Raw genomic sequence first — 219,467 nt, 5'->3', positions numbered from 1 at the left:
CTTCGGAGGGTACGTAATTGGCTGTAACGATATCGTTCATTCGACTCACCCAACAACCCCAAATTTGGCGCCTATATATTCGTGCAGAGAAGGCTGCACAAGCGTAATCCGCGCGCGTTTCACGCAATTGTTAATGCCGTGCGGGCGATCCGTAGCAAAGCCTTCCACAGCAAGGGCGCGGGCGAATTCGCACATGATTCGCTGCGCTTGGGCGTCGCCGCCCATTGTGCCTCAGGCCTTTCTCGTGGCTAATCCAGTTGTGTCATTGGTGGGCAGCACACCATTGGGGGTCCGGTGAGCAGACTGTATCTGTTGAGGCATGCAAAGGCTGGCTGGGCCCTGCCCGGCGTGCGCGACTTCGATCGCCCGCTCGACGCATCCGGCATTGCCGATGCCGAAATGATGGGGACGGCGATGCGTGCCCGCAACTACATCCCCGATATCACGCTCTGCTCCAACGCCAAGCGGGCGCGCCAGACGCTGGAAGGCATCGCCGGCCACACCGATACCGGCCGGGTGCTGTTCTTCGACACGCTCTACAGCGAGGATGCCGCCGGCTACCTCGCCATCGTCCGCAGCAATGGCGGGCCGGGCTCGCTGCTCGTCATAGGCCACAATCCGATGACGGAAGACCTTGCCATGGCGGTCTCGGGCGACGGCGACGAGGCTGCTCGGGCCATCATGAACCATGGTTTCCCGACCTCCGGCCTTGCGGTCGTGCGCTTCAGCGGCAACCTTGCGGAAGCCTCGCAAGGCGCCGGCTACCTCGAAGCCTTCCTGACCCCCGTCGATCTCTGAGCCGAGCCGGCCGAGGCCGGGCGCCATTTCAAACTTGAACCGCAAAGCCTATATCGGGCGCAAGAGCACGCCTGAGAGAACAGATTTTGGCATCATCGCTGACCACTTTCACCGACGAAGCGAGAATTGCCCTGGATACGCTGTCGGGGCGTGCGAGCGGGCTTTTTTCGCCGTCGCTTCGGCTGGGCGTCACCGGCCTGTCCCGGGCCGGCAAGACGGTGTTCATCTCGGCTCTCGTCCACAATCTCATCCATGGCGGGCGCCTGCCGCTGTTCGAGGCGCAGAAGTCGGGACGGATCGCGCGCGCCTTCCTTGAGGAACAGCCGGATGATGCGGTGCCGCGTTTTCAGTACGAGGACCATATCTCGGCGCTGGTCAACGACCGCGTCTGGCCGGACTCGACGCGCGCCATTTCGGAACTCAGGCTCACCATCGAATATGAGTCTGCCTCCGGCTGGAACCGGATGTTTTCCAGCGGCCGATTGTCGGTCGACATCGTCGACTACCCCGGCGAATGGCTGCTCGACCTGCCGCTGCTCGGCAAATCCTTCGCCGATTTTTCGCGCGAGGCGTTCGAGATGGCGATGCTGCCGGTGCGGGCCGACCTGTCGCAGGACTGGCGGACGCTGTCGGCGACCATCGACCCCAATGCCGATGCCGATGAGATGACGGCGCGACGCCTCGCCGAGAGCTTTGCCGCCTACCTCAAGGCCTGCAAGCTCGACGAGCGGGCGCTTTCGACCTTGCCGCCCGGCCGTTTCCTGATGCCTGGCGACCTCGAGGGATCGCCGGCGCTGACCTTCGCGCCCTTGCTGCTCAAGGGTGAGAAACGGCCGCGCTCCGGCTCGCTGCAAGCGATGATGGAGCGCCGCTACGAAGCCTACAAGACGCATGTGGTGAAACCGTTCTTCCGCGAGCATATCACCCGCCTTGACCGCCAGATCGTGGTGATCGACGCTATGCAGGCGTTGAACGCCGGCCCCGGCGCGATGGCCGACCTGGAACGCGCGGTGACCGAAATCCTCTCCTGTTTCCGTCCTGGCCGAGGCAATTTCCTCACCGACCTGTTTTCACGCCGCATCGACCGCATCCTGGTTGCCGCGACCAAGGCCGACCATCTGCATCACGAAAGCCATGACCGGCTGCAGGCAATCGTGCGGCGGCTTGCCGACCGCGCCGTGGCGCGGGCAAATTTCACCGGCGCCGATGTCGACGTGGTCGCCATGGCGGCGGTGCGCGCGACGCGCGAAGGCACGGTCAAGCAAGGCCGCGAAACCCTGCCGGTGATCATCGGCACGCCGCTGAAGGGCGAGAAGATCAACGGCGAAACCTTTGATGGTAAAGCCGAAACCGCCATATTTCCCGGGGACTTGCCGGAGAAAATCGATGCGGTTTTCGACGTTTCCGAAGCCGACCACCGGCAGAGCAGCGACGATCCGGCGATCCGTTTCGTGCGCTTTCGCCCGCCAAAGCTCGAACGCACCGCTGAAGGCGTCACGCTGTCGCTGCCGCATATCAGGCTCGACCGCGTCTTGCAGTTCCTGATCGGAGACCATCTGGCATGACCGCGCCCCGCAGACCGGCAGCATTCCGCATCGAGCCGGAGGCCGAACCGAAGCAGGAAACGCGCCGCCCCCATGCCGAGCCGTCGGCACGCAAGCCGCGCGCCGTCGTCGTGCCGGCCGAGATCGATGTCTTCGACGAACCCGACATTGTCGCCGCCGAACCGCCGCCGGCGACCGCGCCGCGCAGGCGCTCGCTGTTTGCCAGCCTGTTTTTCGGCGCGGTCGGCGTGCTGGTTTCGCTCGCCGTCGGCCTGTGGACCGACCAGCTCATCCGCGACCTGTTCGAGCGCGCAGAGTGGCTGGGGTGGCTGGCAGCGGGAATGGCCGCAATTGCCGTGTTGGCCCTCGCAGTCGTGCTGGTGCGCGAATTCCTGGCTATCGCCCGGCTGGCCGAGGTCGAAAAACTGCAAAAGCGGGCGCTCGATGCCATGGCGCGCGACGATCCGAAGGCTGCGAGGGCCGTCGTCGAAGAGCTTTCGGCCTTTGTCGCTGCGAAACCCGAAACCGCGGCCGGCAGGCGCTCCCTGGCCGAATTGCGCGGCGAGATCATCGATGGCGGCAATCTGATGCGACTGGCCGAGACCGAGATTCTCGGGCCGCTCGATGCGAGAGCCAAGGTGATGATCCTCGAAGCAGCCAAACGCGTGTCGCTGGTCACCGCCGTCAGCCCCCGCGCACTCGTAGACGTTGCCTATGTCGTGTTCGAGGCCGGGCGCCTGATCCGCCGCTTGTCCGAACTCTACGGCGGCAGGCCGGGCACGCTGGGCTTTTTCCGGCTGGCGCGCAGCGTTCTTGCCCATCTGGCGGTGACCGGCTCGATCGCCGTCGGCGACAGCTTTGTCCAGCAGATCGTCGGCCATGGCCTTGCCGCACGGCTTTCGGCGAAACTCGGCGAAGGCGTGGTCAACGGCATGATGACGGCGCGTATCGGCATTGCTGCCATGGAGACGGCGCGGCCCCTGCCCTTCATTGCCGGCAGGCGGCCGGGTATGGGCGATTTCCTGTCGGCGCTGACCTCGTTTGCGGCCAGAAAAGAGAATGAAGCACCCGCCTCGACCAAGTGAACGCCCCCTCGCGGTCACCAAGCATTAACCAATCTTGTTCATGGTCGTCCAACAACAGCCTCCTTGTTGCCGGGTGTCGTCTATGAAAAGCGTAATCTTGTCCTGCGTCCTGCCCCTGGTCGCGCTTGCAGCACCTCTGGGCCCGACCGGGAAAGCCTTTGCAGCCGAGCCCGACAAACAGTTCTTCCGCACCGTCGAAGGCAAATGGGTCGGCCCGGGCGAAATCATCGCCGGCAAATACAAGGGCACGAAGTTCACCTGCAGCTTCGACGGCTCGACGCCGGACAACAAGACCGGCATGACGCTCGATGGCGACTGCCGCGTCGGTGTCTTCACCCAGAAAATGTCGGCGACCGTCGAGCGCAAGGGCCGCGACTACAAGGGCAATTTCATGGGCGGCGCCGCGGGGTCGGGCCTGGACATCATCGGCGGCAACGTGGTCGATGCCCGCAAAGTCGTCTTCACCATCAACCGCAACCAGCTGCGCGGCGTCATGCAGGCCCGCATTCCCGACGACAATTCGATGACGGTGACCATCGCCGTGCGCGTCGACCAGCAGCTGGTGCCGGTCATCGGCATGAGCCTCAAGCGCGTCGATGCCGTCGAAGTTGGCTCCATCGCCAAAAACTGACTCTCAAGCGGTTCCCCCAAAAAGCGCGGAACGGGGTTGCACTGCGCGATAGCTGAGCGATTCCGCTCAGCTCGATGTCGGAAAATGACAGGCCACCTTGCGGCCGGGTCGGCGCTCCTCAAGCACGGGCCGCTCGGTGCGGCACCTTTCTGCCCCGATCGGACATGTGGCGCGCAACCGACGATGTCAGCGTCTCCGACGGCCCAAGCCACAGCAAGGCCAACGTGTCAGGGTCCTGTGCGTGCCGGCCGTCCTTCGTGTCAGCGCGATGCGCTTTAAGAACACCAGCAAAAAAGGCGGCGGCTACTCGAGCCACCGCCTTTCTCAATTTCCGAACGAAGAATCAGCCCTTGATGGCGGCCGTCAGCTCGTCATAGGCCTTGCAGGCGTCGGCCGGCGTGGTGGCGCCCTGATATTTGGTCGTCACAGCCTGCACCTTGGCGGTCAGGTCGGCGGCCTTGGACGGATCCTTGGTGATCGCCTCCTGCAGCGCGGCGGTCATCTCCTGCGCCTTCTTGGCGGCAATCTCCTGCGTGCATTCAGGCGCCTTCGAACAGGCCGATGCGGCAAGCATGGCGACACCCACGCCGACGAGCAAAAACTTCTTCATGTCAGTCATTCTCCTCACGAAGGCAGAACTTGATCGTCGCTGCCTTCCAACGGCCGAAGCCTGGCGTCCCATAGCCGCCGATTGCGGCAAAACGCAACGTGTGCGGCGCATAAACTTGTGCAGCGCTGCTGCAACGGCGCGGACGGCCTGATTGAGGCCGCCCGTGTCAGACGAAGCAAGGTTTCAGCCACGAGGCTGCAGCAGCGCCAGTGCGGCCGTCGCCGCGGCAAGGACGGCGGTTAGGGTCAAAGGCCCCGTAGCGCCATAGGTGTCCACGACATAACCGCCGACAACCGCACCGACGGTGATGGCAACCTGGAAGGAAGTGACCATCAGGCTGCCTGCTGCTTCCAGCGCATCAGGCGCCGCGCGGGACATATTGGTCGGCAGCACAACCGGCGCCATGCCGAAGGCGAAGCCCCACAGCGTAACAAAGCCGAAGGCAACGCCGGTTTGCGCGCCCCAAAGCACCAAAGCGAGTGCCGCAAACGCCATCAACGCGGCGGTAACTGCGAGGGCCATGTGGATGTTGGTGTCGGCCAGGCGGCCACCGGCAATATTGCCGATCACAGCGGCGATGCCGAACCCGAGCAGCGCCAGGGCAATCGGCCCGGTTGTGAGGAGCGTCACCTGTTCGAGGAACGGGCGCACATAGACCGAGCCGGCAAAATGCCCGGTCATCAGCAGAACAATGGCAAGCATGCCGAGTTGGATGCCACGCCGCCGTGTCAGCCGAAAGACGTCTGCAAGGCTGTTGCTTGCCGCCGCAGGCAAGGTCGGCAGGCTGAGAAGCTGCAGCAGCATGGCAAGCGCGGCCAGCCCCGCCGTCATGGCCATCGCGCTGCGCCATCCCAGCCAGTCGCTGATCAACGCACCCATCGACGGCGCGGCAATGGTCGCGAGCGAGACGCCGAGGGTCACGATCGCCATGCCGCGACCTGTCGCATTGGCGCCGACCAGCCGCGCCACGACGGCAACGGAAAGTGCCCAGAAAGCGCTGAGAGCAATCCCCAGTCCGGCCCGGCCCAGCAACAACAGCCAGAAATTGGGCGCCAGCGCCGCAAGAATATTGGAACCGACCGCCAGGGCCATGAGGCCAACCAGCACCGCCTTGCGGTTCAATCGACCGATGAGAACATTGCTCAACATGGCCGTCACGGCGCCAACGGAAGCGGTGGCGGTGACGACCTGTCCGGCCGTTCCCTCGCTGATGCCGAGATCGCGCGCCATCGGCGTCAACAGACCTGCCGGCAAGAATTCGGCAGACACCAGGGCAAAGCTGGTGGCCGCCAATGAAAGGACCGCGAACCAGGTGGCCGCGCTCCACGCGGCTGGTGCATCGGCATCAAGGCCAATGGCGGCGTCTTCAAGCTGTAATGTTGTGTCAGTCACGGGAAGATCTCCACAGTTTGGAGATCTTAGATAGGCGAGTCCGCCCGGATGTTATGTACCTTAAAATCCGAAATTCATATCCATTCGTCCGGGAATTGTGCGGCGCACAACGCCTGGCGAGACATTGGTGATGCGCTTGAACGCGCGGGCGAAGGACGCCTCGGAATCATAGCCCAAACGGGTAGCGACTTCGGCAACAGACAAGCCGTTTTGGCCCAGCAATTCGCGGGCAAGCTGCATGCGCAGGCGGGCGAGATAATGTGCGGCGCCCTCCCCCAATACCGCGCTGAAGCGCTCGGCGAAAATCGAACGCGATTGGCCTGCCACGCCGGCCAGGCTTCCCAGCGTCCAGCTGTGGCCGGGGTCGCGATGCATGGCCGCCAGAGCGCGGCCTATATGGGGGTCGCGGATGGCTGCGAGCCAACCGGTGGTCGAGGCGCCGTTGCAATTGACCCAGCACCGGATGAGCCTGGCTGTCAGCAAATCCGCCATACGCGACAGGATGGTGGCGCTGCCCATCTGCGGTTGCGCGGCCTCCACCGTCATGGCCGCCAGCAAAGGGCCGACGATCGGGTCATTGCCGGCCACGTCGCAACCCTTGATGAGAGGCGGCATCAACGTGATCAACGGATTGAGCGCATAGGAGCCGAGAGACATGGAGCCGCAGAAAAGGGTGCTTGTCGCGCCCGTTCCCTGCCGTATCACTTCGCAAACGTTGCCGCCCAACTTGATCACCTGGCAGCCCTCGAGCGAATCGCCCAACACGTCCGGCGCACTCGCCAGCCGATGGGCGATGCCTTGCGGCAGCAGCACCAGATCGCCATCGCGCAACTCCTGCCAGCCTTGCGCTTCGGTGTGAATCCAGCATGGACCCTGGCCGACAAAGTGAAAACGAAGCAGTTGTTGTTGCGGAAAGTCTATGCTCCATGGGTGCCGGAGTTCGCAGCGGCCATAGTTGACGCCACTCAAGCGAAAGTCTTGCAGAACTTCGCTGAGCGCATCCATCGGGATATGTGGCAGCGGCGACGGCCGGGACGAATAATCAGGCATTTGCCAGATATAGATACCGGCCGTCCGACAGGCAAGCGCAGACTGTTGTTCCACCGGGGAATCGCTGCCGCGGCACCCTACCCATCCTGGCAGGCTTCCCGCCCTTGCCTCCCGCTCCCGGTGCATGCAAGGAGTGCTGTCGGACACAGGGACAAGAGGCATGGCAGCGGAAGCATCGGGCAGCGATCTCATTCAGGTGGTGGCGCTGCTTGCCGCAGGCGTCGTCGCCGTTCCGATCTTCAAACGCATGGGGCTGGGCTCGATCCTCGGCTATCTCGCCGCGGGCGTGGTCATCGGCCCGTTCGGTATTGGCATTTTTTCCGAATCGGAAGCCATCCTGCATGTCGCCGAACTCGGCGTGGTTATGTTCCTGTTCATCATCGGGCTGGAGATGCAGCCGTCGCGGCTATGGGGCCTGCGCCGCGAGATTTTCGGCCTCGGCGCGCTGCAGGTCGGCGTCTGCGCCTTGCTGCTCACCGGTGTTGGTCTCGCCGGCGGCTTTCCGATCGCGCAATCCTTCGTTGCCGGCGCCGGTTTCGTCCTGACCTCGACGGCTATCGTCATGCAGCTTCTGGAAGAACGCGGCGAGATGGCGAGCCCCAAGGGCCAGCGCATCGTGTCCATCCTGCTGCTCGAGGATCTGGCAATCGTGCCGCTTCTGGCGCTGGTCGCCTTCCTGGCGCCGGGCGGCGCCGAGATGACCCTGCAGCAGAGGCTGGCCGAAATCGGCATCGGTCTTGGCGCCATCGTCGGGCTGGTGGTGGCCGGCCGCTATCTGCTCAATCCGTTCTTCCGCATCCTGGCCGACGCCAAGGCGCGCGAGGTGATGACGGCGGCAGCACTTCTGGTCGTGCTGGGGTCGGCGCTGGTCATGCAGCTTTCCGGCCTGTCGATGGCGATGGGCGCGTTCCTGGCCGGCGTGCTGTTGTCGGAATCGACTTTCCGCCACCAGCTGGAGGCCGACGTCGAGCCATTCCGCGGCATCCTGCTTGGCCTGTTCTTCCTCGCCGTCGGCATGTCGCTCGACCTGCATGTGGTGGCCGACAACTGGCGGCTGATCGCCGTCTATGTCGTCGCCTACATGGCGATGAATGCGCTCGGCATCTATCTCGTCGCCCGCATGCTGAAGAGCGGTCATCGTGAAGCGCTGGAACGCGCCGTGATCATGGCGCAAGGCGGCGAATTCGCCTTCGTCCTCTATTCGGCCGCGGCGGCGGTTGGCATCATCGACAGCCGGGCCAACGCAACGCTGACCGCTATCATCATCATCTCCATGGTGCTGACGCCGCTGGCCATCATTGCGCTCAAATATTTGACGCCGCGCGACGAGCAGTCGCTTGAAGGCGTCGACATCGCCGACGGCCTTACCGGCAGCGTGCTGGTCATCGGCTTCGGCCGTTTCGGCCAGATCGCGAGCCAGCCGCTTTTGTTGCGCGGCATCGATGTGTCGATCATCGACAATGATGTCGAAATGATACAGGCGGCCGCCGATTTCGGCTTCAAGGTCTACTATGGCGACGGCACGCGGCTCGACATTCTGCGCGCCGCAGGTGCAGGCCGCGCGCGCGCCGTGCTGATCTGCGTCGACAAACCGGACGCCACGGTGCGCATGGCGGAACTGATCAAGGCGGAGTTCCCGTTGCTGACTGTCCTGGCGCGTGCCTTCGATCGCGGCACCGCCCTGTCGCTCATCCGCGCCGGGGTCGACTTCCAGCTGCGCGAGACCTTCGAATCGGCCCTCGTCTTCGGCGGTTCCGCGCTCGAGGTTTTGGGCGTCGAGCCGGAAGATGTCGCCGATGTCATCGAGGATGTGCGACGGCGCGACAATGCCCGACTGGAGACGCAGCTGGCCGAAGGCGTCCGCGCCGGGCAACGTTTCCTCAGGGGCAATACCGGCACGCCGATCCCGACGCCGCTGACGCAACCGCGCCGGCCCGGCCAGGCGCTGAACGAAGAGACGGCCGGCGTGCTGCACAAGCCCGAGCCCGCCGATCAGGGGGAAAGCTGATGACCGCATCGGATGAGCGCGCGCTCGCCGTCACCAAATTCTGGCGCGAGGCCGGCGAAGACGCGTGGTTCGAGAAGAACGACGTCTTCGACGCGGATTTCCGCAGCAGGTTTCTCGACCTGCACTTTGCCGCCGCGCGGCGCGAGTGCGACGCATGGTCGGAGCATGCCGAGGGTTCGCTGGCGCTGATGATCCTGCTCGACCAGTTTCCGCGCAACTGCTTTCGCGGCTCAGGCCATATGTACGCCACCGATCCGCTGGCACGGCACTTTGCCGCCAAGGCGATTGCGGCCGGCCATGACCTTTCGCTGGAAGAAAACCTGCGCGTCTTCCTGTACCTGCCCTACGAACATTCGGAACTGCCCGCCGACCAGGACAGATCGGTCGAGCTCACCACCGCCAGGGCGCCGGAGTATGTGAAATACGCCATCGAGCACCGCGACATCATCCAGCGCTTCGGCCGCTTTCCGCACAGGAACAAGATGCTTGGCCGCGAGACGACGGCGGACGAACAGGCATTTCTCGATGGCGGCGGCTTCTCCGGTTAACCCAGCCACCAATCGCGGCCGGAAGCCAGCCGCTCTATGCCTGACGTATCGACGGCGCTGAGCCGCTCGGTCACGCTCCTGCCGCCCACCGCCAGATCCGGCGCGATCTCTGCCAAGGGCGCCAGCACGAAGGCGCGCTCCACCATTCGGGGATGCGGCACCTCCAGCCCGGTTTCGTGGATTGTGCGGTCGCCGAACACCAATATGTCGATGTCGATCAGGCGCGGACCCCAGCGCTCCTCGCGCACCCGCTTCAGCTTGCGCTCGGCCTCGAGGCAGAGGTCGAGCAGCGCCCTTGGCGCCAGCGAGGTCGAGATTTCGGCAGCGGCGTTGAGGAAATCCGGCTGGTCGAGCTTGCCCCAGGGCGGCGTGCGGTAAAGTGAGGAGACGGCGACGACGCGCGTGCTCTCGTCGGCGTCGAGCAGGCGCAGCGCCGCCGCCATCGAGGCCGAGGGATCGCCAAGATTGCCGCCAAGGCTGAGATAGACCGTGTTATTGTTACTCTGGCCAGACAACGGTCACCTCGACATAATCGAGCACGCCGGGCACCGGTGCGTTGGGCTTGCGCACGGTGATCTCGGCCTTCCTGATCTGCGGGAACCGTGAAGTCAGCGCCTTCGCCACTTCGAGCGCCAGCGCCTCGATCAGGAAGCGGCGATGTCCAGTGACGATCTTTTCAATCACCGTGAAGGCGATGCCGTAATTGACGGTGTCCTCGATGGAATCATCCTCCAGCGGGCGGCTGGGCTCGACCGTCAACTCGGCATCGACATAAAAACGCTGGCCAAGCGCCTCTTCCTCATCCAGCACGCCGTGCCGGGCAAAGAAGGCGCAGTTCTTCATGCGGATGACGTACATTTCTTAGTGTCCTGGGCTCAGCGTCCTGGCTTTTCGCGCGCCAGCATAGCATCGGCGACCGCCAGTGCGTCCACGTTGATTGCGACATCGTGGACGCGAAACAGATCGGCGCCCTTCAGCCTCAGAATGACACTGGTGGCTACCGTCCCGGCGGCGCGCGCGCCGGCTTCGCGGCCGGTGACGGTGCCGATGAAGCGTTTTCTGGAGGTGCCGGCCATCAAGGGAAAACCGAGCTCCTTAAGCTCGGAAAACCGCGCCATCAGGTCGAGGTTTTCCTCAGCCGTCTCCTTGGCGAAGCCGAAGCCGGCATCGAGTACGATATGATCGTCCGCAACGCCGCTGCGCCTGGCGACTTCCAGCGAAGCCTTGAGGAACAAAAACTGGTCGGCGATGACGTCGGGCAGTTTTTGCCGCCCGCGCCCGGTATGCATGATGACCAGTCCGGCGCCGGTCTCGGCGGCGACGCGGGCGATGCCGGGTTCACGCTGCAAGCCCCAGACATCGTTGACGATATGCGCGCCGGCGGCGACGGCGAGGCGCGCGGTTTCCTCGCGATAGGTGTCGACCGAAATCAGGGCTTCGCCTGAACTGGCGAGCGCGGCGATGACCGGCAGGATGCGGGCCTGCTCTTCTTCAGGCGTCACGGGCGAGGCGCCGGGGCGCGTCGATTCCCCGCCGATATCGACGACGGCGGCGCCTTCTTCCACCATGCGGTGCGCCTGCGCCACCGCCTGGTCAGGCGTGATGAACAGTCCGCCATCCGAAAAACTGTCGGGCGTGACGTTGAGAATGCCGACCACAATGGCTTTCTCGCCAAGGTCGAGATGGCACTTATGCGCCAGTTGCCATCGCCTTGTCGTCATTGTCCTTCAACCATGTGTCTCATTGGCATGTGGCTCATTGGCATGTGGCTCATCGAGCGCTTGCAATCCATCAACGATGCGTGATCGGTGGAAGATCAATTCCGTTGCGCCGGCAACGGCCGTAAAGCAAGGTGAGTGAAGAGGCAACATGATGAAACGACCCCTGCTCTGCGCCCTGATGCTGGCTTTGACCGTCCTGCCGGCGAATGCTGCCAATCTGGTGAAGACCTACAGCTATTTTGCCATCGGCGGCAGCACGCTCGATGACATCGAGACGCAATTGTCGAAGCATGGACCCGAGGTGAAAAGCACCGGGATGCGGCATCCAGGCGCCACCCAGATGGCGTTCACCACCCGCATCAGCTACGCGCAAACCGCAGACACCTGCCGCATCGCCAAGGCCGCCGTTACCGTCAAGGTCAAGGTCATCCTTCCGGAGTGGCGCAGGCCGCGCAAGGCCGATCCCGATGTCAGGCTGTTCTGGGACACCCTGTCGGCCGACATCAAGCGCCATGAGGAGCGTCATGTCGAGATCGCCAAGAACCACGGCCGTCTGCTCGAAGACGCGCTGAACGCGAGCTTTGCGCAAAAGACCTGCGCCGGGGCAAAGGCGAAGGCGGCGCAGATCACCGCGGCCGAACTCGCCAGGCATGACCAGGACCAATTGCGCTTCGACCGCGTGGAAGGCGTGAATTTCGAAAGCCGCATCCTGCGGCTGCTGCGCTACCGCATGCAGCGCGTCGAGAACGGCCAGCTTCCGCCCGGCTGAAACACGGCGATACCAAGCCAATTCTGCCGAAACATGAGGCCAGCCCCAGAAAATTTTCGGGCATAGGTCGAAATCGGCCTATACGGGACGACATATGTCAGGCTCGCAAGATATGTCAGGCTGGCAAGGCGCGAGCTTCGAAACACCAGATCAAGACCAATTGAGGCGGCGCGTAGCGGAGCGGCCATTTGGCGCCGCGCAATCGCTCTCAAACTTTATGGATGAAATGATATGGACCAAGCTGTCGACAAGCCGGCTAGGCTGCCTCCCGCCGCACCGCTGACGGAAAGCGAGAAGAACGTCATCATCGCCGGCATCCTTTTGTCGATGCTGTTGGCGGCGCTCGACCAGACAATCGTCGCGCCGGCCATGCCGACCATCGGGCGTTCGCTCGGCCATGCCGACTACCTGCCGTGGATCGTGACCGGCTATCTCCTGACGGCGACGGCCATGGCGCCGCTCTACGGCAAGATTTCCGACGTCTATGGCCGCCGGCCGACCGTCTATGCGGCGATCCTGATCTTCCTTCTGGGATCGCTGGTCAGCGCCATGGCCCCCAACATGTTCGTGTTGGTTGTCGGCCGGGCGATCCAGGGTGCGGGCGGCGGCGGCCTGTTCGCCCTGGCGCAGATCGTCATCGGCGACCTCGTGCCGCCGCGTGAACGCGCGCGTTATGCCGCCTGGATTTCGGGCACCTGGGCTGTCGCCAGCATCGCCGGGCCTTTGCTCGGCGGCGGATTTGCCGAACATCTGCATTGGTCGCTGATCTTCTGGATCAATATCCCGCTCGGCATCTTGGCCATGGCCATCATCAACAAGCCGCTGCGCAAACTGCCGGTCGCCGCAAAGCGGCATCGCATCGACGCGCCGGGCGCGCTGCTTCTGGTGGTGGCGACGGCATTGCTGCTTTTGGCCCTCAACTGGGGCGGCAGCGCCTGTCCATGGGTCTCCCGCGAGATCGTCGGCCTGCTCGCCTGTTCGGCGGTCTTCTGGGGTGCGTTCGCGCTCAGGCTGATGCGTGCGGCCGAGCCGCTGATTTCGCTTGAAGTGCTGAGCAATCCGATCGTGCTTGCCGGCACGGCGTCGATGTTCCTGCTGCAGGCCGCCAATATCGGCCTGTCGGTGTACCTGCCGGTCTATCTGCAGTCGATCATCGGCCTGTCGGTCAGCCAGTCGGGCCTTGCCATGCTCGGCCTGCTGCTCGGAACGGTCGCCGGCGCGACCTTCAGCGGCCGCACGATACCGCGCTTCTTCCACTACAAGCGTATCGCCATGGTCGGCGTTCTCTTCGCCATTATCTGTCTTGGCGTGCTCAGCCTGGTCGCCGGCCGCGCCTCGCTGCTGGTGGTCGAGCTCTTGACCATCTGCATCGGCCTTGGAAGCGGCACCACCTTCCCGGTCGCCACCGTATCGGTGCAGAACGCCGTCGACCGCGCGCATCTCGGCGTTGCCACCGGCGTGCTGACCTTCCTGCGTTCGCTGGGCAGCGCGCTCGGCGTCGCCATGCTCGGCGCGGTCGCGCTCGGCTATGGCCTGCCGCTTGCCGGCGAAGGCGCGCCGGCTGCCGGACAGATCGTCTCGGCGACGCCCTTCATGATGATCTTCCTTGCCGCGGCCGTCACGCTCGTGCTGGCGCTGATGACGCTGGCGCTGATGCCGGAGAAGTCACTGCGCGGCCGCGACGACGCCGAGGCGCCAGTCGTTCTGGTGGAGTGATTCGGAAAGCCCTGTAGGACCTACTCCACGACGCCGAGCTTCTTCTGCAGGCTGGTCGACGACGTCGTGTACTGGAAGACGATGCGCTCACCGGGGCTGATGATGCGCTTGGCGGCCTGCGCCATCAGCGCCACCTCGTGAAAACCCGACAGGATCAGCTTCAGCTTGCCTGGGTACCAGTTGATGTCGCCGACGGCAAAGATGCCTGGCACCGAAGTCTGGAATTTCTCGGTATCGACCGGGATGAGGTTCTCATGAAGGTTGAGCCCCCATTCGGCGATCGGGCCGAGCTTCATGGTCAGGCCGAAGAACGGCAGCATGCGCGTGCACGGCACCTCGATGTCGCCGTCAGGCCCGCCCTTGATGGTAGCAGAGGCCAGCTCGCCGTCGGCGCCGGTCAGGCCGCTCACCTGGCCGACCCGGAACTCCAGCTGCTTCATCTCCTGCATGGCATACATCTTGTTGACGCTGTCGGGCGCCGCCCTGAATTCCGCGCGCCGGTGGACCAGTGTCACGCTTTTTGCCACCGGCTGCAGGTTCAGCGTCCAGTCGAGTGCGGAATCGCCGCCGCCGACGATGACGAGGTCGTGGCCGCGGAATTCCTCCATACGGCGCACCGAATAGAAGACGCTCCTGCCCTCATAGGCCTCGATGCCGGGAATGGGCGGCCGTTTGGGCTGGAACGAGCCGCCACCGGCGGCGATCACCACCACCTTGGCTTCGAACACCTCGTTCTCGTCGGTGGTGACCCGAAATGAGCCGTCGTCCAGCTTTTCCAGGCTGGAGACCATGCGGTTGAAGGTAAAATCCGGCTTGAACGGGTGAATCTGCTCCAGCAGTCTGTCGACCAGCCCTTGCGCCGAGATCGAGGGCCAGCCTGGAATGTCGTAGATCGGCTTTTCCGGATAGAGTTCGGCGCATTGGCCGCCGGGCCGGTCGAGGATATCGATCAGATGGCACTTCATGTCGAAGAGGCCGAGTTCGAACACGGCGAACAGGCCGACCGGCCCCGCCCCGACAATGAGTGCGTCCGTCTTGATTATATCGGTCATGCCAGGCGAGCCTCATTGTCAAACTGGGCCGAAACTGGCGCGAGACTGCATGAGCATTGGCCCGCTGCCAAGCGGCGGCGGGAAAAATCAGATGCTACGGGAGATCAACCCTGGCGAGCCGGCACGCGCACGACGAGGCCGTCAAGCGCGTCGCGCACCTTGATCTGGCAGGACAGGCGCGAGTTCGGCTGGACGTCATAGGCAAAGTCCAGCATGTCCTCTTCCATCGCCTCCGGCTCGCCGACCTCGGCCGTCCAGGCTTCGTCGACATAGACATGGCAGGTCGCGCAGGCGCAGGCGCCGCCGCATTCTGCCTCGATGCCCGGCACCGCGCTACGGATCGCATTCTCCATGACGGTCGAGCCGTTTTCGGCCTCGACATCGAAAGGAGTGCCGTCATGGGCAATGAAGGTCAGCTTGGTCATTTGTCACCTGAAGGGAGTCCCAGCCGAGATAATCACTCCGCCGGACAAGTCAACTGCCGCGCGAAAGCGCCGCTTTGTGACGTTTTTTCGGAAAGCTGGCCAAAGCACGCCCTGGCCCCGTCGATTCATCCCGGTGGCCGCTGCCGAGCGGCAGCCATTACCGGCTGATGGCGGCGATGAAATCGCGCACTTCCTCGATCAGGGTGCCGAGGCGCTTGAGGATGCGCGCATCTTCCGGCTGCTGTTCGATCGAGGTGGCGCAGTCGGCGATGGCAAAGGCGCCGACCCCGCGCGCCGAACCTTTCAGCCCATGCGCCAGAAGCAGTCGCTCCCTGATGTCGGCATCGACTATTCTGTCGCGGACGGAAAGCGCCTGCTGTACGAACAGTGCCAATACCTCCTGTTCGAGGGCGCGATCGCCCATTGTCTGACGGGCCAGATGGGCCAGATCCACTGGGCGCGAACGGGCCGGTCCCGACGCATCGCCGCCCGGCATTGAGAAGGCAATGCCGCTTTCACCGCGTACCAATTTGAAACTCCTTGTGCCGATCGCCGAAAAAACTAGGCGATTTCCGTCGCCAACGCGTTAATGAATGGGCTGGAAAATTGTTGCCGCTGAGGCGGTTAGATCACGTTGTCGTTAACCTTATATTTAAAGTTTTACGTATCTCGCGGAATGCATGTTTTCTTTACCCCTGTGTGTCATTACGATACGAAGGTCCATTTTCAGCCTCCTGCGTGGGATAAGACGAGCCAGAATCAGGCAAAAATAAGAAGTCCCTCGGCAGCTAGTACAGGGTAGCGAAGGCATGGCGAAGAAACCAACGACGACCAGAACTCTCGACAGCGACGTAGCCAGGGAACTCGAAAAGGCGCTAGACCTCGATCTCAGCGGAGACGGCAGCGGCGATCTCGATATCGCGGCGTCGATGGAAGATCTGGAAGCGCAGATATCGCAGGCCGCGGACGAACTGGCGCGCGAAGGCCGCCCCCAGAAGCCCGCTCCCGCTCAAAACGCGTCCGTCCAACAAAACCAGAGTGCGAAGCCGGCAGCCAAGCCCGCCGAGCTGCGCCCGGTCGAATCGCGCAACAGCGCCCAGCCAGCCGGCTTCAAGCCGGCAAACGATGACCGCCAAAAAGATTACAAGACGCTGCTGCACAGCCTCAACCGGCGCGCGTCGAGCACGATCTATTGGGTCGTGGCGTTCGTGTCGCTGGCCTGGATCGCCGGCGCCGGCGGCCTTGCCAATCTGCTGTTTGGCCCCAGCATCTGGAAAATTCGTACATTCGATCAAATCCTGGCCCGCCCTGAACTGATCGGCCTGGCGATCGCGGCAATCATACCGGTCGTCCTGTTTTGGGCCTTCGCGGCGATGATCCGCCGCGCGCAGGAAATGCGCATTGCCGCGCAGTCGATGACGGAGGTGGCTTTCCGCTTGGCGGAGCCGGAAAACCTCGCCCAGGATCGCGTGATGATGATCGGCCAGGCCGTTCGCCGTGAAGTGGCGGCGATGGGCGAAGGCATCGAGCGCACGCTGGCGCGCGCCGTCGAGCTCGAAACGCTGGTCCACAGCGAGGTCAACCAGATCGAACGCTCCTATTCGGAGAATGAATCGCGCATCCGGTCGCTGGTCGACGGGCTGGGCAGCGAGCGCGAAGCCGTCGTCACTCATGCCGAGCGCGTGCGCGCCTCGATCACCGGCGCGCATGAAACGCTGAAGGACGAGATCGGCGCCGCCTCCGACATTATTCGCGACTCTATCCTCAACGCGTCGACCAAGCTGTCGATGACGATCACCAATTCCGGCGACACGCTGATTGACCGCATCAATGAAAGCTCGATGTCGATCTTCGATTCCGTCGAAACCCGGCTGGATTCAATCACCGACAGGCTGTCGACATCGGGCGAAGCCTTTGCTTCGCTGCTCGACACCCGCATCGCCAAGCTGACGGACACCACAGACGGCCTGACCCGGTCGCTGACCGACCTGCTCGACGACCGCACCACCGGTATGGTGTCGCTGCTCGGCGGCGCCGCCCGCACCCTGAGCTCGGAATTCGAGTCCAGCCTGAACGGCATCGAGCGGACGCTGGCCGAGCGCGGCCAGGCGCTGATCAGCGAATTCCAGACCCGCGCCGAAGCACTCGATACCGGCACGCAGAAGCTCAACGCCGCGCTCGAGGCGCGCGCCCGCCAGATCAACGAAACGCTGGTCGAGCGCGCCCGCGAGATCGCCCACACCTTTGCCGAGAGCAAGGATCATTTGTCGGCCATGATCGATCAGGGCAAGACCCAGATCGGCGCCGACATGGCCGACATCGTCTCGTCGACCTCGTCGATGCTCGAAGCCCGCGCCAGCGATTTCGCCGGCCGGATGGAAGCCGCCCGCCATGTCGTGTCGCGCTCATTCGACACCGACATCCAGCGGCTTGCCGACGCCCGCGTCGGCATCGAGGACGCCGTCGAAAACCACAGCCGCAAGCTGTCCGAAAGCCGCGAACGCATGGCGGCTGCCATGCAGGCGGACCTGGCGAAGTTCGCCGAGGGCCGCGCCGGCATCGATGCGGCCGTAACGAACCAGGTGCAGAAGCTGGCCGAAGGCCGCAACCTGATCTCGCGCGCCCTGGAAGAGGATCTGCGCAAGGTCAACGAGTCGCGCGCCGCCATCGACGCGTCGCTGGGCAGCCATCTCGAGCGGCTTGAAGAAGGCCGCAACCGGCTCAACCAGGCTTTGCATGAAGACTCCGGAAAACTTGTGCAAGCCCGTACGATCATTGACGAAATGGTCGCCGGGCATGTCGGTAAGCTGGCCGAAGGCCGCAACATTCTGTCGCGCGCCCTGGAAGCCGATCTCGGCAAGCTCGCCGACAGCCGCGCCTCGATTGACGGGCTGGTCGCCGGCCAGGTTGAAAAGATCGCCGAAGGCCGCGCCATCCTGACCAAGGCGCTCGAAAACGACATTATCGGCATCAAGGGCGTGATCGAGAACCACTCGGCGAAACTGGCCGAGGACCGAACCGAACTCAGCAAGGCGCTGGAGAACGACCTATCCGGCATCAGAGGCCTGCTCTCCGACCATTCGAGCCGGCTTGCCGACGATCGTGGCCTGTTGTCACAGACGCTCGAGGCCGACCTCGCCAAGCTCGCCGAGAGCCGGTCGAGCATCGACGGGCTGGTCGCCGGCCAGGTCGAGAAGCTGGCCGAGGGCCGCGATATCCTCAAGCGCGCGCTCGAAGCCGACCTCAACACCATCAAGGGCGCCATCGCGGGTCATTCCGACAAGGTGGCGGAAGAGCGCGGTCAGCTTTCCAAGGCACTGGAGGCCGATCTGCAGAATGTGAACAGCCTGATCGCCGACCACTCGAACCGGCTTGTTCAGGATCGTTCGACGCTATCCCAGGCGCTTAAGGATGACCTTCAGAATGTGAACAGCCTGATCACCGACCACTCGAGCCGGCTTGTCCAGGATCGTTCGACGCTATCCCAGGCGCTTCAGGACGATTTGCACAATGTCAGCGGCATCATGGCCGATCATCAAAACAGGCTCGTCCAGGACCGTTCGGCGCTCTCAAAGGCACTGGAAGACGACATCGCCAAGCTGGCGGAGAGCCGCTCCAACATCGATGGGCTGGTCGCCGGACAGGTCGAGAAGCTCGCCGAGGGCCGAGACATCCTCACACGGGCGCTCGAAGCCGATCTCAATGCGATCAGGAGCGCCATTGCCGACCAGTCGCAGAAGCTGAGCGAAAACCGTGGCGAGTTCGCACGGGTGTTGGAAGCGGATTTGGAAAATGTCAACAGCCTGATCGAGGGTCACAGCGACAAGCTCGTCCGGGATCGCGCGACGCTGTCGAAGGCTCTCGAGGACGACCTCGCCAAGCTGGCCGAGAGCCGGTCGAGCATCGACGGACTGGTCGCAGGCCAGGTCGAGAAGCTGGCCGAGGGCCGAGACATCCTGAAACGTGCGCTGGAAGCCGACCTGCAGAAGCTGTCGGCAAGCCGCGGTGAGGTTGACGACATCATCGCCGGCCATGTCGGCAAGCTGGCCGAAGGCCGCAACATGTTGACCCAGGCGCTGGAAGACGATCTGGCAAAGCTCGCCGACATACGCAAGGACGTCGACCGCTCTCTGTCGGGCCATATCGACCAGATTGCCGGCAGAAGCACCGATATCTCGGCGGCAATCGCTGCCGATGTCGAGAAAATCGAGCAGGCCTTCAGCAAGCAGACCGGCATCATCGAAGAGCGCGCCGGAACCATGGAGCGCGCGTTGTCGGTGGGTGTCGACAATGTCCGCAGCGTGCTTGAAAAGAGCGCCGTCTTCGTTGCCGGCGCGCTCCGTGAGAAGGTGATGGAAGTCACCAGCGCGCTGCACGAACAGGCCGGTGCTGCCTTCAGTGATGCCGACCGCAAGATCGCCGAGCGTGCCGAGCAGACCTCGGCCGCCCTTTTGGCCCGGGCCGAGGACATCGCCCGGACCTTCGAGGACGCGGATCGCCGTCTGCACGCCCGTGCCGAGGACACATCGAGCGCCCTGCTTGCTCGCGCCGAGGATACGACGAATGCCTTGCTTGCTCGCGCCGAAGACACGACGAGCGTGCTGCTTGCCCGGCATGACGAGACGTCGAACTCGCTGCTCGCCCGCGCCGAAGAAACGGCCGGACGGCTGGCTGCCCGCGCCGGCGAGATCGCCGGCACGTTCGACGCCGCCGACCAGAAGCTGGTCGCCCGCGCGGTCGAGACGGCGCAGTCGCTGGCCGACCGCGCCGGCGACATCCTGCGTAACTTCGAGGGTGCCGACCAGCGGCTGAGCATGCGCATCGGCGAATCCGCCGAAGCGCTGGCCGCCCGCGCCTCGGACCTTGGCCGCATCTTCGACGCCGCCGACCAGCAGCTGATCTCGCGCATTGCCGAGGGTTCGGACGCGCTGTCGGCACGCGCCACCGAGATCAGCCGCATCTTCGACGAGGCCGATCACCGCCTGGTGTCGCGCATCGCCGACTCCACGTCGACGATCGGCGAGCATGCCGACAACATCGTCGGTGCCTTCGCCAGCACCGAGCAGCGCGTTGCCGAACGCGCACGCCAGACCGGCCAAGAACTTGCCGTCCACGCCCGCGAGATGGAGCAGGCTCTTGCCGGCGCCGACGAGCGGCTGGCCGCGAGCGTTGCGTCTGCAGCTTCGCGCGTCGAGGAACAGGTCGCCAGCGTCGAGAACCGCCTTCTTTATACGACGGAGACGATGGGCCAGAAGCTCAACGAGCAGGTTTCCAGCGCAGAAGCTCAGCTGATCTCGCGCGCCAACACGATTGCGGAGACTTTTACCGCAGTCGGCCAGCACATCGGCCAGAGCACCAACGACGCTGCCAAGACCATCGGCACCAATACCCGCGAGCTCAACACGATGCTGGCGGCGCGTTCGGCCGAGATGGCGAAGATCCTGGACGAAACCGCGCGGCCGCTGGTCGAGCGCTTCGCCCAGGGCGGCTCGGAACTGCAAAAGAGCATGGAAGAGGTCACCGAACGCGCGACCGAGAAGCTGCGCAGCGAAAATGCCGCCCTCGTCAACGCGCTCGCCAGCCGCACCGCCGAAACGCTGTCGGCCGTCGAAGGCGCGCGCTCGTCGCTCGCCGATAGCGTCGCCGACCTCATCGGCCGCATGAGCGTCTCCAGCTCGCAGCTTGGTGAGCTGATCGAACAGGCGGCGATCAACCTCGGCCAGGTTGACGAACGTCTGAGCGGCAGCACGCAAAGCTTCGCGGCAACCACCGAAAAGGCCGCGCAGACCTTCGCCAGCTCGGCACGCCTGGTCGATTCGAACACGACGCGGCTTACCGAACTGTCGTCGTCGACCCTGCGCGAAGTGGCCTCGATCGCCACCAAGTTCGACGAGCACAGCCGCTTGCTGTCCTCGGCTTCGGATCTGTTGAGCTCGGCGCAGAGCAATCTGGAGCACACGCTTGAGCGGCAATCGTCGCTCGAAGATCTCGCCGTCGGCCTGGTCAAGAAGTCGGAAGACCTCGAGAAGGTGATGCGTTCGTTCGAAAACCTTGTCGGCCAGACGATGCAGAATGCCGAAGGCAAGACGCTGGCATCAGCCGACAAGATCCGCATCGCCATAACGGAAGTGGTCGATTCGGCAACCAGCCGGTTCGCCGATGCGACCGAGGAGATGCGGCGCACCGCAAGCTCGATCAAGAGCGAGCTCGACCTCACCCGCGCCGAGCTCAAGAAGGGCGTCATCGAGATGCCGGAAGAGGCCAAGGAATCGACCTCGGCGATCCGCCGTGCCGTTGCCGAGCAGATCAACGCGCTCAAGGAACTTTCGGACATCGTTGCGAAATCGGGACGCGGCGGCGACAATGCCGAACCGCGCGCCCTGCGCCCGGCGCCGCAGGCGCCAGTGCAGCGCCCGGCCGAGCCGGTACGCCGCCCGCCGCCGGCGCCACAGCCGGAGCGCCCTGCTCCGCAGGCGCCGCTCGGCGGCCTGCGTGGCACGCTCGATATCGAACGCCCTGCCGAAGCACCGCGCCAGCGCGACGCCAACGCCCGCACGCCGCAAGGCGGGTGGGTGCGCGATCTCCTGACCGGGGCATCGCGCGAGGAGGAAGTCGCCAGGCCGGCAGCGCCCGCGGAAGCACCGCGCGCAACTCCCGCCCAGCGCTCGCCGCTGCATGTCATGGAGTCGCTCAACTCGCTCTCGGTCGATATCGCCCGGGCGATCGACCACGACGCCTCTATCGAGCTGTGGAACCGCTACCGGCGCGGCGAGCGTGACGTGTTCACGCGCCGCCTCTACACGCTCAAGGGCCAGCAAACCTTCGATGAAATCCGCCGCAAATATCAGGCAGAGGCGGAGTTCCGCGCCGCTGTCGACCGCTACTGCGACGATTTCGAGAAGCTGCTCAAGGACGTCTCGCGCAACGACCGCGACAACATCATGGCGCAGACCTACCTGACGTCGGACACCGGCAAGGTCTACACCATGCTGGCCCATGCGAGCGGCCGTTTGCACTAGCTACGATTGCTGCATCAAAATGAAAAAGGCGGGAAATTTCCCGCCTTTTTCGTTTGTCATGGATCGAACAATGACGAGCGCAAAGAACTCAGGCTGCCCTTGCTGGCGCGATGGGCTGCAAGCTATGCCTCCAGCATGAGGAAATACGGTCGCACCTTTCATCTGCCGATATCGGTCGGAGCCACCAGCGACGACAAGGTCATGGCGTCGCTTGAAGGACTAAGGGTGGCTGATCTTGTGGTCACCGAGAAGATGGATGGAGAGAACACAACCCTTCATCGCGATGGCTCTCACGCGCGCAGTCCCGATAGCCGTTATCATCCATCCCGAGACTGGCTGAAGGCATTTGCAGCAAATGTTTCACCGCAACTTGCTGACGATGAACGGATTGTCGGCGAGAACCTCTATGCCCGACATTCGGCTGCGTATGATGCGCTGCCGTCATTTTTTCTTGGCTTTGCATGGATCATCGGGACCGAGATTCAACCGTGGGATTTGACCCTGGCCCGGTTTGAGGAACTGGGCATCACTCCTGTTCCCACGCTCTATCGTGGGCCTTTCAGCCCCAACCTCTTCGATAATCTGGCTGCGTCCCTGGATAAGGCCAAGCAAGAAGGCTTTGTGGCTAGGGTTGCCGAAGCATTTGCTGAGGCAGACATGCCCATTCGCATGGGCAAATATGTACGGGCAGGACATGTCCAGAGTGAAACCCACTGGATGAAGGCAGAACTGGTCACCAACCGTCTGGCAGGCGGCTAAGGTTCCTGGGTCTCAAGCGCCTCGCCGGGTTCGCTCAGATCACCGAGTCCGTCCAGCTCACGATATCCTTCGCCGCCTCGCCGAAGGCGCTGTCGAGCGCGCTGACATAGGCCGGATTGCCGCTGCCCGAGACGGGAGCGGATGCGGTGAAGCTCTTCGAGGCGCGCACCTCGCCGTTGCGGTCGTTCAGGATGCGCACGAAGAGATTGACCTCGGCATGCTCGCCACCATTGACGCGGACTTCGAAGGAGCGGATCTCGACGATCACCTGGTAGTCGATCGCCAGCCCCTCGCCCGGCTTGCCGACGCCGGCAAAGCTTCCGGAGCGCTGGAAGGTTTCGGCGAGCCTCGCCTGCACGATCAGCGGCAGCCGGTCGGCCCATTGCGCGCCCTTAAGATACTGGATCGAGCGATCTGACGGCTTGATGACGATGTTCTGGCTGTCCAGCGCCTTGAGCGCGGATGGCTGGGCGATCAGGATCTGGCGGCGGCTGTGGCCATGCGCGTCGATCGACGGGGCGGACAGCTCGAACGTATCGAGTGGCGCCGGCTTGCCTCCCAATGCCGCGCAACCAGCCAGCGTCAGGCCAAGCAAAACGACTGCCGATCTATACCCACCCAACCCGAACGTCACGCGTGATCCCCACTGTCCCCGGATCGTATGATGAATCCGCATCCGCGGTCCATGTAATTGCTGCGGGCGGGCACGGAAGTCAACGCCGTGCCCTGCCATCGAACTGCCGGACCTCGCCGTCGCCGCCCGACAGGATGCGCTGCGGGTTGCGGCTGAGATCGGTCACCGCCTCTTCGATGCGGCTGATCGAACGCCGGCTGTCCTGGACCAGCGCCTCGACATTCGACAGGCCCTGGCCCGAGAAGCGCGCAATATTGTCGGTGATCGTGCCAAGCCGGGCGTTCAGCGTGTCGGCGACCTGCTTGAACGACTTCAGCGTGTCCCTGGCATCGGCCATGACGCCGTCGGCTTGGCCCGAACCGAGCAGCGTATCGACCCTTTTCAGGATGCCGTCGACGCGCACCGAGGCATCGTTGAGGCGCGACGCAAGCTGTTTGGCGTCCTTGATCGTCTCGTCGATGTCGTCGGCCCGGTCGGCGAACTTGTCGGTCACCTTGGCGATGTCGGCGGCGGCCTTGTTGGCATTTTCGCTGGCCTTCTGAATGTTGGCGAGCGCCACGCGCACTTGTGCCGGATCGATGCCGTCGAGCACATTGTCGACCTTGGCCAGCGTGCCTTGCGTGCGCGTGGCGAAATCGTTGACCGAGCCGACCGCGGTATCGACGTTCTTGATCACGCCGTCGAGCTGTCCGCTGGTCTCCTTCAGATTGGCGGTGACGGCGTCCACATTGGCGACGATGCTCTTGATCTTGTCCTTGTCGACGGCATTGAGCAGGCCTTCGGCAGCCTTCAGCGTGCCGTCGAGCTTGCCGGAAACACCCTTCAGCTCATCCGACAGCGCGCTGACGGCGGTCAGGAACTTGTCGATGCCGTCGGCATTCCTGGCCAGCGCATCGGAAAATGTCTGGGCGTTCTTGACGGTCTGGGTCAGCGGCCCGCGCACATCCCTGGTGAAACCTTCGAGTTCGGAAAGCACCTTGTCGGCACGGGTGAAGATATTCTGCGCAGTCTGCAGCAGGTTGGTGACCGCCGATGGATTGGCGACGATCTCGGCGGTCCTGCCTTCCTTTGCCGCCTCTTCCAGGAGATTTGGTTCCTTTGGATCGGCGCCCTTCAATTCGATGTTGACCTGGCCGGCAAGGCTGGCGATGCCGATATCGGCCTGCGTCGATTTGGTGAGCGGCGTTGTCTGGTCGATCTCGGTCGTAGCAATGGCGGCATTGGGGTCATTGCGGTCGAAATAGACGCGCTTGACCACCCCGACCTTGACGCCGTTGAACAGCACCAGACTGCCGGGGCCGAGGCCGGAGGCCGAACCCTGAATGCGCACGCGCAGCTCCGCCGTCTCGCCGCGATCACCGATCTGGGCGGTCCAATAGACGAACCCGAACGCCGCCAGGATTGCAGCCAGGGTGAAAATGCCGACAATTACGTAGTTGGCTCTGGTTTCCATTGCCCCACTTATGTCTATGCGCGCGCGGCAAGATCAAGTTGCCGAGCGCGTTTTCCGCGGAAATAGGATTTGACCCACGGTTCTTCGCTTTTCAGCATGTCGCCGATCGTGCCTTCGACCAGGATTTTCTTGTTGCCGAGCACCGCCACGCGGTCGCAAGCGGTAAACAGCGTGTCGAGATCGTGCGTCACCATATAGACCGTCAAATCCATCGTATCGCGCAGCTTGACCACTAGTTCGTCGAATTCGGACGCGCTGATCGGGTCGAGGCCGGAAGTCGGCTCGTCGAGGAAGACGATATCGGGGTCGAGCGCCAGCGCCCGCGCCAGGGCGGCGCGCTTGATCATGCCGCCCGAAAGCTCCGAGGGAAATTTTTGCGCGGCGTCCGGCGGCAGGCCGACCAGTTCGATCTTGAGCAAGGCCAGCTCGTCCATCAGTTTCTTCGGCAGATCGAGATATTCGCGCATCGGCACCTGCACGTTTTCCTGCACGGTCAACGCCGAAAACAGGGCGCCGTGCTGGAAAAGCACGCCAAGCCGCATATCGATGCGCAACCGTTCGATGTCGCTGGCCTTTTCGAGGTCGAGACCAAACAGCTTGATCGTGCCGGACTGCTTGTGCAGCAGGCCGAGAATCGTGCGCAGCAGCACCGATTTGCCGGCGCCCGAGGCGCCGACGAAACCGAGGATTTCGCCGCGCTTGATGTCGAGCGCCAGTTTGTCGAGGATCAGCTTGTCGTCCAGGGAAACGGTGATATCGCGCACCGACAGCACGATATCGTCTTCTTCCATTCCCTGCACAGCTTTGGTCGCCTTTGAGTTTCTGTGCATCATGTCAGAACTCGATCGATGCGTAGAAGATGGCAAAAAGGCCATCGAGGATGATGACGACGAAGATCGATTTCACAACCGAGGCGGTGACGTGCAGACCCAGCGATTCGGCGCTGCCGCCGACCTTCATGCCTTCTACGGAAGCAATGGTACCGATGATCATGGCCATGAACGGCGCCTTGATCAGCCCGGCGAAGATGGTGCTGATATCGATCGCGCCGCGCAGCCGGTCGATGAAGGCCGTCGGCGCAATACCGGAATAAAGCCAGGCGGCTAGGATGCCGCCGCCAAGAGCGGCAAAATTGGCGACGATGGTGAGACAGGGCAGCGCGATCACCAGCGCCACCAGGCGCGGAAACACCAGCACGCCGATCGGGTTGAGGCCGATGACCTTCAGCGCGTCGACCTCCTCGCGCATCTTCATCGAGCCGATCTCGGCGGTGATGGCGCTGCCGGAGCGGCCGGCGATCATGATGGCGGTCATCAGCACGCCGAGTTCGCGCAGGATCAGCACGCCGACCAGATCGACAACGAAAATGTTGGCGCCGAAATAATTGAGCTGGTAGGCGCCCTGCTGGGCGACGATGGCGCCGACGATCGCCGACATCAGCACCACCACGGGGATGGCGCCGACCCCCATGCGATCGATCTGGTTGAAGATCGCCGCCGGATTGATGGCATGGCCGCGCCCGAGCTTCATCTGGGCGCCGCCGATGGTGGCGCCAAGGATGTTCATCGAGGCGAGGAAATCGTCGCGCATCTCATAGATGCGGCGGCCGACCGCCTCCAGCCCGCGGAGGATGATGTTGGGGCGCCGGACGCCGCGCGATTCGGGCTCGCGCCGGACAGCTTCGCCAACGGCGCCGAGCAGGATCGAGGCGACATCGCTTTGCCCCTGCATCTTGATCTCGACACCCTTCTTTTCGAAGACACTGACCAGGCGATCGATCAGCCAGGCGCCGGCGGTGTCCATCTTCTCGATGTGGGAAAGATCCAAAGCGAGCGTCTGGAAGCCTTTGCGCTGCTCGATCTTGCGCATCTCGGCGTCGATCAGCGCCACTGTCGTCGTCGTCCAGATGCCGGAGAAAGCGCAGCCGAGGACGCCGCCCTCCTCGCCGACCGCAACGCGGGGCTGGTGGTCGGCCTCCTTGGCGGCGTTGCCGCTTGCGTCGCGTTTGCCGATGGTCAACATGGCGTCCTGTTTAGCCTGACGGGTCGTACCTGTCGATTTGCCGACGACGCGTTGTCGCATAGCCGGAGCAGAAAATTATGGCGCGTGTCATTTCGGTTGAGGCCGAGCGTTTTCCCATTGCCGGCACCTTCACCATCTCGCGCGGGTCGAAGACCGAAGCCGAAGTCATTAGCTGCACGATCAGTGATGGGGACAATCGCGGATGGGGCGAATGCGTCCCCTACAAGCGCTATGGCGAGACCATGGAGGGGGTGCGCGACGCCATCGAGGCCATGCGCCGGCAGATAGAAGGCGGCATCAGCCACAAGGACCTGCTCGATGCGATGCCGGCGGGTGCTGCCCGCAACGCCATCGATTGCGCCTTGTGGGACCTGGAGGCGAAGATCAGCGGCGTTGCGGTCGCGGACGCCATCCACGCTGTGCCCTTGTCGGCGCTGGAGACGGCCTACACGCTGTCGCTAGGCGAGCCGGAGGCAATGGCGGCGCAAGCCCGCGCCAATGCCGGGCGGCCGCTGCTCAAGGTCAAGATCGGCGGCGACAACGACATGGCCCGCATCCGCGCCGTGACCGAAGCGGCGCCCGACAGCCGCATCATCCTCGACGCCAATGAAGGCTGGACCGATGCCAACATCATCGAGAATCTCGCTTTCGCCGCCGAACATGGCATAGCCCTGATCGAACAGCCGCTTCCCGCCGGCCATGATGCCATCCTGCGCCACATCGCGCATCCGGTGCCGATCTGCGCAGACGAAAGCGTCCACGAGGCGAAGGACCTCGAAGCGCTTGTCGGCCTCTATGACGCCGTCAACATCAAGCTCGACAAATCCGGCGGCCTGACCGCCGCCCTTACCCTTCGCAACCGCGCCCGGGAGCTGGGATTCGGCGTGATGGTCGGCTGCATGGTTGGCACGTCGCTGGCGATGGCGCCGGCAGTGCTTTTGGCGCAAGGCGCCGACTTCGTCGACCTCGACGGTCCGCTGCTGCTTGCCCGCGACCGCCAGCCCGGCCTCGTGTACCAGGGGTCGCTGGTGTCACCGCCTGACAGGATGCTGTGGGGCTGAACGCGCGGCGAGCCCGATCAGCGCCAGGCCGACGATGGCGATCGGGATCATCGCCAGGAAGCCGTCGACGCCGTAGCGCTCATAAAGCGGGCCGGACGCCAGCGTCACCGCCGCCATGAAGAAGCCGTTGAAGAAATAAGCAATGCCTTGCGCGGCACCAGTGCGCTCTTCCGAAACCGTTTCGCCGATCATCTTCTGCAGGCCGATCAACACCATCGCCACCGACACCGAATGCAGGGTCTGGACGCCGAAGAAGCCGGCGACGCCAAGCCCGAGTGGCCAGATCAACGGAAAGGCGATCCAGCGCACGATGGAGCCGACGCCGGCGATCAGCATCACCTTGACGACTGAGACGGAGGCAAAAATACGGTTGAAAAACACGAACATGCAGACCTCGGCCACTACGCCCCAGGCCCACAGCAGGCCAACGACGGAATCGCTGATGCCGACCGATTTCCAGTAGATGGAGACAAAGCCGTAAAGGAAGGCATGGCTGGCGGTGATGATGCCGACGCCGAGGGTGAAATACAGGAAATACGGATTGAGAAGGCTCGGCGCCTGATGCTGGATATCGGCGGCAGATAGCGGCGAAGCGCGGCGCGGGCGGCCAAGCCGCGGCGCCAGCAATCCGGCGACGAGCGCGGCACACAATGCCGCAAAGATGATTACCGGTACGGCCTGCGGGCTCGTCCAGGCGAGGATAAAGCCGCCTGCGACATTGGCGCAGAGATAGGATATCGAGCCCCATTTGCGCATCGCGGTGTAGTTCGAGCCGAAGCGGCGCACACCCGACAGCGCGAGCGAATCGGCGATCGGCGAATGCGGCGTCCACACCACCGTCAGCGCCAGCGATACGGCAAGCACCATGGCGTAGGTCGGGTTGAGGAAATAGCCGGCGGAAAGCACCATCGTCGCGGCCACCAGCGCGATATAGACATCCGCCCTGTCCTTCGCCCGGTCGGCCAGCGCGGTCAGCAGGGGTGTTGTCACCACGCGCAGGAACATCGGCGCCGCCAGGATGATGGCGATCTGCTCGGCGTGGAAACCCTGGGCATGCAGCCACAGCGGGAAATAAGGCACATGCGTTCCCAGCGACACGAATAATGTCGCGAAGATCAGACTCATGCGCAGTTCGAAATGGCGCGGCTTGACGAGTTGTTCGGGCGAGAGCGGCGGCAGCGACATGAATCGATCCAATTACGCTGCACAAAGGGCTGCAACGCAGATCGATCCCTTAACATGCGCGAAAGCGGTCCGAAACTGCCTGGACCAGTCGATTAACAGGAGGGTTATGCCGCTTCGACGACCCTGTCTTCGATCAGCAAGGGGATGAACGGCTCGTCCGGTACTTCGGGCAGCACCAGCGCCCAGTGGATGATCTCCATCTTGCCGTCGAAATGTTCGACCACCGCCGTGCAGCTCTCTACCCAGTCGCCGGTGTTGATGTACTGCACATCCTCATAAGTCTCGATGGCGGCGTGATGGATGTGGCCGCAGATGACGCCGTCGACATGCGAGCGGCGGGCCTCCTCGGTCAGCACCGTCTGGAACGAGCCGATGAAGTTGACCGCGTTCTTGACCTTGACCTTGGCCCAGGACGAGAACGACCAGTAAGGGAGACCCAGCAAATGGCGGAGCTTCGTCACCACGCGGTTGACCATCATCGCGGCGTCATAGGCGTAGTCGCCGAGGTAGGCCAGCCAGCGTGCATTGTGGACGACGGTGTCGAACTGGTCGCCGTGGATGACCAGCAGGCGCCTGCCATCGGCGGTTTCGTGGATGGCGCGGTCGGCAACGACGATGCCGCCGAAATGCACGCCTTGGAACTGGCGCGCGAATTCGTCGTGATTACCGGCGATATAGGTGATCGAGGTGCCCTTTCGCGCCTTGCGCAGCAGTTTCTGGACGACGTCATTGTGGCTCTGCGGCCAATGCCAGCTGCGCCGCAGACGCCAGCCGTCGACGATGTCTCCGACGAGATAGATGATATCGGCGTCGTGATACCGCAGGAAATCGATCAGGAACTCGGCCTTGGCCGCCTTCGATCCGAGATGCAGGTCGGATATGAACATGCTGCGGAAAGTGCGGGTTTCTGTACCGGACATCAGATCGTCACCGTTGCTTTCGCGCAGGCTATGCCCCGATTCATGCAACAACCGTATGACGGTTGCGATTGGGCCAGCCAAAGGGCTAGCGTACCGCGCCATTCACAGGAGAAAATCGTCATGGATCTGGGCATCAAAGGCAAGAAGGCCATCGTCTGCGCATCGAGCAAAGGGCTGGGCCGCGGCTGCGCCATGGCGCTGGCCGAGGCCGGCTGCGATCTCGTCGTCAACGGCCGCAATGCCGAGCTGCTGGCAAAAACCGCGGCCGAACTGCGCGAACGCTACGGCGTGAAGGTGACCGAGATCGTCGGCGACGTCTCGAAACCCGACGTGCAGAACGCGCTCCTTGCCGCCTGCCCCGACCCGGATATCCTGGTCAACAACAATGGCGGCCCGCCCTTGCGCGATTTCCGCGAACTCGACCGCGCAAAGATCCTCGAAGGCGTGACGCAGAACATGGTGACGCCGATCGAACTGGTGCAGGCCGTCATCGACGGCATGGCCATGCGCGGCTTCGGCCGCATCGTCAACATCACCTCGCTGTCGGTCTACGTCCCGATTCCCGGCCTCGATCTGTCGTCCGGCGCGCGAGCCGGGCTGACCTCGTTCCTGGCCGGCGTGGCGCGCACGGTGATCGACCGCAACGTCACCATCAACAGCCTGCTGCCGGGCAAGCTCGACACCGACCGGCTGCGCGGCCCGCATGAGGCCGGCACGATGGAAGACCCGGCAGCGGCCGCAGCGCGCAAGACCCGCATCAGCGCCGACGTTCCGGCCAAGCGGCTCGGCACGCCGGAAGAGTTCGGCCAGATCTGCGCCTTTCTGTGCTCGGTCCATGCCGGTTATCTCACCGGCCAGAACATCCCGGTCGATGGCGGCCTCTATGTCAGCGCGTTCTGAAGGGCTCAGTGCATCCTCAGCAGGATTTCCGCGCAACCGTTTGAAATAATTCGGTCTTTTCGACCCCGGTTGTTTTAGCCGCCCTTGCGTTATTTGGCGTCGCGAAAAACCATTTTTGCGTGCTAAAAGGCTGCAAAGCAGGTTTGAGGGAGCGGCCGCATGGAAGGCGAGAACAAAAAAACGGCACGTTCGGACCTCGACGAAGCCGCCCTCTACTTCCACAAGCATCCAAGGCCGGGAAAGCTCGAGATTCAGGCAACCAAGCCGCTCGGCAACCAGCGCGATCTGGCGCTGGCCTATTCGCCGGGTGTTGCCGCGCCCTGCCTCGAAATCCGCGACAATCCGGCAACCGCGGCCGATTATACAGCGCGCGCCAATCTGGTCGGCGTCGTCTCCAACGGCTCGGCCGTGCTCGGGCTCGGCAATATCGGCCCGCTCGCCTCCAAGCCGGTGATGGAAGGCAAGGCGGTGCTGTTCAAGAAATTCGCCGGCATCGACGTCTTCGACATCGAGATCGACGCGCCGGGCATAGAGCGCATGGTCGAGACGATCTCGGCGCTGGAGCCGACATTCGGCGGCATCAATCTCGAGGACATCAAGGCGCCCGAATGCTTCGAGGTCGAGGCGCAGTTGAAGGCCCGCATGAGCATTCCCGTCTTCCATGACGACCAGCATGGCACCGCCATCATCGTCGCCGCCGCGGTGCTCAACGGGCTGGAATTCGCCGGCAAGGCCATTTCCGACATCAAGATCGTCACCTCAGGCGCCGGTGCGGCAGCGCTCGCCTGCCTCAACCTGTTGGTTTCGCTTGGCGCCAAGGTAGAGAACATCTGGGTCACCGACCGCTTCGGCGTCGCCTACATGGGCCGCACCGACGAGATGGACCGCTGGAAAGACCCCTATGTGAAGGACACCGAGGCGCGCACGCTGGCCGATGTGATCCCTGGCGCCGACGTTTTTCTCGGCCTGTCGGCCGCCGGCGTGCTGAAGCCGGAATTGCTTGATCATATGGCGCCTAAGCCGTTGATCCTGGCGCTGGCCAACCCCAATCCCGAGATCATGCCGGAGGTCGCGCGCGCCGCCCGTCCCGACGCGATGATCTGCACCGGCCGTTCCGATTTTCCCAATCAGGTCAACAACGTGCTTTGTTTTCCTTACATCTTCCGCGGTGCGCTGGACTGCGGCGCCAGCGCCATTAACGAGGAGATGAAGATGGCGGCGGTCAGGGCGATCGCCGCCCTTGCCCGCGAAGAGCCTTCGGATGTCGCCGCGCGCGCCTATTCCGGCGAGACGCCGATCTTCGGGCCCGATTTCCTGATCCCCTCGCCCTTCGATCCGCGCCTCATCCTGCGCATCGCGCCGGCGGTGGCCAAGGCCGCCTGCGACACCGGCGTCGCGACACGGCCGATCACCGACTTCGCCGCCTATATCGACCAGCTCAACCGCTTCGTCTTCCGCTCCGGCCTGGTGATGAAGCCGGTGTTTTCGTCGGCCAAGGCGTCGACCGCCAAGCGCGTCATCTATGCCGACGGCGAGGACGAGCGCGTCCTGCGCGCAGCCCAGGTGGTGCTGGAGGAAGGCATTGCCGAGCCGATCCTGATCGGCCGCCCGCATGTCATCGAGGTCAGGCTGAAGCGCTACGGCCTGCGTATCAAGCCGGGCGCCGATTTCGGCCTGATCAACCCTGAGGACGATCCGCGCTACCGCCATTATGTCGACCTGTTGATCGAGCTTGCCGGCCGGCGCGGCGTGACGACGGAAGCCGCGCGCACCATGGTGCGCACCGACAATACGGTGATTGCGGCACTGGCCCTCAAACGCGGCGATGCCGACGCCATGATCTGCGGCCTCGAGGGCCGTTTCGAGCGGCATCTGCGCAATGTGACGCTGGTCATCGGACCACGCGCAGGCGTCAAGGACCGCGACCTGTCGACGCTGTCGATGCTGATCTCGCAGCGCGGCATCATCTTCCTCACCGACACCCATGTCTCGGTCGACCCGACGGCCGAGGAGATCGCCGAAATGACCATTCTGGCGGCCGAGGAAATCCAGCGCTTCGGCATCGAGCCGAAGGCAGCGCTGCTGTCGCATTCGGATTTCGGCTCGCGCGATTCACCCAGCGCGCTGAAGATGCGGCAGGCGGCGGCGATCCTGGCGCGCGTTGCGCCCGACCTGCAATGCGACGGCGAGATGCATGCCGATTCAGCCCTGTCGGAGCATCTGCGCCAGCGCGTCTATCCGCATTCGCGGCTGAAGGGCGAAGCCAATCTCCTGGTGTTCCCCAACCTCGACTCCGCCAACATCACGCTGACCGCGCTGCGCACGATGATGGACGCGCTGCATGTCGGGCCGATCCTGCTTGGCACCGACAAGCCGGCGCATATTTTGACGCCGTCGGTGACCTCGCGCGGCGTCGTCAACATGACGGCGCTTGCGGTGGTCGAGGCGGCGCACAAGGCACAGGCGGTGGTTCATTTCAACTGACGCCGTCAGGCAGGCACGAAACGGTAATGCCCGGTCTGCTTGAAGGCGAACAGCGTGTCCTCCTCGCGGGCGCCCGACCCGATATTGTGGATGACCAGCGGCCTTCCCGGCACGTCCGCCGAGCGTTCGGATGAGACGATGACGATGTGCGGCAGGTTGCCGGGCAGCATCTGGGTGACAAGATCGCCCGGCTGAAAGTCGGCAGGATCCTCGCTTACGGCCAAGGAAGCACCCTTGCGCCCGAAAAAGGCGGCAAGGTTGCCGACCCGTCGGTGATCGATGTTGCGGTCGGTCGCTTTCAGACCCCAGGTCTTGGGATAGGCGGCGAAATTGGCGGCCATATCCTCATGCACCAGTTTCTGCAGGTCGAGATTGAAGGCGCGGCGATAGGCGCGCACAATGACATCCGTGCACACGCCCCTATCCGGCGCGACGTCGCCGCCGGGATAGCCGAGGCGGACATAGGCCGGGTCGTAGAAGGTGGTGACGCCGATCTGCTCACGCCCGGCTTCGACCAATTTGCTGCGCCAGTCCGGAGCGGCTGGATTTTCCTGCGCCCGGACGGCGGGCGCCGCCAGGCACAACAGACCGAACTGCAGCGCGGTTCGACGGGTAATCGCGATCATGCCAGCTCCCCGGGGCATTGCTGGATCGTGGGATAATTCCGGGGCGATTGCGCCTTTTTCATGCAGCGGTGAGATCGCACAGTTGCCGCCCTATCCAAACGCCTCCTGCAACGCGTCTATGGGCTAAGACCATCTTTGGTTGTAGATTGAGGGAACGGTTAACGGCGAATCCGGTAGACAGGCAGGCAAGCGGGGTTCGGGCAATGACGGGCGGACGATGGAGGCTGAAGCACCTGGCTGCGCTGCTCGGAGCGCTTGTGCTTTCGGCCGTCGCCACCACTGAACCGCAGGCCGCCTCCCGCGTTTGCCGTCAACTGGAAGCCGAGCTTGCTTCTTCATCGAATGGCGGCGGCAATTCCAGCATGGTGCGGAAGTATGACAAGGCCATCTCCCGCCAGTTCGAACAGCTATCAAAGGTGCGCGGTCGTGCGAGCGATGCGAATTGCGGGTTTTCGCTGTTTTCGCGCAATGTCAGCCAATGTGCTGCGCTGAACAGCAGCATCGATCGCATGAACGCCAATCTCGATGCGTTGCAAGCCAAGCGCGCGCAGCTTGCCGGCGGCGGCTCGCGGCGCGACCGCGGCCGCATCCTGGCCGCGCTCGACGCCAATGGCTGCCGTGACGAGCCCGCGCCGCGCCAGGAGCCGCTGCAGGAAGCCAGCCGCGAACCCGACGACGGCAATCTGTTCGACCAGCTTTTCGGCGGCAACCGGCAGATCGACACGCTCGATCAGCCCGATGATCCCGGCGAGGAGCGCAATGTGCGCCGGGTGCTCAATCAGCCCGGCGTGCCGGATTTCCCGACGGTTGGCGGCGAGTTCCATACGAGCTGCGTGCGCACCTGCGACGGCTATTTCTTCCCGATGTCGAACTCGGCTTCGCTCGGCGATTTCGAGCGCGACCAGAAGAATTGCGAATCGAGCTGCCCCGGCACCGAAATGCAGGTGTTCTATTCGCGCGGCATGGAAGACGATTCGGCCAACATGACGTCGTCGGTGACCGGCAGGCCCTACAGCGAGTTGCCGACCGCCTATCTCTACAAACAGCCCAACATGTCGCGGCCGCTGGCTTGTGGCTGCAATGCGCAGGCCGGAAATTTCGAGATCATCGGCGGCAACCCGCCACCGCCCGAGCAATCGCAGCCTGATACCGAGACAACGCCATTCATTCCGGTGCCGGCGGCCAAACCCGATCCGGGCGCGGATCCGGAGACGCTGGCGAACGTACAAGGCGGGCTCGACCGCGCCGCCATCAAGCGCCTTGCCGTCAAGCCGGTGGTGTCGCCGGCGTCGCTGATCCCGCCGGACCAGCGCAAGGTCAGGGTCGTCGGGCCAGCGTTCCTTCCCGACCCAGCAGCGGCAATAGATCTGCAAGCTCCGGCCCGGAAGCAAGTCCGGTAAGCGCCAGTCTCAGCGGCATGAACAGCGCCTTGCCCTTGCGGCCGCTGGCTTCCCTGATCCTGGCCGTCCAGTCCTTCCACACCGTTCCGGTCCACGGCTCTTCCGGCAACAGGTCGAAGGCCTGCTGCAGGAAGTCGCGATCCTCGTCGGAAAATTCCGGCGCGGGCTGCGGGCCGTCGGCAAGGATGCGCCACCAGCCGACCGCGTCGCTCAGCCGGTCGAGATTGCCGCGCACCGCCAGCCAGAACGGCTCGGCCTTGTCGCCGGAGATGCCGAGCACGATCAGCCGATCCCGCGCCTCGGAAAACGGCATGTGGTGCATGAGCGCACGATTGAGCACGAACAGCTCGTCCGGGTCGAATTTGGCCGCCGATTTCGACGTGGCGGCCGGATCGAAGCGCGCGGCCAGTGCCGGCATGTCATGCACCGCCGCGACATTTTCCGAGGTGCCGACAAGGACGGCCAGCGAAGCCACAGCCATCGGTTCGATGCCCTCCTCGCGCAGGCTTTCGATCGACAGCGCACCGCTGCGCTTCGACAGGCCCTCGCCCGAGGCCGTGGTCAAGAGATTGTGGTGGCCGAAGACAGGCGGCTCGGCGCCCAATGCCTTGAACAGCGCGATCTGCACGCCGGTGTTGGTGACGTGGTCGTCGCCGCGGATGACATGACTGACCCCCATCTCGATGTCGTCGACGACCGAAGGCAGCGTGTAGAGATAAGTGCCGTCCTCGCGCCGCAGCACCGGATCGGACAGTGAGGCCAGATCGACGGTTTCCTCGCCGCGCACCAGATCGTTCCAGTGCACTTCGGTGCGTTCGGGCTGCAGCGGATCGCTGGTGAAATTCGGCAGCAGAAAGCGCCAGTGCGGCCGGCGGCCATCGGAGCGGTATTCGGCGATCTGCTGCTGCGAAAGCGCCAGCGCCTCGCGGCCATAGACCGGCGGCAGGCCGCGCGTGCGGCGCACCTTGCGGCGCAGGTCGAGTTCTTCGGGGGTCTCGTAGCAGGGATAGACAACGCCGGCTCTCTGCAGCCGCTCCACCGCCGCGTCGTAAGTTTCGAAGCGCCGCGACTGGTATTCGGTGGCGTCGGGAAAAATCCCCAGCCAGTGCAGGTCGTAGAGGATGGCGTCGGAAAATTCCTGCCTCGAGCGGGCAATGTCTGTGTCGTCGAAGCGCTGAATGAAACGGCCCTTGTTGTTCATGGCAAACAGCCAGTTGAACAAGGCGGTGCGGGCATTGCCGATATGAATGCGGCCGGTTGGTGAGGGGGCAAAACGGACGGTAACTGTCATGGGCGGGGCGTAACGGATGCTCTTGGAATTGACAAGACGCGCCCCCGCGCGACGCCAAAGACATAATGCACGCCAGCTAAAATGAAAAGGCTGTGAGCCAGAATCCGGCCGGGCCTGTCTCGGGTGAACCGCTCACCAGCGGTCCACGCCGGCAGAATCGGGCTTTCCTCAGCCGCTTTTTGTCCCCGTTATCCACATATGTGACACACAAGATGTTGGGGTCACAAAAGCTACGCAAACGAATCCTTGACGACGCAAACCGAGTCGCCTTTTATGTGCCATGTGCTCTTGTTGAGGGCGCGACCGGAGAGTTTCGAGCCCGGTCATTTTCCCGGATTTTGTGCGTTTTGGCCATGATTTCCGCCTGTTTACGAGGCTGGCGGAAGCGTTGGATCGTGGGGGCTTCGGGAGCGAAAAGGGAGATTTGTCGGACTGGAATAAATTGTCTGTTAACACTATATTTAGTGTTTGCAGGCAGGTTCGACGCTAGATAGTGTGAATTTCCCTCGGTCGAGGGAATCGAGGAAAAATTCAGTTTTGAGGGACCCGCAGGGTTCGGCGCAGAGTTGGAACAGCGGCATCGTAAGAAGCTCGACCAGCAAGGCGACGAAGACTGCCACAAGGAGAGCCGGTGTTTTCGAACGCCGGCAGACGGCGGACATGCGCGTTTCGCATTGGGGGCAGAAATCCCCGGGGAAAAGCGCTATATATAGACAAAAGGGACCGGACCAATGCGCATCGAGCGTCGTTTCACCAAGCCAGGCCAATCAGCTTACGCGGAGATCGAATTCCGCAAGGCGCTTTCGGAGATCAAGAATCCGGACGGCTCGGTGGTGTTCCGCTTGGACAATATCGATGTGCCGGCGCAGTTCTCGCAGGTTGCCGCCGACATCCTGGCGCAGAAGTATTTCCGCAAGGCCGGCGTGCCCGCGCGCCTGAAGAAGGTCGAGGAGAACGACGTCCCCTCCTTCCTGTGGCGCTCCGTCGCCGACGAGGCCGAGCTTGCCAAGCTGCCGGAAGCCGAGCGCTACGGTTCCGAAATCGACGCCCGCCAGGTCTTCGACCGGCTGGCCGGCACCTGGACCTATTGGGGCTACAAGGGCGGCTACTTCAAGTCGGAAGAAGACGCGAGCGCCTTCCGCGACGAACTCGCCTATATGCTCGCCACCCAGCGCGTTGCGCCGAACTCGCCGCAATGGTTCAACACCGGCCTGCACTGGGCCTACGGCATCGATGGTCCGAGCCAGGGCCACTATTATGTCGACCCGTTTACCGGCAAGCTGACCAAGTCGAAGTCCTCCTACGAGCATCCGCAGCCACATGCCTGTTTCATCCAGGGCGTGCAGGACGATCTCGTCAACGAAGGCGGCATCATGGACCTGTGGGTGCGCGAAGCGCGCCTGTTCAAATACGGCTCGGGCACCGGCTCCAATTTCTCGATGCTGCGCGGCGAAGGCGAAAAGCTGTCGGGCGGCGGCCGTTCGTCCGGCCTGATGAGCTTCCTCAAGATCGGCGACCGCGCGGCGGGCGCAATCAAGTCGGGCGGCACCACGCGTCGTGCGGCCAAGATGGTCATTGTCGACGCCGACCATCCCGATATCGAGGAATTCATCGACTGGAAGGTCAATGAAGAGCAGAAGGTGGCGTCGCTGGTCACCGGCTCCAAGATCGTGAAAAAACATCTCGAAGCGATCATGAAGGCCTGCATCAATTGCGAAGGCCATGATGACGATTGCTTCGACCCGTCGATCAACACCGCGCTGAAGCGCGAGATCAAGGCGGCCAAGAAGTCGGCCGTGCCGGAGAACTACATCTACCGCGTCATCCAGTTCGCCAAGCAGGGCTACACCGCGATGTCGTTCAAGACCTACGACACCGACTGGGATTCCGACGCCTACCTCACCGTTTCCGGCCAGAACTCCAACAATTCGGTGTCGCTGAAGGACAATTTCCTGCGCGCCGTCGAGAACGATGCCGACTGGCACCTGACCGCCCGCAAGGACGGCAAGGTGCTGAAGACGCTGAAGGCACGCGACCTCTGGGAAAAGATCGGTTACGCCGCCTGGGCGTCCGCTGACCCGGGACTGCATTTCAACACGACGATGAACGACTGGCACACCTGCGCCTCGGCCGGTGCGATCCGGGCCTCGAACCCGTGCTCGGAATACATGTTCCTCGACGACACGGCCTGCAACCTCGCCTCGATCAATCTCCTGCCCTACCGCAATGCCGACGGCACGATCGACATCGCCGCTTATGAGCACACGGTGCGGCTGTGGACCGTCGTTCTGGAAATCTCGGTGATGATGGCGCAGTTCCCGTCGAAGGAGATCGCCAAGCAGTCCTATGAATACCGCACGCTCGGCCTCGGCTATGCCAACATTGGCGGCCTGCTGATGACGTCCGGCATTCCCTATGATTCCGACGAGGGCCGCGCCATCTGCGCAGCGCTCACCGCCATCATGACCGGCACTGCCTATGCCACCTCGGCCGAGATGGCCGGCGAGCTCGGCGCCTTCGCCGACTACGACCGCAATGCGCAGAACATGCTGCGCGTCATGCGCAACCATCGCCGTGCCGCCTATGGCGAAAAGCAGGGCTACGAGAAGCTCGCCGTCAATCCGGTGCCGCTGGTCGCGTCCGACCTGAAGCAGCAGGAACTGGCCGCGCACGCCAAGGCTGCCTGGGACCGCGCCATCGAACTCGGCGAGGAGCATGGCTACCGCAACGCGCAGGCGACCGTGATTGCGCCGACCGGCACGATCGGCCTGGTCATGGATTGCGATACCACCGGCATCGAGCCCGACTTCGCGCTGGTGAAGTTCAAGAAGCTTGCCGGCGGCGGCTACTTCAAGATCATCAACCGCGCCGTGCCGGAAGCGCTGCGCACGCTGGGCTATTCCGAGAGCCAGCTCGCCGAGATCGAGGCTTACGCTGTCGGCCACGGCAACATGAACCAGGCGCCGGCGGTCAACCCCGGCTCGCTCAAGGCGAAGGGCTTTACCGATGACAAGATCGCGGCGCTTAACGCAGCACTGAAGTCGGCCTTCGACATCAAGTTCGTCTTCAACCAGTGGACGCTGGGCGCCGACTGGGTGAAGGAGACGTTCGGCTTCACCGATGAGCAGCTCAACGACTTCTCGTTCGAGATGCTGCCGGCGCTGGGCTTCTCCAGGAAGGACATCGAGGCCGCCAACATCCATGTCTGCGGTGCGATGACGCTGGAAGGCGCGCCCTTCCTCAAGGCCGAGCATCTGGCGGTGTTCGACTGCGCCAGCCCGTGCGGCAAGATCGGCAAGCGCTCGCTGTCCATCAACAGCCATATCCAGATGATGGCGGCGGCACAGCCCTTCATCTCCGGCGCCATCTCCAAGACCATCAACATGCCCAACGATGCGACGGTGGAAGACGCCAAGGGCGCCTACATGCTGTCGTGGAAGCTGGCGCTGAAGGCCAACGCGCTCTACCGCGACGGCTCGAAGCTGTCGCAGCCGCTGAATTCGTCGCTGCTCGCTGACAGCGAGGATGACGAGGACGATGCGGTCGAGCAGTTGATCGCGGCGCCCGCTTCACAGCGTGCCGTGCAGGTCACCGAGAAGATCGTCGAGCGCGTCATCGAACGCCTCTACCGCGACCGCGAAAAATTGCCGAACCGCCGCAAGGGCTACACCCAGAAGGCAGTCGTCGGCGGCCATAAGGTCTACCTGCGCACGGGCGAATTCGATGACGGCCGCATCGGCGAGATCTTCATCGACATGCATAAGGAAGGCGCCGCTTTCCGGGCGATGATGAACAACTTCGCCATCGCCATCTCGCTTGGCCTGCAATATGGCGTGCCGCTCGAGGAATTTGTCGAGGCCTTCACCTTCACCAAATTCGAGCCGGCCGGCATGGTGCAGGGCAACGACGCGATCAAGAATGCGACGTCGATCCTTGACTATGTGTTCCGCGAGCTCGCCGTATCCTATCTCGGCCGTCACGACCTCGCCCATGTCGACCAGTCGGATTTCGACAAGACGGCACTCGGGCGCGGGATCAACGAAGGCAAGGCTACGCCGTTCTCGAAGGGCCTTACCCGCGGCGCGTCACCAGTGAAGTTGGTGTCGGGCTTAGGTGGCGAACCCAAGGGTTTTGCCGGATCGCCTGCCGCGGCCCCTGCCCGGGTCACTCCAACTGCGTTCTCAGGCTCCAACGTGTTGGCGCTTAAACCAGCAAGCGACGAAGCCATCGCCTACAAGCGCGACTATGAGGAGCGAGCCAAGGAACTGGTCGAAGATATTGTTTCCGAGGAGGCTGCCGACCCCACCGGGTTGTTCACCGACGAAGCAGCGAAAGAAGCGGCCGAGGCAAAGGCGCTTGCCTCCACACGGCGGCAGCAATCCTTGATGCAAGGCTACACCGGCAACGAATGCTCGGAATGCCACAACTTCACCATGGTACGGAACGGCACCTGCGAGAAGTGCGATACTTGTGGTTCGACGAGCGGGTGCAGCTGAGGCTTGATAGCTCTTGCAAATAATCATAAACGCGGTCAATAGCTTTATTGACCGCGTTTTCTTTAGAGGAAGAGGCCTGCTTCTTCGAAAGCTCTGCTCGCCAAATCCGGCAGAATATGAGGCTTTAAGCGGACCAGCTCTTTTATCTTCTCTTCCTTTGAAGAATTCGGCAAGAGCTCCGAAACGTAAATTGCAGTAGCTATCCTCTCAAGCTCAGAGACACTCTTAGGCGCCAGAATTTCGCATATTTGCAAGATAGAAACCTCATACTGAGCAAAAATATTAGATGCAGTTCGATCGAGCGCGCGCCAAAGAATTTCTTTGATATTAAATGAAGGACCATAACCTGGGTTTACTTCAGTCACAAGCAAACCCCGGCTACGCATGTGAACAATACTTTTGCTCAAATCAAATGAAAAAGGTCCGTGCTTGTAAAGCACAAATTCACTTTCGAACGGAACGTGCTTTGCGACTTTCGCGATGAAAGTCGCTTTCTGAACATGCGTTTCGCCCGTCCAGCTGCCACGATCCCTGAGAGCTTTAACGACACCACCAATAAGGACCATTTCTTTAGTAGTAGTCATGTCATAGCCCCTGTGAGCACGGCGTTCCGCTCCCGGGCAATCCAAGCGCGGACGTCCTCAGCAATAGCTGGAGAAGCGTATATTGAATCGACGGTCATAAGAGGGAAATTAGCAAGGATGGGGGACACAGACACGGATGATTCCACGCGACCGTCCGGCATAAGCACCGGAAACAATGCCGGCGACGATCCTTGGATATAAAAATCCGTTTTAATGTTAGCCTCCCCGAAATTCTTCGATAGTATCTTACCAAGCTGATACGCAGGAGAATTTAGCGGCTTGTTGATATCAGGCTCTAAACTCCCACTTTCAATAGCACCTCGAAGAACTTCCTGGTCTGTCGGATTGTAGCTGTAGACGGACCTAAAATGCCCTCGACGGAGAATCGCCTGCGCTGAGTCATGACCCGGAGCGTCCGAATTTCCAAAAGCCGCCCGAATCGATGACATCACCTCATTGTCCGTTTGAGAGAGATGGAACGCAACGTCTTTGCGATAGCCGTTCGCGCCATAGTGACTAACCATGTAGTCAATCAGATGGAGATCATATATCCTCCGAATCGGATGGAAATATACCTGCTCATACATAAAATAGCGAGCCAAAAGAAGAGCTTCGGCCGAATGCAAGCCATTGAACTCGACACCTAGTAAAGGCTCCGTACTTCCTCCATTTCCAACGGATTCGGGCAATATTCGAAGTGACGATATAAGCTTGGCGTGATCAAATTTCCCGTAATTAACACCCGCATAGTACGAATCGCGAAGAAGATAGTCCATTCTATCGACACCAAAAGAATCTCCGGTTATTATTTCTGAAAGAATAGATTCCCAAGTCGAGAAATCTTCGCTTTTCAATTTCTTTTGGCCAACAGCAAGCTTCTGAACATCTTTCACATGGACTCGATGGCCCATGTCCCAGACAGTCCCCATAAGATCACTTGAAATTAGATCTAAGGTCAAATTTTCGTGGTCCTCACCATGAGGTAAAAGCTTCTTCTCTGCCGCATGAGAGAAAGGTAGGTGACCAAGATCGTGTGCCAACGCAGCAAGCGAAACAACAGACCGCCAATATGCAAGATTTTGCCGATCAGGAATTATGTGTTCAACTGTCGGGTGTATATTTGCTGGATCGACTAATATGTCGAATACCTTTTGAGCCAGATGCATTACACCAATCGAATGGTCAAAACGTTTGTGGGTGGCCCCAGGATATACAAACGATGTAAGGGCCAATTGGTGGATGTGTCGAAGCCTCTGAAACGGGATCGAATCCACCAAGGCACGCTGCTGGCGGTCGAGTTCAATGAAGTTGTGTAGTGGGTCTCGGAACTCATGCACTCTCTTTATAGGCATTATTTCTCCCTCGCCTTTTACCTCTCTAAGATGGCGCGGTTACTTTATCAACTCTCTAAGACTAGAGACGGGTGAGACAGAATTTCACTGGAACAGCCCGTTTGGTCGGGATCGACGTTTACCGAATGCGTAAGCGATGGCATTCAGTCTGTCACTAACCACGAAAGCAGACTGGAATTTTGTCGCCCCTATTGCAACACCCGCAGCGTCTGATCGTCGAACAGCGGCTCGTCCTGCCCCGCCCGAACGAACAGCACCCTCCGCCCCTCACCCGCCGGCGCCTCGAAATACTGAATACCATCCGGCATTTCGCCCCAGTCGCCGCAGGGCGGTTCGGGGACCTCATCATTGGCGAGCGCTTTCAGTTCTTTTGCATAGTCGGCATCGGGGCCGAATGTGTAGCGTTTGACGCCGGTGGGCACGGTGCCCTCGGTGTAGGGCGTCAGCACGCAGCGGGCGCTGACTGATTTGTCGGTCTTTTCCAGCAACAGGCGCAGCACCGCGGCCTCGGCGGTTTCGCCCGATTTGATGTCGAACACCTCGACCAGCGGATCGGGCGCGCCGCCATCGCTGTATTTGATGGCGAGCGCATTGCCGGCGAACTCGAAATGGATCTGGCGGAAGCCGAAATCGCAGCGCTGCGCCCAAGCGGCCAGCCCAACCGTCTTGTCGGCCATTTTTTCCCAGACGCATTTGTCGATCGGCGGGCGCGATGGCGCCGGCTCGTCCGCCCGCGCTGCGGCTGATATCGTAGCCGAGGCAAACAGCGTGCAGATCCAGACAATCAGTCTCATGGCGTTATTCATCGCTGCATCCTGTCAAAGTGAAGGCGTCCCAGGCCGAGCCGTCCGGATTGGCATTGGAGAAATCGGCAAATTCGGTGAAGGCCGCGCCGAAATCGGGCAGCAACAGCCCTTCGGCGCCGGTGTCGCTTCGCGCGAATTCAGCTGCTCGGCGCCGCCTCCGGTCAAGGCATAGACCTGGCCCATCAATATCCGGCAGAGATCGCTGCCATCCTCCAGCCCCGCTTCGCGGTCGTCGTCAGTGCAGGCGTGGTGGATGGTGCCGAGCGGAAGCGAATTTTTGCCATTGGTCCAGGTGATGTCGGCCGGCAAGCGCGTGTCGGTGTTGGGCACGGTCACCGAAAACACTTCGGCCGTCAGTGCCGCCGGCTCATTGTTCAGCGGCCGGAATTGCATCACCGCGCCCGAACGCGGCTCGCGGTAGGTGGCATGGCTGAGCAGACATTCTTTTGCGCTCGCTGCCTGCACGGCGCCGAGCAGAGCCAGGGAAACGACAGCCAGCCTGCGGACGATCATTGGATGTCTCGTCATGAAAGTGGGCGCCTCAGATAAAACCGACCAGCCACGCCGCGCCGCCCAGAAACGCGGCCGAACAGACCCACAGCAGCCAAAGCCCGCGCACCCTGCATTCGAGCACTGCCGAGGCGGGGTTGGCTGGGTCGTAATGCACGTCGACCTTGCCGCCCTCGGCATAGCTGCGCCCTTGGCCGCTGACGAGGCCGGGCATTGAAGCGGTGACCGTGGCGCCGAAGGTGACGCGGTCTGAGGTGTAGTGCTGGCCTGCGACGCCGTAGCTGTACACGATGCGGGATTTGAAAACGGTGCTCCAGCGTCGATGGCCGCTGTAGTTTCGTAGCGCCTGCAGACCGGAGGAATCGATGCGGCCGGGCGCGACCGGCCATTTTGCCGCCCGCTCGGCAAGCGACTTCTGGACGAAGGCCATGCGCAGGATCATCAGGCCCATGAACAGCAGCAGCGCTCCGGCGCCGAGGTTCTGCGGCTTGGGCAGGTGCGGCCGGATCGCCTCCAGCACGCCACCGAGCGAAAACACCAACACCACCGTGCCGATCACCAGCCCGGCCGAGAGCTTGACCATGAACTTGAAGGCGCCGTCCGGCAGGGTGCGTTCGATCACGGCCTTGCCCGGATCGGCCGGATTGTAGAAGACGGTCACTTCAGCGCCGGGGGGAAACTGCGCCAGGGTTTCGGTGACTTCGAAATTCCCCAGATTCTCCTTCACGCTGTAGCGCGAGCTTTGATATTTCTTTTTACCGACCTTGTATTCGAAGGTGATCGCCGGAAAATTGCGCATCTCGGTGGTGTCGCTGCTGTCCGAGCCGACGCCCGACCTTCTGACTTCACGCGCCTCGACGCGCGACGAGATGATCTTGCCCGGCGCCGGCAGCCAGTGGCTCATCGCCTGCACCTCGCGCCATTTGACGAAGGTGATGAACGACAGACCACCCGCGATCGCGCAGGCAAATCCGACAATCAGAAATTTGAGCTCTACGTCCACCGCGTCCCCCAGGAGTGCAGGAAGCTGCAAATAGATAGCACGGCGAAGGCAATGTCTTGATTATTCGCAAAGGACGAACCGCCCTTCCTCGGGTATCGAAGCCCCGCCAACTTTGTTAAGAGTCGCCCAAACTGTTAGGAGCCACGAGACCAGGATGACAGCACTGCGCGTTCTCTCGGATGCCTTCATTCCGGAACTCCCGAACCACTACAAAGGCAAGGTCCGCGAGAATTACGATCTGCCGGATGGCCGCCGCATCATCATCGCCACCGACCGGCTGAGCGCCTTCGATGTGATCCTGACCGCAATACCGCTCAAGGGAGAGCTGCTGACGCAGACGGCGCGCTACTGGTTCGAGGAAACGGCGGACATCTGCCAAAACCATGTGCTCGATTATCCCGACCCCAATGTCGTTGTCGGCACCAGGCTCGACATTCTGCCGGTGGAAATCGTCGTTCGCGACTATCTCGCCGGCACCACCAGCACTTCGGTGCTGACGAAATACAAGAACGGCGAACGCGATATGTACGGCATCCGCCTGCCGGACGGATTGCGCGACAATGAGAAGCTGCCGCAGGCCATCATCACGCCGACCAGCAAGGCGCTCGATGGCGGTCACGACGAGCCATTGACGCGCGACGAGATCCTGACGCGCGGCCTGTTATCGGAAGAGCAATGGGACACAGTCTCGCGCTATGCGCTGGCGCTGTTTGCGCGCGGCAAAGCGTTGGCCGCCAAGCGCGGCCTGATCCTGGTCGACACCAAATACGAGTTCGGCACGGACAAGGATGGCGCCATCATCCTTGCCGATGAAATCCATACGCCCGACTCAAGCCGCTACTGGCTTGCGGCAAGCTATGAAGAGCGTTTCAAGGCAGGCGAGCGGCCGCAAAGTTTCGACAAGGACTTTATTCGCGCCTGGGTAACCGCGCGCTGCGATCCCTACAAGGACCGTATTCCGAAAATCCCCGCCGAACTCATCGAGCAGACGTCGCGTGTCTATACGCAGGCCTTTGAGACCATCACAGGCAAGACCTTCACCGCCGATATCTCGGGAAAGACGGTGCTGGACCGCATTCGCGAGAACCTGCGACCTTATTTCTGACGGCGGCTGGCGGCCGCCGGTCAACTTGCCGAGGTCGCGGACACGGACGGTTCTGGCGGAGCGCGCCACGTGCCGAGATATGATCCGCACAGGATGAGCGCGAAGGCCGCGACAATGCCGATATCGAGCGGCTCCGAAAGCACGAGCACGCCGGCTGCCACGGAGACGGCGGGCGCCACATAGGTTATGACGACCGCCCGTTCGGGGCCGATCTCCCGCACCAGCAAGAAGTAGGTGGCGAAGGCAATCGCCGTGCAAAACACGCCAAGACCGAGGATTGCGCCAACCACCGTTGTCGACGGCATGGCCGCCGGCCAGGCCAACGCCGCCGGCACAGCGTAGATCAGCGCGGCCCCTGCCAGACAGACTGCCGTCAGCGAGGTTGCCGGCACATCGTTCAGCCAGCGCGACGCGATGATCGAACCCGAGGCATAGCAGGCCGCGGCCATGAGAATCTCGACGACCGCGAGAAATCCGCCACCCAAGGTCGGCAGCGCCAGCACGAAAACACCGGCAAAACCGAGGAAAAGGCCGGTCCAGCGGCGTATCCCCAGCCGCTCATCCGAGCCCATCAGCTTGGAGAGCGCGACGGTTACGGCCGGCGTCATGGCAATCAGCAGTCCGGCGGTGGAACTGTCGATGCTGACTTCGCCATGGGTGATCAGCCCCCATGGCAGGATCATCTCGACCAGACAGAATGCGGCGACCGCCCGCCAATGTGTCTTCAGCCATCCGAAACTGCGCTGGACAAGGACGAAGGGCAGCAGCGCCAGGGCGCCGACGGCTGTTCGGGCAAAGACCAGGAAGGGCACCGACACCTCGGCAACCGCCAGCTTGATCAACAAATAGGGAATGCCCCACAGGAGGCTGAGCAGCACGAACAAAAACAGTCCGCGGCGCGTCATGACGGCCTCACAGCCAGAAAGGTGGTCCACTCTTCGCGATCGCGGCCGACGTTGAATTCGTCTCCGACAAGAACCAGCCCGGCGTTTTCGAGGCGGGCCGCGAAGTCGTCCCTGCGCCAGTAGACCGTATGATATTCGCCGCTCTTCTCGCCGTCGCCAATGCGCATCGAGACGAGGAAGGCGCCGCCCGGCCGCAGCGACCCGGCAATCTTGGCAAGCACCTGGTCGGCCTGCTCGCGCGGCACGTGGATCAGGACGCACAATGCGAGCACCGCGTCGTAGGGGCCGCCGAGATCGTCGGTGATGAGATCGAGAAACTCACCATGCTTGCCGCGTGCGGCCTGCAACTCGAGAAACCGCTTCGTTGCGTCTGTGCGCCGAACCTGGACACCGAGCCCTTCGACGAAGTCCGCATCGTATCCGGGTCCCGAACCGACTTCAAGAATCCGGCCACCTTTGCCGGCGATCTTCACCAGGCGCTTCAGCCATTTCTGTTCTCTTTGGTTCGGAACGTGCCGCACCAGAGCGTCGTAGCGTTCGGCATAGTCCTCATAGGCGTTGATCGTTTGTCGGCTCTTCGCCAGATCCTCGGATAACACAGTCATCTTTCCCTCCCCTGGTCAAAGAGCTTGCTTAGCCAATGGTGCCGGGAGGCACGCGTCCGTCAAGCATGCCGATATCCCTGAGGAAATGATCCGACAGCGAGCGGCGGTCGAGCAGGCCGTGCTTGCGAGGTCTGAACGGCGCGGTGAAGAGGTCGAGCATCGGCCGGCGAAGCGTGTTGTAGAGAGCGATGGTGGTGGTCATTGCCGTATCCTCCAGGGTTTGATCCGATGAATGCAGCATGCCGTTTTCCGGGCTTGGTTTCCAATCGAACGTCGCGTAGTATGCATCAGCAGGATTGATGCGTCATGAGCTGGGAACTGCCACCATTAGGAGCCATCAGGGTCTTTGAAGCCGCGGCCCGGCTGGGCAGTTTCACCAAGGCAGCCGAAGAACTCGGCATGACCCAATCAGCTGCCAGCTATCAGATAAAGGTGCTGGAAGAACGTGCCGGAACGCCGCTTTTCGTAAGAAAAACAAGGCAGATCGCGCTGACCGAGGCCGGACAGCAGCTGGCGCCGCACGCAACAGGCGCGTTCTCGACCCTGGCCGACGCATGGGTCGCCACCAAGGGTGGAGCGACCGGCGTGCTGTCGGTGACGACGATGGAAACCTTCGCATCGAACTGGCTGGCCGTATGGCTTGGAACATTCCAGCTGATGCATCCCGACCTTGCCGTGAAGGTGAATACATCGCACGGGCTGGTCGATTTCACGCGCGGCGACATGGATGTCGGCATTCGCACCGGCAGTGGAAATTGGCCGGGACTGACGGCTCACTATCTGTTCAAGGCGGACTATACGCCGATGCTCAGCCCGAGACTCGCCGAAAGCGTCGGCGGCATCCACCGCCCCGAGGATCTCTACCAACTGCCGCTATGCTGTGCCGACGATCCCTGGTGGGAAATCTGGTTCAAGGCTGCCGGCGTGCCGTTCGAGCCCGATCGCGTCATCGCTGGCCCGAAACTGGGTACGCAGGCCTATGATGCGATGGCGGCGCTAACCGACAAGGGCGCCGCGATCCTGACCAAAAACCTTTACAGCGCCCTGTTGGAAAAGGGCCAGTTGATACAGCCATTCGGCGTGCTTGGATCGGACGGCGACGGCTATTGGCTGGTGCATCTGGAGAGCCGCCGCAACGCGCCCAAAATCAAGGTGTTTCGCGACTGGGTGCTGGCGCAGACGGCAGAGATACGCGAACGCGAAAAGCGCGACAGCCCTCTAGGCCCGCGATAAAACTCGCCCGCGCCTCAACCCTCAGTCCTTGAAGGTCAACCCGTACTTTGCAACCTGCTCCTTCGGCATATCCGCAAGCGCCTGGCGCGTGGTGTAGCCGCCGTAGATCACCTTGCCGTTCTTGATCATCCAGTCCTCGACGTCGGCCTCGGTTACCGTCATCCTGTCGCCCATCTTGTACTTGTTGCCATTGACCGGCACGTCAGCAAGCAGGCCGATATAGGAGCCTTCGCTGTAGCCCACCAGCTGCAGCCAAATATGCTCGGTGGCGCCGTTCTGGGTCAGCGGGAATTTTACCGTGTAGGTGCCCGGCGTGCCGGCGTCCATCAGTTCGTGGAAGCGCTTGAGGGTCGAGCGGCCGCTGTCCTTGGCGGCCTGCATCGCCTTGTCCTCGGTGGAATAGGACACGACGTTCTGCTTCGACTCCGCCAGCGAAGCGCCACTTCCGCCCGGCATGTGGCCGAGCGAACTGAAAAACCCGTAGCCGACGGCGGCGGCAAGTGCGACAGCCACAACTGGATTGCGCATGGATCCCTCCGAAAACCCGATCACGGGCACGTTACCGGAAGGCTGTTGCGATACCGCTAAAGGACACAGTGAGCGGATCGTTAGCGAGACGCTGAAAATTCAACCCAAGGCGCAGCGGCAGGCAGCGCAGGCGCACCGGCACCGGGCCTGACGTTCAATCGGCGTCGGCGACGGTCGTCTGCCCGCCTGCCCATGCCCGCCAGGCGCGCTCGTCGCCATGGAAGACGTTGAGGTCGATGCGGCCGGTCACGCCGTGCGACAGGCCGGAGCCGGAGTACTGCCAGAATAGCCATTTGCGGCCGGGATAGACTTTTGAGGGATGCCGCGCCACGGCGCGCAGCCAGAACGGATAATCGAGAAACGCACCCTTGAGATTGTCGCGATAGAAATCCGGTGCGGTGTAGATGATGGGCCGCTGGCCGTAATGGCGCTCCAGCTTGTCCATGAACACCTTCATCTTTTCCAGCACGGTGGCCCGCGACGGCCGCCGCTTGCAGGAAGATTCGCCGTTCCACTCGACATCGATTACCGGTGGCAGCGCGCCTTCGACCCTCGGCACATTGCGGATGAACCAATCGGCCTGCTCGCCCGCAGTGCGGCACCAGTAGAAGAAATGATAGGCGCCGCGCTTCAGCCCGGCGGCGTCGGCATTGCGCCAGTTCTTCATGAACATCGGGTCGAGATGGTCGCCGCCATCGGTCGCCTTGATATAGGCGAAGTTGGCGCCCTGGGTACGCAGCTTGCCCCAGTTGACATTGCCCTGCCAGCGCGAGACGTCGACGCCGTGGACGGCAAGGTAGCGTGGCGAAGCCTTGCCGAAATTGATCGGCTTGGCGTCGCGGAAACCGTAGCGGGTGACCGGCGAGGCCAGCATGGCCGGCGCCGCGCGCGTCAACCGCTTCGGCGCAGACATCAGAGCGGCGGGCTCGAGCTGTGGTCTGGTGCTCCCCTGCGGCGTGCCCGCGACGATGGCCTCTTCTTCCTCGACCATGGAAAAGGGCGGCGCATTGTCGGCCACAGCGTTGTCGGCCACCATGTCGGACCGCATCGGCGCGAGGTCGGCGGTCTCCGCCGGAGCCGCTGCGACCGGCGCGCTCGGACGCACGACCGAACTGGTCGTCTCGTTCGACGGTTGCAAGCCATCGACGCCCGCTGTGGACGAACAGCCGGCAAGCCACAGCGATGCCAACATGAAACTGACGACGGCTGAAATCCGCATCTGGACCTGTACGCAAAACACAACAGACCGAAGGCAAACAGACGCCGCCGGACAAACCGGCCTCGATTACTAACGAGAAATTACCAACAAAGTTTGAATCAAGTTGTTAGGAATTGGCCCTCTTGTCTTCTCCCCCTGTGGGAGGAGGTGGATCGGCGCGTAGCGCCGAGACGGATGAGGGGTGTTCCAGCGGAGTGAGGCGTTGGCGTTCCCTGGAACACCCCTCATCCGACCGAGCTTCGCTCGGCCACCTTCTCCCACAAGGGGAGAAGGGGAAGCCCTTACCTTCCCAGCCATTGCTGCATGCAGCTTTTCGCCACCACATGCGCCGGTGGCACGGCGTCGGCCGCCGGGCGGCGGGCACGTTCGAGCAGCAGGCGAACCTGTTCGGGGCGCACGCGGTCACGCTCCATGACGAGGAGGACCATCGGATCGCTCAAAAGCTCGTCCAGGGTGCTGATTCTGTCGCTCATCGGTCGTCTCCTCGATACCGGCCCGCAGACGATAGATAGGCAGCCAATCATGGCCCGCCAATGACGCTTTGCCGGCTATGTCGTGGTTTCGGGATTAATTTCCGGTAAGGCCGGCGTCAGTTCGGAGGCGGCGCGCCTTCATGGTGCGGCAGGCCGTCATCGAGCTGCAGCCAGGGCTGCTTCGAGGCGGTCCACATATGCATCTCCGGCTTGAACAGCGAGGGATCGTCGAGCGAGCCGGTGGTGATGCCGACGATGCCGGCGGAGTCGCGTCGGGAAAACAGCGTGGTGCCGCAAGCGGCGCAAAAGCCGCGCTTGAGGTCCGGAGAGGTGTTGACCGTCGCCACCTCTCCCTCGACGGTGACATCGTCGATGCGAAACAAAAGGCGGGCGTTGAAGGCCGCGCCGATCACCTTCTGGCAGCGCCGGCAATGGCAGACGCGCTGATTGAGCGGCGCCGCCTCGGTGCCGTAGCGCACTGCCCCGCAATGGCATCCGCCCTGGTATTTCGTCATCATTCGAACCCATCACACTGAAGGTCTCTTGATGATATCGACAGGTACCTTTCGGTCAATTGAAAAGCCCTGATGGCGCCATCGATTGCGCCGATAGGACTAATGGCTGCGCCAGGGCTTCGTGGTTTCGCAGGCACAAAAAAGCCGGCCGCCTCTTCGAGACGGCCGGCATGTATCTCAGGCAAGCTATTTCGTTTCGCTGAGGACTTCGTCCCAGGTCTTCACCTTGGTTTCGCCATTGAGGAAGGGCAGTGCCGCGGCCGTCAGCTCCGGTGCGAAGAAGACGTCGTAGTGGGTGCGATTGGGAATGATGGCCAGCCGGTTCTGCGACAGGTTCTCACGCATCCAGCCGGCATCCTTCAGCCCGCCGCCGATCATCTGGTAGAACCTGATCTCGTGCTCGGGCTTGTACATGTCGCTGTCGCCATAGGCCAGCATAACTGGCATCTTCAGCTTCGCCACATCGGCGGAATAGTCGTAATCCTTGCGCATGAAATTGCCCAGCGCGTCGAGCAGTTTGGGGAAATCGTCGGGACGTGGGGCGACGGCGACGTAGGATTTGTACATCGGCGTGTCCTTCATGAAATCGGCGGCGGCCGCGCTCACCTGCGCCTGCTGGCCGCGCATCTCGTCATAGAAGCCATTGGCGGCGAAGCCGGTCGAGACCAGGACCAGACGTCTCACCGTCTCGGGATGCTGAACGGCCATACGGAAGGCGACGCCGCCGCCCAGCGAATAGCCAAGCACGTCGACCTTGTCATAGCCGAGCGCCTTGACGATACCAGCCATGTCGTCGCCCATCCCCTCCAGGCTGAAGGGTCGCTCGCCGAGCGCGGTGCGGCCATGGCCCTGCAGGTCGACGGCAATGATGGTGCGGTTTTCCGCCAGCTTCGGCAGCAGCGGCGCGAACATGTCCGACGTGCCAAGGCCGCCATGCAGCAGAAGCAGCGGTTCTCCCTTGCCATAGACGGCATAGTAGTAATTCAGGCCGTCGATCGGCAGCAAGCCGGACTTTTCCGGCTTCGGCATGGCTGTTGCTTCGGTGGTCATGGCGGGCTTGGTCTCCTCTGCATTGGCTGGGCCGGGCGCTGCAAACAAGGCAGCGACCGAGGCAAGAATGGCGAAATAGATTCGTCTGGACATGTCGGTCTCCTCAGGTTCCCCCCAAGGACGAGCGAGCACGCCGCGTGCCGACATGCCCTGCGAAAAAATCCGCGGAAGAATGATCGGTTTGGCTGTTGTCGATCGGTCGCGCGCCTCAGTGGCGCTTGGCTTGCACCAGATAGACGTCGATCTCGGTCTCGCCGAGCCATTTGGCGGCTTCCAGCCGGTGCAGGCCCTCGACCAGGATGTGGCGCTTGCCGTCATGGCGAACCTGGATCGGCGTCTTCATGCCGTTTTCCAGTATGTCTTCGGCCAGATGCCGGACCGTTTCGGGATGCAGCGTCTTCTTGCGCGCCGTCGGCACGTAGATTTCGTCGACCTTGACCTTCTGCACTCTCAGCATACCGGCTCCCGAGGCGGAAAATGCCGCCTCGCCTGAGATAGTCGGTTTGCCGGGTGCGGCCAAGAGCGGCCAAGCAATTGTGTCGTATGCAATTGCTGGCCCGATCGTTTCCATTTGACGCTTGGCCGGCAGATGGCCGAAATGGCGGCCTGTCACTTTTCCGGTGTTCATGACCCAACTGCCGACCGAATTTCCCGATTTCGGACTGACGCCCGAGCAGCGCCGCGAGGCAGTGCGCGGCCATTACTATGAATGGCCGGGAATGGACGGCGAGCGCGGCGAGATCTGGTGTTATTCCAACCGCTTTTCCTACCGCGCCGGCGAGACCGTGACGCTGCATGTCAGTTCGAGAGTGCCGCGCTTCAGCATTGTCATTGTCCGCGACGGCGGCAGCGAGACAAAAGTCTTCGAGCAAACGGGGCTTTCGGCGCGCTGGCAGGATACGCCCGACCAGTGCTCGGTCGAAGGCTGCGGCTGGGAGGCGTCGTTTCAATTCAGCATCGGCAAGGATTGGCCGTCCGGCGCCTACCGGCTGACGCTGACGGCGGACGGCGGCGACGGCAAGCCGATCCACTGCCACCACCTCATCATCGTCGCGCCCCTGCCCGGCAAAAAGCCCGGTCGCGTGCTGCAGGTGGCGGCGACGGGCACCTGGCTGTCCTACAACACCTGGGGCGGCTCCAACGCCTATCAGGGCATCACCGGCCCGGGCCGCGACCAATATGCGCGCATGGTGTCGACGCAGCGGCCCTGGTGCCGCGGCTTCGTGGTGCTGCCCAAGGATGCGCCGCGCGTGCCGCTGGAGGTTGCGGTGCCGCCGAAAACAGTGCCGCGCTATCCGCACATGGAATGGGCGTACGCCACCGGACATTCGAAGAAATACACCTCCTCCGGCTGGGCGAGCTATGACAGCCACTTCTTCCGCTTTGCCGAGCGGGCCGGCTATGGCGTCGATCTCGCCAGCCAGCACGATTTGCACTTCTCGCCCGAGATTCTCGACGGCTACGACTGTGTGGTCTTCGTCGGCCATGACGAGTACTGGACCTGGGAAATGCGAGACGCCGTCGACAGCTACGTCGAGCGCGGCGGTCATGCGGCGCGCTTTGCCGGCAATTTCATGTGGCAGACCAGGCTCGAGGACGAAGGCCGGCGGCAGGTCTGCTACAAATACCGGGCGCGCGCCGAAGACCCGGCCTATGGCGGCGACGTCACCCGCGCCACCAACTCCTGGGAAGCGCCTGAGATCGGTCGTCCCGGCGCAATGACGTTCGGCCTCAACGCGACGCGCGGCGTCTATGCCGGCTGGGGCGGATGCGCACCGCGCGGCATGCGCGGCTTTCCGGTCTATCGGCCCGAGCACTGGGCCTTTGCCGGCACCGGCATGTACTATGGCGACCTGCTTGGCGCCGACAGTCATGTCTATGGCTATGAGGTCGACGGGCTCGATTTCGAGATCCGCGGCGGCCTGCCCTATCCGACACCGGACAGCGGTGCGCCTGACGGGCTGCAGGTGCTGGCCGTCGGCATGGCGAGCCAGGTCGAGGAAAGCGCCGACATCCCGATCGAGGACCAGTTTCTCACCGACGAGGATGGCCGCTTTACGGCCGAAACGCTATTTGGCGAGGCGACCGACGCCAATCTGGAAAAAGTCAAACGCGGCAACGGCATGATCGTCAATTTCCCGCGCGGCAAGGGCGAGGTTTTCCACGCCGGAAGCTGCGAATGGGTGGCCGGCCTGCTCAGGCAGGATCCGATGGTCGAGCGCGTGACCAGGAATGTAATCGATCGCTACCTCGGAAAGTCCTGACATGCAGAAGCCCTCATCAACTGGTTCAGAAACGCGCGCGCCATCGCACCTGTTCTACCTCTCCAGCCTGCGCCGGCCGCTGATCGACCGCGCCGAAGGCATCTATATGTGGACGCAGGACGGCCGCCGCTTCATCGACGGATCGAGCGGGCCGATGGTCGCCAATATCGGTCACTCCAACCGCAACGTGCTCGATGCCATGAAGCGGCAGATGGACCGCGCCACCTTCGCCTACCGGCTGCATTTCGAGAACGAACCGGCGGAAGAACTGGCGCGGGAGCTCGCCGGCAAACTGCCGGAGGGCATGGACCGAATCTTCTTCGTCTCCGGCGGTTCGGAGGCGACGGAATCCTGCATCAAGCTGGCGCGGCAATGGGCGGTCGCGACCGGCCAGCCGAAGCGCTGGAAGGTTATCACGCGTTTTCCCTCCTATCATGGCGGCACGCTGGGTTCGCTTTCGATAACCGGCGACGATGCGCTGGCCGAAACGTTCACACCGATGATGCGGGTGATGCCGACCGTGCCGGCGCCGACGGCATGGCGCGACCGCGACAATCTTTCGATGGAGCAGCGCGGCGTCCGCTATGCCGACATGCTGGAGGAGAAGATCCAGGCCGAGGGCCCGGACAGCGTGCTCGCCTTCATCATGGAGCCGATCGGCGGTGCGGCGACTTCGGCCCTCGTCGCACCGGACAGCTATTATCCGCGTATACGCGAGATCTGCGACCGCTACGGCATCTTGCTCATCCATGATGAAGTGATGAGCGGCGCCGGCCGCACCGGAAAATTCCTTGGCGGCGACCATTGGAACTGCAAGCCCGACATCGTCGCGCTGTCGAAGGGGCTTGGCTCCGGCTATGCGCCGCTCGGCGCGCTGGCCGCCCCGATGCGGCTGGTCGAGCCGCTGCTGGCGTCGGGCGGCTTCCAGCATGGCCACACCTATGCCGGCAATCCGCTCGCCTGCGCGGCCGGGCTCGCCGTGCTCGGCGAGATGGACCGCCTCGACCTGATCGCCAACGCCGCCGCGATGGGCGACGTGCTGATGGACGGGCTGAAAGGGCTGGCGAAGCGTTTTCCGTTCATCGCCGATGTCCGAGGCAAAGGCCTGCTCACCGGCGCCGAGATGGTTGCCGATCCCGAAACTCTACGGCCGATCGAACAGGGCAAGAAAGCCACGCAGCGCCTGCTCGACCTCGCCTACGAGCGCGGGCTGATCATCTACGGCCGCAGGGTCAAGGGCGGTGTCGACGGCGACAATTTCATGGTGGCGCCGCCGATGATCGTCACGGCTGAAGAGGTCGGCGAGATCATTTCCATCATCGGCGATTCGCTGGAAGTTCTGGCCGCCGAACTCGACCTGCCGGTCGAAGGCTGAGGGCTAAAGAATGGCGCCGAGGAAAGTCATCATCACCTGCGCGGTCACTGGCTCGGTGCACACCCCGTCCATGTCGCCCTATCTGCCGGTGACGCCGGACCAGATCGCGACCGACGCCATCGCGGCGGCCGAGGCTGGCGCCTCAATCCTGCATCTCCACGCCCGCGATCCCAAAGACGGCCGGCCGACCGCCGATCCTGAGGTGTTCATGCAGTTCCTGCCGCGCATCAAGCAAGCGACCGATGCGGTGATCAACATCACCACCGGCGGTTCGTCGCTGATGACGCTCGACCAGCGGCTGGCGGCACCACTGCGGGCCGAGCCGGAAATGTGCTCGCTCAACATGGGCTCGATGAATTTCGCGCTGTTCCCGATGCTCGACAAGCCAAGGGAGTGGCAGCACGAGTGGGAACCAAAGCTGCTCGAAGCCACGCGCGACACCATCTTCAAGAACACCTTTGCCGATATGGAAGGCGTGCTCGAAAGGCTCGGCAAGGGCTGCGGCACGCGCTTTGAGTTCGAATGCTACGATGTCGGCCATCTCTATTCGCTGGCGCATTTTCGCGACCGCGGGCTGGTGTCGGGGCCGCTGTTCATCCAGTTCGTGCTCGGCATTCTCGGCGGCATCGGCGCCGATCCCGACAATCTCATCCATATGAAGCGCATCGCCGACAAGCTGTTCGGCGACAGCTACCAGTTCTCGGTGCTCGCCGCCGGCCGCCATCAGATGCCCCTGATCTCGATCGCGGCGGCGATGGGCGGCAATGTCCGCGTCGGGCTGGAGGACAGTCTCTACGATGGACGGCAATTGGCGAAATCCAATGCCGATCAGGTGCGCAGGATACGCGCCATTCTCGACGGGTTGTCGCTGGAAGTCGCAACGCCGACCGAGGCGCGCGAGATGCTGGCGCTGAAGGGTGGCGATAGGGTGGCGTTTTGAGATGATTGATCTGCGATGATGGCGTTCTGGCACACCCCCCTCTGGCCTGCCGGCCATCTCCCCCTCAAGGGGGGAGATCGGATGTCACTGCGGCCTTCGCCAATCTCAATCGTTGCAAAATGGATGGCAGCGCCAAAGCTGCCAATCTCCCCCCTTGAGGGTGAGATGTCCGGCAGGACAGCGGGGGGTGCCTGGGCGCCTTGCCTATCGTGAGTACAGTCACCCTCCGCCCCGGCACCATCGACGACGTCGACACCATCCATGCCGCGCTGCTCAAGCTCGGCACCCATATCGGCGCGCATCAGGAGATCACGTCCACTGCCGACGATCTCCGCCGCTACGGCTTTGGCGACAAACCCGCCTTCTCCACCCTGATCGCCGAGATCGGCGGCGATTTTGCGGGGCTCTGCCTGCATTTCCCGATCTTCTCGACATGGATGGGGCGGCCCGGCGTCTATATCCAGGACCTCTATGTCGAGGACCGGTTTCGCGGCCGCAAGATCGGCGAAAGACTGCTGCGCCGGGTCGCGCGCGACTGCCGCCGGGATGGCGGCGCCTATCTCAGGCTGTCCGTCGACACCGACAATGACGGCGCCAAGGCTTTTTATGAGCGGCTGGGCATCGCCTGGTCGAGCTACGAGCAGACGCAGAAGATTGTTGGCGATGCCTTTTTCGCCTTTGCCGATGCAGCGCAGGATGGGGACGCGGAATGAAAGCCTTCTTTGCCGAGGAGCAGAAACGCCACGACCCGAAGGCCTTTCTGTCCAGCGGTGCGCCGCAGCCCAATCCCGAACAGCCGGAGCGGGTAGAGCGATTGTTAGCCGGCGCAAAATCCGCCGGATTGATGATCGAGCGGCCCAGGGAACATGGCCTAGGCCCGGTGGCGGCCGTGCATACGCCGGAGTATCTCGCCTTCCTCGAACACATTTTTGCGCGCTGGCAGCGCATCGAGGGCGCATCCGCGGAAGTCATCCCCAACATCCATCCACTGGCCCGCACAGGGTCCTATCCGGCCTCGGCGGTCGGCCAGGCCGGCTACCACATGGCCGACACCGCTTGCCCGATCTCCGCCGAAACCTGGCAAAGCGCGCTGTGGAGCGCCTGGAGCTCGGTCGAAGCGGCGGAAGCTGTCATGGCAGGCGCGCCTGCCGCTTATGCGCTCTGCCGGCCGCCCGGCCATCATGCCTTTGCCGATGTCGCCGGCGGCTTCTGCTTCATCAACAATTCAGCGGTCGCGGCCCAGGTGTTGCGCAAGCAGGCAGCGCGGGTGGTGATCCTCGATGTCGACCTGCATCACGGCAACGGCACGCAAGGCATCTTTTATACGCGTTCCGACGTCCTGACGGTGTCGCTGCACGCCGATCCGGTGCGCTTCTATCCGTTCTTCTGGGGCCATGCCGATGAGCGCGGCGAAGGTCCGGGCCTCGGCTATAATTTCAACCTGCCATTGCCGCGCAAATCAGCCGACGCGGCGTTTCTGGAGGCCCTCGAAGTGGCGTTCCAGCGTATCCGCGCCTTTTCGCCGGACGCGCTGGTCGTGGCGCTCGGTCTCGATGCGTTCGAGGGCGATCCGTTCGGCGGGCTTTCGGTGACCACGCCCGGTTTCTCGCGGATCGGCGAGGCAATTGCCAAGCTTGGCCTGCCGACGATTATCGTCCAGGAAGGCGGCTATCTCTGCGACGCGCTCGGCGACAATCTCACGGCGTTCCTCACCGGTTTCGCGGCAAACAGCGATAGCTGACTAGCGCTGCTGCCTCAGCATGGCGATCTCCCGGTGCACGCTTTCCAACGTCTCGTCGATCTCTGCCGCCGTGTTGTAGTGCGCAATACCGATGCGCACGACGCCCTGCTCGGCCGGAATGCCGAGATGGTGGACGATCTCCCAGGCGTAGTTGTGACCCGACCATAGAAAAATGTTCTCGGCATTCATCTGCCGCACGACCGTCTCTGGCACGATGCCGTCGACGGTGAAGGACACGGTCGGCACGCGCTCAATGACACGCTTCGGATCGGTGATGCCGCGGATGGTCAGACCCTCGATGGCGGACAGCCCATCGATCAGCCTCAGCGCCAGCGGGTTTTCGTAGGCGATCGACACTTCGTATGCCTTTGCGATCTTTTGCCTTCGCGAACCGCCCTCGCCGGCCGCAGCGCCGAGTTCGGCGAAGTAATCGACCGCTGCGGTAAGTCCGGCCATCAGTTCGATCTGTGGCGTGCCGAGTTCGAAGCGCTCCGGCAGGCCATTGGACGAGCAACGGCATTTGTAGGGTTGCAGCGCATCGATGATGTCTCGACGTCCCCACAATATCCCCATGTGCGGGCCGAAGAACTTGTAGGCCGAACAGATCAGGAAGTCGCAGCCGAGGTCCTGCACGTCGACCAGCCCGTGCGGCGCGAACTGCACGGCATCGACATAGACGAGCGCGCCGGCCTGTTTGGCGATGGCCGTCAGCGCCTTGAGCCGGTTGATCGAGCCGGTGAGGTTCGACGCATAGTTCAGCGCAACGAGTTTTGTCCTGTCGGTAAGCAGAGCGCTGAGCGCCGCCTCCTCGACCTGCCAGCTCTCTTCGTCGAAGGGCAGGAAGCGCACGACGAGGCCAAGATCTTCGGCCAGCTGCAGCCAGGGCGAGACGTTGCCCTCATGATCCATGCGGGTGACGATGATCTCGTCGCCCGGCTTGAAGCCGCGGCCGAGCGTGCGCGACATGTGATAGGTCAGCGTCGTCATGTTGGCGCCGATGATTATTTCCTCCGCGCTCGCTGCACCCAGGAAATCGGCCATCGCCGCATGGGCGTCGTCGAACACCTTTTGCGCGGCAAGCGTGGTTTCGAAATAGCCGCCGAGATTGGCGTTGGTGGTGAGGAGGCAGCGCGCCACCGCGTCGGCAACCGCTTGCGGCACCTGCGTGCCGGCCGGATTGTCGAGATAGATGCGCCGGCGGCCCTTGTCGGTCAGGTCCAGCGCCGGAAATTTTCCCCTGACGGTCTCGATCGGAAAATCCATGGCTGTCCCTTCCCCTTGTCTTTGCTCGGCAATTCCGGCCAAATGGTCTGCTTATGGGCACGGATTGCCGACGCGCTGGTGGATCGCATCCACGCCCTTCTGCATCTCGTCGGTCCAGGTCACGTCGGCTGACGACAGCGCCATCTCAAGCTGGGCAATCGTCGTCGCGCCGATGATGCTGGAAGTGACGAAAGGCCGGCTGGCGACATAGGCGTTGGCAAACAGCGCCGGTTCAAGGCCGAAGGAGCGCGCCAGTTTATTGTATGCGAGCTGCGCCTCCGCCGCATTTGGCGTCTCGTAGCGCTGGCCGCGGTTGAACAGCTGCGAGCGCGAACCCTGCGGCCGTGCGCCATGGTCGTATTTGCCGGTGAGATAGCCCTGCGCCAGCGGCGAATAGGCGAGAAAGCCGACATCCTCGCGTTCGCAGGCCTCGGCGAGGTTCACCTCGAACGTGCGGTTGACCAGATTGTAGGCGTTCTGCAGCGAAACGACGCGCGGGCCGACGCCCTTGTCGGCCTCGGCGATGAAGCGCATGACGCCCCAGGAGCTTTCGTTCGACAGGCCGAGATGGCGGATCTTTCCCGCCTTCACGAGTTCCTCAAAGACGGCGAGTGTCTCGGCGATCGGCGTCTCGCCGGGCGGCGCGCCAACGGCATCGGCACGGCGCGGCACAGCACCCACGCGGGTCGGGTTGGCGCCCCAGGGGATGTCGCGCTCCGGCCAGTGGATCTGGTAGAGGTCGAGATAGTCGGTGCCGAGCTTGGCCAGCGATTTGTCGATGGCGTCAAAGATGTCGGCGCGCACCAGTTTTGACGGCCGGTCGCCACGAAACCAGCGGTTGGCGGTGCGGCCGACCACTTTCGAGGCCAGGATGACCTTGTCGCGATTGCCCTTGGCCTTCATCCAGCTGCCGATGAACTTCTCCGTCCGCCCCTGCGTCTCCTCCTTGGGCGGTATCGGGTAGAGCTCGGCCGTGTCGATGAAATTGACCCCGCGCGCAAAGGCCAGATCCATCTGCGCATGGCCATCGGCCTCGGTGTTCTGCTGGCCCCAGGTCATCGACCCCAGGCAGATCTGGGTAACAAGAAGATCGGTCCGACCGAGACGGCGTTTGTGCATGGGGTTTCTCCGGCGGGAGGTTTGCGCGGCTACGCGGGAAGGAAGCCGCATGTATAGGGAAAGCGGCGCCGCTCTCCAACCCTCAGGGAACCCGACTTTTGCGTGAACCCTGGAAAAGTCAGCGCCGGACGCCGGCCAGCGCGCGCCGCTTGGCCTCATCGATCAGCATATTGGCCACCTGCATGCGGATCATGGCGCGCTGGCGCAGATGCGGCGCGACGCGGTCGGGGTGGTTGGCGAAGGCGAAGCTGCGGCGCATGCGGCCGAGATCGGCGTTCTTGACTGGATGATCGAGGCCGAGCTCGACGGCGATCGCGTCAGGGTCGATCGGCGGCAGCTTTTCCTCGGGCTTTGCCTCCTCGCCGGCCAGCGCCAGCTTGGCATGATCGAGAAGGGCGGCAAATTCTGCGGCCAGATCGGCTCCCGCCTCGCGGTATTCGGCGGCGAATGTTTCGCCCGAGACCTTGATGCGGCCGGAATGAAGCTCGTCGGCCACGGAGAGATAGTCGAACGGGATCGACGGCCGGGCGCTCGTCTCTTCCGCCGCCTCATCCTTGTCGGAGGCAACGAACAGATCGTCGAGCAAGGAAGCGAAATCCCGCTTGGCGCCGATGTCAGCCTCCCCCTCGTTTAAGCGTGCGAACAGAGCCGGTCGCAGCATAGAACCGGCTCGTTAAAAATGAATGCCGCTGATCTTAACCAGTTTAGGCGTTTGCGAGGCTTGCGCGGGCCCGGTTGGCGATGTGCAAGACCCAACAAAAAGCCGGACTGCATTTGCATGCAGTCCGGAAATTCGCCAGGAGTGGCGAGGAAAAGCCGGCCATGTGCCAGCGTCTATGCATACGGTGGGGATGCGCCACAAGTTTCAGCGCACGCGGCAATTGTGCCGAAAAAAATTCGCTTGGAATGGCTGCCATGCAAATGCTGCACTGCACAATCTTCACAATTTTCCTATACTCGGCGCCGTGGAGGATCAACAAGGGGCCGAATCATGGGGTTCTTCACTGAAATGTTTGCCCGTCCGCGTCCGCAGGAGCATCTGCGTTATCGTTCCGCACTGGCGTTGCTGCATTCGATGAGCAATGCCGACCGCGCCGACATCGGCATCAAGCCGGCCGACTTCCCGCGCATAGCCCGCGAAATGTCACCGCGTTGATCAAGGCCTTGGCGCCGAACCAGCGTCAAACGAAGTTTCCCGGCAGCGACCGGGAAACCTCGGAATGCCGAATTCGTCAACGATTCCCGAGATAGGCACCCTTGGTCAGCGGCACGCCATTGTGGCGCAGGATGTCGTAAGCCGTGGTCACGTGGAAATAGAAGTTGGGCATGGCGACATGCAGCAGATACTGCATGCCGGGCATCGAGGCTTCGCGCTGGCCAAACTTCAGTTCGACCACCCTTTCATCCGAACCATCGAATTCGGCGGCCGAGAATGACGCCAGCAGATCGAGCGTCTTGGTCAGGCGCGCCTGAAGCTCGGCGAAGGTCGCTTCATTGTCTTCGTATTTCGGCACCTCGCGACGGGCCAGCCGTGATGGCGCGCCCTTGGCGTGGTCGGTGGCGACCTGCACCTGCCTGACCAGCGCGTACATGTCGGGCGCCAACCTCGCGGTCAAAAACACCTGCGGGTCGATCTTGCGCTCGGTTGCATTCTGTTCGGCCGCCGACAGCACGCCGGACAGCGCCTTCAGCCTGGCCGAAAACACCGGCACCGAGGCTTCATACATCGATAGTGTCACGTTCAAATCTCCATTGCGGCTGAAGCGCCGACGGCGGGACGTAGCGCCTTCCCGGAGGATTTTTCAAGCGTCACCACGTCGCCGCAATCTCTATGATAGACTCCTTCGTGGTGGAGATTCTCCGATGAGACGCGTCTTTCTGGCAGCGGCCGCCTTTTGCTCCCTTGCCGCATCCGGCCAGGCTGTGTTCGCCGACGATGAACCGGCAGCCGATGACCAGGCCCCTTACGTCGATGACAGGTCAGACGCCGAGGCCGTCATCCGCTCGCTCTACAGCGCCATCAACCGGCACGAATTCGCCCGCGCCTGGGCTTACTACGGCGATACCAAGCCGGCAAAGGATTTCGATACCTTCGTCAAGGGCTATGACGGCACCGGCAGGGTCGACGTCGAAACCGGTGCTGTTTCCGACGAGGGCGCAGCCGGCAGCATCTATTACAGCGTTCCGGTCGCCATCCGCGCCACCGGCAAGGACGGCAACGAGGCGGTCTTCGCCGGCTGCTACACGCTGCGCCAGGTCAGCGCTCAGATCCAGGCCCCGCCATTCCGCCCGATCTTTATCGACAAGGGCGCGCTGAAGCCGTCCAAGGCCGATTTCGAGGAGGCTCTGCCGCCAAGCTGTGGTGACGGGCCGCCGCCGCCGAAGAAGGACACCGCACTCGAGCAGGTGAAGAAACTGTTCGCCGCCGATTATGGCGATCAGTGTGACAAGCAATTTCTCGGCGAGGAGCCGAACATCTTTTCGATCAAATACAAGGCAAAGGACGCGGCTGCCAGCGATCCCGACAAGGAAACGCGGCTTTTCGAGTTCTACTGCCAAGCGGCAGCCTATAACGCAAGTTCGGTCTACTACATGACCGACGAAGTATCGGGCGTGCAGCAGTTGCAGTTCACCGAGCCCGAAATGGATATCCGTTACGAGAACAATGACAGCGACGGCAAACTGCTGGGCATGGATATCATCGGCTTCCGCACATCCGGCTGGGCGGCCAATTCCGAATATGACGAAGACGCCAAGACGCTGACCACGTTCAACAAATGGCGCGGCATCGGCGACGCCTCGGACAAGGGGATATACCTGTTCCGTAACGGCGATTTTTCCCTCGTCCAATATGATGTGGACGCGTCTTACGATGGCGAGGAGAACCCGCAGACGGTGGTCGACTACAACACCGCGCCGTAGGGATCTTATCAGGAACCGCCGCGCTCAAGCAGTCCTTCACATTCGCCTTCTCGTTTCAGGCCGGGAACGCATCGGCCGGAAGAAGGCGCGAATGTCCTCGACCAGAAGACTCGGTTCCTCCAGCGCAGCGAAATGGCCCCCTCGCGGCATCGATGTCCATCGCTGAACGTCAAAGACCCGCGCCACCCAGGATCGAGGCGGCATCGGCAACTCGCGAGGGAAAAGCGCTACCCCAAATGGCGGCGAAACGCGTTCCAGCGTCTCGAACGCAAGAGGGAACAGTCGATTCTCCTTGTAGAGCCGCAAGGACGAGGTGAGCGCGTTGCTGAACCAATAGAGCGAAACATCCGTAAGGAGCGTGTCCATGCCGAAGGTGCGCTCCACGTCACCGTCGCAATCGCTCCAGCTACGGAACTTCTCGATCATCCAGGCTGCGAGACCGATCGGCGAGTCTGTCAGCGCATAAGCAAGCGTCTGAGGCTTCGTGCCCTGCAGATGGGCATAGGCGCCCTCCGTTGCCGTCCAGGCCGCGGCCTTTTCCAGAAAGGCCTGCTCCTCAACGGTGACAGGTGGCAGACCTGCACCCAAGGGTGGCCGATAGCTCCCGGGAATGTAATTGACGTGGACGCCAAGCACGCTTTCGGAATGGAGCCGTGCCATCCAGGCGGAAACGCCTGCGCCGATGTCGCCTCCTTGGGAAGCGAAGCGGTCGTAGCCGAGCCCGCGCATCAACTGTACCCATAACTCCGCGATGCGGCCGGAATGGAAGCCTGGTTCCGTCGGCGCCTGCGAAAAGCCGTATCCGGGCAAAGAGGGAACTACCACGTGGAAAGCGTCGGCCGGGTCACCACCATGGGCAGCTGGGTCTGCCAGCAATGGAATGACGTGTTCCATTTCGATGAACGAGCCGGGCCAGCCATGCGTTATGATCAGCGGCAGCGGCGCCGGTCCGTTGCCTGGCTGGTGGACAAAGTGGACATCTAGGTTGTTCAGCCTCGTCAGATATTGCGGCAGCCGGTTCAGCCGCGCCTCTTGCACTCTCCAGTCGAAGCGGTCTCGCCAGTAATCCGCAAGGCGCTTGATGAACGGCAGCTCGGCCCATCGTTCCAGCCCGCTTCGCTTAGCGGAATTGGCCATCGTGTTGCGCTAAGCCGGCGCTGGAGATCTTCAAGTTGTTCGTTCGGAATTTGGATCTTGAAGGGGTGGGCGTCCATCGCTGTGCTTCCGATCTGTTGGATCATATCAGCCTACACCTAAGAGGATATCGGCCGAACCATGATTGCCAAAACCAAGGGGCACCCCTGGGCGATATGCCTCAGGGCGCCTTCGACAGCATCCAGTTCAGCGTTTGGCGCCAGTCGACCATGCGGATCGGCGTGCCATGGGTGCCGGTCTCGAACCGGACGAACCGGGTCGGATAGGCTTTCGAGTTCGCAGTGATGGAGCGGAAGAAGGCTTCCTGCTTCTCCACGGGAAAGACCGGATCCTTGCTGCCTTGGCCGAAGAACACCGGCACATGGCGCCTGTAGGCCGGGCTCGACAGGAAACCGTCATCCCACAGCGAGCCGAGCAGCAGCAGCCCGTTTATGCGCCGTCCCGTATCGTTGCGGCCGGCCAGCTTCCAGCACAGCGCACCACCCATAGAGCCGCAGGCGACGAAAATCTTGGCGTCCGGCGAGGCCTCGGCATAGTGGCCGATCAGCGCCGCGACCTGGGCCGCGCCCTTGTCGCCGAAATCGGTGAAATCGGGTGAGAGATAGAGGCCGCCATTGCCGGCCATCAGGTTCTTGATGCGGTTGAAATTGCCGCCGAAGGTGAAGTCGTCGACGCCCTGCTTGCGGCTGCCGCCCTGCCCGTGCAGGTAAAGCACGATGATGCCGGCGCCTTCGGTCTTACCGACGGCGACATGCCTGACATCGCCGGCATCGGTTTTCAGCATCAAATCCCGCTGCACCTTGCGCACGCCGGTGTCGGTATACTTAGCCTGCACGCGCTTTTCCGGCACCTCGTCGCGGTCGTTGATGTCGCGCATCTCGCGATAGTCGATGACGGTGTAGGCGCCTTTGTCCGTGGACGAGAGCGTCGCCGGATAGGCGAAGAGGTCATCCTTGTAGGGTTTTAGTTCGAGCGCGTCGGCGTGGGCGGCAGAGAACAGGAAAAAGAGCGAAATCAGAAGGCTATGGAGCGCGGCCGCCCCCCTCTGGCCTGCCGGCCATCTCCCCCTCAAGGGGGGAGATTGGATATCACGCCGCCTTCCGCCAATCTTCAAAGCTGCAGGATAGACGCCGCCATCGAGGCTGCTGATCTCCCTCCTTGAGGGAGAGATGGCCGGCAGGCCAGAGGGGGGTAGAAGCGCTGAGGCAAGTAAAGAGAGAGCCATGCTAAAGGCATGCGTTTTTCGGCTTCGCTTTGTCAATCCTGCAGCACGCCGCCGGCGTCTTCCAGCGCCTCGCGGGTGTCGACATCGATCGACGCGCCGTCGCCGATCTCGACGTCGATGACATCCAGTCCCTCGGCCTCGACCAGATGGCGGGCGCCGGTGTCGCCCTCGAGGTGAGCGATGCCTCCAAACAGCGCGCGTGGCAGCAGCACCGGATTGCCGCGGCGGCCGTCATGGGCGGCACGCACCACTGAGCGGCCGCCGTCCCTACGGAAGGCCTCGATCAACCGGTCGAGATCGGCCGATGAGATACCCGGCATGTCGCCGAGTACGATCATGGCGCCGGCCGCCTCGGCTCCAACGCGGGCAATGCCGGCTTTTAGAGACGAGGACAGGCCGTCGGCAAAATCCGGATTGTCGGCGAAGATCACGTCGAGGCCGGTCAAGGCTTGGTGCACCCGCTCACGCTGGTGGCCGGTGACGACAAAGGTGCTGGTTGCCTTCGAGGCCAGTGCGCGCTCGACTGTCCGGCGCACCAGCGGTTTGCCGTCGAACAGCGCCAGAAGCTTGTTCGGCCCGCCCATGCGGCTGGAGCGACCGGCGGCCAGAAGCACGATCTCGACCTTCAGCCCGGCTCTCGCCGGCAGCGGCTCGCGCGGCTGCGGCCGGGTCGGGATTTCCATCAAGAGGCCGCCAACGCCCATGCCGGCGATGTCCTTGGCGGTGACGTCGAGGCCGGCGATCAGCCTGTCGAGCACCCAATCGAAACCGTTCTCCTTGGGGCTGCGGGCGCAACCGGGCGCGCCGATGACGCGCTTGCCGTCGAGCGTGCCCAGCACCAGCAGATTGCCGGGATCGACGGGCATGCCCGCGCGGATCACCGTGCCACCTGCTGCCTCGATCGCCGCCGGAACGACATCGTTGAAATCGCTCATCGCCGAGGCGCCGAAGATCACCACCATGTCGTTGTCGCGCGCCAGCGCGGCCGCTGCCTCGGCTACAGGCGCGATCTCGTGCGGCGTGCGGCGCTCCGTCGTCAGCCGGCCGCCGGAGCGTGCCAGCCGGGCCTCGGTGACGCGCAGCGTCTTGTCGAGCACGCTGGCCTTAATGCCGGGCAGCATCGTCTGAATGACGCCGATGCGCACCGGATGGTAGGCGTTGACGGCGAAGATCTCGCCGCCGGCGCAGATCTTCGTCACCTTGTCGACCAGAGCCGTGGCAACAGCGAACGGGATGATCTTGACCGTCGCCACCATTTGCCCCGTCTCGACAGGTGCGTGCTGCGCCAGCGTGGCGATGGTGATGGTCGGGTCGACCGCATTGATGGCGTCGATCATGGCGGCATCGACGGTGAAGAGACCGGCGGCCTTGGCATGGAGGTTGACGCGGCCGGTCGCGGCCGGTTTTGCCTCGATGTTGCGGTGGGCCATGCTGGCAGCAATCTTTTCGGCCGCCGCATCCTCGCTGAGGTCATCGGCGGCAAGCACCGCCACGACGATCTCGGTAATGCCGGCCGCCTTCAGCACCGCCACGTCCTGCGTGCTCAGCCTGTGCGCCTTGCGGAAACGCCGCTCGCCCGCCGTCGTGGCATGCGCCAGCACCGCGCCTTGCGCCTGATCGATCGGGATCGGCCCGAACTTCACGCCGCCGCGCCTTTGGCTTCGAGACCGCGCGAGCGAAAGGCGTGGATCGTCTGCGCCAGGATGGCGACGGCGATCTCGGCCGGGCTCGCCGCGCCAATGTCGATACCGATCGGTGCGTGGATGCGGGCGATCTGGTCGGCGCTGGCGCCGAGCGCCAGCAGGCGCTCGACGCGCCTGGCGTGTGTTTTGCGGCTGCCGAGTGCGCCGACATAGAAACAGTTGGCGTCGAGCGCGGCCTTCAGTGCGAAATCGTCGATCTTCGGATCATGGGTGACGGCGGCGAGCGCCGTATAGCTGTCGAGCGGCTGGCGTTTCAGCACATCCTCCGGCCATTCGGCATGGAGTGCTACATCGGGAAAACGGTCCGGGGTGGCGAAGGCGGTGCGCGGATCGACGATCTCCAGGGGATAGCCGGCGATCCTGGCCATCGGCGCCAGCGCCTGACTGATATGGACGGCGCCGACTACCACCAGGCGCGGCTGCGGCAAATGCGCGTTGAGGAAGAAGGTGCGCCCTTCAGCCTCGACCGAACCCGAATTGCCGGTGCGGAAAGCCTTGGCGATCGCTTGCCCGAGATCGCCGGCAACCTGGTCGCCTTCTCGCACGATGCGGTCGCGGCCGTCGCCGAGATCGGTGACCAGGATCGCGGCGCGGCGGGCCCGGCGTTCGGCATTGAGGGCTTTGAGAGCGTAGGGATCCATGCCTAACCGAGCCGCTCCACATAGACCTTGATGCGGCCGCCGCAGGATAGGCCGACCTGCCAGGCGGTCTCGTCGGCAACGCCGAACTCCAGCATTTTGGCCTTACCGCTGTCGATGACGTCGATCGCCTCGCTTACCACGGCGCCCTCGACGCAGCCGCCCGAGACCGAGCCGTGGAAATTGCCTTCGGCGTCGATGACCAGATGACTGCCGACCGGCCTCGGCGCCGAACCCCAGGTCTCGACCACAGTGGCGATGGCGACATCCTTGCCGTCCTTCATCCAGCCCTCCGCGATAATCAGCGGATCGCGGGCTTCATCGAGATAGATGCTGTTGTCCATGATCGCTTGCCTCAAAGTCTGTTTTTCTCTGGGAGCCTGTTTTCGGAATCCAATATGGCTATGCGGCGCGCCTGACACCAGCGTCCAGCCAGCGACGCGGATCGACCGAAGCGGCGGATTTCTTGTCCAGCGAGGCGCAGAGGTCGGCCAGCGCATCGAGATTGTGTACCGAGCGGAACTCGTCGACATGAGGCAGCATCGCTCTGACGCCGCGGGCCCGCGCCTCGAAGCCGCCAAAGCGCAGAAGCGGGTTGAGCCAGATCAGCCGCCGGCAGGATTTGTGCAGGCGATCCATTTCTTGCGACAGGCCGGAAACATCGTCGCGCTCCAAACCGTCGGTGATTAAAAGCACCACCGCGCCCTGCCCGAGCACGCGGCGTGACCAGTGCTTGTTGAACTCCGCCAGCGTATCGCCGATGCGGGTGCCGCCCGACCAGTCCTTGACCGCCGCCGAGCAGTCGGCAAGGGCGGCATCGGGGTCGCGATGGCGCATCTGCCGCGTGAGATTGGTCAGCCGCGTGCCGAAGACGAAGGTGTGCACGCGCCGCCGTTTTTCGGTCAGCGCATGCAGAAAGTGCAGGAAGATGCGCGTGTACTGGCTCATCGAACCGGAGATATCGGCGAGAACCACCAGCGGCGGATGCACTTCGCGGGCTGAGCGGAATTTCGGCAGGATCAGTTCGCCGCCGGTGCGCGCGGCCGAGCGCATCATGGCGCGTGGATCGATACGGCGGCCATGCAGGTCTGCCTTGAAGCGTCGGGTACGGACCATGTCGAACGGCAGCCGCAGCCGGGCAATCGCCTTCTTGGCGTCTGCCATCTCGTCGGCATTCATCTGGGCAAAGTCCTTGCCGCGCAGCACTTCATTCCCGGAGAAGGTTAGCCGGGCGTCGACTTCGATCTCCGGGATTTCCCTGACCGGCCGATTCTTCTCGTGGCCTTCGAACATGGCCTGGCTGACGCGGTTTTCTGCCGCGCGCGGCTTTTGCTTCTCCCTGGTGTCGGGCGCCACAGGCGAGAACATCGCCAGAAGTTTCTCGATCAGCTCGCGCGATTTCCAGAACAGCCGGAAGGCTTCGTCGAAAACAGGGTGATCCTCGTGCCGCGACACCAGCACGGCATGCAGCGTCCAGTAGAAATCGTCGCGCGAACCGATGCCGGCTGCCAGCACCGCCTCGATCCCATCCTTGACCGAAGCCGGCCCGACCCGCATGCCGGATTTGCGCAAGGTGCGGGCGAAATAGACGATGTTGTCGGCGATGCGCCCGTCTTCCGTCGCCTCTCTGGGGTCGGTCTCTTTGGGGTAAGCACCCGGCGCCTTCACTGCCCTACTCCGCCGCCGCCAGTTCGGCCTTGACCTCATCGAGGATGCGCCGGCCCTCGCCCGCGCCGATGCGGGCAATGTCGTCCTGGTATTTCAACAAAACGCCGATCGTGTCGGAGACGGTTTCGGGATCGAGCGCCACCTTGTCGAGTTCGGTCAGCGCGCCGGCCCAGTCGATGGTTTCGGCGACACCCGGCGCCTTGAACAGCTCGACCCGGCGCAGCTTCTGGATGAACGACACCACTTCCGCGGAAAGTCGGCTGTTGGCCTGCGGCACCTTGCGGCGCACGATCTCCAGCTCGCGCTCGGCATTGGGATAGTCGACCCAGTGATAGAGGCAGCGCCGCTTCAGCGCGTCGTGGATTTCGCGGGTGCGGTTGGTGGTGATGATGACGATCGGCGGCTCCTCCGCCTTGATCGTGCCAAGCTCGGGCACCGTCACCTGGAAGTCGGACAGAATTTCGAGCAGGAATGCTTCGAAAGCCTCGTCGGTGCGGTCGAGCTCATCGATCAGGAACACCGGGGCCGCACCCGCCTTGCCGGTCAGCGCATCGAGCACCGGGCGGCGGATCAGGTATTTTTCGGAAAAGACATTGCGCTCCATGTCGGAGGGGTCGACCGAGCCTGCCGCCTCCTCCATGCGGATCTCTATCATCTGCGCGGCGTAATTCCACTCATAGACAGCGGACGAGACGTCGAGGCCTTCATAGCATTGCAGGCGGATCAGCCGGCGGCCGAGTGCCTGCGCCAGCACCTTGGCGATCTCGGTCTTGCCGACGCCGGCCTCCCCTTCAAGGAACAGCGGCCGCTGCATGCGCAGGGACAGGAACAGCACCGTTGCCAGCGAGCGGTCCGCGACGTAGTCCGCGCCGGTCAGGAGATCGAGCGTTTCGTCGATCGTCCGCGGCGCGGGGCGCGGTTTCAGCTCGGTCATTCTTTCTCCCTTGCCGCCTCTGCTCCGCTCTGCAGCACGTGGTAGTCGCGGGCGTGGTAGATCAGCGGCCGCAAATTATCGCCCATGCGCAGGCCTGTCACCTTGCCAAAAAGCACACGATGGGTGGCGAGATCCTTGGTGTCGATCAATTCGCAGTCGAAAACCGCAAGAGCGCCCTTCAGGGTAGGCGCGCCCGTCGATATGACATCCCACTCGCCCAGCCCGAAACGCTCATCGGCCGACAGCCCGGTCAGGCCTGAAAACGCCACCGATAGGGGCTGCTGGTGCGAAGCCAGCGTGTTCAGCGCAAACCGGCCGTTTTGCATGAACAGCTCGTTCTTGGCATTCTCGCGGTTGAGACAGACGAGAACCGTCGGCGGCGTGTCCGACACCGAACAGGCGGCAATCACCGTCGTGCCGCGTTTGCCGGCGGGCCCGTCGGTGGTCACCACATGGACGTGGCCGGCAAAATGCGCCATCGCGTCGCGATAGGCCTGAGGCCCTATGTCGTTCAACTTCAACACCGATGATTTTCCATAAGCGGGAATCCAAGCGTTATATATGGCGGCACACAATAGGCCACAAGCGAAGTGGTTGACGCCAATCCGCAAATTCCCGTGTTGCGCCTGGGGCGGGCAGCCTTTAGGTCTTGGCACAAGAGACGCTGGAAGCATGCGACCGGCACGGAGGAATTCGTCGTCAGAATGCGACCCCCAACAGCTGTAATAGCGGCACTGCTCTGGCTGCTGCCGGCAAGCGCCGGCGCGCAGACGCTGCTTGTCGGCGTCGCCGCACCCCTGTCCGGTCCGTCGGCGATCCTGGGCAAGCAGATCGAGGCGGGTGCTGCCCTGGCAGCAGAAGCCAACGGCGCCGAGATCAAGACGGTCGACGATGCCTGCACCGCCGATGGCGGGGCTGCCGCCGCCAGGGAATTCGCCGCTGCGAAGGTCGATATCGTCGTCGGCTTCCTCTGCACCGAGGCGATCCAGGCGGCGCTGCCGATCCTCAAGGACGCTGACATACCGGTCATCACCGTTGGCGTGCGCACCGAAAGCCTGACCGATCGCCGCGCCAAAACCGGCTGGCCGGTCTACCGGCTGGGGCCACGCGGCGACGACGAGCGCAATGCGGTGGCCGGCATCCTGACCCGGCTGTGGCAGAGCGAATTGTTCGCCATCGTCGATGACGGGACCATCTATGGCCGCGAAATCGCCGAGACGCTGCGCGCAGCGGCCGAACAGGCGGCGCTGAAGCCGGTCTTCACAGATACGTTCCGGCCGCAGCTCGACAACCAGATCGGGCTGATCGGCCGGCTGAAGAAGGCGGGCGCGACGCATGTCTTTGCCGGTGGCGACGGCGACGACATCGCCATTATGGGCCGCGACGCCGGCCAGCTCGAGGCCGGCATCGTCTTTGCCGGCGGCGAGAATTTGCGCACGCCACCCGGCGATGTGCCTTACGCCATCGGCACGCTGATGATCGCGCCGCCGGAATGGGCCGATGTCGCCGATCCCAAGGTGCTGGCGGCGTTTACGGCCAAAAATATCGCGCAGGATGGCTATGCCTTGCCGGCCTACGCGGCGGTGGAGATTGCCAAGGCGGCCTCGGCCGCGCCCGAGACCTCGGGCAAGGGGCTGGCCGACGCGCTAACCGGGCATGATTTCACCACCGCGATCGGCCCGCTGCGGTTCGACGACAAAGGCGATCTGAGCCAAAACCTCTATCGCGCCTTCCGCTTCGACGGGACGCGTTTCGTGCCGGCGGAGAAGAATTGATGTTTCGCACCGGGCCGCGCAATCTGATCACCGATGTCGCCGGCCTGCGCGTCGGCAACGCGTCGGACGCAAGGTTGAAATCGGGCGTCACGACCGTGCTGTGCGATGAACCGGCGGTCGGTGGCGTGCAGATCCTCGGCGGCGCGCCGGGCACGCGCGAGACCGACCTGCTCGAACCGCACAATTCCATCGAGGCGGTTCATGCCGTCGTGCTGTCGGGCGGCTCGGCCTTCGGCCTCGACGCCGCCTCCGGCGTTCAGGCAGCGTTGCGTGAAAACGGCATAGGCATCGATGTCGGCGGCTTTCGCGTGCCGATCGTGCCGGCGGCGATCCTGTTTGACCTGCGCAATGGCGGCGACAAGGCTTGGGGGCGTTATCCTCCCTACCGCGACCTCGGCTACGAAGCCGCCCAGGCGGCAACAGTCGACTTTCCGCTCGGCACAATCGGCGCCGGCACCGGGGCGCTAAGCTCCGGGCTGAAGGGCGGCCTCGGCTCGGCCTCGACCGTGCTCGACAGCGGCATCACCATCGGCGCGCTGGCCGCCGCCAACCCGACCGGCTCGGTGACGATTGCCCGTACACGCTATTTCTGGGCGGCGCCCTTCGAGATCGGCGATGAGTTCGGCGGGCTTGGCTATCCCTCGCCAATGCCGGACGATGCCAGGCGGATCCTGTTGAAATACCGCGACAAGCGTGTCGGTGGACAAGCCGAGGCCGGTGGCAACACCACCATCGCCGTCATCGCCACCGACGCCGTGCTGACCAAGGCGGCAGCCAAGCGGCTGGCCATTTCAGCGCATGACGGCTTCGTGCGCGCCATCTGGCCCGTGCACACGCCGGCTGACGGCGATCTGGTGTTCGCGCTGGCGACGGGGAAGAGCGGCATAGAACTCAGCGCCGACGATGCCGTCGATTTCTTTGCCGCCGCCGGCGCCACCATGGCGCGCGCCATCAGCCGCGGCATCCATGCCGCGACGCCGGCCGAAGGCGATCTGTTTGCGGTGTGGTCGTCGCGCTGACTTTCAATCAGGTCGGGTCGGACTCTTCTTCCTCGAAGCTGACCGCGACATCCGAATTTGCCGACAGCCAGACTTTCTGGCCCTCGACCTCGGCAAGCAGGCTCAAGGGAATGTAGTGGTGATGCCCCTGATGGGCGCCCTCGCCGCTGTCGGCCTTGGTCAACTTGATCCGCTCGCCATCGACCCGGTCGACGGTGCCGATGTGAACGCCGTCGGCGCCGATCACTTCCATATGCTCGCGAATCTTGCTGGCCTCATTCATGGGGTGTTCTCCTTTTGAAAACGATCGACGATAACAAACAGAGGCGAAATTGGATGCATCGCCTTTTGAATAGCACGATGTTTTGACTGTCTCGTGATAGGGAACGATCGAACCAGGGCAGGCGGAGCGGAACCCCGATGCGAAATCTCGTCCTGATTGGCGTTTGCCTGCTGGTCCATCTGGCATCCGCCATGGCCGCCCGAGCGGGCGATGTCGCCGAGCTTGAAATCCTCGGCTTCAGCAAGGATGGCAGCGTCTTCGCCTTCGAGGAATATGGTGTGGCAGACGGTTCGGGCTTTCCCTATGCCAATCGCTACTACATCAACACCGCCGACGACACGTTCCTGAAGGGCACGCCAATCCGGGTCCGGCTGGAGGATGAGACCGCCTCGCTCGAGACGGCCCGTCAGCAAGCCAAGCAAAAAGGCGAAGCAATCATTGCCCAGGCCGAGCTTACCGCCAACCGCGGCATCACCGCCGGCTTCAACCCGGTGACCGAATTGTCGGCCGACCCGTTCCGCATGGTGGTGAACCCACGGCCGATCTTTTCGCCGGTCGACCCGCCGCTGGAATTCCGGCTGGACGAGATCGGCATGAATGACACCGAAAGCTGCCAGAGCCAGGGCGAGGTCAACGGTTTTCGCCTGCTGCGGATCGAGGCCAGGGATGGCGGCCGGACCCATCTGCTGCATGAGGATAAATCGATCCCGAAAAGCCGTGGCTGCCCGAACGGCTACAGGATCGGCGCGGTGCAGACGTTCTCGATGGACAGCATCAGCGCCTATGCGGTGCTGATCGCGGTGCGCCAATACGGCTTCGAAGGGCCGGATTTTCGCTGGATCGCCGTGACCGGACGCCTGTGACAGCGCTCGATCAATCCAGCTGGCGCAAGCGCGCCGGAAATCGCGTCAGCCGCGCCATACCATCGACGGGCGCGGCGCTTGTCGGCGCCTTGCTGTGGGCGATGGCCATGGGCGCCAGCGCGCTGACCGGTCTTTGGCTCGACAATTGGGAGACCCCGGAAAAGATCCGCTTCGTCGCCCTGCTGTTTGCGACCGGCGCGGCATTGGCCTTTCCCGTCGGGTTGTTCGCGGCGCGGCTGGTCTCGCTCGACCGGCACTGGGAAGTGGCGTTCGCCGCCGCCTTCGTCTGCCTGCTTGCCACGACGCTCGCCTTCACCGGCGGGTTGTTTGCGCTGCAATACCGCTCCTACTATGCCGAATGGCACGCGGAGGCCTTCACCGCCCGGTGGGCGTTCGAACTGGTCTTCACCTCGCTGACGGCGCTCTACCAATTCGTGGTGCTGGGTATCAGGCTCTATTTTCCGCTCGGATTCATCGCGCTTGCCGCCGCCAGCGTGTGGTTTGCGCGCCAGCAGCGTTGAGCATTCGGTCCGCCTCTGTTAGGACGCGCACTTAAACACGGACACATCAGGACTGACGGATGATCCCTCGCTATTCCCGGCCGGAAATGGTCGCCATCTGGTCGCCGGAAACCCGCTTCCGCATCTGGTTCGAAATCGAGGCCCATGCCTGTGATGCGCTGGCTGAGCTCGGCGTCATCCCCAGGGAAGCCGCCAAGACCATCTGGGAAAAGGGCAATGCGGCAAAATTCGACGTCGGCAAGATCGACGAGATCGAGGCCGTCACCAAGCACGACGTCATCGCCTTCCTCACCCATCTCGCCGAATTCGTCGGGCCGGATGCGCGTTTCATCCACCAGGGCATGACCTCGTCAGATGTACTCGACACCTGCCTTGCGGTGCAGCTCGGCCGCGCCAGCGATATCCTGCTGGCCGACCTCGACGGCCTGCTCGCCGCGCTGAAGCGCCGGGCCTTCGAGCACAAGGACACCGTCACCATCGGCCGCAGCCACGGCATCCACGCCGAGCCGACCACCTTCGGCGTCAAGCTGGCGCAGGCCTATGCCGAGTTCTCACGCTGCCGCGAGCGGCTGGTGCACGCGCGAGAGGATATTGCCACCTGCGCTATCTCGGGCGCGATCGGCACCTTCGCCAACATCGACCCTTATGTCGAAGAGCATGTGGCGAAAAAGCTTGGGCTGAAGCCGGAACCGGTGTCGACGCAGGTCATCCCGCGCGACCGCCACGCCATGTTCTTTGCCACGCTCGGGGTCATCGCCTCGTCGGTCGAGCGGCTGGCGACCGAGATCCGCCATCTGCAGCGCACTGAGGTGCTGGAAGCGGAAGAGTATTTTTCGCCGGGCCAGAAGGGCTCGTCGGCAATGCCGCACAAGCGCAACCCGGTGCTGACTGAAAACCTCACCGGCCTTGCCCGCATGGTGCGGTCCATGGCCTTGCCGGCAATGGAGAATGTGGCGCTCTGGCACGAGCGCGACATTTCGCATTCCTCGGTCGAGCGCATGATCGGCCCGGACGCCACGGTAACACTCGATTTCGCGCTGTCGCGGTTGACCGGCGTCATCGACAAATTGCTGGTCTATCCCGACAATATGCTGAAGAACATGAACAAGTTCCGTGGCCTTGTGCATTCGCAGCGCGTGCTTTTGGCGCTGACGCAAGCCGGCGTCAGCCGCGAGGACGCCTACCGCCTGGTGCAGCGCAACGCCATGAAGGTATGGGAACAAGGCGCTGATTTTCTTGAAGAATTGTTGGGTGACAAGGAAGTCACCGCAGCGCTGCCCGAAGCCGAGATCCGCGAGAAATTCGACCTGGGCTATCACACCAAGCATGTCGACACGATCTTCAAGCGGGTTTTCGGATAGGTTTTTCGATGCGGCTGGCCGTCCTTTCCGACATCCATGGGAATCTGCGCGCGCTTGAGGCGGTTCATGCGCAGATCAAAGACGCTTCTCCCGACATCATCGTCAATCTGGGCGATTGTCTTTCCGGGCCGCTATGGCCTGAAGAAACCGCGCAATATCTGATGGCGCAGAATTGGCCGACCGTGCGCGGCAATCACGACCGTGTGCTGATCGAGCCGCCTGCTTCCGGGTTGGAAGACGTCGATGCTTTCACCCACCAACGCCTCTCTGAGACATCCCTGACCTGGCTCTCGGCCTTGCCGGTCACCCTGTCGCCTGCCCCGGACATCCTGCTTTGCCATGGCAGCCCCAGTGACGACGAAGTGTTCCTGCTCGAGGAAGACGGAGGCAGCCACTTCCACCCCTCCAATGAAAAGCAGATCAGGCACAAGCTGGGCAGCGCCGGCGCCGGGCTGACCTTGTGCGGCCATACACATACGCCGCGCGTTGTGCGCTTGTCGGACAACCGGACAATCCTCAATCCGGGCAGCGTCGGCGTCCAGGCATTCCCCGGCCTGACCGTGACCGGCAGTCCGCATGCCCGCTACGCCCTCGCTACGCGCAAGGACGGACAATGGTCGTTCACCCATCACGTGGTCAATTATGACTGGACCGAGGCGTCCAGCCGCGCGACAGCCACCGGCTTCGACAGCTGGGCGCATGGGCTGCTGACGGGCTACGCCGCCAATTCCTTGTAAGAACCGAGCGGGCGCTCAGCCGGCGGCGCCCGGCACGGTGCGGATCACCGTGCCCCACGGATCTTCCCGCGTGGTTTCAGCGGTTGTCCTGTCCGAGCGCATCTCGACCCAGGCCAGCCCTGAGCGGGACGGATCGCGGCGCCCGGCGCCGGCGCTGTGCCACGAATTGCCACCGATATGATGGTGGTAGCCTCCCGACGACAGGAACACCGCCTGCCCTCCATACTTAGCGACCGTGTCGAAGCCAAATTCGTCGTGCCACCAGGCCTCGGCATCTTCCGGCCGGCCGACGCGCAGATGGACATGGCCGACAATGCTGTTTTGCGGCGCGCCCTGCCAGCCGGCGTCACCGGCCGGCACGCTGCCAACCACGGCAGCCAGGTTCAGCCGCTCGGTCGCCATGGCGATCTTGTCGCCGTTCCACTTCCACTCCTGCGGCAGACGGTCCCTATAGATTTCAATGCCGTTGCCTTCGGGGTCGGTCAGGTAGAGAGCCTCGCTGACCAGATGGTCGGAGGCGCCCTCGATGCGGATCTTGTTGGCGGCGGCGTGGTTTATCCAGCGGCCGAGATCGGCGCGGCTGGGCAGCAGGAAAGCGGTGTGGAACAGGCCGGCGCTGCGCGGATCGTCGGGCTTGGCCGCTGCATCAGGCTCGATCACCAGCAGCGGGCGCTCGGCAGCGCCCAGCGTGATGGCGCCATCGGCGCGGCTCAATTCCTGCAGGCCGACAACAGCCCGGTAGTAATCGGCAAGTCCTTCGGCGTCGCGCGCCTTCAGGCCCACGCGTGACACGCTGACGGGGGTCGTCGCGGCAAAAGGCAGTTCGCTCATAAAACTCTCCGTTCAGCGCATTATCCCAGGCCGCGCCACCAGTCTATTCTGTCGTCCATCTCTTCCTGCCTCAAATCGTCGATCCTGATCGTTCACACAAGATGGAAAGAATCGAACAGGTTGTTCACAATTGTGATGCACCGCATGCGTCAGCGCGGGTTGCACGAGACACGGCCGCTCGCTATCTCAGCGCCATGAAAGTCAAAGACGCAGATATTCTGATCGTGCCGGGCTACACCAATTCCGGCCCTGAACACTGGCAGACACGCTGGCAGTCGAAACTGTCGACAGCGCGTCGGGTCGAACAGGCGGAGTGGTCGAAGCCGGTGCGCGAGGACTGGACGACGAGCGTGGCGAACGCTGTCAACGAGGCCGAGCGGCCGGTGGTGATCGTTGCCCATTCGCTCGGTGTGGCGGCCGCGGTGCAGGCCATTCCGCAGTTCAGGAAGCCGGTCGCCGGCGCGTTTTTTGTCGCGCCGCCCGACGTCGCCAACCCGGAGATAAGGCCGCGTCACCTGATGACCTTTGGTCCCTATGCGCGCGAACCGCTGCCCTTCCCGTCCATCGTCATCGCCAGCCGCAACGATCCGTTCTGCGCCTTCGAGGTTGCCGAGGACATTGCCGCTGCCTGGGGTTCGCTGTTCATCGATGCCGGCGAAACCGGTCACCTCAATGAGGATGCCGGCTTCGGCCCGTGGCCGGAAGGGTCGATGACCTTCGCCAAGTTCCTGACCGACCTCAAGGCCTGACCGGGCAAGGCACCACGCCTCAGCCCTTTATCGAATCGTTCATGCTTTTGATGAGTATCTTTGCGCCGAGCGAAATCAGCGCATGGTCCGAGCCCATCGCCAGCAGCCGGTAGCCCATCGCCACGACGCGGCCGGCAATCGCCGGCTCAACGACGTAGATCGCCGCATGCTTGCCCGCCTTGCGCGTCCGCTCGGCGATGGAGGCGACGGTTTCCATCATGCTTTCCAGCGTCGAATTGACGGTGGCGCCATTCGACCAGGCGATGGAGAAATCCGATGGGCCGAGGAAGATGCCGTCAATGCCCGGCGTGTCGAGGATGCCGTCCAGCGCATCGAGTGCGGCGCGCGTTTCGACCATGGCAAAGGCCATGGTGCGTTGATTGGTGTCGCGCAGCCATTCGGCGTGGTCGCCTTTGCCATGGCGCGGAAAAGCATAGGTCGGGCCCCAGGAGCGCTCGCCCATCGGCGGATATTTCATCGCCGCGGCAAAGAGTTTTGCATCGGCCACCGAATTCACCATCGGTGCAATCACCGCCTCGGCACCGAAATCGAGGGCGCGGCTGGCCATGTCGAAGCGGCCGACCGGAATGCGCACCAGCGCCGGCTTGTTGGCGGCCAGCACCGGCACCAGGCCGCGCAAGACCGAGTCTTCGTGGTGTCCGCCATGCTGCATATCGAGGGTGACGGCGTCAAAACCCTGCTTGGCGATGATTTCGACCGTCAAAGCGTCCGGAACGCCGGACCAGGCGGTGAACAGCGTTTCATCCGCCGCCAGGCGTGACTTCAGGGACATGGGTGCTTTCCTCGTTGGGTAGAGCCTTGTAACAGGCCTACGCACAGTTTCAGCCGGAAAAGGCTGAAAAGGCAAAGAAAAACCGCCCGGCTGGACCGGGCGGTCGATTGGTCCAGCGCTACTCGCTCTAGGTGTTCTTGATCTGCTCGATCGCCTGCGCCATCAGTTCGTCCATGGTGCGGCGGATCTGGTGATCCGACTGGTCGACGCCGGCGGCGTCGAAATCCTTGCGGATCTTGCGGAATACGTCGTGATCGCCGGCTTCCTCGATATCGGAAACCACAACTTCCTTGGCATAGGCGTCGGCGTCAGTGCCGGACTTGCCCAGCTTTTCGGCTGCCCACAGGCCAAGCGCCTTGTTGCGGCGTGCCGAAGCCTTGAAGCGAAGTTCTTCGTCGAAGGCGAATTTGCGCTCAAAACCCTCTTCGCGGTCTTTCATGCTGCTCATGGCTTCCCTCCGATGAAATCGATTCGCGTTGGTGATGGATATGTGTGCTGCCGCAGCACAAACCAAAAGGGCGCGGGCCGGTCAATATGCTACATCGCTTGCTGCGCTGCGGCATTTCATTCCTGAAAGCGGTCGATGGAAAGGATTTGCCGATTGAGCAAACGCTGTGATTGGGATAGACCCGGCATTGAACCCCACCCGTCGCCGCACCAATTTAGGCAGACGGACAGGAACTGGTCGCTTGCCGCCTGCCCGCAAATCCAGAGAAAAATCAGATGAAAAATCGCCGCCGCATTTATGAAGGCAAGGCCAAGATCCTCTATGAGGGACCGGAACCGGGCACACTTATCCAGTTCTTCAAGGATGATGCGACCGCATTCAACAAGAAGAAACATGAGGTCATCGACGGCAAGGGTGTGCTCAACAACCGCATTTCCGAGTACATCTTCAACCATCTGAACCGCATGGGCATTCCGACCCACTTCATCCGCCGGCTCAACATGCGCGAGCAGTTGATCAAGGAAGTCGAGATTATTCCGCTCGAAGTGGTGGTGCGCAATGTCGCCGCCGGCTCGCTGTCCAAGCGCCTCGGCATCGAGGAAGGCACCGTTCTGCCGCGCTCGATCATCGAATTCTATTATAAGGCCGATGCGCTCGACGATCCGATGGTGTCGGAAGAGCACATCACCGCTTTCGGCTGGGCAAGCCCGCAGGAGATCGACGACGTCATGGCGCTGGCCATCCGCGTCAACGACTTCCTCTCCGGCCTGTTCATGGGTGTCGGCATCCAACTCGTCGATTTCAAGATCGAATGCGGCCGCCTGTTCGAGGGCGACATGATGCGCATCGTCGTTGCCGACGAGATCTCGCCGGATTCGTGCCGGCTGTGGGACGTGGCAACGCAGGACAAGCTCGACAAGGACCGTTTCCGCCGCGATATGGGCGGCCTCGTCGAAGCCTATCAGGAAGTTGCCCGCCGCCTCGGCATCATGAACGAGAACGAGCCGCCGCGCCCGACCGGCCCGGTGCTCGTCGCCTCGACCGATGGCCTCAAAGGCAAGCCGCACTAAGTCTTCATTTCTTGACGCGATTCCGGACGAAAAACCGCTTCAGACTTTTCCTGGAATTGCTAAGTCTTCGAACAGGAACCTGTCCAGCATGATCAAGGCCCGCATCACCGTCACCCTCAAGAACGGCGTGCTCGACCCGCAGGGAAAAGCCATAGAGCACGCTCTGTCCGGACTGGGGTTCGGCGGCGTCGGCCAGGTGCGGCAGGGCAAGGTCTTCGACCTCGAGCTCTCAGAGACCGACAAGGCCAAGGCCGAAGCCGATCTGAAAGCCATGTGCGACAAGCTGCTGGCGAACACAGTGATCGAGAATTACGCGGTGGAGATCGCTTGATATGAAATCAGCTGTCGTTCTTCTCCCCGGCCTCAACCGCGACCGCGACATGATTGCGGCGCTGACCAAGATCTCCGGGCAGGCGCCGGCGACCGTCTGGCAGACCGACACCGAAATCCCTGATGTGGACCTGATCGCCATTCCCGGCGGCTTCTCGTTCGGCGACTATCTGCGTTGCGGCGCCATTGCCGCGCGCATGCCGGTCATGCGGGCGGTGGCGGAAAAGGCGGCCAAGGGCGTCATGGTCATCGGCGTCTGCAACGGCTTCCAGATCCTGGTCGAGGCTGGCCTTTTGCCCGGCGCGCTGATGCGCAATGCCTCGCTGAAATTCGTCTGCCGAGAGGTGAAGCTCGAAATCGCCAACGCCAACACCATGTTCACCCGCCGCTACCAGCCGGGTCAGATCATCCGCACGCCGGTGGCGCATCACGACGGCAATTATTTCGCCGACGCCGACACGCTTGCCCGTCTCGAAGGCGAAGGACAGGTGGTGTTTCGCTATGCCGAGGGCAGCAATCCCAATGGCTCGATGAACGACATTGCCGGTATCGTCAGCGAGAAGGGCAATGTGCTCGGCCTGATGCCGCATCCCGAAAACCTGATCGAGGCAGCGCATGGCGGAAGCGACGGCCGCGCCCTGTTCGAAGGCGCGCTCGGCATCGCCGCCTGATATCTCTTCGAATTCCTTTCAAAACGCGGGGGCGGTTGACCATGAGACTGATGATTGTTCGCCTAGGTCCCCTGGCTGCTGCCGGCTTGGCGTTGGCGTCCTGCCAGTCCAGCCCGAAGAGCGCGCCGGTCCCCACGGGCAAGAGCGCTTCGCTGCTGGCCATGGAACAGGTAGCGATATCGGCCCACAAATGCTGGATCGCCAGCAAGGATCCCGCCTTCAAATCCTATCAGATGGCCAATGAGCTGAATTCGTTCAGCGGCACGCCCCGCTTCCTGCTGGTGCCGGCCAAGCATTATGGCGGCAAGCCGCTGCTGGTCGTCCAGGCGCAAGGCAATTCCAGCCGCGTCGACGTGTTCGGTCCGCTGATGGACGATCCGCTCGGCGCGCGCATCGGATCCGACATTGCGCGCTGGCAAACGGGCAACCCCTCCTGCAACGCGGCCGCCTGACGCCATGGGCCGCTTCCTGCAGTTTGCGGGATTGGTCATAGGTCTGGCCGGGCTTGTCCTGCAAGCGTGCATCACCATCCCGGCATCGATGGAGGCCGGCCGCAGTTTTCTCGGCTCCATCGTCTTTCTGTTCAGCTTCTTCACCATCCTGACCAACATCGGTGCGGTGCTGGTCCATGTCTCGCTGCTGTCGCCTTCGGGCTACGCCTGGCTGCCCGCCTTTGCCGGACCGCGGATGCGGGCCGGCGTCGCCGTGTCCATCGCGCTTGTCTTCATCGTCTATGCGACGGTTCTGGCGCAGCTCTGGCAGCCGCAGGGGCTGTTCCTGCTCTGTGACGTGCTGCTGCACTATGTGACGCCGGTGCTGTTCGTGCTGTGGTGGCTTATTGCAGGCGCTGACGGCAGGACACGCTGGAGCGACATTTCGTGGTGGATGGCCTATCCGATCGCCTATCTCGCCTATGCGCTGGCGCGCGCACCGATCGCAGGCGAAGTGCCCTACCCGTTCCTCGACGTTGCGAAAAACGGCGCGGCCAACGTCGCCCTTGCGGCGCTGGCCGTCACCGGTGTTTTCCTGGTGCTGTGCATCCTCGCCGTGCTTGCCGATAAGGGCGTCTCACGCCTCAGGGCTCCGGGCACACGCCGCTGACCAGACTACAAGTTAGTCCCAGAATCGCCTGATGCCTTCGCGGTGAGCGTCGTCACGCGACACACCGATGTCCCTGAGCTGCTCGTCGGTCATTTCGAGCAAAGCCAGGCGGCCGCGACGGCGCTCGATCAGCACGTCGATCCATCGCGCCAGCGATCTGACCACATGCACGATCCGGCCGACAAAGCCTCGCCGGCTGGACGGGCAAGGCCCGACGAATTCAATGCCCGCGCAGCGAATTGTCTCGATTGTATCCATTGTCTTTCTGCCAACCTTGCAAATTGTACCCATCTTGGTACGGTTCTGATATGCATTGACACCCGATCTGGTGCAATATACAGAATTGTCACCATGACAAATTGGCTCCCTGACCTCACCATCGGTTCCGGCCCGCTTTACCAGCGCCTTGCCGACAGCATCGAGTCGGACATCGACAAGGGCGTCATCGATGCCGGGGCAAAATTGCCGCCGCAGCGCGATCTCGCCTATGATATCGGCACGACGGTCGGCACGATCGGCCGAGCCTATCAGCTGCTGCGCGAGCGCGGCCTGGTGAGCGGCGAAGTCGGTCGCGGGACCTATGTGCTGGCGCAGCAATCGGAAGCGTCACCCGAATTCGCCGAGCCTGCCGTGCAAGGCACGCGCTATGTCGATGCGCCGCCCGGCAAACTGCGTTTCGACAGCACTGCCGCGCCCGACATCGGCCAGGGCGCCATTGTCGCTGACATGCTCTCGCGCACGGTGCAGGAACACCCGCACGAGATTTCGAGCTACACCAGGGATTTTCCGGAGCGCTGGTTCGAGGCCGGCGCCCGGTGGCTGTCGCGCAATTCGTTCCGTCCGGCGGCCGACACCATCGTTCCCACGCTTGGCACGCATGCCGCGGTGATGGCGGCGATTGCGGCACTGACCACGCCGGGCGACTATGTCGTCTTCGAGCACCTCACCTATTCGCAGATCGCCCGCAGCGCCGGGCTGATCGGGCGGCGCATAGCACTGGTGGCATCGGACGAAGAAGGCCTCGATCCCGAGGATTTCGAACGCGTCTGCGCGCAGAAGCACCCGAAGATGATCTTCCTGATGCCGACGGTGCAGAACCCGACGCTGGCGATCCTGTCGGTTTCGCGCCGCGAGGCGATCGCCCGCGTCGCGCGCGCGTACAATGTCATCGTCATCGAGGACGATCTCTATGGCGGCCTGACCGAAGATCCGACGCCGCTCATCGCCGAATATGCGCCCGAGCGCACCATTGTCGCCGGCGGTCTGTCGAAATCGGTCGCGGCAGGTGTTCGCGGCGGCTGGCTCTCCTGCCCGCCCGCCTATCGCCATCGCATCCGCGTCGCCCACAAGATGATGACCGGCGGAATGCCGTTCCTGCTGGCGGAGGTGAATGCGCGGCTGGTGCTGTCAGGGCAGGCTGGCGATATCCGCAAACGCAGCATTGCCGAAATTGCCGCCCGGATCGCCATCGTGCGCGAGACACTGGCCGGTTTCGCCTTCAAGTCACACGGCAGCGTGCCCTTCGTCTGGCTGACGCTGCCCGATCCCTGGCTGTCCGGCACTTTCAGGAGCGCATGCCTCGAAAATGGCGTGCTCCTCGACGACGAGGACGAGTTCAAGGCGGGGCGTTCCGAGCAGGTTTTTCACGGCGTGCGTTTCGGCGTCTCGCAGCCAAGGCGGCGCGAGGACATCACCGGCGGCGTCGCGGTGATCCGGCGGCTGCTGGAGGAAGGCCGCGCCGGCTACGACAGTTCGTCCTGACTCGATCCTCCTGTATCCCGATCTTCAGGTTCAGCCCTCTGCCTTGAAGTTTTTGGCTTCCTTCGCGCCCTTGTCCTTGCCGTGCTTCTCGGCCAGGTCCTTGGCCTGCTTGGGCGAAACGTCGGTGGTCTCGGCAATATGCATGGCCTCCTTGTCGGAGAGGCGATTGTCTTTCTTGCCTTGCTTGGTGGCCATGTCGAAATCTCCTGATTGGTTTGAGGCCTAACGGCCGGGATGCCATAGCGTTCCCCAGCGGCTCCCCGCTACCATCGTCGCCCTGTGGTTTTCCGGCGTTTTTCGTCATCCAATGGGGTGTATCACGCCAAAGCTTGCGATATGAGGGGACTCAAATTCCCCTCTCCCATGGACATCAATCGCCGCCCATGACCATTTCCAATTCCGTGCCGATCACCCCGGAACTCATAGCCGCGCATGGGCTGAAGCCCGACGAATACCAGCGCATCCTCGATCTGGTCGGGCGCGAACCGAGCTTTACCGAACTCGGCATCTTCTCGGCGATGTGGAATGAGCACTGCTCCTACAAATCCTCGAAGAAATGGCTGCGCACGCTGCCGACCACCGGGCCGCAGGTCATCCAGGGTCCGGGCGAGAACGCCGGCGTGGTCGATATCGGCGACGGCGACTGCGTCGTCTTCAAGATGGAGAGCCACAACCATCCCTCCTACATCGAGCCCTACCAGGGTGCGGCGACCGGCGTCGGCGGCATATTGCGCGACGTCTTCACCATGGGCGCGCGGCCGATTGCGGCGATGAACGCTTTGCGCTTCGGCGCACCGGACCATCCCAAGACCAGGCACCTGGTCAGCGGCGTGGTTTCCGGCGTCGGAGGATACGGCAACGCCTTTGGCGTGCCGACCGTCGGCGGCGAGGTCAATTTCGACGCCCGCTACAACGGCAACATCCTGGTCAACGCCTTTGCCGCGGGCCTCGCCAAGACCGATGCGATCTTCCTGTCGGAAGCCAAGGGCGTCGGCCTGCCGGTCGTCTATCTCGGCGCCAAGACCGGGCGCGACGGCGTCGGCGGCGCCACGATGGCCTCGGCCGAGTTCGACGACAAGATCGACGAGAAGCGCCCGACCGTGCAGGTCGGCGATCCCTTCACCGAAAAATGCCTGCTCGAAGCCTGTCTTGAGCTGATGGCGTCTGGCGCCGTCATCGCCATCCAGGACATGGGTGCGGCCGGCCTCACCTGTTCGGCGGTCGAGATGGGCGCCAAGGGCGACCTCGGCATCGAGCTTCACCTCGACCAGGTGCCGGTGCGCGAAGAGCGCATGAGCGCCTATGAGATGATGCTGTCGGAGAGTCAGGAGCGCATGCTGATGGTGCTGCGCCCCGAGAAGGAAAAGGAAGCCGAGGCGATCTTCCACAAATGGGGCCTCGACTTCGCTATCGTCGGCAAGACCACCGACGATCTGCGTTTCCGCGTCATCCATCAGGGCGACGAGGTCGCCAATCTGCCGATCAAGGACCTTGGCGACAAGGCGCCGGAATATGACCGCCCCTGGGTCGAGCCGAAGAAGCCGGCGGCGCTCGCAGCCGGCGATGCGCCGAAGGCCGACGTTGCCGATGCGCTGTTGAAACTGCTCGGCGGGCCGAACCTGTCGTCGCGCCGCTGGGTGTGGGAGCAGTACGACACGCTGATCCAGGGCAATTCGCTGCAGCTTCCCGGCGGCGACGCCGGCGTGGTGCGCGTCGAAGGCCATCCGACCAAGGCGCTCGCCTTCTCCTCCGACGTCACGCCGCGCTATTGCGAGGCCGACCCGTACGAAGGCGGCAAGCAGGCGGTGGCCGAATGCTGGCGCAACCTCACCGCCACCGGCGCGCTGCCGCTGGCGGCCACCGACAACCTCAATTTCGGCAATCCGGAACGGCCTGAGATCATGGGCCAACTGGTCGGCGCGGTGAAAGGCATTGGCGATGCCTGCCGGGCGCTCGGCTTCCCGATCGTGTCGGGCAATGTCTCGCTCTACAACGAAACCAATGGCCAAGGTATCCTGCCGACGCCGACCATCGGCGGCGTGGGGCTGATTGCCGACTGGTCGAAGATGACCCGTATCGGCTTTGCCGCCGAGGGCCAGATGATCCTGCTGGTCGGCGCGCCCCCAAGCTGGGGCAGCCATCTCGGCCAGTCCGCCTATTTCAGAGACATTCACGGTCGGACCGACGGGCCGCCGCCACCCGTCGACCTCGCCCATGAAAAGCGCGTCGGCGACCACGTGCGCGCGCTGATCGCGTCGGGCGTCGTGACCGCGGCGCATGACCTTTCCGATGGCGGCCTGGCGATAGCCCTGGCCGAAATGGCGATGGCGTCCGGCATCGGCGCCACCATTCCGGGGCTCGCCGGCACCGACCCGATCCCGGTCTGGTTCGGCGAGGACCAGGGCCGCTACCTCCTGACGCTGTCCGTCGATCCGCAGAGCAAGGAATGGGACGCCATCCGCGACGAACAGAGCAGGCTCGGCATCTTTGCGCCATGGATCGGCTCGACCGGTGGAAACGAAGTGAAGCTCGGCGATGCCAGGGCGATCCCGGTCAGCGAATTGACCGCTGCCCACGAAGGCTGGTTCCCGAACTTCATGGACAAGTCCAGTTGACCAGCCTGGCAGCCCGGACGCTGATCGCAGTCGTCTTCTGGCCGTCGCTGTTCTTCTTCTGGTTCCTCGGGCCGTTCGTCTTTTTCCTGCTGTCGACGACCTCGAGCGAGGTCTGTCCGCTGCTGGAAAGGCGTGACCAGTTCCTTGAGGCGGCCAATGGCACACTGCAGATGCTGGCCTTGCAAAGTCTGATCTATGCGATCCCCATCGTCTGCCTGGTGCTGTGGAGCCGCCTTTTGCCGAACCCGGCGCGCGCAAGGCATGTCGCCACCTGCATCAAGCTATTTGCCATTGCGGTCATTACCGGCGCGCTGTGGGAATACGGGTCATCGCTGATCTGCGACGGCTATGGCCAACCATTCTTTTCGCCCTTGTGGCAGATGACCAGCTATCTCCCGATTATCACCCTGGCGCTCAACATCCCGCTCTATGTCCTGGTGTTCAGCCTTGGCCGGGGGTTCTCGACCCGCGACGACATTACAGAAGATGGTGTGGTTCACCCGCGGCAGGATGGCCCTTAGACACTGCGTCGCCGACAGAACGGCTTCAACCCGGACCAGAAAGGCTTTAGGCTGCCGTCCGAGTCACTCGTGCCTAGCCGCCCAGAACAGGATTTTGCCATGGCAATGGATGCCCACGACATCGAAAAACTGATCAAGGACGGCATTCCGGACGCCAAGGTGACGATCCGCGACCTCGCCGGTGACGGCGATCACTATGCAGCCGAAGTGGTGGCCGAAAGCTTCCGCGGAAAGAGCCGCGTCCAGCAGCACCAGATGGTCTATGATGCGCTGAAGGGCAATATGGGCGGCGTGCTGCACGCGCTGGCGTTGCAGACCAGTGTGCCGGACTGACGCCAGGCTGGCCTAGCGCGTCGGCGGCTGGCTTGCCAACACGGCAATGATCGGCCCTGCCGGATATCTTCCGCCGACAATCATCCTGTCGCCATCCGACAGCGCGGAGACCGCGCCGTCGAGGAACAGCGCGTTGCGGCATTGTAGCGCGTCGCGAAACAGCCGCGCAAAGCTGCCGAAACTTACCTCAGACCGCGAGATCGCCAGCAAAACGGTGTTTTCATCGCGCACGCCGACGCCGTTGCGGACGTAGCGCGAGGTTCCGTTCGGCTCGAAGCGTGGATGAATCTGGCCATCGATCACCAGCATCGGGCCCGACTGCGTGGCGAAGGCGACATCGGGTTTGGCGGCGGCATAGGCGTTGCTTTCCATGACAGCCGCCTTGCCGTCCTTGCCGACCAGAAAGACGCCGTTCGGCTTCAGGAAGAAATTACCTTCGCTATCGGCAAGGTTGAGCGGCGACTTTTCGCTGCCGTTCTCGACCAGCAGGCCGACCGGCGACAAATCCTCGTGATACATGCCGCCATTCATGGCGAGCAGCACCGGCCTCCCCTCGCCCGCAACCGCCTTGCCGAAGGCCTCCAGCGGGCCGAAGGGCTTGCCGTCGGCACCGACGTGAAAGACAGCGAGGTTGTAGGTCCGCAGGTCGACCGTGCAGACGACATAGGTCACCGCCTCGAAGGCGACATTCCGGCAAGGCGCGGGCAGGTCACCGCCAATGACCAGCGGCGGCGGCTCCGGGCGTCTCGGCCACCAGACAACGGCAATCGCGGCCAGCAGGATGGCGATCAGAAGGGCGGCGCCATATCGTCTTTTCATCATGTCCCGGAGGCTGCAATCGGCAGGGATGCTTGGCCCAAGACAGGCGATCCTTTGCGCCATTTCCGCGACGGCGGCGCAAACATCTTGTTTCGGCCCATCTATGGGTTTATTTGATGGCTATGCTTCGAGCCTGACTCCCACAGGCGTGAAAGGATATCTCATGAGCGGCATCAACGACTACATCGACAGCGAAGTGAAGGGCAACGACGTCGTCCTTTTCATGAAGGGCACGCCCGGTTTTCCGCAGTGCGGCTTTTCCGGCCAGGTCGTCCAGATCCTCGATTACATCGGCGCCGACTACAAGGGCGTCGACGTGCTGACCTCGGCCGAACTGCGCCAAGGCATCAAGGAATATTCGAACTGGCCGACGATCCCGCAGCTTTACGTCAAGGGCGAATTCGTCGGCGGCTGCGACATCATCCGCGAAATGTTCCAGGCGGGCGAGCTGCAGACGTTGCTCGTCGACAAGGGCGTCAGCGTCAAAGCGACAGCCTGATTCTGAGTTGAGACGGGGCAGCCCCGCCCCGGCAAAATGTTACCTCCCCCTATCGGAGTGAGGACGAACTTATGCGCCGGCATGCCGGCGCATATTCGTTTTGAAGATCGGACCCGCCGTGGACCAGCCAGCAAAAGCGCCGCAACAGGCACGCAAATTGCCTATTCCGCGCTGGGAATTCATCGCGCTTTGCGCGGCACTGATGGCGTTGAACTCGCTGGCCATCGACATCATGCTGCCGGCACTGCAGCAAATCGGCGCCACGCTTGGCGTTGAGAATGAAAACCACCGCCAGTATGTGATCACCGCCTATATATTGGGCTTCGGTGGCGGACAGCTTTTCTTCGGACCGATCTCGGACCGGTTCGGGCGCCGCGCGCCACTCGTTGCCGGGCTGGCGATTTATGTCGTGGCGGCGGCAGCTGCCGCCATCGCCCCGTCATTCGCCGTCCTGCTGCTGTGCCGGCTGGTGCAAGGCATCGGTGCGGCGGCGACCCGCGTCATCGCCGTCTCGATCGTGCGCGACACGTTCGACGGTCGGCGCATGGCCGAGGTGATGTCTCTGATCTTCATGGTGTTCATGGCCATCCCGGTGATCGCGCCTGGGATCGGCCAGTTCATCATGCTGTTCGCAACATGGCACTGGATCTTCGTCACCATGGCCGTCGGAGCGCTGATCGTGTCGGCGTGGTCGCTGCTGCGGCTGCCGGAGACGCTGCATCCGGAGTACCGCCGGCCGCTGACAGTCTCATCCGTCGTCGGTGGTTTCCGCATCGTGCTCACCAACCGCATGGCGCTTTGCTACGCCTTTGCCAGCACCTTCATTTTCGCCGCCATGTTCGGCTTCATCGCCTCCGCACAGCAGATCTATGTCGACATTTTTCATGTCGGCGAATTGTTTCCTGTCATCTTCGCGGGTGTCGCCGGCGTTCTCGCTTTTTCGAACTACCTCAACTCGCGCCTGGTCGGCCGCATCGGCATGCGCCGCCTGTCGCAGAGCGCACTGCTGTTGTTCCTGGTGATCAGCCTTGCCTGGCTCACCGTTTCGCTTCAAATGAAGATGCCACTCTGGCTGTTCATCACCTTCTTCGCCAGTGCGATGCTCCCGTTCGGCGCGCTCGGCGCCAATTTCAACGCGCTCGCGATGGAACCGCTCGGCCAACTGGCGGGCACCGCGTCGTCCATCCTGGGCTTCATGCAGACTTTTCTCGGCGGCATCCTCGGCACGCTGATCGGCCAGGCCTTCAACGGCACGGTGACGCCGCTTGCCGCCGGCTTCTGCAGCGTCTCGGTCGCGGCCCTGCTGATGATCCTGATCGCCGAGCGCGGCAAGATGTTCCAGCCGCACAACCCACCCATTTCAGGGCACGTCACCGACCTGCATTGAGCGACGCGCCTTGAGATTGTTGGTCTCAAAACCGCATCCACCTTTATGCGACGCGTTTCAGGATGCGCCGCCAATCACTGCCGTGAAACGAGGGAACAGCGGGCGCCCTGCGATGGCGCCACCCATGCTGTCCGACAGCGGCATCGGCAGAGCCTTGTCGAGCGCTTCGAGCACGGATGACACAAAGACCCGGTTGAGCGAGGCATCATCTCCCATATGGGAGAAAGTGGCGCGCGGCTTGCCCATCAGCGTGCCGTTTTTGCGAATTGAAAAACTCAGCGTCAGGGTCAGGCCAGCACTTCCAGGCGGCGGCTGCCAACAGGCAAAGATCGCGTCGAACATTTCGTCGATGGTGTCGATGGGATCGGGGCTACGACACGCGCGCTCCTGCGATCGTGCCTCAGTGGCGCAGGCGACCAGGGCAAGTGCAAGTGCCGTTGCGACAATTGCGGACCGATGTTTCATTTCGCGGCTCCGGCTTCGCGAGAGATTGGACCACTATAACAGAGCCAATATACTTGACGAAAGCGTCTACCGGCAGTTGGACCGACTATTGCGCCCAGAGTTCCCTGCGCAACTCCTGCCAGCTTTCCTTGTCCGGGGCGACAAGAATGCCGCCGTCGATATGCGAGGGCAGATAGGCGCTACCGTCGATCCGCGCGGTGTAGCCGCCGGCCTCGGCGTGGATCAGCACACCGACCAGATGGTCCCACGGCATCAGTTTGTTGTAGACGACGAAATGGGCATGGCCGCTGGCCAGAAGACGGTATTCATGTGCCGCGCAGCGATAGCCGAACTGCGACAGGGTCTTGGTCTGGTTGCGCGCCAGGAGCGAGCGTTGCGGTTCCGCCAGATATTGCCAGGAGACGGAGCCGGTCATCTGCGAGATCGGCACGGCATCGGCGACGTGCACCGTCTCCAGCGCGCCATGCGCATGGCGGATATGGCTGCCGGCGCCCTTGGCGCCGATCAGCCAGTCCCGGCCTACGGGGTCATGGATGATACCGGCGACGGTTTCGCCCTTGACGACGACGCTCAGCATGACGCCGAAGAGCGGCACGCCGGAGGCGAAGTTGAAGGTGCCGTCGACCGGGTCGACGACGAAGGCGAGGTCGGCATCGCCGAGCCCCTGAAGCAGCGCCGGATTGTCGGAACAGGCTTCCTCGCCGACGATCATCGCCGTGGGATAGCGCTCGCGCAGCCTGGCCGTGATCAGCCGCTCGGCGTTGATGTCGGCCTCGGTCACCAGGTCGGCAGCCGAGGTCTTCTGTCTGATGTCGCCCTCGCCCAGCCGGCGAAAGCGTGGCATGATTTCGGCCTTGGCTGCATCGGCGAGAAGCTCGGCCAGCCAGTCGATCGCTTGGTCGTCAAATATCATCGGAAATGTCTTGTCCTGTGCTGAGGCTGCCATTGAGGGCGGCAAAGTCGAACAGCTTTCTGTCGAGCAGATGCGACGGCCTGGTGTTGGACAGCGCGCGCAGCATCGTATCCTTGCGGCCCGGCATGCGCTTTTCCATATCGTCCAGCATCGCCTTCATGGCGTTGCGCTGCAGGCCTTCCTGGCTGCCGCAGAGATCGCAGGGAATGATCGGGAATTTCATCGCGGCGGCGAATTTTTCCAGATCGACCTCGGCGCAGTAGCTCAGCGGCCGCAGCACCATGACGTCGCCGTCGTCGTTGAGCAGCTTTGGCGGCATGGCGGCAAGGCGGCCGCCATGGATTAGATTCATGAAGAAGGTTTCGAGAATGTCCTCGCGGTGGTGGCCGAGCACCAGCGCCGAACAGCCCTCCTCGCGCGCGATGCGATAGAGATGGCCGCGCCGCAGCCGCGAGCACAGCGAACAATAGGTGCTGCCCTGAGGCAGCTTGTCGGTGACCACCGAATAGGTGTCCTGATACTCGATGCGATGGGCAATGCCATGCGCATCGAGGTAGTCGGGCAAAATGTGCTTCGGAAAGTTCGGCTGGCCCTGGTCGAGATTGCAGGCCAGCAGCTCGACCGGCAGCAGCCCGCGCCATTTGAGATCGAGCAGCACGGCCAGCAGCCCGTAGGAATCCTTGCCGCCGGACAAGGCCACCAGCCAGCGGTCGCCGGGCCTCGCCATGGCGAAATCCTCGACCGCCTGACGGGTCAACCGCAACAGCCGCTTGCGCAGTTTGTTGAACTCGACGGAAGACGGCACGTCGGCAAACAGCGGATGGAAGCCGCCTTCAGCAATCGGTTCAACTGTTTCGATGTCTGCCAGCATGTTCATGGCTTGTCGCTTTCCATAGCCGAGAGTGCCGGATTAGCGGACATGGCCGACAAAGAAAAGGCCGCCTCGACGGGCGGCCCTTTCCAGTATCGCAGAAAAGCGATCGCTTAGCGCGAATAGAATTCGACGACCAGGTTCGGCTCCATCTGCACGGCGAACGGAACATCGGCCAGGCCGGGGATGCGCGAGAAGGTCGCGACCATCTTGTTGTGATCGACTTCGATATAGTCCGGCACGTCGCGCTCGGCGAGGCCGACCGCTTCCAGCACGATGACCAGCTGCTTCGACTTTTCCCGCACTTCGACGACATCGCCCGGCTTGCAACGGTACGACCCGATGTTGACGCGCTTGCCGTTGACGTTGACGTGGCCGTGGTTGACGAACTGGCGAGCCGCGAAAATGGTGGGCACGAACTTGGAGCGGTAGACGACCGCGTCGAGACGCGACTCGAGCAGGCCGATCAGGTTCTCGGAGGTGTCGCCCTTGCGGCGATCAGCCTCTTCATAGACCTTGCGGAACTGCTTTTCGGAGACATCACCATAGTGACCCTTCAGCTTCTGCTTGGCGCGCAGCTGCAGGCCGAAATCGGAAAGCTTGCCCTTGCGGCGCTGGCCGTGCTGGCCGGGGCCGTATTCACGCTTGTTGACCGGGGACTTCGGGCGGCCCCAGATGTTTTCGCCGAGACGGCGGTCGATCTTGTACTTCGCGGATTCGCGCTTGCTCATCGCATTCCCTTTCAAAACAAACCACCCGGAGCCTCATGGTCCGGGTGAAGGAAACGCGCCCTCCTCTGGCCTCCGTTTTCGAGGCCTGACAGGGTTTTCCCACGCAACGCGGCGGAAAACCCACGGGACACGTCAGTCTAGACAAAACCCAGGAAACGATAAACCTGCTTTCCCGGGCTTGCCATGCAAAAGAAACAACCGGGCATTGCGGCCCGGTGTTGGTGCGCTCGTTAAACGGAGATTTGAGCAGAGTCAAGCGCGTCGCTGGCGCTGGGCCCGGCAACCATATCACGTCTTTGGCGTTGAGTGCCGTGCCGGATGCGGCGGGAGGTTGTTGCGCCGACGGCATTTAGGAAGGGACTGGAGCCAAAGGAGCCCGAAGTCGCATGAAGAAGTTTTTCCTCTCGTTGGTCGGTGCAGCCGTCCTGGCCGGGACGATGTCGATCGCCGTGCCCGAGCCAGCGATGGCCAAGCATTGGCAGGGCCACAAGCATCGTCAGACCTGCCATGTCGTGGTGAAGAAGAAGGTCATCTGGCGGCATGGCCACAAGAAGGTCATCCGCTACAAGGTGAAGCGCTGCTGGTGACGTCAGGGGTTTCGGGCTTGGCCTGAACCGAAGAAGCCCGTGGTTTCGGCCACGGGCTTTGTTTATGGACTCGGTTCAAGGTTTCAGTCTGCCGATTTCTTCTCCGGCAGGCCTTTGCGCTTGGTCTCTGCGAATTCCTCGAGCTGTTTTTCGCTCATCGAATTGTACATCGACTTCGACGCGCCTTGAAGTTCGCTCTTCCTGGTCTCGCCGCGCTTGGCCGACAGGGCTGCGCCAGCGGCCTTTTGCTGTGCTTTTGAGGTTGCAGGCATATCGGCTCCTCCTTTGCTGCCAGAGGAAGAAACGTTGCGCTCCGGCGACGGTTCCAGCGCTGGCGGTCAACTTCCGTTCCGCGCTCATGCCTGCCCATGGTCGGCCGGCACTGCCGGCAAAACCACCTTCCCGTGCCCGCAACGCCGGTGTAGGACGGCGCCATGAAATCGTTGAACGATCCCTCGCAGGCACTCGCCACCGGCCTCGCGAAAATCCGCACCGAGTTCCATGTGCCGGAGGGATTTCCCCCTGATGTAATGGCCATGGCACAGACGGCGGCCAGGCGCGTGCCCGACCAGCATGCCGACCGCACGGCGATGCCCTTCGTGACGCTCGATCCCGCGACTTCCACCGATCTTGACCAAGCGTTTTCGATCGAAGCGAGCGGTAGCGACCTTCTGTTGCACTATGCCATTGCCGACGTAGCCTGGTTCGTCGCGGACGGCGACGCGGTGGATCGCGAAGCCTGGGCGCGGGGCGAAACCCTGTATTTGCCGGACGGCAAGGCCGGGCTCTATCCCCGGGTCATTGCCGAGGGCGCCGCGAGCTTGCTGCCCGGCGGTCCGCGTCCGGCTGTCATCTTCACGGTCCGGATCGCCGACGACGGAGCGGTAAGGCTGGATGGCGCGGAGCGGGCAATCATTCAAAGCCGCGCCAAGCTCGCCTATGACAGCGTGCAGGCCGCCGACGTCCCAGTCGGCTTCGCCGAAATCGCGCGACGCATGGCGGCGGCCGAAGACCGTCGCGGCGCTTCGCGCGTCGACCCGCCCGAGCAGGAGGTGGAACAGCTTGCCGATGGCACATTCCAGCTTGCGTTCAGACCGCTGCTGCAATCCGAGCAAGACAACGCAGCACTTTCGCTGGCCGCCAACATGGCGATTGCCGACGCCATGCTGGCACACCGGACCGGCTTGTTCCGGGTGATGGCGCCGCCCGATGCTTCCAAAGTACAAAGACTGCGCAGCGCGGCACGGGCCTTAGGCCTGTCCTGGCCTCCTTCGACCAGCCTGTCCGACTATCAGCGAACCCTCGATCCGACCAACATGCAACAGGCAGCGCTGATGCTGGAAATCCGCCGCGCCGGCTCCGGTGCGTCCTACCAACCCTATGAAGAAGGCGTTGTCCCCTGGCACGAGGCGATGGCCGCGACCTATGCCCACGCCACCGCGCCCCTGAGGCGGCTGGCCGATCGCTATGTCGTGCGCTGCGTGCTGGCCATCGTCAACGGCCAGCCGGTGCCGCAAGCCGTTACCGAGGCGTTTTCCAGACTGCCGAAGGTGATGGGCCGCGCAGGCGCCCGCGCCTCGCAGATCAACCACGCGGCCATCGACCTTGCCGAGGCGGTGATGCTGAGGGGGCGCATGGGTGAAACATTCAAGGCCGTCGTCACCGACGTCGGTGATCAGCGTGTGCGCGTTCAGCTCTCGGACATGCCTGTCGTTGCGAATGTGAAGGCCTCTGGGTTCAGGCAGGGCGATGGCCTGACGCTAAGGCTTGTTTCGGCCGATCCGGATCGGCGCGTCATTGTCTTCGAGCCTGCCTAAAGCGCGTCGGCGACGCGCTTTAGTTTTTTCGTTTTGTGCATGTCCTTGTCCCAAAACCGCTGCGCACTTTTGGGCGACATGCATTAGCGCGCGCTCAATCCAAAACCCTGCATCAGCCGGCTGATGGCGAAGTCCGCCTTTCCCGAGGTAAAGACGGCGATGTCGGGCTCGCTTTGCGGCAATGGCCCGTCGACAGCCGGAAGCAGCGACAGAGCGCGCCGCGCAATCGCCTCGGCCGGGTCGATCCAGTCGACCGGCCAGGGCGCGGTCTTGCGCATGCGATTGGCCAGGAACGGATAGTGCGTGCAGGCGAGCACGACGATGTCCGTGCGCAAATCGTCATGCTGGACAAAACACGGTGCGATCTCGGCACGCACGGCCTCCTCGTCGACAAAGCCCTCGCGCATGTAGGCCTCGGCCAGTCCGGCGAGATTGTTGCTGCCGACCAGCCGGACATGGCATTTCTGCGCCCATTTGCCGATCAGGTCGCGCGTGTACTGGCGCTTCACCGTGCCCGGCGTCGCCAGCACCGAGACCAGCCCGGACCGGGTGCGCTCGGCAGCCGGCTTGATTGCCGGCACCGTGCCGACAAAGGGATGGCCAGGGAATTTTTCCCGCAAGGCATCGATCACCAGCGTCGAAGCGGTATTGCAGGCGACGACCGAAATTTCCGGATCAAAACGGTCGAGCAGCTTGGCGAAGAGCTCGACTATATGGGCCTGCAGCGCCGGCTCTTCCCACGCGCCGTAGGGAAAGGCCTTGTCATCGGCGACGTAGACGAAGCGCCGGTCGGGCATCAGCACGCGCGCTTCGCGCAGCACGGTCAATCCGCCAACGCCGGAATCGAACATCAGGATCGGACGGTGGCTCATTGATATCGGACCATGAAAGAGGCTGGATCAGAAGGCTTGGCGGTCATTGGCCAATGCCGTTCTTCTATCTGCAACCATCATGGTCTTGAAGTGGCGAATGTCAGCAAGTTCTATGCAAAGCCGGCGAAGACGACCTTGCCTCGGTCTAGAGCCCGCGCTTGCCGAAGCCGGCGGGCCTCGGGCGGCCCATAGGCTGGGCGGACGGCACCGAGCGCGTGGCCGGTGTGGCGTTGCGCATGGAAGACTGTGCCGTGCTGCTGGCCATCCGACCGGATCCCGCAGGCATGGGCGTATCGCCATCGAAATCGAAAACCGATGTCAGTTCGTCGATATTGATGCCCGCCACCGGCTTAGCCACCAGGATCGTGCACCAAAGGCCAAAGATCGACAGTGCCAGCAGGTTCAAACCGCTGGACGTGCTTTCCGGGTTCTTGAAATCGATGACCAGCAGCGTGCCTGCCTGCAGAAAGGCGTAGATGGCGCAGAACACGATGTAGGACCACAGGATCCAGGCTTTGCCGTTGGCGTCGCGGCTGCGTCGCCAGGCGATGTTGGCACGCATGACCACGGCCAGGAGGGAAACGACCAGAACCGCGCCTGCCATGCCTTGCCGCGATGGACCGGGCGCCGAGTTGACCAGCCCCTCAAAGCCGATCGTGCCAACGATGCACAGCACAGCAAGAACGGCCTCGAGCAGGGCTACGCCGAGCGAATAGAAGAAGAAGCGCATACGGCCGATTTTGGACGTGAACATTTGCCACCCCACCGTTTTGACAACAATGGACGAGAGGCAAATAAAATTCGGTTACTTCAGCCGTTCGAAGCTTAGCGATTTCTAATCTTCTTTGTCTGCCTGGCGTTTTCGCGCAGCGGCCGGCAAACGCCTTGGATCGTCTCCCGGCGAGCCGTCACCGCGCGGCATGGCCGGCGAAAACCGGTCGAGCGACGAGATGATGCCACGCAGCACTTTCAGTTCCGGCTCGGCGAAACCGGCGCGCGTCAAGACGGCGCGCAGATTGTCGACCATCTTGGGTTTCTTGGGCGCCGGGCGGAAATAGCCGCGCGCTTCGAGCGCGCCTTCGAGATAGGCAAACAGCCCGTGCAACTCTTCCTTGCTTGCCGGCTTCATTTCAGGGCTGGAGAAATTGGTCGCCGTCTCGTCTTCCAGGCCCGACTTCATCCATTCATAGGACATCAACAGCACGGCCTGGGCGATGTTGAGCGACGAAAAGCCGGGATCCACCGGGAAGGTGACGATCTCGTCGGCCAGCCCGACCTCGTCATTGTAGAGCCCAAAACGCTCGCGGCCGAACAAGATGCCGGTGCGCAGGCCGGCCATCTGACGCGCCCTCAGCGCCCTGCCCGCTTCGACCGGACCACGCACGGGTTTGAAGCCGTCGCGCTCCCGCGCCGTGGTGGCGAAGACGAAGTTGAGGTCGGCGACGGCGGACGCCAGGTCGCCGAACACTGTTACGGCATCGATGACATGGTCGGCGCGGCTGGCGGCGGCGCGCGCCTTCTCGCTCGGCCAGCCGTCACGCGGGTTGACCAGTCTCAGTTCGGCAAGGCCGAAATTAGCCATGGCGCGCGCAACCATACCGATATTCTCGCCGAGCTGCGGCTCGACCAGGATGATCGCCGGCCCGGCGGCGGATGCGTTTTCAGGATGATCGACGGCGGACATGATCTCAATGAACTGCTGTTTGCGGCATTTCAGCGTTCCCTGCCACATCCGCTCGGCAAAATGAAGCTTTTGCAAACACCGGTCGCGGCACAGACGACCCATTCTGCACGGATGGTCGTTTGCGCGGCCAAATAGGCTTTGATATACGCTCCGCATACCCGGCCGAAGCCATGCGGGCGAGGCCGTTTTGTTCCCCAAAAGCGAGGCATTCTTTTCATGGCGAAGATCAAGGTGGCGAACCCGGTCGTCGAGCTCGACGGCGACGAGATGACCCGCATCATCTGGCAGTTCATCAAGGACAAGCTGATCCACCCTTATCTCGACCTGAAGCTCGAATATTACGACCTCGGCGTCGAGCACCGCGACGCCACCAACGACCAGGTGACCATCGATTCGGCCAATGCCATCAAGAAATGGGGCGTCGGCGTGAAATGCGCGACGATCACGCCCGACGAGCAGCGCGTCGAGGAATTCAAGCTGAAGAAGATGTGGAAGTCGCCGAACGGCACCATCCGTAACATTCTCGGCGGCACCATTTTCCGCGAACCCATCATCATGAAGAACGTGCCGCGTCTGGTGCCGGGATGGACCAAGCCGATCATCGTCGGCCGTCATGCTTTCGGCGACCAGTATCGCGCCACCGACTTCCGCTTCCCCGGCAAGGGCAAGCTGACCATCAAGTTCGTCGGCGAGGACGGCAAGGTGATCGAGCACGACGTATACGACGCACCCGGCGCCGGTGTTGCCATGGCGATGTACAATCTCGACGACTCCATCCGCGAATTCGCCCGCGCCTCGCTGAATTACGGCCTGCTGCGCAATTATCCGGTTTATCTCTCGACCAAGAACACCATCCTCAAAGCCTATGACGGCCGCTTCAAGGACATTTTCCAGGAGGTCTACGAGGCTGAATTCGAGGCCGAGTTCAAGGCGAAGAAGCTGTGGTACGAGCACCGGCTGATCGACGACATGGTGGCCTCCGCCCTGAAATGGTCTGGCGGCTATGTCTGGGCCTGCAAGAATTATGACGGCGACGTCCAGTCCGACACGGTGGCGCAAGGTTTTGGCTCGCTCGGCCTGATGACCTCCGTGCTGATGACGCCGGACGGCAAGACGGTGGAGGCGGAGGCCGCGCACGGCACAGTGACGCGCCACTATCGCCAGCACCAGAAGGGCGAGGAAACCTCGACCAATTCGATCGCCTCGATCTTCGCCTGGACGCGCGGCCTCGCCCACCGCGCCAAGCTTGACGATAATGCCGAGTTGAAGCGATTTGCCGACACGCTGGAGAAGGTCTGCATCCAGACGGTTGAGAGCGGCTTCATGACCAAGGACCTGTCGCTCTTGATCGGTCCCGACCAACCATGGCTGTCGACCACCGGCTTCCTCGACAAGATCGACGAGAATTTGCAGAAGGCGATGGCGTAAGCCGGCAGCCATGGCCAAGCCGGTCGTCTACGGGGCGGACTACAGCGTCTATGTGCGCATCGTCCGCCTCGTGCTGGCGGAAAAAGGCATCGACTACGACCTTGTGCCGGTCGATGTCTTTGCCGCCGAGGGCACTCCCGCCTGGTACTTCGAGCATCACCCTTTCGGCCGCATTCCGGCCGTCGAGCATGACGGGTTTCGCCTGTTCGAAACCAGCGCAATCGCCCGCTATGTCGACGAGGCGTTCGACGGCCCGGCACTGCAGCCAAAAGACGCCCGCACCCGCGCAACGATGAACCAGATCATCGGCATGCTCGACGCCTATGCCTACAGATCGATGGTCTGGGACGTCGCCGTCGAGCGGCTTGAGAAGGAAGCGCCAGACGAGGCACTGGTCGCCAACGGGCTGCGCCAGGCGGAAACGGTGCTGCGGGTGCTCACCGCACTCAAGCCTCCCGGGCCGTGGCTGCTCGGCGACCAGCTGACGCTGGTCGACCTGCATGCGGCATCCATCATCGCCTATTTCGTCAAGGTCGCCGACGGGCAAAAGCTGCTTGCGGCGTTCGCCGACATCCAGGCCTGGTGGGACGGCATCGCAAAACGTCCGAGCCTGGCGGCGGGCTGATATGGGTTCGGGCCATGGCTGACCCATCTCGCCAGGACGCGCTCACCATCGCCAAGAATTGTCAGGGTCAACCACGCCGGTGAGTTCGGTGCGATCAGGATCTATTCGGCGCAGATTCTTGTCGCCAGGCGCTTCTGGCCGGATTGCGTGCCATCCTTGTCGGAGATGCTCGGGCACGAGCGCACTCATTGCGCCGCCTTCCGTGCCGCCATGCCGGCGCGGAAGGCGCGACCGTGCCGGGTGATGCAATTCTGGAGCTGGGGTGGCTGGCTGCTGGGTTTTGTGACCGCCCTGATTGGTCCGCAAGGCATCTGGGCCTGCACGGCGGCGGTTGAAGCGGCGGTGCATCGCCATCTGGACGATCAGCTGTTTTTCCTCGCCAATCGCGACCACGACTTGCACGGCATCATCCTGGCGATCCGCGAGGAAGAGCTCGCCCATCTCCATCACGCCGAAGAGCAGCTGAAATCGCCCGGCCCGGCGCTGAACTTTTTACGGTCGCTGATTTCGATCGCCACGGACGTGCTGATCTGGCTGTCCACCTGGGGCGATTCCAGCAGAATGACGCGCGCCCTGAAGGCGGCGAAAAGAACTAGCTAGACGGACCGTCTAAGAGCTGATTGCCGGCTTGCCACTATCAGCCACAGAATGGCAAGCACGGCGGCGAAGGCCGGAAAGCCGCACACAAAACCAGATCAGGCATAGGGTGGCTTTCAGGCTGCCTCCAGCGCCGCCCTCACCGCGGCGATCGCATCATTGGCCTTCGAGGCGTCCGGGCCGCCGGCTTGCGCCATGTCGGGCCGTCCGCCACCGCCCTGCCCGCCCAATGCGGCCGAGGCAACGCGCACAAGATCGACAGCGCTGAAGCGGCCGACGAGATCGTCCGTCACGGCGACCACGACGCTTGCCTTGTTGTCTTCGCCCGCACCGACGAAGACGACGACGCCTGAGCCGAGCGAAGTCTTGCCGGCATCGGCCAGCGGCTTCAAATCCTTCGGCGACACGCCGGAAACCGCTTTGCCGAGGAAGCCGATACCGGCGACGGTTTCGGTGGTGGCCGGAGCATCGGCCGCGGCACCACCGCCCAGCGCCAGTTTCTTGCGCGCTTCGCTCAGCTCCTTCTCGAGCTTCTTGCGCTCCTCGAGCAGCGTCTCGACACGCGCCGGCACGTCGGCCGGCGAGATCTTCAGCACAGCGGCCGTCGCCTTCAGACGTCTGTCCTGCTCGTCGAGATATTTTCGTGCGGCTTCGCCGGTCAGCGCCTCGATGCGGCGCACGCCGGCGGCGACTGCGCTGTCGGAGACGACACGCACCAGGCCGATATCGCCGGTCGCCCGGACATGGGTGCCGCCACAAAGTTCTACGGAATAGGGTCTATTGGCCTTGGCGCCATGCACGCCGGTGCCCATCGAGACGACACGCACCTCGTCGCCGTATTTTTCGCCGAACAGCGCCATGGCGCCTTCGGCGATGGCGTCGTCGACCGACATCAGCCGCGTCGTCACCGGGCTGTTCTGGACGACGATTTCGTTGGCCATGCGCTCGACCTCTTCGAGATCTTCGGCCGAGATCGGCTTGTTGTGCGAGATGTCGAAGCGCAGGCGCTCGGGCGCGACCAGCGAACCTTTCTGCGCGACATGGGTGCCCAGCACCTCGCGCAGCGCCTCATGGATCAGATGCGTTGCCGAATGGTTGGCACGCAGCCGGGTGCGGCGCGCATGGTCAACTTTCAGCTCGACGGCTGCACCTGGCTTGACCGTGCCGTTCGTCACCTTGCCCAGATGCACGAACAGGCCGTCGGCCTTTTTCTGCGTGTCGGAAACCTCGATCGAGAAACCTTCACCGGAGATGATGCCGGTGTCGCCCATCTGGCCGCCCGACTCGCCATAGAACGGCGTCTGGTTGACGACCACCGCCACCACGTCGCCCTTGCCGGCGCTATCGACGGTCTTGCCGTCCTTGACCAGCGCCTGGATGAGGCCTTCCGCCTGTTCGGTCTCGTAGCCGAGGAATTCGGTGGCGCCGGCCTTCTCGCGTACAGAAAACCAGATGGTCTCGGTGGCCGCGTCGCCGGAGCCGGCCCAATGCTTGCGCGCTTCGGCCTTCTGCTGCTCCATCGCATGGGTGAATCCGGCAAGGTCGACCGAGATGTTGCGCTGGCGCAGTGCGTCCTGCGTCAGATCGAGCGGGAAGCCGTACGTGTCATAGAGCTTGAACGCCGTCTCGCCGTCCAGCATGTCACCGGCGTGCAGCGTATCCGTCGCCTCCGAGAGCAGGCCGAGGCCACGCACCAGCGTCTTGCGGAAGCGTGTCTCCTCGAGCTTCAGCGTTTCCGTGATCAACTGTTCGCCGCGCAGCAGTTCGGGATAGGCCTGGCCCATCTCGCGCACCAGCGCCGGCACCAGTTTCCACATCAACGGCTCCTTGGCGCCGAGCAACTGCGCATGGCGCATGGCGCGGCGCATGATGCGGCGCAGCACATAGCCGCGGCCTTCGTTCGACGGCAGCACGCCGTCGGCAACCAGGAAGGAGGACGAGCGCAGATGGTCGGCAATGACGCGGAAGGAGGCGACCGTCTCCTTGTCCGGGCCCTGCCCGAGCGCCGATGACGCCGCATCGATTAAGTGGCGGAACAGGTCGGTCTCGAAGACGCTCTCCACCCCTTGCAGGATGGACGCCATGCGCTCCAGGCCCATGCCGGTGTCGATCGACGGCCGCGGCAGGTCGATGCGCTCATCCTTGGTGACCTGCTCATATTGCATGAACACCAGGTTCCAGAATTCAAGGAAGCGGTCGCCGTCCTCCTCCGGGCTGCCGGGAGGGCCGCCCCAGATGTGCTCGCCACGGTCGATGAAGATTTCCGAGCATGGCCCGCACGGTCCGGTGTCGCCCATCGCCCAGAAATTGTCGGAGGTCGGGATGCGGATGATGCGGTCATCGGAGAAACCGGCGATCTTCTTCCAGAAGCCGGCCGCCTCGTCATCGGTGTGATAGACGGTGACCAGCAGCTTGTCCTTGTTCAGCCCGAACTCCTTGGTAATCAGGTTCCAGGCCAGTTCGATGGCGCGCTCCTTGAAATAGTCGCCGAAGGAGAAATTGCCGAGCATTTCGAAAAAAGTCAGGTGGCGCGCGGTGTAGCCGACATTGTCGAGGTCGTTGTGCTTGCCGCCGGCGCGCACGCTCTTCTGAGCGGTCGTGGCGCGCGAATAGGACCGCTTCTCCAGGCCGGTGAAGACGTTCTTGAACTGCACCATGCCGGCATTGGTGAACATCAGCGTCGGGTCGTTGCGCGGCACCAGCGGGCTCGAAGCCACGACCTCGTGACCCTCCTTGCGGAAATAGTCGAGGAATGTCGACCGGATCTCGTTCACGCCACTCATGACTGCTGCCTTTTCGCGAAAACCGCCGGCGCGGCCGGCGGACACTGGTCTCTGCTTTTTAGAAGATCGACTTGGCCTTTTAGCGGGCACGCCCCACCCTGTCCAGAAACACGGAATTGGGCCAATCCGGCAACTGCCAAGCCGGCTTCACGCTGCCCAAAAACGAAAACCGCCGGCGCGAAGGCCAGCGGTTTGAAACGCAATACTAAAGAACTCGGTTACTTAAGCATCGGATAATAGACTGGATTTATGGCCGAACTCTGGCCGTGCCCTACATGGCGCCGGATTCTTCCTCGAAGCCGTCGTCGCTTTCGCCGCGCTCGGGGCCGCCATTTTCGAGAAACTTCTCGGCAATCAGCCCGGCATTCTGCCGCAGTGCCAGTTCGATCTCGCGCGCCGTGTCGGGATTGTCGCGCAGGAACAGTTTGGCGTTTTCGCGACCCTGGCCGAGACGCTGCGAATTGTAGGAGAACCAGGCGCCCGACTTCTCGACCACGCCGGCCTTGACGCCGAGATCGACCAGTTCGCCGGTCTTGGAGACGCCCTCGCCATACATGATGTCGAACTCGACCACCTTGAAGGGCGGCGCCAGCTTGTTCTTGACCACCTTGACGCGGGTCTGGTTGCCGACGACCTCGTCGCGGTCCTTGACCGAGCCGATGCGGCGGATGTCGAGGCGCACCGAAGCGTAGAATTTCAGCGCGTTGCCGCCGGTCGTGGTTTCCGGCGAACCGAACATGACGCCGATCTTCATGCGGATCTGGTTGATGAAGATGACCATGGTGTTGGAGCGCGAGATCGAGGCGGTCAGCTTGCGCAGCGCCTGGCTCATCAGACGAGCCTGGAGACCGGGCAGCGAATCGCCCATCTCGCCCTCGATTTCGGCGCGCGGCGTCAGGGCGGCCACCGAATCGACGACCAGCACGTCGATGGCGCCTGAACGCACCAGCGTGTCGCAGATTTCCAGCGCCTGCTCGCCGGTGTCCGGCTGCGAGATCAAGAGGTTTTCCAGATCGACGCCGAGCTTGCGGGCATAGACCGGATCGAGTGCGTGCTCGGCATCGACGAAGGCGCAGATACCGCCTTTCTTCTGGGCTTCCGCCACCGTGTGCAGCGCCAGTGTCGTCTTGCCCGAGCTTTCCGGCCCGTAGATCTCGACGATGCGGCCGCGCGGCAGGCCGCCGACGCCAAGCGCGATATCGAGGCCCAGCGATCCGGTCGGCACGGTTTCGATCTCGACGACCTGCTCGTTGGCGCCAAGCCGCATGATCGAGCCCTTGCCGAAGGCGCGCTCGATTTGCGACAGCGCCGCGTCCAGAGCCTTTGATTTGTCCACCGCTTTGTCCTCTACAAGCCGCAAAGAATTCTGAGCCATGATACATCACCCCTTGGTCGTCAATGAAGGCCGGACAATCCGTAATCCCTGCCCATTTTGTACTACTTTTGTTCTCGTTTGGCAAGAGGGGTCAAATATCTGAAAAGCAATCTTTATCCGGATTTGTTCTTTTTTTGTCTCATGGTTTCGTTTCCGGATGTATCCACCATTGGGCCAGACGCTCCGGCTGTTTCGATCGGCCGAATCGCCGGCTCGCCTGCGAAGCTCCGTCGCACAGCCTAGCGCTTGTCCGGTTCGAAAAACAAAGGTCATATCGCCGGCATGGTGAAATCAGCAAAGATACTGGCGGTGGGCGGCGCCCATATCGACCGGCGCGGTCAGGTGTCCGGTGCTTACGTGCCGGCGGCGTCCAACCCCGGCACGATGCGCGAGGATGTCGGCGGCGGCGTCTTCAACGCGCTGCGCAGCCTGGTGCGGCGCGGCGTCTCGGCCTCGCTTTTGTCGGTGCGCGGCGGCGATGCCTCGGCCGAGACGGTTGCGCGCGCCATCGCCGAGGCCGGCATTGCCGATCTGTCGGCGGTTTTCCTCGACCGTACGACGCCGAGCTACACCGCGCTGATCGACAGGGATGGCGAGCTGATCACCGGCTTTGCCGACATGGCGCTCTACGATTTGGCGTTCCCCAAGCAGATCCGCCGCTCCAAGGTGCGCGAGGTGGTCGCCGAGGCCGATGCGGTGCTCTGCGACGCCAATCTGCCATCAACGGCGCTGGAGCGGCTGGTGGGGGTCGCCGCCGGCAAGCCGGTGTTCGCCATTGCCATTTCGCCGGCCAAGGTGGTGCGGCTGATACCGGTGCTGAAGGAACTCGCGCAGGTCTTCATGAACCGGCGCGAGGCCATGGTGCTCGCCGGCGTCGATGCCAATGCCACCGAGCGCGAGACCGTCGACGGACTGCGCTGCAGCGGCCTCACCAGTGGCGTGGTGACGGCGGGCGACGGCCCGGTGCTGGGATTCGACGAAGCCGGCGCCTTCTCTATCCTGCCGCCGGTGCCGAGAAAAGTCGCCGACGTCACCGGCGCCGGCGACGCGCTGGCCGGCGCCACCATCGCTGCCCTGCTGCGCGGCCTGCCCCTGCGCCAGGCCCTCCGCGAAGGCGTTGCCGCGGCGACGCTCGCCATCGAAAGTTCGGATGCCGTGCCGGCCTTCACCGCCGCGACCTTCACCGAGGCACTGGCTCTTGTGCCCGACGCGCAGGAAATGGCATGAGGGCGGCCAATTGCCATTGCCGGAGCGCGACGTCCAAGCGGACGCGCGGATCTCCGGATCGGAGACCATCATGACACCGCAAAGCGCCCGCCCCTTGATCGACCTCCACGCGCCCGTGGCCGAGGCGCTCGCCGCTGGCCGCCCCGTCGTGGCGCTGGAAAGCACCATCATCACCCATGGCATGCCTTACCCCGACAATGGCGCCATGGCCGCCAATGTCGAAATGATCATCCTGGACAATGGCGCGGTGCCGGCGACGATCGCCGTGGTCGCCGGCCGCATCAAGATCGGACTTTCCGACGGCGAGCGCGAGTCGCTGGCGATGACCGGCGACGCCATGAAGCTGTCGCGCGCCGATCTCGGCTTTGCGGTGGCGCAAGGCCGCACCGGCGGCACCACGGTCGCCGCCACCATGATCGCCGCTGACATGGTCGGGATAAAGGTGTTCGCCACCGGCGGCATTGGCGGCGTCCACAAGGGCGCGGAAAAGAGCTTCGACATCTCGGCCGATCTCGACGAGTTGGCGCGCACGCCGGTCATCGTCGTCTCGGCCGGCGCCAAGGCGATCCTCGACATCGAAAAGACGCTTGAAGTGCTGGAGACGCGCGGCGTGCCGGTGATTGGCCATGGCTGCGAGACGATGCCGGCCTTCTGGTCGCGGCATTCGCCGTTCCGCGCGCCGCTGACCCTGCACAGACCGGAAGAGATCGCGCATTTCTACAAGACCAGGGCGGCACTTGGCCTGGTCGGCGGCATGCTGATCGCCAACCCGGTGCCGCAGGACGATGAAATCCCGGCCGACGAGATGGCCGGCTATATCGAGGCCGCGCAGAAGGCGGCCGAGGCGCAGAATGTGACCGGTAAGGCGGTGACGCCGTTCCTGCTGGGCAAAATCCTCGACCTGACCGGCGGCCGGAGCTTGAAGACCAACATCGCGCTGGTCGAGAACAATGCGCGGTTGGCGGCGAGGATTGCGAAGGCGCTGTAGGATCGCCTACGTCGGCGGGACAGCACCCCCCTCTGGCCTGCCGGCCATCTCCCCCGCAAGGAGGGAGATTAACAGCTTAGCCGCAGGCTCCCATTTTCAACGTTGGTGATTGGCGAAGGCCAATGTGACAACTGATCTCCCCCCTTGCGGGGGAGATGTCCGGCAGGACAGAGGGGGGTGGGAAGAAACGCGGCGGTCCCGGTTCACTTCCCCGCCCTTCGTCCCGCCTCATAAGCCCGGCGCGCCCACACCCTCATCTCGTCAGGATCATCAAACGCATCGTCGGGAATGCTCCAGTACGGCATCGCAACCAGCTTGCCGTGGCGGGTGCCGGTATAGGTCCATTGCTTGCAGCCGGCGGCTTCGAAGTCGGGCGCGCTTTGCTCGTCAGCCTTGAGCAGCAATTCGCCGCGCAGCACGATGGCGACGATGACGCCGTCGAAATAGATACCCTTGCCGCCGAACAGTTTTCGGATACTGACCGGGCCGAGGCCTTCGAACAGCTCTTCGATGCGTTCATTGTCCATGCCGCAATCATGTCACCGGGCTTGCCATGGCTGCAACCAAAAACCATGCTGGCAAGTTGAGAGCCATCCGTCGGAGTTTTGTCATGCCGCTGCTGCTCAAGGGATCCTGCCGCTGCGATGCCGTCCATTTCGAGGTGGAGAGCAACACGCCGGTGCCGTTCATGCTGTGCTACTGCTCGATCTGCCGCAAGCAGCAGGGCGGCGGCGGCTTCGCCATCAATCTCGGCGCCGATTACAAGACGCTGAAAATCAAGGGCAAGCGCAATCTCGGCGTCTACCAGGCAGAGATCGCGGACGACGAGCATCCAAAGTGTGAGATTTCGACGGGCGAGCGCAATTTCTGCAAGAAGTGCGGTTCGGCGCTCTGGCTCTACGATCCGACATGGCCGGACCTGGTCCACCCCTTCGCCTCGGCAATCGACAGCGAGCTGCCGAAGCCGCCGGAGAAGGTGCATCTGATGTTGAAATACAAGGCGAGTTGGGTCGAGCCGGTGATCGGCAAAAAGGACAAGGCGTTCGACGTCTATCCCGAGGAATCGATCGCCGACTGGCACAAGCGGACGAAGATGTGGGTGAAGTGAGGGCTCGGAGCGCGACTTGCGATGGTTAGCACTGCCCCTCACCCGGCCCTTCGGGCCGTTCGTCATTCGAAAAGCCAAGCAATTGGCTTTTCGCCCGCTGCGCGGACCATTCCTCACCTCCCCGTGAACGGGGATAAGGAAGATCAGGCCGAAGCGCGCGCCTCAGCCAGCGCCTTCAGGTCGGCGGGCTTCAGTTCGACGGATTCGCCGCAGCCGCAGGCCGAACTCTGGTTCGGGTTGTGGAAGGTGAAGCCGGTGCGCAGCGTGGTCTGCTCGAAATCCATCTCGGTGCCGAACAGGAAAAGGGCAGCCTCGGGCGCGACATAGACATGCGCGCCGTCGCGTTCGATATGGTCGTCCTTGGTGTTGGGCTCGGTCACCAGGTCGACCGTGTATTCCATGCCGGCGCAGCCGCCCTTCTTGATGCCGAGGCGAATGCCATGCGCATTGTCGCGCGTGGCGACGATCTCGCGCACCCGGTCGGCTGCCTTTTCGGTCATCGTGATGACGGCGAAGCGTCCCATTCTCTTTCCTCTTCCATCCCATGCAGGTTCAAGGCCTGCCGAATGATTCCTCACCTAAAATGGTGAAGTTTTACCACTGGTGCAAGTGCACCAACCTCAGTCAACCTAGTACCAGCCCACCGCCACCTGCGCCTCTTCCGACATGCGGTCGGGCGACCAGGGCGGGTCGAAGGTCATGTTGACCTCGACGCCGGAGACGCCTTCGACGGCGCCGACGGCGTTTTCCACCCAGCCGGGCATTTCGCCGGCCACCGGACAGCCGGGCGCGGTCAGCGTCATGTCGATCTTGACCGCGCGGTTGTCCTCGATGTCGATCTTGTAGATGAGGCCGAGCTCATAGATGTCGGCCGGTATTTCAGGGTCATAGACCGTCTTCAGCGCCGAGACGATGTCGTCGGTCAGCCGCGCCAGTTCGTCGGCGGGAATGGCCGAGGCGGAAACCAGCGGATTGATGGCTGCTTCCGGCGCGGTGGTGTGGCTCGCATCATCCATGGTCGTCATCCAAAGAACCTGTCACCCGAAGAACTTGCGCGCTTTTTCCAGCGCATCGGCCAAAGCGTCGACTTCGGCCCTGGTATTATACATGCCGAACGATGCCCTGCATGTGGAGGTTACGCCAAAGCGTTTCAACAGCGGCTGGGCGCAATGGGTGCCCGCACGGACGGCAACACCTTGCCTGTCTATCACCATCGACACGTCATGGGCATGAATGCCCTGCAACTCGAAGGAAATGATGGCGCCCTTGTCCGGCGCGTCGCCGAAGATGCGCAGCGAGTTGATGGCGCGCAGCCGCTCGTGCGCGTAGGTCTTGAGGTCGGCCTCGTGCGCGGCGATGCGCTCGCGGCCGATCTTTTCCATGTATTCCAATGCTGCACCCAGCCCGATCGCCTGGACGATCGGCGGCGTGCCGGCCTCGAAGCGGTGCGGCGGCTCGTTGTAGGTGACGACGTCTTCCGTCACTTCCTCGATCATCTCGCCTCCGCCCATGAAGGGGCGCATGGCCGAGAGAATATCCTTCTTGCCGTAAAGCACGCCGATGCCGGACGGCCCGTAAACCTTGTGGCCGGTGAAGACGAAGAAGTCGCAATCCAGATCCTGCACGTCGATCGGCATGTGCACGGCGCTCTGGCTGCCGTCGACAAGTACGGGAATTCCACGCGAATGCGCGATGCGCACCATCTCCTTGATCGGGGTTACCGTGCCCAGCGCGTTCGACATATGCGTGATGGCGACGAGCTTGGTCTTGTCGGTCAGGCGCTTTTCGAATTCCTCGATGTGGAAGATGCCGAGATCGTCGACCGGCACCCAGACCAGCTTGGCGCCCTGCCGCTCCCGGATGAAATGCCACGGCACGATGTTGGAGTGGTGCTCCATGATCGACAGCACGATCTCGTCGCCCGCGCCGATATTGGGCATGCCATAGCCGTAAGCGACGGTGTTGATCGCCGCGGTCGTGTTCGAAGTGAATACGATGTTGTCGGTGCTTGGCGCATTGAGGAAACGGCGCACCGTCTCGCGTGCCTTCTCATAGGCGTCGGTTGCGGCATTCGACAGGAAATGCAGGCCGCGATGCACGTTGGCGTATTCCTGGGAATAGGCGTGCTGGATCGTATCCAGCACCACCTGCGGCTTCTGCGCCGAGGCGCCATTGTCGAGATAGACCAGCGGTTTGCCGTAGACTTCGCGCGACAGGATCGGGAAGTCGCGGCGGATCGCCTCGACGTCGTATGGGGTTGTTTCGATCTTCTGGTCCATTACAAGCTCTCTTGAGGCACCGCCTCACTTCGTCACGCACCCCTCACCCGACCGAGCTTCGCTCGGCCACCGCCCGGGGCGTGTCACTTGCCTCGCCCGTCCTTCGGACCCACAAGGGGAGAAGGGGAGGCGCTACCCATGCGCCACGAACCAGTCGTCCAGCCTTGTTTCCAGGGCCTCGACGATGGTTTCGTCGTCCAGTTCCTCGATCACTTCGGCGACGAACGCCTTGACCAGCAGGCCACGGGCGCTCTTCTCGTCGATGCCGCGAGCCATCAGGTAGAACAGATGGTTGTGGTCGATCTCGGTAACGGTCGCGCCGTGGCCGCAGATGACGTCGTCGGCGAAGATTTCCAGCTCCGGCTTGGTCGAGAACTCGCCATCATCCGACAAAAGCAGCGTGTTGCAGGCCATCTTGGCGTTGGTCTTCTGCGCGTATTGGTGGACGTTGATGCGGCCCTGGAAGACGCCGCGCGCCTTGCCGGTCACGACATTGCGGATCACTTCCGTCGATGTCGTATGCGGCACGGCATGGTCGAGCACCATGGTCACGTCGGTGTGGGTGTCGCCGGCCAGAAGGTTGATGCCGCGCAATTTGAAGTCGGCGCCTTCGCCCGTGGTCTTCACCACGATCTCCTGGCGCACAAGCTTGCCGCCGGCATTCATGAAAAACAGCGTCAGCTTCGAATTCTTGCCGAGATGCGCCTTGAACTGCGCCAGATGGGTGGCCGTTTCCGGCTGTTCCTGGATGATCAGCCAGGTCACCTCGGCGCCCTCGCCCAACACCAGCTGGCTGACGGAGCTGGCCAGAGCCGCGCCCTCGCCCGCCTGACGCTCGACGATCGTAGCCTTGGCGCCGGCGCCGACACGCACGGGAAAGCGCACATGGGTCTGTCCGCCGGCTTGCAGGTTCTGCAATTCGATCGGCTTTTCCAGTGCTGCGCCATCGGCGATGTCGACGAAATAGCCGTCGGCGACGAAAGCAGTGTTCAGCGCGCCGATGGCGTCATCGCTGCCATAGGGGTCGAGGCCGGGTGCAATCGAGCCGTCGGTCAGCTTTTCCGACAGGCGCTGGATCGTCACGCCCTCGATCGCGGGGAATTTCGCACTCGAGACGCCGTTCAGAACCGCCAGCACGGCGGAACCTTCGACGATGGGCGTTAGCGTTTTGGCGGCGGCCGTCGGATCGAATGCCGGCACCGCAGTCAACAGCCGGCGCAGGTCAGTGTAATGCCAGGATTCGATGCGCCGCGTCGGCAGCCCGTGCTTGATTGCCTCAATGGCGTCGTCGCGCTTCAGCATCACCGCGCCGTCGCCCGACAGCAGCGACAGCCGCTCGCCGAAAGCGTCGATCAACGCCGTTTCGGCCTGTGTGCGCTGGGGTTGTGTATGCATATTCATCAGTTTTGCCCCGCCTTTCAGCATAAAATGGCCTTCTGGCATCTCACGCGGCTTCGCCGATCACGCCGGCATAGCCATTGGCTTCGAGATCGAGCGCCAGCGACTTGTCGCCGGACTTGATCACCTGGCCCTTGTATAGGACGTGCACGCTATCGGGCACGATGTGCTCGAGCAGGCGCTGGTAGTGGGTGATGACGATGATGGCACGGTCGGGCGAGCGCAGCGCGTTGACGCCGTCCGAGACGATCTTCAGCGCATCGATGTCGAGGCCGGAATCGGTCTCGTCGAGCACGCAGAGCTTTGGCTCCAGCAGCTTCATCTGCAGGATCTCGGCCCGCTTCTTCTCGCCGCCGGAAAAGCCGACGTTGAGCGGCCGCTTCAGCATCGCCATGTCCATCGAGAGCGACGCTGCCGCCTCTTTCACCCGCTTCAAAAATTCCGGAATTTTTAGCGGCTCCTCGCCGCGCGCCTTGCGCTGCTCGTTCATCGCCACCTTCAGGAACTCCATGGTCGCGACGCCAGGTATCTCCATCGGATACTGGAAGGCGAGGAAGATGCCCGCGGTGGCGCGCTCGGCCGGATCCATTTCGAGGATCGACTGGCCGTTATAGAGGATGTCGCCTTCGGTGACCTCATAGTCCTCGCGACCGGCGAGAATATAGGACAGCGTCGATTTGCCCGAGCCGTTCGGGCCCATAATGGCGGCGACCTCGCCGTTTTTCACCGTCAGGTTCAGGCCGCGTATGATCTCGGTGCCGTCATCGACGATGCGGGCATGCAGGTTCTTGATCTCAAGCATTGTTCTTTTCTCTGAAATAATCGTCGTAGGTGACTGTGTAATCGGTGTGCCGGCGCTGCAGGGTTTTGAACCGCCAGAAGGACAGGCCGAACCCCACCGCGAAAACCGCAAGGCCGACCAGCGGATGGACGAACGCCGCCAAAACGGCGCCTACCAGGGCCGAGGTTACTGCGGCCGCGGCGTATTTCATCGTGGCGATGTTGCCCTCGCGACGAACCGCCCACAGCCGCCGCCAGCGAACCGCAAACCAGATCTCGTCGCGAGGCAGCGTCATGGTCATCTCTTCAGCCATCAACCAAGTGGCGCAGAAACGGCAGTATAATTGCCGAGACCAGCCCGGTCACGGCGCCCGCCGCCATCCGGCGCGGCGTCGACTGGATAGAGGGCGCGACAGCGCAGAGCGCGCCGCACACCAAAGCGTAAAAAACGATCGGAACCGTATCCATCACTTCAACTTCCTTTCAAACGTTCAGTTGCAATCCTGTGCCTTGTGCACGGTCCTGAACGCTTGGCGGGTCACTATCCTTCCAGTGTCCATCGCATTGCCTATCCGAGCGCCTACGCCCGGATATTCTACATCTGCGTCACGGCTTGCCAAAATCCTCCCCAAAAGCCATCCGGCGAGTAGGCCGCGCCGAGCAGCACTATCCCTATCGCGCAAAACCAGAATGCAAGGCCCAGGCCCGCTTCCCAGTTATCCACTCGTTCCCGCAGATAGACATGTTTTTCCACGGATTCGCGTTTGCGCGCCTTTGTCACCCCACGCTTCCCTCGAGGCTGATGCCGATAAGCTTCTGCGCTTCGACCGCGAACTCCATCGGCAGCTGCTGGATGACATCCTTGACGAAGCCGTTGACGATCAGCGCGATCGCCTCTTCCTCGGGGATGCCGCGCTGCATGACGTAGAATTTCTGGTCCTCCGAAATCTTCGACGTCGTCGCCTCATGCTCGAACTGCGCCGTCGAATTCTTGGCTTCCATGTAGGGCACGGTGTGCGCGCCGCACTGGTCGCCGATCAGGAGACTATCGCAATTGGTGAAGTTGCGGGCGTTGGTCGCCTTGCGGTGCGCCGAAACCTGGCCGCGATAGGTGTTCTGCGAGAAGCCGGCGGCGATGCCCTTGGAGATGATGCGGCTCGACGTGTTCTTGCCGAGATGGATCATCTTGGTGCCGCTGTCGACCTGCTGGTAGCCGTTCGACACGGCGATCGAATAGAACTCGCCGGAGGAATCGTCGCCGCGCAGGATGCAGCTCGGATATTTCCAGGTGATCGCCGAACCGGTCTCGACCTGTGTCCACGAGATCTTCGAACGGTGGCCGCGGCAGTCGCCGCGCTTGGTGACGAAATTGTAGATGCCGCCCTTGCCCTCGGCATCGCCGGGGTACCAGTTCTGCACCGTCGAATATTTGATCTCGGCATCGTCGAGCGCCACCAGTTCGACGACGGCGGCATGCAGCTGGTTCTCGTCGCGCTGCGGCGCCGTGCAGCCTTCGAGATAGGAGACGTAAGCCCCCTCCTCGGCGATGATCAGCGTGCGCTCGAACTGGCCGGTGTTCTTCTCGTTCATGCGGAAATAGGTCGACAGCTCCATCGGGCAGCGCACGCCCTTGGGCACGAAGACGAACGAGCCGTCGGTGAAGACAGCCGAATTCAGCGTGGCGTAGAAATTGTCGGATGTCGGCACGACCGAGCCGAGATATTTCTGCACCAGCTCCGGATGCTCGCGGATGGCTTCCGAGATCGAGCAGAAGATGACGCCGGCCTGCGCCAGCTCCTTCTTGAAGGTGGTGACGACGGAAACGGAATCGAACACCGCGTCGACCGCGACACGGCCCGATTTGTAGACATTGTCGCTGGGCTCCTCGAGATCGGAGACGTCGGTCTTCTGCACGCCAGCGAGGATTTCTTGTTCCCGCAGCGGAATGCCGAGCTTCTCGTAGACCTTCAACAACTCGGGATCGACGTCGCTCAGCGAGGTCGGGCCGGGCGTGCTCTTGGGCGCCGCGTAGTAATAGAGGTCCTGAAAGTCGATCTTCGGATAATGGACGCGCGCCCAGGTCGGCTCTTCCAGCGTCAGCCAGCGCCGATAGGCTTCCAGACGCCATTCCAGCATCCAGGACGGTTCATCCTTCTTGGCCGAGATAAAGCGAATAATGTCTTCGCTCAGGCCCTTGGGGGCCTTGTCCATCGCGATCTCTGTCTGGAATCCGTATTTGTACTGGTCGACGTCGATCTTTCGGACCCGATCGATCGTGTCCTGCACAGCAGGCATAAGCGTTCTCCATCCACGCCGGGGTCAAGGCCCGACAGTTTTCAAACTATGGCATCGCCGAGGGCTGCCCATGAGGCGCCGAAGGCGGCGTAAGTTTCATATAGTGCGTCTCGGCCGGGAATTCACCCGGCCACTTGCAAACGCACGGCTCTACCAGGCCGCGAGGCCTGAATTCTTTGTCGCCTTCAGGCGGCTTGTTCCCTGCCCGCCCGGCGCTGGGCGATTTCGGCCAGCGCCGTACGAAACAGTTCGATGTCCCCGGCGCTCGTTGCGCGACCGATGGACACGCGCAAAGCGCCCAGGCTGTCGCCATAACCCATGGCTTTCAGCACATGGCTCGGCCCGACCTTGCCCGACGAACAGGCCGATCCCGCCGACAGCGCCACGCCGGCCAGATCGAACGCGATCTGCGCCGTCTCGGCCTTCACGCCGGGAATAGCGAAGAATGTCGTGTTGGCAAGCCTTGGCGCGCCGGATCCGAAGATTTCTGCGTCCGGCACCAGTGTTTTGATGATGGTTTCGACTTCGTCGCGCCGGTGCGCAAGCGTATCGACATGGTTCAGTCCGGCCAAAGCCTGCCGCGCCGCAGCGCCAAAGCCGGCGATGGCCGCCAGGTTTTCGGTGCCGCCGCGATGGCCCTTTTCCTGGCCCCCGCCATTGATCAGCGGCTTCGGCATCATCAGATCGGCTGCCGCAACGACGGCGCCGACACCCTTGGGGCCGCCGATCTTGTGCGAAGACAGAATCAAATAGTCGGCGTAAGCCGCTGACATATCGATGGGAACGCGGCCCGCAGCCTGCACCGCGTCGACCACCAGAATGCCGCCCGCCGCCTTGACGATTGCAGCGATTGCCTCGATCGGCTGGATGACGCCGGTCTCGTTGTTGGCCGCATGGATCGCGACCAACGGCAGGCCTTCGGCCTTGTCATGCGCGGCCAGAGCGGCTGTCAGCTGAGCGAGGTCAGCGATGCCATCGGCGTCGACGCCGATCTGCGAAACCTGTGTTGCCGGGAAGCGGCCGCCGTTCAACAGGCAAGGGTGGTCGGCCTCGCAGACATAGAGCCGGCTCATGCGCGCCGTGCCACGGCCCATCCGCCAATCCGGTGTCAGCAGCGTCGATGCGGCTTCCGTCGCGCCGGAGGTGAAGACGACATGCTCGGCCTTGGCGCCGACAAGTGCTGCCACATCGCGCCGGGCAGTGTCGATCAGGCGCCGCGCCGCGCGCCCCTCGGCATGCACCGACGACGGATTGGCGACGAGATCGAGCGCGGCAATCATCGCCTCGCGCGCCTCGGCAATGAGCGGCGCGCTGGCATTGTAGTCGAGATAGGCGCGTGCTGCGGCCATTTTCACCCAATCGATCCCGTCAAGACCCTTTCCGCAAGGATAGCGCGTTATTTCCTTGAAATTGCAAGGCAAGACGTCCTATTTACGCGGCTTGCGGCGAGGATGGCCGGGCCGTCACGGCCGGCTATCCAGTTTTGAACAATTCTAAACTAGCTTCTAAGAAGACGCTTGCCCTGCGTCAAGGCCCGGAAGGGCTGGGGCTAGAGTAAGAGTTGTTCAGGGCGCCGCGCATTCGTATGCCATTTGGAGTAGTTCATGCCTGAGGTCATTTTCACCGGTCCGGCCGGCCGCCTGGAGGGCCGCTACCAGCCTTCCAAGGAGAAGAGCGCGCCGATTGCCATCGTGTTGCATCCGCATCCGCAATTCGGCGGCACGATGAACAACAAGATCGTCTATGACCTCTTCTACATGTTCCAGAAGCGCGATTTCACCACGCTTCGCTTCAACTTCCGCGGCATCGGCCGCAGCCAAGGCGAATTCGACCACGGCACCGGCGAATTGTCGGATGCCGCCGCAGCGCTCGACTGGGTGCAGTCGCTGCATCCGGATTCCAAGAGCTGCTGGGTGGCCGGTTATTCCTTCGGCTCCTGGATCGGCATGCAGCTTCTGATGCGCCGGCCCGAGATCGAGGGCTTCATCTCGATCGCGCCGCAGCCCAACACCTATGATTTCTCGTTCCTGGCGCCCTGCCCGTCATCGGGTCTGATCATCCATGGCGATGCCGACAAGGTGGCGCCGCCCAAGGATGTGCAGGGCCTGGTCGACAAGCTGCACACGCAAAAGGGCATCACCATCACGCAGAAGACCTTGCCAGGCGCCAACCACTTCTTCGCCAACGACGCCGATCTGCTGCTCGAGGAATGCGCCGACTATCTCGACCGACGGCTGGCCGGCGAATTGTCCGATCCGCGGCCGAAGCGGCTGCGCTAAGAGCAATTCCAGGAAAAGTGTAAACGGGTTTTCCGTCCGGAATTGCGTCAAAACAAAAACTCCCGGTCCGATGCCGTGCACAGTCGTGCCCATGACGGGCGCGACAATGCCATTTCGGCTGATCCAAACGGTGAAGCCAGCCTGACATGTGGCGCGGCTCGGCTGAACGGTGCACAATGCCGGTTCAGCCAGCGCAAGAAGGCATGACCGATCATGTACCAGCCTCCCCATTTCCAGGAAACGCGGCCGGACGTCCTGCACGGGCTGATCCGGACGCATCCGCTGGGGTTGCTGATCTCCAACGGCGCCGATGGCCCGGTCGCCAATGCCATTCCTTTCCTGCTTGATGCAGAGGTTGGGCCGAATGGCCGGCTGCGCGCCCATCTGGCCAGGGCCAACCCGCAATGGCGTCAGCTGGCCGACAATCCGACGTCGCCGGTGCTGGTCGTCTTCCAGGGCGCCGACGCCTACGTGACGCCGTCCTGGTACGAGACCAAGCGCGAGACCGGCAAGGTCGTGCCGACCTGGAACTACGCCATTGTCCAGGTGCGAGGAACGGTAAGAGTGATCGAGGATTCCGCTTGGATCGCACAGCAGATCACCGAGCTGACGCTGTCGCAGGAAGGCGCCCGCGAGGCACCCTGGGCGGTGACCGATGCGCCGCCGACCTTCATCCAGTCGCAAATCAAGGGCATTGTCGGGCTTGAGATCGAGATCGCCGAAATCAGCGGCAAGTGGAAAGTCAGCCAGAACCGGCCTGTCGCCGACCGCGTCGGTGTCGCCGAAGGGCTGGAGAAGGAAGCCGCCAGCGCGCCTGACATGGCTCGGCTGGTGCGGAGCTGGGGTGGCATCGGCAGCTAGCTGGGGGCGTCTTAGATGGTTCCAAAGGCGTCAGCAATTCAGTTGCTTGCCGGCGCTGCTCCAATGCGGAAATTCGTCTTGTCTCGGCGCATCGTTTTGGTTTGGTTTGCGAGCCCGACGGAATAGGCGGAACGTAGTTTTTGCCACCGGCAACCCCGACGCCGTGTAGCGGAAGATACATCCCAGCCGGCCAAGCACCATCGCGCAGACGATGGCAACAGCACAGCCAAGGCCGAATCCGGCGACAGTGTCGCTCGGGTAGTGCGCGCCGATAAAGATCCGGGTCGATGCGACCGACAAGGTTGCTGCCAGCAGCACCCATCTGCGCTGGGGCAACAACAGCAGTGCAATGCCGAAAATGACGCCCATGGTCGTGGCATGGCCGGACGGGAAGCTGGCAAAGCGCGCCTCCAAGGAAAAAGGATGCAGCGACAGATCGCCGAGCTTGTCGAAATTCATCGGCCTGGCTCTGCCCACGCCATATTTCAGCACGTTGACGACCATGGCCGAGAGTGCGATCGAACCCAGCACCATGAAAGCAAAGCAGGTCCAGTTGTAGAAGGTCATCCGCGCGCGCCGGGAAAGGCTGCGCCAATCCGTCAGATTCGCGGCAATCAGCACCAGTACCGACGGGACAAGATACCAGCCGCCTAGGCCGAAGAAGGTAAAAAACTCGGCGATGCGGAAGACATTGGTCGAGCCTGAAGCCCACTGCCTCGCCATGGTCCCTCCAAGATGGTCGAAACGGAGCGACACCGCGATCGTCAGCAAAAGCCAGGCCACAACCCAGACCGACCACAGGATTTTCGGGTAGCGCGCCGGGCGCGTCGCCAGGCGATGCCGTACAATCCCGAAAGTATCGCGGAAATTAGCGACAGACTGCCGGAGCATGGCAGGCAAAGCGGCACGCGCCGGCGATGGCGACTTCATCAACATGCGGAGCTCGGCGCGATCATTGAAGAGCTATCAGTTCGCCACACGGTACAGGCCGAGCGACAATTTATCACCTGACGAATAGTTGATGCCGTCGATCTCGGCGACGCGGCTGGCCTTCTTGCCTTGCCCTGCCAGCAGGTCATCCAGCCGTTTTTCATCGCCGACCGGCGCCAGGCCCAAAGCGCAGGCCGGATCGCCAAGCAGATGTTGCGCAACCCCGTCGACATCGGTCAGTACCGTCTTTGTGCCCACCAGAAATACCAGGCTCGGTTCGTGATATTGCGCGGAGGCGAGCACGCTCATCTCACAGGGACGATCGGCGCGAACCGCCGCCTCGATTTCCCGACTCATCCAAATCGGTTTCAGTGACGGCACGATGACACCGAACAGCAGGGCGTAGGTTATACCGGCGCAAACCGCAGCCCCGCCGATGCGGACCAGCGGCACCAGCGTCTGGCGCGAAACAGCGAGGTAGCCGGCGCCCAATGCTGCCGCGGCGGCCGGAACGCTCCACCATAAAAATGTCTTCATGTGATAGATCGGCGCACCGACGCAAAGCACGGCGAGACCGACTGTCACCAGAACGGTGCCGAATGCGGTCGCCCACCACAGCCATGTCTGCCAGCGCCTGAGCGGCGCATTTGCCTCTTGCGGCGTCAGCGTCAAAAGCCAGCCGATGAGCAGGGCCATGCCGGGATAGGCCGGCAGCACATAATGCGGCAGTTTCGTCGGGATCAATTCGAAGACGAGCCAGAACGGAACGTACCAGGCGAGGCAGAAACGCAGGCGCGGATCGTCGCGCAATCGGTTGAGCGCCTGCAGTCCGGCGCCGAGCGCCACAAGGCCGAACGGCCACATGAACAGGCAATAGGTCAGCACGTAGAAGCCCGGCGGAACGCCGTGCGACTCCTCGCCTTGCGCGACCTTGCCGAGCATATCCTTGCCGACGGCCTGCTGCAGGAAGGCGCCGTTGCTCTTCCAGGTGATGAGGGCGAGCCAAGGCAGCACGATCAACAGCACCAGAATCAGCCCACGCCCGGCTTTCAGCCTCGCCAGCCAGCGCCAGTCGCGCTCGAAAGCAACCAGCGTGAGCACCGTCAGCGCCGACAGCAGCGGTGCAATCGGCCCCTTGATGAGGATAGCCGCGCCCTGCGCAGCCCAGAAAATCCACGGCAGATGGCCGGCGACAGGCTCGTTGCGGCGCGATGCCAGATAAATCTGCGCCAGCGCGCCTTGCGCCAGAACGCAGCAGGCAAGCAGCATCGCGTCGGTCTTGGCGTCACGGCCTTCGAAGGCGGTGGCGAAAATCGCCGCCATGACCAGGCCGGCGGCAAGACCGGCATTGGCGCCGAACAGATTGGCCCCGGTCCAGGCGATTGCGACGACGGCGATGGCGATGCCCAGCGCCGAGATCAGCCGGTAAATCCAGATCGGCGCCTGTGCCCCCTCGCCGCTCAGCGTCACCGCCGCCGATTGCAGCCAGTAGATGCCGATCGGCTTTTGGTAGCGCGACGCGTCCTGGAAGCGGATGTCGACATAGTCGCCGGTCTCCGTCATCTGCTTGGTCGCCTGGACGAAGCGCGGCTCGTCGCGGTCGAGCGGCGGCAAAGAGGCCAGTCCCGACGCCGTCATCATCAGGCTGAACAGGAAGAGAAAGATGTAGTTCCTGCTCATTTCGACACCGGACAGACTGGTCAACACCGGACAGACTGGATTTGGCGGGACTGGTGGCTCAGTCGACCTTGGTCATCGCCGCCTTGCGCTCATTGGCGATGAGCCATAAATTTCTGACATAGATCACCATGCCCATGGCCTGGCCGGCGATGAACACCGGATCCTCACGCTGGATGGCGTAGACGAGCAGCAGCCCGCCGCCGAACAGCGAGAAGAACCAGAAAGCGATCGGCACGACGCTGCGCTTGGCCTTTTCCGAAGCGATCCACTGCACCAGGAAGCGCATGGTGAAGAAGAACTGGGCAACGAAGCCGAGCAGAACCCAGGCGTCGAACTGCTTGACGAAAACCTGGTGCAGCCAGGTCGCCAATTCCTGAAACACGTTAGCCATGCGTGATTTCCTCTACCTTTGGCATTCTGCGGCGCCGGCGCCGAAGCCACCAGACGCCGGCGAGATCGAGCGCGCCCTGCAGGCCGCGATCGAAGATGCCGTAATTCGACTTGCCGTGGCGGCGCGAGCGGTCGACGACGTCGCAATGGACGACGCGGTAGCCTTCCTGGATGACCAGGGCCGGAACGAAACGATGCGTGCCGTCGAAGAACGGCAGTTTGCGCAGGATATCGGTGTGGATCGCCTTCAGGCCGCAACCGGTGTCGCGGGTGTCGTCATGCAGGATCGCGCCGCGCAGCCAGTTGGCGAAACGCGATGCCAATTGCTTGATCTTGCTATCGCGGCGCTTCAAGCGCTGCCCCTGCGCGGCTCCGAAACCAGGCCCAGCCTGGCGCAGCGCATCGACCAGCACGGGGATATATTGCGGGTCGTTCTGGCCGTCGCCGTCGATGGTGGCGACGATCGAGCCGCGCGCCGCCCAGGCGCCCGAGCGCACCGAAAGCGACTGGCCGGCGGATTTTTCGTGCCGCAGCTGACGAAGCGGAAATGGACGTTTGGCGGCTTCAGCGGCAAGCACCGAAGCGGTGTCGTCAGTCGAACCGTCATTGACGACGATGATTTCGAAATCGCGCCCGGTCATCGCCGCCTCGATCTCGTCGATCAGCAGCGGCAGGTTCGCCGCCTCGTTGCGGCAGGGAATGACGATGGATATCAATGCGTCCGGCATATCGCGTCGGGCTCTGTCACAAGATATGGCATTCGGTGGATGCCGTGCGGTGCCGTTCCAGCGGATCGAACCCGTTGGCGCGGCGCCTCATTACGCCAGCCGACAGGATGAAGCAAGCATGCGCGGCAGTGCAGAATAGGCTGTCCATGCCGGCGCAAAATCGGAAACCACTTTTGCTTGACGCGCTTGGATGCTAAACGCCCGCGTTCAGGCCATTGCCGGGCCGTTCGGACCCGGCGCTTTCAGGAAGAAACAATGCCCGCCTTCAAGTCCGATTTCCTGCGCGTCATGAGCGAGCGCGGCTTCATCCACCAGATTTCGGATGAGACCGGGCTGGATCAACTTTTCGCGAAGGAAACCGTGACCGCCTATGTCGGCTACGACGCCACGGCGACCAGCCTGCACATCGGCAATCTGATATCGGCGACCATGCTCTACTGGATGCAGGAGACCGGCCACCGGCCGATCGCACTGATGGGCGGCGGCACCTCGATGATCGGCGACCCGTCCTTCCGTGACGACCAGCGCAGCCTTTTGACGCCCGAGGCGATCGCCACCAACATCGAGGGCATCAAGCGAATTTTTGGCCGCATCCTGCGCTTCGGCGACACTGGCAGCGACGCCATCATGGTCAACAATGCCGACTGGCTGATGAAGCTCAACTATGTCGAGTTCCTGCGCGATGTCGGCCGCCACTTTTCGGTCAACCGGATGCTGACCTTCGACAGCGTCAGGCTGCGGCTCGAGCGCGAACAGTCGCTGTCCTTCCTCGAATTCAACTACATGATCCTGCAAGGCTATGATTTCGTCGAGCTCAGCCGCCGCCACGACTGCCGGCTGCAGATGGGCGGTTCGGACCAGTGGGGCAACATCATCAACGGCGTCGATCTCGGCCACCGCATGGGCACGCCGCAGCTTTATGCGCTGACCACGCCGCTGCTGACGACATCGTCGGGCGCCAAGATGGGCAAATCGGCCAAGGGCGCGGTGTGGCTGAACGGCGACCTCTTCTCGCCCTATGATTTCTGGCAATACTGGCGCAACACCGAGGATGCCGACGTCGAGCGCTTCCTGAAGATCTTCACCCGGCTGCCGCTTTCGGAGATCGCGCGGCTGGCCGCCCTTGGCGGCTCGGAGATCAACGAGGCCAAGAAGGTGCTGGCCACGGAAACCACGGCCATCGTGCACGGCCGCGAGGCGGCGCAACAAGCCGAGGAGACCGCGCGCAAGACCTTCGAGGAAGGCGTGACAGCCGAAACGCTGCCGACCGTGGAAGTGGACGGCGCCGCGCTGGAAGCCGGCATCGGCATCCTGTCGCTGCTGGTCAGCGGGGGCCTTGCCGGGTCCAACGGCGAGGCAAGGCGTCACATACAGGGTGGCGCCGTGCGCCTCAACGACCAGCCGGTGGCGGACGACCGGCGGATGGTGACGCCTCAGGATTTGAGTCCGGAAAACGTCGCAAAGCTTTCAGTGGGCAAGAAAAAGCACGTGCTTGTGCGGCCTGCCTGAGCCGTCTTCTGGGATCCTCAGCGATACTCGAAGATCGACCGGAAAATGCCCGGCGCGATTACCGATAGCGGGTTGATGTCCAGCACCGGCTTGTTGGCGTTGCCCTTAAGCCGGTAGGTGACGCCGATCAGGCCTCGGTCGCGGCCGTTGCCGAGCAGAACGCCGACCAACGGCAACTCGCCGAAGATGCGGTTGAGGCCATAGGCCGGCATGAAGGTTCCGGTCATGTCCATATTGTTGTTCTGGTCGTAGAGCGTGCCTTGGAAGGTGGTGCCGATGCGCGGGCCGCGCAGCACGCCATTCGCCAATTTCAAATAGCCCGACCCCTTGTCGATCTCGGTAAAGCCGCGCTCGAATTTTACCCGCGAGGTGTCGATCTTGCCCTTGACCGCTTCGTTCAGGCTGCGGCTGTCGCCGGTTGGCGTGGTCGATACGATCGACGCAAGCTTCGGTTCATTGACGATGAAGAAGTTGCTCGAATCGACCTGGCCCCGCATCGGGCCGTCGGCTGCGCCGCTGAGCGCCAGCGTGATCGATCCGCCTTCCATATGCTCGTAGATGTTGAGGAAGCGCAATATGGCGCCTGCGTCGGCCGACTTCATGGTGAGCGCGCGAGCACCATTGCCTGCCGTATTGCTGATGGTGATGGCGGCGCCGGAACTTGCCGCGGCGCTGACCTTGAGCCTGTTCACCCTGGAACCGGCGGCACTGTAGTCGAGCTTCAAATTGGACAGGACCTCGTCATGGAACCCGCTTAGCGAATTGACGTCGGCGCTAACCGAAACCGCGTCCGTGCCGGTGGTTTTGGTGGCGGTATCGACATCGGAGGTGAACTGCTTGATCAGCGAGCGGGCATCGAGCGCGTTGCCGCTGACATCGACTGCGAAGCCCTTGCCCGACCGCTTCACCGTCACGGCGACATCGTCGCCCCGGTTCAAGGCGACTTTGCTGAAGCGGGCCGAAGACAGCGCGCCCTTGACCAGGACGACATCCCCTTCGACCGAAAAGCTCTTTCCGTCGAGGTCGAAGTCGGACAGCGTCGTGGTATCGCCGGACTTGCTCATGGTAAAAGTGGCATTGGCGGGAATGCCCGGCCCCTTGCTCCAGCCTGCCCAGGGAATGTCCAGCCTGGCGCTCGTCAGGTCAACGTCGACGTGCTGGCTGCCGCCTTCGCCGCTCTTGTCGATTGCCACCTTGATGGTGCCGGAAATCAGCGGCGACAGGCCAGGCATGGCGATGGCGCGCGTCTTGTCGTCGAGCACAAGCGCCACCTTGCGGCTGCGCGGCGGGCCGCCATCCCTGAGCGGCTCGACCAGATCGAGCTCGGCTGGAATGCCGTTCAGCCGCGCCTTGGCAGAGATCACCGCCTTGTCAGGCCCGACTTCGATCGAACCGTCGGCATCGGTCACCATCTGGCCTTCGAACGGCTTGGCGAGCGACAGGTCCTTGTAGTCGAGCGATACCAGCCAATCGAGCTTCGACGTGTCGACGCCGGATTGCAACGGAATGTCGGCCTTGACGTGGCCGGTCACCGTGCCCGACAGGTCGTCCGGCAAGATGCCGACATGGCGCATGGCGTTGATCGGTTCGTAGGAGGCAAGTTCGGCGATGGCCGGCGCCTCACCGGCGACGTCGATGTCGAGCGCGCCGATCACCGGCGGGTGGTTTGCCGCCTTTACCGACAGTGTGCCATTGCTTGCCGCCACGGTGCGGCCGCTCGGCATATAGACGCTGCCCGAGGACAGCGCGACGTCGACGTCGTTGCCGTGGAAGGAAACGACGCCGACGGCATCGCGTATCGGCGGGATGCGGCCGGCGGTGTCGAAACGCGAGCCCTCGACCTGGAAGCGGCCGAACACCTCGTCGGCCGAAAGCGGCACGCCGTTGCCGAGACGCCCCGGCACGACCTGGAACTGCAGGCTGGCATCGACGACGCGGCCGCCAAACAGGTTCTGCAGCACCCACAGCCGCGCGTTCTTGGCCGAGAACCAGGGCCACAATTGCTTGACGTGCGAGACCGCCATGTCGTGGACGTTGAGCGACACCGAGATACCCGGCGGTCCGTTGTCGATGAAGGAAACCGCAGCGGTTCCCAGCACTTCGCTCCCCGATCCCGACCTGATACCGATCTGGTCGGCGACAAGCTTGCGGTTCTTGACCTGATAGACGCCGGCGATGCGGGCGAAGAAATTCAGCGCCGGCTCGGGCGATTCCGAAGGCGCCAGCGTCGAGCCGTCGCTGGTCAGGTCGTAACGATAGGAAGGCTCCTCGCCGGACGCGCCGGTCGACGGCTTTGGCCCGATCGAACCGGCGAAATTGAACGCCGAGCGCCCGGTCTTTAGAACCAGCCTGCCGACATCGATCTTGTTGGAGCCGGAGACAAGGGCGGCGTCGACATCGACATCGGCCGGCAACAGCCCGCGTGTGCCGAGGTCGAGCACCGAGCCGGTTAGCGACAGCGAGCCCGTCAGCCGCGAATCGGTCTCGCCCGAGCCTTCGGATCCGGTGAGCTTCAAAGCAATCGCGCCGGTTCGCCCGCCGGCCGCCGGCGTGGTCTCCGCGACATCCGCCATGTCGATGGCGGCGTTCAAGGCGGTGACGCGCATCGAGCTCGTATCGCGGGTGGCGGTGGCCGTGACGGTGAGCGCGCGGCCATCGACATCCGCCTCGGACGAGAACTCCATGCTGCCGGGGCCCGACTGCAGCACCGTGGCGTTGGCGATCGTGACCAGCTTGACCGATCCGGCCTCGGGCAGCTCGAACGCGACATTTCTAAGATCGATGCGGCGCATCGAATCCTCGCGCACGGCATCGAGTGCACGATTGACGTCACTGAAGACGGCGGCGGCCAGTTTTTCCGGATCGATGAGACCGTCTTGATTGCGCAGGCGCGCTGTCCAGTCACCACCCGACGGCATTGCCGCGGTGACGATATGGGCGTCGGAAATCCTGGCGCTGGTCAGCCGAACCTCGCCCGAAAGCAGCGGGATCAACCGGATGCCGAAGCGGACGCGCCCGGCATCGGCCATCGGCTTGCCGTCGGCGGTCTCGACGCTGACATCCTTGACCTGCAGCGCAATGAAGCTCGATCCGTCAAGTGTCAGGCTGGCAGGACCGACGGCGACTTTGACGTCGAAACCGGCCAGTTTCTCGATCGCCGTTTCGGCTTCCAACCGCAGCCGTTCGCTGCCGATGCCGGTGGCGCCGATGACGTAGACGGCGGCCGCTGCCAGCAGCACAAGGGCTCCAATGCCGGCAAACAGCCGGGCAAGGATGCGAAAGCCGCGGCCGATCCGTGCCTTGCCGAGCGGCGGCACGCGGCAAGCGGACGGGAAAGCCCCCAGGTCGGTGATCTCGTCACGCCTGAACCGGATTTTCTCGTGCTGCGGTTCTTCCTGATCCACGCAATTTTCCGTTGTGCGAATTCGATCGTGGACGAATCCCCGCCCGACACTATAACGACGCAGGCTAGAGCATGATGCCGAAAAGTGTGAGGCGGTTTTCTCGGACAAACGGTTTCCGTTTGTCCAGGCATCATGCTCTATCTCTTTGATTTAGGGCCGCGTAACCTCAAACAAGGGCATCGATATGGCTGATCTCGACGTTGGCGACGTTGCGCCGCAATTCGATCTTCCGCACGACGGCGGCGGCTCGATCAGCCTTGCCTCGATGCGGGGGAAGCCCGTTGTACTTTATTTCTATCCGCAGGACGACACCACAAGTTGTACCAATGAGGCGATCAGCTTTTCGCAGCTGAAGCCGGAGTTCGAAAAGGCCGGCGCCGTGGTGATCGGCCTGTCGCCGGACAGCGTGAAGAAGCACGACAAGTTCAAAACCAAATACGATCTCACCGTCGACCTGGTTGCCGACGAGGAGCGCAAGGTGATCGAGGCTTACAATCTGTGGGTCGAAAAGACGATGTATGGCCGCAACTATATGGGCGTCGAGCGGGCGACGTTCCTGATCGGCAAGGACGGGCGGATCGCCGGGATCTGGCGCAAGGTCCGGGTGAAAGGCCATGCCGAAGCAGTGCTGGAGGCGGTCCGCGCGCTCTGAGGCGCCACCGATCTGGCCAACGCCGCGCAGTGCATTAGGGGCATAAGACATATATGCGGTTGGCTGACACCGTTGGTCACTAGCGCGCCCGCGACGGCAAAACTTTGTTAACCCTAATAATGTGTAATCGGGCTTCGTTGGTGTCGTAACGAAAGCTTGGTCCCGTGAACCTAACCGGTCAGTCAGCGGTCTTCGGCAGGCGCAAGGAGCCGCATACGGTCATCATTGCGCGGGGCAATGAAATACGGCATTTCACCATCCGGCCGTGGCTCGTCGCCTTTCTCGGCTCGGCACTGGCGGCGATCGCCATCGGCTATCTCTTGGCGACCTCCTATCTCGTACTGCGCGACGATCTGATCGGCGCCACCACGGCCCGGCAGGCGCGCATGCAGCAGGCCTATGAAGATCGCATTTCCGCATTGCGCGCGCAGGTCGACCGCATCACCAGCCGCCAGCTTCTCGACCAAAAACTGATGGAAACCAAGGTCAGCGAATTGATCGAGCGGCAGAGCCAGCTCAGCCAGCGCCATGGCCGCCTCGGCCCGATTCTCGAGCGGGCCGAAAACGAAGTCGGGACGCTGCCAACCGCTGATGCCGCAGCGACAACAAAACCCGACGAACATGCCGAACTGACTGGCGGCGAGCCACTCGCCTATTCGGTCGCCAGCCTTGGTTCGGGCGACACCAGGCCATTCTCGCTGTGGTCGACACGTTCCGATCCGCTGCCCAGCGAAACGGCTGCGGACCGCGCCGACAAATTGTTCGTCTCGATCAATGATTCACTGAAGGCTATCGAGAGCCAGCAACTCACCCGCATCGAAACCCTGGCCGACAACGCCTACAAGAACGCCGATGCCATCACCCAGGCGCTGGAAGCGGCCGGTCTGCCGGTCGACAGTGATTTCGGCAAAAACGAAAGCGATGTCGGCGGACCGCTGATCCCGCTTGACAGCTCGATGATGTTCGACAGCAAGGTCAAGGAACTGGACGAGGCGCTGGATACGCTCGACCAGTTGAAGAAAGAGGCGCGGCGGCTGCCGCTCGCCAACCCGGCGCCGGGCCACTCCGTCACCAGCCCGTTCGGCGTGCGCACTGACCCCATCCTCGGCACCGCTGCCCTGCACTCGGGCATGGATTTCCGCGCGCCGGTCGGCATGGCAGCCAAGGTCACGGCGGCCGGAATCGTTACCAAGGCCGGCTGGAACGGCGGCTATGGCCGCATGGTCGAGGTCGATCACGGCAACGGCTTTGCCACGCGCTACGGCCATCTGAGCGAGATCGACGTTGCCGTCGGCCAAAAACTCGCAGCCGGCGACATCATTGGCAAAACCGGCAGCAGCGGCCGTTCGACCGGCCCGCACCTGCACTACGAAGTCCGCCACAATGGCGAGGCCATCGACCCGCTGCGCTTCCTGACCGTCGGCAAGAAGGTCGAGCAGTATCTGTAGGGTCAGGCCAGGCGGCTGGTTGCACGCCCCCGCCTCCTTCACCCGTTGTACCATCCTGTTGTTTGGCAATCCGACATCGCGTGCTCCGGCGTCACGTTCTGGAGCCTGCGGCTGCCGCGCGCTTTGCCGATGCTGTTCTCATCGCTGAGGATTGCCTCGGCCACCGCCGTGATCGGCGCCATTGTCGGCGAATGGATCGGCTCCGACCAAGGACTTGGCGTGCTGATCATCCAGGCGTCCTTCAACTACCAGTCGGACCGCCTCTACGCGGCGATCGTGCTGTCATCGGGCCTGTCGATCGTCCTGTTTTGTCTTGTGGTGCTGATCGAGCGCCGGACGATCCAATATTGAGCAGATGCGTCAGGCGGGTCGCGGTGGCGTCCGTCGTGGCTGACCGGTCAGGATTTGACATGGATGTCTCGCGGGAATTTGGTCAGCGTCTCATGGCCGGTCTCGGTCACCAGAATGGTCTCGCTGATCTCGATGCCCCAGCCATCCATCCACATGCCAAGAATGGAGTGCAGGACGTTGCCGGGTTGCAGCGCGGTCTTGTCGCCGGGCCGCAGGCTGATCGTGTGCTCGCCCCAATCCGGGGGATAAGCGACGCCGATGGAGTATCCGATGCGCGATTCCTTCTTCAGCCCGTAGCGCTGGATAACCTTGCGCCATGCGGCCTCGACCGCTTCGGCTGTGGTCCCCGGCCTGACCGCGTCGAGCACCGCATCCATGCCTTCGATCACCGCCTTTGCGGTGTCGGCGACACGGGCCGGCGTCTTGCCGAGCTGCATCGTTCGGGCGAGGCCTGCGGCATAGCGGCGGCAGACACCGGCAAGTTCGAGCGCAATCGTTTCGTCCTTGCCGAAGCGCCGGTCGCTCCACATGATGTGCGGAGCCGATGCATTCTCGCCGCCGAGGATGGTCGGCGGAAGCGCCGTGATGTCGCCGGCAAAGTCGGGGCTGCCGGCAATCTGCGCCGCCTGGATCGCGGCAATCGCATCGCATTCGCGCACGCCTGGCGCGATGACTTCGAAGGCCCGCGAAACCGCCGATTCGGCAAGTGTCGACGCCTTGCGCAGATAAGCAATTTCGGGCGCGGATTTCACGGCGCGGATCCAGTTCACCAGGAGATCGGCGTCGTGCCATTTCGCATTGGGCAGGCCGGCGACCAGCCGGGCATGCGCCTTCGGCGAGAAATAATAGGCTTCGAGCTCGACGCCGATATGTCTCGCGCCCCAGCCCTTGGCGACGATCCAGGCCCCTATCCAGTCCATCGGATGGCGATCGGCGCGCTGGACATGGTCCTCGGGAAAACCAACAACATTCTCCGGCTTCATCCAGGCCGTCAGCAAGCCGCCTGCCGCATCCATGGCGCGGCCGATCCAGACCGGCTCGGCCTCGTTTTCGATCGGGACAAGCACGATCTGCGGCGTGTAGAACGACCAGCCGTCATAGCCGGTGATGTAATGCTGGTTGGCGACATCGTTGACGACCAGCAGTTCCAGCCCACGCGCCGCCATCTCGGCGCGGATCTTCTTGAGCCGCCGCTGGTACTCATCGCGCGCAAAAGGCAATTCGATCATCGGTTTTCCTGCTGGATCACTGGTCGGGCGAGCCCCGCGCCCGCCTGACGTCATTCACCATTGCGGTGGTTTCAGCCCGGCTGCAATCGGGCCAGCGCGGCGCATGGGACAGGTCCTGCACCGCGTCTGGGAACCATTCCGAATTATTTTTGAATTCCATTTGACTGAATAAATTGCCTGTGCAAGTCTTGGCCTTCCTAAGGGGCGCGGGACATGGCACTGCGGGGGACCAATCAGGAGTTCGGGCGGCCTTACAACCGGCGCATCGTCCTGGAGTCCATCCGTCTTCACGGTCCCATAGCTCGCGGCGACATTGCCAGCCGGGTAGGCCTCACCGTCCAGACCGTATCGACCATCGTTCGCGAACTCGAAGAGCATGGCTATGTGCTGTCGCTGCGCGAAGAGCCGCGCGGACGCGGGTTGCCGCCGGCGACGCTCAGGATCAACCCCGAGGGCGGCTATGCCGTCGGCGTCCACCTCACCCCGCTGGGGATCGACGCGGCGCTCATCAATCTCAGCGGCGATGTCATCGAGAGCATGCATCGCGAGGCGCCGCATGCGACGCCTGACCATGCCTTCGAGCTGATCGGCGCGATGGTGCCCGAGTTGACTGCGCTGCGGCCCGGCGGGCGCGTGCTCGGCATCGGCATGGCGCTGCCTGGACCGTTCGGCGTGGAGTCGATGAGCTTCGTCGGCCCGACGACCATGGCCGGCTGGAAGGATGTCGCGCTGCCGGAACGGCTGGCGGCGTCGACCGGGCTGCCGGCCTTCTTCGAAACCGACATGGCGGCGGCGGCCATGGGCGAACGGCTTTACGGTCTTGGCTCCGGTTATTCCGAATACTACTACCTCTATTTCGGCGTCGGCCTCGGCGGCGTCATCGTGCATGACGGCGCGGTGATGCGCGGCGCCTGGGGCAATGCCGGCGAAATCGGACACATCCCTGCCGTTCCCGGTGGCGAGCCTTGCCCATGCGGTAACAGCGGCTGCCTCGAACGGTATCTCTCGCTCGAAGCACGTCGCCGCCGCAACATCAGCGACGCCGCCTGGGTGGCCGAGATCGCGCCGATCTTCCGCAACGCCATCGTCACCATCGAGAATGTGTTCGACCCGGAAACCGTCATCCTCGGCGGGCTTGCGCCCACCGACCTGCTCGAAAAGCTGGTCGGCGCGGCGGGACAGCTTCCCAATTCGGTCTCGGCGCGGCGCGACCGCAAGACACCGCGCGTGACGGTGGCGACCGGCGGCAAGCATTCGGTGCTGCGCGGCGCTGCCGCATTAGCCGTTTCGGGCGTGCTGTCGCCGCGCTTCGGCCAGATGTTCATTGCCGAGCGCGAGCGCCGGTCCGACCTCATGCACAGCAAGGGAGTGGCGGCATGACCGAACCGCTGCTGGTACTCGAAAACGTCACCAAGAATTACGGCGCCATTCATGCGCTGAGGGGCATCAGCTTCTCGATCGGCAAGGGCGAAGTCGTGGCGCTGCTCGGCGACAACGGCGCCGGCAAGTCGACACTGGTCAAGATCATCGCCGGCGGCCTCGAGCCGAGCTCCGGCCGCATGCTGTTCGAGGGCAAGGAATTCCTGGCGAAAACGCCGGCCGAGGCCAAGGCTGCCGGCATCGAGACCGTCTACCAGGACCTGTCGCTCTGCACCAATGTCGATGTCGTCGCCAATTTCTTCATGGGCCGCGAAATCACCCGCAAGGTTCTCGGTGTCCCCATCCTCGACGAGCGCGCCATGGAGGCCGTGGTCGGCAAGGCGCTGGCAAGTGCCGGCACCCGCATCCCGTCGCTGCGCACCAATGTCGAGCATCTCTCGGGCGGCCAACGCCAGGCCATCGAGCTCAACCGCTTCGTGCACTGGGGCGGCAAGCTGGTGCTGCTGGACGAGCCGTTCGCGGCACTCGGCGTCGAGCAGACCAGGCGCGGCCTCGAGATGATCCGCCAGGTGGCCAACCAGGGCATCGGCGTCGTCATCATCACCCACATCATGCAACAGGCCTTCCAGGTCGCCGACCGGATCGTGGTGATCCGGCAAGGCGTCGTGGCCGGCGATGTCGCGCGCAACAAAACAAGTCCCGATGCGGTGATCAACATGATCACTGGTGAGACGCTTGCCGGTGCCGGACCGGCAAGTTGAGGGACAAAAGAGGGGTCCGGTATAAAAGAGGAGCGAACGACATGAAGCGAATACTGGTTCTTGTCTTCGGTATCCTGGCACTGGCTCTTGCCTCGCTCACGCCGGCAATGTCCCAGACCAAGGGAACCGTCTATTATATGGTCCCGACCCTGCTCGATGAATTCCAGACCGGCTCGGTGAGCGCGCTGGAGCTGTTCCTCAAGCAGGTCGGCTATGAGGTGAAAACACTCAACGCCGACAACAAGACCGACGCGCAGCAATCGCAGATGAACGACGTCATTGCGCTGAAGCCGGCGGCGATCATCCTGGCCGCCGTCGATTTCAACGCGCTGAAGCCGTCCATCGAAGCGGCGCGTGCAGCCGGCATCCCGGTGGTCGAGTTCGACCGCCAGATCACCTCGACCCCGTCCGATTTCACCTCGGTGGCGGGCACGGTCGAGATCGGCTACGTCGCCGCCGAGCAGGCGCAAAAGCTTCTGACCGCCAAGAACGGTTCGGTGAAGGGCAAGATCCTGCAGGTGCTCGGCGATCCCGGCGATCCCTACACGCTCGACATCCAGAAGGGTTTCGAGGAGAAGTTGAAGGCGTTTCCTGACGTCAAGATCATCTCGCTGCCGGCCATGCAATGGGAAGCCAGCAACGCCGGCACGATCGTTGCCGACCAGATGCTCGCCAACCCCGACATCGACCTGATCTTCAGCCATGCCGCGCACCTGTCGGTCGCAGCCGTCGCCTCGCTCGAGGCCGCCGGCAAGAAGCCGGGCGACGTCATGCTGATGAGCTCGAACGGCGCTCCGGTCGGTCTCGACCTGATCCGCAAGGGCTGGCTCAATGTCGAAGTCGAGCAACCGCTCTATGCGCAGGCCGCGGCCGTCGCCATGTTCATGGACAAGATCGCCGGCAAGCAGGAAATCAAGCCTGGCGAGTATGACGTGCTCGGCTTGAAGTCGACCGTAACCAAGGAGAGCTGGGGCCCCAACATCAAGATCCCGGGCGCCGCCATCACCAAGGAAAACGTCGACAATCCGGCCTTCTGGGGCAACCAGAAGCCGCCGACGGACACGATCAAGTCTGTCGAATAGTCGCCTAGCGAAGCGCTCCGGGCCATTGCGGCCCGGAGCCTGCCCATTCACGACGCCGCGACCCAGGACGCCGTGGCGAACCTAAACCCGCGCCTGAACCCGACGAAATCGAGTTGATTTCTCAGCCTGATTTTCTCGGGGGGCGCCAACCGGATCAGCCCATGAACCCGCGCAGCCGCAAAGCCCTGGAGTTCGTCCTCGACAACCTCGTCTGGTTCATGCTGATCTTTGTGCTGGTTGTCTTTTCAGTCTTCGTCCCCAACTACTTCCAGCTCGGCATCTTCGCCAACATCATCGAAGCCTCGAGCGTTCTCGGCGTGATGTCGATCGGCCTGTCGCTGGTCATCATTGCCGGCCATATGGACCTGTCGGTGGAATCGGTGGCCGCGCTCAGCGCCATGGCGGTCGGCATCCTGTTCTGCTCGTCGGGCATCGGCATGGGCATACAGCTCAATCCGCAATGGCTGATGGTTCCGGTTTCGCTGCTGGTTGCGCTGGCCGTCGGCGGCCTCATCGGCGCCTTCAACGGCTATCTCGTGGTCAAGGTGAAGATGAGCGCCTTTATCATTACGCTGGCGTCCTACATCTGGGTGCGCGGCCTGGTGCTGGTGATTTCCGGCGGCCGCTCGGCACAGGATCTGGCGCCGGCCATCCGCTGGTTCGGCATCCAGCGAATGGCCGGCCTGCCGCTGACCGCCTGGATCGCCGTCGCCTGTTTCGTCCTGTTCTCGCTGATCATGGCCAAGACGCCGTTCGGCCGCCACCTCGTGATGATCGGCGGCAACGAGACCGCGACCTTCCGCGCCGGCATCCGCGTCAACCGCAATCTGATCATCGCCTTCGTACTTGCCGGCGCCATTGCCGGCCTCGCCGGCTGGCTGCTCGCCATCCGCACCTCGGGCGCCACCGCCAATCTCGGCACCGGGCTGTTGTTCAACGCCTTTGCCGCGGTCGTCATCGGCGGCGTCAGCCTGAAAGGCGGTGTCGGCACCTTGCCCGGCGTCTATGCCGGCGTGCTGCTGCTCTCCTCCATCAACACGGCAATCAACCTGATGGGCCTGCCGGCCAATTTCACCCAGGTGATCCATGGCCTGCTGGTGCTCGCCGCCGTGCTGCTCGACGCCTTCAAGCAAACCATTCGCCAAAGACTCGCATGACAGGACAGCTCACATGACCGGACGGCTGCAAGACAAGGTCGCGCTTATCGTCGGCAGCGCGCGCGGCATCGGCAAGGGCATTGCGCTGCGCTTTGCCGAGGAAGGCGCAAGGCTGGTCCTGGCCGACAGCGAGGCCGAGGCCGGCCAGGCGACCGCGGACGAGCTCGGCGCGGATTTCATTCGCACCGACATCTCGCAAATGGCCGATGCAGAAGCTGCGGTGGCGCTGGCGCTGAGCCGCCATGGCCGCCTCGACATCGTCGTGCAGAATGCCGGCATCTATCCCTGGCAGCTGATCGAAAACACCAGCCCGGACGACTGGGACCGGGTGATGGCGGTCAATCTGCGCGGCACGTTCAACGCCACGCTGGCGGCGCTGGCGCCGATGAAGGTGCAAGGTTACGGGCGCATGCTCTACACCTCGTCGATCACCGGTCCGCACGTCACCAGCCCCGGCCACGGCCACTACGCCGCCAGCAAGGCCGGCATCAACGGCTTCATCCGCTCGGCGGCGCTGGAATTTTCGGGCTACGGCATCACCGTCAACGGCGTCGAGCCCGGCAACATCCTGACCGAAGCGATCGAGCTGCATCGCGGCGCCGCCTACATCAAGAACATGGAGGATTCGATCCCGCTCGGACGCCTCGGCAGTCCGCGCGACGTCGCCAACGCCTTCCTGTTCCTCGCCTCCGACGATGCCAGCTACATCACCGGCACCACCATCGTCGTCGACGGCGGCCAGTTGCTCCCCGAAGGCAAGGATTTCCGGCTGCTGCCGCCGTGATCAGCCGGATTTCTTGTAAAGCAGCAATTCAGGCCGGTACTCGAAATGCATGGTGTCGTAGTGATACCAGCGCCCGCCCCAGATGAAGCCATTTTTCTCGAACAGTTCCACGATTTCCAGCGGGATCCGGTTCTTGAAGGGAATGGGGGCCTTCGGGTTGGTTTTGTTCCTGTTGTTGTACCAGTAGTCGGAGAAGCCGACATTGATATCGAAGGCCGCCCCGAACGAGTGGACGCTCAACCGGTCCGTGCCGGCGATGGGCCGCCAGACAAAGCCGCCGCCGGGCTTGAGCCCGTAACGGCTCAGCTCCGCGGGCATCGCCTCAAGCGCAGCGGAGACCTTGCCCAGCCGGTCGTTGATGCCAAACACCTTGGTAACCTGCACGGTCTTCTTGCCGAGCTTCGGCAACCATTTGAGGTCGGCGATGTGCTTGCCCACCTCGGCGGCACTTGCCCCGTAAAGCTTTTCGAAGAAAGGTTCGTTGCGAATACGGCCGGGATCGAAATCCTCGGCCGGGACCAGCGCGCCCTCCGCTGCTCCGGGATAGGCGTAGCGAAACATGTCTTCGATGTCGGGGCTCTCAAGCAGCGCGTCGGCGTCGCGCGCCTTGCCGTCGTTCCACACCATGGTGGTGCCGTCGGTCCAGGTCAGGACATTGCCCGAAATGGTGAAAAGGCCGGGATAGGCCTTGAGCAAGGCTGCCTTGGCGGCGGGCTGGTCGACGCCGTCGCCCACATTCCCCGCATAGGCGAAGCGCCCAATACCAGAGATTGCCAATGCCAATAGCAGCTGTAACATCAACCGCCGTGGATAGTCGATCATTGTGCTGCCTCCGCGAGGGCTTTCATTCATCGTGCATTTAACAAGGCAGCTGTACCATGCTGGTCGAATCGAACGGGAGACAAAATCATGTCAAAAACCTTCACTGCTTTGATCCGGATGACGTTTACATTCATTTGCCTGGTCGGCCTGGCCTCGTCAGTTTCTATCCTTTTCCCCGCCACCGCGTCGGCCCAGCGCATGCAGAAATGCGCCGATGAAGGCGGCACGTGCCGCCTGCCCTACCCCTCGGAAGTGGTCTACGGCGCGCGCGGCCAGACCACCTCCCGCTTCTTCGATCGTCGTTCCGTGCCTTGCTCGAATCGCGTCTTCGGCGACCCGGCGCCCGGCCGCGACAAGGCCTGCTATATTGCGAGGCGCGATAGCGGTAATGATTATGGTGACAACGACGACGACAATTACGGCAATGATGACAATTACGGCGATAATGATTACGGCCAGGGCCGCGGCAGATGGGTGGCCTGCGCCTCGGAGGGGCGGTTCTGCGAGTTCCGTGGCCGCAAAGTGGTGAGATACGGGGCGCGTGGCCAGTACGTCCAGGGCGTATTCAGGAACGGCGTCATATGCAGCGTCGACGCCTTTGGCGAGGATCCCATCCGCCGCGTGAAGAAGAACTGCTACGTCAAACGATAGGCTAGCGCGCCGGGAAAGAACGGCGGGTGCGGCTCATTGCGGCCGCGCCCGGCATTCGGGATATGCGGGCCGGATATGGTGGCGATGACGGGCTCGAACCGCCGACATCTTCGCTGAGAACGCTATCGTCAACTCGACCGCTGTGAACCCTTATCGCGGCACGGTGACACGGCACCTACGCCGATATCGAAGCCGTATGCGAACAACGTCGACAAGTACACGCTTGCCCGCATCTGCGAGCCGAAACAGGAAGAAGTGGCGGAGCCGATCGTCGCGGGCGTGGGTCGAACTTGCTCTGCAGCTGCCATCCAGACGGAAGACATTTGTGTATATTCCGCTTTGGCGACGCGCCGTAATGGCCTCTTGTACTTAGTCCACCGTGCGACGCGAAGGGCCGGTGCATGTGTCCTCTGGCGAGACATGAAACGGACTGCACCCGCAGTAATGGCCAGTCTATCGCCAGACTAGCTGCGAGGTCACCGCTCATGCTATTTTGGGGCCTTCGCGTTGATGTGGGAGAGGCAGGCCTTGCTTGGCGACGTATTCATCAACTACCGACGGCAGACCGATTCCGGCGTGGCGGGCCGCGTCTACGATAATCTGAACCGCGCGCTTCCTGATGCATCCATCTTCATGGTCGACAAGCTCAACCCCGGCGATGACTTTGAGGTGGCGCTTGCCCGCAGTTTGGCCAGCTGCAAAATCATGCTGGCGATCGTGGGGCCGCAGTGGGCCGCGCTTACCGATGAGCAGGGCCAGGTTCGGCTGGAGTCCCCCGACGATTTCGTGCGCAAGGAGATCCGTACGGCACTCCAGGCTGGGGTGCGCGTCATCCCCGTGCTCGTCAACGGCGCCAGCATGCCAAAGAAAAGCGCCTTGCCACCCGATCTGCAGGAGCCAAGCGTCAAGCCATGGAGGTCCGCCACGAGCGCTTCAACGACGATATGGCGGCGATTGCGTCGGCGATAGCGAAGCCAGCGGCGCGGCGGCCGAGGCTCTGGCTGCTGCACGGGCTGGTCGCAATGATCGCGCTCGGCATCGGCGGGACAACGGTGGCGTTGTGGCCGAGGCCCTCCCCTTTGCCGTCGCCTATCGAGCCCGCAGCGATCGAGGCCAAAGGGTGCAAGGAAGGATTCGTCTGGCGATCGGCGATCTTCGGCGACAGCGTGTGCGTGAGTCCTGCCGACTACGGCGAGGTGCAGGCGCAGAATGCCAATGCCCGCAACAATCGTTCGCCGACCGGCGGACCTTACGGCGACAGCACCTGCCGCGACGGCTACGTCTGGCGTGAAGCGTTCGAGAGCGACTTGGTCTGCGTCACCCCTTTCGAACGCGACAAGGCCAGGAAGCAGAATGCCGACAACGCATACAACCGGATATGAGACCGTAACTCCGGGCAAGCACCGATTTATCAAGAAATTGAGTGGTGGGCGATGACGGGCTCGAACCGCCGACATCTTCGGTGTAAACGAAGCGCTCTACCAACTGAGCTAATCGCCCGCTCCGGCCGGACCTTTAAGCGGTCGCAACCGGCTTCGCAAGGCCAAATGAACAGCTGCGAGCTTAGCCGCACAGTGGTTTTCGCGGGCAAAGTGCCGCCCGTCAAAAAACCTTCTCCTGTTTGCGTTTATGCTGTCCAGCTGCGCTTGACACCCGGTGGCGAACCCCTTATCCACCGCCCCAACGACGAACACGGCTGACACGTGCTCGTCCAATGCGCGGGTGTAGCTCAGTTGGTTAGAGTGCCGGCCTGTCACGCCGGAGGTCGCGGGTTCGAGCCCCGTCACTCGCGCCATTAATTTCAAGGGGTTAGCTACCGCCCCTTGAAAAGTTTCAACTCTCATTCTCCGGAGAGTTTCAACTTTCTGTATTCGTTCCGTTCCAGGCCAAGCAGCTTTCTGCCCTTGCGGCGGCTGGCATCGGCTGAGCGGACGGCGGCCAGATTGACCGGCATATAGGTCTTCTGCAGCGCCTTGTTCTCGTCGATCGAATTGCCCATCTTGGCCGAGATTGCCTCGACCGACGCGCCTCCGGCATTCGCCTCGACCGCGCCGGAACGCCGCATGTCCATCAGCCGCCGCTTCTCCGCTGTCCCGAACACCAGCGTGCGCAGATCGGCGAAGTCGTCGACCAGGGAATCCTTCGTGTAAGGCACGCCGGCGCGCGGCCGGCCGCCCTTCGGGCCCGGCGCGAAACCGCGCGAGCGAAAGATCGGCGCATCGTCAAGCAGGGTGACGCCCAGTGATTCGACATAGGCCAGCACCAGGCGCTGCGTGCGTGACGACAGCGTGCCGAAAGCCGCCTCGCCACTCTTGCTGCGTGCAATCAGAAAACCCCATTCCTGTGCTGTCTGCATTGCCTGCGCCGGTGTGAGCGTGCGCACGTCGACCGGTGAGAAGCTCGTGTCCCACGCAACGGCGATGATGCACGCCAGTCCGCGGTAGCCGGCGCGCCAGGCGCCCTTGACCATGCGCACCGCCTCGCCTGCCGTCCACGTCTGGTGCCGCGGTGTTGGCGTCTGGCGGCGGATCGCCTGCGATGGGTCGGAGCCAGGTGGGCATAGCTTCATGCCTGCCATGACATTGTAGAGCGAACGCCACGTCTTTACGGCACGGTAGGCGGTGTCGACCCCCTTGACCCGCAGCAGACGGCCATACCAGTCGTCGAGCAGCTCGAGCGTGATGTCGGCTGGCGGCAGGTCGGCGAAGTACGGCTCGATGAAGGTCCAGCCGCGCTCCCAATCCTCGCGGGTGCGCGGTGGCTTGCGCCTCCATGCATCCATGCGGCGGTAGCGTGCGAAGGCGTCGCCGATCGAATCCTTTGGCCATACATGCAGGCGCGACGGCTCCCTGCCCTTGCGAAATTCCTGCCAGCGGTCTTCCCACTCCCTGGCGATCGTCCAGGCCTTAGGCCCGTCGATTCCACAGGAAATGCATTCGAAGCCAGCTTCGATCATCTTAGGCGTCGGCAGCCAGTAGCCGTATTTGCCCTTACGAATGACGTAGTGCTTCAACTTGATCTTACCCAAGGGTCGCCAGCCTCGCTCTTGCAATGTCAATGCTAGACTGCGCGCCGGATCCTGATCCTGCAAGACCCGCGCGTCGATCCAACCAGGCGTCGATCGCAACCAGGTCGTAGTTGCCGGTAATTGGGCAGGACTTGGGAAAGCCTTGATCCTGCAACGTGGGCAGCAATTCCATGAATTCCCGCAGCGTCAGGTGCAGATAACGCGCCGCCTTGATCGCCGGTACCAGCCGCGGTTGCACCGGGAAGCGGATAGATGACGGTTGTAGTGTGTGGGTTTGGGTCATGGCACCACAACTCTATTCACCATCCATCGGGCAGGGGATGGGCGCCTTGTCGTTGGGGCGGGCGTGAATTTCGCCCGTGTCGCATAGCATGCGATTTTCCTACTCCGTGATCTAGTTATTCCTGCATCGAAGGTGAACGAGTCTTAGAATAACGGCCTTTCTCCCCCATGCCTATTCATCCAATCCTTAATCGCAGAATCGGCAGCCCCAGGGCGAGAATACTTATAATCGGCGGCTTCGGAGCCGCTACGCCGGGGCGCCACAGGCGGCATATTCGCGGCACCAGCTTTCCTGATGCTCTGCCCTAAATATCGCGGATAAGGTTATGGTTGAATGAGCCAGCGTTAGCTTTGACGCCTCTAGACAGCTGTTATTCAAGATGATGAAATGAAGGAATTTCCGCGCCCAATTTGGGAGAATGGAGCGTCCACTGGTAATCCCGCTTTTGCTCGGCTCGATCAAGAAGGTCGCGGGGATCGGCGACAGCTTGGTAATCAGCCAAACGTGAAGCAGAATACCTCGACGCCGGGGCCAAAAAATTCGATGTCGAATTGGCGATCTACGATCGGCCCTAGTTGTCGGATAAGCTGGAACAGGCGTTGTTCGCTTACTGTTCCGTTGCCGTGTTCATCAACGTCAAGTCCGTGAGATCTGCCTGGTGGGTGACCATCGACAAGGACGCGGAACTCTACGGACGTTCCCGGCGATGCCGGCCCCATAACAAGATGCAGATCGCGGGCGTGAAAGCGGTACGTTATGCGGCCATTGGCCCTTTTCGCCGACACGCCGTCGCTTCCCATGATCCAGTCGCCCGTAAGCGCCCATTCGTTCAGGCGCAACTGTGCCGGCGCTTCAAAGAGATGCGGCTTGTTGCGAATTACTCCGCCAAGGGACGCAAAGCCTTGGGTACGTTCATAGCCAACATAATTTTCCCGAGACTTCAGGTTGGCTTTGTCGGCTGCGGCTTCGAGGCCGCGCGCATCGACCGATACTAGATCACTGCCTCCGACCTCGTTGCCACCCTCTGCCAGCAATCGCTGAATGATCTTCTCGGACTCGTTGTAGGATCCTTCACCGAAATGCTGATCACGCACTCGCCCTTGAGCATCGATGAAATAGAATGCCGGCCAGAAGTTGTTGTTGAAAGCGCTCCAGATCGCTCCCTTGCTGTCGACGGCGACGGGATAGTCGACCCCCAGCGCTTTCACCTCTCGGCGGACGTTGTCGATGTTCTTCTCAAACCGGAACTCCGGCGAGTGGACGCCGATCACGACCAACCCCTGGTTTCGGTATTTTTCCGACCAAGCGCGGAGATAGGGCTGTGCGCGCATCCAGTTGATGCAGGTGTAAGTCCAGAAACTGACAAGGACGACTTTTCCACGGAGTGCCGTCGGCGTCAGTGGTGGCGAATTGAGCCACTCTTCGGCTTGCGTGATTGACGCCAACTCCGATTGGCCGGCAAACCAGCCGAAAATCGAGCCCTGGACGGATGAGCCCTGCGATCCTTTGGAACTCATCGATAGTCCCATAGCGTCGGCCCCAAAACTGCCATTCGGCAGCCCAATCGAAGTGATGAGTAGGAACGAGGCCAACAAGAGGTTCGTCTTCATGCGCGAACTCCCTCCATGGTTTGATTGTGGTCTTCGGCGCGGAAAATTGATGGCGGGCTTGCCCGCCACCATTTTAGGCGCCGTTCGCGGGGGCAATGACGGGGGACTATTTCATCCCGCCGAGGGCATTCACGTTGGCGCAGAACTCGGCGTAGGGCTTGCTCATCGCCGCGTCGTTGCATTCGCGCATGATCATTTCGCGCATGGGCTTCGGCTTGGCCATGAAGACCGCCTTGAACTCAGGCATAGGCTTCAGGGTCTTCATCGAGGCGTCAGTGTAGAATGGCCCGATGTTGTCGACGACGTCGAGTGCGCCGGCGAGGGCTGTGCTGCCGACACAAAAAAGTGCAAATGCACCGAGACCAATCGCTTTGATGTTCATGGTGTAGACCTCTCTTGTTTCGCCATCGCCCCAATGACGATGGGCGTCCAAAGGTACATCTGACGAGGGTCAGAAGTGATATGGAGATGACCTACGCAATCTTTTGGATGCTATTGCACGTTGGTATCGGCAATACTTTTGTACCGACGCCCACCTCGCCGCCCGATTGCCGTCCCGAATGGAACGCCGCGCAATTCCCAGCGCTCGATCGACGTTTTGTCGATCAGCCGCCAGTGCCCGAGGCAGGTGCCGGCATTGGCGATAATGCCTGAAACCCGCTGGTGTACCTCGTGCGCAATCGATGCGGTCAGAGCAGCACAGGCTCATGATCCGAGTAGTGCGTGCAAGTTCGGATTGGACTTTCTCCAGCGCCCTGGCTGCACTCACAGCCGGGGTCATTTCTTCACCCGAGGATCATGCCCGCAGCGGGAACCAAGATCCACAATCCGAACAGCGGAATGAGTATCCACCGCGCCTGATTGACGCTGACTTCGTTCTTCGTTTTGATGATTGCTGCGACACGTGAATTGCTAAGCCCTTGATCGCGCATGGCATATCTCCTGTGTTGAATGCGCTAGTAATCGACTGACGGCGGCCGCAAATCCATTGCACGATAGTGTCGGCAATACTTATGTGCTGGTCTACGAATAAGTGAAGAGTATCGCTGCCAAGAGAATACCTCAGATGCAGTCGGTGATCCTCGGGTGGCCCGCAGGCTCCGATCCTAAGCGGTCCTATCTCTTGTTCCTCGAGCCAATATCCAAAGAAATCCAATAAGTGAGGACCTCGCGGGCAAGCAGGAGCAACAGGGCAGCCTTAATCGCCGCCATTTTCCAACACCTGCTGGCGTTCCTTTGTAATCGCGCCGTTATCAGGTGGTCCTGACAGACGTCACCGTTCAAGCGCGCCTAAGCAGAAGCCAGGCGGTAAGCTCCGGCGGACACGTCACCATCTCCAGCAGTGAAAAGGACCCCGGGGAAGCCCGAGACGCAGTATCGCAGGCCACCATCCCTCACGAGATATTCACCCTCTCGTAGTCGGCATATTCGAAAACGCAGCGATTGTGGCCTCGAGAGATACATTCAACGCGTTGGAAAAGGTCCTGCCCCTCTGCCAAATCGCAACGTAGTGATAGAGCGCGGACGGTTCTACTGGCCTTACTCCCAGCTGAAACGCCGCGTACTCACGCGCGATGATCTCGTTTGTGATCGAAATGCCCAGGCCAGCTGAGACGTATCCGGCTTCGTGACCGTTGCAATCGAATTCCACCAGTATGTCTGGCTCAACGCCGGCGAAGCGCAAGGCGTTGAAGTTCATTTGATGAGCGGCGAACTGGGGATCGATATCGACGATCGTCTCGCCTGCCAGGTCTTGCGCCTCGATACAGGTCTGTTTTGAAAAGCGGTGGTCGGGATGAAAGATGCATACATTGCGAGCTGACCCAAGCGGCGCCCATTCAAACAGGCGTGGATCCAGGGGCAATCTCGAGACCCCGAGATCTGCGCGCCCAGCCAGGATGTGCTCGCCGATCTGCTCGTAGCTTCCCGAAATCGACCGGACATTAGAGGCGGTCTTTGAGTGGATGATCGCCACCACCTTGGGCAAGGTCACGAAACCGAAAACAGAGGGCGCGGCAATCGCAATCCGTTGCTTTTCCTCATTCTTCATAGCGAAGATCGACGCGTCCAGCCGATCCAGCGACGTCAGGGCCAGTTCTACGTTTCGCAGGAGTTCCCACGCTTCCTGCAAGGGGACGATGCGGTTGGCTGATCTCTTGAAGAGTGTGATGCCGAGCGTGGTCTCGAGCTGCTTCACATGTTGACTGACGGCGGGCTGGCTTATCCCGAGCACTGCCGCCGCTCGCCTTGTCGAACCGGCCCGCAACACTTCCCGGAAGACCTTCAGTTGACGGAGCTTGAGGTCGCTCTGCAACAACTCCATTCCCTGCGCGCCTTTCCCTGATAACCACCCGGCGGCAGACAACGCCAACCTGGGGAGCAACGAACTGCCTCAGTATATAACGACGCGTTATAGATAAAATAATAAAAGTTATAGATTGAGTGTGTAATTTCAAGCGTTAGAATTGGCCAGTATCTCAAGTTAACTCCACATTAGAAATATAACAACTCGCAACCTTGGGTTATATGGTTTGGTCTCGGCAATAAAGACCGACATATCCTGCGGCAATTGCGAGCCGAGGAAAGCGCCCCATGGGTGGTTTTACTACTCAGTTTGTTGTCGCACTTACCGTGACCATAAGCCTGGCTCTTGTCAGCGGCTGCCTGGGTACGGCATTCGGGCTGTTTTTGGCGATTTCGAAGGGCACGGCAAAGCCGCGCCTCAACGCGGTCGTGGCCGCCTACACCACAGTCGTCCGTGGTGTACCAGAACTTCTCGTTATCCTGCTCATCTACTTCGGCGGAACCACGCTCGCCAGCAAGATCGCCGGCCGGTATGTCGAGGTGAACGCATTCACCGCAGGGGTTATCGCGCTCTCGGTCATTTTCAGCGGTTATGCGACCGAAGTGTTTCGCGGCGCGATTGCGGCAGTGCCAGCGGGCCAAACCGAAGCGGCAAAGTCGCTTGGGCTGAACGCCTGGCAGCGCTGGATGTTCGTCATCGGTCCGCAGATGCTGCGGCTGGCGCTGCCTGCCTATGGCAATCTCTGGATTTCGCTCTTCAAGGATACCGCACTGGTCTCGATCGTCGGCCTGACCGACATCATGCGCGTTGCGTATGTGGGGGCCGGATCCTTGCGCGCACCATTGACTTTCTACCTTGCGGCCTCCGCTCTCTATCTCTCGCTGACCACCGTCACGTTGCTGTCGATCCGGCTGACTGAGCGGCGCTATCCGGCTCTCGGCCGGTAGGAGGGAAGGCCCATGAACCTCGGCTTGATATTTGACGCACTGGTTGTCTTGCCTTCGGGCGTTGGTCTCACTTTGACCCTGACGGTCTTGTCGCTGACGGCCGGATTTCTTCTTTCCGTGCCGCTGGCCTTCATCCGCGCGTTCGGACGTCCCGGCTTCTCGCTCGCGGTGCTCGCATACACCTATGTGATCCGCGGAACGCCGATGCTGGTTCAGCTCTTTCTGCTCTACTACGGCCTCGCTCAGATCGAGGCGGTGCGAACAAGCATCTTCTGGGTGATCCTGCGCGACCCCTTCTGGTGTGCCCTTCTGACATTTTCGCTGAACAGCGCGGCACACACCACCGAGATCCTGTGCCGCGGTCTCCAGTCCGTGCCGAAGGGTGTCACCGAGGCGGCCACATCTCTCGGCTTGAAACGCTTCCAGATCGCTCGCCTGGTCACCTTCCCGATCGCTTTCAGGATATCGCTCCCGGCCTACGGCAACGAGATCGTCGGGATGATCAAGGGCTCGTCGCTCGCGAGCACCGTGACGCTGCTTGAGATCACCGGCATGGCGAGACAGATGGTGTCGACCACGTTCGCGCCGTACGAAATCTTCATCGTCGCCGGAGCGATCTACCTATCGCTCACCTCGATCGCGGTGAAAGCGATCCAGTTGCTGGAGCGATGGCTGTCGACCGACGGCCATCCGGTTCGCCGACGAAAGGCGCGATTGCGCCCCGCCCTACCTGACCCAGAGATCACGACGCCCCTGCCCTGACGCCTAGGTTCTGGGCTCCCCTTTCCATCCAACCAACGAAGAGGTGCATCATGCGCATACCCCTGGCTATTGCTGTTTCTATCGTATCCCTGATGTCGGCAGTCCCGGCGAGCGCGCAAAGCGAGCGCGTCATATCGATTGCCGCTGAAGGCGCCTCGCCGCCCTGGGACGGCACCGACGCGAACGGTCAACTCTATGGCTACGATATCGATGTTGGGCAGGAGCTGTGCCGTCGGATCGAGATCAAATGTACCTTCGTCCCGCAGGATTGGGACGGGATCATCCCGGCACTGCTTGTCGGCAAGTTCGACGTGATCATGTCTGGCATGGCGATCACGGAAAAACGCAAGCAGTCGATCGCGTTCTCGATCCCCTACGCCACCGGCTTCAACCAGTTCGTGGTGCGCAAGGACCTGGGTCTCGACGCCGGCGACACCAAGGAAAAGGTCAACCTTTCGACCATCGGCGACAAAGAGAAGGCAACCATCGAGCGCCTCAGATCGACACTCGCCGGCAAGGCGATCGGAGCCTTGCGCTCGTCCAATTCGGAAGCAGTCGTGAAGGAAATGCTGGGCGATGTCGTGACCATTCGCAGTTATGACAGCCAGGACAACATGAAGCTCGATCTTGCCGCGGGTCGCATCGACGGCGGCCTCGCCGACTATTTCACCTGGCGCGATTTTCTGGAGACGCCTTCCGGCTCGGATGTGGTGTTTTTCGGCCCTGAACTGAATGGCGGGCTCTGGGGGCCGGGCGTCGGCGCAGGTCTGCGCAAAGACGATACGGAGTTGCTCGCCAGGTTCAACGCGGCCATCGACGCGGCCACCAAGGATGGGACGATCAAGGCGCTGAGCCTGAAATGGTTCAAGAGCGATATCTCGCCAGCCATCTCGCAATAGAGGCAACCGACTTCGACATTGACGTGGCGCTGGCCGGAACGCCGGCGCCTGCGCCCTACCCTCCTTCAAGGCGAGTTCCATGAAAGACCAGTTCTGCGCGGTCGTCACCGGCCAATCCCTGATCAAGCACGACATACGTGACGTCAAAAACGAACGCTTCATCGCGGTTACGGATTTCCTGCGCCAAGGCGACGTCGTCTTCACCAACTTCGAGTCGACGATCCTGGGTAAGCACGGCGGGTGGCCGACCAAGGGCAAATACTTCGGATATTCCAGGGCTGAAGTGCTCGACGCATTGCAGGCCATCGGTTTCAACGCGCTTGCTCTGGCAAACAACCACGCCTTCGATCTCGGCGCTGGCGGCATCCTCTCGACCCTGGAGGAAGTGGAAGCGCGCGGTCTCCTGCATGCCGGCATCGGGGCCGACGAGACGAATGCGAGGAGACCGGGCCGCCGCCGGCTGGGCGCGCGCGAGGTCGCGCTTCTCGCGCTGGATGCAGGCCCCGGCCCGGCCAATATGTATGCCGAAGACCGCACGGCCTTCCGGCCGGCTCGGCCCGGCGTCAATCGCCTGAACACCGTTCGCAAGATGGGGGTGCCGGACGGACATTTCAGCAGACTGGCAAGACTGGGCGCTCATTTGCAAAGCTCCCCCTTTGAACTGGCCAACTATGCGCAACCGGAGGACCCGGTAGAGGTGGCAGCCGGCAAGGAGATCAATTTTTACGGCACCGTTTTCGCGCAAGCCGCCGATTTCGGCCGCCTGATCGAAGTCGATCCGCAAAGCGCGAGTGTCCATCTGTCCGCCATCCGGCACGCCGCGGCACAAGGCGATTTCGTCATCGCCTATCTGCACCACCATCATTGGGAACCACGTTGGCAGGACGTGCCGCGCTGGGTGCAGACCTTTGCGCGGATGTGCATCGACGCCGGCGCGAACCTCTTCGTCAGCCACGGCGCACCGGTGCTGCAGGCCGTCGAAATCTACAATGGCTCGCCGATCTTCTACGGCCTCGGAAACTTCCTTTTCCACGTGCACGCCGACGAAACTGAATGGGATCCCCCGGAAGTTTGGCAAAGCATCGTCGCCGCGTGCCGCTATGATGCGGGCGGAAACCTCGCAGAAATAGACCTCCTGCCCGTCGTGATCGGCGCGGAACCTCCGTCTCGCGGATCAGCAACGGGCAGATTGGTACCCGTCGCCGTCACGGGAAACGTGGCCCGAGACATCCTCGAGGGATTCGCGACCCGCTCGCGGGCGTTCGGCGTTGAAATCGAAGTGTCCTCGACTTGCGGCCGCATCGCCGTGCCCGCTGCACGAAAATTCGGCTGACCGGCCGGACCGGCCGTCAGACGGTTTTGCATTCGGCCGGTGGGGATTCGCCGGCCGTCTCGCTGTCCGCCTTTGCGTCTAGCAGGGCCAGCTCTTCTCCTAATGCTGAGATTAGGGACGAGACGCGACTGCGCACACGCGGCGGAAGGTTCACTAGCCCCTCGATCAGGCGCCTACCCTCCGCGCTGGCAATGAAATCCAGGCGCTCATCGACCGGCAGGGGCCGCGCCTCGACGCAGGTCTCATCGTTTCCCGGCAGGCCTGCGAAGAAGCGGCCGACAGGAACGCCGAGCGAGATGGCGATCTCGTAGAGCATCGACGCGCTCACGCGATTGCGCGCGTTCTCGTATTTCTGGAGCTGCTGGAAACTGATGCCTATGGATCGGGCAAGCTGGGCTTGCGATACGTCGGACTGGACGCGAACGGTCGCAATCTGCCTGCCGACATGCTGATCGGCGGGATGAGGATCACTGTCGATCTTTGGCTTCGGCCCCGTCCGAAGGAGGACGGGGCGTTGCGGTTTCAACAAGGCCTTTCTTTGCTCCCATAGTCAGCCGGATCGCGATTGTGGCGGTGTGCGCCCCTGGCCTCGTGTCGAGGTCACCTGCATGTCGAACGGCCATTTAATATACCTTACAGGGTGTAAAATAACCCTATATGTGGCAAAGAAAATCGGCCTGCCGATTGTGGACTCATGGTCAGTCCACGACAGATTCGAGCCGCACGGGCTTTGCTTGGTTGGTCGCAGCAGGAGCTTGCTGACAAGGCAATTGTGTCGCTGAATGCGCTGGCCCGGTTGGAAAACGGCAAGGTAGATTCCCGGATCAGCACTCTGCAGGCCATTGAGGCGGCTCTGATAAAAGCGGGTGTCGAATTCCTGTCCGCTGGTCAAAAGGGTGAAGGTGTACGGCTCTTAGATCCTTTGGTTTGAATGTCCCGTTGGCTGAAAGACAGGTTCTCGCAATTGTACTTGCCACAAGTACCCTCCTGCGGGTGACGAGAGGCAAAGTCGTGGTATTGTCGGAATCAGCCATGATCCGAGCTCGCTGAAGCTTGGTTGTGGTCAACTCGGGCAGATGCCGCACCATCCGTCCGTCAACTTGATTGCAAATTGTCTAACGTCAGTCATTTAAGCTGACATCCGCTCCAAAGTCAACCAAAAAGACTGATTTTACCTTAATGAGCCAAATCTCCGTGGAGCAATGCCGAGGCGCCAGAGCAATGCTCGGCTGGAGCCAAGCCGAACTGGCAGAAGCCGCAAGTGTTTCGCGCGCTACGGTTGTGGATTTCGAACGGGGATCGCGCACACCACATCGCAACAACCTCGTTGCCATTCGTGAAGCACTCGAAGCTGCCGGCATAGAATTTATCCCGGAGAACGGCGGCGGTGCTGGCGTGCGCTTCGGCAAACAACCCTAGCGGCACCGAACACACAGTTTCGAGCGGTCGTCCAAATCTGAGACAGAGTTCCGGCCATTTTGGGCCAGGGGCGTATTGTAACATTGAACGAACGAAAAGGGGCCGCAAGCAGTCGGACCGCTTTGGTGGTTCAGGTCGGATGAGCTGCCGGTACCCAATACGCGGCAGTTCCACATTGCCTTTACGAGACTTTCGAAATACAAAGGGCGAACGCTGATGCGGCTTCTGACGCAGCAAACTAGCTAAGCCCAACTACCATGCTTGAGACCAATGCCTGCAGGTAGAAAGTCGTCCAGGACTGCAATTTTCTAACTACCTGTCAGATGACAGGCGGCGCCTGAGCCGCTGCGCAGCCGTCAACTCGGCTTCTTCATCTTCCTCATCGTCCCGGTCGGCTTCGGCGTCCCTCGACAGCATGATGAGCGCAAAGCCATCGCGCTGCAGCAGTACCTGTTCATAGAGCGGAGCTGGCTTGCGGCCTCTTTCAACATGCGTCCAGACGCCGGCGTCGGTTTCGTCGATGTCGCTCGCTGCGCCCAATTCGTGCTTGCGGCGCCGCAGCAGGGAATGGTCGGAAACGAGAGTCCCTCGTGGCGCCGTGAGATTGGGGAACTTCAGCGGATCCCGATAGTCGCGCAGGATCTTGCCGTTCTGCGTCACCACCAAGGCGACGGGTTCCTCGCGGAAGCGCACATAGGCTCGTCCGGCGGCCTCTTTGCTGACGTCATATTTCGTCGCGATGCTGGAGAGCTGCCGGATGTCCGGATCCTTGCCGATTGCGACGTCAACACGAAACCGAGGCGGCGGCATCAGGAGCTGGGACGCAAAGCGATTGGCCTCCACCTCCATCCGCAAGCGCCGATCAGCCTCCCCGCCCTTGAGTTCCATCATGTCCTTGAGTCTGCAAAGGAAGCGCCCCTCCGCCGATGGCAGATGGGACGGCATCAAGAAATGCCCCAGTTCGTGCGCGATGGTGAAGCGGCGCCTCTGCCGCGGGCTCGCCTCGTTGTAGAGGATCGTGCCATTGAATTTGTCGGCCGTCGTGAGAAGGCCACCCTCGTAGCCGGCCGTCGTCAGCGGCACGATCTCCAGGATGTCGAGCCTGAGGCAGAGTTCCTCGATCGGGACCGGAATCGCCAGGTCCGGCTCATGCTTGAAGATGTCAATGACGAGGCGTTCAGGACTGGCCGCATCGGCCAGGTCGATGCGGCTTATCTTCATGTCTTGGACCTGCTCGCCTTAAGACGTTCCGCAAGCAGGGCTATGGTTTCCAGGTCGGCGGGATCAAGGTCACCGAGATTGCGATAGAGCGCCACCAGTTTCTGCTCTTCCTCGTCAGCCGCCGGGTTCTCGCCGACCAACTCGGCAATGCCAGTCTTGTAGTAGTCGGCAAGACTTTTGAGCAGCGCGAGTGACGGGTTCTTGCTCGCACCGCGCTCAAGGTCCCAGATATGGGCCTTCGACGCACCGACCGCGTCGGCGACGTCCTGCAAGGATTTTCCGCTGCGAACGCGCAGTTGTTTCAATTTTACCGCCAGTTCCACCATCCAGTCTTTCTCCAGAGTCGTCAGCGGCGCGCACGCTTTCGCGGCACGCCGTCTGATCAGGCGTTACACCATCATAACGCCAGACTTGACGCAAGTCTTGTCGTAAGATATAGTTGTACGCATCTGTAGCAAACGAACCTTAACGGAGACTTTCATGGGCAAAAATCAGCATGTCGTACCTCGCGGCGACCAGTGGGCGGTGCTTGGCGCCGGCAACAACCGCGCCACCTCGCTTCATCCGACCCAGGCCGATGCGATTGCCTCGGCAAGGGACATCGCCATCAACCAGAACAGCGAGGTGGTGATCCATCGCCCCAACGGGCAGATCCGCGACTCGAACTCCTACGGCAACGATCCCTTCCCGCCGCGCGGTTAGCGGCATCAACAAAAGGATACCCTGAAAATGCAGACCCAGGAGAACGAAAAGGGCAAGGACAAAACCGTCACCATCATTGTTGACGGCAGCCCCTACGAGGTCCCGAAGAAGGACACCATCACCTACGCCGAAGTGGTGACGCTGGCCTATCCCGATTATCCCCAGCACCCGGAGATCACCTACTCGGTGACTTACACCCGCGGCGACGGCCACAAGCCGGAAGGCATCCTGGCTCCGGGTGGCAGCGTGAAGGTCAAGGAAGGAATGGTCTTCAGTGTTAATCGAACTGGCCAGTCATAACGACGATATCCGCCGCCTGCTTGAAAAGGGCTATGCCCTGAGGGTGGACAAGCTACACCTCGTGATCCGGGACGTTCCGTACCTCGACCACGAGGGCGCGCTTCAAATCGGTTCCATGGTCGCCAAACTCGTCCCTGTCGACGAGGATCACTATGTGCAGGATGACCACCAGGTCTATTTCGCCGGAGCGGTGCCATACGGCCTCGAAGGTCAGCCCGTGGCCAACCTTGCCGGCGGTGCAACGACCATTCCATTGTCGCATGACGATGTCGTGGTCCAGAGGTCGTTTTCCAACAAGCCCGAGGGCGGCTTTGCGAACTTTTTCGACAAAGTCGAACACTACGTCGCGCTGATTTCCGGGCCGGCGATAGAGCGGTTTCCCAGCGCCACCCCCCTCACCTTTCGCGTCGATCCCGATATCGTGCCGGACTCCGTGTTCAAGGTGCATGACTCCCTGACCAGCCGCGCCGAGATCGCCGATCTCGCCAGCGTCTTCGAGGACGAGGTCATCGCCATCATCGGGCTTGGTGGCACCGGCTCCTATGTTCTCGATTTCATGGTCAAGACCAGGGTCAAAGAGATCCGCGGTTTTGATGGCGACCTGTTTTACCCGCACAACGCGTTCCGGTCGCCGGGAGCCCTGGACCTCGACGACTGGCAGAAGTCCAAAGCCTCTGTCGCCGAAAAGCGCTACACGAACTTTCGGCAGGGACTGTCCATGCGGCAGGTCTATATCGGCGCCTCCTCCACGGCTGAGCTCGAAGGGGTGACGTTTGCTTTCGTTTGCGTGGACAAGGGCTCGGCCCGCGCCGCCATCTTCGAGCTTTTGGCGGGCATGGGAATACCTTTCATCGACGTCGGCATGGGCCTTAATCGCAAACAGGGCCCGTTGGCGGGCACACTGCGCGCAACCTATTTCAGCGTCGAGGATGCCGAAAAGGTTCGGGCCATGAACCTGGCCGAAACGGTAGATGACCCAGACAACGCCTACCGGCAGAATGTACAGATCGCGGAGCTGAACGCCATTAATGCCGCCCTTGCCGTCATGATGTACAAGCAGCGGCGCGGCTTTTACGTCGACGACAGTTCGGCGTACCATTTGCTCATGGACACGACCGCTCTCAGGATCATGTCGGAGCGCGACACATGACGGATCTGGCGCTCCGTCACGTCCAGTACGTACCAAAACAGCTCGAGCCGGGCATTCTCTATGTCTCCAAGGAGTTTGCGGTAGCCGTTCATCTCTGCGCGTGCGGCTGCGGCAACAAGGTCTCGGTCCCGCTTGGCCCCGCCGAGTGGACGCTGTCTGAGCGCGGCGGCCGCGCAACACTGCGCCCATCGATCGGCAACTGGCAGCTGCCTTGCCAGTCCCACTACCTGATCACCGACGGTCGGATCGACTGGGCGCCGCGCTGGAGCCAGGAGCAGATCGCTGCCGGCCGCCGGTCGGAAGAGAGGCGGCGGGAAGCTTACTTCAAGACACGTGAGCCGAAGCGCAACCTTGTCGGGCGCTTTTGGGACGCTTTGCTCAAACTGCTCGGATGGCGCGGATGACGATGACATCGTCCGAAGTTGTGCGGTCACCTTGGACGGACGGGCTGGTCCCGATGGTTCATTGTCCTGGATGTCACGGGCTCTACAAGGACGTGCACCAACCGTGTCCGGTTTGCCAACGTCAGATGCAGCCGGACGCGTTTCCCGAGCCGAACGGCCGCGACGGCGTCCCACGGTACACTTTGCCGGGGGCTGCTCCCTACACGATCTTCGTGCTGCTCGACTTGATGCGGAACGAATGGGAGCGGCCGCTAACCGCCACGAATGGTATGTCTGGGCGCGTTTCCCAGCGCCTGGTCATCGTGATCCTGTTCTGGACGGCCTTTGAGGTATTGATGGAGCGGTTTTTCGCCTTCGCGGACGATCCCGAGAACAAGGAGCTTCGTCGGACGCCCAACATCGGGCAACGGCTGGACCGGGTCTATCGCGACCGCTGGGGCAGGACCTTTTGGGACGATCTGACCGACATCGGCTACCCCGAGGTGGCGCGGCACCTCCAGACCGTCCAGCATCGGCGCAACGCGTTCATCCACGGCGACGCCGAAGCGATCGACGAGGCCTTCGTCACCTCGACGGTCGCAAACTTGCTGGACTCCAACTGGCTTGGATCGCGCTGTTCAACAAGCGCTGTACCGGCAAGCAGAACAAGATTCCGGTGTGGACGTTCAAACCGAAGCCGTGATCCGGTGCCTGAACATTTGCCCGCAAGCGTCAAATTTTCAAGCGTTTCCCGGTTTGCCGAGATGTTCCAAAACGGCTTTGCGGACCGCGCCGGAGAACAGTGCGCGGCGCTCGGCATTTGCGACGAGCGCGTCCCGCAGCGTTTTTGGCAACTCAAGCTGCACGCCTGCCCGGCCGATTCCGCGGTTGCAGATGTTGTTTTTGTGCTCGCCAGGCAGGCGATGGCCGGAGGTGATGGCCTTGAAGCCTGAGGCCTCCAGGGCCACCGCGATAGCGTCGCGCAGCTCCTTGCCGAGACCGCCGAGCCAGATCGTTTCCGGATCTTCGCGGTCCGCGCGGCCGTGCATGCCGATGGCGAGCTGGGCCTTGGTGACCAGCTGGACGCATTGTTCTTCGTCGAAATATTCGGATGGTATATGCAGCTCGCGATGTGGCCGTTTCGGCTTGAGCCCTTCAAACAGGTAGAGCGAGAAATCCTCTCCCGCCACGGCGTTGGCCAATTGAGACGTGCCAAACTCAATACAGCCGCCATGTGGCGCGACAATTGCCACGGTCGAAGCTCGATCCACAACCAAGAAAGCGTAGTCGACACCCTGCGTCTTGTCGGCTGCGAGATCAGCGAAAGCCATGTACTCACCGTTTCGGGTTTTCCGCACGATGCTTGAAGATCGATTCATCGCCACCTCCCTGCCCATCTGTTAGTGCCCACCGCTAGAGCGAAGGGAACTGATCATGTCACTTAGAGCCATGAGTGCCCGGACCGCAACAAAGATGGCCATCACCGGTTCAATGCCGACCCTTTCGACATCAGTTTCCAACTAAGCCACGTCTCCGGGGGATAACTACAAAGTTCACTCTTTGTTCTTTCCCGCGGGCATGCGATCCTGTATACTTTGAGACGTTCTTTTAGCATCACGTTCTCTGCGAGGATGTACCTGATGACTGTCCAGCCCAGGACTCTCAATGAGCCGACAATCAGCTGCCCAAGCTGCAAGACGGACATCAAGCTTAACGAGTCGCTCGCGGCGCCTCTGATTGCGGCCACGCGTGAGGAATACGAACGGCGCCTTGCGCAGAGCAATACCCTCATGGCGGCACGGGAAGAGGAGCTTCAGCGCAAGCAAGCCGCGATCGACGCAGCCCGGGAGGACATCGACAGCCAGGTCTCAGCACAACTCAAGCTTGAGCGTGCCGGAATAGCCGCCGACGAGGCCCGCAAGGCGAAGCTGCTGGTCTCGACCGACCTTGATGACAAAGACAGGAAGCTTGGCGAGATGGAGGCGACGCTGAGGGCCCGCGACGAGAAGCTCGCCGCAGCTCAGCTGCAGCAGGCCGAGTTCCTGAAGCAGCAACGGGCGCTCGACGACGAAAAGCGGGAAATGGCGCTTACTATTGAAAAGAGGATCCAGGAAGGGCTGGACGCCGTTCGCGTCAAGGCCAGGACCGAAGCCGAAGACGGCCTCAAGTTGAAGGTGGCTGAGAAGGAGGAACAGATCGCCGGTATGCAGCGTCAGATCGAGGAGCTGAAGCGCCGGGCCGAGCAAGGTTCCCAGCAGCTTCAGGGCGAGGTCCTCGAGCTCGAGCTCGAGTCGTTGATAGGCAGCCGCTTCCCGATGGACATCATAGAACCGGTGGCCAAGGGTGAGTTTGGTGGTGACGTACTGCAGCGCGTGGTAGGGCCGGCTGGCCAGCCTTGCGGCGCGATTCTGTGGGAATCGAAACGCACCAGGAACTGGAGCCAGGGTTGGCTGGGTAAGCTGCGGACGGACCAGCGCGCCGCCAAGGCGGACATTGCCTTGATGATCTCAGAGGCGCTGCCCGCAGGCGTCGAGACGTTCGATCTAGTGGATGGCGTCTACGTGGCTCACCCCAAATGCGCGATCCCGATCGCAATCATGCTCCGGCAGTCACTTATCGAACTCGCCAACTCCCGCCTGGCTCAGGACGGCCAGGCAACCAAGATGGAGCAGGTCTACGGCTATCTGACCGGCCCGCGGTTTCGTCACCGGGTCGAGGCGATTGTTGAGAAATTCTCCGATATGCAGGACGACCTCGCACGGGAACGCAAAGCCACGATACGCCTGTGGGCCAAAAGGGAGGCTCAGATACAGGGTGTGATTGAGTCGACGGTTGGCATGTACGGCGACCTGCAGGCATCGCAGGTAAGGTCATGCAGGAGATTGAGGGCCTTGACGTTCTCGCCATCGATGCGGCGGCAGTCGGAACTGAGACGCCGTAAATATATTCGTCAGAGGTCTCACCCCGCAAAACGGACTTAGCGAACCCTCGGGATTGGTCTATGTCGCCAAAGGCGCACCGTGTTGTCGCGATAAATGCGACGAATTGCCAATCGACCGTGGTCTTGTGACTGCTCATAAATTTCATGATGGATTGAATACAATAGAGCGGAAGAGGTTTGGACGCTTCGAAGATGACGACCGACGAAATCCTAGCTGTGATTAGAGCCACTCAAAAGGTTCTAAAGCAGACGGATGCCCTCATGTCGAAAGTTGGCCGGGCAGGAATCAAAACGCCTGAAGCGCTCACCTCCGTGGACCAGCCAGCTTTGAGACTGAAAGAGCGGATGGAGCGTGACATGCTGCAGCAAGTTTTTGACGCAGCCTTTCGCTCCTGACAGCTGCAAGAGACTGGGCATGCCGCCAAGCGAGATCAATGTGACTTCCGGACCTATGCACTTCCGGATGTCTGTTCTCCCGCAGCCTCCAGCCACCATTATGGATTTCCCTGGGTGACGGGCAAGGTGGCAAGATTCCCGGCATAGGAACGCATTTGCAGCCGGCGATCCTGATATTTTCCGCGGTAGCCGAACAGCGCCAAAACCTGCATTTCAAGAAGCCATTGCGAGGCATCCCATGCGTCGAAAATGTCCAGGTCGTAGGTAAAGGGGGTCGAATGCGTGACCCCGTTGCGAAATTCGGTCAGCAACGAAAACCCGTCCCGAGCCGGTTGCCCCTTCTTCGCCTTCAATCGCTTGCAGAGAAGTTCGGATTGATCGGCTGGATCCCCTTCGATCTTGAGCAATCGGGTGCAGGCCCTGATTTGTTCGGCAAGGCTCACATTCCGCAACATTGAAGCTGTCCACCCTCCCGACGTCCCAAGGACGTAGGCTGCAAGGGTTTCCAGACCGGCCGCAGACATGATGACGGCGGTTTCCACCGAATCGTAGCGGGAAAGGTTGGATATCTTGTAGTAGGCCAAGGCCCGCCCCACGCCCCGTTTGGCCTCCGGCGTCTGAAAGATCGTCATGTATGATGCGAAGAGCGCCGGCAGTTCTTCGGCCAATGCCCAATGAAACCAGTTTTTCGGGGCCTCCAGCCTGTCAGCCCGGGTGAATCCCAAGCATCGGAACCCGTCGCGAGCAGCATTACGGACCTCGCCGTAACCGACGCGGGTGCCTTTTACAAAGCCCAGAAAATCGGATACCCGATCTAAATTCATACACTTTGGCGGCCTTCAGCGGCCTCCGATCCAATGACCGAAGCACCGCCTTATGGGAAATGGTGCGGAGGAGCGGCATGCGTGCACCCCCGCCGCTCAACGCCAAGAAGTGGTCAAATGGCTGCACGGTGACTGCCAGATTGCCGAATTCCAGCACGATCCCTACTTTTTTTGGATGGATTGCCGGGCCGCCTAGAATGACGGCCTCCGCCAATCCCTTTGATTTGCCCGCTAGATCCAGACGCGAAAACCGCGGCGTCGCAGAAAATTCTTCGTGTCCGACAAAATGATACTTATGGGAAAGCATCAGGAACTCGGCTGTCGTGCCACCTTCGAACGTGACCTTCAGGTCCTGATCAATCCTGGCAATCCCCGGCTTAAGTGGCCCCGTCCATCTCAGCTGGAGGTCAAGATGTTCATCAAGCTGCAGCGAGACATCCCTGAACTCACAGGGCTTGCCCTCGATAGAAATGGCCACAACCTTTTCCGAGAGTTCGATGGGGCCGTGGGCGTTGCCCTCGTATAGGGAGCCGGCCGAGTCGTCCGCTGTCAAATTAGCCCCCCAGCTCTGTCTCAAAGATGTTGGATGCGCCAGCGCTCTGCAGCCCCCTGTAAGCCTCAACGCTCTCGAAGACGATCCCGATGAACACGGTCCGCTCATAAAACCGAAGGAGCCAACCCGATTCGAGGCCCGTCGTGTCCTCAATCCGACCATAACGGTAGTCGAGGATATCGGGCTCTGCGTGGGCCACCTCCAGAGACTCGATAAGGTTCTCCGGAATCTGTGTCTTCAAGACATCCACAAACACCTCTTCGTCGCTGACCGGCCAGCGCAAGCCGTGGCGGTAGCTCAAGCCCCTGACGATCTTGCGGACAATCCGCAACACCCTGGGATCGCGAGCAGGATAGATCATGTAACGCTCGCCGGTTTCCTGCTCGATCGGACTCATCAGAGCCAACAGGTCCTGCGCCCTCCTCCTGCCGTCAACCTTTCCAAAGCTGCGCGTGATCGGCCCCTCCCAGAGCTCCGTCACGGAGGAATTCTGGTCGCCGGCAATCGTCACCACGTTGCGGAAATGCACGTCGTCATCCGAAGTGCCGTTGTTGCAAGTGGCGCAAGTCGGGATAACGATACGCTGAAATCTGCTGTCGGCTTTCGACTGGGGATAGAGGCCACGCGGCACGACGTGCTCCTTCGTGACGAGGCGGACCTCTCCGCACAGGGCGCAGCGGGCGGCTCGTCTCTTGCCCATGTCAGACCCCTTCAAGGCCATCGTGTCATCTTAACGGGACACTCCCTGCCGAACCCTGAGTTCACTTGACGATCGGTTCCAGGCAGTCCAGCCTCACGGCAATCGGAGGCGTTGTCGTAACATGCGCAGTGAGTTTACCGAAGACGAGAAAGAAAGACTCCACGCCAAGTTGACCCGTCTCGAGGGCGAGATCAGGGCGGAGACTGACCCGTCACGCAGGCTGGAGCTTGAAAAAGACGCAGCGAGGATCCTTCACCAGCTGCGAATGCTTCGCACAATGTGATTTTCATTTCGGCCAGAACTCGCAGGCCGTTGGCAGATGGCGTCTCGCTCAAAAGGACGCGATCGTAAGTCCGGACGGCCGGGACGAATGCGTAGGTGTGAAACAGCCGGGCCATGTCGCCCAAGCCCACTCCCCACGCCCGGCCCCAGCGCTCGGCCTTCCACAAGCCGCAAGTGGAAAGGGGCAGGCCCCAGTTGTTGCGAACTTTGCTGGAATTGACGTTCCTGCACGCTCCTTCGCTGCGCTCCCGAGTTGGGGACAAGCCAGCTTGGGCGCCGGGCTCCTTTGGAACCGTCCTCCGGGACAAAAACCATCAACCAAAGGAAAAGACCATGAAAGACATCAGCAACACCAAGACCAAGAAGACCGAGTCGAAATCCCCGATGTACCTCGCCTACACGGTGCGGGACGCCAAGGAAGAAGGCCAGATGGGCTTCTGGACTCGCATCGGCGCATTCTTCGCCCACGAGGATGGCGAAGGCGCCACGCTCCTCCTCGAGGCCCTGCCCCTGGACGGCCGCGTCGTCCTGCGCGCCCCCAAAGTCGAAGACGGCGAGTAGGAGGCGGACATGCAGTTCTTGACACAAGAACTGCATGACAAGCTGCTGGCGAATGGTCGCCAGTAGCAGCCTCTCCGCGGCACCCGCGACGAGATCGACTTCGTCCTCGTGGTGAAGCTGTTCACACCCGACGTCGGCGCTACCAGGCTCCTCACGGAGATCGATCCGGATGACCCCGACATCGCCTTCGGCCTGTGCGACCTCGGCGTCGGCTGTCCCGAACTTGGCAGCGTCAGTCTCAGTGAGCTTGGCACGGTGCGGGGAAAGCTCGGATTGCCGGTCGAACGCGACCTACATTTCCGACCTTATCAGACGCTGTCGGCCTATGCCGACCACGCCCAGCGCCACGGCGCTATCCGCACATGAGGTACCTGACCCCGGCTCCGGCCGGGGTTGGGCTTATTCCGTGACAGGCCTCAGCTGACCCCAGCTTTCGGCACCGAAAATTGCCACAAACAGCCCGTCCGGTGGGGGCTCGGTCCCAACAATGATCATCAGGAAGCCCGCAAGATCATGACGCGATTTCGCAAACATGTCATGCATGCTGGCCCGGTCGACCGGCGACGGTGTGGGGACCGGCTCGGGGTGGGTATGCCAGTCTCCCAGATAATGCAGGCCTTGCTTGTGCAGTCGCCGGATTTCGGCCCGATCGGCCCATTTGTTGGGAATGAAGAGAAACCGAGACCGCCTGTCGATGGCGCGCGGGCCTGTCGCGGCTTCGACGATGATGCGTCGTCCCTCGAAACGCGCAAAAAGCTGCCCACCGGCTTCGCGGTCACGCCACCCGACTTGGCGGTGGGCGGCAAAATGATCGAGGACGGCGGTGGCAAGGATCAACTCCTGCTCGCCAGACGCAGCCAGGTATTTCATCATGCGGCCTTGGCAAGCTTGCGGCAGACCGGGCAATCCGCAGCCGCGGGCCAGTCGCGGTCACGGATCATCCCGCCGGCTCCGGGATCACCCATCACATCCAGCCAGCGCGGATCGACCTCACCGCCTTGAGCGGCCCAGTTAGCAGTCTGGCCGACCCAGATCTTGTGATGTGGCTTGCCCGGCGGATCTAACAAACAGCGGATTGTCTCGCCGCTGAGAAGCGCATGGGCCCAGGCAAGCTCGGCAGGGCCATAGGGCGTGAACGCACCGCCGCAGGCCGGTACGGCGACAAGACCGTCGTCCGGCCAATGGGTGACCGCGAGGTAGGGAGTGCCCGTGTCCGACATGCCACAGCGCAAACATCCGCCCTGCCCCGGAATGTATACGGCATGCGCGGCCGCCGCATTGGGCTCAAGCCAACCGTAAAGAACAGGCGGGAGCCCTTGGCTCTGCTGGAGATGGTTGAGCAGACTGTCCACTTGCCAGACACCCGTCGTCGCGACAATCAAGTCGGCGTCACGCAGGCGTTCGACGTCAATCGCCTCAGCCACCTCCGGACTTGCCTCGACCGCCTGAAGATGTGGCAGGTTCGCCTTCAGGTAACCTGCCAGCTGAACACTCTTGAACGTACCGACGGACTGGGCTCCCAAAACATGGCGGCCAATGTTCTCCCATTCTACCATTTCACCATCGATGAGATGGAGATTCCCTATACCGGCCTTTCCGGCAAGCTCTGACAACGTGCTGCCCAGCGAGCCGTTGCCGACGATCACGACGCGCTTGCCCTTCAAAACCGTCTGGCGGGCATCATGATCGCGCCCATGTATCCACTCGTGGTCAACGCGCTGGACCAGGTAGCGCCTAACTTTGCTGGCAGGCGCCAGTCCGCGTTGAAGGGCAAACTTCAGCGGCAAACGGCCCGGTCGAAACCCTCGGTTGATCGGATCGTGTTTGCGTCCCACGCCGTCCTGCTTTGGGGGCATCATCAGTTTGACGCTGCCGAATCCGGTGCCGGTTGCCGTATTCACACCAAGCAGCACTTCATCAATCGACTCATCCACAATGGCTTTGCCCAGGAGTTCCAGCGCTGCCGCGTCTCCGGCGACGAGACGCCTTATGTCAGCCCCGTTCTTCGGGAAATCCGCTGGCAGCGGCACAGCCGGTAACCACAACAAAAGGGATTTGGTTACATCGTATTTGGCCGCCTTGGCGGAAGAGCCAAACCGGTGGCCGAGCCATCGCCGCAGGGTGGCCTCGCTGTCCGCGACAACATGGTCTTTCTGGCCCTTCCAAATGTAGACCGCGCGAGGCTCACCCCTGGCCTCCACCAGGCTCAATACACGCGGTGCGGTTTCCACACTGCGGTTCCAGTAGGATACGAATTCGGCACGAAAATCGGCAGCGGTGTTGCCGGCAAGGTTCTGCTCGATCATTGCCACGCCTTCTTGGAGCAAGGCGTGGACTACAGCGACCGGCCGCTCGGTGCTGAACGAGGTTTGCGAAGGATAGACGCAAAGCAGCCCGTTTTCCTCCAGGTGCGGCCATTGCAAAAGGCCTGGCCCGTCAAGGACAAACAAACGCGGTGGCGCGAACGGAAAAGCCGCCGGAACCACTACCGCCAGCGTCAACACCCGGCTATCGTTGAAGGAAACTGCGAACCTCCACCCGGCTGCCGCCACAATCGATTGGATTGCCGCGAGCTCATCGGCATCCATCCGCGTGGCACTGAAAGCCTGAAAATATGCGTCGAGGGCCACAAGGGCCTGATCATGCAGCTCCGCTAGCAGCGGACGGGCTTCAGCCATACCGTCCGCCACCGCGCTTATCGACCGCTTCCCTGCCCGCCTCGGCGTAATCTCCGCGCAGGATCGCCGCGGACGTCACCACGGCCTCGGCCTTCTTGGTGGCGCCGCGGTCAGTGAAGAATTCTGTCTTGAAGACCTTATCCCAAGCCTTGCGCGCATCTGCTTGACTGCAATCGGCATCGTCGAGAACCGCCAGTTCGTCGATCGCCCATTTGAGTTTGTCGCGCAGCAGCTTGGCACGGCTGTCGTCTGGACCGCGTGTGAGCTTGGCCCCATAAACGACGGGGTGGTTGACCTCAAGGCTACCTTCAAGCCGGGAATGGACGTTTTCCATTGTCCGTCGCAACGAGACGTCGTCGTGGTCAGCGTTCTTGGAAAACCGCTCGGTGACAAGCTTGGTGATCATGAACCCGGGGGCAATCTGGCTACGCCACGATTCCCGGCTACGGGCAAACGCCTTCATGAGCTTGACGACGCGGCGCATCTGCCCACCGTTGAGCTGGTCGGGGCTCTGCGCCTTGTTTTCGTCTTTGAACCAGGCCGTCACGGCCATCGGATCGGACTTTTTCCAATCCGTGCTGGCGAGCTCGTAAACATATTCCTGATTCTCCTCGACGCGTCGGTAAACCGGAACGTCAACGTGGTAGCCGAAGTCGTAATAGATGCGGACGCAGTTCTTCAGCACCTCCGGCGCCTTCTTGAACTTGTCGTCATGGACGGCCTTCCGCACCATTTCCTTGGCGTCGGCCGCGGTCTTGTCGCCACCGCGCGGTCCAACCAGCTTGTCCTTGTCGAAATAGACCCCATCATCGATGTCATAATCGAGCTCGGCATGCTGGGTCATCGTGCGCATCGCATAGGACCCTTGGGTCCGGCATCCGACCGGTGCAGGTTCCTCATCTCGCTTAAGCCCGTCTTTCAGCCGTTTGCGGTTGGTGTTGCGCCGGTCGCGCATCGTGTCGCGTTCGTCCTTTGGCAACTGCACTTTGCCGTTGTGGAACGCCGTCATGTCGTCGTGGCAATCAAACATCTTTCCCTCGCTTGGCTTTGCTCTCCGGCGCTTGGCGCAGGAGCCTGTCGATTGCTCGACCGATTTCAGATTTTTCGTCTCCGCAGGCGCTTAGCGCCTCATAGGCATCGGTCTGGCCCTGTTGAACCAAGGCATCCATCGATGCCTTGGAGGTCTCATCCAGGTCAAGATGGCTCAGCATCGCCCCTGCAATGTCGCCGTGCGGGAAGCGGACGATCGAGAGCTCACGACCAGTATGCTTGCCCATCATGCGGGCAATGTGGTCGAAGGCATATTGTTGCGCGCTGATGCTGACCGCAGCCGCGTCCGCCCCGAAGCGCCACTCCTTGAAGCCGCGGTCAACCACAGCTGGCGTGATCTGGTCGCCGGACGGCGGCGGACAGGTTCCAAGGCAAAAGATTTCAATGGCATCACCGGGTTTTGTGAGCTCAAGCGCGTCGGTCAGTCCGACCAGGATCGGATTGTTGGCCCAAAGGCCACCATCCACGAAGGCATGCCCGCCCTGCATTTTTGGATTGGGCAGCCAGGCCACTGATCGGAACACCGGCGCCGCCGTGGTCGCCATGCAGACGTCGACAAGCGTGTAGTCGTCGTCGCGGTGTTTGCTGTTTTCAAGGTGCGGGGTTTTGAAGACCCACGACCGGTGGCGTGACATCTCTACCGCAGGGATGGCAAGCCCTATCCCGCGGTCGTTCCAGATGTCGATCAGCTTCATCGCTTTGAGTTGTGCGGTTAGCGCCGCCTTGAGGGCTGCCGCCCCTGCCTTGTTCAACGCCGCACGCCTGCCGAATTGCCAAAGGATCTTGGCAAGCGCCGAAGGCACCTTCTCCGGGAAGATTTTAGGCCCCTCGTTTCGGTAGAGATCGACCACCTTGCTCATGCGCACATCAGCCGCCAAGGCGCAGGCCAGGATCGCCCCTGTGCTGGTGCCGCAGATCAGCTGGAATGCTTTGCCAAGGTCAATATGCGTAACTTTGCGCGTATCGGAATACCTGGTCATCAACGCGTCCAGATAGGACGCGCTGTAAATGCCGCGCATGCCGCCGCCCTCAATACAGAGGACCCGGAAGGGAGGCTTATCCGCCTGCGTGGTCGAGGGCGTCGTTTTGCGCGCCAAAGAATCAATCTCCATTGCGAACCGGCTATATTAACGCGGTTTTGCTTGACCAACCAAGCTTGTTCTTTGTTTGTTCAGAGAATTTATAGTTTTGACGACAGGCCTTATGTTTTCGGGCTGCGCCGCGCAAGTTCCTAGCTATGCTTGAATGGAGGCTGATCGTGCTCGCAACCGAAATGGACCGCTAACAGGTGAAGGTGCAGGCGACGGTCGGGCTTCCGGCTGACATTTGACCCGCTGAGCCGGTTGCCAGATGGATCTGACCCACCGCCGATCCTGCCGCAGCTGATCTTTCTCGACAATCAAAGATGAACCAGTATCCGAGCCAAGTCTGTCAATGATATTGATAGGGGTCAGCTATGGGGAGCTATCGTGGCAGAAAGACGTGATCCGCTTAAAGCACCTCGCGGTCGCACAGGAGAGAAAATTGCGCGCGGGACCGTGCGAGCGGTCGTTGAGCTGATACCTGGGGCAAGCCTAGTCACAACGCTGGCGGAACAGGCATGGCCGTCGCGCGAAGAAGAGGAACAAGAAGCCTGGCAGCAGAGCGTAACCGTTCAAACCAACGAGCATAGCGAAGAGATTTACCGCATTAAGCAGATCGTCGGCGCGTTCATTACGATGCATGCCAACTTCACCCAGGCCGCCGAAGCCAGCGAGTTGAGTTTCTTGCCCGGCGGCATGGTTGAAGAACTGCAAGAGATTGCAGACGGACGGGCATCCGCGAAAAGCCTGGAACTCCTGAAGCAGAAGCTGAAGGAAACCGAACGCGACGTGGCGGACATAGTCGAGGGAATTCGCTTGGCGATGTCAAAACTCGACGACAACGATCCCTTCAGAGAGAAAATGCAGCTCGCGATCTATGGCGAGAGCGGCAAACTGAACATTCGCCGCAAGATCGAAGAACTGCTCGGTATGGATGCGTCGGACTGCGACCTGCCCAGCTTGGCGCATCGATTGTGCTTCGATATCGACGAATTCAACTCGGAGGTATTGTCCCTGGGACGCGAAGCAGCAGCGGACTTTCCCTTGGCAAAACTATCCTTGTGAACCGTCCCGATGGACCGTTACTGCCTTAGCGGCCTCGCCTCTGAAGGTCTCAGAGGTCCGTCCGTTTCCGCAACGAAATCACATCCTTGGTCAGTGCAGAAATGCAGACGTGCGACTGGTCAAAAAGCCAGGAGCGGTCGTGGATGGGATGCCCCTCGATAAAGGCCGCAATGATGGACGTGACTGGTCTTATGCTCCTGACCGCCGCGATATACGCGTTCATCACCTTGTAGTCGTCGACGTTGCGTCCAAGGTCAGGGCTGCGCGGCACCTCGTAGAGTGCTTGCGGGCTGAGCTGGATCGGACTGGAGATAGACCTTAGCGCGACCTGTCGCAAATTGTCCCAGTGGGTGTTGTCGAGGAGATTGATGCAGTTCTCGAGGTCGATCGTGCATTCAAGGACAACGGGGTGAGCGCCGGCGGCAACCGGTTTCGGGCGTTTGGAAACCTCTGCGGCCCAATCTGCGGCATGCTCCTCCCCGCGATAGAAGAAGTATTGGCCGACACCCAGCCACGAGCCTTCACGAGGCTTGGCCTCGAAAGACCCTTTCAGGATGGCGTCGGCTCGATCTGAGGACGTGCCATGATACCCAAAAACAAAACGCTCGTCCAAGACCCCTCCCCGGCAAAAGAAAACCCCCGAAGAGGGGGTTATCCGGATTTCCGATGAAACACAAACTCGGTGGGTTTGTCGCGCGCGGTTCCCCACTCCTTGTCGAATTCGTCGACAGTCCGTCGGGCGTGCTCTTCGATTTTCTCGGGGCTATCCAGTTTGCCGAGAATGGCGTCTAGCTCACCCTTTGAGAAAGGTTTCCTCGACAGAAGAACCGGGTCATGTTTGGAAACGGAAGCAGGCTCAGCCACAGGATCACCTCCAGGAACAGAGGTCGTGAGGAGCCTTTCTGAAAGGGTCTTCAGACGACCCTTTTTGGATTTGGCAGCTGCCGATGCTACCCCGACTTTAGGCTGATTGGAAACAGGATACGCAAGGCTCTTCTTTGGAGTGATCGCCCTAAACGACTCTGAAGTGACGAGGTAGGCAGCCGTCATCCCTGGGTCCGCAATGGTTTTGCGGCGCTTGGCTCCATATTTTTTTACTGCCTTCAAATCACCCAGCCTCAGCCACACGGCCCCCGAGTCCGCGATCTTGTACAACATCATATAGGAATTGTTGAGGGCAGGTAAAGCTCAGCACATCCGTAACTCCAGACATCGTGACTTCCGGAAGTGTCCAGCCGCCTTTATGCTCCCAGAGTCCGTTCCAAGCTCGTCAGGCTCCAGCCTACGCTGCGCGCCAGAATAAGGACGCCCCTGCCCGTCTTTCACTATCCTCAGCGTGGGACGGTGGATCGATAATCGCGGTATCCCCGTTGTCCCGCGGCGCTACGCGGACACCATCGACATTTATGTCGATGGAGAGCCCGCAAACACCGTTTGTTTGAGTCGTGGCTTTGAGACGATCGACCTCAATCTTACCCCGGGCGTGCACAAGCGAGGTTCAGGGCTTCCGCTCCGTCAATCACCAACGCATCACAGGCGATTGCGACGCCTCATTTACTGTCACGAACACCGCGGTGTTCCATCCACACATCAAGTTCCAGGCCGATGGTCCGGGTCGTGGGCATGTTTCGGAATGCTCTCTGACACCGGGTTGAGGGCGGAGGGCCTTCTGGCCCCTTCCTCGACTGGCGGGAGCGCGTCGAGCGGCCGAGGGCCAATTGTCAAGCCGCGACGCCACAAACCGTATGCCCGCTTCTGGGCTCAATCTCTGCTAGAATTCTCCCCATGCCCCTGTTCTCCCACCTCGATCCGCATCTGCTCTATCCAGCCAACGATCCGCTGGTATTCGAGGCCACGCTGGCAGGCTACGGGAGCTACTGGAGCAAGAATCCGAAGTTTGACGGCTTCGGCGGCTTCGAAGAGGGCCGCTACGGGTCGATGGCCAAATTTATGGTCGAACAACTCCGGCGGTTTGAGGAGTTCAGGGACAGATCACTGAACGCTCACTCCAAGGGAGACCAATCCTGCACCTCACTTTTTGGCATATCGAGATCGTGAAGGTTTGGCGCGGCCAGTGTCTGCTTTTGTGGGGTCCGGGCTTCGATCTATGGCGAGTAGGCGCAAAACAGCCATTTGCAACCCGGCTTACACATGCCAGTCGCTGCTATCGCATAAACCATTCAGGAAAAGGCCCATTCCTCATCGGCCGGCGTGACCAACCCCTGCCGCAGTCGGCTGTGAAGTTCATGCCACGACGGGTCCGTCACAAAGCCTTTCATGCTTCCACATGCCTCAGCGAAGGAAATGTCGCCCAAACGGTCGATAAGATCACTCATCCCGCCGTTCCTGCCGTTTAGGAACAGCTCGAGCGGATCATCATCACACTCAATTACCCGATGTCCCCAAGCTCCCGGTACGTCATCGGTTGCGAGAGCCTGCCGAAGATCTTCATCCGCGCCTGCGGCCTCGAGCGCCCGGCTGACGACATAGCGCATCAGGGGATAGTAGATCGGCTGATAGCTGCCTCCAAGCGCGCGCACACCGGGCAGGATCGACAAAACCAGAAACATCAGCAGGAGATTCGGGACAAGGCTGCGGTTTGCCAGCCGCTCGAGGATGTCGGGGGCTGTGAAGCGCGCCACCTTCATACCAGTCGCAGGATCGATGAGTTCTCCGGCGACCAGACGCAGCGGAAGGCGTTTGCCATTTTCATAGAACCAGAAGAAATCAGTACCGCGCGCGAGCCAGCCACTCCAGGGGCCGGACGCCAGCCCGTCGAGGCCGGCAAGAATATTGGAGGCGAACTTCGGGTCTTCCAGCAGTCTCATGCGTAGCCAGGAATTTTCGTCCGACAGGTGGTCCGCCACCAGGTCGGCGATATCCTCGTCGTCGATCTGGAGGAAGGCAAAGCGGCCTCCGAACATTTTTGGCCAAAGCGTAAGATTGGCTGCCTTGATGGCATGCGCGGGCCGCTCGAATTGCGTCTTCGGCAGAAGGGCACGAAGCAGCGTGAGCGCGTCGCCCCCAGTGTTTTGTTCCGTCGGCAACAACTCGAACTTATAGGGTCCCCGCCCGGCTAGCAGGCCGTATCCGATCATCCGGCTTCGGCTCAGGCCAAAGACGTTGACCGGCTTCCCGTCAACGGTGAGCCAGCCTGGCCCCTTGCGTGGCTTTTCGACGAGATTGACCGTCGAAACGGCGTAGGAAACGTAGGTCGAACACCCGTGCGCCGAGAGACCAAGGAGGCTGAAGATATGCGTGTAAAAGGCTTCTGGCTCCATGAGGAGAAACAAATGAGGGCCTGTCTGCAACACGCGGCGCCTTTCGAAATCCTTGCAGATTTCCAAGGCGGTATCGGTAGACAACCCGTTTCGTGTCGCTGCCTTCCTGATGATGTCGAGTAGTTTGGTGAAGGCTCGGAGCCGGATTTCTGGCATGGGAACTGAAGCCGGCGCCGTAAACAGGCGAAACGCATAATCGCGGATCGGCCGGGAATGGTATGGGCTCATCCAGGGGTAGAGTGCCGTCAGCGACCCCAGGACTGCCTGTTTCGCATCTACGCCTGCTGTTAGCTCTTCCACCTCACGATTCACCTTTTTCTTGTGTCTGAATTACACCGACGCTCAAACACGAAACACTGATGAGGAGCACCACGCCGAAGGCGAAGAAAATCGTCGAAGGAAATGCTCGATCTCCGACAGCGGCGGCAACGCCGAAGACGATAAATCCGAGCGCCACGGCCACACTGTGCATAATGCCTTTTGCCCGGCCCAATACATAATCCGACACACGCGCCTGCAATGTGACTTCAACGCTGACGCGTCCAAGATTGTATAGAAATCCGAGCGCGGCAAAAAGGATCACTGTCCAGGGCGTGCGCACAGATGTCAGCGCCATGAGGACCAGCGCCGTTAAGCCCAAAAGCATGAGATGCCGCGCGTGGGTACTCATCGCTCTTTCAATCCGGAATAGAGAGACCGCACCGATCAGTGAGCCCGCCGACCATGCAGCCTCGAGGTAGCCGAAATCCACGGCGGTACCCTTCTGCTCGTGGAAGACGAAGCTCGATCCCAAAACGCTGACAAGCACCGCGCTTGTATAGAGAAGCGCGTAGACGACAATGAGCCGACGCAGGCTCGGATCGATTTGGGAAGCCGAGATTTTGGCAATGCGGCACGAAACCGGTTCCAGCCGCATCAAGGCCAGGCAGCCGGCTGAAAACAGGAAGAAGGCAGCAAGAACAGTGAATGGCAGGGCTGGGGAGCGCTCATGCAGCAACGGCCCTGAAAGCAGAGCTGCGCCGAGGTTGCCGACCTGCATGACGAAGAAGACGGCGGAATTCGACGCTACGAGATCGCGACCGTCAGCTATCACCGGGATCATTGATTGAGAGCTCGTTAGCGCGACACGGTCGCAAAACGAAAAAAGGGCCGCTGACAGGCAGATGATCAGAAACACGTCCATGTAGAGGAGCGCGCAAGCGGCACCCAGCATAACGAGGAAGCGGCTGAGGTCTGCCGCAACGTTCAAGCATCGCCTGTCAAATCGATCCGCCGCTACGCCGGCCAAAGGGCTCGCGATGAATTCGACAACGCTGACGATCGCAAGGAACGTCGCCACGCCGGCGGTTCCGTATCCTCGCTCGACGAGAATCCAGGCGGAGGCGATGTAGTAGCCGTTTCGGGCAACAGCCGCCGATAGCGTGCTGGCCAGGAATCCGAGGCAGGGATCGGACCGGCCGGCCCGCCCTTTGGCATGATGATTTCGAACCAGGTTTGACATGAGCGGCGTATCCGGGCTGACCGCCGATGGATACCTTCTTCCGCCAAGCCTGCTTTACTGTGATGTTGGGGTTTTCCGATACTTGCTGAGAACCGACAAGCGGCGGCCTAGATTCTGCAGTTACGTCGAAATTCCATGGGCGCCGCGCCGAACGCCCGTTTAAAGGCGGTCGTGAAATGGCTCGAGCTGCCGAAACCACATTCCATCGCGATTTCCGTCGCCGACAAATTGGTCGATCGCAGCATGTCCGCGGATTGCTCCAACCGTCGTTGCGCAATGAATGCGTGCGGCGTCATGCCTGTCGACTGCTTGAAGGCCCTCCAGAAATGGAACCGGCTAACCCCAATCTCTTTTGCCAGATCGGCGAGCGTAGGCCTGCCGTCCGACAACGCCTCGATCATTGCCACCGCTCGCTTGAGATCGAACGATGACAAACCGCCTTTTGCCGGTTCCTGATGGAAGCCGTTCAACCTGAACATTTGCCCGAGCGCTTGCGTGGCCTGGCACTCCACCATCGTTGCGCTGATGGGGTCAGGCTGCCTGAGCTCCAAGGCAATCCTCTGCAACGCCAACTCTACAGTGCCGTCCCGAAATCCGATCGAAGGCGGCAGCATCGCCGGGCGATGGCAAGCCATTCCCGCAAACACATCGTCGGCAAACCCTTTTTCAATCGAGACCAGGAGGTAGGAAGCTGTCGCGTCCCCCTCGTCCCACCCATTCCAATTACTGCCGGCGGGCATGAAGATTATCGAGCCCGCCCGGCGCGGCAAAAAGGCAATCCGGCGCCCATCCACAATGTCTTCTCCGCGGGACGCTGTGCCCTTCAGGTTCATCAAGAACACATGGTTTGGCTGGAGGATTCTTGTCTCCTGGCGCTCAAGCCCGGTTCTTTTGATTACGTCCGCCCGCACGCTTCCCCAACTCTCATACTTGTGGGCAAGCGATTGGTGCCGTGAACGGCGATTCTCGGTCGGGTCGAGGGTAAGAGTATTCACGTATCGACAGCCTCCTTACTGGCGAATGGCCAGTCGTCGCATGATGTGGCGAACCATGGGTTGCCGAACAACACGCAAATAACTCTGGATTGGTAGAAGATGTGACTTTAGCGAAAAAATGGCAAACGAGTGAAAGCCGCCTGTATCCGGCAGCCCTACCAGTTGGCTCAGCCAATACTTGAGCCCGGTGAAATATTAGACCCCACTTATCTTGGTGGAATTTCCCCCATCGACGTATCGGCATCTCACCAATGGAACGGTGCTGGAGGCATACTGCGATGCGTGGACTCGACGACTTCCTGGCTGAGTGCGACCACGGCCCACGGATCAACGGACTGGCCGGCTTCTTCGCTGCGACCGCCGCTGGCAAGAGCGGGATGCCAATCCGCAAGCCCGTCGCCGACGCCCGCCTCCTGCCGAGCGATGAACTGCTGCGCGGCCTGGTCAGCCTGCATGCGGCACGACAAGGCTTTTTTGACCAGCATTATCACGGCAGCATTCCCTACAGATTGGAGGAGGAGTGCCGGACGGCCTACGCAATGCTGAAATACGCACGGGATCGTGGTGGTCCGCATTCGCTATACAGCCTTGGAACAGCGGAAGGCACGATGGCGAGGACACTGTCCGAACTGTCGGAGGGACAGATACGCACACTGTCGTGCAGCCCGAACGCGGAGAATTACAATTGCTTCATGGCTTATGGCGAACCGCCGCACGCTGACTTCTTCGTCGGCCCCTTTCATCATTTGACAAAGGACGTCCTGCGTTCAGATCCGCGACTGGCAAATTTTGCCCACGGGTTCGACATCATTCTCGAAGATACGACCTTTCAGATGTACTCGCCCAACAGAGCAAGCCAGATCGAATTCGTGACCCAGCACCTCAAGCAGGACGGAATCTTCGTCTTCGTCGAAAAGTTCCGGGCAACCGAGGAGCCGGACTACAGGCGTCGCGAATACCAGAAGGATTTTGGGTTCAAGGCGCGCTATTTTCCCCCAGATGAAATCGAGAAGAAGCAAACCCTCGTTCTGGATACGATGTTCGGCAATGAGGTGACTTTGGCACAGATGGCCGACGCCATACGCCAGCATTTCAGGTACTGCTCATTGACGTGGAACAGCGGAAATTTCTGTAGCCTCGCGGCGAGCAATAGCGAGGAAAACCTAAACCGGTACCTTTCTCAGATGGTCACTCCGGCCATTCCGCACGAGTACGTCTACGAAACGAGCTTGTGTCCGCCCCTGCCCGTTAGCGTCCCCGCCGCGCAGGAATAGGCTCCTGGGCCTTGGGACAGGTCGACAACACGCTACGCCGTTTGGACTATGTCTTCGCAGCTGTCGATCATGGTAGCCTCAGGCAGGCCGCAAGAGTCCTCAGAGTGAGGGAATCCTGTGTAAGCCGCAACATCGTTGCTCTCGAGCAGTTGCTGGACATGCAGTTGTTTGACCGCGGCGTCCATGGTGTTCGGCTGACCGAAGCAGGCCGGGCCTGGACTGACCTCGTCCGGGCTCACTATGAAGGCTTGCAAGATGCCCTAGCCGGAGGTGCTCGTGGCGACCAGGATGTCAAAACAGTCAAGATAGGGTTGTGCGGCCAGATAGGCCGGGCATTCGTGGCGCGCCTTGTCGATCGATTTCGCAGCTTACATCCGGACGTGTGCATCGCCATCGAGGACGTTCCCCATCAACAGTGTCTGGCGGCAATACGTCGCCGGCGCCTTGACATCGTCTTCACGCACGGGCTCGAGAACGGCGCCTTATGCCGCAGCGAGCTATTTGGGCACGAGCGCTTGTTCGTTCTCCTGCCCGGCAGCCATCCGCTCGCTGAAAGGCCGGCAGTGAGATGGAGGGATCTTGCAGATACTTGTCTGCTGGTTTCGGTCGGATCGCCGCAGGATCCGGTTTTGCTGGAAAAGATTGCAGCAGATGGTGGCCCCACCATTCAAATATGTCGCGCGAGCGAAGCGACGGTCATCCTCAAGATACAACTCGGCCAAGGCGTAACTCTGGCAGGCGAAGGTTTTGCCAGGACAGTCGCCATCGGCGCTACGGTGTGGAAACCCATCGACGGGCAGAACAGCATCAGTTCGATCAAGGCAGTGTGGCTGGAATCGAACCCCAAGCGTACGCTTTTGCGGCTGGTTGGGACCGCAAGAAACATGGCGACACGCGACTTGAGCCGACCCCGTCAAGAGCTTGAAATCACTCCATGAACGGGGGCGGACTGACCGGCTCGACTTCAGTCGTCCGGCCGTCAACCACCCTCCGAGCGCTTTGCCCTGGCGAAGCCTCGATCCGTCGCAATGAACCGCTCCAACATCGCAACGATGAGGCGCGGCGGATCGGCTTTCCGTTGCCCCGCGTCGCGGCCGAGGATCTCGGCATAAGCGGTCAGATCGCGGTGCAGTGCCGCGGGGAGTTCCACCATGACCTTGACGGGTTTGTCGTCGGCGATTGGTCCCAGTTTCAGCTTGGTCATTTCAGCCTCCGTAAGGTTCCAGCACGAGATCGTGCGTGACGATGACGCGCACCGGGAATCCCGGTCGGATGGTGAGCGTCGGCGCTATGTTGAGCTGCCGCTGGACGATCTGCTGGCCTGTTTGGCTGATGCTGTCCGAGGCGCCCTGGCGAAGAGCGCGCATGATGTCACTCTCTTGGCCCGATGAGCCTGCTTGCGCCCCGATGCTCAGAACCGTGGAAAGTGCCGCAGCCTTGAACAGCTCGCCCCAGTGATAGTCGACGCCATCCTCGAGGCCAGCATAACCCTCGGCATCCGCGCCGGGCTCTCGTTCCAGAACGATGGAACGGCCGTTGGGAAAAATCAGCCTGGTCCAGACCAGCAACACGCGACGCTGGCCGAAGCCGACACCGTTGTCATACTGGCCGATGAGGCGCGTCCCCTGCGGAATGAGGCGGATTTGTCCGGTTGGGCTGTCATAGACATTCTCCGTCACCTGCGCGGTAATCTGGCCCGGCAGGTCGGAGCGGATGCCAGTGATGAGGGCGGCTGCGATGACGGCGCCCGCCTGCAGGACGTTTTTTGACGCCGGCGCCGCGACGCGATCGGCTGAGACGGTGCGTTTGTCCGGCGGCTGATCGAGGAATGCGCGCTGGCGATCCTGCGCCGAGGGCGTCGCTGGCTGCGGCGCGAGGCCTAGGCTGGAAAGGTCGGGCTGTGGCGTGGCGTCTGTTCCTGGCTGTGCGACAGTCGCGTCGCTTGCGGGCCGTGTTTGCGTGGACGCGAACAGATGCGCCGTCCTCGCCGCTTCCAGTTCCTGCTCACGGCGTTGCTCCTCCGGGTCCGGTCCAATGCGGCCTGTCGACGGCGCGTGGCCGCCATTCTGTGCGGCGAGGATTGGGCGGCCGAGATCGCCGGGAAGCGGTGGGCCAAGCTTCGGAACGCCCGAATAGTCCTTCGGCAGGCCGGCGAGCCCATCGGGCGTTGAACGATTGTCGGTTGAATAGAGCTCCTGACCCTGGCCTTGCTGACGGTTCTGCAGCGCGTAGATCAGCGCCCCGCCGACAGTGAGGCTTGCGGCGAGCCCCAAGCCGGTTAGCGCCTTGCGGGACAGACGCGTCACGCGCGGCGGCTCGGCGCGCAGCCGCATGGCCGCGGCCGGCTCGCCTGTCAACGGCCGGGCGTCATCCTCGTCCGGTGCCTCCGGCCGGGTGTCATTCGCCGGCCCCCGGCCTTCCTTCCCGGGATCCATTTTGTCGCTCATGATGACGACCCTCCCCTGTCTGTTCGGAGGTACGTCGCTGGCGGGGTCTCACCAGGGCCATGCATCCATGAAAATCGACTGCTCCTTACCCCATCGGTGCGGGAGATGCGGATGCGCTGCTGGTTCTTGCCGGCGCCGAAGCGCAACTCGGCGGCGGCAAACAGCCGGTCGACGATCATGTAGTTGCCGCGCACGCGATAGTTCACCAGCTCCGACGTGTCGCCTTGCGGCCCGACCACGAAGAGTGGCGGCATCTCGCCCTGGCCGATGCCGCGCGGGAACTCGATGAACACCTGCTTGCCATCGTCGAAGGCGCGCAGCGGCCGCCACGGTGCGCGATCGCCAGTCACCCCATAGCGGAAATTGACGCGAGAAAGATCGATGCCCGTCGAGACCGGCTGCGTAGCTTCAGCCTGCTGGTTCTGCCTGCGCAAGGCGATGAGTTGGTCCTGTGGGTATTGCCAGGAGACCGAGGCCATATAGGTCGACGGCGTCGAGCGCAGTTCCATGTGATAGGTGCGCCGATCGGTATTGATGACGAGATTGGTGAGAAGGTCGGCGCGCGTCGGCTTGACGAGGATGTGGACTTGCTTGGTCCCGCCCGTACCGCTCTCGGTATCGCCGATGATCCAGCGCACGGTGTCACCAGCGGCGACGGGACCGGAGCCGACGAGCTGCTCGCCGGGCTGCAGCGCGACGTCGGTGATCTGTCCCGGCGAGGCATAGACCTGATAGAGCGCGCCATCGACGAAGGGATAGACCTGCATCGAGTTGATGAACCCGTTGCGGACAGGCTGCATGCGCGCGGCCGCATTCGCCAGGTTCACGCGCGCGGTCGGATCGGTCGGTTCCGGCTCGGGCTTTGCGGCGTTGCCGATAGGCTTCAACTGGCCTGGAAGCGGCAGCGGCTTTGACATCTCGACCACCTTGATGGGCGGGGGCGGATCGGCGGCCTGCACGGCCGGGATCGGTTCGTCATAGGAAATCTCCGGCGGCTTCTGCTTGGTGGCGCAGCCCGCAAGCGCCGAAGTGCAAAGCAAAAGTGCTGGAAAGGCCATTTTGCGGAAGGCCGGCATTGCGTGGATGAGGAAAGCTGGGCGCCCCCAGGGGGCGGCTTTGCAGAGTGCGGGCATCATTGTCCAAGCTCCTTCGACCAGTTGATGGCGTTGATGTAGATTCCAAGCGGGTTCTTCCTCAGCGCGTCGGCGTCGCGCGGGGGCTGCACGACAATGGTGAGGATGGCGGACCAGCGCTCCGTGGAAGCGAGTGACCCGTCCTGATAGCGGCGTTCGACCCAGGCGATGCGGAAGCTCACTGGGGATGCGCGGATGACCGACGACACGTCGACGGCGATCTGCTGTTTGCCGACCTTGGTGAACGGGTCATTGGCGCGCGCATAGTCGTTGAGAGCCAGCGCCCCGCCCTGCGTCGTGAAGTCATAGGCGCGCAGCCAGTTCTGCCGCACGATGACCGGATCGGCGGGGATCGACCTCACCTGTTCGATGAAGTGCGCCAGGTAGAAGGCGATCTGCGGATCGTTCGGCTGATAGTCGCCGACCGCGGGGGCGACAGCCTGCGCCTGGCCGAGACGATCGACCTGCACCACCCAGGGCACGATCGAGCCGTTGGCGGATTGCCAGACGAGGGCAGCGGAAAACCCGGCGGCGAGCGCTAGGCAACCGAAGGCCATGGTGCGCCAATTGCGCGCCTGCACGCGAGCCGAACCGATGCGCTCGTCCCAGACCTGGGCAGCGCGTTGGTAGGGCGTCTCGGGTTGTGGGGATTTGCCGTAGTGCGTGGACGGTCGTTTGAACATGCTCAGTCTCTTTCAGAGAGGTTGATCGAGGAGCCGCCGCCATGACTGTCGCCACTGCGAACGGCGTGGGCGGCGGCCTGGACGCCGTGGGTCATCTGTTGCGAGCGCTTCATGCGCTTCGCCCAGGCGGGCTGACTTTCGCTGGCGGAGGGCGCGACGGAGGCTGAGCTGGCTTCGCCAGTGTTCGCGCCGACCGTGCCGGCGGTCGATGATCCGCCCGTCGTCTCGAAGGCAGCGCGAGCACCAGACTGATAGCTGTCTTTCATGCTGCTCGCCGCATGATTGGCCGTGCGCTTGAGCGGTGAGATGGCACCCCGGGCGCCGGCGCTGATGACACCGCCGAGCCCGGATGCAACGCTGGAAAAGCCTGACTGTCCGGCGGCGCCGAGGCCGTAGGCTGTGGATGCCCTGCCCGCGGTGGTGGCACCGCCACGGGCCGCCGCCGCAGCACCGCCGCTGACAGCCGTGCCGCCGGACATGACGGCGCCGGCGGCCGCCGCGCCCACTGCTGCCATGCCGCCGGCGGCGAGCCCGGTGCCGACTGCCGCACCCGCGCCGAGCTGCGGGCCGCCGGAGACGAGGCCGTTGGCAATGCCAGGTCCAAAGATGCCAAGGCCGAGCAGCGACAGCGCGGCCAGCACGATCGCCATGGCATCGTCGATCGACGGCGTGTTGCCGCTGAACCCCGAGGTGAACTCGGAAAAGAGCGTCGAGCCGATGCCGATGATGACGGCGAGCACCAGCACCTTGATGCCGGACGAGATGACGTTGCCGAGTACGCGCTCGGCCATGAAAGCGGATTTGCCGAACAGACCGAAGGGGATCAGCACGAAACCGGCGAGCGTCGTCAGCTTGAACTCGATCAGCGTGACGAAGAGCTGGATCGCCAGGATGAAGAAGGCCAGCAGCACCAGCGCCCAGGCGAAGAACATGCAGGCGATCTGGATGAAGTTCTCGAAGAAGGACCAGTAGCCCATCAGGTTCGAGATCGAGTCGAGCAAAGGCCGGCCGGCGTCGAGCCCGGTCTGCGCCACCTTGCCCGGGCGCATGAGATCGTTGACGGTGAAACCCGTTCCCGAGGCCTTCAGGCCAAGCCCGGCGAAGCTTTCGAAGACGATGCGGGCGAGATTGTTCCAGTTGGAGATGAGATAGGCGAAAACGCCGACGAACAGCGTCTTCTTGACGAGGCGCGCCATGATATCGTCGTCCGCCCCCCAGGACCAGAAGAGCGCCGCCAACGTCACGTCGATGACGATCAGGGTTGTGGCGATGAAGCCGACCTCGCCGCCGAGCAGGCCGAAGCCGCTGTCGATGTAGCGCGTGAAGACTTCGAGGAAATGGTCGATTACGCCCATGCCGCCCATGTCAGCGCGCCTCCGGCCGAGGCGGCTCGACCTGCATCGCGGGAGCGGTCACATCCTTCCCCTGCCCTTTTTCCGGTCGGCCGACGCCGCCACATTTGGAAACAGCGTTGTCGGCGCTACCGGAGCAGGCGCGGTTGCCGAGTCACGTTGACCGAGAAACCGGCGCCGGCTGTCTGCCCATGCCTTCAGGCAACCGGGATCGCGAGGGCCGGCCTCGCCGAGCCCGGAACAGCGGCGCAATTCGGCCGCGAGCGGGTCTTGTAACGCCAAGGGACGGCCCGGCGTCGCAATAGCGTCAGGCTGCTCGTCCTTGCTGCTCATTTCGATCGCGGTCACTGTCAAAGCGACCGCGATGAAGACGACTGCACTGACACGAGCGAGGATCTTGCCATCCATCGCGCCGGCCTCAGTTCGTGCCATAGAACATCTGCGCACTGCCGGGCTGGTAGCCCGAGCCCTGCGTCAGGAAGCGGCGGCGCTGCTCGCGGCCCTGATCGGCAGCGGTGGCCTGCTCGGCCGATTGCAACGCCTGCGCCCGGCCGTTCGCGGCGACGACCGCGGTGAGATCGGCGAGTTGCTGCGCCTGAAGCGCGAGGAGTTGGTTGCCGGCCTGTGTTGCCTGAAGCGCTCCGGTCGCACCCTGGCTCTGGCCGACCAGCGCCGACATCTCACTGCGATTGGTGTCGATGTTGCCGACGACGCCCGCCTGCACACGCATGGCATCCTGAAGGCCACCAACCGTGTTTCCCCAGCGCGAGCGCGCCTCAGTGACGAGTTGCTGATCCGAAGCCGACAGCGAGACGTTGCCGTATTCCTGCTTGAAGGCCTGATCGATCTGTTGGACGTCATAGGCAATGTTCTGCGCCTGGCCGAGCAACTGCTGCGTGCGCTGCACCGACTGCTGGAGCTGTTGTAGCGAGGAGAATGGCAAGCCTGCGAGATTGCGGGCCTGGTTGATGAGCATCTGCGCCTGGTTCTGAAGCGAGGTGATCTGGTTGGTGATCTGCTCCAGCGAGCGCGCTGCCGTCAGGACGTTCTGCGAATAGTTCGAGGGATCGAACACGATCAAGGCGTGTGCCGGCGTCGCCAGCATCGGCGAGAGCGCGGCGGGAGCGACAAGCAGGGCGGCAGCGAGCCGCATGCCAAGGGAACGGCGCTGTTTCATGGGGACTTCTCCTTGTTGGTAAGGGCGGGGCTGGTTAGGGCGGGAACGAGTTCAGCGGCCCAGCCGACGCCACGGTGGTTGAGCCAGGCTGCGAGGAACCCGTCGCGGCCATGCTCGGCGACGATGCGGGCGATCGCGGCTTGGTCGGTCTTGGCGGATACGGCGCAAAGCGCGAGGGCCACATCCGACAGACCGAGCTCGAACAGCCGGTTGCCGCGACGAGACTGGCAGTAATAGTCGCGCTTCGGCATCGCCCGCGCGATGATCTCGATCTGCCGATCGTTGAGGCCGAAGCGGCGGTAGATCGCCGTGATCTGCGGCTCGATGGCGCGCTCGTTCGGCAGGAGAAGCCGGGTCTGGCAGCTCTCGATGATCGCCGGCGCGATCGCCGAGCCATCGATATCGCTGAGCGACTGCGTGGCGAAGATGACGCTGGCGTTCTTCTTGCGCAGCGTCTTCAGCCATTCGCGGAGCTGGCCGGCAAAACCATCATCGTCGAGCGCAAGCCAGCCTTCGTCGATGATGAGAAGGGTTGGCGAGCCATCGAGCCGGTCCTCGATGCGATGGAAGAGATAGGACAGGACGGCGGGCGCAGCACCCGTTCCGATCAGTCCTTCGGTTTCGAATGCCTGGACCGACGCCGATCCGAGATGTTCGCGCTCGGCATCGAGTAGGCGGCCGTAGGGACCCCCGACGCAATAGGGACGCAATGCCTGCTTGAGATCATTTGATTGCAGCAGGACGACCAGACCGGTGATGGTGCGCTCCTCGACAGGCGCGGACGCCAGGGAGCTCAGCGCCGTCCAGATATGCTCCTTGACCTCAGGCGTGATCGCCACGTTCTCCCGCGTCAGGATCGACACGATCCAGTCGGCGGCCCAGGCGCGCTCGGGGACATCTTGAATACGGGCGAACGGCTGAAGGCTGACGCTATCGGACGCCCCATCACTGAGATCGCCGCCGAGATCATGCCAGTCGCCGCCCATGGCGAGTGCGGCGGCGCGGATCGAGCCGCCGAAATCGAAGGCGAAAACCTGTGACCCTGTATAGCGGCGGAACTGCAGCGCCATCAGTGCCAGAAGCACGGACTTGCCGGCGCCGGTCGGGCCGACGATCAGCGTATGGCCGACGTCGCCGACGTGAAGCGAAAGTCGGAACGGGGTCGAGCCTTCGGTCTTGCCGAAGAGCAGAGGGGGCGCCGCAAAATGCTCGTCTCGTTCCGGCCCCGCCCACACCGCGGAAAGCGGGATGATGTGGGCGAGATTAAGCGTGGAGATGGGAGGCTGACGGACGTTGGCGTAAACGTGACCCGGCAGGCTGCCGAGCCAGGCGTCGACGGCGTTGATGGTTTCGATGATCGCCGTGAAATCGCGGCCCTGGATGACCTTTTCGACCAGGCGCAGTTTTTCGTCGGCGGCGTGGGGATCATCGTCCCAAACCGTCACCGTCGCGGTGACATAGGCCATGCCAGCATAGTCGGCGCCGAGTTCCTGCAGCGCCATGTCGGCGTCGGCGGCCTTGTTTGCGGCGTCGGTGTCGACGAGGACGGACGCCTCGTTGGTCATCACCTCCTTGAGGATCGCGGCAACCGATTTGCGCTTGGCGAACCATTGACGCCGGATCTTTGTCAGCAGCCTGGTCGCATCTGTCTTGTCGAGCAGGATCGCGCGTGTTGACCAGCGATACGGGAAGGCCAGCCGGTTCAGTTCGTCGAGCAGACCCGGCGTGGTCGCGGTCGGGAACCCCGTGAGCGTGAGAATGCGCAGATGCGACGCGCCAAGCCGGGGCTCGAGCCCGCCGGTCAGCGGCTGATCGGCCAGCATGGCATCGAGATACATCGGCGTTTCGGGGACGCGGACACGATGGCGATTGGTCGAGACGCAGCCATGCAGATAGGTCAGCGTCTCGGCGTCATCGAGCCAGCGGCACTCCGGCATGAAGGCTTCGACAAGGCGCAGAACGCGGTCGCTGCGGTCGGCGAACCCGGTCAGTACCTCATGAGGGTCGAGGCCCTTCTTCTCGCGCCCTTCGTAGAGCCAGCTTTCCGCGCGGGCGGTATCTTCGGCGGGCGCGAGATAGGTGAGCGTCAGGAAGTAGCTGGACTCGAAATGCGCGCCGGCCTCCTCGAAGCCCGCCTTTCGCTCCGCGTCGACCAGCGCCGAGGCCGCATCCGGAAAGCTGCTGTCGGGATAACCGGTCGAGGCGTGGCGCTGCGCCTCGACGAAGATCGCCCACCCGGAGCCAAGCCGGCGAAAGGCATTGTTGAGCCGGCCGGCGACGGCGACCAGTTCTGCCGGCACGGCGCTGTCGAGATCGGGGCCGCGAAAGCGCGCGGTTCGCTGGAAGCTGCCGTCCTTGTTGAGGACGATTCCTGCGCCGACCAATGCCACCCAGGGCAGGAAGTCGGCGAGCCGGCTGCTACGATTCCGATATTCGGCAAGATTCATCATTCGATGGCCCCCTCAGACCGTGAGATGCGCTGGGATGCGCAGATGCCGGCGAACGACGTCGACGAACAGCGGATCGCGCTTGGCGGCCCAGACGGCGGCGACATGGCCTATCGCCCAGATTGCGAGGCCGACGAGCCAAAGACGCAGCCCCAGCCCCACGGCGCCGGCGAGCGTCCCGTTCATGATGGCTATGGCGCGCGGGGCGCCGCCGAGTAGGATCGGCTCGGTCAGCGCGCGGTGCACGAGGACCGTATAGCCGGGCACCGCATAATCCGGCATTGGGCCGCTCAGTTCGACAGCGTCCGCCATCAGACCAGCGCTCCGCCGCCGAACGAGAAGAACGACAGGAAGAAGCTCGACGCCGCGAAAGCGATGGACAGGCCGAACACGATCTGGATGAGCCGGCGGAAGCCGCCCGACGTGTCGCCGAAGGCGAGCGTCAGGCCGGTGACGATGATGATGATCACCGCCATGATCTTGGCGACCGGGCCTTCGATCGACTGCTGGATTTGTTGCAGGGGCTGTTCCCACGGCATCGATGAGCCGGAGGCATAGGCGGGCGCGGCCATCACCAGGATGAGCGTGGCACCCGAAACTGTCATGGCGAGACGATGGCGCGCCAGGCGCAGGCGTTGGATCATGGATTCTCTCCTTCAGGGCTTTGGATGAGCAAGGTCGGGCTGTCGTCGCCCTCAAGGACGGCAGGCGCGACCCGGTAATCACCGTCCGGGCGCAGGCCATCGACACGGGCGAGTTCGGACAGACGGCGCGCCGAGCCCCGGCCGGAAAGGACGGCAATCACGTCGATCGTTTCGGCGATCAGCGCGCGCGGCACGGTGACCACGGCTTCCTGGATGAGTTGTTCCATGCGGCGGAGCGCGCCAATGGCGCTGCCGGCGTGGATCGTGCCGAGGCCGCCTGGGTGGCCGGTGCCCCAGGCCTTCAGCAGTTCGAGCGCCTCGGCCCCGCGCACCTCGCCGACCGGAATGCGGTCGGGGCGCAGGCGCAACGATGAGCGAACAAGATCAGATAGAGACGCGACGCCGTCTTTCGTGCGCATCGCCACGAGATTTGGCGCGGCGCATTGCAGTTCGCGCGTATCCTCGATGATGACGACGCGATCGGCGGTCTTGGCCACTTCAGCGAGCAGCGCGTTGATCAACGTGGTCTTGCCCGTGGATGTGCCGCCTGCAACGAGGATGTTCGCGCGGTTAGCAACGCCCTGGCGCAGTGCGTCCGCCTGCTGCGCCGACATGATCCCGGTCGCGACATAATCTTCCAGGGTGAAGATGGCGACGGCGGGCTTGCGGATCGCGAAGGCGGGCGCCGCGACGACGGGAGGAAGAAGCCCCTCGAACCTGTCCCCCGTCTCGGGCAGCTCGGCCGAGACACGTGGGGCGCCGGCATGGACCTCGGCACCGACATGATGAGCGACGAGGCGAACGATGCGCTCGCCGTCCGCCGCCGACAGACGCTCTCCTGTGTCGGACAACCCCTCGGACAGGCGGTCGATCCACAAGCGCCCATCGGGGTTGAGCATCACTTCGACGATGCCGGCGTCGTCGAGATAGCTCGCGATCGCAGGTCCGAGCGCTGTGCGCAACATACGTGCGCCGCGCGCCAGACCTTCTGAATTGTGATGCGAAGCCGCCATCCTGTCCCCGTTTCGATCCGGGGGACATGGACGCCCCTTGGACGGGGATGATTAAGAGAGCCACATCTCGAGTGGTTTCAACACCTATGTCGAGGCGTAGTGGCGTAGCGTGCAAATACAGGAGATTGGCGGTGCCGACCGGCAATCAAAGGCTGACGATCTTCAGGCAAGGGCGGCGCTCGCCGTCAATTGTGCGCTCGTCGGCAAAGCCGTCTGGTCAAGCGGCCTCAGCACGAGTTGACCGTCGAGGCTTATGGCGCACCACAACATCCACCTTGTAATCGAGCCGATCGAGGCAACGCACGAGGCGATCTATCGAGAACTTGCCCGTTCGCCCGGTGACGATCGCGGAGACGTCCGGCTGTTTCACCCCGAGTAGCTCGGCCGACTTCGCCTGGGTCAGGCGCCGGCGCTTGATAATGGCGCGGATCTCGCGGGCCAGCTTGGCCTTGAGCAATTCCTCTTCGGGATTGTCAAAGCCGAGGTCCGCAAACACGTTGCCGCTGCTCACTTCGGCGGTGATGTCTTCTGTCATGACTTTGTTCCTTTCCCATAGTTTTCGCGGTAGTGCGCCTCGGCCGCCTTCAATCGCACTGTCACGAGATCGATTTCGTGCTTGGGTGTCTCCCTGCCCTTCTTCGACTTCTTCTGGAAGCAATGAAGCACGTAGATCACCCCGGCAAAGCGCACGGCATAGACGGCCCGGTAGGTATCTCCGTCGAAGTCGTCGACCACCTCGAGGATGCTGCGGCCCCCAAACCCTTTCAGGGCTTTGACAGCCGGGTGCTCCTCACCATTCTGGGCGTCGTTGATTGCGACACCCATCAACCGGCGAACATCGATCGGAAACTCGCGCAGGTCGCCCTTCGACGACCCCATCCATACTGCGGGCTTTTGGTTTTTCATTCTCCCCTCACCTTATAGCATACAGACTATAATTTTCAACGAAAAATCCTGATATCGCTCAGGGCCATTTAGCCCACGGGCCTGCCGGGCTGGTGGGTGTCCAGGCCACCATCGATGTCCTCGGAGATCTCCTGTCGAAGCTTTGGACCTTTCGCCAGGCGCCGGCCGAGCGCGGTGACGAAGGCATCATAGCGTTCGCCAGCCTTGGCGTGGGCAGCCTGTGCCGCGGGCTCGGGCAACGCTGGTGTTGTCGCCAGCCAGAAGCGGACGAAAACGGCGAGCGTCTCCACGGCAATTCCAAGATCGCGCTCCTGGCGTGCCGTACGGCGATCGAGTTGATCGAGCCGCTTGGTGATCGCCGCCTCCTGTCGCTCAGCGGCATCGGGCGAGAGGAATGACTCGATGGCCGCTTCCGCGACGAGCGACCGCGAAAGATCACGTCGCGCCGCATGTTCGACCAGCCTGCTCATCGCCTTCGGATCGAGATAGACGGACAGGCGTTGTTTGCGGGGTGACTTTGCCATCCGAGCCTCACATATCCACGCCGTCGCCGGGGTCGAGCGACGCCTGCCGCGCAATGCCTTGCATGAGGCGCGTCAGGCGACGATTGCGGGCAACATCGTCCTCCACGTCGTCGAGGTGATCGATCTCGAATTCGTTCTCGGTCGATGGCTTCACGACCGGCTCGACGCGACTGAGCTCGGGTTGCCGACGACGCTCGGATTCGGTCAGGTCCGCATCCTCGACGGCGGGCGATAATGTGGCTTCGGCAATCCCGGGACGGGAAGGCAGAGGCAGCTTGGTCCAGTCGTCCGGTCTCCCCTCCACTACCGCCACCAACGCCGGAGGCGGCAGGATACGCTCCCGGAAGCGAGCATCCTCATGATAGCGCGCCTTTTTGGCGCGGATCGGCGGCGCACCCGAGACCATGACGATCTCGTCGGTGGAGGGAAGCTGCATCACTTCACCTGGCGTGAGCAGCGGGCGAGCCGTCTCCGAGCGGGAGACCATGAGATGACCGAGCCACGGCGACAGCCGGTGGCCAGCATAGTTCCTCATGGCCCTCATCTCGGTCGCTGTTCCCAGCGCGTCGGACACGCGCTTGGCGGTGCGCTCATCATTGGTGGCGAAGCTCACCCGGACGTGGCAGTTGTCGAGAATTGAATTGTTGGCGCCGTACGCCCTCTCGATCTGATTGAGGGATTGAGCGATCAGGAAGCTTTTCAGGCCGTAGCCGGCCATGAAGGCGAGCGCCGACTCGAAGAAGTCGAGGCGGCCAAGCGCCGGGAACTCGTCGAGCATCAGAAGCAGCCGGTGCCCTTTCGCCCTCACCTGGAGATCTTCGGTCAGGCGGCGACCGATCTGATTAAGGATCAGGCGAATGAGCGGCTTGGTCCGGTTGATGTCGGACGGCGGCACGACGAGGTAGAGTGTCGTCGGATGCTTGTCGTCTACAAGATCGCTGATGCGCCAGTCGCAGCGGCGCGTGACCTCGGCCACGACAGGATCGCGATAGAGGCCAAGGAACGACATGGCGGTGGAGAGGACGCCAGAGCGCTCGTTGTCGGATTTGTTCAAGAGCTCCCGCGCGGCGCTGGCGATGACCGGATGCGGACCCGCTTCACCCAGATGCGCCGTTTTCATCATCGCCGACAGCGTCGATTCGATCGGACGCTTTGGATCGGAGAGGAAACCGGCGACGCCGGCAAGCGTCTTGTCCTTCTCGGCGTAGAGGACATGCAGGATCGCGCCGACCAGAAGGGCATGGCTGGTCTTTTCCCAATGGTTTCGCCGCTCGAGCGAGCCTTCCGGATCGACCAAGATGTCGGCAATATTCTGAACGTCGCGGACTTCCCATTCGCCGCGGCGGACCTCGAGCAGCGGATTGTAGGAAGAGGATTTTGGATTGGTCGGATCGAAGAGCAGGACACGGCCATGCCTGCCACGGAAGCCCGCGGTGAGTTGCCAGTTCTCTCCCTTGATATCGTGAACGACGGCTGAGCTCGGCCAGGTCAGCAGTGACGGGACGACGAGGCCGACACCCTTGCCCGAACGTGTGGGCGCAAAGCACAGCACGTGCTCCGGTCCGTCGTGGCGCAGATAGGCGCCGTCAAACCGCCCAAGCACCACTCCATCGGAACCGAGCAGGCCAGTTGCCTTGACCTCCTGCTTGTCGGCCCAGCGGGCGGAGCCGTAGGTCTCGACCTTCTTGGCCTCGCGAGCCCGCCAGACCGACATGCCTATGGCGACGACGACGCAGGCGAAACCACCGGAAGCCGCGATAAAGGCTCCCTCCACGAAGATCGACGGCGCGTAGGCATCAAAGCCATACCACCACCAGAAGAAGGACGGCGGAAGGTAAAACGGAAAGCCGAGGACACGGAACCATGGCCTGCCGAGCTCGGGCTGGAAAGCCAGGCGCCAGGCCACCCACTCAGACGCGCCCCAGGTCGTGAAAAGCACGATCGCTATGACCGCGAGGATCTGGCCCCAGAGTATCTTGGTGGCGGACATAGAAGCGGTCCTTTCTTCAACATGAGGTTAGAGGCCGAGGCCTCGCTTGCGGCCAAAACTCCAGTCGATGCCGTCGTCATTGCGAGCGACGCCAGAGACGTGGCGGCCAAGATGTTTTTCCAGGGACGGCGTCCAAGGCACCAATTGGAAACCGAGGCCGTCATCGATCATGGCAAAGCGGCCCGACGCGAGCGTGAAGCGTTGCCGATAGGAACCGGCTACGAACTCGCCGCCGCGGGCGCGGTTGAAGGGCTGGCCGGTTTCGGCCGAGAGCTTTTCGCCGAGCGCTTCCAACTCGCGGCGACGCAGCGTGTCGATCAGGTTGCGGGTGAAGGTTGTGCGTTGACCATGCCGCTCGCCGAGGCCCTGTTGGACGAGATGGTCGGCGCGACGCTCCATCGCCTGCCGCACCTCGGCCCCAAAGCCGCCTTCCGACAACGCAATCGGTTCGCGGGCGATATTCTGGCGGTCGAGCCAGGTCGCGCCGGTGGCGGTGACCTGGCGTTCAATATCGAGATCCGAACGGACAGCGAGTGCTGCGCGCCCATGTCCCTGCGCGTCATGGAACTTGCGCAGCTCGACGATGGAACCCGTAGCGCTGTCGCCTGCCGCGTCGAGATCGGACAGCTTGATGTGATGTGTGCGGCCGTCGGTGCCATCGACCACGGCATACGTGCTACCCGTCAGCTCATCGTCAAGGCCGCGGTCGACCAGCCGGCCAACGATCGGCGTGTCGAGGCGCTCCGCCGCGAGCACATAACTCGCTGCGCCGCGCTCGATGCCCTGCTCTGTCAGGGCGCGGTGCATCCGCTTGATGATGTCACCGCGCTCACCAAGCTCGCGCAGCGTCGCCTCGGCCTTGTCGTCGATCATCCATTGGCCCGGGCCGACCTGTTCGGCAAGGCCAAGGGTTTCGAGCTTTCGCATCCGCCCGACCTTCAACACGTGATACTCGTCGGGCTGGGCGTTCGGGTTGGCGGCAAGGTCGATGACGCCTGTGTGGCGCCCATCGCGAACAAGCTGCCGGTCAAGCTGGGTCCAGCGCTCGGCTTCGACCTGGCGCTGCAAATTGCGACGGATGTCGAGATCGCTGCGCGGGCCGAGCTCCTGGGTAACGAGATCGGCCGCGCGGGCGCGCATCCCCTCCTTGATGTAGTCGCGCGAGATCACGAGATCCTGCCCGTCATCAGTGTGGCCGCGCAGGATGATGTGAAGGTGCGGGTTGTCGGTGTTCCAGTGATCGACGCCGGCCCAATCGAGCTTCGTGCCGAGGTCCTTTTCCATCTGCCCCATCAGATCGCGGGCGAAGGATTTGAGATCCGTCATGTCGACGGCATCTTCGGGCGAGACGATGAAGCGGAAGTGGTGCCGATCATCGCCGCACCGCGCGGCGAAAGCACCGCCATCCACCTCCCCGGCCTCCGGCCCGAAGAGCCTTGCCTTCTCCCCGTCCCGGGTGACGCCCTCGCGGCGCAGATAGGTGAGATGGGCGGCAAGCGGCGCTGCGCGCACGTGATGACGCACCAGCCGTGTCTTGATGATCACGGTGCGCGAGCGGCTGGTGAGGAGACGATTGGCGCGCACGCTCGCCGAGCGGCCACGCCCGAAGGTCGAGCGATTGCCCGGACTGATCCGGCCGGTGCGAGAGATACGGGCGCCGGCCTTCTGGGCGGCGGCAAGCGCCTGCGCGATGAAGGGCCTGGCGCGCTGGGCGCCAGACGAGCGGATGCGGCCGGGCCGGATTCGGAAACCATCCTCACCGTTCATCGCGAAGATCCGCACATCGTATCAAGGCACGGAAATCACGGCGAAAACAGTGTTCCGGCGGGGTGCGCCAAACCTTCGCACCTCGCGGAAATCCTGTATAACCTCTTGAAACAACACAACCGATCGACGCCGCACCTCGCGGCCTTTTATCTCGCCATCTTCCGCTTGTTCTGCACACCTTCCGCCCCCATCCACGCCTCGGTGCGCTGGGGCTCGCGGTTGCGCGAAGACGCCCGCGCGCGCTCATGGCTGGATCCTTTCGCCCGCTCGCGCCACGAAGAGGCCTTCGGACAGCGGCACGATGGCGGAGACATCGCGCACGGCGGGTGCGGAACTCGCGTCATTTGGTGGTCGCTTGGCCGGCACGAGGTCGACAGCCTCTATGCGATCCGGCTGACCGACGAAGAGCGAGCCGTGTTTCCACGGAATGGCCTCGACAGACGTAACGGCGAAAGGGCGCACACCCTCGCCTTCACCGACCAGGGGGGCGAGCGTCGCGACATAGGCGCGGGTCTCGGCCGGTAACGGACGCCCAGTGAGGTAGGCTTCGTAGCGTGCGGGTCCAGCGTTGTAGGCGGCCAGAAACCCCGGTGAGCCGAAGCGATCGCGCAGTTCGCGCAGATACGCCGTTCCTGCCAGGATGTTGTCCCGGGGATCGAACGGATCGAAGCCAAGCGACCAGCGGGCGCGCAGATAATCCCATGTGCCGGGCATGATCTGCATCAAGCCGCGGGCGCCTGCGCTGGACACGGCGCGCGCATCGCCCGCACTCTCCTTGCGCATGATGGCGCGTATCAACGCGGTCGGAACGCCGAAGCGGTGCGAGGCTTCACTGATGTGCGCACCGAAGTGATCGCGTTGCGACGACCGCGCGACGGCCAAGTCCTGCGCGACTGTCTCCGCCGGCGTGACGGTCGCGACGGACAGGCCGCAAAGGAGGAGCAGAGCCATGCGCCGGGCAGCACGAAACGGCCCGGGCGCACCGCGATGGCTCGTCGATGGACGGCGAGCGCGCATCGTTCAATCCTTCTCGCTACGGTCGCGCGGGCGCGCCCAGTGCAGCGACCAGGACGTTTTGTCGTCGCCGTTGCGAAAGAGGCTCGCGCGTATCGGCTGCGCGAAGGTCGGGTCGTCGAGCTGGATCGAGACATAGTCACCAGCCTTTTCGCTGGAGCGTTTCCAGCCGGCACCAATCTCGGGGCCGTCCTCGCTTCCGGCGTGAATGCGGTAGTCAGGCGCATTCTCCGTTTCACTCGCCTCCGCCGTCACAATGGCGACATCGAGGTTGAGACTGAGCGTGTGGATACGTCCGTTATAGCCAGTCTTCTGGCGCGTGAATTCCCCGATCTGTTGCATGTCAGGCTCCTGTTTTCAGTGGTGCGGTGATGAAGGCTGGCGGCGCGACGCGCGCCGCCGGTCGCGCGCCCAACGCGTTGACGCGCGCCATTCGAAGCGCCCGTTTTTCCCCTCGTCGGTCCACAACGGGACGGCGCGACCGATGATCTGGGCTGTGGAGATGAGGCCGAAGTAACGGCCGTCGAGGCTGTCGCGGACCTGCCAATTCATCAGGAAGACTTCGCCGGTCGGGATGCGGCGGCAGCCCTGCCAGACGGGCAGGTCACGGCCGGCCCGATCACGCTCGAGCGCCACGCCCGCCTCGACGCCATCGACAGTGATGGTGAGGTTCGAGCGACATACACGCTGCCCGGCAACGCCAAGGATGCGCTTCAAGAGTGGCACGCCCCTCGGCAGATAGCCGCGATCAGCGAGGAATGCGGCGAGTGGCTCAGGCGCCTCGACGGCCACAAGATCGGTGACCTCGAACGGTCCAAAGAAGTCGATCGTGTAGAAGCCGATCGGTGCGCTAGCTGACGCATTCCAGATGAGCTTCGTGGGCATCGAAGTGAGGCCGGGATAGCCGACGCCCATGGCAGCGAGAACGCTAGCGACGATGATCCGGGCGCGCGTCACGGCTCGATCCTCTTGCGCAGCAGGAAGGCGCGATGTTGGTCGAGTTCGTAGCTGCGCGGCGCGTGGCCGGCGGTTATCCGGTTGTGGATGTGCCGCCAATGATCGAGCGACACCGACTCAGGCTCGATGTCGAGGCGCTGGATGGCGTCGATCGCCTGCAGCACGCGTTCCACCTTGGGCCAGCTCTCGACCTTCAGAAGGATGTCGCCGCCGGGGCGCACGAAGGGCAGTGTCTGATAGGCTTCGCAAGACGCGACCGCACGCACGATATCGATGCGTGAGATGATCGTTCCGAAGTCGTTCGCCGCCCAGCGAACGAACGCGAAGACCGTGCCGGGGCGATAGGACAGGATGCGCCGGCGACGATCGACGATCTGTTCCTGGGCGTGCGTGCCGAAGCGTATCCAGTTCTCAATTTTCTTCTCGACCCAGGTCAGTTCGACATGGACGAGATCGTCGCGAGCGTGGTGCTTGGCCGGGAAGGCGTCGCGCATGCGAGGAGCCGCGATGCCGGTCATGAAGGTTCTCCTGATGTTGCCGGGAATTTGCGCGCGAGCTTCTCGCGCAGCGTGTTGGCGACAATGCCGTCGTGCTCGAAAACGGCGATGCAGTCGCGCTCCTGAGTCGTCATGTCGGTGGTCGGGCGCACAAAGAAAGGTCGCGAACTGATTTCCCTTGCAGGTCAATTCACCGGCGAGAAGCAGCGTCAAAGGTGCCTTGCCAACACCGCTCTTTTGATTGAGGAGTGCGACGATCATCGGGTGCCTCTCGAGCGCGGATCAAGAGGCGGAGTCGGAGCTTCGGAAGCGTTGGTTGCCGTGTCGCGGCCACCAGAAACCGTTGGCTTTTTCGGGGTCTTGTTGGTGGTTACGCTGAGTGCGTTGCTGGCTCGCCGTCCGAGCCTCTGCACATCGCGCGCGCGCTCTTCAAGGTTAGATTCTGGGTTAGAGTCTAAGTTAAGGGCGCGATTTCGGCTTTGCTTTCCGAGGGTTAGGCCCCGTTTGGGTTCCCGATAGCACGAGCCTGCGGTTCCCGATGGCACGATAGGTCCGGTTCCCGATAGCACGATGCCGTCCCCAGGCTTTCCACAGGAGCCAATCCGCTCGAAAGCGAGCAGCGTCCGGCCACCCATCTCCACTTCGAGGAAGAGCGTGTAGCCGGGCAGCGGCTGGCGGCGGATGATGTCGCGCAGCTCGAAGGCAAAGCGCTTGTGGGGCGACAGGCTGCCGGATTTCTGGTGAAGGTGACGGAAGTCGAAGCGCCAGCCGTCGGGCTGGCGTCCGCCATGCTTGCGCACCAGTCGATAGAGCCAGCGCTCCAGCCCGCCAGTCAGGGCGAAATAGGCGCGATCGATCGTCAGCACGAGCGCGTCATCGAGGACTGCCTGGTAGAACCAGTCGGGGACGATCAACTCGATCCCCGCGGGTTTGCCATGGCGATCGATGCGCTCCTGCCACTCATTGATCCATGAGAAGCGGTGACGCCGGCCTTCGGCGGGCTGACGGATTGTCGTCGAGACGGTGGTCGACTGCAGCCGGTCAAGCCCCGCCTTCAGGCGCTGATAGTCGCGCAGGCTCTTGCCGCGGCCGACGAAGGTGAGAATCTCATAGGGCGTGGCAGCCATCAGGCGCGAGGTGCGAAGGCCGGCGTCGCGCGCCTCGACGATCTGGCTCGCGGCCCAGATCAGGATGTCGGCGTCCCAGATGGTCGCCATACCATGATCGGGTACGGCTTCGACCCGGATCGTGACGTTGCCGGCCATGAAGTCGATTGGCGCGACGCGATGGGTCTTGGAGAGGGAGAAGAACGGATAAGCCATGAGATCCTGCGCGTCTCGTGGGGCGAAGTCGCCAGGCAGCGCCCTGAACAGGTCGAGCTGCCCGCGCTCCGAAAGGGATGGGTTTCGCGCCACCATTTGGAAATCCGCGCGCGGTCAGCGTGCGTATTGTCCGCCGTGCGTCGGCGGCGTCGGCGTGTGACGCTTGGCCGGCAGGACCGACCCACGCGGATCGGATGTAGACGTGACAGCGCCGCGTTCGGCCCAAGCCTGAAGATCGTCGACGGCATAGACGACACGGCCGCCGAGCTTGCGGTAGGAAGGACCAGTGCCATAGGTACGGTGCTTTTCGAGCGTGCGGGCGGACAGGCTGAGGAAATCCGCGGCTTCCTTGGTGCGCAGGAAGCGCGGCGGCAAAACGGCGATATCGGGTCGCATGGGTCGAACCTCCGTGGGGTTTTGGGCAGCCGCTGGCGTTCAGCGGTGGACGGAGACCACGGTGGCGGAGAGTAAGCTTCGTCAGGGATGGGGAAGTTGAGGGGGGCTAAAACTCCACCCCTTTTGCGCGGCCAGACCCGCTAGGATCGACGGCGATGACGCAGGATTTGCAAATAGCCGCCGCCGATCATGGCGGTGGCGCCTTCGACGAGACCGATCACCGCATCGCGCAGCGCGGAGGTTTTCCAAGGATCGGCGGCGACGCGCTTAAACCCGTAAAGCGCGATCGCAATGTCGCGGTAGCTCGCGCCATTCGAGTGGCCGTCAGCGGCCTGTATCATCAGTCGAAAGCGGCGGCGCTGCTGCGGGGTCATCCGCGTGTCCGAAGGTGTGGGGCGCCCCTGCAAGGAACGCCAGAAACGGGTGAGTGCTTCGATCCGTCCCAACGTTTCTGCATCCAAAGGGATCAACGCCGCCAAAGCGCCGTGCGGCTCACTACCGGGCAGGAGCAGAAGTTGAGTGGCGACGCCTGCACTATGGACAGTGTGGCGTCCTTCCGCGCTGTCGCGGCTAACGCCCATGCCGGTCAACGGAGCCGATCGCAAGGACGACAGGAATTCCGGCGCCGGCACGAGAGAAACCACAGCTGGATCGACGTCAGGCGACCAGAAAACGTCTTGCGCCAAGGCGGACAAATCCGGCGTGGCCGGGAAATCGCAACCCCCACTGCCGCTGGGCCTCAGGGTGGAAGGGTGCCTTTTCGGATCTTGTGGTCAAGAGCGCTTGGTAGTGCCGTTGATAGGGTTCGTGACGCCGCAGACACTCCCAGGCGAGCCCTTCGATGGGTAATGTATCGAAATAATCATAGCTGGCATTGTCTCGCCAATGCGACGTATCCGGCCTCATCCAAGAATTCCTCGCAAACAACGCGTAGACCCCGCCTCCAAACGATTCCGGGTTGTAGCGATTGGCGGAAGACCCTTGCCGGGCATCGGGTGATGCCACTTCGGCATCACCAGCGAACCACAGGCGCTGTGGTGCTAGTTGCCGGGTCGGCGCAAAAGATGACGGTAGCCTGCACGCGCCATCCAGCGCGCTCGCGCCAGATGGCTGTCATGGATTCGCCGGGCGCGTTGTGACTCCTTCGTCAGATCAATGCCGAAGAGGATTTCAACAACCTCGCGCCAGTCCGCGCCGTCGTCGGCGGCGTCAAGCAGGCGCACATAGAGCTTGACGTGTTCCCGATCGTATTCGGTGAGTTCGTCACTGGTCGGCGCGGTTTCGTCAAACGGCTCGATCATCGCTTGCCTCGTCTTCACAGAGTGAAAGCCTGCATTTTATAGAAACAACGGCGCCGACGGAGGATAGCTGAGAAGCATCAGGCGATGCGGTTTCGGCATCGCTCTCGAAGTGAACCGAACCGGACGGCCGCGGAAGAAGGCCCGGCCTTCCGGCCGAGGCCGGCGCGGGTCCTCAGTCACCCCGCCGCACGTTCGGGCGGGACCAGATGAGCGAGAAAACCCTCACCTTCGTCGTCGTCGCGTAGATCGGGGCGTTGAGTTCGGATCGTCGAGCTTGAGACCCAGGTAGTCGCGACAATTGCTGGAAGTTTCGACCATGCGGCGCCCATCTCGGCGCGTCCGACCACCCCCGGTGGCTGGGAGCGTTCTCGCGAGTGGCGCGTGTGTCTGGGACGATGCGCACCTTCTTTGCCTGGACACTGAGGGTGGAAATTGATGGCCGCCGTTGCTGCAGTCGGCCGCTTTGCGAGCCTGCGGCCCTGCTCTGCACAGGCAGGATTGGCGGGGAGCGAGGGGAAGTTCCTCGCTTCCGATTGGGTCGACAAGGGTATCCGCAGTCGATTGGAACGATCAAAGCTAAGCTTACCCTTATAATGTCGTGCACGAGATTTGGATTTTACAGAGAAACGTACTATTTGCCTCAGCGGCGGGACGGAGAAATCAAACGTCGCTCAATTCGTCCGACACAATAAGAGGAAGTTATATGACCACTGCTCTCCAACAAGACGGCCAACTGGATACCGTGTCGATAGCGGCCGACATCGTTGCCGCCTATGTGTCGAACAATCCACTGCCGGTCGGCGAGTTGCCGAAATTGATCGGTGATATCCATGCCGCTTTGAAAGGTATCGGCACGCCGGCGACGGAATCTGTGGTCAAGCAGGAACCGGCAGTATCGATCAGGAAGTCGGTGACGCCGGACTTCATCATTTGTCTGGAAGACGGAAAGAAATTCAAATCGCTCAAGCGGCATCTTCAGCATTTTAACCTCACCCCTGACCAATACCGGCAGAAATGGAACCTGCCCTCCGACTATCCGATGGTGGCGCCGAATTACGCGGCCACGCGTTCGGCCCTGGCGAAGGCATCAGGGCTCGGGCGCAAGGCGGCTGCGCCCACTCCTGCCGCGGCGGAAAAACCAAGACGAGCTGCTCGTGCGGCAGCAGCGAGAACAACTGCGGCAGCCGTCAAGTCGCCGCTGAAGAAGACGCGCAAGGCGCCAGCCAAAGCCTAGCGCGCTGCACCTGCGCACGTGCCAGGCTGTGTGGACCTGAACATGGCGAAGCCCTGCCTTGCGGCGGGGCTTCGTGTCAAGTCGGATCACTCTGCGGTGCGGCGGGACCAGATGAGCGAGAAGTCGCCCTCGGTGTCGGTCTCGACCAGGCTCGCATAGATCGGAGCGGGGAAGCTGGGATCGTCGAGCTTGACGGAGTGGTAGTCGCGTCCCTCCCGCGAGGTCTTCTTCCATGCCGCCCCGAACTCGGTGGCGCCGGCGAAGATGCGGAAGTCGGGACCCTTTTCATTCTCGCCATCGGCCGGGGCGAACGTCACCGTCTTGACGTTGAGATTGAGGGTCTTGACCGAGCCGGAGAAGCCGTTCGCGGTGCGCGAGAATGTGCCGATCGTAGCCATTGTGGTGGTTCCTTCTGTTGTTCTCGGGCCGCGCCCATCGCGGCCTCGATGGTGGTCGTGAGACCGGAGACGATCGGTCCGCACCCCGAAGGGGCTGAAACGAAGTGAAAGACGGCGGCGCGAGGGTTTCTTGGATCGCGAGGAATGGACGCGCAGCGGCCAGGGGAAGAAAACGCAGCGACGTCGTTGCGGGAAGACGATCGAGACTGAGCGCAGCGAAGGCGGTCTTCGGTCAGACCCAATCCATTCGAGGACGCCGTGGGCGTGGCTTGGAAGGACTACCCGGGAGGAACGCCACATTGCCCAAGATCAGTCACGGCCATTGTCGCTTGCGCCGCGGCGCTTCTCTATTTCGGTCAAAGACGCTTCCTCACGCGCCATGGCGATGTTGGTCCTACTCCAACCGGTGAAGAAGGAACGTCTTGCTTCCCCAATCTTTGGGCTGAATCGTCATCGCGTTCGGGGCGGCTCCAAAGCGACCAATTAATTGCTGAGGGCAGCGGCTTCCAAGTCGCCAAATGCCGTGACGATTTCCTGTCTCACGTCGCTTCGATGCAAGTATGATTTGAGATCGAAGCCGAGGATAGCCGCGTCACACCTGAGCCTCCACCGCATGGCCGAATGATCCCGCTGCGGTCGCGCCTCACGCACGGGTGAGCCATTGCTGGGAAAGCGCCCCCTCCACGCCGGATTTCTGATGCCGAGGTGATGTGCTGCGTGACTTCCCCGATAAGAGTGGTGCAAATTCCCGGTTCGAGCATTGGTTTGCACCGAATTCCGTTCCTTGACGCGATGACAGTGTGGAATCGCCTGTGCCATAAGGCCAGTCGTTGAACTCACTCAGAAGGGATGGAAATGATGGCTGTAAACACGATCGATATTGCCGAACGCCTTGCAGACGCGCACGGCCTGTCGAAAACACAAGCGAAATCCGTGGTCGAGGATGTGTTGAAGGGCATTGCGGAAGCCGCAGCCAAGGGCGAGGAAATCAGCCTCAATGGCTTCGGCAAGTTCAAGGTACAGAACAAACCAGCACGTGATGGCCGCAATCCGTCGACTGGCGCCACGATCAAGATCGCCGCATCGAAGAAGATCGTCTTCCAGCCGGCAAAGGCTCTCAAGGACTCGGTGAACGGCTGATCAAATAGTGACGATACATCTTCTCTGATGGTAACGCCCTGTCCTGTTGGGCAATGGTGTCTCATGCCAAGATCATCAGCTTCTCATTGCTGCCGTTCTTAGGTCGAGGTCCTTGGCCGCGCCAATGGCGCGGCCGGAAAATTCTCCAACAGAAAGATGGCCGGAATCGCACGGCGGCTCCGGCCATCGCGCTTACTCGGCGGCGATGTTGAAGGGTTCGCGCCCCTCGGCTAGGGCGCTGCTGTCGGCGAGCGTAGCGTTCGTCGTGTCCGGCTCGGGGTCTTCGGACTCCAGTTCAGCAACCACGGCCGATCTGGCGTCACCTTCCTCGTCTTGCCGCTCAGCGAACACCGCAGGTTCTGGGGTTCGCAAGACTGCGGGCAGCCATCCGGTCCCGGCGAGCAACTGCTCGGCGACTTCCGCCATTGGCTGCTTTTTCAGGTCCGACAGCCTGTCTGCCGCCTCTTCGCTGGCAGCTTCGCGCACGGCGTCGAGGATATGTGCCTTGGTGATACGCCCGAGATACGTCCGGACGGTCGGCGTCCAATGCGCCGTCATGTCGAGGTTGACCGCCGTCGCCAGCCTATCCGCAGTCGCATGGGCGCGGGGCTTGCGCTCCCAAGGCTGCTTTACGGCATTGACGGTAAGCGAGGCGCAATGGGCGAACATCGCTATGACGCTTGCATGGTCGAGTGAGGCGATGAAACCCCACAGGTCAGCCACATCGCGAGGCATGTCCGCAGCCCACCCCGCATGTCGATCCGCCAGTGCCTTGCCCGCCGCCGTGTCCTCGATGCCGTCCGCATGACCGGCGAGATAGACGCTGGTTGGCCGGATTTCGAGGCAGTGGGCTTCCGCACCCTGGTAGAAGGTCTGCGCGGCAAGAGTATGGGTAACCGCGACAAGGGCGATGTCCGGCTGTTCGCCAAGCGCAAGGCGAAGCCCAAGCGTCCGATGAGCGGTCAAGTCGCGAATGAGAAGGTCCGACAACGGCTTGCCGTCGTCCTCCGCTTCTTCATCGTTCCCGCCAACGGATTCCGAGCCATTGCCGTCTTGGATGATCTCGCCATCGTCATTGGCGGCGTAGTCCTCACCTTCTGGCCGCGTTTCCGCTTCCGATCCCGCTTGCTCATCCTCGGCGCGGATGAAACCACGTTCGATGCGGGCCGTTCCGTCATGGGAAAGCACGACGAACACACCGCCACGCGAAACAATATCAGGATCGTAGGCATGACGCAGCGCGTCGATGCGCTCGATCTCAGCTTCAGGCTTGCCGAAGCTTTGATCGACATCGTCCGGTAGTTCCTCGGCGCTATCCCATTCCTTCGTGAGCCGGTTGAACTCGTCGGATGCCGTTGCGTAGGCGGCTTTATCTTCTTCCGACAAATCCACTGGCTGTGGGTAAGTGCGCCGCAAGCCGTTTGCGTGCGGGTAGTCGATATGAACATCCGCCCATTTCCAGCCCTCAGCCTGCCTGACGGTTTCGGCGATACCTTGCAGCTTCGCGATCACCAAGCGGTCAAGCAACGCGGCATCCTCGTAGAAGCCGCCGCGATCCTCCGTGAACAAGTCTCGGAGGATGGCGCCTCCGGCTTCGAGGTAGGCTTCCGCGCCGATGAAGATGGCGCGGCGGTCGGTTGCCGCAACATGCGTCCGCGTTAGCTCGCGACGGATGATGTAGGGCTCGCGATTGTACGCGAGGTTGTCGAAAACGTGCTCCTGCCGGGCGTGATCGTCGGTGATGGCGAAGGCCATCAGATGGTCGAGGGTCAGATCGCCATCGCGGTAAACCTGCATCAGCTTGGGGCTGACCGCGCCCAACCGCAGGCGCTGCCGCACAACATGCGCGGTAATGCCGAAGCGGGCGGCGATTTCCTCCGCACCCCATCCGCGTTCCTCGTGAAGCTCGCGGAACGCCTCAAACTGATCGGCAGGATGCATCGCCTCGCGGGTGATGTTTTCGTCCAGGCTGATCTCATGCGCATCGTTCACGGTATCGACCACGCAGCGGATCGGCTCGGTCTTCTTGATCTGCTTGCGCTTCGCGCGCAACAACTGCGCCAGCCTGCGGCCTTCGCCGATGCTGACAAAGTAGAAGCCGGTTTCCGCACCCTCGCCGTCAAGCTCGGGCTCTATCACTAGGTTTTGGAAGATGCCTTTTGCGGCAATGCTGGCCGCGTAGGCTTCGATGATTGCCTCGCTGTGTGGGGTCTTGCGTGCATTGCGAGGCGACTTCTTCAGCTTGTTCAGCGGAATGAAAACCTCCGTGCCGTTCTCGCTGGCAGTTGCGGTCTTCGCTCTCGTTTCATTGGTCGACATGGTTCTGGTCCTTTCCCGTTACATGCCGAAGGCATGCCCCTCGGCATGCCTTCCGGGGGCGCGTGAGCGCGCGGCAGAGAGGGGGGCGAATGCCGGCGAGCGGAGCTGGGCTGCGCGTCGAGCGGGGCGGACAGGATCAGGTCAGGCGATGGGGATTATTCGCCGCCTTGCGAGCGGGCGGCCTCGCTCTGCCGCAGGCGGCATTTGCGGGGGAGAGATGGCTGAGACCATCTCTCCCCCGTTTGCCCTCATGGGGACAGATAAATGACCTGACCGACCGATAAACAGCTTCCGACAGTATGCTAAGAGACACGTTTCCGGTTGGCCTTCCCAGGCCGGACGGTGAACGACAGAAGGATAATCGTCTTAGCTTGCTAGCGCACGAAAAGACCTGCCAAGAGCGGTATGTTCACCGAGGGTAGGCGAGACTCATCAAGCCCATTTTTCCGATAGTATGCGAGGAGACGGTTTCGCCCTCGGCTGCCGCGCTCAAGCGGAAGAAAGCGCATCGCGTTACGTCGGAAAATCTTGTCGCAAGCATCTTCAGACAGATGGCAGTCCGTCCGCAGGAAGGCGTTGATGCTTTTAATGTAGTGGTCGTATCCGGCTTCCTTCCCCAGCATGATCCAATCGCTCCCGAAGAGGATGTGGTCGCAGCCGGGGTCAAATTCCGCCAACCAGCGTCTGAAGGAGGAAGCTAGTGACTTCCTGACATCAGCCCTGGCCGTCAGAACTTCGGAGAAATAGCTGATATCGGCAACCACATTCTGCTGCGGCTGAGACTTGATAAACTCACCGAGCCGCCACTCCCAACTGCCCTCGGGCAAAGGCATATTTTCGCGGCCAGCAGACCGGGCATCGAAACCGCCAAAATGTGCGAGGCAGACCCGCAATGTCGGAAACTTCTGAAAAACTGAAATCCAGTAAGCGGGATCACCCCGTTTTGCATAGTCAGGGCCAGAGCCATTCGACGCATAACCATGGGTAAGGATTGGAGCATCAAGCTCGACGCACAAACGGTATAGATCGCGAAGAGCTGCATCCAGCTGCTTACTCGGCACAAAGCCCAAGGCCTTGACCGTTCGCACAGGATAAGGCGGCTCGTTGTCTGAGGCGCGAAATCCCATGGGCGGATAAAGTTTCGCCCCGACAAACCCGTGCTCGGTTAGGGCAGTGCGAACTGTCGTCAGCGAGCTAACGGGGCTTTTACCTGCGCGATAGGCAACCTCTCGCAATGGGTCAAACCCCATGTAGCCATGAAGCACAGACCCGCTCTTTGCCATTCGTTGCGAGATGCAATCCATCACGACCATCTGCCTCGGCAGGGGTGAGGAATCGACGTCCTCATAAAGCCATTCGTCATAGTCCACCAAAGCGGGGGTCAGCATGATTGGCCGGAAACCCTGTCGTACCGTGTCCGTTACAAGCCGTTCCACCAACACATGCCGATAAAGCCGAAAGAGGCTGAACCAATTCAGGTAATGCCCAACGGCATCTGTGCGACCAAACGCTTGTTGGCTTGCTGAACGGGCGCGTGCTGTTGAAAGAGGCTCGTTCGCGCGAAGAGACTTCATAGGCTCCCCGAGCAAATAGTTTAGGAATTTTTCCTCCGGCAAGGGCGATCGATTGGTTAGGTCAGAAGACCCTGCCGCAATGACTGCACGTCTCCCTTTGCGATCGAGAAACAGCAGATGCTGCGTAGTATCCTCGATAGCTGCTGCACGTGCCTTCGCAGCGGATAGCGCCGTTGGCATGCCCCGTCGGCCGGTCCTCAGGTACGCAATCTCTTGGTCGGCACTTGGCGCCTTGTCAGCTCCGAGCAGCCGCAGGATGAGCTGAATGAACTCGTCGGTGACATCGGGATCACGGACCGCCAGGATTCGGGCCGCTGATTGCTTTGGAAAGTCCTCGAAGACGACCTGCCTGAGGAAGCGCGTTGCTGGCAGATCGGAAGCGTTGAAGACGTGGCAGTGAGCATCGATTAAGGGAAGGCCCCGACCCAGCTCGGATGGGCTTTCAGGCGTACAACCTGCAGCGATCGCAACTATAGACAAAGACGTCTGTTTCAAAAAATCTCGACGATCCATTGAACCCCCACTCTGCAGCGCAACTGTTCTCGCCTTACGATTGACGCGCTTCTCGGCACTTTACCTTTATGGTCAATCGTCAATTTCTTCGCCGTCGTCATTTTCATCGGATCCTCGAGAAGGGTCTTCAACGTAGGTCTGACAGCCTTCGTTGAAGGATTGGCTGTTCGAACTACAATTGCTCTCGTCGCTGATCTGATTCTGTTCAGCCCAATCGTAGCCTGCCTTGTGGCCGGAACAGTCGTCGGTGCATTCATTGCCACCAAAAGTCTGCTGTGCGAGTGTGGGCGTTGATATCGCGGCGGTTATCACCACCGCCGCTAAGATTGCAAAACGTCGAATCTTCATTCGGATTTCTCCGTGTGTGTGCTTGGTTCACGCGGAATTCTTGTTCTCTTCGCCAACGTGTGGACGGACACGGCATCCCGGCCCACCGGGCCTACCGCCCGCTCTCGATAGAACACAAATTCGTAGCCGCATTCTTCCAGGATCGTACGAACCAACCCCGCATGCGGTAAAGACACCCAGTTGCCGCCTTGTCCTCCGAACGTCTGTAGATAAAATGCTCCGTCTTGAGCCGGGATTGTAGCTGCGCGTTCCACCACACGCCTAGAGTAGTAGTCAACGATTACAACTCCTCCAGCCACCCCCTTGCGAACAGGCCACTCGTCGTTTTCCAAGTCACACTGCACGAGGTGCGCTCGGCCCGGATTCCGGCAAGCGACCACATAGAGATCAAGCATGCGTCGGGCAAAGTGCAATTTGGACTTCTCTATATCAATGCCAATCACATTTCGACCTAACGACAGGAAAAGGGCAAAATGCCTGCCCTCTCCGCATGCGAGGTCGACAATTGGCCCAGATCTGGATTGTGCTATTTGCCTCGCTACTTTGGCGAGCTTCGGCGACGGGTCGGACCACGCCGATTGAAGCGGTTTGGCCATCGATCACTCCGCAGTGATTCGCAAAGCATTCAGTGTTTCGGGTGTGATTGTACCTGTGACTTTTAGGTTGTAGTCGGACTGCATTTTTAGCAGACCAGCCCTCATTTCCGGGCTCATCTTGCCGTCCAGTTCGCCATTGTAGTAGCCGAACGAGAGCATGGCGAATTGGACCTGAAGAACGATTTCCTTGAATTTGTTGGCGTTGCCGGGAAGCACCACCAAAGGCGCCGGCGCAGTCGCGGGCGCCTGGTAGGTCGGTGCTTGATAGACCGGTGCCGGCGCCTGATAGACGGGCGCTGGAGGCGGGTAGTAGGTGCCGCCCGCTGACGATCGGTGGCTACTGTGGGAACTATGACTGCTGTGGCTGCTGTGTGAGCTGTGGCCCGCCAAAGTGAATTTGTGATCCAGCTTAAAGATATCGAACAGCGATTTTGTTTTGCCACCATCGCTAGGTGGCGCAAGCGGCATTGCGACGCTTTCGATTGGCATGAACCCGGCAGCGAGCAAAGATGGGATCGTGAAAAGCCGCTTTTTCATGCGACACCAAACCTTTCGTATCCATGGGCCTTCGGATGCCATTCGAAGAAACCGCCGCACTCGGCCCGGAGACTACAGTCGGCACAATCTGAGACGTAGGTTCGCTTCCAGTCGGAGATCGTCGAAGGTGCAAAGGTCCGATAATTGGGAGGAACTGTGCAGAGCGGAAAATTGTAGAGCTTGGTCTCGATCCCGCGGCTGACGGCAAAATCCAGGGCCTTGCCGACCACGTCGAAGCCCCTGGAACTGTCGTAGAATAACGAGCTCCAATTCTGTCGACCGTAGCCGATGTTTTCGAGCTGCATGATCGCCCATTTGTTCACGAACGGCAGTGCGGTCGTCACAAATTTCGCCTGGTCAAACAGCTTGGGAGCATTGGGTTTCATAAGCACTGTGCGCAGTTCAATCTTGGCGCCAGCCTCGCAAAGAAGCGACAGGCTTTCCCTGACCTGGGCGAACGCACCTGGTTTCCCCACGATACGGTCGTGAACTTCTTGATCGCTCGAGTAAACAGGGATGCCCCAAAGGATGCGGGTCAAATCCAGACGACGAAGTTTAGCTAGGTCATGACGATCAAAATGCTGGGCATTGGTCAAGACGTGAAAATCGATGTCGCGACGAGCCAACATCGTTCTCTCTAGAAACTCAAACAGCTCCGTTTTGAAGAGCGTGGGCTCGCCTCCCGATATGCCGATGGTCGAATCTTCTGGCGACAAGAGCACGGCTGTTTCGAAGAATGGAAACATGTCTATGTGCTGCTTCTTCGGCGGCTGCGAACACATCACGCAGAGCTGATCGCACCGTTCCGTGATCAAGAGCGTGTTGTGTCGGGAATTCGCACGGATGAGGCGGTGCGCCGTCCCTCGCCAGGGCACGACAAACATCACATCACCATTCACCTCACTCGGATCGACACCAAAGAGACGAAGCTTGCCCATCGCGCCTGTGAAGTTAGCGGTGTCGGCGCTGGCGCTCTCCAACGCTGCGTCCAGCGAACCGGTATTGCTGCGGTCCTCCGACAAACCTTCGAACGACCTCAGGCGAACAACGTAGGGATCCACGACATCGGTTTCGATTTTGAGACGAAGCGGGATCATACATGCACTGGGATCATGTGATCCCCCCACAATGGCACGCGGGCCCAACTGGCTAGCGACTGCGTCGCCGCGTCATCGCGGCGATTGATGACCTCGACGACCTTGTCGAAGAGCGAAATATGCCTTTTGCAGAACCACGTCTCAGTGCGAGCCAGGTCGACGCGTCCGTCCCGTGACAGGTCATCGACGACGTCAGTTCCGCAGAAAGGTTGATAGACGCAGTGGATGCAGTCGGCGTCGAAGTTGTTGATCGACGATTGGTTCAGAAGCCGCACTTTGGTCTGATCGACCCCCTCGACAACCGTGCCAATCGACAGATCAACCCTTCCTATGCGCGAGAGCATCCGAGCTTCATCCGTCGGGTACAACTGCCCATCGTGATCGACGACGATGTAGTCCGAGGCGAAGAAATTTGGATTGCGCAGGTCGACATGGTCATCGGTTCCCGATCTGAGAAACCGACGCAGACACTGGCTGAAATAATATTCTTCGACATATCGGCCGGTGCGGTGATTGCGGTCGATAAGGTGGTCGATGAAATCGGAATGAAGCGCGTTCCATTTTGCTATTGAATTTGGATCGCTCTTTCGACGCCGCGCAAAACCTTGGTGGTTTATTGGCCGCAGATAGATCGATAGGATTCCGTGCCGCTCGAAATTATCGACCAGGTCGTTGAAATCTGGCGGCGCATCAACGTCTATCGTCGGCAAAGCTGAAACCTTGCCGGGGCCAAGGCGACGCACAGCCTCTGCCAGGTTGCCAAAGAACGTGTCGGTGACCAGAGGATCATGTGTGCGCTGACGCGTGTGGGTCTCGTGATTTCCGTCCAGCGAGGTGCTGACGAATGTGTCCGGCTGGTCAAGGAACGTCCACTCTCGCTCGCCCAACCGCTGCAAATTTGTGCAGACAACAAACTGGCTGTTCGGAAACTTTGAGCGGGTGAAAGCGCGAACCTGCTCAAGTAGGTCGGTCCGAAGCAAGGGTTCTCCGCCCTGAAACTCGATCTTGATCTCCGGACCTTTCATCGCGTCGATAAAGCCGAGCACGGCCCGCAATGTTTCATCATTCCAGTCGAAGCCCGGCGCGGTCTCCGGGGCGCGCGAAACCTGGCAATAGCCGCAGGTCAAATTGCAGCGAAGTGTGGGGACTAAGATAAGGTAGGACAGGTCTTGCTGCTTCGACTGCCTGCGTGCCCATCGATAGGCAAATGACGCCCAGTCGGGATCGCCTTCGCGTTCGAACGTCTGACCGTTTTCGCGGAGAAAATGGCGATCTGCAACGGACAGAGCGTCGCCTGCGTACCTCGCTAAAAAGTCCCGACTTCCCGAGAAGAATCCACCGGCATCATCGGCGAACAGAAATTCGCCGTTTGGGCGCTCTCGAAACTTAAGCGGCCAAATGTTCATTTCGCAGTGACCGCAGTGATCAACGCCTGTCGAAGCGGAAGGGTCTCGACGTAAATCTTTTCTCGATAGACCGTGTGCAGAACGCTCTTACGCACGTCGTCCAAATGGTGGGGCGGCAGAGAAGCTACCTCTATGCCCTCGGCCGATACTGAAAAGCGAAGTGACGGATACTGCACCTGAACGCGAAGCAATGCCCCTTCCACAAAACTTCGAAAGTTCTGTGGAATCTCGATTGTGACCCGCTCTAGATTGCTTTCTCCCACCCCGAAAAAGGCCCTCCAGCCCTTCGGCACTATACTTCATATTTCCGGTTCTGACATCAATGCAATTCGACTTGGGCGGATTTGCCAGTTGATCCTGGCCGACCGCATCGGTTGATGTTCAGCGATGAGCAAATCTGGTTCGGATCTGGTAGATGGGCGGTGGGGAGCACTCGAAGCTTGATATCCGGTACCCCGGCGCTTGATATCTAGGTACGCCGCCGATCGCCGAGCGAAGTTGCTTTGGCAGCCGTCGGCAGGTGAACGGCACCGAGGCCGCGAGGCTTGCGCTTGCACACCGTTTCCGCAATCCTGATGAAATGCGACGTTGGTTTACTGGGTCCGTGCTGACCGTGGCAAAAGAACGGTTGGCTCAAAAGCCTTCCGCCGCTGCGCAGGAATGGAAGCTGCTGTCGACGACTGCTGACGCCGAAGCTGTTCTCAAGACGTACTACCCGCCGCAGGAGTTGGAACGGCAGCGTGAGAATACGAGGCGGGCGACCGACCACGCCACCGCCTACATCGCCGCTGAGTTGCAAAAAGCAAAAGAGCGCCGAGAACGGCGCGACAGAAAACGATGACCCGCCCGTCCTTTGCCGAAGACCTTGAAAGTGCCGCGGATCGCATAGGGGACATCTCGCGGCCGGACCTGCAGATCATCCTTCGTCGCGCAGCGTTGATGCTCAGGAACGTTGCCGGCGTGTCCCTTGAGCCGGCGACTGAGGATGCGCTCAACAGCATAGCTGCTGAGATGAAGGTGGGCCGATCGGAGGTCATTCAGATTGTGTTGCGTGAGTGGCTGGAGACGAACGCCTATCTGCCGGTGCGCATGGTTGACGAGGAGAGCGAAACCGACGGTAGCGCATAGTGGCGGAGACGGCGTCCTTATTCGCTTTCCAGACGACGCGCCGCTGCCTCCTTGATCTCGGCGTTGGCGACCGTCGGCGCTCTATGTAAGACGGCGTATAAACCGCAGTCCTGCGCGCGTCCTCGACAGTGGACGTTTGTCGCACGTAGGACGGAGGAAATTCGCCCCCGCCGCGGGCGGTGAACGGGACAGCCGTAGGAGCGTCAGCATAGCGCCGGCCGCAGGACGGGACGCGGGACCGACTGTCCCCGTCCGCGGTGGTCCGCATGTTTTGCGTCGAAGCCGACCGGCGGAGATCGCGCGTGTTCCCGGCTCTCGACAGTCCGGCCGCTGATCGGCGACGATGCGATAGGATTGTCCAACCCAGCGCCGAGTTGGCCTGGACGAATTCGATGAGGTCTTGCATCCGTTCGCCCCTCAATTGCGTGGCAGCTTTGAATTGCGGCCGAGATGGAAATGTCGAAGCGCGATTTGGTGAAGACCATCATTGGCGGCTGGCTAATTGCCAACGCCTTTCTGCCGGTGCCGTACGCACTCGATGATGACAGCGCCACCGACGGAAGTGCATAGTTCAATGACCGACAACGTCTTGCCCGAACAGAAAAAACCCAAGCTGATCGTTGTCGTGGCCTTCGACCGCGGAGAAGACGGCGATCTCTTCACTGCGTACGGCCCGACCGATCAACAAAGCGAGGATCGCGCGATCTGCACTGCCAAGGGACTGGCCTCCAATCATCTCGGCGTTATCGCCTGGAGCCGTGATGCCGACCCTGCGCTAGGCCCGCCCACGACGCTATTCGTCAGCGGCGACGTTCCCGACATGGAATGATCAAACGTCGAACAGGTCGGTTGGTCCCAAACCTATCCTGTCGATGATGTCGGGCGTGTTGTTGCGCGGGCTGCCGACCTTGCTGTCGATCGGCCACATCGTCATCAGATCGGACGGGAATGGCTCCATCAAGTCGTGAGGATCCTGCTCCGGCCCAAGCCAGCGCATGTAGTCCTCCGGCGCCAGGATGACTGGCATGCGGTCGTGAATGGTCGCCATCAACTCGTTCGGCTCGCAAGTGACAATGGCAAAGGTGCGGATAAGCTCATCAGTCACCTTGTCGGCATATTCTTCCCAGATGCCGGCCATCGCGAAGGGCTCCCCCGATTTCATTGCGATGGCGTAGGGCTGTTTTTTCTTCCCCGAGGCATCGAGCTTGTGCCATTCGAAGTATCCGTCGACCGGCACCAGGCAGCGCCGTGAGGCATAGGCCTTCCGGAACAGGCCATTGGTCGAGACGGTTTCGCACCGCGCATTGACGGGAGGTGGTCGCCCACCGCCGTCGCGCGCCCAGCCGGGCACAAGGCCCCACTTTGCCGAGACGAAGCCAGCCATGCTTGTCGACAGCTCTTCGCGGATAATGATCGGGTAGGTTAGGCTAGGCGCACCGTTCCAGATCGGGAAGGAGTTGCCGAGCAAATCGTATTCCTCCACCATGTAGCTTTTGACCTTCAGCCAGGCGGTCGACCGGCCGCTGCGGTATTTGCTGTCGCGGCGTTTGGATACCATACCCTCAATGCCCGCCTCGTCGATCAGGTGGAATATGGCTTTGGCGTCACCAGGCAGCGCTTGGCTGAACTGGATGCGATCATCAGGCAGGACGATGCCTTCCAGGATTTCGCGTCGGTCCTCGAGATCCATGTCCCGCAGATCGTGGCCATTGAGGTGAAGTAGGTCGAAGGCGACAAAGTAGAGATCGTGCTGGCGTCGTGTGATGGCCTTGCGCAACGCCTGATAGTCCGAAAGGCCGGCTTCGTTGAGAACGACTATTTCGCCGTCGATGATGGCATTCTCAACGCCAAGGCGCTTCGCGACGCCGGCCAGATCCCTGTATTTTGCCGTCCAATTGTGGCCGTTGCGCGTGAAGATGCGCACGTCGCGATCGATGATGATCTGGCTGCGGTAGCCGTCGAACTTGATTTCGTGAATCCATTCCTCGCCTTCAGGAGGCTTCTCGACAAGGGTCGGCAGCAAAGGCTCGACGAACTTCAAACGCATGAAACGCACCCACAACCCGGCGATTCAATTAGCTTGCGCTAAAAAGGTTCCCAAGGGGCAAAGAGCGTCTTAGGCTCGGAACTCACACTGGAAGGCTCGCAATGCGGAGCGCTGATCTTGCCGCTTTGAGGATTGCCGATCTCGTCGACCGAGATGAGGCCGCTCAAGCTGCGATCGAACTCTATGGGATGGAAGCGCCGACCGCCGTGGCGCACAGCGCTTTAGAGGCGCATTTCGACGGCCGACCAGATGACTACCGCTTTTGGTGCGATGTCTTTCACCAACTGAGAAAACCAAACTGACGGAACTTTACCAGAGCAGCCGTGTTCGATGGGGATGACAAGAATTGTCGACCTTGGTCCACCGATGCCCGGCAAGCCACACGAGCCGAACGGGCACGACCATTTTCACACGTGCGCAATTTGCGGCCAGCAGGTTGACCGCCGCGATTTCCGCCAGGTGATGTGGCACGAGCAGCCGGATCACGAGCCCTTGGAGTTGGACCAGTGAAGTGGGTAAGGCCTCACGCTAAAACGACCAGCGCATCATCGGACCTGTGCCCCTACGAACTCGAATTCTTCATGGAAAAGCATGGCCTGTCGAAGGATACGGCGGAAGTGATCCTGCACACCAATGGACCATCTCGCGCGCATTCCGACTATGCGGCGGAAGCCTTTCTGCGCTTCAAGCGGCTTCGGGAGAACAGGCAGAAGCCGCCGGCGCCGAGCATCAAAGGGTAGCTAGGAGCGCACTTTGCCGAAATATCACGTTGAGGAAATGGAGGGCGAAACCGTGACGGCTACCCACATCGTCAACGCCACGACGCCGATCAGGGCAGCACGGGACGCTACCGAACGGAACGTCACGCTGCGCACAAGCGAACCCATCTGGATCAGGGTCACCGACGAAAAACGTGGCCACATTTTCGAATACAGCTTTAGCCTGTAGATAGCCGGCTCGGCCGATGGCTTTGGCTGAGTTTTGGGACACACGATGCCGTCGACCTCCATACGCAAGTTCGATTATGACACGAATACCAAGGTTCTTTCGGTGTGGTTTGTGGCCAGCGGGAAACACTACGAGTTCTTGGACGTGCCGGTTGAGGCCTATGCTGCATTCAAATCTGCCTTTGCAAAAGGTCGCCATTTCAACAACCACATCCGCAATCGTTATGCATTCCGGCTCGCGGAAGGCACGACAGCAGGCCAGTCGGGCGATTGACACAATTTCGGATCCGAAGCCGCCCAAGTCACCCCGGGAAAGAAGGCGCGGGCCCGACCCTTGCCGTCCGGTCGACAGCGCGAAGGCATCCATTGCGGACCGCTGCAGATGAGCGATCTTCGCTGTCCGAACCCCAGGCGAAATACTACGCGCCGGGCTCCGGACCGCTCGGCCCCGCGCCGACAAACCCCTCGCTGTACAGCCCAGCAATCTATAGTGAAAAGCGGATCTTTGCGGACTGGTGCGTCCTTCCAAGGCTAACCGTAAACGACACCCGGCTTACTCTGACCCACTTCGATGATGTAGCCGTCTGGATCGCGAATGTAGCAGCGAGTCTCGCCGTACTTTTCCATCGGCTCCGTGATGAATTCAGCGCCCCGGGCTTGCCAGCGTTCATAGCAACCGTGGATGTCAGCAACGCGGATGTTCATGAAGCTGCTGAATGAATCAAGATCGCGGGGAACACCGAGCGTCACCGACGGTTTGTCAGGTGTGGGGCCGCCCCCGATGTTGATGATGAGCCACGTGTTGGCGATCTGGATGTAACCCGGCGCGCCATTGCTATCGCCCAGGCTCAGGATGCGGCCTCCGAAGACCATCTCATAGAATCGTGCCGAGCGTCTAATGTCGGCGACTGTCAGAAAATGCGCGACAATAAAGCCGTTGTGCGGGGGCATTTCATAGATTTCATCCTCAACACGTACTTGGGCCATCCGCGACTCCTATTGAGAGAGTTTTCAAAGTCTTCCCGGGCCGCCACGGCGCGCGCCGACAGGTTTAATGTGGCTTCCCTGATACGGGTTTTAAGTTGGCCTTTGGTATCGATCCGTCTCTGAGCCGGCGCGGGCGACGCCTTGGCACGCCGAGAACCTACTCGATAGGGGTCCTGCGCCGCGCATCAGAGCGAGAAGGGCGAAGGTGGTGGTGCGGGCCTTACCCCTTGGCACTTCGCGTCGCCTCTTCAATCGTTACGGATACTTTCGTCCTATGACCTCAGTGCCGGATTTGATGCGCGCCATGAAAGGGGCATCGTGGCCTGCCTGGCTCGGCAGATTGCGGTGGCTGTAGCCGAGATCTTTCGCTGCCGACGCCCGACGCCCGGCCACGGATCGAGACGATCGACAGGACCGCCGCCCGGCTCAGCCGCACGAAAAGATCAGGCAGTGCGGTACGCGGCCGGACGTCAGAACGCGCGCTAACTCCGGTCCCGCGTCGGAGCCAAAGATATTGTAGGGCAGCCGATCGATCGTCACTCGACAATAGGCCGGGTGACACGTGTGATACGGAACTGCTTACCGATCCGCTGGCTTGGTATCGGAGAAGGTGCGGACGCCTGCCGCCGATCTAGCGGCCACTGAACTGATTCAGCGCCACCAGGCAACCTAGCCCCGATAGCGCGAGAATCACCGTACTTTGAATGCTATGGTCGCCCCGTTCTTTTATCGAAAACCCGATCTCAAGAATTGGGTCGATCGGACGACGTACACAATCGCACCCTTCATATTGGAGTTCAGATACCTTCTCGAAGCAATACCAAGGAACAATAACCCTATTAGCATTCGCTACGATCTCCGATCGTGAAGAAGGTCTTGATCTCCGACGGAGGGCGAGTGACCCGCGCAATAAAGATGATCACCGTATTTACGTTTCTGGCGCCCGTCGCGTTTGCCGGAGCGGCTCGCGGACAATCAGCTGGTACGACTGGGATCGCTACGGATGCCGAGGATGACGGGTCGGCGGCCGGACCTGCTTCGGCGCCGAACCAATTTGGCGAGCCACTCAGGTTGGGCGACGACTGGCTTGGTTTGAAGCCCCTCCTCGCAAGCGAGGGCATCATTGTCAGCAGCCACTATATCTCGGAAGCGGCGTGGAACTACACGGGTGGGCGACGCCAGAAAGTCGATGAGACCGAGGAGTTCAATGTCGGCTCCCAGATGAAGGGCCTGATCGCCGGCGTGCCGAGCGGCGAACTGGGGTTCGGCATTGCCAGAGCCCACGTAGACGGTCGCTTGGCCCGAGCGGAGTTGCTCGCGGAGCGACCGGGCCAAGCCTCGGAACTCGAGCTCGAGCTCCATTATGGCTTCCGGCCTCTTCGCTACCTGCAGCTTCGCCCCAACCTCCAATGGGTCCACCACACCGGTGGATATGCCAGCGCACGCGGCGTAGGCGTGGCCGGGCAAGAGCGAGCTGACATTCTAAAGGCCAAGGCGGTCTGGACGAGGAGACCAAAATGTCGCTGCAAGACGCTGCCTCCGTCGGACAGGTAATTGCGGCACTCGGGGTGCTGGGTTCGCTGTTCTTCGTCGGACTTCAGGTTCGGCAAAGCGTGCGTTTTCAAAAACTAGCGGTCATCGACTCGCTTTCCACGTCGATCGCCTGCCTCAATATTCCGGGGATGGAAGCGCCGGCCCTGGGCGAAGCCTTGGCGATTGTAACTCAGGATTGGAACGCGTCGAGCCGCGAGCAGCGGATCATCGCGCATTATTTCCTGTTCTCCTATTTCAAACTCGCGGAGAATGCGTGGTACCAGCGAGAGGCTGGGATTCTGGAGCCGGCTCAATGGCACGGTTGGGAAAATATGGTCCGCATGTATTACCATAGCCCCGGCGTGCAAAGCGTATGGTGGCCGCGACGTCACGATGCTTACTCGCACCCGTTTCAGCTCTATCTGGCCCGCACCCGGCCACCGGAGGATTTCGGCGCCATGAACGACGTCTTTCGTGACCATGCGCCGGCTGAAACAGCAACGTAGCTTGCACACGGCAGCTGGCGCTTCCGAGGCCCAAGCTGCGCCATGGCTAAGGCGTCCGAACTGCCCGGTTCGGTGAAAAACCGAAGCTCAGGCTGGAAAACGTCGTTTCGAAATCGGTCTCGGCCGAGCTCGGCTGGACCCTGGTCCAAATGACATTCAGCAACCAAGTCCCACCGGACGGCATGGCGAAGGTGGCGCGTCCCGCGCGATCCGTGCGGTGCATCTCGAACGGCACGGCGTCGTCCTCTAGGCGCGTCAGCTTCACCAACGCGCCCACCAGCGGCCGCCCGAGATAAAGAACGCGCACGGGAAGCGTGGTGGATCGTGGCAGCGCATAGGGGCTGCGATCCGGTACGATCTCGAGGGGCAAGCCTAGGATACGGGTGGCCTGCGACTGGTTACCCGCAACTGCGCCCCCCACCTGCACGATCGACTTCGCGCACCGGCTATAATTCTCCGATCCGTCGCGGTCCATCCGATTGAGCCGAACCCGTTGGTCTATCGCCGGCGTCAATCCTTCGGCCTTGATGTAATCGTTGAATCTGATGAACGGGAGGTGCACTTGGGCGCGGTCGTCCGTCTGGAAGACGATTACATGGGCACCGGGCTTCTGGAAGACGAAGGATCCATCTGCTGACGGCGCACCCAATTGCAATCGCTCTTTGAGATCGGCCCTGGACCCATCTGGAGCAAACGCTTCGTATCGTATGATGCGGCGAAGCGTGATCGGTGAACGCTGGCGGGCAGGACCGTGTCCTACCTGCAGCGTCATGGTCGTGATGGCCGTGGGCGACAGCCAAAACGCGCTTGGCTGGACCCAGAAGTCATGGGCATTAACCGGCGCGCCACCGCAGCACAGCACGATTGCGAGCGCCAGGCGCGCGCGTCGGCGTAGGCTTCGAATGGAGCGCTTGGGATGATCAAGGTTCATGGCGGCCCTATTCGAGATGATCGGGCAAGTAGCCCGGTGTAACGGGGAGGAACGGCAGTGTGGCGCACAGAATGGCTATGGCGATGAGCCAGCTCGACCCGACCTTGACGGCGATCGGGGCCCGCCGAGCGACCAGCCAGCCGGCGGGTATCAGCACGATCAACATCAAGCACGCCTTTGGCAGGTCCGATGGCGAGCCAGCGAGCCGGACCACCGCGGTGACCCACACCCCCGAGTTGAGCGAGAGGGCGAGCCCGCTACGCCACCCAACACCGCCGGGCAAGTGCACAGTGGCGGCATTCACCACGGTGCTTGCCCAGCACCCGAGAAAGGCTATCTCCAACCAGCCGCGCGGAAGCTCCAGTTGCGACAGCGCGCCAAGCGTGATGGCCAACGCAATGAGGCTGACGATCCGAACGCGCGGCGAGGCAAAAGCGAGCGCGAGAGCCAGCGCCGCCAGCAGCAGGGCTGGAGGAAGTGCTCCGCCCCTCACACGCTCACCGCCGCTTGGAGAAACCACAAGCCGGTAGCGGCGATAAGACCGCCCACCAGGCGTACCGCGATACTACCCCAGCGATAAGCATTCAGCGCGCCGATGCCGATGCCCGCTACGTGCAACAGGCCGGTCGCGAGGACGAAGCCTGCGCTGTAGGCAACGGGATCGGCCGCCGACGGCAGCTCCCTGCCATGGGCGTAGCCATGGAACAGCGCAAAAGCAGCCACGATGATGGCCGCGACCCATACGGGAGCCCTGATGGCCAGGGCGATGCAACTCCCGAGCACCAGAACCGATAGCGCGATGCCGATCTCCACCGGTGGTGCCGGCAACCCGACCATGCCGAGCACGGCGCCGACCGCCATGACCGTTGGGAAGATCACCGGCAGCAGATAAATGAGAGGGCGCCCCAGGAACGCGCCCCAAAGGCCCACCGACACCATTGCCAGCAGATGGTCAGCCCCGTTCAGGGGATGCCAAAACCCCGAACCGAATCCCCCGGGCAGCCCGGTTCCCGTATGCGCTTGCGCCGATCCGGAGATCAGCAACACACCGGCGACGGCCGCCACCGCCGCGGAGATTCGAAAGTTTCGGTCGGACATCCTCACGGTCAATGGTCCACGCCCTTGGGATCGGGCGGCGCCAGGAACGGGAAAATCGTCGCCGAAGCCGGATGCTCGTCGCCACGCAAGCCGTCCCAGGCGATATCGTCCGTCGTCCCGCTGACCAGCAACGACCGCCACATGTTCGGCGTGTCGTAGGTCGGGCTGCGACCACCGCAATCGGCGTCGAACAGCGAAAGTTTGGCCAGTGACGCGAGCTCGACCGCTAGAAACTGCCGGCAGATCCGCGCCGCACTGTTCACCCATAGGCGGTCGTCCACGAACATGGTGGCAAGGGCACGGTAGCGTTGTGAAGGGGCCGGGAACCTGTTCGCAAGCAACTGATTGCCGCACTTGCCGTCGAGGCTGTCCTGGAACGCCAGAGATTTCTCGATCCGCGCCATATACGACATCCTGGCTTTCGCGCTCGCCGTGTTGAACGCTTCCCGCTCGTCACCGCTCGCATCATCAGTCGAGAAGGGTGAAACGCCGAGCAGCGTGTTGCCCACGAACGGCCGCGCCATCCGATCGAGCGTCTTGGCCGATGTTGTCGATGAACCCCTCACCGCCAGTATCGCCCCGCCCTTCGACACGACCGCAAGGTCGACCGAGACGACGATGGCGGAGGCGGTCCAGTTGGCGAGGAGGTTCGTGGCCAGGCCGCCGTCGGTATGGCGCCATTGGTCGCCAACCTTTGCGATGGTTTCCTCGTCCAGCTGCGGACATCCGGCTTCGTCGGGTTGCGCGGCACCGCTCTTGAGCGCGGCCAACACAACCCCATAGGCGGCCAATGACCCCTTGACGTTGTTGTAGAACGGATCGTCCCGCAACCCGGCGAACAACCGAAAGTGACCGTTGCGGCTCTCCAGCCCCTTCGCGTCGCTGGCATCGCCTTCCACTGAATCCACGGTGCCCAATTGGCAGCTTGCCATTTTCGGCGCCGGAAACCGGCAGATGATCTCCGTCGAGGCAGTAGTGCGGCCAAACGCCTTCCCGCTGTCAATACGAAATATGTACTGGAGCCGGTCCGAGAAGGTGTGCCCGACAACGGTCATGGCCAGGTTCAACCGATCGCCCTCTGGCGCGGTCCAGGCATAGACATCGCCGATATCTGCCTGCGGGTTGCCGGTCATGGCCGGAGAGTCGAAATGGTCGGAGCTTCGCCCGGGTTGGCCGCTGCTGACGACCAACGCTACCGCCGAAACTGCGGTGACTAAACCTCGCACGGCAGGCCATTTTTGTCGGCGCATTGCGATCACTCCTATTTTCGTTGTGTCGCAGAGTTAGGGTGGCGCAGGAGACCTTTCATATTGGACGAACGTGTGGGCGATACCTTGGTCTATTGAAGCACCCTGGTCTGATCTCGGGCATCTCCCGAATCATAGCGGCTCGGCCAGCAGCGGCACCGGCGAATCGTAGATGCGCGACGACGACGGGAAGCGGTGGAGCAGCAGGATGGTCAATGCATCGCACGGGCCCGCTTCACCGTAGAATAGTCCCAACCGATCCACCTCGACGGTGGGATACGTCACGGTCGCCGACGTCGAAGGCAAACCATGTCAGCTGAAACACCGGCATGCCTTTCGGGGGAGACGCAGTGGGACTCAAACGCCCTTTACTGCCAACAGCTTGCGGTATTCGGCGACGGGCATTCCGCCCCAACCCCAATTCTCCATCTCCACTTCCTCAAACACTACCCACGTCCAGTCCAGCGGCTTCCCGAGAACGTCGAGCAGTACCTCGCTCACGCCCATGTAGATGGCTGCTTTCTGCTCCTTCGTAACATGGTCCAAACCGGGCTCGGTGCCCTCGCGCGTGAGCTGGACGGTAACAATAGGCATGAAGGCTCTCCTTTGACTGGTGGGGTCAGTGGCCAGCGCTCTGGCCGCCGTCGACATGAAGGGTTTCCCCCGTCACGAAAGGGGCATCCTCCAGGTAGAGGACCGCGCCGACGATGTCGGAAATCTCACCAAGGCGGCCGAGCGGATGCAGGCCCGCCAGCGCCTCGTACGTCTCCGGCGCATGCATCGGCGTCCTGATGACGCCCGGCGACACGGCGTTCACCCGGATTCCGCTGCGGGCATATTCGATCGCCAGACTCCGGGTCGCAGCGTCGAGCCCGCCCTTTGTCAGCGAAGCGAGCACCGATGGCACCTTTGAACTGGCCTGCTTAACAAGGTTCGTGGTGATATTGACGACGTGGCCGCCGCCC

The 219,467-nt window shown here is 62.1% G+C and carries 235 protein-coding genes, 2 tRNA genes and 6 pseudogenes (2 of these 243 cut by a window edge); 95 read left to right on the top strand and 148 right to left on the bottom strand.

What is annotated here, in order from left to right; all coding sequences use genetic code 11:
* Positions 1-40: the 5' portion of an RNA polymerase-binding protein DksA gene (gene dksA / locus NKI64_RS18985; protein WP_023673491.1), read on the bottom strand. Its footprint begins 377 nt before the window's first position; 40 of the gene's 417 nt are visible here — the first part of the coding sequence; the start codon lies at positions 38-40; the stop codon falls past the left edge of the window.
* A gap of 254 nt (positions 41-294) precedes the next feature.
* On the opposite strand from dksA, the gene NKI64_RS18980 reads away from it, so the two are divergent.
* The 4 genes from NKI64_RS18980 (at position 295) to NKI64_RS18965 (ending at position 4,058) form a co-directional block, all read left to right on the top strand.
* Positions 295-798 (top strand): SixA phosphatase family protein, encoded by a 504-nt coding sequence (locus NKI64_RS18980; protein WP_352669382.1) that lies wholly within the window; start codon positions 295-297, stop codon positions 796-798.
* 86 nt (positions 799-884) lie between these two features.
* Positions 885-2,363 carry a YcjX family GTP-binding protein gene (locus NKI64_RS18975; RefSeq protein ID WP_023688652.1) on the top strand — a complete coding sequence of 493 codons (1,479 nt, stop codon included), beginning with the start codon at positions 885-887 and terminating at the stop codon, positions 2,361-2,363.
* Complete coding sequence (locus NKI64_RS18970; RefSeq protein WP_352669379.1) at positions 2,360-3,427, top strand: YcjF family protein; 1,068 nt, start codon at positions 2,360-2,362, stop codon at positions 3,425-3,427. The genes NKI64_RS18975 and NKI64_RS18970 overlap by 4 nt, the downstream gene beginning before the upstream one ends.
* An 82-nt stretch (positions 3,428-3,509) precedes the next feature.
* On the top strand, positions 3,510-4,058 hold the full coding sequence (locus NKI64_RS18965) for a hypothetical protein (RefSeq protein ID WP_023673495.1): 549 nt from the start codon (positions 3,510-3,512) through the stop codon (positions 4,056-4,058).
* A gap of 343 nt (positions 4,059-4,401) precedes the next feature.
* Here the strand turns inward: NKI64_RS18965 and NKI64_RS18960 are convergent, their stop codons facing one another.
* The 3 genes from NKI64_RS18960 to NKI64_RS18950 form a co-directional block, all read right to left on the bottom strand.
* Complete coding sequence (locus NKI64_RS18960; RefSeq protein WP_023688654.1) at positions 4,402-4,668, bottom strand: hypothetical protein; 267 nt, start codon at positions 4,666-4,668, stop codon at positions 4,402-4,404.
* Between the two features lie 183 nt (positions 4,669-4,851).
* Positions 4,852-6,060: an MFS transporter gene (locus NKI64_RS18955; protein ID WP_023688655.1), complete on the bottom strand. Its 1,209-nt coding sequence runs from the start codon at positions 6,058-6,060 to the stop codon at positions 4,852-4,854.
* Between the two features lie 60 nt (positions 6,061-6,120).
* Positions 6,121-7,110, bottom strand: coding sequence for an AraC family transcriptional regulator (locus NKI64_RS18950; protein WP_352669441.1), 990 nt, complete (start codon positions 7,108-7,110; stop codon positions 6,121-6,123).
* Between the two features lie 160 nt (positions 7,111-7,270).
* Between NKI64_RS18950 and NKI64_RS18945 the strand changes: the two genes are divergently transcribed.
* Entirely contained in the window at positions 7,271-9,118 is a 1,848-nt protein-coding gene (locus tag NKI64_RS18945) for a monovalent cation:proton antiporter-2 (CPA2) family protein (RefSeq protein WP_023715853.1), read from the top strand.
* Positions 9,118-9,666: a DUF924 family protein gene (locus NKI64_RS18940; protein WP_023673500.1), complete on the top strand. Its 549-nt coding sequence runs from the start codon at positions 9,118-9,120 to the stop codon at positions 9,664-9,666. The genes NKI64_RS18945 and NKI64_RS18940 overlap by 1 nt, the downstream gene beginning before the upstream one ends.
* Here NKI64_RS18940 and folK read toward each other — a convergent pair.
* The 3 genes from folK to folP are packed head-to-tail and all read right to left on the bottom strand — an operon-like array spanning position 9,663 to position 11,387.
* Positions 9,663-10,181 carry a 2-amino-4-hydroxy-6-hydroxymethyldihydropteridine diphosphokinase gene (gene folK, locus NKI64_RS18935; RefSeq protein WP_023685987.1) on the bottom strand — a complete coding sequence of 173 codons (519 nt, stop codon included), beginning with the start codon at positions 10,179-10,181 and terminating at the stop codon, positions 9,663-9,665. The genes NKI64_RS18940 and folK overlap by 4 nt on opposite strands.
* Positions 10,165-10,524: a dihydroneopterin aldolase gene (folB, locus tag NKI64_RS18930; RefSeq protein ID WP_023673502.1), complete on the bottom strand. Its 360-nt coding sequence runs from the start codon at positions 10,522-10,524 to the stop codon at positions 10,165-10,167. The genes folK and folB overlap by 17 nt, the downstream gene beginning before the upstream one ends.
* Before the next feature lie 17 nt (positions 10,525-10,541).
* A complete protein-coding gene (gene folP / locus NKI64_RS18925) occupies positions 10,542-11,387 on the bottom strand; it encodes a dihydropteroate synthase (protein WP_023673503.1) in 846 nt (281 codons plus the stop codon).
* A gap of 148 nt (positions 11,388-11,535) precedes the next feature.
* On the opposite strand from folP, the gene NKI64_RS18920 reads away from it, so the two are divergent.
* Both NKI64_RS18920 and NKI64_RS18915 read left to right on the top strand, forming a co-directional pair.
* Entirely contained in the window at positions 11,536-12,156 is a 621-nt protein-coding gene (locus NKI64_RS18920; protein ID WP_023728091.1) for a DUF922 domain-containing Zn-dependent protease, read from the top strand.
* Between the two features lie 231 nt (positions 12,157-12,387).
* Positions 12,388-13,872: an MDR family MFS transporter gene (locus NKI64_RS18915; RefSeq protein ID WP_352669374.1), complete on the top strand. Its 1,485-nt coding sequence runs from the start codon at positions 12,388-12,390 to the stop codon at positions 13,870-13,872.
* 20 nt (positions 13,873-13,892) lie between these two features.
* Here NKI64_RS18915 and NKI64_RS18910 read toward each other — a convergent pair whose 3' ends face one another.
* From NKI64_RS18910 to NKI64_RS18900, 3 genes are all read right to left on the bottom strand, one after another.
* Positions 13,893-14,924 carry an NAD(P)/FAD-dependent oxidoreductase gene (locus tag NKI64_RS18910; protein WP_352669371.1) on the bottom strand — a complete coding sequence of 344 codons (1,032 nt, stop codon included), beginning with the start codon at positions 14,922-14,924 and terminating at the stop codon, positions 13,893-13,895.
* 104 nt (positions 14,925-15,028) lie between these two features.
* Complete coding sequence (locus tag NKI64_RS18905) at positions 15,029-15,349, bottom strand: 2Fe-2S iron-sulfur cluster-binding protein (protein WP_023673507.1); 321 nt, start codon at positions 15,347-15,349, stop codon at positions 15,029-15,031.
* 157 nt (positions 15,350-15,506) lie between these two features.
* Positions 15,507-15,845, bottom strand: a complete 339-nt coding sequence (locus NKI64_RS18900) for an Hpt domain-containing protein (protein ID WP_023700815.1) — start codon at positions 15,843-15,845, stop codon at positions 15,507-15,509.
* A 313-nt stretch (positions 15,846-16,158) separates the two neighbouring features.
* On the opposite strand from NKI64_RS18900, the gene NKI64_RS18895 reads away from it, so the two are divergent.
* Together NKI64_RS18895 and NKI64_RS18890 are read left to right on the top strand one after the other, a co-directional pair.
* A complete protein-coding gene (locus NKI64_RS18895; protein WP_352512640.1) occupies positions 16,159-22,368 on the top strand; it encodes a kinesin in 6,210 nt (2,069 codons plus the stop codon).
* Between the two features lie 6 nt (positions 22,369-22,374).
* Positions 22,375-23,127 carry an RNA ligase family protein gene (locus tag NKI64_RS18890; RefSeq protein WP_245261339.1) on the top strand — a complete coding sequence of 251 codons (753 nt, stop codon included), beginning with the start codon at positions 22,375-22,377 and terminating at the stop codon, positions 23,125-23,127.
* A gap of 34 nt (positions 23,128-23,161) precedes the next feature.
* On the opposite strand, the gene NKI64_RS18885 is transcribed toward NKI64_RS18890, so the two are convergent.
* The 4 genes from NKI64_RS18885 to NKI64_RS18870 are packed head-to-tail and all read right to left on the bottom strand — an operon-like array spanning position 23,162 to position 27,236.
* Entirely contained in the window at positions 23,162-23,803 is a 642-nt protein-coding gene (locus NKI64_RS18885) for an ABC-type transport auxiliary lipoprotein family protein (protein ID WP_502901386.1), read from the bottom strand.
* A gap of 37 nt (positions 23,804-23,840) precedes the next feature.
* Positions 23,841-25,214: an MlaD family protein gene (locus tag NKI64_RS18880; protein WP_023708614.1), complete on the bottom strand. Its 1,374-nt coding sequence runs from the start codon at positions 25,212-25,214 to the stop codon at positions 23,841-23,843.
* Between the two features lie 14 nt (positions 25,215-25,228).
* On the bottom strand, positions 25,229-26,047 hold the full coding sequence (locus tag NKI64_RS18875) for an ABC transporter ATP-binding protein (protein WP_488494662.1): 819 nt from the start codon (positions 26,045-26,047) through the stop codon (positions 25,229-25,231).
* Between the two features lies 1 nt (position 26,048).
* Positions 26,049-27,236, bottom strand: a complete 1,188-nt coding sequence (locus tag NKI64_RS18870; protein ID WP_023708615.1) for an MlaE family ABC transporter permease — start codon at positions 27,234-27,236, stop codon at positions 26,049-26,051.
* A 77-nt stretch (positions 27,237-27,313) separates the two neighbouring features.
* Here NKI64_RS18870 and dgcA point away from each other — a divergent pair, with 77 nt between their 5' ends.
* Positions 27,314-28,297: an N-acetyl-D-Glu racemase DgcA gene (gene dgcA / locus NKI64_RS18865; RefSeq protein ID WP_023711447.1), complete on the top strand. Its 984-nt coding sequence runs from the start codon at positions 27,314-27,316 to the stop codon at positions 28,295-28,297.
* Here dgcA and NKI64_RS18860 read toward each other — a convergent pair.
* Positions 28,268-29,482: an MFS transporter gene (locus NKI64_RS18860; protein WP_023711448.1), complete on the bottom strand. Its 1,215-nt coding sequence runs from the start codon at positions 29,480-29,482 to the stop codon at positions 28,268-28,270. The two genes, dgcA and NKI64_RS18860, sit on opposite strands and share 30 nt — an antisense overlap.
* A 104-nt stretch (positions 29,483-29,586) precedes the next feature.
* Complete coding sequence (locus tag NKI64_RS18855) at positions 29,587-30,402, bottom strand: UDP-2,3-diacylglucosamine diphosphatase (RefSeq protein ID WP_023694171.1); 816 nt, start codon at positions 30,400-30,402, stop codon at positions 29,587-29,589.
* A gap of 120 nt (positions 30,403-30,522) precedes the next feature.
* Between NKI64_RS18855 and NKI64_RS18850 the strand changes: the two genes are divergently transcribed.
* On the top strand, positions 30,523-31,302 hold the full coding sequence (locus tag NKI64_RS18850; RefSeq protein ID WP_023806492.1) for an SDR family oxidoreductase: 780 nt from the start codon (positions 30,523-30,525) through the stop codon (positions 31,300-31,302).
* Between the two features lie 159 nt (positions 31,303-31,461).
* Complete coding sequence (locus NKI64_RS18845) at positions 31,462-33,786, top strand: NADP-dependent malic enzyme (RefSeq protein WP_352669364.1); 2,325 nt, start codon at positions 31,462-31,464, stop codon at positions 33,784-33,786.
* A gap of 5 nt (positions 33,787-33,791) precedes the next feature.
* On the opposite strand, the gene NKI64_RS18840 is transcribed toward NKI64_RS18845, so the two are convergent.
* Positions 33,792-34,412: a DUF1287 domain-containing protein gene (locus NKI64_RS18840; protein WP_023711449.1), complete on the bottom strand. Its 621-nt coding sequence runs from the start codon at positions 34,410-34,412 to the stop codon at positions 33,792-33,794.
* A gap of 203 nt (positions 34,413-34,615) precedes the next feature.
* Here NKI64_RS18840 and NKI64_RS18835 point away from each other — a divergent pair, with 203 nt between their 5' ends.
* Entirely contained in the window at positions 34,616-35,812 is a 1,197-nt protein-coding gene (locus NKI64_RS18835; protein ID WP_352669361.1) for a DUF2865 domain-containing protein, read from the top strand.
* On the opposite strand, the gene gltX is transcribed toward NKI64_RS18835, so the two are convergent.
* Positions 35,730-37,103 (bottom strand): glutamate--tRNA ligase, encoded by a 1,374-nt coding sequence (gltX, locus tag NKI64_RS18830; protein ID WP_023684934.1) that lies wholly within the window; start codon positions 37,101-37,103, stop codon positions 35,730-35,732. The two genes, NKI64_RS18835 and gltX, sit on opposite strands and share 83 nt — an antisense overlap.
* 731 nt (positions 37,104-37,834) lie before the next feature.
* On the opposite strand from gltX, the gene NKI64_RS18825 reads away from it, so the two are divergent.
* Positions 37,835-41,599 (top strand): vitamin B12-dependent ribonucleotide reductase, encoded by a 3,765-nt coding sequence (locus NKI64_RS18825; protein WP_352669358.1) that lies wholly within the window; start codon positions 37,835-37,837, stop codon positions 41,597-41,599.
* Positions 41,600-41,661: 62 nt separating this feature from the next.
* Here NKI64_RS18825 and NKI64_RS18820 read toward each other — a convergent pair whose 3' ends face one another.
* The 5 genes from NKI64_RS18820 to NKI64_RS18800 all read right to left on the bottom strand — a co-directional run bounded on the left by NKI64_RS18820 (position 41,662) and on the right by NKI64_RS18800 (position 45,854).
* A complete protein-coding gene (locus NKI64_RS18820) occupies positions 41,662-42,183 on the bottom strand; it encodes a hypothetical protein (protein ID WP_352669355.1) in 522 nt (173 codons plus the stop codon).
* Positions 42,180-43,535 (bottom strand): HD domain-containing protein, encoded by a 1,356-nt coding sequence (locus tag NKI64_RS18815; RefSeq protein WP_352669352.1) that lies wholly within the window; start codon positions 43,533-43,535, stop codon positions 42,180-42,182. Before NKI64_RS18815 ends, NKI64_RS18820 begins: the two co-directional genes overlap by 4 nt.
* A 188-nt stretch (positions 43,536-43,723) precedes the next feature.
* A complete protein-coding gene (locus tag NKI64_RS18810; protein WP_352669349.1) occupies positions 43,724-44,329 on the bottom strand; it encodes a hypothetical protein in 606 nt (201 codons plus the stop codon).
* 24 nt (positions 44,330-44,353) lie between these two features.
* Entirely contained in the window at positions 44,354-44,869 is a 516-nt protein-coding gene (locus tag NKI64_RS18805; RefSeq protein WP_352669346.1) for a hypothetical protein, read from the bottom strand.
* 13 nt (positions 44,870-44,882) lie between these two features.
* Positions 44,883-45,854 (bottom strand): DUF3592 domain-containing protein, encoded by a 972-nt coding sequence (locus tag NKI64_RS18800; protein WP_023822372.1) that lies wholly within the window; start codon positions 45,852-45,854, stop codon positions 44,883-44,885.
* A 163-nt stretch (positions 45,855-46,017) separates the two neighbouring features.
* Between NKI64_RS18800 and NKI64_RS18795 the strand changes: the two genes are divergently transcribed.
* Complete coding sequence (locus NKI64_RS18795; protein ID WP_023734562.1) at positions 46,018-46,959, top strand: phosphoribosylaminoimidazolesuccinocarboxamide synthase; 942 nt, start codon at positions 46,018-46,020, stop codon at positions 46,957-46,959.
* A 20-nt stretch (positions 46,960-46,979) separates the two neighbouring features.
* On the opposite strand, the gene NKI64_RS18790 is transcribed toward NKI64_RS18795, so the two are convergent.
* From NKI64_RS18790 to NKI64_RS18780, 3 genes are read right to left on the bottom strand one after another with little or no spacing between them, the layout of a single operon-like run.
* Entirely contained in the window at positions 46,980-47,864 is an 885-nt protein-coding gene (locus tag NKI64_RS18790; RefSeq protein WP_023697600.1) for a DMT family transporter, read from the bottom strand.
* Positions 47,861-48,469 (bottom strand): class I SAM-dependent DNA methyltransferase, encoded by a 609-nt coding sequence (locus NKI64_RS18785; RefSeq protein WP_023694158.1) that lies wholly within the window; start codon positions 48,467-48,469, stop codon positions 47,861-47,863. Before NKI64_RS18785 ends, NKI64_RS18790 begins: the two co-directional genes overlap by 4 nt.
* 28 nt (positions 48,470-48,497) lie before the next feature.
* Complete coding sequence (locus NKI64_RS18780) at positions 48,498-48,710, bottom strand: hypothetical protein (protein ID WP_023731195.1); 213 nt, start codon at positions 48,708-48,710, stop codon at positions 48,498-48,500.
* 65 nt (positions 48,711-48,775) lie between these two features.
* On the opposite strand from NKI64_RS18780, the gene NKI64_RS18775 reads away from it, so the two are divergent.
* Positions 48,776-49,702: a LysR family transcriptional regulator gene (locus NKI64_RS18775; RefSeq protein WP_023731194.1), complete on the top strand. Its 927-nt coding sequence runs from the start codon at positions 48,776-48,778 to the stop codon at positions 49,700-49,702.
* A gap of 21 nt (positions 49,703-49,723) precedes the next feature.
* Here NKI64_RS18775 and NKI64_RS18770 read toward each other — a convergent pair whose 3' ends face one another.
* The 6 genes from NKI64_RS18770 to NKI64_RS18745 form a co-directional block, all read right to left on the bottom strand.
* Positions 49,724-50,230, bottom strand: a complete 507-nt coding sequence (locus NKI64_RS18770; RefSeq protein WP_023700830.1) for a DUF2314 domain-containing protein — start codon at positions 50,228-50,230, stop codon at positions 49,724-49,726.
* A gap of 154 nt (positions 50,231-50,384) precedes the next feature.
* Positions 50,385-51,449 (bottom strand): glycoside hydrolase family 25 protein, encoded by a 1,065-nt coding sequence (locus NKI64_RS18765; protein ID WP_023825095.1) that lies wholly within the window; start codon positions 51,447-51,449, stop codon positions 50,385-50,387.
* 281 nt (positions 51,450-51,730) lie between these two features.
* Positions 51,731-51,922 (bottom strand): hypothetical protein, encoded by a 192-nt coding sequence (locus NKI64_RS18760; protein ID WP_023669058.1) that lies wholly within the window; start codon positions 51,920-51,922, stop codon positions 51,731-51,733.
* A 116-nt stretch (positions 51,923-52,038) separates the two neighbouring features.
* Positions 52,039-52,437 (bottom strand): GFA family protein, encoded by a 399-nt coding sequence (locus NKI64_RS18755; protein ID WP_023684918.1) that lies wholly within the window; start codon positions 52,435-52,437, stop codon positions 52,039-52,041.
* A gap of 186 nt (positions 52,438-52,623) precedes the next feature.
* Positions 52,624-53,580: an alpha/beta fold hydrolase gene (locus NKI64_RS18750; protein ID WP_023756447.1), complete on the bottom strand. Its 957-nt coding sequence runs from the start codon at positions 53,578-53,580 to the stop codon at positions 52,624-52,626.
* A gap of 115 nt (positions 53,581-53,695) precedes the next feature.
* Entirely contained in the window at positions 53,696-53,944 is a 249-nt protein-coding gene (locus NKI64_RS18745) for a ParB N-terminal domain-containing protein (RefSeq protein ID WP_352669436.1), read from the bottom strand.
* Between the two features lie 169 nt (positions 53,945-54,113).
* On the opposite strand from NKI64_RS18745, the gene NKI64_RS18740 reads away from it, so the two are divergent.
* The 5 genes from NKI64_RS18740 (at position 54,114) to NKI64_RS18720 (ending at position 59,807) form a co-directional block, all read left to right on the top strand.
* Positions 54,114-55,751, top strand: coding sequence for a N,N-dimethylformamidase beta subunit family domain-containing protein (locus NKI64_RS18740; protein WP_023690162.1), 1,638 nt, complete (start codon positions 54,114-54,116; stop codon positions 55,749-55,751).
* A gap of 1 nt (position 55,752) precedes the next feature.
* Positions 55,753-57,126 carry an aminotransferase family protein gene (locus NKI64_RS18735; protein ID WP_023690163.1) on the top strand — a complete coding sequence of 458 codons (1,374 nt, stop codon included), beginning with the start codon at positions 55,753-55,755 and terminating at the stop codon, positions 57,124-57,126.
* A 10-nt stretch (positions 57,127-57,136) separates the two neighbouring features.
* Positions 57,137-58,066, top strand: coding sequence for a 3,5-dioxohexanoate:acetyl-CoA acetone transferase (gene kce, locus NKI64_RS18730; RefSeq protein WP_023697592.1), 930 nt, complete (start codon positions 57,137-57,139; stop codon positions 58,064-58,066).
* Positions 58,067-58,275: 209 nt separating this feature from the next.
* Positions 58,276-58,779 (top strand): GNAT family N-acetyltransferase, encoded by a 504-nt coding sequence (locus tag NKI64_RS18725; RefSeq protein WP_031196820.1) that lies wholly within the window; start codon positions 58,276-58,278, stop codon positions 58,777-58,779.
* Positions 58,776-59,807: a histone deacetylase family protein gene (locus NKI64_RS18720; protein ID WP_023816556.1), complete on the top strand. Its 1,032-nt coding sequence runs from the start codon at positions 58,776-58,778 to the stop codon at positions 59,805-59,807. Before NKI64_RS18725 ends, NKI64_RS18720 begins: the two co-directional genes overlap by 4 nt.
* On the opposite strand, the gene NKI64_RS18715 is transcribed toward NKI64_RS18720, so the two are convergent.
* From NKI64_RS18715 to NKI64_RS18705, 3 genes are all read right to left on the bottom strand, one after another.
* The gene (locus tag NKI64_RS18715; protein WP_352669336.1) at positions 59,808-61,070 is read right to left on the bottom strand and encodes a cysteine desulfurase-like protein; all 1,263 of its coding nucleotides are present in this window, start codon (positions 61,068-61,070) and stop codon (positions 59,808-59,810) included.
* A gap of 51 nt (positions 61,071-61,121) precedes the next feature.
* Positions 61,122-62,189: an aldo/keto reductase gene (locus NKI64_RS18710; RefSeq protein ID WP_023711472.1), complete on the bottom strand. Its 1,068-nt coding sequence runs from the start codon at positions 62,187-62,189 to the stop codon at positions 61,122-61,124.
* A gap of 118 nt (positions 62,190-62,307) precedes the next feature.
* A complete protein-coding gene (locus tag NKI64_RS18705; RefSeq protein ID WP_023706484.1) occupies positions 62,308-62,850 on the bottom strand; it encodes a hypothetical protein in 543 nt (180 codons plus the stop codon).
* Between the two features lie 330 nt (positions 62,851-63,180).
* Between NKI64_RS18705 and NKI64_RS18700 the strand changes: the two genes are divergently transcribed.
* Positions 63,181-63,345 (top strand): hypothetical protein, encoded by a 165-nt coding sequence (locus NKI64_RS18700; protein ID WP_023711473.1) that lies wholly within the window; start codon positions 63,181-63,183, stop codon positions 63,343-63,345.
* A gap of 76 nt (positions 63,346-63,421) precedes the next feature.
* On the opposite strand, the gene NKI64_RS18695 is transcribed toward NKI64_RS18700, so the two are convergent.
* Positions 63,422-63,928, bottom strand: coding sequence for a DUF1993 domain-containing protein (locus tag NKI64_RS18695; protein WP_023669071.1), 507 nt, complete (start codon positions 63,926-63,928; stop codon positions 63,422-63,424).
* Between the two features lie 124 nt (positions 63,929-64,052).
* Between NKI64_RS18695 and NKI64_RS18690 the strand changes: the two genes are divergently transcribed.
* Positions 64,053-65,111, top strand: a complete 1,059-nt coding sequence (locus NKI64_RS18690) for a DUF1176 domain-containing protein (protein ID WP_352669332.1) — start codon at positions 64,053-64,055, stop codon at positions 65,109-65,111.
* Positions 65,112-65,147: 36 nt separating this feature from the next.
* On the opposite strand, the gene NKI64_RS18685 is transcribed toward NKI64_RS18690, so the two are convergent.
* From NKI64_RS18685 to NKI64_RS18645, 9 genes and pseudogenes are all read right to left on the bottom strand, one after another.
* A complete protein-coding gene (locus NKI64_RS18685) occupies positions 65,148-66,005 on the bottom strand; it encodes an alpha/beta fold hydrolase (protein ID WP_352669433.1) in 858 nt (285 codons plus the stop codon).
* A 57-nt stretch (positions 66,006-66,062) separates the two neighbouring features.
* Positions 66,063-66,325 (bottom strand): annotated as a pseudogene (locus tag NKI64_RS18680) (epoxide hydrolase N-terminal domain-containing protein); the annotation flags it as partial.
* 101 nt (positions 66,326-66,426) lie between these two features.
* Positions 66,427-67,338: an alpha/beta hydrolase gene (locus tag NKI64_RS18675; RefSeq protein ID WP_245260652.1), complete on the bottom strand. Its 912-nt coding sequence runs from the start codon at positions 67,336-67,338 to the stop codon at positions 66,427-66,429.
* Between the two features lie 185 nt (positions 67,339-67,523).
* Positions 67,524-69,134: an NTP transferase domain-containing protein gene (locus NKI64_RS18670; RefSeq protein WP_352669329.1), complete on the bottom strand. Its 1,611-nt coding sequence runs from the start codon at positions 69,132-69,134 to the stop codon at positions 67,524-67,526.
* Positions 69,131-69,835, bottom strand: coding sequence for an XdhC family protein (locus NKI64_RS18665; RefSeq protein ID WP_023669076.1), 705 nt, complete (start codon positions 69,833-69,835; stop codon positions 69,131-69,133). The genes NKI64_RS18670 and NKI64_RS18665 overlap by 4 nt, the downstream gene beginning before the upstream one ends.
* 2 nt (positions 69,836-69,837) lie before the next feature.
* Complete coding sequence (locus NKI64_RS18660) at positions 69,838-70,176, bottom strand: XdhC family protein (RefSeq protein WP_023734542.1); 339 nt, start codon at positions 70,174-70,176, stop codon at positions 69,838-69,840.
* Positions 70,177-70,234: 58 nt separating this feature from the next.
* Entirely contained in the window at positions 70,235-71,500 is a 1,266-nt protein-coding gene (locus NKI64_RS18655; protein ID WP_023754386.1) for a vWA domain-containing protein, read from the bottom strand.
* Positions 71,501-71,504: 4 nt separating this feature from the next.
* Complete coding sequence (locus NKI64_RS18650; protein ID WP_023734540.1) at positions 71,505-72,434, bottom strand: AAA family ATPase; 930 nt, start codon at positions 72,432-72,434, stop codon at positions 71,505-71,507.
* A complete protein-coding gene (locus tag NKI64_RS18645; RefSeq protein WP_352669324.1) occupies positions 72,431-72,958 on the bottom strand; it encodes a flavin reductase in 528 nt (175 codons plus the stop codon). Before NKI64_RS18645 ends, NKI64_RS18650 begins: the two co-directional genes overlap by 4 nt.
* A 180-nt stretch (positions 72,959-73,138) precedes the next feature.
* Between NKI64_RS18645 and NKI64_RS18640 the strand changes: the two genes are divergently transcribed.
* A complete protein-coding gene (locus NKI64_RS18640) occupies positions 73,139-74,209 on the top strand; it encodes a branched-chain amino acid ABC transporter substrate-binding protein (protein WP_352669321.1) in 1,071 nt (356 codons plus the stop codon).
* Positions 74,209-75,228 carry a P1 family peptidase gene (locus NKI64_RS18635; protein WP_352669318.1) on the top strand — a complete coding sequence of 340 codons (1,020 nt, stop codon included), beginning with the start codon at positions 74,209-74,211 and terminating at the stop codon, positions 75,226-75,228. The genes NKI64_RS18640 and NKI64_RS18635 overlap by 1 nt, the downstream gene beginning before the upstream one ends.
* A gap of 7 nt (positions 75,229-75,235) precedes the next feature.
* On the opposite strand, the gene NKI64_RS18630 is transcribed toward NKI64_RS18635, so the two are convergent.
* Positions 75,236-75,490: a DUF2171 domain-containing protein gene (locus NKI64_RS18630; protein ID WP_023711484.1), complete on the bottom strand. Its 255-nt coding sequence runs from the start codon at positions 75,488-75,490 to the stop codon at positions 75,236-75,238.
* A gap of 137 nt (positions 75,491-75,627) precedes the next feature.
* Between NKI64_RS18630 and NKI64_RS18625 the strand changes: the two genes are divergently transcribed.
* From NKI64_RS18625 to NKI64_RS18610, 4 genes are read left to right on the top strand one after another with little or no spacing between them, the layout of a single operon-like run.
* Positions 75,628-76,353: a DUF2259 domain-containing protein gene (locus NKI64_RS18625; protein ID WP_023754383.1), complete on the top strand. Its 726-nt coding sequence runs from the start codon at positions 75,628-75,630 to the stop codon at positions 76,351-76,353.
* 56 nt (positions 76,354-76,409) lie between these two features.
* Entirely contained in the window at positions 76,410-76,874 is a 465-nt protein-coding gene (locus NKI64_RS18620) for a hypothetical protein (protein ID WP_023726917.1), read from the top strand.
* A gap of 59 nt (positions 76,875-76,933) precedes the next feature.
* On the top strand, positions 76,934-78,235 hold the full coding sequence (purB, locus tag NKI64_RS18615; protein WP_023726918.1) for an adenylosuccinate lyase: 1,302 nt from the start codon (positions 76,934-76,936) through the stop codon (positions 78,233-78,235).
* Between the two features lie 8 nt (positions 78,236-78,243).
* Positions 78,244-78,972 (top strand): metallophosphoesterase family protein, encoded by a 729-nt coding sequence (locus NKI64_RS18610; protein ID WP_352669313.1) that lies wholly within the window; start codon positions 78,244-78,246, stop codon positions 78,970-78,972.
* A 15-nt stretch (positions 78,973-78,987) separates the two neighbouring features.
* Here NKI64_RS18610 and NKI64_RS18605 read toward each other — a convergent pair whose 3' ends face one another.
* Complete coding sequence (locus NKI64_RS18605) at positions 78,988-79,803, bottom strand: VOC family protein (RefSeq protein WP_023726920.1); 816 nt, start codon at positions 79,801-79,803, stop codon at positions 78,988-78,990.
* Positions 79,804-79,997: 194 nt separating this feature from the next.
* Here NKI64_RS18605 and NKI64_RS18600 point away from each other — a divergent pair, with 194 nt between their 5' ends.
* Positions 79,998-80,552, top strand: a complete 555-nt coding sequence (locus NKI64_RS18600; RefSeq protein WP_023690188.1) for an RBBP9/YdeN family alpha/beta hydrolase — start codon at positions 79,998-80,000, stop codon at positions 80,550-80,552.
* A 19-nt stretch (positions 80,553-80,571) separates the two neighbouring features.
* Here NKI64_RS18600 and NKI64_RS18595 read toward each other — a convergent pair whose 3' ends face one another.
* Together NKI64_RS18595 and NKI64_RS18590 are read right to left on the bottom strand one after the other, a co-directional pair.
* The gene (locus tag NKI64_RS18595; protein ID WP_023669090.1) at positions 80,572-81,345 is read right to left on the bottom strand and encodes an HpcH/HpaI aldolase family protein; all 774 of its coding nucleotides are present in this window, start codon (positions 81,343-81,345) and stop codon (positions 80,572-80,574) included.
* Between the two features lie 127 nt (positions 81,346-81,472).
* Positions 81,473-81,793: a DUF1476 domain-containing protein gene (locus NKI64_RS18590; RefSeq protein ID WP_023669091.1), complete on the bottom strand. Its 321-nt coding sequence runs from the start codon at positions 81,791-81,793 to the stop codon at positions 81,473-81,475.
* A gap of 275 nt (positions 81,794-82,068) precedes the next feature.
* Here NKI64_RS18590 and purC point away from each other — a divergent pair, with 275 nt between their 5' ends.
* From purC to NKI64_RS18565, 5 genes are all read left to right on the top strand, one after another.
* Complete coding sequence (purC, locus tag NKI64_RS18585) at positions 82,069-82,863, top strand: phosphoribosylaminoimidazolesuccinocarboxamide synthase (protein WP_013532127.1); 795 nt, start codon at positions 82,069-82,071, stop codon at positions 82,861-82,863.
* 88 nt (positions 82,864-82,951) lie between these two features.
* Positions 82,952-83,194, top strand: coding sequence for a phosphoribosylformylglycinamidine synthase subunit PurS (purS, locus tag NKI64_RS18580; RefSeq protein ID WP_023669092.1), 243 nt, complete (start codon positions 82,952-82,954; stop codon positions 83,192-83,194).
* Between the two features lies 1 nt (position 83,195).
* The gene (gene purQ / locus NKI64_RS18575) at positions 83,196-83,864 is read left to right on the top strand and encodes a phosphoribosylformylglycinamidine synthase subunit PurQ (RefSeq protein ID WP_023711489.1); all 669 of its coding nucleotides are present in this window, start codon (positions 83,196-83,198) and stop codon (positions 83,862-83,864) included.
* Between the two features lie 41 nt (positions 83,865-83,905).
* A complete protein-coding gene (locus tag NKI64_RS18570) occupies positions 83,906-84,316 on the top strand; it encodes a hypothetical protein (RefSeq protein WP_023697575.1) in 411 nt (136 codons plus the stop codon).
* A gap of 4 nt (positions 84,317-84,320) precedes the next feature.
* Entirely contained in the window at positions 84,321-84,965 is a 645-nt protein-coding gene (locus tag NKI64_RS18565) for a Pr6Pr family membrane protein (protein ID WP_023748569.1), read from the top strand.
* A gap of 12 nt (positions 84,966-84,977) precedes the next feature.
* Here NKI64_RS18565 and NKI64_RS18560 read toward each other — a convergent pair whose 3' ends face one another.
* On the bottom strand, positions 84,978-85,223 hold the full coding sequence (locus NKI64_RS18560; protein WP_023748568.1) for a DUF1127 domain-containing protein: 246 nt from the start codon (positions 85,221-85,223) through the stop codon (positions 84,978-84,980).
* Positions 85,224-85,316: 93 nt separating this feature from the next.
* On the opposite strand from NKI64_RS18560, the gene NKI64_RS18555 reads away from it, so the two are divergent.
* Positions 85,317-86,726, top strand: a complete 1,410-nt coding sequence (locus tag NKI64_RS18555; RefSeq protein WP_023748567.1) for an aminotransferase-like domain-containing protein — start codon at positions 85,317-85,319, stop codon at positions 86,724-86,726.
* A gap of 30 nt (positions 86,727-86,756) precedes the next feature.
* Here the strand turns inward: NKI64_RS18555 and NKI64_RS18550 are convergent, their stop codons facing one another.
* Positions 86,757-86,921, bottom strand: coding sequence for a hypothetical protein (locus NKI64_RS18550; protein WP_023669098.1), 165 nt, complete (start codon positions 86,919-86,921; stop codon positions 86,757-86,759).
* A 188-nt stretch (positions 86,922-87,109) separates the two neighbouring features.
* Here NKI64_RS18550 and purL point away from each other — a divergent pair, with 188 nt between their 5' ends.
* From purL to NKI64_RS18535, 3 genes are all read left to right on the top strand, one after another.
* On the top strand, positions 87,110-89,341 hold the full coding sequence (purL, locus tag NKI64_RS18545; RefSeq protein WP_023706459.1) for a phosphoribosylformylglycinamidine synthase subunit PurL: 2,232 nt from the start codon (positions 87,110-87,112) through the stop codon (positions 89,339-89,341).
* Entirely contained in the window at positions 89,338-89,862 is a 525-nt protein-coding gene (locus tag NKI64_RS18540) for a hypothetical protein (RefSeq protein WP_023706458.1), read from the top strand. The genes purL and NKI64_RS18540 overlap by 4 nt, the downstream gene beginning before the upstream one ends.
* 99 nt (positions 89,863-89,961) lie before the next feature.
* Positions 89,962-90,195: a BolA/IbaG family iron-sulfur metabolism protein gene (locus tag NKI64_RS18535; RefSeq protein ID WP_010909092.1), complete on the top strand. Its 234-nt coding sequence runs from the start codon at positions 89,962-89,964 to the stop codon at positions 90,193-90,195.
* 12 nt (positions 90,196-90,207) lie between these two features.
* Here NKI64_RS18535 and NKI64_RS18530 read toward each other — a convergent pair whose 3' ends face one another.
* Positions 90,208-91,017 (bottom strand): phosphodiester glycosidase family protein, encoded by an 810-nt coding sequence (locus NKI64_RS18530; RefSeq protein ID WP_352669308.1) that lies wholly within the window; start codon positions 91,015-91,017, stop codon positions 90,208-90,210.
* 160 nt (positions 91,018-91,177) lie between these two features.
* On the opposite strand from NKI64_RS18530, the gene grxD reads away from it, so the two are divergent.
* On the top strand, positions 91,178-91,513 hold the full coding sequence (grxD, locus tag NKI64_RS18525; RefSeq protein WP_023669102.1) for a Grx4 family monothiol glutaredoxin: 336 nt from the start codon (positions 91,178-91,180) through the stop codon (positions 91,511-91,513).
* A 118-nt stretch (positions 91,514-91,631) separates the two neighbouring features.
* A complete protein-coding gene (locus tag NKI64_RS18520; protein WP_023684881.1) occupies positions 91,632-92,900 on the top strand; it encodes a multidrug effflux MFS transporter in 1,269 nt (422 codons plus the stop codon).
* A gap of 57 nt (positions 92,901-92,957) precedes the next feature.
* On the opposite strand, the gene NKI64_RS18515 is transcribed toward NKI64_RS18520, so the two are convergent.
* The 4 genes from NKI64_RS18515 to rpsD all read right to left on the bottom strand — a co-directional run bounded on the left by NKI64_RS18515 (position 92,958) and on the right by rpsD (position 95,880).
* Positions 92,958-93,365 carry a UCP034077 family protein gene (locus NKI64_RS18515; RefSeq protein WP_023706454.1) on the bottom strand — a complete coding sequence of 136 codons (408 nt, stop codon included), beginning with the start codon at positions 93,363-93,365 and terminating at the stop codon, positions 92,958-92,960.
* An 85-nt stretch (positions 93,366-93,450) separates the two neighbouring features.
* The gene (locus NKI64_RS18510) at positions 93,451-94,278 is read right to left on the bottom strand and encodes an inositol monophosphatase family protein (RefSeq protein ID WP_023726924.1); all 828 of its coding nucleotides are present in this window, start codon (positions 94,276-94,278) and stop codon (positions 93,451-93,453) included.
* Positions 94,268-95,155 (bottom strand): tRNA 2-thiocytidine(32) synthetase TtcA, encoded by an 888-nt coding sequence (ttcA, locus tag NKI64_RS18505; RefSeq protein WP_023739392.1) that lies wholly within the window; start codon positions 95,153-95,155, stop codon positions 94,268-94,270. Before ttcA ends, NKI64_RS18510 begins: the two co-directional genes overlap by 11 nt.
* Positions 95,156-95,262: 107 nt before the next feature.
* Positions 95,263-95,880 (bottom strand): 30S ribosomal protein S4, encoded by a 618-nt coding sequence (gene rpsD / locus NKI64_RS18500; protein ID WP_023669107.1) that lies wholly within the window; start codon positions 95,878-95,880, stop codon positions 95,263-95,265.
* A 386-nt stretch (positions 95,881-96,266) separates the two neighbouring features.
* Between rpsD and NKI64_RS18495 the strand changes: the two genes are divergently transcribed.
* A complete protein-coding gene (locus NKI64_RS18495; protein WP_023690200.1) occupies positions 96,267-96,467 on the top strand; it encodes a hypothetical protein in 201 nt (66 codons plus the stop codon).
* 83 nt (positions 96,468-96,550) lie between these two features.
* Here the strand turns inward: NKI64_RS18495 and NKI64_RS18490 are convergent, their stop codons facing one another.
* Positions 96,551-96,739 (bottom strand): DUF3008 family protein, encoded by a 189-nt coding sequence (locus tag NKI64_RS18490; protein ID WP_023684876.1) that lies wholly within the window; start codon positions 96,737-96,739, stop codon positions 96,551-96,553.
* Between the two features lie 162 nt (positions 96,740-96,901).
* Between NKI64_RS18490 and NKI64_RS18485 the strand changes: the two genes are divergently transcribed.
* On the top strand, positions 96,902-98,284 hold the full coding sequence (locus tag NKI64_RS18485; protein ID WP_352669303.1) for an RNB domain-containing ribonuclease: 1,383 nt from the start codon (positions 96,902-96,904) through the stop codon (positions 98,282-98,284).
* An 83-nt stretch (positions 98,285-98,367) separates the two neighbouring features.
* Here the strand turns inward: NKI64_RS18485 and murI are convergent, their stop codons facing one another.
* The 3 genes from murI to NKI64_RS18470 form a co-directional block, all read right to left on the bottom strand.
* A complete protein-coding gene (murI, locus tag NKI64_RS18480; protein WP_023684874.1) occupies positions 98,368-99,156 on the bottom strand; it encodes a glutamate racemase in 789 nt (262 codons plus the stop codon).
* A gap of 145 nt (positions 99,157-99,301) precedes the next feature.
* Positions 99,302-99,910, bottom strand: coding sequence for a DUF805 domain-containing protein (locus tag NKI64_RS18475; RefSeq protein ID WP_023690201.1), 609 nt, complete (start codon positions 99,908-99,910; stop codon positions 99,302-99,304).
* 81 nt (positions 99,911-99,991) lie between these two features.
* The gene (locus NKI64_RS18470) at positions 99,992-100,840 is read right to left on the bottom strand and encodes an RNA methyltransferase (RefSeq protein ID WP_023690202.1); all 849 of its coding nucleotides are present in this window, start codon (positions 100,838-100,840) and stop codon (positions 99,992-99,994) included.
* A 216-nt stretch (positions 100,841-101,056) separates the two neighbouring features.
* Here NKI64_RS18470 and NKI64_RS18465 point away from each other — a divergent pair, with 216 nt between their 5' ends.
* From NKI64_RS18465 to NKI64_RS18455, 3 genes are read left to right on the top strand one after another with little or no spacing between them, the layout of a single operon-like run.
* Complete coding sequence (locus NKI64_RS18465) at positions 101,057-102,268, top strand: NADP-dependent isocitrate dehydrogenase (RefSeq protein ID WP_023669114.1); 1,212 nt, start codon at positions 101,057-101,059, stop codon at positions 102,266-102,268.
* A gap of 10 nt (positions 102,269-102,278) precedes the next feature.
* A complete protein-coding gene (locus NKI64_RS18460; RefSeq protein WP_023690203.1) occupies positions 102,279-102,893 on the top strand; it encodes a glutathione S-transferase family protein in 615 nt (204 codons plus the stop codon).
* Between the two features lie 18 nt (positions 102,894-102,911).
* On the top strand, positions 102,912-103,493 hold the full coding sequence (locus NKI64_RS18455; RefSeq protein ID WP_352650355.1) for a demethoxyubiquinone hydroxylase family protein: 582 nt from the start codon (positions 102,912-102,914) through the stop codon (positions 103,491-103,493).
* Between the two features lie 113 nt (positions 103,494-103,606).
* Here the strand turns inward: NKI64_RS18455 and alaS are convergent, their stop codons facing one another.
* A complete protein-coding gene (gene alaS, locus NKI64_RS18450) occupies positions 103,607-106,273 on the bottom strand; it encodes an alanine--tRNA ligase (protein ID WP_352511283.1) in 2,667 nt (888 codons plus the stop codon).
* A gap of 271 nt (positions 106,274-106,544) precedes the next feature.
* Entirely contained in the window at positions 106,545-107,648 is a 1,104-nt protein-coding gene (gene recA / locus NKI64_RS18445) for a recombinase RecA (protein ID WP_023669117.1), read from the bottom strand.
* 282 nt (positions 107,649-107,930) lie between these two features.
* Here recA and NKI64_RS18440 point away from each other — a divergent pair, with 282 nt between their 5' ends.
* A complete protein-coding gene (locus NKI64_RS18440; protein WP_352669298.1) occupies positions 107,931-108,875 on the top strand; it encodes a carbohydrate kinase family protein in 945 nt (314 codons plus the stop codon).
* Between the two features lie 70 nt (positions 108,876-108,945).
* Positions 108,946-109,863, top strand: coding sequence for a pseudouridine-5'-phosphate glycosidase (locus NKI64_RS18435; protein WP_352669295.1), 918 nt, complete (start codon positions 108,946-108,948; stop codon positions 109,861-109,863).
* A 203-nt stretch (positions 109,864-110,066) separates the two neighbouring features.
* Here NKI64_RS18435 and NKI64_RS18430 read toward each other — a convergent pair whose 3' ends face one another.
* On the bottom strand, positions 110,067-110,390 hold the full coding sequence (locus NKI64_RS18430) for a TfoX/Sxy family protein (protein ID WP_023669120.1): 324 nt from the start codon (positions 110,388-110,390) through the stop codon (positions 110,067-110,069).
* 83 nt (positions 110,391-110,473) lie between these two features.
* On the opposite strand from NKI64_RS18430, the gene NKI64_RS18425 reads away from it, so the two are divergent.
* Positions 110,474-110,971: a GFA family protein gene (locus NKI64_RS18425; RefSeq protein ID WP_023706439.1), complete on the top strand. Its 498-nt coding sequence runs from the start codon at positions 110,474-110,476 to the stop codon at positions 110,969-110,971.
* Positions 110,972-111,114: 143 nt separating this feature from the next.
* Here NKI64_RS18425 and sufA read toward each other — a convergent pair whose 3' ends face one another.
* The 10 genes from sufA to NKI64_RS18375 all read right to left on the bottom strand — a co-directional run bounded on the left by sufA (position 111,115) and on the right by NKI64_RS18375 (position 119,072).
* Positions 111,115-111,495 (bottom strand): Fe-S cluster assembly scaffold SufA, encoded by a 381-nt coding sequence (sufA, locus tag NKI64_RS18420; protein ID WP_013532156.1) that lies wholly within the window; start codon positions 111,493-111,495, stop codon positions 111,115-111,117.
* A 105-nt stretch (positions 111,496-111,600) separates the two neighbouring features.
* Entirely contained in the window at positions 111,601-111,987 is a 387-nt protein-coding gene (locus tag NKI64_RS18415; RefSeq protein WP_023709315.1) for an SUF system Fe-S cluster assembly protein, read from the bottom strand.
* Between the two features lie 21 nt (positions 111,988-112,008).
* On the bottom strand, positions 112,009-113,250 hold the full coding sequence (locus tag NKI64_RS18410; protein WP_352669291.1) for a cysteine desulfurase: 1,242 nt from the start codon (positions 113,248-113,250) through the stop codon (positions 112,009-112,011).
* Between the two features lie 132 nt (positions 113,251-113,382).
* Complete coding sequence (sufD, locus tag NKI64_RS18405; RefSeq protein ID WP_352669288.1) at positions 113,383-114,651, bottom strand: Fe-S cluster assembly protein SufD; 1,269 nt, start codon at positions 114,649-114,651, stop codon at positions 113,383-113,385.
* 43 nt (positions 114,652-114,694) lie between these two features.
* Entirely contained in the window at positions 114,695-115,450 is a 756-nt protein-coding gene (gene sufC / locus NKI64_RS18400; protein WP_023684862.1) for a Fe-S cluster assembly ATPase SufC, read from the bottom strand.
* Positions 115,443-115,730, bottom strand: coding sequence for a hypothetical protein (locus NKI64_RS18395; protein ID WP_352669284.1), 288 nt, complete (start codon positions 115,728-115,730; stop codon positions 115,443-115,445). The genes sufC and NKI64_RS18395 overlap by 8 nt, the downstream gene beginning before the upstream one ends.
* Before the next feature lie 4 nt (positions 115,731-115,734).
* Positions 115,735-115,896 carry a hypothetical protein gene (locus NKI64_RS18390; RefSeq protein ID WP_023829964.1) on the bottom strand — a complete coding sequence of 54 codons (162 nt, stop codon included), beginning with the start codon at positions 115,894-115,896 and terminating at the stop codon, positions 115,735-115,737.
* A gap of 127 nt (positions 115,897-116,023) precedes the next feature.
* The gene (locus NKI64_RS18385; RefSeq protein ID WP_352669281.1) at positions 116,024-116,209 is read right to left on the bottom strand and encodes a hypothetical protein; all 186 of its coding nucleotides are present in this window, start codon (positions 116,207-116,209) and stop codon (positions 116,024-116,026) included.
* Positions 116,206-117,723 (bottom strand): Fe-S cluster assembly protein SufB, encoded by a 1,518-nt coding sequence (gene sufB / locus NKI64_RS18380; RefSeq protein ID WP_023706434.1) that lies wholly within the window; start codon positions 117,721-117,723, stop codon positions 116,206-116,208. Before sufB ends, NKI64_RS18385 begins: the two co-directional genes overlap by 4 nt.
* A gap of 185 nt (positions 117,724-117,908) precedes the next feature.
* Positions 117,909-119,072 (bottom strand): cysteine desulfurase family protein, encoded by a 1,164-nt coding sequence (locus NKI64_RS18375; RefSeq protein WP_352669277.1) that lies wholly within the window; start codon positions 119,070-119,072, stop codon positions 117,909-117,911.
* A gap of 255 nt (positions 119,073-119,327) precedes the next feature.
* Between NKI64_RS18375 and NKI64_RS18370 the strand changes: the two genes are divergently transcribed.
* Entirely contained in the window at positions 119,328-120,002 is a 675-nt protein-coding gene (locus NKI64_RS18370; RefSeq protein ID WP_023669128.1) for an alpha/beta hydrolase, read from the top strand.
* 213 nt (positions 120,003-120,215) lie between these two features.
* Complete coding sequence (locus NKI64_RS18365; protein WP_352669274.1) at positions 120,216-120,863, top strand: FMN-binding negative transcriptional regulator; 648 nt, start codon at positions 120,216-120,218, stop codon at positions 120,861-120,863.
* 30 nt (positions 120,864-120,893) lie between these two features.
* Here NKI64_RS18365 and NKI64_RS18360 read toward each other — a convergent pair whose 3' ends face one another.
* From NKI64_RS18360 to NKI64_RS18345, 4 genes are all read right to left on the bottom strand, one after another.
* On the bottom strand, positions 120,894-121,634 hold the full coding sequence (locus tag NKI64_RS18360; RefSeq protein WP_352669271.1) for a phosphatase PAP2 family protein: 741 nt from the start codon (positions 121,632-121,634) through the stop codon (positions 120,894-120,896).
* Between the two features lie 195 nt (positions 121,635-121,829).
* Positions 121,830-123,473, bottom strand: coding sequence for an ArnT family glycosyltransferase (locus NKI64_RS18355; protein WP_352669268.1), 1,644 nt, complete (start codon positions 123,471-123,473; stop codon positions 121,830-121,832).
* 58 nt (positions 123,474-123,531) lie between these two features.
* Positions 123,532-123,864 (bottom strand): lipid-A-disaccharide synthase N-terminal domain-containing protein, encoded by a 333-nt coding sequence (locus NKI64_RS18350; protein ID WP_023669132.1) that lies wholly within the window; start codon positions 123,862-123,864, stop codon positions 123,532-123,534.
* Positions 123,857-124,591 carry a glycosyltransferase family 2 protein gene (locus NKI64_RS18345; RefSeq protein WP_023684854.1) on the bottom strand — a complete coding sequence of 245 codons (735 nt, stop codon included), beginning with the start codon at positions 124,589-124,591 and terminating at the stop codon, positions 123,857-123,859. Before NKI64_RS18345 ends, NKI64_RS18350 begins: the two co-directional genes overlap by 8 nt.
* A 255-nt stretch (positions 124,592-124,846) precedes the next feature.
* On the opposite strand from NKI64_RS18345, the gene tyrS reads away from it, so the two are divergent.
* The gene (gene tyrS / locus NKI64_RS18340; protein ID WP_352669265.1) at positions 124,847-126,100 is read left to right on the top strand and encodes a tyrosine--tRNA ligase; all 1,254 of its coding nucleotides are present in this window, start codon (positions 124,847-124,849) and stop codon (positions 126,098-126,100) included.
* 17 nt (positions 126,101-126,117) lie between these two features.
* Here tyrS and NKI64_RS18335 read toward each other — a convergent pair whose 3' ends face one another.
* Complete coding sequence (locus tag NKI64_RS18335; protein ID WP_352669262.1) at positions 126,118-129,504, bottom strand: YhdP family protein; 3,387 nt, start codon at positions 129,502-129,504, stop codon at positions 126,118-126,120.
* 184 nt (positions 129,505-129,688) lie between these two features.
* Between NKI64_RS18335 and NKI64_RS18330 the strand changes: the two genes are divergently transcribed.
* The 3 genes and pseudogenes from NKI64_RS18330 to NKI64_RS18320 form a co-directional block, all read left to right on the top strand.
* Entirely contained in the window at positions 129,689-130,156 is a 468-nt protein-coding gene (locus NKI64_RS18330; protein WP_352669259.1) for a peroxiredoxin, read from the top strand.
* A gap of 164 nt (positions 130,157-130,320) precedes the next feature.
* Entirely contained in the window at positions 130,321-131,604 is a 1,284-nt protein-coding gene (locus NKI64_RS18325; RefSeq protein ID WP_023708648.1) for a M23 family metallopeptidase, read from the top strand.
* 93 nt (positions 131,605-131,697) lie between these two features.
* Positions 131,698-131,955 (top strand): annotated as a pseudogene (locus NKI64_RS18320) (ABC transporter permease); the annotation flags it as partial.
* A gap of 47 nt (positions 131,956-132,002) precedes the next feature.
* Here NKI64_RS18320 and NKI64_RS18315 read toward each other — a convergent pair.
* Entirely contained in the window at positions 132,003-133,184 is a 1,182-nt protein-coding gene (locus tag NKI64_RS18315; RefSeq protein ID WP_352669256.1) for a M24 family metallopeptidase, read from the bottom strand.
* A gap of 213 nt (positions 133,185-133,397) precedes the next feature.
* On the opposite strand from NKI64_RS18315, the gene NKI64_RS18310 reads away from it, so the two are divergent.
* From NKI64_RS18310 to NKI64_RS18290, 5 genes are all read left to right on the top strand, one after another.
* Entirely contained in the window at positions 133,398-134,564 is a 1,167-nt protein-coding gene (locus NKI64_RS18310) for an ROK family transcriptional regulator (protein ID WP_023697545.1), read from the top strand.
* Positions 134,561-135,325, top strand: coding sequence for an ATP-binding cassette domain-containing protein (locus tag NKI64_RS18305; protein ID WP_352498172.1), 765 nt, complete (start codon positions 134,561-134,563; stop codon positions 135,323-135,325). Before NKI64_RS18310 ends, NKI64_RS18305 begins: the two co-directional genes overlap by 4 nt.
* A gap of 41 nt (positions 135,326-135,366) precedes the next feature.
* The gene (locus tag NKI64_RS18300; RefSeq protein WP_023684845.1) at positions 135,367-136,407 is read left to right on the top strand and encodes a sugar ABC transporter substrate-binding protein; all 1,041 of its coding nucleotides are present in this window, start codon (positions 135,367-135,369) and stop codon (positions 136,405-136,407) included.
* A gap of 161 nt (positions 136,408-136,568) precedes the next feature.
* Positions 136,569-137,564, top strand: coding sequence for an ABC transporter permease (locus NKI64_RS18295; protein WP_023690226.1), 996 nt, complete (start codon positions 136,569-136,571; stop codon positions 137,562-137,564).
* A gap of 13 nt (positions 137,565-137,577) precedes the next feature.
* Positions 137,578-138,348, top strand: a complete 771-nt coding sequence (locus tag NKI64_RS18290) for an SDR family oxidoreductase (RefSeq protein ID WP_023690227.1) — start codon at positions 137,578-137,580, stop codon at positions 138,346-138,348.
* Here the strand turns inward: NKI64_RS18290 and NKI64_RS18285 are convergent, their stop codons facing one another.
* On the bottom strand, positions 138,349-139,170 hold the full coding sequence (locus NKI64_RS18285) for a M15 family metallopeptidase (RefSeq protein WP_023807954.1): 822 nt from the start codon (positions 139,168-139,170) through the stop codon (positions 138,349-138,351). It lies immediately after the preceding gene.
* Positions 139,171-139,257: 87 nt separating this feature from the next.
* On the opposite strand from NKI64_RS18285, the gene NKI64_RS18280 reads away from it, so the two are divergent.
* The 3 genes from NKI64_RS18280 to NKI64_RS18270 all read left to right on the top strand — a co-directional run bounded on the left by NKI64_RS18280 (position 139,258) and on the right by NKI64_RS18270 (position 141,203).
* Entirely contained in the window at positions 139,258-139,821 is a 564-nt protein-coding gene (locus NKI64_RS18280) for a hypothetical protein (protein WP_352669251.1), read from the top strand.
* A 528-nt stretch (positions 139,822-140,349) separates the two neighbouring features.
* Positions 140,350-140,790: a toll/interleukin-1 receptor domain-containing protein gene (locus tag NKI64_RS18275; RefSeq protein ID WP_023807955.1), complete on the top strand. Its 441-nt coding sequence runs from the start codon at positions 140,350-140,352 to the stop codon at positions 140,788-140,790.
* Positions 140,766-141,203 (top strand): hypothetical protein, encoded by a 438-nt coding sequence (locus NKI64_RS18270; protein WP_023807956.1) that lies wholly within the window; start codon positions 140,766-140,768, stop codon positions 141,201-141,203. Before NKI64_RS18275 ends, NKI64_RS18270 begins: the two co-directional genes overlap by 25 nt.
* A 42-nt stretch (positions 141,204-141,245) precedes the next feature.
* Here the strand turns inward: NKI64_RS18270 and NKI64_RS18265 are convergent.
* Positions 141,246-141,321, bottom strand: a tRNA-Val gene (locus NKI64_RS18265).
* A gap of 218 nt (positions 141,322-141,539) precedes the next feature.
* Between NKI64_RS18265 and NKI64_RS18260 the strand changes: the two genes are divergently transcribed.
* Positions 141,540-141,616, top strand: a tRNA-Asp gene (locus NKI64_RS18260).
* Positions 141,617-141,661: 45 nt separating this feature from the next.
* Here NKI64_RS18260 and NKI64_RS18255 read toward each other — a convergent pair.
* From NKI64_RS18255 to NKI64_RS18240, 4 genes are all read right to left on the bottom strand, one after another.
* Positions 141,662-142,849 carry a site-specific integrase gene (locus tag NKI64_RS18255; protein ID WP_352669248.1) on the bottom strand — a complete coding sequence of 396 codons (1,188 nt, stop codon included), beginning with the start codon at positions 142,847-142,849 and terminating at the stop codon, positions 141,662-141,664.
* Positions 142,842-143,132, bottom strand: coding sequence for a hypothetical protein (locus NKI64_RS18250; RefSeq protein WP_352669245.1), 291 nt, complete (start codon positions 143,130-143,132; stop codon positions 142,842-142,844). The genes NKI64_RS18255 and NKI64_RS18250 overlap by 8 nt, the downstream gene beginning before the upstream one ends.
* 494 nt (positions 143,133-143,626) lie before the next feature.
* Positions 143,627-144,742, bottom strand: a complete 1,116-nt coding sequence (locus NKI64_RS18245) for a redoxin family protein (protein WP_352669242.1) — start codon at positions 144,740-144,742, stop codon at positions 143,627-143,629.
* Positions 144,743-144,848: 106 nt separating this feature from the next.
* On the bottom strand, positions 144,849-145,124 hold the full coding sequence (locus NKI64_RS18240) for a hypothetical protein (RefSeq protein WP_023812738.1): 276 nt from the start codon (positions 145,122-145,124) through the stop codon (positions 144,849-144,851).
* Between the two features lie 86 nt (positions 145,125-145,210).
* Between NKI64_RS18240 and NKI64_RS18235 the strand changes: the two genes are divergently transcribed.
* On the top strand, positions 145,211-145,396 hold the full coding sequence (locus tag NKI64_RS18235) for a hypothetical protein (protein WP_352669239.1): 186 nt from the start codon (positions 145,211-145,213) through the stop codon (positions 145,394-145,396).
* Between the two features lie 131 nt (positions 145,397-145,527).
* Here the strand turns inward: NKI64_RS18235 and NKI64_RS18230 are convergent, their stop codons facing one another.
* On the bottom strand, positions 145,528-145,674 hold the full coding sequence (locus tag NKI64_RS18230) for a hypothetical protein (RefSeq protein ID WP_023669155.1): 147 nt from the start codon (positions 145,672-145,674) through the stop codon (positions 145,528-145,530).
* Between the two features lie 473 nt (positions 145,675-146,147).
* Complete coding sequence (locus NKI64_RS18225; protein ID WP_352669236.1) at positions 146,148-147,065, bottom strand: LysR family transcriptional regulator; 918 nt, start codon at positions 147,063-147,065, stop codon at positions 146,148-146,150.
* A gap of 269 nt (positions 147,066-147,334) precedes the next feature.
* On the opposite strand from NKI64_RS18225, the gene NKI64_RS18220 reads away from it, so the two are divergent.
* The 4 genes from NKI64_RS18220 to NKI64_RS18205 all read left to right on the top strand — a co-directional run bounded on the left by NKI64_RS18220 (position 147,335) and on the right by NKI64_RS18205 (position 150,988).
* The gene (locus tag NKI64_RS18220) at positions 147,335-147,994 is read left to right on the top strand and encodes an ABC transporter permease (protein ID WP_023683618.1); all 660 of its coding nucleotides are present in this window, start codon (positions 147,335-147,337) and stop codon (positions 147,992-147,994) included.
* Between the two features lie 12 nt (positions 147,995-148,006).
* The gene (locus NKI64_RS18215) at positions 148,007-148,756 is read left to right on the top strand and encodes an ABC transporter permease (RefSeq protein WP_023694078.1); all 750 of its coding nucleotides are present in this window, start codon (positions 148,007-148,009) and stop codon (positions 148,754-148,756) included.
* A 50-nt stretch (positions 148,757-148,806) separates the two neighbouring features.
* A complete protein-coding gene (locus NKI64_RS18210) occupies positions 148,807-149,655 on the top strand; it encodes a transporter substrate-binding domain-containing protein (RefSeq protein WP_023694077.1) in 849 nt (282 codons plus the stop codon).
* Positions 149,656-149,734: 79 nt separating this feature from the next.
* Positions 149,735-150,988, top strand: coding sequence for a CapA family protein (locus NKI64_RS18205; RefSeq protein WP_352669233.1), 1,254 nt, complete (start codon positions 149,735-149,737; stop codon positions 150,986-150,988).
* A 16-nt stretch (positions 150,989-151,004) separates the two neighbouring features.
* Here the strand turns inward: NKI64_RS18205 and NKI64_RS18200 are convergent, their stop codons facing one another.
* Complete coding sequence (locus NKI64_RS18200) at positions 151,005-151,514, bottom strand: helix-turn-helix domain-containing protein (RefSeq protein WP_352669231.1); 510 nt, start codon at positions 151,512-151,514, stop codon at positions 151,005-151,007.
* 168 nt (positions 151,515-151,682) lie between these two features.
* On the opposite strand from NKI64_RS18200, the gene NKI64_RS18195 reads away from it, so the two are divergent.
* Positions 151,683-151,919, top strand: coding sequence for a helix-turn-helix domain-containing protein (locus NKI64_RS18195; RefSeq protein WP_224685811.1), 237 nt, complete (start codon positions 151,683-151,685; stop codon positions 151,917-151,919).
* A gap of 290 nt (positions 151,920-152,209) precedes the next feature.
* The gene (locus tag NKI64_RS18190) at positions 152,210-152,407 is read left to right on the top strand and encodes a helix-turn-helix domain-containing protein (RefSeq protein WP_497112687.1); all 198 of its coding nucleotides are present in this window, start codon (positions 152,210-152,212) and stop codon (positions 152,405-152,407) included.
* Between the two features lie 312 nt (positions 152,408-152,719).
* Here the strand turns inward: NKI64_RS18190 and NKI64_RS18185 are convergent, their stop codons facing one another.
* Positions 152,720-153,628, bottom strand: a complete 909-nt coding sequence (locus tag NKI64_RS18185) for an ImmA/IrrE family metallo-endopeptidase (RefSeq protein WP_352669227.1) — start codon at positions 153,626-153,628, stop codon at positions 152,720-152,722.
* Entirely contained in the window at positions 153,625-153,954 is a 330-nt protein-coding gene (locus tag NKI64_RS18180; protein WP_352669225.1) for a helix-turn-helix domain-containing protein, read from the bottom strand. Before NKI64_RS18180 ends, NKI64_RS18185 begins: the two co-directional genes overlap by 4 nt.
* 154 nt (positions 153,955-154,108) lie before the next feature.
* Here NKI64_RS18180 and NKI64_RS18175 point away from each other — a divergent pair, with 154 nt between their 5' ends.
* The 4 genes from NKI64_RS18175 to NKI64_RS18160 are packed head-to-tail and all read left to right on the top strand — an operon-like array spanning position 154,109 to position 156,184.
* Positions 154,109-154,330: a DUF2188 domain-containing protein gene (locus NKI64_RS18175; protein ID WP_352669223.1), complete on the top strand. Its 222-nt coding sequence runs from the start codon at positions 154,109-154,111 to the stop codon at positions 154,328-154,330.
* Between the two features lie 27 nt (positions 154,331-154,357).
* Positions 154,358-154,630, top strand: a complete 273-nt coding sequence (locus NKI64_RS18170; RefSeq protein WP_027053654.1) for a multiubiquitin domain-containing protein — start codon at positions 154,358-154,360, stop codon at positions 154,628-154,630.
* Complete coding sequence (locus tag NKI64_RS18165; protein WP_352669221.1) at positions 154,605-155,780, top strand: ThiF family adenylyltransferase; 1,176 nt, start codon at positions 154,605-154,607, stop codon at positions 155,778-155,780. The genes NKI64_RS18170 and NKI64_RS18165 overlap by 26 nt, the downstream gene beginning before the upstream one ends.
* Positions 155,777-156,184: a ubiquitination-like system serine protease family protein gene (locus NKI64_RS18160; protein WP_352669219.1), complete on the top strand. Its 408-nt coding sequence runs from the start codon at positions 155,777-155,779 to the stop codon at positions 156,182-156,184. The genes NKI64_RS18165 and NKI64_RS18160 overlap by 4 nt, the downstream gene beginning before the upstream one ends.
* A gap of 251 nt (positions 156,185-156,435) precedes the next feature.
* On the opposite strand, the gene NKI64_RS18155 is transcribed toward NKI64_RS18160, so the two are convergent.
* Positions 156,436-156,717 (bottom strand): hypothetical protein, encoded by a 282-nt coding sequence (locus NKI64_RS18155; protein ID WP_352669217.1) that lies wholly within the window; start codon positions 156,715-156,717, stop codon positions 156,436-156,438.
* 186 nt (positions 156,718-156,903) lie between these two features.
* The gene (locus NKI64_RS18150) at positions 156,904-157,542 is read right to left on the bottom strand and encodes a poly-gamma-glutamate hydrolase family protein (RefSeq protein ID WP_352669214.1); all 639 of its coding nucleotides are present in this window, start codon (positions 157,540-157,542) and stop codon (positions 156,904-156,906) included.
* A 261-nt stretch (positions 157,543-157,803) separates the two neighbouring features.
* Between NKI64_RS18150 and NKI64_RS18145 the strand changes: the two are divergent.
* Positions 157,804-159,104: pseudogene (locus NKI64_RS18145) on the top strand (DUF2130 domain-containing protein).
* A gap of 192 nt (positions 159,105-159,296) precedes the next feature.
* Positions 159,297-159,500, top strand: coding sequence for a hypothetical protein (locus tag NKI64_RS18140; protein WP_352669211.1), 204 nt, complete (start codon positions 159,297-159,299; stop codon positions 159,498-159,500).
* A gap of 98 nt (positions 159,501-159,598) precedes the next feature.
* On the opposite strand, the gene NKI64_RS18135 is transcribed toward NKI64_RS18140, so the two are convergent.
* The 3 genes from NKI64_RS18135 to NKI64_RS18125 all read right to left on the bottom strand — a co-directional run bounded on the left by NKI64_RS18135 (position 159,599) and on the right by NKI64_RS18125 (position 161,577).
* Complete coding sequence (locus tag NKI64_RS18135) at positions 159,599-160,168, bottom strand: hypothetical protein (RefSeq protein ID WP_352669208.1); 570 nt, start codon at positions 160,166-160,168, stop codon at positions 159,599-159,601.
* 82 nt (positions 160,169-160,250) lie between these two features.
* Positions 160,251-160,877 carry a hypothetical protein gene (locus tag NKI64_RS18130; RefSeq protein ID WP_352669205.1) on the bottom strand — a complete coding sequence of 209 codons (627 nt, stop codon included), beginning with the start codon at positions 160,875-160,877 and terminating at the stop codon, positions 160,251-160,253.
* Between the two features lies 1 nt (position 160,878).
* Positions 160,879-161,577 (bottom strand): hypothetical protein, encoded by a 699-nt coding sequence (locus tag NKI64_RS18125; protein WP_352669202.1) that lies wholly within the window; start codon positions 161,575-161,577, stop codon positions 160,879-160,881.
* A gap of 615 nt (positions 161,578-162,192) precedes the next feature.
* Between NKI64_RS18125 and NKI64_RS18120 the strand changes: the two genes are divergently transcribed.
* Entirely contained in the window at positions 162,193-162,420 is a 228-nt protein-coding gene (locus tag NKI64_RS18120; protein WP_352669199.1) for a hypothetical protein, read from the top strand.
* A gap of 93 nt (positions 162,421-162,513) precedes the next feature.
* Positions 162,514-162,786 (top strand): DUF2958 domain-containing protein, encoded by a 273-nt coding sequence (locus NKI64_RS18115; RefSeq protein ID WP_352669428.1) that lies wholly within the window; start codon positions 162,514-162,516, stop codon positions 162,784-162,786.
* A 33-nt stretch (positions 162,787-162,819) separates the two neighbouring features.
* Here the strand turns inward: NKI64_RS18115 and NKI64_RS18110 are convergent, their stop codons facing one another.
* Genes NKI64_RS18110 through NKI64_RS18095 form a run of 4 tightly spaced genes read right to left on the bottom strand, consistent with a single transcriptional unit; the run spans position 162,820 to position 167,245 of the window.
* A complete protein-coding gene (locus tag NKI64_RS18110; RefSeq protein WP_352669196.1) occupies positions 162,820-163,293 on the bottom strand; it encodes a Mov34/MPN/PAD-1 family protein in 474 nt (157 codons plus the stop codon).
* Positions 163,290-165,098, bottom strand: a complete 1,809-nt coding sequence (locus NKI64_RS18105; protein ID WP_352669193.1) for a ThiF family adenylyltransferase — start codon at positions 165,096-165,098, stop codon at positions 163,290-163,292. The genes NKI64_RS18110 and NKI64_RS18105 overlap by 4 nt, the downstream gene beginning before the upstream one ends.
* On the bottom strand, positions 165,091-166,128 hold the full coding sequence (locus NKI64_RS18100; RefSeq protein ID WP_352669190.1) for a cyclic GMP-AMP synthase DncV-like nucleotidyltransferase: 1,038 nt from the start codon (positions 166,126-166,128) through the stop codon (positions 165,091-165,093). Before NKI64_RS18100 ends, NKI64_RS18105 begins: the two co-directional genes overlap by 8 nt.
* Complete coding sequence (locus NKI64_RS18095) at positions 166,121-167,245, bottom strand: patatin-like phospholipase family protein (protein ID WP_352669186.1); 1,125 nt, start codon at positions 167,243-167,245, stop codon at positions 166,121-166,123. The genes NKI64_RS18100 and NKI64_RS18095 overlap by 8 nt, the downstream gene beginning before the upstream one ends.
* Positions 167,246-167,617: 372 nt before the next feature.
* Between NKI64_RS18095 and NKI64_RS18090 the strand changes: the two genes are divergently transcribed.
* The gene (locus tag NKI64_RS18090; protein ID WP_352669183.1) at positions 167,618-168,295 is read left to right on the top strand and encodes a hypothetical protein; all 678 of its coding nucleotides are present in this window, start codon (positions 167,618-167,620) and stop codon (positions 168,293-168,295) included.
* Positions 168,296-168,344: 49 nt separating this feature from the next.
* Here the strand turns inward: NKI64_RS18090 and NKI64_RS18085 are convergent, their stop codons facing one another.
* Positions 168,345-168,908, bottom strand: a complete 564-nt coding sequence (locus NKI64_RS18085; protein ID WP_352669180.1) for a hypothetical protein — start codon at positions 168,906-168,908, stop codon at positions 168,345-168,347.
* A 38-nt stretch (positions 168,909-168,946) separates the two neighbouring features.
* Entirely contained in the window at positions 168,947-169,423 is a 477-nt protein-coding gene (locus NKI64_RS18080; protein WP_352669177.1) for a hypothetical protein, read from the bottom strand.
* 657 nt (positions 169,424-170,080) lie between these two features.
* Here NKI64_RS18080 and NKI64_RS18075 point away from each other — a divergent pair.
* Complete coding sequence (locus tag NKI64_RS18075; protein WP_352669174.1) at positions 170,081-170,353, top strand: YfbU family protein; 273 nt, start codon at positions 170,081-170,083, stop codon at positions 170,351-170,353.
* A 122-nt stretch (positions 170,354-170,475) separates the two neighbouring features.
* On the opposite strand, the gene NKI64_RS18070 is transcribed toward NKI64_RS18075, so the two are convergent.
* The 3 genes from NKI64_RS18070 to NKI64_RS18060 all read right to left on the bottom strand — a co-directional run bounded on the left by NKI64_RS18070 (position 170,476) and on the right by NKI64_RS18060 (position 174,072).
* Entirely contained in the window at positions 170,476-171,888 is a 1,413-nt protein-coding gene (locus tag NKI64_RS18070) for a hypothetical protein (protein WP_352669172.1), read from the bottom strand.
* Positions 171,878-173,077: an MFS transporter gene (locus tag NKI64_RS18065; RefSeq protein WP_352669170.1), complete on the bottom strand. Its 1,200-nt coding sequence runs from the start codon at positions 173,075-173,077 to the stop codon at positions 171,878-171,880. Before NKI64_RS18065 ends, NKI64_RS18070 begins: the two co-directional genes overlap by 11 nt.
* Positions 173,078-173,184: 107 nt before the next feature.
* Complete coding sequence (locus NKI64_RS18060; RefSeq protein WP_352669167.1) at positions 173,185-174,072, bottom strand: helix-turn-helix transcriptional regulator; 888 nt, start codon at positions 174,070-174,072, stop codon at positions 173,185-173,187.
* 278 nt (positions 174,073-174,350) lie between these two features.
* On the opposite strand from NKI64_RS18060, the gene NKI64_RS18055 reads away from it, so the two are divergent.
* Positions 174,351-175,346, top strand: coding sequence for a class I SAM-dependent methyltransferase (locus NKI64_RS18055; protein WP_352669165.1), 996 nt, complete (start codon positions 174,351-174,353; stop codon positions 175,344-175,346).
* A gap of 11 nt (positions 175,347-175,357) precedes the next feature.
* Positions 175,358-176,284 (top strand): LysR family transcriptional regulator, encoded by a 927-nt coding sequence (locus tag NKI64_RS18050; RefSeq protein WP_352669163.1) that lies wholly within the window; start codon positions 175,358-175,360, stop codon positions 176,282-176,284.
* 41 nt (positions 176,285-176,325) lie between these two features.
* On the opposite strand, the gene NKI64_RS18045 is transcribed toward NKI64_RS18050, so the two are convergent.
* The 26 genes and pseudogenes from NKI64_RS18045 to NKI64_RS17920 all read right to left on the bottom strand — a co-directional run bounded on the left by NKI64_RS18045 (position 176,326) and on the right by NKI64_RS17920 (position 197,370).
* Positions 176,326-176,550 carry a DUF2274 domain-containing protein gene (locus NKI64_RS18045; protein WP_352669160.1) on the bottom strand — a complete coding sequence of 75 codons (225 nt, stop codon included), beginning with the start codon at positions 176,548-176,550 and terminating at the stop codon, positions 176,326-176,328.
* A gap of 1 nt (position 176,551) precedes the next feature.
* Positions 176,552-177,793, bottom strand: a complete 1,242-nt coding sequence (locus NKI64_RS18040) for a TraB/TrbI/VirB10 family type IV secretion system protein (RefSeq protein ID WP_352669158.1) — start codon at positions 177,791-177,793, stop codon at positions 176,552-176,554.
* A complete protein-coding gene (trbG, locus tag NKI64_RS18035) occupies positions 177,790-178,929 on the bottom strand; it encodes a P-type conjugative transfer protein TrbG (protein WP_352669156.1) in 1,140 nt (379 codons plus the stop codon). Before trbG ends, NKI64_RS18040 begins: the two co-directional genes overlap by 4 nt.
* Complete coding sequence (trbF, locus tag NKI64_RS18030) at positions 178,926-179,609, bottom strand: conjugal transfer protein TrbF (RefSeq protein ID WP_352669154.1); 684 nt, start codon at positions 179,607-179,609, stop codon at positions 178,926-178,928. Before trbF ends, trbG begins: the two co-directional genes overlap by 4 nt.
* A 2-nt stretch (positions 179,610-179,611) precedes the next feature.
* Positions 179,612-180,973: a P-type conjugative transfer protein TrbL gene (gene trbL / locus NKI64_RS18025; protein ID WP_352669151.1), complete on the bottom strand. Its 1,362-nt coding sequence runs from the start codon at positions 180,971-180,973 to the stop codon at positions 179,612-179,614.
* Positions 180,974-181,021: 48 nt separating this feature from the next.
* Positions 181,022-181,369 (bottom strand): putative entry exclusion protein TrbK-alt, encoded by a 348-nt coding sequence (trbK-alt, locus tag NKI64_RS18020; protein WP_352669149.1) that lies wholly within the window; start codon positions 181,367-181,369, stop codon positions 181,022-181,024.
* A 10-nt stretch (positions 181,370-181,379) separates the two neighbouring features.
* The gene (gene trbJ / locus NKI64_RS18015) at positions 181,380-182,138 is read right to left on the bottom strand and encodes a P-type conjugative transfer protein TrbJ (protein WP_352669147.1); all 759 of its coding nucleotides are present in this window, start codon (positions 182,136-182,138) and stop codon (positions 181,380-181,382) included.
* Complete coding sequence (gene trbE / locus NKI64_RS18010; RefSeq protein ID WP_352669145.1) at positions 182,135-184,588, bottom strand: conjugal transfer protein TrbE; 2,454 nt, start codon at positions 184,586-184,588, stop codon at positions 182,135-182,137. Before trbE ends, trbJ begins: the two co-directional genes overlap by 4 nt.
* Positions 184,589-184,600: 12 nt before the next feature.
* Positions 184,601-184,867 carry a VirB3 family type IV secretion system protein gene (locus NKI64_RS18005; protein ID WP_162256686.1) on the bottom strand — a complete coding sequence of 89 codons (267 nt, stop codon included), beginning with the start codon at positions 184,865-184,867 and terminating at the stop codon, positions 184,601-184,603.
* A 29-nt stretch (positions 184,868-184,896) separates the two neighbouring features.
* Positions 184,897-185,229 (bottom strand): TrbC/VirB2 family type IV secretion system protein, encoded by a 333-nt coding sequence (locus NKI64_RS18000; RefSeq protein WP_502901385.1) that lies wholly within the window; start codon positions 185,227-185,229, stop codon positions 184,897-184,899.
* A complete protein-coding gene (trbB, locus tag NKI64_RS17995) occupies positions 185,226-186,242 on the bottom strand; it encodes a P-type conjugative transfer ATPase TrbB (RefSeq protein ID WP_352669143.1) in 1,017 nt (338 codons plus the stop codon). The genes NKI64_RS18000 and trbB overlap by 4 nt, the downstream gene beginning before the upstream one ends.
* Positions 186,243-186,459: 217 nt before the next feature.
* Complete coding sequence (locus tag NKI64_RS17990; RefSeq protein WP_352669140.1) at positions 186,460-186,777, bottom strand: helix-turn-helix domain-containing protein; 318 nt, start codon at positions 186,775-186,777, stop codon at positions 186,460-186,462.
* Positions 186,774-187,121: a type II toxin-antitoxin system RelE/ParE family toxin gene (locus tag NKI64_RS17985; protein ID WP_082583243.1), complete on the bottom strand. Its 348-nt coding sequence runs from the start codon at positions 187,119-187,121 to the stop codon at positions 186,774-186,776. Before NKI64_RS17985 ends, NKI64_RS17990 begins: the two co-directional genes overlap by 4 nt.
* 95 nt (positions 187,122-187,216) lie before the next feature.
* Positions 187,217-187,672, bottom strand: a complete 456-nt coding sequence (locus NKI64_RS17980) for a ribbon-helix-helix domain-containing protein (RefSeq protein ID WP_057143551.1) — start codon at positions 187,670-187,672, stop codon at positions 187,217-187,219.
* A gap of 7 nt (positions 187,673-187,679) precedes the next feature.
* A complete protein-coding gene (locus NKI64_RS17975; protein WP_352669137.1) occupies positions 187,680-189,662 on the bottom strand; it encodes a conjugal transfer protein TraG in 1,983 nt (660 codons plus the stop codon).
* Positions 189,663-189,689: 27 nt separating this feature from the next.
* Positions 189,690-191,429, bottom strand: a complete 1,740-nt coding sequence (locus NKI64_RS17970) for a relaxase/mobilization nuclease domain-containing protein (RefSeq protein WP_352669135.1) — start codon at positions 191,427-191,429, stop codon at positions 189,690-189,692.
* Between the two features lie 243 nt (positions 191,430-191,672).
* Positions 191,673-192,446 (bottom strand): lytic transglycosylase domain-containing protein, encoded by a 774-nt coding sequence (locus NKI64_RS17965; RefSeq protein ID WP_352669132.1) that lies wholly within the window; start codon positions 192,444-192,446, stop codon positions 191,673-191,675.
* 3 nt (positions 192,447-192,449) lie between these two features.
* A complete protein-coding gene (locus tag NKI64_RS17960; RefSeq protein WP_352669130.1) occupies positions 192,450-192,785 on the bottom strand; it encodes a DUF736 domain-containing protein in 336 nt (111 codons plus the stop codon).
* Positions 192,786-192,800: 15 nt separating this feature from the next.
* A complete protein-coding gene (locus NKI64_RS17955) occupies positions 192,801-193,358 on the bottom strand; it encodes a S26 family signal peptidase (protein ID WP_502901387.1) in 558 nt (185 codons plus the stop codon).
* Positions 193,359-193,396: 38 nt separating this feature from the next.
* The gene (locus NKI64_RS17950; RefSeq protein ID WP_352669126.1) at positions 193,397-193,918 is read right to left on the bottom strand and encodes a DUF2840 domain-containing protein; all 522 of its coding nucleotides are present in this window, start codon (positions 193,916-193,918) and stop codon (positions 193,397-193,399) included.
* A gap of 236 nt (positions 193,919-194,154) precedes the next feature.
* Entirely contained in the window at positions 194,155-195,315 is a 1,161-nt protein-coding gene (locus NKI64_RS17945; protein WP_352669124.1) for a replication initiator protein A, read from the bottom strand.
* Between the two features lie 18 nt (positions 195,316-195,333).
* Positions 195,334-195,615, bottom strand: a complete 282-nt coding sequence (locus NKI64_RS17940; protein WP_352669122.1) for a helix-turn-helix transcriptional regulator — start codon at positions 195,613-195,615, stop codon at positions 195,334-195,336.
* Between the two features lie 140 nt (positions 195,616-195,755).
* Positions 195,756-196,301, bottom strand: coding sequence for a DUF2285 domain-containing protein (locus NKI64_RS17935; protein ID WP_352669120.1), 546 nt, complete (start codon positions 196,299-196,301; stop codon positions 195,756-195,758).
* A complete protein-coding gene (locus NKI64_RS17930) occupies positions 196,273-196,521 on the bottom strand; it encodes a transcriptional regulator domain-containing protein (protein ID WP_352669118.1) in 249 nt (82 codons plus the stop codon). Before NKI64_RS17930 ends, NKI64_RS17935 begins: the two co-directional genes overlap by 29 nt.
* A 134-nt stretch (positions 196,522-196,655) precedes the next feature.
* Positions 196,656-196,916 carry a DNA -binding domain-containing protein gene (locus NKI64_RS17925; RefSeq protein ID WP_352669116.1) on the bottom strand — a complete coding sequence of 87 codons (261 nt, stop codon included), beginning with the start codon at positions 196,914-196,916 and terminating at the stop codon, positions 196,656-196,658.
* 172 nt (positions 196,917-197,088) lie between these two features.
* Positions 197,089-197,370, bottom strand: a pseudogene (locus NKI64_RS17920) (DUF736 domain-containing protein).
* A gap of 249 nt (positions 197,371-197,619) precedes the next feature.
* Between NKI64_RS17920 and NKI64_RS17915 the strand changes: the two are divergent.
* Positions 197,620-198,150 carry a Ros/MucR family transcriptional regulator gene (locus NKI64_RS17915; RefSeq protein WP_352669421.1) on the top strand — a complete coding sequence of 177 codons (531 nt, stop codon included), beginning with the start codon at positions 197,620-197,622 and terminating at the stop codon, positions 198,148-198,150.
* An 86-nt stretch (positions 198,151-198,236) separates the two neighbouring features.
* Here NKI64_RS17915 and NKI64_RS17910 read toward each other — a convergent pair whose 3' ends face one another.
* A complete protein-coding gene (locus NKI64_RS17910) occupies positions 198,237-198,548 on the bottom strand; it encodes a DUF736 domain-containing protein (RefSeq protein WP_352485884.1) in 312 nt (103 codons plus the stop codon).
* Positions 198,549-199,403: 855 nt separating this feature from the next.
* On the opposite strand from NKI64_RS17910, the gene NKI64_RS17905 reads away from it, so the two are divergent.
* The gene (locus NKI64_RS17905; protein ID WP_502901384.1) at positions 199,404-199,688 is read left to right on the top strand and encodes an HU family DNA-binding protein; all 285 of its coding nucleotides are present in this window, start codon (positions 199,404-199,406) and stop codon (positions 199,686-199,688) included.
* Between the two features lie 192 nt (positions 199,689-199,880).
* On the opposite strand, the gene NKI64_RS17900 is transcribed toward NKI64_RS17905, so the two are convergent.
* From NKI64_RS17900 to hxsB, 6 genes are all read right to left on the bottom strand, one after another.
* Positions 199,881-202,007: a ParB/RepB/Spo0J family partition protein gene (locus tag NKI64_RS17900; protein WP_352669113.1), complete on the bottom strand. Its 2,127-nt coding sequence runs from the start codon at positions 202,005-202,007 to the stop codon at positions 199,881-199,883.
* Positions 202,008-202,381: 374 nt separating this feature from the next.
* Positions 202,382-204,094, bottom strand: coding sequence for an amidohydrolase family protein (locus tag NKI64_RS17895; RefSeq protein WP_352669111.1), 1,713 nt, complete (start codon positions 204,092-204,094; stop codon positions 202,382-202,384).
* 72 nt (positions 204,095-204,166) lie between these two features.
* Positions 204,167-204,442 carry a hypothetical protein gene (locus tag NKI64_RS17890; protein ID WP_352669109.1) on the bottom strand — a complete coding sequence of 92 codons (276 nt, stop codon included), beginning with the start codon at positions 204,440-204,442 and terminating at the stop codon, positions 204,167-204,169.
* A 599-nt stretch (positions 204,443-205,041) separates the two neighbouring features.
* Complete coding sequence (hxsA, locus tag NKI64_RS17880; protein ID WP_352669104.1) at positions 205,042-205,575, bottom strand: His-Xaa-Ser repeat protein HxsA; 534 nt, start codon at positions 205,573-205,575, stop codon at positions 205,042-205,044.
* Positions 205,572-206,672: a His-Xaa-Ser system radical SAM maturase HxsC gene (gene hxsC / locus NKI64_RS17875; RefSeq protein WP_352669102.1), complete on the bottom strand. Its 1,101-nt coding sequence runs from the start codon at positions 206,670-206,672 to the stop codon at positions 205,572-205,574. The genes hxsA and hxsC overlap by 4 nt, the downstream gene beginning before the upstream one ends.
* Entirely contained in the window at positions 206,669-208,078 is a 1,410-nt protein-coding gene (gene hxsB / locus NKI64_RS17870; protein WP_352669100.1) for a His-Xaa-Ser system radical SAM maturase HxsB, read from the bottom strand. Before hxsB ends, hxsC begins: the two co-directional genes overlap by 4 nt.
* A 520-nt stretch (positions 208,079-208,598) precedes the next feature.
* Here hxsB and NKI64_RS17865 point away from each other — a divergent pair.
* From NKI64_RS17865 to NKI64_RS17855, 3 genes are all read left to right on the top strand, one after another.
* Positions 208,599-208,919 carry a hypothetical protein gene (locus NKI64_RS17865; RefSeq protein WP_352669098.1) on the top strand — a complete coding sequence of 107 codons (321 nt, stop codon included), beginning with the start codon at positions 208,599-208,601 and terminating at the stop codon, positions 208,917-208,919.
* Positions 208,916-209,206 (top strand): hypothetical protein, encoded by a 291-nt coding sequence (locus tag NKI64_RS17860; protein WP_352669096.1) that lies wholly within the window; start codon positions 208,916-208,918, stop codon positions 209,204-209,206. Before NKI64_RS17865 ends, NKI64_RS17860 begins: the two co-directional genes overlap by 4 nt.
* Positions 209,207-209,780: 574 nt before the next feature.
* A complete protein-coding gene (locus tag NKI64_RS17855; RefSeq protein ID WP_352669093.1) occupies positions 209,781-210,035 on the top strand; it encodes a hypothetical protein in 255 nt (84 codons plus the stop codon).
* Here NKI64_RS17855 and NKI64_RS17850 read toward each other — a convergent pair whose 3' ends face one another.
* Together NKI64_RS17850 and NKI64_RS17845 are read right to left on the bottom strand one after the other, a co-directional pair.
* Entirely contained in the window at positions 210,036-210,692 is a 657-nt protein-coding gene (locus NKI64_RS17850; RefSeq protein WP_352669418.1) for an SOS response-associated peptidase, read from the bottom strand.
* 18 nt (positions 210,693-210,710) lie between these two features.
* Positions 210,711-211,253, bottom strand: a pseudogene (locus NKI64_RS17845) (ATP-dependent DNA ligase); the annotation flags it as partial.
* Between the two features lie 101 nt (positions 211,254-211,354).
* Between NKI64_RS17845 and NKI64_RS17840 the strand changes: the two are divergent.
* From NKI64_RS17840 to NKI64_RS17825, 4 genes are all read left to right on the top strand, one after another.
* A complete protein-coding gene (locus tag NKI64_RS17840; RefSeq protein ID WP_352669091.1) occupies positions 211,355-211,555 on the top strand; it encodes a Y4oE-related protein in 201 nt (66 codons plus the stop codon).
* Between the two features lie 279 nt (positions 211,556-211,834).
* Positions 211,835-211,993: a hypothetical protein gene (locus tag NKI64_RS17835; protein WP_352669089.1), complete on the top strand. Its 159-nt coding sequence runs from the start codon at positions 211,835-211,837 to the stop codon at positions 211,991-211,993.
* A 13-nt stretch (positions 211,994-212,006) separates the two neighbouring features.
* Positions 212,007-212,201, top strand: coding sequence for a hypothetical protein (locus NKI64_RS17830; protein ID WP_352669087.1), 195 nt, complete (start codon positions 212,007-212,009; stop codon positions 212,199-212,201).
* Between the two features lie 45 nt (positions 212,202-212,246).
* Complete coding sequence (locus NKI64_RS17825; RefSeq protein WP_352669084.1) at positions 212,247-212,474, top strand: KTSC domain-containing protein; 228 nt, start codon at positions 212,247-212,249, stop codon at positions 212,472-212,474.
* 257 nt (positions 212,475-212,731) lie between these two features.
* Here NKI64_RS17825 and NKI64_RS17820 read toward each other — a convergent pair whose 3' ends face one another.
* Together NKI64_RS17820 and NKI64_RS32145 are read right to left on the bottom strand one after the other, a co-directional pair.
* A complete protein-coding gene (locus NKI64_RS17820) occupies positions 212,732-213,187 on the bottom strand; it encodes a VOC family protein (protein WP_352669082.1) in 456 nt (151 codons plus the stop codon).
* A 364-nt stretch (positions 213,188-213,551) separates the two neighbouring features.
* A pseudogene (locus tag NKI64_RS32145) lies at positions 213,552-213,641 on the bottom strand (enoyl-CoA hydratase/isomerase family protein); the annotation flags it as partial.
* Positions 213,642-214,051: 410 nt separating this feature from the next.
* Here NKI64_RS32145 and NKI64_RS17815 point away from each other — a divergent pair.
* Positions 214,052-214,741 (top strand): carbohydrate porin, encoded by a 690-nt coding sequence (locus NKI64_RS17815; protein ID WP_352669080.1) that lies wholly within the window; start codon positions 214,052-214,054, stop codon positions 214,739-214,741.
* A complete protein-coding gene (locus NKI64_RS17810) occupies positions 214,705-215,226 on the top strand; it encodes a hypothetical protein (protein WP_352669078.1) in 522 nt (173 codons plus the stop codon). The genes NKI64_RS17815 and NKI64_RS17810 overlap by 37 nt, the downstream gene beginning before the upstream one ends.
* Positions 215,227-215,272: 46 nt before the next feature.
* On the opposite strand, the gene NKI64_RS17805 is transcribed toward NKI64_RS17810, so the two are convergent.
* The 7 genes from NKI64_RS17805 to NKI64_RS17775 all read right to left on the bottom strand — a co-directional run.
* On the bottom strand, positions 215,273-216,157 hold the full coding sequence (locus NKI64_RS17805; RefSeq protein ID WP_352669076.1) for a DUF4198 domain-containing protein: 885 nt from the start codon (positions 216,155-216,157) through the stop codon (positions 215,273-215,275).
* Positions 216,158-216,164: 7 nt separating this feature from the next.
* Positions 216,165-216,650: a hypothetical protein gene (locus tag NKI64_RS17800; RefSeq protein WP_352669073.1), complete on the bottom strand. Its 486-nt coding sequence runs from the start codon at positions 216,648-216,650 to the stop codon at positions 216,165-216,167.
* Positions 216,647-217,255 carry a HupE/UreJ family protein gene (locus NKI64_RS17795; protein WP_352669071.1) on the bottom strand — a complete coding sequence of 203 codons (609 nt, stop codon included), beginning with the start codon at positions 217,253-217,255 and terminating at the stop codon, positions 216,647-216,649. Before NKI64_RS17795 ends, NKI64_RS17800 begins: the two co-directional genes overlap by 4 nt.
* Before the next feature lie 8 nt (positions 217,256-217,263).
* Positions 217,264-218,505: a hypothetical protein gene (locus NKI64_RS17790; protein ID WP_352669070.1), complete on the bottom strand. Its 1,242-nt coding sequence runs from the start codon at positions 218,503-218,505 to the stop codon at positions 217,264-217,266.
* 129 nt (positions 218,506-218,634) lie between these two features.
* Positions 218,635-218,757 carry a hypothetical protein gene (locus NKI64_RS17785; protein ID WP_352669068.1) on the bottom strand — a complete coding sequence of 41 codons (123 nt, stop codon included), beginning with the start codon at positions 218,755-218,757 and terminating at the stop codon, positions 218,635-218,637.
* Between the two features lie 102 nt (positions 218,758-218,859).
* Positions 218,860-219,096, bottom strand: coding sequence for a tautomerase family protein (locus tag NKI64_RS17780; protein ID WP_352669065.1), 237 nt, complete (start codon positions 219,094-219,096; stop codon positions 218,860-218,862).
* A gap of 25 nt (positions 219,097-219,121) precedes the next feature.
* Positions 219,122-219,467, bottom strand: partial view of an SDR family NAD(P)-dependent oxidoreductase gene (locus tag NKI64_RS17775; RefSeq protein WP_352669063.1) — the 3' portion only. The gene runs 365 nt beyond the window's last position; only the last 346 of its 711 coding nucleotides appear in the window; the start codon falls outside the window, past its right edge; it ends in the stop codon at positions 219,122-219,124.

Source organism: Mesorhizobium sp. M0478, assembly GCF_040321305.1.
GTDB lineage: Bacteria > Pseudomonadota > Alphaproteobacteria > Rhizobiales > Rhizobiaceae > Mesorhizobium.
This window is presented reverse-complemented; position numbering and strand designations above follow the sequence as displayed.

Excerpts from the sequence above, each read along its gene's own strand:
- NKI64_RS18650 (WP_023734540.1), bottom strand. The coding sequence starts at position 72,434 with ATGACCGAGCTGAAACCGCGCCCCGCGCCGCGGACGATCGACGAAACG.
- NKI64_RS18395 (WP_352669284.1), bottom strand. The coding sequence starts at position 115,730 with ATGACCATGACGCTGCCTCGCGACGAGATCTGGTTTGCGGTTCGCTGG.
- NKI64_RS18880 (WP_023708614.1), bottom strand. The coding sequence starts at position 25,214 with ATGGAAACCAGAGCCAACTACGTAATTGTCGGCATTTTCACCCTGGCT.
- NKI64_RS17955 (WP_502901387.1), bottom strand. The coding sequence starts at position 193,358 with ATGGGCGTCGGCTATCCCGGCCTCACTTCGATGCCCACGAAGCTCATC.
- NKI64_RS18440 (WP_352669298.1), top strand. The coding sequence starts at position 107,931 with ATGGTGAAATCAGCAAAGATACTGGCGGTGGGCGGCGCCCATATCGAC.
- NKI64_RS18225 (WP_352669236.1), bottom strand. The coding sequence starts at position 147,065 with ATGGAGTTGTTGCAGAGCGACCTCAAGCTCCGTCAACTGAAGGTCTTC.
- hxsB (WP_352669100.1), bottom strand. The coding sequence starts at position 208,078 with ATGAACATTTGGCCGCTTAAGTTTCGAGAGCGCCCAAACGGCGAATTT.
- NKI64_RS18040 (WP_352669158.1), bottom strand. The coding sequence starts at position 177,793 with ATGAGCGACAAAATGGATCCCGGGAAGGAAGGCCGGGGGCCGGCGAAT.
- NKI64_RS18770 (WP_023700830.1), bottom strand. The coding sequence starts at position 50,230 with ATGCGCAATCCAGTTGTGGCTGTCGCACTTGCCGCCGCCGTCGGCTAC.
- NKI64_RS18315 (WP_352669256.1), bottom strand. The coding sequence starts at position 133,184 with ATGATCGAATTGCCTTTTGCGCGCGATGAGTACCAGCGGCGGCTCAAG.
- NKI64_RS17990 (WP_352669140.1), bottom strand. The coding sequence starts at position 186,777 with ATGACAGAAGACATCACCGCCGAAGTGAGCAGCGGCAACGTGTTTGCG.
- NKI64_RS18295 (WP_023690226.1), top strand. The coding sequence starts at position 136,569 with ATGAACCCGCGCAGCCGCAAAGCCCTGGAGTTCGTCCTCGACAACCTC.
- NKI64_RS18390 (WP_023829964.1), bottom strand. The coding sequence starts at position 115,896 with ATGGATACGGTTCCGATCGTTTTTTACGCTTTGGTGTGCGGCGCGCTC.
- trbF (WP_352669154.1), bottom strand. The coding sequence starts at position 179,609 with ATGTTCAAACGACCGTCCACGCACTACGGCAAATCCCCACAACCCGAG.
- NKI64_RS18430 (WP_023669120.1), bottom strand. The coding sequence starts at position 110,390 with ATGGACAATGAACGCATCGAAGAGCTGTTCGAAGGCCTCGGCCCGGTC.
- tyrS (WP_352669265.1), top strand. The coding sequence starts at position 124,847 with ATGCCCGCCTTCAAGTCCGATTTCCTGCGCGTCATGAGCGAGCGCGGC.
- NKI64_RS18860 (WP_023711448.1), bottom strand. The coding sequence starts at position 29,482 with ATGTCGCTGCCGCCGCTCTCGCCCGAACAACTCGTCAAGCCGCGCCAT.
- NKI64_RS18250 (WP_352669245.1), bottom strand. The coding sequence starts at position 143,132 with ATGACCCAAACCCACACACTACAACCGTCATCTATCCGCTTCCCGGTG.
- NKI64_RS18715 (WP_352669336.1), bottom strand. The coding sequence starts at position 61,070 with ATGGATTTTCCGATCGAGACCGTCAGGGGAAAATTTCCGGCGCTGGAC.
- NKI64_RS18280 (WP_352669251.1), top strand. The coding sequence starts at position 139,258 with ATGTCAAAAACCTTCACTGCTTTGATCCGGATGACGTTTACATTCATT.
- NKI64_RS17825 (WP_352669084.1), top strand. The coding sequence starts at position 212,247 with ATGCCGTCGACCTCCATACGCAAGTTCGATTATGACACGAATACCAAG.
- purC (WP_013532127.1), top strand. The coding sequence starts at position 82,069 with ATGAAAAATCGCCGCCGCATTTATGAAGGCAAGGCCAAGATCCTCTAT.
- NKI64_RS18375 (WP_352669277.1), bottom strand. The coding sequence starts at position 119,072 with ATGGCCGCAGCACGCGCCTATCTCGACTACAATGCCAGCGCGCCGCTC.
- NKI64_RS18485 (WP_352669303.1), top strand. The coding sequence starts at position 96,902 with ATGAAATCGTTGAACGATCCCTCGCAGGCACTCGCCACCGGCCTCGCG.
- NKI64_RS18785 (WP_023694158.1), bottom strand. The coding sequence starts at position 48,469 with ATGACTGTGTTATCCGAGGATCTGGCGAAGAGCCGACAAACGATCAAC.
- NKI64_RS17895 (WP_352669111.1), bottom strand. The coding sequence starts at position 204,094 with ATGGATCGTCGAGATTTTTTGAAACAGACGTCTTTGTCTATAGTTGCG.
- NKI64_RS17850 (WP_352669418.1), bottom strand. The coding sequence starts at position 210,692 with ATGGTGGAGGAATACGATTTGCTCGGCAACTCCTTCCCGATCTGGAAC.
- NKI64_RS18330 (WP_352669259.1), top strand. The coding sequence starts at position 129,689 with ATGGCTGATCTCGACGTTGGCGACGTTGCGCCGCAATTCGATCTTCCG.
- NKI64_RS18170 (WP_027053654.1), top strand. The coding sequence starts at position 154,358 with ATGCAGACCCAGGAGAACGAAAAGGGCAAGGACAAAACCGTCACCATC.
- NKI64_RS18760 (WP_023669058.1), bottom strand. The coding sequence starts at position 51,922 with ATGAGCGACAGAATCAGCACCCTGGACGAGCTTTTGAGCGATCCGATG.
- NKI64_RS18965 (WP_023673495.1), top strand. The coding sequence starts at position 3,510 with ATGAAAAGCGTAATCTTGTCCTGCGTCCTGCCCCTGGTCGCGCTTGCA.
- kce (WP_023697592.1), top strand. The coding sequence starts at position 57,137 with ATGGCGCCGAGGAAAGTCATCATCACCTGCGCGGTCACTGGCTCGGTG.
- sufC (WP_023684862.1), bottom strand. The coding sequence starts at position 115,450 with ATGCTTGAGATCAAGAACCTGCATGCCCGCATCGTCGATGACGGCACC.
- NKI64_RS18870 (WP_023708615.1), bottom strand. The coding sequence starts at position 27,236 with ATGTTGACCATCGGCAAACGCGACGCAAGCGGCAACGCCGCCAAGGAG.
- NKI64_RS18820 (WP_352669355.1), bottom strand. The coding sequence starts at position 42,183 with ATGACTACTACTAAAGAAATGGTCCTTATTGGTGGTGTCGTTAAAGCT.
- folB (WP_023673502.1), bottom strand. The coding sequence starts at position 10,524 with ATGTACGTCATCCGCATGAAGAACTGCGCCTTCTTTGCCCGGCACGGC.
- NKI64_RS18550 (WP_023669098.1), bottom strand. The coding sequence starts at position 86,921 with ATGGCCACCAAGCAAGGCAAGAAAGACAATCGCCTCTCCGACAAGGAG.
- NKI64_RS18815 (WP_352669352.1), bottom strand. The coding sequence starts at position 43,535 with ATGCCTATAAAGAGAGTGCATGAGTTCCGAGACCCACTACACAACTTC.
- NKI64_RS18475 (WP_023690201.1), bottom strand. The coding sequence starts at position 99,910 with ATGTTCACGTCCAAAATCGGCCGTATGCGCTTCTTCTTCTATTCGCTC.
- NKI64_RS18495 (WP_023690200.1), top strand. The coding sequence starts at position 96,267 with ATGAAGAAGTTTTTCCTCTCGTTGGTCGGTGCAGCCGTCCTGGCCGGG.
- NKI64_RS18365 (WP_352669274.1), top strand. The coding sequence starts at position 120,216 with ATGTACCAGCCTCCCCATTTCCAGGAAACGCGGCCGGACGTCCTGCAC.
- NKI64_RS17965 (WP_352669132.1), bottom strand. The coding sequence starts at position 192,446 with ATGCGCGCTCGCCGTCCATCGACGAGCCATCGCGGTGCGCCCGGGCCG.
- NKI64_RS18290 (WP_023690227.1), top strand. The coding sequence starts at position 137,578 with ATGACCGGACGGCTGCAAGACAAGGTCGCGCTTATCGTCGGCAGCGCG.
- rpsD (WP_023669107.1), bottom strand. The coding sequence starts at position 95,880 with ATGAGCAAGCGCGAATCCGCGAAGTACAAGATCGACCGCCGTCTCGGC.
- NKI64_RS17900 (WP_352669113.1), bottom strand. The coding sequence starts at position 202,007 with ATGTCGACCAATGAAACGAGAGCGAAGACCGCAACTGCCAGCGAGAAC.
- NKI64_RS18345 (WP_023684854.1), bottom strand. The coding sequence starts at position 124,591 with ATGCCGGACGCATTGATATCCATCGTCATTCCCTGCCGCAACGAGGCG.
- NKI64_RS18630 (WP_023711484.1), bottom strand. The coding sequence starts at position 75,490 with ATGAATGAGGCCAGCAAGATTCGCGAGCATATGGAAGTGATCGGCGCC.
- NKI64_RS18175 (WP_352669223.1), top strand. The coding sequence starts at position 154,109 with ATGGGCAAAAATCAGCATGTCGTACCTCGCGGCGACCAGTGGGCGGTG.
- NKI64_RS18150 (WP_352669214.1), bottom strand. The coding sequence starts at position 157,542 with ATGAATCGATCTTCAAGCATCGTGCGGAAAACCCGAAACGGTGAGTAC.
- NKI64_RS18055 (WP_352669165.1), top strand. The coding sequence starts at position 174,351 with ATGCGTGGACTCGACGACTTCCTGGCTGAGTGCGACCACGGCCCACGG.
- trbG (WP_352669156.1), bottom strand. The coding sequence starts at position 178,929 with ATGATGCCCGCACTCTGCAAAGCCGCCCCCTGGGGGCGCCCAGCTTTC.
- NKI64_RS18845 (WP_352669364.1), top strand. The coding sequence starts at position 31,462 with ATGGAAGGCGAGAACAAAAAAACGGCACGTTCGGACCTCGACGAAGCC.
- NKI64_RS18755 (WP_023684918.1), bottom strand. The coding sequence starts at position 52,437 with ATGACGAAATACCAGGGCGGATGCCATTGCGGGGCAGTGCGCTACGGC.
- NKI64_RS17855 (WP_352669093.1), top strand. The coding sequence starts at position 209,781 with ATGACCGACAACGTCTTGCCCGAACAGAAAAAACCCAAGCTGATCGTT.
- NKI64_RS18825 (WP_352669358.1), top strand. The coding sequence starts at position 37,835 with ATGCGCATCGAGCGTCGTTTCACCAAGCCAGGCCAATCAGCTTACGCG.
- NKI64_RS18970 (WP_352669379.1), top strand. The coding sequence starts at position 2,360 with ATGACCGCGCCCCGCAGACCGGCAGCATTCCGCATCGAGCCGGAGGCC.
- NKI64_RS17840 (WP_352669091.1), top strand. The coding sequence starts at position 211,355 with ATGCGGAGCGCTGATCTTGCCGCTTTGAGGATTGCCGATCTCGTCGAC.
- NKI64_RS18700 (WP_023711473.1), top strand. The coding sequence starts at position 63,181 with ATGGGGTTCTTCACTGAAATGTTTGCCCGTCCGCGTCCGCAGGAGCAT.
- NKI64_RS18560 (WP_023748568.1), bottom strand. The coding sequence starts at position 85,223 with ATGGATACAATCGAGACAATTCGCTGCGCGGGCATTGAATTCGTCGGG.
- NKI64_RS18205 (WP_352669233.1), top strand. The coding sequence starts at position 149,735 with ATGAAAGACCAGTTCTGCGCGGTCGTCACCGGCCAATCCCTGATCAAG.
- NKI64_RS18920 (WP_023728091.1), top strand. The coding sequence starts at position 11,536 with ATGATGAAACGACCCCTGCTCTGCGCCCTGATGCTGGCTTTGACCGTC.
- NKI64_RS17940 (WP_352669122.1), bottom strand. The coding sequence starts at position 195,615 with ATGCGACCCGATATCGCCGTTTTGCCGCCGCGCTTCCTGCGCACCAAG.
- trbJ (WP_352669147.1), bottom strand. The coding sequence starts at position 182,138 with ATGAAACAGCGCCGTTCCCTTGGCATGCGGCTCGCTGCCGCCCTGCTT.
- NKI64_RS18065 (WP_352669170.1), bottom strand. The coding sequence starts at position 173,077 with ATGTCAAACCTGGTTCGAAATCATCATGCCAAAGGGCGGGCCGGCCGG.
- murI (WP_023684874.1), bottom strand. The coding sequence starts at position 99,156 with ATGAGCCACCGTCCGATCCTGATGTTCGATTCCGGCGTTGGCGGATTG.
- NKI64_RS18310 (WP_023697545.1), top strand. The coding sequence starts at position 133,398 with ATGGCACTGCGGGGGACCAATCAGGAGTTCGGGCGGCCTTACAACCGG.
- NKI64_RS17860 (WP_352669096.1), top strand. The coding sequence starts at position 208,916 with ATGACCCGCCCGTCCTTTGCCGAAGACCTTGAAAGTGCCGCGGATCGC.
- NKI64_RS18415 (WP_023709315.1), bottom strand. The coding sequence starts at position 111,987 with ATGGATGATGCGAGCCACACCACCGCGCCGGAAGCAGCCATCAATCCG.
- NKI64_RS18300 (WP_023684845.1), top strand. The coding sequence starts at position 135,367 with ATGAAGCGAATACTGGTTCTTGTCTTCGGTATCCTGGCACTGGCTCTT.
- NKI64_RS18220 (WP_023683618.1), top strand. The coding sequence starts at position 147,335 with ATGGGTGGTTTTACTACTCAGTTTGTTGTCGCACTTACCGTGACCATA.
- NKI64_RS18905 (WP_023673507.1), bottom strand. The coding sequence starts at position 15,349 with ATGACCAAGCTGACCTTCATTGCCCATGACGGCACTCCTTTCGATGTC.
- trbE (WP_352669145.1), bottom strand. The coding sequence starts at position 184,588 with ATGATGAATCTTGCCGAATATCGGAATCGTAGCAGCCGGCTCGCCGAC.
- NKI64_RS18230 (WP_023669155.1), bottom strand. The coding sequence starts at position 145,674 with ATGCGCGATCAAGGGCTTAGCAATTCACGTGTCGCAGCAATCATCAAA.
- alaS (WP_352511283.1), bottom strand. The coding sequence starts at position 106,273 with ATGAGTGGCGTGAACGAGATCCGGTCGACATTCCTCGACTATTTCCGC.
- NKI64_RS18570 (WP_023697575.1), top strand. The coding sequence starts at position 83,906 with ATGAGACTGATGATTGTTCGCCTAGGTCCCCTGGCTGCTGCCGGCTTG.
- NKI64_RS17930 (WP_352669118.1), bottom strand. The coding sequence starts at position 196,521 with ATGAGGCCGGATACGTCGCATTGGCGAGACAATGCCAGCTATGATTAT.
- NKI64_RS18640 (WP_352669321.1), top strand. The coding sequence starts at position 73,139 with ATGCGACCCCCAACAGCTGTAATAGCGGCACTGCTCTGGCTGCTGCCG.
- NKI64_RS17985 (WP_082583243.1), bottom strand. The coding sequence starts at position 187,121 with ATGGGGTCGTCGAAGGGCGACCTGCGCGAGTTTCCGATCGATGTTCGC.
- NKI64_RS18900 (WP_023700815.1), bottom strand. The coding sequence starts at position 15,845 with ATGCCGGGCGGCGATGCGTCGGGACCGGCCCGTTCGCGCCCAGTGGAT.
- NKI64_RS18355 (WP_352669268.1), bottom strand. The coding sequence starts at position 123,473 with ATGAGCAGGAACTACATCTTTCTCTTCCTGTTCAGCCTGATGATGACG.
- NKI64_RS18745 (WP_352669436.1), bottom strand. The coding sequence starts at position 53,944 with ATGCTGAGAGTGCAGAAGGTCAAGGTCGACGAAATCTACGTGCCGACG.
- NKI64_RS18125 (WP_352669202.1), bottom strand. The coding sequence starts at position 161,577 with ATGGGCAAGAGACGAGCCGCCCGCTGCGCCCTGTGCGGAGAGGTCCGC.
- trbL (WP_352669151.1), bottom strand. The coding sequence starts at position 180,973 with ATGGGCGGCATGGGCGTAATCGACCATTTCCTCGAAGTCTTCACGCGC.
- dgcA (WP_023711447.1), top strand. The coding sequence starts at position 27,314 with ATGGCGCGTGTCATTTCGGTTGAGGCCGAGCGTTTTCCCATTGCCGGC.
- NKI64_RS18005 (WP_162256686.1), bottom strand. The coding sequence starts at position 184,867 with ATGCCGGATTATGCGGTGCCCGGCTATACGGTCCTCGTGCACCGCGCG.
- NKI64_RS17890 (WP_352669109.1), bottom strand. The coding sequence starts at position 204,442 with ATGAAGATTCGACGTTTTGCAATCTTAGCGGCGGTGGTGATAACCGCC.
- NKI64_RS18535 (WP_010909092.1), top strand. The coding sequence starts at position 89,962 with ATGGCAATGGATGCCCACGACATCGAAAAACTGATCAAGGACGGCATT.
- NKI64_RS18810 (WP_352669349.1), bottom strand. The coding sequence starts at position 44,329 with ATGAGACTGATTGTCTGGATCTGCACGCTGTTTGCCTCGGCTACGATA.
- NKI64_RS18720 (WP_023816556.1), top strand. The coding sequence starts at position 58,776 with ATGAAAGCCTTCTTTGCCGAGGAGCAGAAACGCCACGACCCGAAGGCC.
- NKI64_RS18470 (WP_023690202.1), bottom strand. The coding sequence starts at position 100,840 with ATGTCCGCCGTCGATCATCCTGAAAACGCATCCGCCGCCGGGCCGGCG.
- NKI64_RS18950 (WP_352669441.1), bottom strand. The coding sequence starts at position 7,110 with ATGCCTGATTATTCGTCCCGGCCGTCGCCGCTGCCACATATCCCGATG.
- NKI64_RS18565 (WP_023748569.1), top strand. The coding sequence starts at position 84,321 with ATGGGCCGCTTCCTGCAGTTTGCGGGATTGGTCATAGGTCTGGCCGGG.
- purL (WP_023706459.1), top strand. The coding sequence starts at position 87,110 with ATGACCATTTCCAATTCCGTGCCGATCACCCCGGAACTCATAGCCGCG.
- NKI64_RS17925 (WP_352669116.1), bottom strand. The coding sequence starts at position 196,916 with ATGATCGAGCCGTTTGACGAAACCGCGCCGACCAGTGACGAACTCACC.
- NKI64_RS18840 (WP_023711449.1), bottom strand. The coding sequence starts at position 34,412 with ATGATCGCGATTACCCGTCGAACCGCGCTGCAGTTCGGTCTGTTGTGC.
- NKI64_RS18285 (WP_023807954.1), bottom strand. The coding sequence starts at position 139,170 with ATGATCGACTATCCACGGCGGTTGATGTTACAGCTGCTATTGGCATTG.
- trbK-alt (WP_352669149.1), bottom strand. The coding sequence starts at position 181,369 with ATGGATGGCAAGATCCTCGCTCGTGTCAGTGCAGTCGTCTTCATCGCG.
- NKI64_RS18875 (WP_488494662.1), bottom strand. The coding sequence starts at position 26,047 with ATGATGCACAGAAACTCAAAGGCGACCAAAGCTGTGCAGGGAATGGAA.
- NKI64_RS17975 (WP_352669137.1), bottom strand. The coding sequence starts at position 189,662 with ATGTCCGCCACCAAGATACTCTGGGGCCAGATCCTCGCGGTCATAGCG.
- NKI64_RS18160 (WP_352669219.1), top strand. The coding sequence starts at position 155,777 with ATGACGGATCTGGCGCTCCGTCACGTCCAGTACGTACCAAAACAGCTC.
- NKI64_RS18635 (WP_352669318.1), top strand. The coding sequence starts at position 74,209 with ATGTTTCGCACCGGGCCGCGCAATCTGATCACCGATGTCGCCGGCCTG.
- NKI64_RS18705 (WP_023706484.1), bottom strand. The coding sequence starts at position 62,850 with ATGCTGCGACCGGCTCTGTTCGCACGCTTAAACGAGGGGGAGGCTGAC.
- NKI64_RS18595 (WP_023669090.1), bottom strand. The coding sequence starts at position 81,345 with ATGTCCCTGAAGTCACGCCTGGCGGCGGATGAAACGCTGTTCACCGCC.
- NKI64_RS18215 (WP_023694078.1), top strand. The coding sequence starts at position 148,007 with ATGAACCTCGGCTTGATATTTGACGCACTGGTTGTCTTGCCTTCGGGC.
- NKI64_RS18915 (WP_352669374.1), top strand. The coding sequence starts at position 12,388 with ATGGACCAAGCTGTCGACAAGCCGGCTAGGCTGCCTCCCGCCGCACCG.
- NKI64_RS18305 (WP_352498172.1), top strand. The coding sequence starts at position 134,561 with ATGACCGAACCGCTGCTGGTACTCGAAAACGTCACCAAGAATTACGGC.
- gltX (WP_023684934.1), bottom strand. The coding sequence starts at position 37,103 with ATGACAGTTACCGTCCGTTTTGCCCCCTCACCAACCGGCCGCATTCAT.
- NKI64_RS18235 (WP_352669239.1), top strand. The coding sequence starts at position 145,211 with ATGACCTACGCAATCTTTTGGATGCTATTGCACGTTGGTATCGGCAAT.
- NKI64_RS18605 (WP_023726920.1), bottom strand. The coding sequence starts at position 79,803 with ATGAGCGAACTGCCTTTTGCCGCGACGACCCCCGTCAGCGTGTCACGC.
- NKI64_RS18195 (WP_224685811.1), top strand. The coding sequence starts at position 151,683 with ATGGTCAGTCCACGACAGATTCGAGCCGCACGGGCTTTGCTTGGTTGG.
- NKI64_RS17780 (WP_352669065.1), bottom strand. The coding sequence starts at position 219,096 with ATGCCTATTGTTACCGTCCAGCTCACGCGCGAGGGCACCGAGCCCGGT.
- NKI64_RS18100 (WP_352669190.1), bottom strand. The coding sequence starts at position 166,128 with ATGTTTGATTGCCACGACGACATGACGGCGTTCCACAACGGCAAAGTG.
- NKI64_RS18960 (WP_023688654.1), bottom strand. The coding sequence starts at position 4,668 with ATGAAGAAGTTTTTGCTCGTCGGCGTGGGTGTCGCCATGCTTGCCGCA.
- NKI64_RS18105 (WP_352669193.1), bottom strand. The coding sequence starts at position 165,098 with ATGGCTGAAGCCCGTCCGCTGCTAGCGGAGCTGCATGATCAGGCCCTT.
- NKI64_RS18775 (WP_023731194.1), top strand. The coding sequence starts at position 48,776 with ATGAGCTGGGAACTGCCACCATTAGGAGCCATCAGGGTCTTTGAAGCC.
- NKI64_RS17970 (WP_352669135.1), bottom strand. The coding sequence starts at position 191,429 with ATGAACGGTGAGGATGGTTTCCGAATCCGGCCCGGCCGCATCCGCTCG.
- folP (WP_023673503.1), bottom strand. The coding sequence starts at position 11,387 with ATGACGACAAGGCGATGGCAACTGGCGCATAAGTGCCATCTCGACCTT.
- NKI64_RS18910 (WP_352669371.1), bottom strand. The coding sequence starts at position 14,924 with ATGACCGATATAATCAAGACGGACGCACTCATTGTCGGGGCGGGGCCG.
- NKI64_RS18895 (WP_352512640.1), top strand. The coding sequence starts at position 16,159 with ATGGCGAAGAAACCAACGACGACCAGAACTCTCGACAGCGACGTAGCC.
- NKI64_RS18120 (WP_352669199.1), top strand. The coding sequence starts at position 162,193 with ATGAAAGACATCAGCAACACCAAGACCAAGAAGACCGAGTCGAAATCC.
- NKI64_RS18000 (WP_502901385.1), bottom strand. The coding sequence starts at position 185,229 with ATGATCCAACGCCTGCGCCTGGCGCGCCATCGTCTCGCCATGACAGTT.
- NKI64_RS18460 (WP_023690203.1), top strand. The coding sequence starts at position 102,279 with ATGGCCAAGCCGGTCGTCTACGGGGCGGACTACAGCGTCTATGTGCGC.
- sufA (WP_013532156.1), bottom strand. The coding sequence starts at position 111,495 with ATGGGACGCTTCGCCGTCATCACGATGACCGAAAAGGCAGCCGACCGG.
- NKI64_RS18110 (WP_352669196.1), bottom strand. The coding sequence starts at position 163,293 with ATGATGAAATACCTGGCTGCGTCTGGCGAGCAGGAGTTGATCCTTGCC.
- NKI64_RS18185 (WP_352669227.1), bottom strand. The coding sequence starts at position 153,628 with ATGAAGATAAGCCGCATCGACCTGGCCGATGCGGCCAGTCCTGAACGC.
- NKI64_RS18590 (WP_023669091.1), bottom strand. The coding sequence starts at position 81,793 with ATGAGCAGCATGAAAGACCGCGAAGAGGGTTTTGAGCGCAAATTCGCC.
- NKI64_RS18410 (WP_352669291.1), bottom strand. The coding sequence starts at position 113,250 with ATGGACCAGAAGATCGAAACAACCCCATACGACGTCGAGGCGATCCGC.
- NKI64_RS18245 (WP_352669242.1), bottom strand. The coding sequence starts at position 144,742 with ATGAAGACGAACCTCTTGTTGGCCTCGTTCCTACTCATCACTTCGATT.
- trbB (WP_352669143.1), bottom strand. The coding sequence starts at position 186,242 with ATGGCGGCTTCGCATCACAATTCAGAAGGTCTGGCGCGCGGCGCACGT.
- purB (WP_023726918.1), top strand. The coding sequence starts at position 76,934 with ATGATCCCTCGCTATTCCCGGCCGGAAATGGTCGCCATCTGGTCGCCG.
- NKI64_RS17915 (WP_352669421.1), top strand. The coding sequence starts at position 197,620 with ATGACCACTGCTCTCCAACAAGACGGCCAACTGGATACCGTGTCGATA.
- NKI64_RS18765 (WP_023825095.1), bottom strand. The coding sequence starts at position 51,449 with ATGCGGATTTCAGCCGTCGTCAGTTTCATGTTGGCATCGCTGTGGCTT.
- NKI64_RS17790 (WP_352669070.1), bottom strand. The coding sequence starts at position 218,505 with ATGCGCCGACAAAAATGGCCTGCCGTGCGAGGTTTAGTCACCGCAGTT.
- NKI64_RS18510 (WP_023726924.1), bottom strand. The coding sequence starts at position 94,278 with ATGATATTTGACGACCAAGCGATCGACTGGCTGGCCGAGCTTCTCGCC.
- NKI64_RS18805 (WP_352669346.1), bottom strand. The coding sequence starts at position 44,869 with ATGACGAGACATCCAATGATCGTCCGCAGGCTGGCTGTCGTTTCCCTG.
- NKI64_RS17910 (WP_352485884.1), bottom strand. The coding sequence starts at position 198,548 with ATGGCTACGATCGGCACATTCTCGCGCACCGCGAACGGCTTCTCCGGC.
- NKI64_RS18790 (WP_023697600.1), bottom strand. The coding sequence starts at position 47,864 with ATGACGCGCCGCGGACTGTTTTTGTTCGTGCTGCTCAGCCTCCTGTGG.
- sufB (WP_023706434.1), bottom strand. The coding sequence starts at position 117,723 with ATGCCTGCTGTGCAGGACACGATCGATCGGGTCCGAAAGATCGACGTC.
- NKI64_RS18850 (WP_023806492.1), top strand. The coding sequence starts at position 30,523 with ATGGATCTGGGCATCAAAGGCAAGAAGGCCATCGTCTGCGCATCGAGC.
- NKI64_RS18625 (WP_023754383.1), top strand. The coding sequence starts at position 75,628 with ATGCGAAATCTCGTCCTGATTGGCGTTTGCCTGCTGGTCCATCTGGCA.
- NKI64_RS18690 (WP_352669332.1), top strand. The coding sequence starts at position 64,053 with ATGAGACGCGTCTTTCTGGCAGCGGCCGCCTTTTGCTCCCTTGCCGCA.
- NKI64_RS18240 (WP_023812738.1), bottom strand. The coding sequence starts at position 145,124 with ATGAACATCAAAGCGATTGGTCTCGGTGCATTTGCACTTTTTTGTGTC.
- NKI64_RS18665 (WP_023669076.1), bottom strand. The coding sequence starts at position 69,835 with ATGGATCCCTACGCTCTCAAAGCCCTCAATGCCGAACGCCGGGCCCGC.
- NKI64_RS17805 (WP_352669076.1), bottom strand. The coding sequence starts at position 216,157 with ATGAACCTTGATCATCCCAAGCGCTCCATTCGAAGCCTACGCCGACGC.
- NKI64_RS18835 (WP_352669361.1), top strand. The coding sequence starts at position 34,616 with ATGACGGGCGGACGATGGAGGCTGAAGCACCTGGCTGCGCTGCTCGGA.
- NKI64_RS18515 (WP_023706454.1), bottom strand. The coding sequence starts at position 93,365 with ATGAAACATCGGTCCGCAATTGTCGCAACGGCACTTGCACTTGCCCTG.
- recA (WP_023669117.1), bottom strand. The coding sequence starts at position 107,648 with ATGGCTCAGAATTCTTTGCGGCTTGTAGAGGACAAAGCGGTGGACAAA.
- NKI64_RS17905 (WP_502901384.1), top strand. The coding sequence starts at position 199,404 with ATGATGGCTGTAAACACGATCGATATTGCCGAACGCCTTGCAGACGCG.
- NKI64_RS18425 (WP_023706439.1), top strand. The coding sequence starts at position 110,474 with ATGCCGCTGCTGCTCAAGGGATCCTGCCGCTGCGATGCCGTCCATTTC.
- NKI64_RS18350 (WP_023669132.1), bottom strand. The coding sequence starts at position 123,864 with ATGGCTAACGTGTTTCAGGAATTGGCGACCTGGCTGCACCAGGTTTTC.
- purS (WP_023669092.1), top strand. The coding sequence starts at position 82,952 with ATGATCAAGGCCCGCATCACCGTCACCCTCAAGAACGGCGTGCTCGAC.
- NKI64_RS18190 (WP_497112687.1), top strand. The coding sequence starts at position 152,210 with ATGCTCGGCTGGAGCCAAGCCGAACTGGCAGAAGCCGCAAGTGTTTCG.
- NKI64_RS18180 (WP_352669225.1), bottom strand. The coding sequence starts at position 153,954 with ATGGTGGAACTGGCGGTAAAATTGAAACAACTGCGCGTTCGCAGCGGA.
- NKI64_RS17945 (WP_352669124.1), bottom strand. The coding sequence starts at position 195,315 with ATGGTGGCGCGAAACCCATCCCTTTCGGAGCGCGGGCAGCTCGACCTG.
- NKI64_RS18435 (WP_352669295.1), top strand. The coding sequence starts at position 108,946 with ATGACACCGCAAAGCGCCCGCCCCTTGATCGACCTCCACGCGCCCGTG.
- NKI64_RS18735 (WP_023690163.1), top strand. The coding sequence starts at position 55,753 with ATGCAGAAGCCCTCATCAACTGGTTCAGAAACGCGCGCGCCATCGCAC.
- sufD (WP_352669288.1), bottom strand. The coding sequence starts at position 114,651 with ATGAATATGCATACACAACCCCAGCGCACACAGGCCGAAACGGCGTTG.
- NKI64_RS18780 (WP_023731195.1), bottom strand. The coding sequence starts at position 48,710 with ATGCTGCATTCATCGGATCAAACCCTGGAGGATACGGCAATGACCACC.
- NKI64_RS18045 (WP_352669160.1), bottom strand. The coding sequence starts at position 176,550 with ATGACCAAGCTGAAACTGGGACCAATCGCCGACGACAAACCCGTCAAG.
- NKI64_RS18885 (WP_502901386.1), bottom strand. The coding sequence starts at position 23,803 with ATGCGGATTCATCATACGATCCGGGGACAGTGGGGATCACGCGTGACG.
- NKI64_RS18490 (WP_023684876.1), bottom strand. The coding sequence starts at position 96,739 with ATGCCTGCAACCTCAAAAGCACAGCAAAAGGCCGCTGGCGCAGCCCTG.
- NKI64_RS17950 (WP_352669126.1), bottom strand. The coding sequence starts at position 193,918 with ATGACCGGCATCGCGGCTCCTCGCATGCGCGACGCCTTCCCGGCCAAG.
- NKI64_RS18750 (WP_023756447.1), bottom strand. The coding sequence starts at position 53,580 with ATGTCCAGACGAATCTATTTCGCCATTCTTGCCTCGGTCGCTGCCTTG.
- NKI64_RS17980 (WP_057143551.1), bottom strand. The coding sequence starts at position 187,672 with ATGGCAAAGTCACCCCGCAAACAACGCCTGTCCGTCTATCTCGATCCG.
- NKI64_RS18370 (WP_023669128.1), top strand. The coding sequence starts at position 119,328 with ATGCCTGAGGTCATTTTCACCGGTCCGGCCGGCCGCCTGGAGGGCCGC.
- hxsA (WP_352669104.1), bottom strand. The coding sequence starts at position 205,575 with ATGAAAAAGCGGCTTTTCACGATCCCATCTTTGCTCGCTGCCGGGTTC.
- ttcA (WP_023739392.1), bottom strand. The coding sequence starts at position 95,155 with ATGAACATGCTGGCAGACATCGAAACAGTTGAACCGATTGCTGAAGGC.
- NKI64_RS17795 (WP_352669071.1), bottom strand. The coding sequence starts at position 217,255 with ATGTCCGACCGAAACTTTCGAATCTCCGCGGCGGTGGCGGCCGTCGCC.
- NKI64_RS18940 (WP_023673500.1), top strand. The coding sequence starts at position 9,118 with ATGACCGCATCGGATGAGCGCGCGCTCGCCGTCACCAAATTCTGGCGC.
- NKI64_RS18465 (WP_023669114.1), top strand. The coding sequence starts at position 101,057 with ATGGCGAAGATCAAGGTGGCGAACCCGGTCGTCGAGCTCGACGGCGAC.
- NKI64_RS17835 (WP_352669089.1), top strand. The coding sequence starts at position 211,835 with ATGGAAAAGCATGGCCTGTCGAAGGATACGGCGGAAGTGATCCTGCAC.
- NKI64_RS18685 (WP_352669433.1), bottom strand. The coding sequence starts at position 66,005 with ATGGAACACGTCATTCCATTGCTGGCAGACCCAGCTGCCCATGGTGGT.
- NKI64_RS17820 (WP_352669082.1), bottom strand. The coding sequence starts at position 213,187 with ATGGCCCAAGTACGTGTTGAGGATGAAATCTATGAAATGCCCCCGCAC.
- NKI64_RS18710 (WP_023711472.1), bottom strand. The coding sequence starts at position 62,189 with ATGCACAAACGCCGTCTCGGTCGGACCGATCTTCTTGTTACCCAGATC.
- NKI64_RS17810 (WP_352669078.1), top strand. The coding sequence starts at position 214,705 with ATGTCGCTGCAAGACGCTGCCTCCGTCGGACAGGTAATTGCGGCACTC.
- NKI64_RS18660 (WP_023734542.1), bottom strand. The coding sequence starts at position 70,176 with ATGGACAACAGCATCTATCTCGATGAAGCCCGCGATCCGCTGATTATC.
- NKI64_RS18270 (WP_023807956.1), top strand. The coding sequence starts at position 140,766 with ATGGCGGCGATTGCGTCGGCGATAGCGAAGCCAGCGGCGCGGCGGCCG.
- grxD (WP_023669102.1), top strand. The coding sequence starts at position 91,178 with ATGAGCGGCATCAACGACTACATCGACAGCGAAGTGAAGGGCAACGAC.
- NKI64_RS18530 (WP_352669308.1), bottom strand. The coding sequence starts at position 91,017 with ATGATGAAAAGACGATATGGCGCCGCCCTTCTGATCGCCATCCTGCTG.
- purQ (WP_023711489.1), top strand. The coding sequence starts at position 83,196 with ATGAAATCAGCTGTCGTTCTTCTCCCCGGCCTCAACCGCGACCGCGAC.
- NKI64_RS18855 (WP_023694171.1), bottom strand. The coding sequence starts at position 30,402 with ATGTCCGGTACAGAAACCCGCACTTTCCGCAGCATGTTCATATCCGAC.
- NKI64_RS17960 (WP_352669130.1), bottom strand. The coding sequence starts at position 192,785 with ATGCAACAGATCGGGGAATTCACGCGCCAGAAGACTGGCTATAACGGA.
- hxsC (WP_352669102.1), bottom strand. The coding sequence starts at position 206,672 with ATGATCCCGCTTCGTCTCAAAATCGAAACCGATGTCGTGGATCCCTAC.
- NKI64_RS18600 (WP_023690188.1), top strand. The coding sequence starts at position 79,998 with ATGAAAGTCAAAGACGCAGATATTCTGATCGTGCCGGGCTACACCAAT.
- NKI64_RS18075 (WP_352669174.1), top strand. The coding sequence starts at position 170,081 with ATGCCCCTGTTCTCCCACCTCGATCCGCATCTGCTCTATCCAGCCAAC.
- NKI64_RS18140 (WP_352669211.1), top strand. The coding sequence starts at position 159,297 with ATGACGACCGACGAAATCCTAGCTGTGATTAGAGCCACTCAAAAGGTT.
- NKI64_RS18210 (WP_023694077.1), top strand. The coding sequence starts at position 148,807 with ATGCGCATACCCCTGGCTATTGCTGTTTCTATCGTATCCCTGATGTCG.
- NKI64_RS18610 (WP_352669313.1), top strand. The coding sequence starts at position 78,244 with ATGCGGCTGGCCGTCCTTTCCGACATCCATGGGAATCTGCGCGCGCTT.
- NKI64_RS18740 (WP_023690162.1), top strand. The coding sequence starts at position 54,114 with ATGACCCAACTGCCGACCGAATTTCCCGATTTCGGACTGACGCCCGAG.
- NKI64_RS18555 (WP_023748567.1), top strand. The coding sequence starts at position 85,317 with ATGACAAATTGGCTCCCTGACCTCACCATCGGTTCCGGCCCGCTTTAC.
- NKI64_RS18945 (WP_023715853.1), top strand. The coding sequence starts at position 7,271 with ATGGCAGCGGAAGCATCGGGCAGCGATCTCATTCAGGTGGTGGCGCTG.